At 71.4% G+C, this 169,969-nt stretch carries 167 protein-coding genes, 1 tRNA gene and 1 pseudogene (1 of these 169 running past the window's edge); 104 read left to right on the top strand and 65 right to left on the bottom strand.

The genetic code is table 11. From position 1 onward, the window contains the following. Window positions 1-116 precede the first annotated feature (116 nt). Genes Q5425_RS11870 through Q5425_RS11860 form a run of 3 tightly spaced genes read right to left on the bottom strand, consistent with a single transcriptional unit; the run spans window position 117 to window position 4,306 of the window. Window positions 117-1,238 carry a glycerate kinase gene (locus Q5425_RS11870; RefSeq protein ID WP_308672209.1) on the bottom strand — a complete coding sequence of 374 codons (1,122 nt, stop codon included), beginning with the start codon at window positions 1,236-1,238 and terminating at the stop codon, window positions 117-119. Beyond that, window positions 1,235-2,179: a D-glycerate dehydrogenase gene (locus Q5425_RS11865; protein ID WP_308672208.1), complete on the bottom strand. Its 945-nt coding sequence runs from the start codon at window positions 2,177-2,179 to the stop codon at window positions 1,235-1,237. The genes Q5425_RS11870 and Q5425_RS11865 overlap by 4 nt, the downstream gene beginning before the upstream one ends. Before the next feature lie 30 nt (window positions 2,180-2,209). Further along, the gene (locus Q5425_RS11860) at window positions 2,210-4,306 is read right to left on the bottom strand and encodes an alpha-galactosidase (protein WP_308672207.1); all 2,097 of its coding nucleotides are present in this window, start codon (window positions 4,304-4,306) and stop codon (window positions 2,210-2,212) included. 76 nt (window positions 4,307-4,382) lie between these two features. Here Q5425_RS11860 and Q5425_RS11855 point away from each other — a divergent pair, with 76 nt between their 5' ends. From Q5425_RS11855 to Q5425_RS11730, 26 genes are all read left to right on the top strand, one after another. After that, window positions 4,383-5,558 (top strand): ROK family protein, encoded by a 1,176-nt coding sequence (locus Q5425_RS11855; RefSeq protein ID WP_308672206.1) that lies wholly within the window; start codon window positions 4,383-4,385, stop codon window positions 5,556-5,558. An 18-nt stretch (window positions 5,559-5,576) separates the two neighbouring features. After that, entirely contained in the window at window positions 5,577-6,845 is a 1,269-nt protein-coding gene (locus Q5425_RS11850) for a sugar ABC transporter substrate-binding protein (RefSeq protein ID WP_308672205.1), read from the top strand. Next, window positions 6,842-7,798, top strand: a complete 957-nt coding sequence (locus tag Q5425_RS11845; protein WP_308672204.1) for a sugar ABC transporter permease — start codon at window positions 6,842-6,844, stop codon at window positions 7,796-7,798. Before Q5425_RS11850 ends, Q5425_RS11845 begins: the two co-directional genes overlap by 4 nt. Further along, window positions 7,798-8,631 carry a carbohydrate ABC transporter permease gene (locus tag Q5425_RS11840; protein WP_308672203.1) on the top strand — a complete coding sequence of 278 codons (834 nt, stop codon included), beginning with the start codon at window positions 7,798-7,800 and terminating at the stop codon, window positions 8,629-8,631. Before Q5425_RS11845 ends, Q5425_RS11840 begins: the two co-directional genes overlap by 1 nt. Window positions 8,632-8,652: 21 nt before the next feature. After that, the gene (locus Q5425_RS11835; RefSeq protein WP_308672202.1) at window positions 8,653-9,960 is read left to right on the top strand and encodes a glycoside hydrolase family 27 protein; all 1,308 of its coding nucleotides are present in this window, start codon (window positions 8,653-8,655) and stop codon (window positions 9,958-9,960) included. Window positions 9,961-10,123: 163 nt separating this feature from the next. Continuing rightward, window positions 10,124-10,933 carry a CoA transferase subunit A gene (locus Q5425_RS11830; protein WP_308672201.1) on the top strand — a complete coding sequence of 270 codons (810 nt, stop codon included), beginning with the start codon at window positions 10,124-10,126 and terminating at the stop codon, window positions 10,931-10,933. Then, window positions 10,930-11,688 (top strand): CoA-transferase subunit beta, encoded by a 759-nt coding sequence (locus Q5425_RS11825; RefSeq protein ID WP_308672200.1) that lies wholly within the window; start codon window positions 10,930-10,932, stop codon window positions 11,686-11,688. The genes Q5425_RS11830 and Q5425_RS11825 overlap by 4 nt, the downstream gene beginning before the upstream one ends. Continuing rightward, window positions 11,685-11,939: a hypothetical protein gene (locus Q5425_RS11820; protein WP_308672199.1), complete on the top strand. Its 255-nt coding sequence runs from the start codon at window positions 11,685-11,687 to the stop codon at window positions 11,937-11,939. The genes Q5425_RS11825 and Q5425_RS11820 overlap by 4 nt, the downstream gene beginning before the upstream one ends. Next, window positions 11,936-13,117, top strand: coding sequence for a thiolase family protein (locus Q5425_RS11815; protein ID WP_308672198.1), 1,182 nt, complete (start codon window positions 11,936-11,938; stop codon window positions 13,115-13,117). Before Q5425_RS11820 ends, Q5425_RS11815 begins: the two co-directional genes overlap by 4 nt. Window positions 13,118-13,128: 11 nt before the next feature. Then, entirely contained in the window at window positions 13,129-13,866 is a 738-nt protein-coding gene (gene pcaH, locus Q5425_RS11810) for a protocatechuate 3,4-dioxygenase subunit beta (protein WP_308672197.1), read from the top strand. Further along, window positions 13,863-14,417 carry a protocatechuate 3,4-dioxygenase subunit alpha gene (gene pcaG / locus Q5425_RS11805; protein ID WP_308672196.1) on the top strand — a complete coding sequence of 185 codons (555 nt, stop codon included), beginning with the start codon at window positions 13,863-13,865 and terminating at the stop codon, window positions 14,415-14,417. The genes pcaH and pcaG overlap by 4 nt, the downstream gene beginning before the upstream one ends. A 4-nt stretch (window positions 14,418-14,421) precedes the next feature. Then, entirely contained in the window at window positions 14,422-15,198 is a 777-nt protein-coding gene (gene pcaD, locus Q5425_RS11800; RefSeq protein WP_308672195.1) for a 3-oxoadipate enol-lactonase, read from the top strand. Then, window positions 15,195-15,596, top strand: coding sequence for a 4-carboxymuconolactone decarboxylase (gene pcaC / locus Q5425_RS11795; protein WP_308672194.1), 402 nt, complete (start codon window positions 15,195-15,197; stop codon window positions 15,594-15,596). The genes pcaD and pcaC overlap by 4 nt, the downstream gene beginning before the upstream one ends. Before the next feature lie 10 nt (window positions 15,597-15,606). After that, the gene (locus Q5425_RS11790; protein ID WP_308672193.1) at window positions 15,607-16,440 is read left to right on the top strand and encodes an IclR family transcriptional regulator C-terminal domain-containing protein; all 834 of its coding nucleotides are present in this window, start codon (window positions 15,607-15,609) and stop codon (window positions 16,438-16,440) included. Between the two features lie 322 nt (window positions 16,441-16,762). Beyond that, window positions 16,763-17,359: a nucleotidyltransferase family protein gene (locus Q5425_RS11785; protein WP_308672192.1), complete on the top strand. Its 597-nt coding sequence runs from the start codon at window positions 16,763-16,765 to the stop codon at window positions 17,357-17,359. Window positions 17,360-17,387: 28 nt separating this feature from the next. Beyond that, entirely contained in the window at window positions 17,388-18,257 is an 870-nt protein-coding gene (locus Q5425_RS11780; protein ID WP_308672191.1) for a MoxR family ATPase, read from the top strand. Window positions 18,258-18,293: 36 nt separating this feature from the next. Then, window positions 18,294-20,063, top strand: a complete 1,770-nt coding sequence (locus tag Q5425_RS11775) for a hypothetical protein (protein ID WP_308672190.1) — start codon at window positions 18,294-18,296, stop codon at window positions 20,061-20,063. A 315-nt stretch (window positions 20,064-20,378) separates the two neighbouring features. Further along, window positions 20,379-20,452 (top strand) — tRNA-Arg (locus Q5425_RS11770). Between the two features lie 30 nt (window positions 20,453-20,482). Then, on the top strand, window positions 20,483-21,595 hold the full coding sequence (locus Q5425_RS11765; protein WP_308672189.1) for a VWA domain-containing protein: 1,113 nt from the start codon (window positions 20,483-20,485) through the stop codon (window positions 21,593-21,595). Next, window positions 21,588-22,700, top strand: coding sequence for an XdhC family protein (locus Q5425_RS11760; RefSeq protein ID WP_308672188.1), 1,113 nt, complete (start codon window positions 21,588-21,590; stop codon window positions 22,698-22,700). Before Q5425_RS11765 ends, Q5425_RS11760 begins: the two co-directional genes overlap by 8 nt. 204 nt (window positions 22,701-22,904) lie before the next feature. Continuing rightward, the gene (locus Q5425_RS11755; protein WP_191310424.1) at window positions 22,905-23,429 is read left to right on the top strand and encodes a (2Fe-2S)-binding protein; all 525 of its coding nucleotides are present in this window, start codon (window positions 22,905-22,907) and stop codon (window positions 23,427-23,429) included. After that, on the top strand, window positions 23,429-25,870 hold the full coding sequence (locus tag Q5425_RS11750; protein ID WP_308672187.1) for a molybdopterin cofactor-binding domain-containing protein: 2,442 nt from the start codon (window positions 23,429-23,431) through the stop codon (window positions 25,868-25,870). The genes Q5425_RS11755 and Q5425_RS11750 overlap by 1 nt, the downstream gene beginning before the upstream one ends. Beyond that, window positions 25,867-26,721: a xanthine dehydrogenase family protein subunit M gene (locus Q5425_RS11745; protein ID WP_308672186.1), complete on the top strand. Its 855-nt coding sequence runs from the start codon at window positions 25,867-25,869 to the stop codon at window positions 26,719-26,721. The genes Q5425_RS11750 and Q5425_RS11745 overlap by 4 nt, the downstream gene beginning before the upstream one ends. Window positions 26,722-26,808: 87 nt before the next feature. Continuing rightward, complete coding sequence (locus Q5425_RS11740; protein ID WP_308672185.1) at window positions 26,809-27,807, top strand: SRPBCC domain-containing protein; 999 nt, start codon at window positions 26,809-26,811, stop codon at window positions 27,805-27,807. Window positions 27,808-28,330: 523 nt separating this feature from the next. After that, entirely contained in the window at window positions 28,331-29,554 is a 1,224-nt protein-coding gene (locus Q5425_RS11735) for a GGDEF domain-containing protein (protein WP_308672221.1), read from the top strand. 464 nt (window positions 29,555-30,018) lie between these two features. Next, window positions 30,019-31,086, top strand: a complete 1,068-nt coding sequence (locus Q5425_RS11730; RefSeq protein WP_308672220.1) for an NAD(P)-binding domain-containing protein — start codon at window positions 30,019-30,021, stop codon at window positions 31,084-31,086. 87 nt (window positions 31,087-31,173) lie between these two features. Here the strand turns inward: Q5425_RS11730 and Q5425_RS11725 are convergent, their stop codons facing one another. Beyond that, window positions 31,174-32,223 (bottom strand): aldo/keto reductase, encoded by a 1,050-nt coding sequence (locus Q5425_RS11725; protein WP_308672184.1) that lies wholly within the window; start codon window positions 32,221-32,223, stop codon window positions 31,174-31,176. A 101-nt stretch (window positions 32,224-32,324) separates the two neighbouring features. Between Q5425_RS11725 and Q5425_RS11720 the strand changes: the two genes are divergently transcribed. The 4 genes from Q5425_RS11720 (at window position 32,325) to Q5425_RS11705 (ending at window position 36,957) form a co-directional block, all read left to right on the top strand. After that, window positions 32,325-32,897 carry a TetR/AcrR family transcriptional regulator gene (locus tag Q5425_RS11720; RefSeq protein WP_308672183.1) on the top strand — a complete coding sequence of 191 codons (573 nt, stop codon included), beginning with the start codon at window positions 32,325-32,327 and terminating at the stop codon, window positions 32,895-32,897. A 303-nt stretch (window positions 32,898-33,200) separates the two neighbouring features. Next, window positions 33,201-34,757 carry a discoidin domain-containing protein gene (locus Q5425_RS11715; RefSeq protein WP_308672182.1) on the top strand — a complete coding sequence of 519 codons (1,557 nt, stop codon included), beginning with the start codon at window positions 33,201-33,203 and terminating at the stop codon, window positions 34,755-34,757. Between the two features lie 11 nt (window positions 34,758-34,768). Continuing rightward, a complete protein-coding gene (locus Q5425_RS11710; protein ID WP_308672181.1) occupies window positions 34,769-36,001 on the top strand; it encodes an MFS transporter in 1,233 nt (410 codons plus the stop codon). After that, entirely contained in the window at window positions 35,998-36,957 is a 960-nt protein-coding gene (locus tag Q5425_RS11705; RefSeq protein ID WP_308672180.1) for a hypothetical protein, read from the top strand. The genes Q5425_RS11710 and Q5425_RS11705 overlap by 4 nt, the downstream gene beginning before the upstream one ends. Here Q5425_RS11705 and Q5425_RS11700 read toward each other — a convergent pair. Together Q5425_RS11700 and Q5425_RS11695 are read right to left on the bottom strand one after the other, a co-directional pair. Next, on the bottom strand, window positions 36,843-37,349 hold the full coding sequence (locus Q5425_RS11700) for a hypothetical protein (RefSeq protein ID WP_308672179.1): 507 nt from the start codon (window positions 37,347-37,349) through the stop codon (window positions 36,843-36,845). The two genes, Q5425_RS11705 and Q5425_RS11700, sit on opposite strands and share 115 nt — an antisense overlap. Further along, window positions 37,346-38,080 (bottom strand): VOC family protein, encoded by a 735-nt coding sequence (locus Q5425_RS11695; RefSeq protein ID WP_308672178.1) that lies wholly within the window; start codon window positions 38,078-38,080, stop codon window positions 37,346-37,348. The genes Q5425_RS11700 and Q5425_RS11695 overlap by 4 nt, the downstream gene beginning before the upstream one ends. An 85-nt stretch (window positions 38,081-38,165) precedes the next feature. Here Q5425_RS11695 and Q5425_RS11690 point away from each other — a divergent pair, with 85 nt between their 5' ends. Continuing rightward, on the top strand, window positions 38,166-39,104 hold the full coding sequence (locus Q5425_RS11690; RefSeq protein WP_308672177.1) for an Lrp/AsnC family transcriptional regulator: 939 nt from the start codon (window positions 38,166-38,168) through the stop codon (window positions 39,102-39,104). Here the strand turns inward: Q5425_RS11690 and iolD are convergent. The 8 genes from iolD to Q5425_RS11650 are packed head-to-tail and all read right to left on the bottom strand — an operon-like array spanning window position 39,089 to window position 47,331. Then, window positions 39,089-40,924 carry a 3D-(3,5/4)-trihydroxycyclohexane-1,2-dione acylhydrolase (decyclizing) gene (gene iolD, locus Q5425_RS11685; protein WP_308672176.1) on the bottom strand — a complete coding sequence of 612 codons (1,836 nt, stop codon included), beginning with the start codon at window positions 40,922-40,924 and terminating at the stop codon, window positions 39,089-39,091. The genes Q5425_RS11690 and iolD overlap by 16 nt on opposite strands. Further along, window positions 40,921-41,811, bottom strand: coding sequence for a 5-deoxy-glucuronate isomerase (iolB, locus tag Q5425_RS11680; RefSeq protein WP_308672175.1), 891 nt, complete (start codon window positions 41,809-41,811; stop codon window positions 40,921-40,923). Before iolB ends, iolD begins: the two co-directional genes overlap by 4 nt. Next, the gene (locus Q5425_RS11675) at window positions 41,808-42,698 is read right to left on the bottom strand and encodes an aldolase (RefSeq protein ID WP_308672174.1); all 891 of its coding nucleotides are present in this window, start codon (window positions 42,696-42,698) and stop codon (window positions 41,808-41,810) included. Before Q5425_RS11675 ends, iolB begins: the two co-directional genes overlap by 4 nt. Beyond that, entirely contained in the window at window positions 42,695-43,624 is a 930-nt protein-coding gene (gene iolC, locus Q5425_RS11670) for a 5-dehydro-2-deoxygluconokinase (RefSeq protein ID WP_308672173.1), read from the bottom strand. Before iolC ends, Q5425_RS11675 begins: the two co-directional genes overlap by 4 nt. Continuing rightward, entirely contained in the window at window positions 43,621-44,400 is a 780-nt protein-coding gene (locus Q5425_RS11665; RefSeq protein WP_308672172.1) for an ATP-binding cassette domain-containing protein, read from the bottom strand. The genes iolC and Q5425_RS11665 overlap by 4 nt, the downstream gene beginning before the upstream one ends. Beyond that, the gene (locus Q5425_RS11660; RefSeq protein ID WP_308672171.1) at window positions 44,397-45,440 is read right to left on the bottom strand and encodes an ABC transporter permease; all 1,044 of its coding nucleotides are present in this window, start codon (window positions 45,438-45,440) and stop codon (window positions 44,397-44,399) included. The genes Q5425_RS11665 and Q5425_RS11660 overlap by 4 nt, the downstream gene beginning before the upstream one ends. After that, window positions 45,437-46,429, bottom strand: coding sequence for a sugar ABC transporter substrate-binding protein (locus Q5425_RS11655; RefSeq protein ID WP_308672170.1), 993 nt, complete (start codon window positions 46,427-46,429; stop codon window positions 45,437-45,439). Before Q5425_RS11655 ends, Q5425_RS11660 begins: the two co-directional genes overlap by 4 nt. Window positions 46,430-46,431: 2 nt before the next feature. Then, entirely contained in the window at window positions 46,432-47,331 is a 900-nt protein-coding gene (locus tag Q5425_RS11650) for a TIM barrel protein (RefSeq protein WP_308672169.1), read from the bottom strand. 122 nt (window positions 47,332-47,453) lie between these two features. Between Q5425_RS11650 and Q5425_RS11645 the strand changes: the two genes are divergently transcribed. Further along, window positions 47,454-48,476: a LacI family DNA-binding transcriptional regulator gene (locus Q5425_RS11645; RefSeq protein ID WP_308672219.1), complete on the top strand. Its 1,023-nt coding sequence runs from the start codon at window positions 47,454-47,456 to the stop codon at window positions 48,474-48,476. Window positions 48,477-48,558: 82 nt separating this feature from the next. After that, entirely contained in the window at window positions 48,559-49,557 is a 999-nt protein-coding gene (locus tag Q5425_RS11640; RefSeq protein WP_308672168.1) for a Gfo/Idh/MocA family oxidoreductase, read from the top strand. On the opposite strand, the gene Q5425_RS11635 is transcribed toward Q5425_RS11640, so the two are convergent. Continuing rightward, on the bottom strand, window positions 49,547-50,128 hold the full coding sequence (locus tag Q5425_RS11635; RefSeq protein WP_308672167.1) for a TetR family transcriptional regulator: 582 nt from the start codon (window positions 50,126-50,128) through the stop codon (window positions 49,547-49,549). The two genes, Q5425_RS11640 and Q5425_RS11635, sit on opposite strands and share 11 nt — an antisense overlap. A gap of 62 nt (window positions 50,129-50,190) precedes the next feature. On the opposite strand from Q5425_RS11635, the gene Q5425_RS11630 reads away from it, so the two are divergent. Further along, window positions 50,191-50,694 (top strand): SRPBCC family protein, encoded by a 504-nt coding sequence (locus Q5425_RS11630; RefSeq protein ID WP_308672166.1) that lies wholly within the window; start codon window positions 50,191-50,193, stop codon window positions 50,692-50,694. After that, complete coding sequence (locus Q5425_RS11625) at window positions 50,691-51,200, top strand: GNAT family N-acetyltransferase (protein ID WP_308672165.1); 510 nt, start codon at window positions 50,691-50,693, stop codon at window positions 51,198-51,200. Before Q5425_RS11630 ends, Q5425_RS11625 begins: the two co-directional genes overlap by 4 nt. A 48-nt stretch (window positions 51,201-51,248) precedes the next feature. Here the strand turns inward: Q5425_RS11625 and asnB are convergent, their stop codons facing one another. Further along, window positions 51,249-53,090 carry an asparagine synthase (glutamine-hydrolyzing) gene (asnB, locus tag Q5425_RS11620; protein ID WP_308672164.1) on the bottom strand — a complete coding sequence of 614 codons (1,842 nt, stop codon included), beginning with the start codon at window positions 53,088-53,090 and terminating at the stop codon, window positions 51,249-51,251. A gap of 400 nt (window positions 53,091-53,490) precedes the next feature. Here asnB and kdpF point away from each other — a divergent pair, with 400 nt between their 5' ends. From kdpF to Q5425_RS11585, 7 genes are all read left to right on the top strand, one after another. Then, window positions 53,491-53,586 carry a K(+)-transporting ATPase subunit F gene (kdpF, locus tag Q5425_RS11615; protein WP_308672163.1) on the top strand — a complete coding sequence of 32 codons (96 nt, stop codon included), beginning with the start codon at window positions 53,491-53,493 and terminating at the stop codon, window positions 53,584-53,586. Window positions 53,587-53,623: 37 nt separating this feature from the next. Further along, window positions 53,624-55,285, top strand: coding sequence for a potassium-transporting ATPase subunit KdpA (gene kdpA / locus Q5425_RS11610; RefSeq protein ID WP_308672162.1), 1,662 nt, complete (start codon window positions 53,624-53,626; stop codon window positions 55,283-55,285). After that, window positions 55,282-57,330, top strand: a complete 2,049-nt coding sequence (kdpB, locus tag Q5425_RS11605) for a potassium-transporting ATPase subunit KdpB (RefSeq protein WP_308672161.1) — start codon at window positions 55,282-55,284, stop codon at window positions 57,328-57,330. The genes kdpA and kdpB overlap by 4 nt, the downstream gene beginning before the upstream one ends. Window positions 57,331-57,337: 7 nt before the next feature. Next, complete coding sequence (locus Q5425_RS11600; protein WP_308672160.1) at window positions 57,338-57,928, top strand: potassium-transporting ATPase subunit C; 591 nt, start codon at window positions 57,338-57,340, stop codon at window positions 57,926-57,928. Window positions 57,929-57,932: 4 nt separating this feature from the next. Beyond that, window positions 57,933-60,491, top strand: coding sequence for a DUF4118 domain-containing protein (locus Q5425_RS11595; protein WP_308672159.1), 2,559 nt, complete (start codon window positions 57,933-57,935; stop codon window positions 60,489-60,491). Beyond that, window positions 60,488-61,186, top strand: a complete 699-nt coding sequence (locus Q5425_RS11590; protein WP_308672158.1) for a response regulator — start codon at window positions 60,488-60,490, stop codon at window positions 61,184-61,186. The genes Q5425_RS11595 and Q5425_RS11590 overlap by 4 nt, the downstream gene beginning before the upstream one ends. A gap of 154 nt (window positions 61,187-61,340) precedes the next feature. Continuing rightward, window positions 61,341-61,550, top strand: coding sequence for a hypothetical protein (locus tag Q5425_RS11585; protein WP_308672157.1), 210 nt, complete (start codon window positions 61,341-61,343; stop codon window positions 61,548-61,550). 100 nt (window positions 61,551-61,650) lie between these two features. Here the strand turns inward: Q5425_RS11585 and Q5425_RS11580 are convergent, their stop codons facing one another. Beyond that, a complete protein-coding gene (locus Q5425_RS11580) occupies window positions 61,651-62,262 on the bottom strand; it encodes a hypothetical protein (RefSeq protein ID WP_308672156.1) in 612 nt (203 codons plus the stop codon). 199 nt (window positions 62,263-62,461) lie between these two features. Here Q5425_RS11580 and Q5425_RS11575 point away from each other — a divergent pair, with 199 nt between their 5' ends. Next, the gene (locus Q5425_RS11575; protein WP_308672155.1) at window positions 62,462-62,749 is read left to right on the top strand and encodes an acylphosphatase; all 288 of its coding nucleotides are present in this window, start codon (window positions 62,462-62,464) and stop codon (window positions 62,747-62,749) included. A 166-nt stretch (window positions 62,750-62,915) separates the two neighbouring features. Further along, window positions 62,916-66,518, top strand: a complete 3,603-nt coding sequence (smc, locus tag Q5425_RS11570) for a chromosome segregation protein SMC (protein WP_308672154.1) — start codon at window positions 62,916-62,918, stop codon at window positions 66,516-66,518. On the opposite strand, the gene Q5425_RS11565 is transcribed toward smc, so the two are convergent. The 4 genes from Q5425_RS11565 to Q5425_RS11550 all read right to left on the bottom strand — a co-directional run bounded on the left by Q5425_RS11565 (window position 66,511) and on the right by Q5425_RS11550 (window position 70,321). After that, window positions 66,511-66,735 (bottom strand): hypothetical protein, encoded by a 225-nt coding sequence (locus Q5425_RS11565; RefSeq protein ID WP_308672153.1) that lies wholly within the window; start codon window positions 66,733-66,735, stop codon window positions 66,511-66,513. The two genes, smc and Q5425_RS11565, sit on opposite strands and share 8 nt — an antisense overlap. A gap of 53 nt (window positions 66,736-66,788) precedes the next feature. Then, a complete protein-coding gene (locus Q5425_RS11560) occupies window positions 66,789-67,289 on the bottom strand; it encodes a DUF3455 domain-containing protein (RefSeq protein ID WP_308672152.1) in 501 nt (166 codons plus the stop codon). An 87-nt stretch (window positions 67,290-67,376) separates the two neighbouring features. Beyond that, a complete protein-coding gene (locus tag Q5425_RS11555) occupies window positions 67,377-68,939 on the bottom strand; it encodes a sodium:solute symporter (RefSeq protein WP_308672151.1) in 1,563 nt (520 codons plus the stop codon). 110 nt (window positions 68,940-69,049) lie between these two features. Next, the gene (locus Q5425_RS11550) at window positions 69,050-70,321 is read right to left on the bottom strand and encodes an anhydro-N-acetylmuramic acid kinase (RefSeq protein WP_308672218.1); all 1,272 of its coding nucleotides are present in this window, start codon (window positions 70,319-70,321) and stop codon (window positions 69,050-69,052) included. 145 nt (window positions 70,322-70,466) lie between these two features. Between Q5425_RS11550 and ftsY the strand changes: the two genes are divergently transcribed. After that, on the top strand, window positions 70,467-71,762 hold the full coding sequence (gene ftsY, locus Q5425_RS11545; protein WP_308672150.1) for a signal recognition particle-docking protein FtsY: 1,296 nt from the start codon (window positions 70,467-70,469) through the stop codon (window positions 71,760-71,762). On the opposite strand, the gene Q5425_RS11540 is transcribed toward ftsY, so the two are convergent. After that, complete coding sequence (locus Q5425_RS11540) at window positions 71,759-72,106, bottom strand: hypothetical protein (RefSeq protein ID WP_308672149.1); 348 nt, start codon at window positions 72,104-72,106, stop codon at window positions 71,759-71,761. The genes ftsY and Q5425_RS11540 overlap by 4 nt on opposite strands. 155 nt (window positions 72,107-72,261) lie before the next feature. Continuing rightward, the gene (locus tag Q5425_RS11535; RefSeq protein ID WP_308672148.1) at window positions 72,262-72,747 is read right to left on the bottom strand and encodes a hypothetical protein; all 486 of its coding nucleotides are present in this window, start codon (window positions 72,745-72,747) and stop codon (window positions 72,262-72,264) included. A 142-nt stretch (window positions 72,748-72,889) separates the two neighbouring features. Between Q5425_RS11535 and Q5425_RS11530 the strand changes: the two genes are divergently transcribed. Next, window positions 72,890-73,429: a GNAT family protein gene (locus Q5425_RS11530; protein WP_308672147.1), complete on the top strand. Its 540-nt coding sequence runs from the start codon at window positions 72,890-72,892 to the stop codon at window positions 73,427-73,429. Here the strand turns inward: Q5425_RS11530 and Q5425_RS11525 are convergent. Both Q5425_RS11525 and Q5425_RS11520 read right to left on the bottom strand, forming a co-directional pair. After that, window positions 73,392-73,712: a hypothetical protein gene (locus Q5425_RS11525; protein WP_308672146.1), complete on the bottom strand. Its 321-nt coding sequence runs from the start codon at window positions 73,710-73,712 to the stop codon at window positions 73,392-73,394. The genes Q5425_RS11530 and Q5425_RS11525 overlap by 38 nt on opposite strands. A gap of 73 nt (window positions 73,713-73,785) precedes the next feature. Further along, the gene (locus tag Q5425_RS11520; RefSeq protein WP_308672145.1) at window positions 73,786-74,562 is read right to left on the bottom strand and encodes an IclR family transcriptional regulator; all 777 of its coding nucleotides are present in this window, start codon (window positions 74,560-74,562) and stop codon (window positions 73,786-73,788) included. 112 nt (window positions 74,563-74,674) lie between these two features. Between Q5425_RS11520 and aceB the strand changes: the two genes are divergently transcribed. Then, window positions 74,675-76,252, top strand: coding sequence for a malate synthase A (aceB, locus tag Q5425_RS11515; RefSeq protein WP_308672144.1), 1,578 nt, complete (start codon window positions 74,675-74,677; stop codon window positions 76,250-76,252). Beyond that, window positions 76,252-77,439 (top strand): DUF6986 family protein, encoded by a 1,188-nt coding sequence (locus Q5425_RS11510; RefSeq protein WP_308672143.1) that lies wholly within the window; start codon window positions 76,252-76,254, stop codon window positions 77,437-77,439. The genes aceB and Q5425_RS11510 overlap by 1 nt, the downstream gene beginning before the upstream one ends. Window positions 77,440-77,445: 6 nt before the next feature. Here the strand turns inward: Q5425_RS11510 and Q5425_RS11505 are convergent, their stop codons facing one another. The 3 genes from Q5425_RS11505 to Q5425_RS11495 form a co-directional block, all read right to left on the bottom strand. Further along, window positions 77,446-78,663 carry a DUF2786 domain-containing protein gene (locus Q5425_RS11505; protein WP_308672142.1) on the bottom strand — a complete coding sequence of 406 codons (1,218 nt, stop codon included), beginning with the start codon at window positions 78,661-78,663 and terminating at the stop codon, window positions 77,446-77,448. 45 nt (window positions 78,664-78,708) lie between these two features. Next, window positions 78,709-79,197 (bottom strand): MarR family transcriptional regulator, encoded by a 489-nt coding sequence (locus Q5425_RS11500; protein WP_308672141.1) that lies wholly within the window; start codon window positions 79,195-79,197, stop codon window positions 78,709-78,711. A 96-nt stretch (window positions 79,198-79,293) separates the two neighbouring features. Beyond that, window positions 79,294-80,616 carry a PucR family transcriptional regulator ligand-binding domain-containing protein gene (locus tag Q5425_RS11495; RefSeq protein ID WP_308672140.1) on the bottom strand — a complete coding sequence of 441 codons (1,323 nt, stop codon included), beginning with the start codon at window positions 80,614-80,616 and terminating at the stop codon, window positions 79,294-79,296. Between the two features lie 136 nt (window positions 80,617-80,752). Between Q5425_RS11495 and Q5425_RS11490 the strand changes: the two genes are divergently transcribed. From Q5425_RS11490 to pucD, 4 genes are read left to right on the top strand one after another with little or no spacing between them, the layout of a single operon-like run. After that, complete coding sequence (locus Q5425_RS11490) at window positions 80,753-81,616, top strand: xanthine dehydrogenase family protein subunit M (RefSeq protein ID WP_308672139.1); 864 nt, start codon at window positions 80,753-80,755, stop codon at window positions 81,614-81,616. Further along, window positions 81,607-82,089, top strand: coding sequence for a 2Fe-2S iron-sulfur cluster-binding protein (locus tag Q5425_RS11485; protein ID WP_308672138.1), 483 nt, complete (start codon window positions 81,607-81,609; stop codon window positions 82,087-82,089). The genes Q5425_RS11490 and Q5425_RS11485 overlap by 10 nt, the downstream gene beginning before the upstream one ends. Further along, complete coding sequence (locus Q5425_RS11480) at window positions 82,086-83,426, top strand: 8-oxoguanine deaminase (RefSeq protein ID WP_308672137.1); 1,341 nt, start codon at window positions 82,086-82,088, stop codon at window positions 83,424-83,426. The genes Q5425_RS11485 and Q5425_RS11480 overlap by 4 nt, the downstream gene beginning before the upstream one ends. Continuing rightward, window positions 83,423-85,684: a xanthine dehydrogenase subunit D gene (pucD, locus tag Q5425_RS11475; protein ID WP_308672136.1), complete on the top strand. Its 2,262-nt coding sequence runs from the start codon at window positions 83,423-83,425 to the stop codon at window positions 85,682-85,684. Before Q5425_RS11480 ends, pucD begins: the two co-directional genes overlap by 4 nt. Here pucD and Q5425_RS11470 read toward each other — a convergent pair whose 3' ends face one another. The 6 genes from Q5425_RS11470 to Q5425_RS11445 all read right to left on the bottom strand — a co-directional run bounded on the left by Q5425_RS11470 (window position 85,685) and on the right by Q5425_RS11445 (window position 90,214). Continuing rightward, the gene (locus tag Q5425_RS11470) at window positions 85,685-87,259 is read right to left on the bottom strand and encodes an alpha-galactosidase (protein ID WP_308672135.1); all 1,575 of its coding nucleotides are present in this window, start codon (window positions 87,257-87,259) and stop codon (window positions 85,685-85,687) included. It abuts the gene before it with no gap. Between the two features lie 114 nt (window positions 87,260-87,373). After that, entirely contained in the window at window positions 87,374-87,934 is a 561-nt protein-coding gene (locus Q5425_RS11465) for a TetR/AcrR family transcriptional regulator (protein WP_308672217.1), read from the bottom strand. A gap of 100 nt (window positions 87,935-88,034) precedes the next feature. Continuing rightward, entirely contained in the window at window positions 88,035-88,916 is an 882-nt protein-coding gene (gene pucL / locus Q5425_RS11460) for a factor-independent urate hydroxylase (RefSeq protein ID WP_308672134.1), read from the bottom strand. 2 nt (window positions 88,917-88,918) lie between these two features. Then, window positions 88,919-89,236: a hydroxyisourate hydrolase gene (gene uraH, locus Q5425_RS11455; protein ID WP_308672133.1), complete on the bottom strand. Its 318-nt coding sequence runs from the start codon at window positions 89,234-89,236 to the stop codon at window positions 88,919-88,921. Next, on the bottom strand, window positions 89,233-89,682 hold the full coding sequence (uraD, locus tag Q5425_RS11450) for a 2-oxo-4-hydroxy-4-carboxy-5-ureidoimidazoline decarboxylase (RefSeq protein ID WP_308672132.1): 450 nt from the start codon (window positions 89,680-89,682) through the stop codon (window positions 89,233-89,235). Before uraD ends, uraH begins: the two co-directional genes overlap by 4 nt. Window positions 89,683-89,737: 55 nt before the next feature. Next, window positions 89,738-90,214, bottom strand: a complete 477-nt coding sequence (locus Q5425_RS11445; RefSeq protein WP_308672131.1) for a helix-turn-helix domain-containing protein — start codon at window positions 90,212-90,214, stop codon at window positions 89,738-89,740. 144 nt (window positions 90,215-90,358) lie between these two features. Between Q5425_RS11445 and allB the strand changes: the two genes are divergently transcribed. Beyond that, window positions 90,359-91,687, top strand: a complete 1,329-nt coding sequence (gene allB / locus Q5425_RS11440; protein ID WP_308672130.1) for an allantoinase AllB — start codon at window positions 90,359-90,361, stop codon at window positions 91,685-91,687. Between the two features lies 1 nt (window position 91,688). Further along, complete coding sequence (gene alc, locus Q5425_RS11435) at window positions 91,689-92,702, top strand: allantoicase (RefSeq protein WP_308672129.1); 1,014 nt, start codon at window positions 91,689-91,691, stop codon at window positions 92,700-92,702. Here alc and Q5425_RS11430 read toward each other — a convergent pair. From Q5425_RS11430 to Q5425_RS11410, 5 genes are all read right to left on the bottom strand, one after another. Then, the gene (locus Q5425_RS11430) at window positions 92,699-93,721 is read right to left on the bottom strand and encodes a restriction endonuclease (protein ID WP_308672128.1); all 1,023 of its coding nucleotides are present in this window, start codon (window positions 93,719-93,721) and stop codon (window positions 92,699-92,701) included. The genes alc and Q5425_RS11430 overlap by 4 nt on opposite strands. A 27-nt stretch (window positions 93,722-93,748) precedes the next feature. Further along, on the bottom strand, window positions 93,749-93,922 hold the full coding sequence (locus tag Q5425_RS11425) for a hypothetical protein (RefSeq protein WP_308672127.1): 174 nt from the start codon (window positions 93,920-93,922) through the stop codon (window positions 93,749-93,751). Between the two features lie 86 nt (window positions 93,923-94,008). Next, window positions 94,009-94,773, bottom strand: a complete 765-nt coding sequence (locus Q5425_RS11420) for an MBL fold metallo-hydrolase (RefSeq protein ID WP_308672126.1) — start codon at window positions 94,771-94,773, stop codon at window positions 94,009-94,011. A 40-nt stretch (window positions 94,774-94,813) separates the two neighbouring features. Next, the gene (locus Q5425_RS11415) at window positions 94,814-95,299 is read right to left on the bottom strand and encodes a CoA-binding protein (RefSeq protein WP_308672125.1); all 486 of its coding nucleotides are present in this window, start codon (window positions 95,297-95,299) and stop codon (window positions 94,814-94,816) included. Beyond that, window positions 95,296-96,582 (bottom strand): O-acetylhomoserine aminocarboxypropyltransferase/cysteine synthase, encoded by a 1,287-nt coding sequence (locus tag Q5425_RS11410; RefSeq protein WP_308672124.1) that lies wholly within the window; start codon window positions 96,580-96,582, stop codon window positions 95,296-95,298. Before Q5425_RS11410 ends, Q5425_RS11415 begins: the two co-directional genes overlap by 4 nt. A gap of 74 nt (window positions 96,583-96,656) precedes the next feature. Here Q5425_RS11410 and Q5425_RS11405 point away from each other — a divergent pair, with 74 nt between their 5' ends. From Q5425_RS11405 to Q5425_RS11395, 3 genes are all read left to right on the top strand, one after another. Next, window positions 96,657-97,094 carry a VOC family protein gene (locus tag Q5425_RS11405; protein WP_308672123.1) on the top strand — a complete coding sequence of 146 codons (438 nt, stop codon included), beginning with the start codon at window positions 96,657-96,659 and terminating at the stop codon, window positions 97,092-97,094. A gap of 62 nt (window positions 97,095-97,156) precedes the next feature. Further along, a complete protein-coding gene (locus Q5425_RS11400) occupies window positions 97,157-97,570 on the top strand; it encodes a PPOX class F420-dependent oxidoreductase (protein ID WP_308672122.1) in 414 nt (137 codons plus the stop codon). A gap of 118 nt (window positions 97,571-97,688) precedes the next feature. Next, window positions 97,689-98,543, top strand: a complete 855-nt coding sequence (locus Q5425_RS11395; RefSeq protein ID WP_308672121.1) for a sigma-70 family RNA polymerase sigma factor — start codon at window positions 97,689-97,691, stop codon at window positions 98,541-98,543. On the opposite strand, the gene Q5425_RS11390 is transcribed toward Q5425_RS11395, so the two are convergent. Beyond that, a complete protein-coding gene (locus Q5425_RS11390) occupies window positions 98,540-99,166 on the bottom strand; it encodes a (2Fe-2S)-binding protein (protein WP_308672120.1) in 627 nt (208 codons plus the stop codon). The genes Q5425_RS11395 and Q5425_RS11390 overlap by 4 nt on opposite strands. 19 nt (window positions 99,167-99,185) lie before the next feature. Then, window positions 99,186-100,034, bottom strand: a complete 849-nt coding sequence (locus Q5425_RS11385) for a putative RNA methyltransferase (protein WP_396135150.1) — start codon at window positions 100,032-100,034, stop codon at window positions 99,186-99,188. A 173-nt stretch (window positions 100,035-100,207) separates the two neighbouring features. On the opposite strand from Q5425_RS11385, the gene Q5425_RS11380 reads away from it, so the two are divergent. From Q5425_RS11380 to Q5425_RS11365, 4 genes are all read left to right on the top strand, one after another. After that, window positions 100,208-101,596, top strand: a complete 1,389-nt coding sequence (locus Q5425_RS11380) for an ammonium transporter (protein ID WP_308672118.1) — start codon at window positions 100,208-100,210, stop codon at window positions 101,594-101,596. Continuing rightward, window positions 101,593-101,931 (top strand): P-II family nitrogen regulator, encoded by a 339-nt coding sequence (locus tag Q5425_RS11375; RefSeq protein ID WP_013223833.1) that lies wholly within the window; start codon window positions 101,593-101,595, stop codon window positions 101,929-101,931. The genes Q5425_RS11380 and Q5425_RS11375 overlap by 4 nt, the downstream gene beginning before the upstream one ends. Window positions 101,932-101,940: 9 nt before the next feature. After that, entirely contained in the window at window positions 101,941-104,250 is a 2,310-nt protein-coding gene (locus Q5425_RS11370; RefSeq protein WP_308672117.1) for a [protein-PII] uridylyltransferase, read from the top strand. A gap of 106 nt (window positions 104,251-104,356) precedes the next feature. Further along, the gene (locus tag Q5425_RS11365) at window positions 104,357-106,051 is read left to right on the top strand and encodes a DUF262 domain-containing HNH endonuclease family protein (RefSeq protein WP_308672116.1); all 1,695 of its coding nucleotides are present in this window, start codon (window positions 104,357-104,359) and stop codon (window positions 106,049-106,051) included. Here Q5425_RS11365 and Q5425_RS11360 read toward each other — a convergent pair. The 3 genes from Q5425_RS11360 to Q5425_RS11350 form a co-directional block, all read right to left on the bottom strand. Further along, window positions 106,048-107,352 (bottom strand): GGDEF domain-containing protein, encoded by a 1,305-nt coding sequence (locus tag Q5425_RS11360; RefSeq protein ID WP_308672216.1) that lies wholly within the window; start codon window positions 107,350-107,352, stop codon window positions 106,048-106,050. The two genes, Q5425_RS11365 and Q5425_RS11360, sit on opposite strands and share 4 nt — an antisense overlap. Window positions 107,353-107,796: 444 nt before the next feature. After that, window positions 107,797-108,549 carry a glucose 1-dehydrogenase gene (locus Q5425_RS11355; RefSeq protein WP_308672115.1) on the bottom strand — a complete coding sequence of 251 codons (753 nt, stop codon included), beginning with the start codon at window positions 108,547-108,549 and terminating at the stop codon, window positions 107,797-107,799. 23 nt (window positions 108,550-108,572) lie between these two features. Further along, on the bottom strand, window positions 108,573-109,160 hold the full coding sequence (locus tag Q5425_RS11350; protein ID WP_308672114.1) for a TetR/AcrR family transcriptional regulator: 588 nt from the start codon (window positions 109,158-109,160) through the stop codon (window positions 108,573-108,575). Window positions 109,161-109,280: 120 nt separating this feature from the next. Here Q5425_RS11350 and Q5425_RS11345 point away from each other — a divergent pair, with 120 nt between their 5' ends. Then, complete coding sequence (locus tag Q5425_RS11345; protein WP_086838928.1) at window positions 109,281-109,643, top strand: hypothetical protein; 363 nt, start codon at window positions 109,281-109,283, stop codon at window positions 109,641-109,643. A 53-nt stretch (window positions 109,644-109,696) separates the two neighbouring features. Continuing rightward, window positions 109,697-110,578 carry a Ku protein gene (locus Q5425_RS11340; protein WP_308672113.1) on the top strand — a complete coding sequence of 294 codons (882 nt, stop codon included), beginning with the start codon at window positions 109,697-109,699 and terminating at the stop codon, window positions 110,576-110,578. A 275-nt stretch (window positions 110,579-110,853) separates the two neighbouring features. On the opposite strand, the gene Q5425_RS11335 is transcribed toward Q5425_RS11340, so the two are convergent. Next, window positions 110,854-111,333, bottom strand: a complete 480-nt coding sequence (locus tag Q5425_RS11335) for a MarR family transcriptional regulator (protein WP_308672112.1) — start codon at window positions 111,331-111,333, stop codon at window positions 110,854-110,856. 10 nt (window positions 111,334-111,343) lie between these two features. Next, the gene (locus tag Q5425_RS11330) at window positions 111,344-113,122 is read right to left on the bottom strand and encodes an ABC transporter ATP-binding protein (RefSeq protein WP_308672111.1); all 1,779 of its coding nucleotides are present in this window, start codon (window positions 113,120-113,122) and stop codon (window positions 111,344-111,346) included. 196 nt (window positions 113,123-113,318) lie between these two features. Between Q5425_RS11330 and ffh the strand changes: the two genes are divergently transcribed. The 17 genes from ffh (at window position 113,319) to Q5425_RS11245 (ending at window position 127,872) form a co-directional block, all read left to right on the top strand. Beyond that, a complete protein-coding gene (ffh, locus tag Q5425_RS11325; RefSeq protein WP_308672110.1) occupies window positions 113,319-114,857 on the top strand; it encodes a signal recognition particle protein in 1,539 nt (512 codons plus the stop codon). Between the two features lie 8 nt (window positions 114,858-114,865). After that, window positions 114,866-115,942, top strand: a complete 1,077-nt coding sequence (locus Q5425_RS11320) for an amidohydrolase family protein (RefSeq protein ID WP_308672109.1) — start codon at window positions 114,866-114,868, stop codon at window positions 115,940-115,942. A 46-nt stretch (window positions 115,943-115,988) separates the two neighbouring features. Continuing rightward, window positions 115,989-116,714, top strand: coding sequence for a type II CAAX endopeptidase family protein (locus Q5425_RS11315; protein WP_308672108.1), 726 nt, complete (start codon window positions 115,989-115,991; stop codon window positions 116,712-116,714). Window positions 116,715-116,815: 101 nt separating this feature from the next. Further along, window positions 116,816-117,619, top strand: coding sequence for a type II CAAX endopeptidase family protein (locus Q5425_RS11310; protein ID WP_308672107.1), 804 nt, complete (start codon window positions 116,816-116,818; stop codon window positions 117,617-117,619). A 170-nt stretch (window positions 117,620-117,789) separates the two neighbouring features. After that, window positions 117,790-118,233 (top strand): 30S ribosomal protein S16, encoded by a 444-nt coding sequence (gene rpsP, locus Q5425_RS11305; protein WP_308672106.1) that lies wholly within the window; start codon window positions 117,790-117,792, stop codon window positions 118,231-118,233. Beyond that, window positions 118,230-118,469 carry an RNA-binding protein gene (locus tag Q5425_RS11300; RefSeq protein WP_003103110.1) on the top strand — a complete coding sequence of 80 codons (240 nt, stop codon included), beginning with the start codon at window positions 118,230-118,232 and terminating at the stop codon, window positions 118,467-118,469. Before rpsP ends, Q5425_RS11300 begins: the two co-directional genes overlap by 4 nt. A gap of 22 nt (window positions 118,470-118,491) precedes the next feature. Further along, entirely contained in the window at window positions 118,492-119,004 is a 513-nt protein-coding gene (gene rimM, locus Q5425_RS11295; protein ID WP_308672105.1) for a ribosome maturation factor RimM, read from the top strand. Continuing rightward, window positions 119,005-119,784 (top strand): tRNA (guanosine(37)-N1)-methyltransferase TrmD, encoded by a 780-nt coding sequence (gene trmD / locus Q5425_RS11290; RefSeq protein ID WP_308672104.1) that lies wholly within the window; start codon window positions 119,005-119,007, stop codon window positions 119,782-119,784. Window positions 119,785-119,916: 132 nt separating this feature from the next. Then, a complete protein-coding gene (rplS, locus tag Q5425_RS11285) occupies window positions 119,917-120,285 on the top strand; it encodes a 50S ribosomal protein L19 (protein WP_285989249.1) in 369 nt (122 codons plus the stop codon). Window positions 120,286-120,316: 31 nt separating this feature from the next. Further along, the gene (lepB, locus tag Q5425_RS11280; protein WP_308672103.1) at window positions 120,317-121,255 is read left to right on the top strand and encodes a signal peptidase I; all 939 of its coding nucleotides are present in this window, start codon (window positions 120,317-120,319) and stop codon (window positions 121,253-121,255) included. A 90-nt stretch (window positions 121,256-121,345) separates the two neighbouring features. After that, a complete protein-coding gene (locus tag Q5425_RS11275; protein ID WP_308672215.1) occupies window positions 121,346-122,188 on the top strand; it encodes a ribonuclease HII in 843 nt (280 codons plus the stop codon). Then, a complete protein-coding gene (locus Q5425_RS11270; protein ID WP_003096226.1) occupies window positions 122,185-122,508 on the top strand; it encodes a DUF2469 domain-containing protein in 324 nt (107 codons plus the stop codon). Before Q5425_RS11275 ends, Q5425_RS11270 begins: the two co-directional genes overlap by 4 nt. A gap of 294 nt (window positions 122,509-122,802) precedes the next feature. Further along, window positions 122,803-123,180, top strand: a complete 378-nt coding sequence (locus tag Q5425_RS11265) for a YraN family protein (protein WP_308672102.1) — start codon at window positions 122,803-122,805, stop codon at window positions 123,178-123,180. Next, window positions 123,180-124,691, top strand: a complete 1,512-nt coding sequence (locus Q5425_RS11260) for a YifB family Mg chelatase-like AAA ATPase (protein WP_308672101.1) — start codon at window positions 123,180-123,182, stop codon at window positions 124,689-124,691. Before Q5425_RS11265 ends, Q5425_RS11260 begins: the two co-directional genes overlap by 1 nt. Continuing rightward, complete coding sequence (dprA, locus tag Q5425_RS11255) at window positions 124,688-125,830, top strand: DNA-processing protein DprA (RefSeq protein WP_308672100.1); 1,143 nt, start codon at window positions 124,688-124,690, stop codon at window positions 125,828-125,830. The genes Q5425_RS11260 and dprA overlap by 4 nt, the downstream gene beginning before the upstream one ends. A gap of 103 nt (window positions 125,831-125,933) precedes the next feature. Further along, complete coding sequence (locus tag Q5425_RS11250; protein WP_308672099.1) at window positions 125,934-126,914, top strand: tyrosine recombinase XerC; 981 nt, start codon at window positions 125,934-125,936, stop codon at window positions 126,912-126,914. Between the two features lie 109 nt (window positions 126,915-127,023). Beyond that, on the top strand, window positions 127,024-127,872 hold the full coding sequence (locus tag Q5425_RS11245; RefSeq protein WP_308672098.1) for a FliA/WhiG family RNA polymerase sigma factor: 849 nt from the start codon (window positions 127,024-127,026) through the stop codon (window positions 127,870-127,872). On the opposite strand, the gene Q5425_RS11240 is transcribed toward Q5425_RS11245, so the two are convergent. Beyond that, window positions 127,873-128,340, bottom strand: a complete 468-nt coding sequence (locus tag Q5425_RS11240; RefSeq protein WP_396135149.1) for a murein hydrolase activator EnvC family protein — start codon at window positions 128,338-128,340, stop codon at window positions 127,873-127,875. A 715-nt stretch (window positions 128,341-129,055) separates the two neighbouring features. On the opposite strand from Q5425_RS11240, the gene rpsB reads away from it, so the two are divergent. The 5 genes from rpsB (at window position 129,056) to Q5425_RS11215 (ending at window position 133,374) form a co-directional block, all read left to right on the top strand. Further along, window positions 129,056-129,961 carry a 30S ribosomal protein S2 gene (rpsB, locus tag Q5425_RS11235; protein ID WP_308672097.1) on the top strand — a complete coding sequence of 302 codons (906 nt, stop codon included), beginning with the start codon at window positions 129,056-129,058 and terminating at the stop codon, window positions 129,959-129,961. A gap of 90 nt (window positions 129,962-130,051) precedes the next feature. Then, the gene (gene tsf, locus Q5425_RS11230; protein ID WP_308672096.1) at window positions 130,052-130,867 is read left to right on the top strand and encodes a translation elongation factor Ts; all 816 of its coding nucleotides are present in this window, start codon (window positions 130,052-130,054) and stop codon (window positions 130,865-130,867) included. A 114-nt stretch (window positions 130,868-130,981) separates the two neighbouring features. Further along, a complete protein-coding gene (gene pyrH / locus Q5425_RS11225; protein ID WP_003065595.1) occupies window positions 130,982-131,725 on the top strand; it encodes a UMP kinase in 744 nt (247 codons plus the stop codon). A gap of 48 nt (window positions 131,726-131,773) precedes the next feature. Continuing rightward, window positions 131,774-132,331, top strand: coding sequence for a ribosome recycling factor (frr, locus tag Q5425_RS11220; RefSeq protein WP_020644474.1), 558 nt, complete (start codon window positions 131,774-131,776; stop codon window positions 132,329-132,331). Further along, window positions 132,331-133,374 (top strand): phosphatidate cytidylyltransferase, encoded by a 1,044-nt coding sequence (locus Q5425_RS11215; protein WP_308672094.1) that lies wholly within the window; start codon window positions 132,331-132,333, stop codon window positions 133,372-133,374. The genes frr and Q5425_RS11215 overlap by 1 nt, the downstream gene beginning before the upstream one ends. On the opposite strand, the gene Q5425_RS11210 is transcribed toward Q5425_RS11215, so the two are convergent. After that, entirely contained in the window at window positions 133,371-134,216 is an 846-nt protein-coding gene (locus tag Q5425_RS11210) for a VOC family protein (protein WP_308672093.1), read from the bottom strand. The genes Q5425_RS11215 and Q5425_RS11210 overlap by 4 nt on opposite strands. A gap of 113 nt (window positions 134,217-134,329) precedes the next feature. Here Q5425_RS11210 and Q5425_RS11205 point away from each other — a divergent pair, with 113 nt between their 5' ends. Next, window positions 134,330-135,136, top strand: coding sequence for a class I SAM-dependent methyltransferase (locus Q5425_RS11205; RefSeq protein WP_308672092.1), 807 nt, complete (start codon window positions 134,330-134,332; stop codon window positions 135,134-135,136). Here Q5425_RS11205 and Q5425_RS11200 read toward each other — a convergent pair. Beyond that, the gene (locus tag Q5425_RS11200; protein WP_308672091.1) at window positions 135,079-135,696 is read right to left on the bottom strand and encodes a PadR family transcriptional regulator; all 618 of its coding nucleotides are present in this window, start codon (window positions 135,694-135,696) and stop codon (window positions 135,079-135,081) included. The two genes, Q5425_RS11205 and Q5425_RS11200, sit on opposite strands and share 58 nt — an antisense overlap. Window positions 135,697-135,800: 104 nt before the next feature. On the opposite strand from Q5425_RS11200, the gene Q5425_RS11195 reads away from it, so the two are divergent. Together Q5425_RS11195 and Q5425_RS11190 are read left to right on the top strand one after the other, a co-directional pair. Then, window positions 135,801-136,286, top strand: coding sequence for an Lrp/AsnC family transcriptional regulator (locus Q5425_RS11195; RefSeq protein ID WP_308672090.1), 486 nt, complete (start codon window positions 135,801-135,803; stop codon window positions 136,284-136,286). A gap of 107 nt (window positions 136,287-136,393) precedes the next feature. Further along, a complete protein-coding gene (locus Q5425_RS11190) occupies window positions 136,394-138,688 on the top strand; it encodes a transketolase-like TK C-terminal-containing protein (protein WP_308672089.1) in 2,295 nt (764 codons plus the stop codon). On the opposite strand, the gene Q5425_RS11185 is transcribed toward Q5425_RS11190, so the two are convergent. Continuing rightward, a complete protein-coding gene (locus tag Q5425_RS11185; RefSeq protein WP_308672088.1) occupies window positions 138,685-139,266 on the bottom strand; it encodes a hypothetical protein in 582 nt (193 codons plus the stop codon). The two genes, Q5425_RS11190 and Q5425_RS11185, sit on opposite strands and share 4 nt — an antisense overlap. A 166-nt stretch (window positions 139,267-139,432) precedes the next feature. Here Q5425_RS11185 and rlmN point away from each other — a divergent pair, with 166 nt between their 5' ends. Both rlmN and Q5425_RS11175 read left to right on the top strand, forming a co-directional pair. Next, window positions 139,433-140,539 (top strand): 23S rRNA (adenine(2503)-C(2))-methyltransferase RlmN, encoded by a 1,107-nt coding sequence (rlmN, locus tag Q5425_RS11180; protein WP_308672087.1) that lies wholly within the window; start codon window positions 139,433-139,435, stop codon window positions 140,537-140,539. A gap of 33 nt (window positions 140,540-140,572) precedes the next feature. Further along, complete coding sequence (locus Q5425_RS11175; protein WP_308672086.1) at window positions 140,573-140,839, top strand: hypothetical protein; 267 nt, start codon at window positions 140,573-140,575, stop codon at window positions 140,837-140,839. Window positions 140,840-140,847: 8 nt separating this feature from the next. Here Q5425_RS11175 and Q5425_RS11170 read toward each other — a convergent pair whose 3' ends face one another. After that, on the bottom strand, window positions 140,848-142,509 hold the full coding sequence (locus tag Q5425_RS11170) for a DUF2079 domain-containing protein (protein ID WP_308672085.1): 1,662 nt from the start codon (window positions 142,507-142,509) through the stop codon (window positions 140,848-140,850). Between the two features lie 400 nt (window positions 142,510-142,909). On the opposite strand from Q5425_RS11170, the gene Q5425_RS11165 reads away from it, so the two are divergent. The 4 genes and pseudogenes from Q5425_RS11165 to Q5425_RS11150 all read left to right on the top strand — a co-directional run bounded on the left by Q5425_RS11165 (window position 142,910) and on the right by Q5425_RS11150 (window position 150,880). Further along, window positions 142,910-149,164: a PA14 domain-containing protein gene (locus Q5425_RS11165; protein WP_308672084.1), complete on the top strand. Its 6,255-nt coding sequence runs from the start codon at window positions 142,910-142,912 to the stop codon at window positions 149,162-149,164. Then, window positions 149,155-149,667, top strand: a complete 513-nt coding sequence (locus tag Q5425_RS11160) for a hypothetical protein (protein ID WP_308672083.1) — start codon at window positions 149,155-149,157, stop codon at window positions 149,665-149,667. The genes Q5425_RS11165 and Q5425_RS11160 overlap by 10 nt, the downstream gene beginning before the upstream one ends. A 55-nt stretch (window positions 149,668-149,722) precedes the next feature. Further along, window positions 149,723-150,085 (top strand): annotated as a pseudogene (locus Q5425_RS11155) (GH25 family lysozyme); the annotation flags it as partial. Window positions 150,086-150,541: 456 nt separating this feature from the next. Next, on the top strand, window positions 150,542-150,880 hold the full coding sequence (locus Q5425_RS11150) for a hypothetical protein (RefSeq protein ID WP_308672082.1): 339 nt from the start codon (window positions 150,542-150,544) through the stop codon (window positions 150,878-150,880). A gap of 108 nt (window positions 150,881-150,988) precedes the next feature. Here Q5425_RS11150 and Q5425_RS11145 read toward each other — a convergent pair whose 3' ends face one another. Both Q5425_RS11145 and Q5425_RS11140 read right to left on the bottom strand, forming a co-directional pair. Then, entirely contained in the window at window positions 150,989-152,092 is a 1,104-nt protein-coding gene (locus Q5425_RS11145; protein ID WP_308672081.1) for an MAB_1171c family putative transporter, read from the bottom strand. Further along, window positions 152,089-152,631, bottom strand: a complete 543-nt coding sequence (locus tag Q5425_RS11140; RefSeq protein WP_308672080.1) for a hypothetical protein — start codon at window positions 152,629-152,631, stop codon at window positions 152,089-152,091. The genes Q5425_RS11145 and Q5425_RS11140 overlap by 4 nt, the downstream gene beginning before the upstream one ends. Before the next feature lie 177 nt (window positions 152,632-152,808). Here Q5425_RS11140 and Q5425_RS11135 point away from each other — a divergent pair, with 177 nt between their 5' ends. Then, entirely contained in the window at window positions 152,809-153,882 is a 1,074-nt protein-coding gene (locus tag Q5425_RS11135) for a serine hydrolase domain-containing protein (RefSeq protein ID WP_308672079.1), read from the top strand. Window positions 153,883-153,894: 12 nt separating this feature from the next. On the opposite strand, the gene Q5425_RS11130 is transcribed toward Q5425_RS11135, so the two are convergent. After that, complete coding sequence (locus Q5425_RS11130) at window positions 153,895-154,326, bottom strand: MerR family transcriptional regulator (protein WP_308672078.1); 432 nt, start codon at window positions 154,324-154,326, stop codon at window positions 153,895-153,897. Between the two features lie 24 nt (window positions 154,327-154,350). Here Q5425_RS11130 and Q5425_RS11125 point away from each other — a divergent pair, with 24 nt between their 5' ends. Continuing rightward, entirely contained in the window at window positions 154,351-155,739 is a 1,389-nt protein-coding gene (locus Q5425_RS11125; RefSeq protein WP_308672077.1) for an MFS transporter, read from the top strand. Here Q5425_RS11125 and Q5425_RS11120 read toward each other — a convergent pair. Together Q5425_RS11120 and Q5425_RS11115 are read right to left on the bottom strand one after the other, a co-directional pair. Continuing rightward, window positions 155,714-155,998: a ubiquitin-like small modifier protein 1 gene (locus Q5425_RS11120; protein WP_308672076.1), complete on the bottom strand. Its 285-nt coding sequence runs from the start codon at window positions 155,996-155,998 to the stop codon at window positions 155,714-155,716. The two genes, Q5425_RS11125 and Q5425_RS11120, sit on opposite strands and share 26 nt — an antisense overlap. A 3-nt stretch (window positions 155,999-156,001) precedes the next feature. Beyond that, window positions 156,002-157,084 (bottom strand): exo-alpha-sialidase, encoded by a 1,083-nt coding sequence (locus tag Q5425_RS11115; protein ID WP_308672075.1) that lies wholly within the window; start codon window positions 157,082-157,084, stop codon window positions 156,002-156,004. Window positions 157,085-157,247: 163 nt separating this feature from the next. Between Q5425_RS11115 and Q5425_RS11110 the strand changes: the two genes are divergently transcribed. Continuing rightward, a complete protein-coding gene (locus Q5425_RS11110; RefSeq protein WP_308672074.1) occupies window positions 157,248-157,616 on the top strand; it encodes a YciI family protein in 369 nt (122 codons plus the stop codon). Between the two features lie 52 nt (window positions 157,617-157,668). Then, window positions 157,669-158,493 (top strand): NAD(P)H-binding protein, encoded by an 825-nt coding sequence (locus tag Q5425_RS11105; RefSeq protein WP_308672073.1) that lies wholly within the window; start codon window positions 157,669-157,671, stop codon window positions 158,491-158,493. A gap of 35 nt (window positions 158,494-158,528) precedes the next feature. Here Q5425_RS11105 and Q5425_RS11100 read toward each other — a convergent pair whose 3' ends face one another. Genes Q5425_RS11100 through Q5425_RS11090 form a run of 3 tightly spaced genes read right to left on the bottom strand, consistent with a single transcriptional unit; the run spans window position 158,529 to window position 160,158 of the window. Then, window positions 158,529-159,494 carry an NAD(P)-dependent alcohol dehydrogenase gene (locus Q5425_RS11100; protein ID WP_308672072.1) on the bottom strand — a complete coding sequence of 322 codons (966 nt, stop codon included), beginning with the start codon at window positions 159,492-159,494 and terminating at the stop codon, window positions 158,529-158,531. Beyond that, entirely contained in the window at window positions 159,491-159,715 is a 225-nt protein-coding gene (locus Q5425_RS11095; protein ID WP_308672071.1) for a helix-turn-helix transcriptional regulator, read from the bottom strand. Before Q5425_RS11095 ends, Q5425_RS11100 begins: the two co-directional genes overlap by 4 nt. Next, window positions 159,709-160,158 carry a hypothetical protein gene (locus Q5425_RS11090; protein WP_308672070.1) on the bottom strand — a complete coding sequence of 150 codons (450 nt, stop codon included), beginning with the start codon at window positions 160,156-160,158 and terminating at the stop codon, window positions 159,709-159,711. Before Q5425_RS11090 ends, Q5425_RS11095 begins: the two co-directional genes overlap by 7 nt. Window positions 160,159-160,262: 104 nt before the next feature. On the opposite strand from Q5425_RS11090, the gene Q5425_RS11085 reads away from it, so the two are divergent. Then, window positions 160,263-160,613: a YciI family protein gene (locus Q5425_RS11085; RefSeq protein ID WP_308672069.1), complete on the top strand. Its 351-nt coding sequence runs from the start codon at window positions 160,263-160,265 to the stop codon at window positions 160,611-160,613. Window positions 160,614-160,618: 5 nt separating this feature from the next. Beyond that, complete coding sequence (locus tag Q5425_RS11080) at window positions 160,619-161,896, top strand: RNA polymerase sigma factor (RefSeq protein ID WP_308672068.1); 1,278 nt, start codon at window positions 160,619-160,621, stop codon at window positions 161,894-161,896. Between the two features lie 3 nt (window positions 161,897-161,899). Here the strand turns inward: Q5425_RS11080 and Q5425_RS11075 are convergent, their stop codons facing one another. Next, a complete protein-coding gene (locus Q5425_RS11075; protein ID WP_308672067.1) occupies window positions 161,900-162,520 on the bottom strand; it encodes an enoyl-CoA hydratase/isomerase family protein in 621 nt (206 codons plus the stop codon). Then, a complete protein-coding gene (locus tag Q5425_RS11070; protein WP_308672066.1) occupies window positions 162,517-163,110 on the bottom strand; it encodes a TetR/AcrR family transcriptional regulator in 594 nt (197 codons plus the stop codon). The genes Q5425_RS11075 and Q5425_RS11070 overlap by 4 nt, the downstream gene beginning before the upstream one ends. A gap of 54 nt (window positions 163,111-163,164) precedes the next feature. Between Q5425_RS11070 and Q5425_RS11065 the strand changes: the two genes are divergently transcribed. Continuing rightward, complete coding sequence (locus tag Q5425_RS11065; RefSeq protein ID WP_308672065.1) at window positions 163,165-163,518, top strand: arsenate reductase family protein; 354 nt, start codon at window positions 163,165-163,167, stop codon at window positions 163,516-163,518. Here the strand turns inward: Q5425_RS11065 and Q5425_RS11060 are convergent. After that, window positions 163,515-164,726: a threonine synthase gene (locus tag Q5425_RS11060; protein ID WP_308672064.1), complete on the bottom strand. Its 1,212-nt coding sequence runs from the start codon at window positions 164,724-164,726 to the stop codon at window positions 163,515-163,517. The genes Q5425_RS11065 and Q5425_RS11060 overlap by 4 nt on opposite strands. A 30-nt stretch (window positions 164,727-164,756) precedes the next feature. On the opposite strand from Q5425_RS11060, the gene Q5425_RS11055 reads away from it, so the two are divergent. Continuing rightward, window positions 164,757-165,536, top strand: a complete 780-nt coding sequence (locus Q5425_RS11055; RefSeq protein ID WP_308672063.1) for a DUF1295 domain-containing protein — start codon at window positions 164,757-164,759, stop codon at window positions 165,534-165,536. Continuing rightward, complete coding sequence (locus Q5425_RS11050; protein WP_308672062.1) at window positions 165,533-166,345, top strand: carbon-nitrogen hydrolase family protein; 813 nt, start codon at window positions 165,533-165,535, stop codon at window positions 166,343-166,345. Before Q5425_RS11055 ends, Q5425_RS11050 begins: the two co-directional genes overlap by 4 nt. A gap of 17 nt (window positions 166,346-166,362) precedes the next feature. Here Q5425_RS11050 and Q5425_RS11045 read toward each other — a convergent pair whose 3' ends face one another. The 3 genes from Q5425_RS11045 to Q5425_RS11035 form a co-directional block, all read right to left on the bottom strand. After that, complete coding sequence (locus Q5425_RS11045; RefSeq protein ID WP_308672061.1) at window positions 166,363-167,109, bottom strand: SDR family oxidoreductase; 747 nt, start codon at window positions 167,107-167,109, stop codon at window positions 166,363-166,365. Between the two features lie 91 nt (window positions 167,110-167,200). Next, complete coding sequence (locus tag Q5425_RS11040) at window positions 167,201-168,094, bottom strand: LysR family transcriptional regulator (protein ID WP_308672060.1); 894 nt, start codon at window positions 168,092-168,094, stop codon at window positions 167,201-167,203. Further along, complete coding sequence (locus Q5425_RS11035; protein WP_308672059.1) at window positions 168,094-169,347, bottom strand: cytochrome P450; 1,254 nt, start codon at window positions 169,345-169,347, stop codon at window positions 168,094-168,096. Before Q5425_RS11035 ends, Q5425_RS11040 begins: the two co-directional genes overlap by 1 nt. Before the next feature lie 107 nt (window positions 169,348-169,454). On the opposite strand from Q5425_RS11035, the gene Q5425_RS11030 reads away from it, so the two are divergent. Further along, window positions 169,455-169,969, top strand: the 5' portion of a protein-coding gene (locus Q5425_RS11030; RefSeq protein ID WP_308672058.1) for an alpha/beta fold hydrolase. It continues 214 nt past the right edge of the window; the window shows 515 of its 729 coding nt (coding positions 1-515); its start codon is at window positions 169,455-169,457; its stop codon lies off the right edge, out of view.

Below are 169,969 nucleotides of genomic sequence, written 5' to 3'. Positions count from 1 at the left end.
TCCCCCACAACCACAACAACCCACACACACCACCCTCACCAGCCACAACCACGATGAAACAACCCCATTGGGGCGCTTGAGCCGGATCACGAGCGCTGAGCCCGGTCCCCGAAGGCTCAGCGCGCCAGCCAGGCGCGAACCAGCTCCGCGGCGCGAGCCCGCAGCAGTTCCGGCGCATGGATCCGAGCGTGGTCCAGCGAAGGCGCGTGGTCGATCAACGCGCTGCTCCCCACCACGCCCAACCGCGCCAACCCGGCGGCATCAAGCTGGATCCGCCCCGCCAAAGCCAGCAACGGCACCTCCCGGGCCCGGGCCCGGTCCGCGATCCCCGCCGGGGCCTTGCCGTTCAAGCTCTGCTCGTCCAGCGATCCCTCGCCGGTGATCACCAGATCCGCACCGTCCAGTGCCGCGTCGACCCCGGTCAGGCCCGCGATGAGGCCGAACCCGGACTCGACGCTCGCACCCAGAGCGATCGCGGCGGCCGCCACGCCGCCGCCGGCCCCCGATCCCGGCACCTGCGAGACGTCCGGCGCGCCCCCGACCTGCAGCGCGTGTGCCCACCGCCCCAGCGCGTCGTCGAGCAGCTGCACCTCCGCAGGTCCCGCGCCCTTCTGCGGCCCGAACACCGCCGCCGCGCCGTCCGGGCCCAGCAACGGGTTCGTCACGTCCGTCGCGACCGCCACGCTCACGCCTTCCAGCCGTTCGCGCACGGGCGCCAGCTCGGTCGACGCCACCCGTATCAGGGTGCCGCCGCCCAGGCCGACCGGCGCGCCGAACGCGTCGAGCACGCCCGCGCCCAGCGCGCCCAGCATCCCGGCCCCGCCGTCGGTGCTCGCCGTGCCGCCGACCGTGAGCACCAGCCGCTTCGCGCCGTGCATCAGCGCGTCCGCCAGGAGCTCGCCGACGCCCCAGGTGTGCGCGGCCAGCGCCGTCGCCGGCGACGGCTCGACGAATTCGATGCCGCACGCCCGCGCTGATTCGACGTACGCGGTGCCGTCCAGCACCGCGTACCGCGCCGGCACCGGCTCCTCGAGCGGCCCGCGGACCGTCAGCCGCACGACCCGCGCGCCCGCTGCTTCCAGCACGTCCAGGGTCCCTTCGCCGCCGTCGGCGACGGGGCAGGTGACGATTTCGGCGTCCGGCAAGGCATCCCGCACGCCGAGCGCGATCGCCTCTGCGGCTTCGACCGCGGTGAGACTGCCCTTGAACTTGTCGGGCGCGATGACGACCCTGGTCACGGCTGCACCTCCGTCAGCGGGGGACGCCCGGCGAGCACCGCCGCGACGTTGCGCGCGGCCAGCACGGCCATCGCGGTGCGGGTCTCGACGGTGGCCGACCCCAGGTGCGGGCTGAGCACGACGTCGTCCCGGCCGAGCAGCCGCGGTTCGACCTCGGGTTCCTTCTCGAACACGTCGAGCGCGGCGCCGGCGATCTCCCCGGCTTCCAGCGCGTCGGCCAGCGCGGCTTCGTCGACGACCGGGCCGCGGGTCGTGTTCACCAGGTACGCGCCCGGTTTCATCGCGCGCAACGCGGCGGCGTCGATGAGGTGCCGCGTCTCGGGCGTCAGCGGGCAGTGCAGCGAAACGACGTCCGACCGCACCAGCAGCTCCTCGAACGACACGTACTCGGCGTCGGTGTCCTGTTTGGACCGTCCCGAGTAGACGACCGGCATCCCGAACGCCGACGCCCGCTTCGCCATCGCCCGGCCGATCTGCCCGAACCCGACGATGCCGAGCGTCTTGCCCTGCAGCCCGGAGCCGAGCAGGAAGCCGAGGTGGAACGACCACGGCGTGCGCGAGCGCAGCAGCCGTTCGCCCTCGCCGAGCCGCCGGGTGACGGCGAGCAGCAGCCCGAAGGCGAGATCGGCGGTGGCGTCGGTCAGCACACCCGGCGTGTTCGTGACGACGACCCCACGGGAAGCCAGCGCCGCGACGTCGACGTTGTCGTAGCCGACGGCGACGTTCGCGACCACCTTCAGCCCGGGGCCGGCGGCGTCGGCCAGCGTGCCGTCGAGCCGGTCGTGCAGCATCCCGACGACGGCCGACGCGCCGGCGACGAACTCGTGCAGTTCCGCAGGCGTCAGCGGACGATCGGCGGGGGAGACCGCCACCTCGCCTGCCTCGGCGAGGAGCTTCACCGCGTCGTCGGGAATCCACCGGGTCACCGCGATCTTGGCCACTCCGACAGCCTAAGGCACCCCACCGGCAATTCAGCCCACGCGCGTCAGCCGCACGACCGCGCTCGCGTACCCGCTGCCGGGAAGATCGACGTCGAGCCCGTGGCTCAGCAACACGGCCCCGTGGTGCTCGGCGCCGTCCTGGTCGCGGTAGCGCCCGGCCGGATCCAGCCCCGCGAGCCGTGGCGGGGTGAAGGGCCGCGCGAACTCCGCGGGCCGCCGCCAGAAGAAGACGACCGCGGAGGCACCGAGCACGTACTGCACCGCGGTCAGCGCCGAGACCGCCGGATCCGCCAGCCGGTACAGGGTGCCGTGCTGCACCACGGGCCGGATCTCCTTGTACAGCGCCACGAGCGACGTCGCTTCGGCGAGTTCGTCCGGCGTCCAGCGCGGCAGGTCGCCGCCGAGGCCGAGCACGCCCGCCATCGCCACGTGGAACCGGAAGCTCAGCGGTGCTTCCCGCTTCGTGGCCGGGTTCGGGCTGTCGGTCACCCAGGCCGACATCGTGCCGGCCGGGTAGATCTGGCCGTAGCCGTGCTGGATGGCGATCCGGTCGGCCGCGTCGGTGTTGTCCGACGCCCAGATCTCGTCGGTGCGCGCGAGGATCCCCAGGTCGGTGCGGCCGCCGCCGCCCGCGCAGCCCTGGATCCGCAGGTCCGGGTGGTCGGCGCGCAGCCGGTCGAGGATCGCGTACACCGCCCGCACGTGGCCGACCCACAGCCGTTGCGCGTCCGGGCCCGCCCCGGGCCAGCCGGCCTCGGTGAACGCGCGGTTCATGTCCCACTTGAGGTAGTCGATGCCGTGCTCGCCGACCAGGCGGTCGAGCCACTTGTGGGCCCAGTCCGCGACGTCGGGCCGCGCGAAGTTCAGCACGAGCTGGTTGCGCAAGGTCGTGCGGGCGCGGTGGGCCATGTGCAGCACCCAGTCCGGGTGCGCGCGGTAGAGGTCGCTGTCCGGGTTGACCATTTCCGGCTCGACCCACAGGCCGAACTGCATCCCGTGCGCGTGGACGGCGTCGGCCAGCGGCCGCAACCCGCGCGGGAAGCGCTGTTCGTTGGCGATCCAGTCGCCGAGCCCGGCCGAGTCGCCGGTGCGGGCGCCGAACCAGCCGTCGTCCATGACGAACAGTTCCGCCCCCAGCCGGGCGGCCGCCGCGGCGAGCTCGGTCTCCGTCTGCTCGTCGACGTCCCAGCCGGTCGCTTCCCAGGAGTTGTAGACGACCGGCCGCAGCTCACCGGGGTGCGGCTGGACGTACTCGCGGACGTAGGCGTGCCACCGCCGGCTGGTGCCGCCGAAGCCGTCGGCCGCGTAGAGCCCGGCGAACACCGGCGTCTCCCACGTCTCGCCCGGCTGCAGCCGCCAGCCGACGTGCTCGTGCCCGAAGCCGCCGGTCCACGTGACGCGGCCGGTGTGCGTGCGCTCCACCGTGATCCGCCAGCTCCCGCTCCACGCCAGCGCCGACGACCACACCTCGCCGGCAGTCTCGGTCGCGTCGCCGGCGTCGAGCATCACCCACGGGTTGACCTGGTGGCTGGAGGTGCCGCGACGGCTGGTGAGCGTGGTTTCGCCGACCGGCAGCGGTTCGCGCAGCACACCGTATTCGGCGCTCCACGCACCGGACGTCCGGCTCAGCCGCGCGCCCTCGCGCCGGGGGAGCGTCCAGGACGCGGAATCGGTCCGCAGCAAAGCGATCGGCTCGCCGGCACCGGTGTGCCGCAGCGACGTCCAGCGCTCGACGACGTCACCGCGGACGCGGTAGTGCAGGGACAGCTCGAGGGGGTAATGCCGGTCGGCGAGCCGCACGACGAGCGTGCCGTCTTCGAGCGCGAAGCCGTCGTAACGCCACTCGAGCGCCGAAGTCCCGTCCGGGTACCGCACGGCCAGTGCGGCGACGCCGAAGAACGCGCCTCCCTCGGCCGGGAGCTCCTGCCGCTCGTCGCCGGGCTCGTCGAAGCTGCTGTCGGCCGGGTTGCGGCGCGCGGCGACCTGCGTGGCCTGGGCCAGGGTCAGCGGCGGGCCCCAGTGGACGTGCCGCGGGCGGTCGTCGGTGTCCAGCCGGAAGGCGTACGAGCTCTCGGGGGTGCGCAGCAGCCAGAGCCGGTGCGCCGGGTCGTGTTCGACGAGCGACATGCCCGACAGCGTAGAGCCGACCAGCGCAGAAATAAATTCTTGACGAAGTTAATTAATCCTGTCTAGCCTTCGGGCCATGCCTCGCAGTGCACCGGCAAGGGCGCCGATCACCAGCCCCGCGGCCGCGACCGTGTTCACCACGGTCCTGACCGAAGGGCCGGTTTCCCGCGTCGACGTCGCCCGCCGCACCGGGCTGTCCTCCGCCGCGGTCACCAAGGCCGCCCGGCCGTTCATCGAAGCCGGCTACCTCGAAGAACTCGCCTCCGGCGGCCGCACCGCCCCCGGTGCCGGCCGCCCGGCCAGCCCCCTGGCCATCCGGCCGGACCGCGAGTACTTCGTCGGCGTCAAGATCACCGGCGACGACCTGATCGGCGTGGTCACCGACCTGCGCGCCGACGTCCGGGCCAGCGCCCACCACGCGTTGACCGGCCACGACGTCGGGGACGTCGTCCGCGCGCTGGCCGACCTCGTCGGCGAGCTCCTGTCCGGCGCCGGGCAGCTCCGCGAGCGTGCGTACTGCCTGGGCGTCGCGGTGTCCGGCGACGTCGACCGGGTGTCCGGCGTCGTCCGGTACTCCCCGTTCCTCGGCTGGCGGGACGTCCCCCTGGCCGGACTCCTCGAGGAGGCCACCGGGCTGACCGTGACCCTCGAAAACGACGTCAAGGCCCTCGCCGTCGCCGAGCAGTGGTTCGGGGAAGGCGTCGGGGCGTCGTCGTTCGCGCTGGTCACGGTGGGGACGGGGATCGGCAGCGCGCTCGTGGTGAACGGCGGCTTGATCCGCGGCGCGCACGGCGTCGCGGGCGAGATCGGGCACGTCCCGGTCGCCGACGGCGGGCCGCCCTGCCACTGCGGTGGCCGGGGCTGCGTCGAGGCGATCGCGTCCACCGAGGCGATCCTGACCCTCGCTCGCGACGTCTCCGGAGAACCCGCCCTGACCATGGAAGCCGCCGTGACGCGCGCCCGCGGCGGCGACGAACCGCTGCGGGAGGTCTTCGCCGGGGCGGGCCACGCGATCGGGCTGGGCCTGGCCGCGCTGGTCAACCTGTTCGGCCCGGAGCGGGTGGTCGTCTCCGGGGAAGGGGTCGCCACCTACGACCTGTTCGAGGACCAGATCCGCCGGACCTTCGCGGTCCAGGCGTTCGGCAGCGCCGCCCGGTGCGGCCTGGTGATCCGGCCGCTGCCGTTCGAGGAGTGGGCGCGGGGCGCGGCCGCCGTCGCCATTCAAAGTCTTTTTGTCGCCGAGAGCGTCTAAGGAGTCCCTGTGAGCCCCATGAATCGCCGAAGCTTCCTGGTCGGTTCCGTCCTCTTCGCCGGTGGCGCCGCCCTCGCGGGCTGCACGAGCGACCCGCTGAACAAGAACGCGGGCGCCGCCGGGGGAGCCAAGGTGACGCTGCAGCAGTGGTACCACGCCTACGGCGAATCCGGGACGCAGCAAGCGGTCCAGCGCTACGCCCAGGAGTTCACCAAGGCCAACCCGGACATCGCGATCAACGTCAGCTGGATCGCCGGCGACTACGAGACGAAGCTGAACTCGGCGATGCTCACCGCGCAGGCGCCGGACCTGTTCGAACTCGGCGACTTCCGGTACCAGAACGTCAAGAACGGCCTGCTCGCGCCGCTTGACGACGTTGTCGGCCCGGTCAAGGCCGACTTCAGCCCGGCCGCGCTGGACACGGTGACCGTCGACGGCAAGGTCTACGGCGTCAAGATGATCGACGACGTCATGATGCTGTACTACCGCAAGAGCGCGCTGCAGGCCGCGGGTGTCCGGCCGCCGCAGACGTTCACCGAGCTCCTCGAAGCGACGCGGAAGCTGAACAACGGCAAGCAAAAGGGCCTGTACGTCGGCACCGACGGCGTCGGCGAAGCCGCGACCCTGCTGCTCTGGTCGTCCGGCGGGGACTTCTTCGACAGCAGCGGCAAGAAGGTCGCCTTCGCCTCGCCCGAGGCGATCGCCGCGATCGGCGGGCTCAAGCAGCTGCACGACACCGGCGGCCTGCTCCAGGGCTACCCGACCGACTGGTCCGACCCGGGCGCGTTCGCGAACGGCGCCACGGCCATGCAGTGGGGTGGCCTGTGGTCGCTGCCGGACATCAAGAAGGCCCTCGGTGACGACTTCGGCGTCGTCGCGTGGCCGAAGTTCGGCGACGCCGGCAAGCCGGTCGCCCGCGTCGGCGGCTGGTACCAGCTGGCCAACGCCAAGTCGCCGAACCTCGAGGCGGCGAAGAAGTTCATCGACTGGCTGTGGATCAAGAACGCCGACCTGCAGAAGGACTGGTGCGTCAAGTACGGCTTCCACATCCCCGCCCGCAAGCCGGTGGCGGCGCAGACGACCGAGTTCTCCAGCGGTCCCGCGAAGGACGCCGTGACGATCTCGCAGCAGTTCGGCAAGTCCTACTCGGGCCTGTGGAACAAGGCGTCGGCGACGCTGTTCCTGCAGGCGGCGACGAAGATCGCGAACGGGCAGGCCGACCCGGCCGCCGAGCTCGGCGACGCGGCGAAGAAGGCGCAGGCCGAAGTCGACAAGCAGCTGGCATGACCGCCGTGGCGGAGGCACCGGCCGTCCCGGTGGCGCCGGCGAAGAAGCGCCGTCGACGTCGAGACTGGCGCGCGATCGGCGCGTTCGTGGTGCTGACCGGCCCCGTGGTGCTCGGGCTGGGGCTGTTCAAGTACGTCGCCATCGGGTGGAGCTTCCTGCTCAGCTTCAACGACGCCCGCGGCACCATCACGCTCGGGAACTGGATTGGCTTCGGCAACTACGCGTTCTTGCTCGGCGACGACGCCTTCCTGACGTCGCTGTCGACGATCGCGATCTTCACCGTGTTCATCGTGCCGATCACGTTCGCCGCCTCGCTCGGGCTCGCGGTGCTGATCAACAGCATCAAGCGGGGCCGGGCGTTCTTCCGGACGATCTTCCTCATCCCGGCGGCGGTGTCGTACGTCGTCGCGGCGCTGGTGTGGAAGATGGCGCTGTTCAACGGCCTGCCCTCCGGCGTCGCGAACGCCGTCGGCGGGCTGTTCGGGGCCGACCCGGTGCCGTGGCTGTCGACGACGAGCCCGCCGGTGTACTGGGTCGCGGTGGTGACGCTGCGGCTGTGGCTGCAGGTCGGGCTGTACATGATCCTGTTCCTGGCCGGTCTGCAGGCGATTTCGCCGTCGCTGTACGAGGCCGGCGAGCTGGACGGCACGACGAAGTGGCAGGCGTTCCGCTACATCACGCTGCCGCAGCTGCGGAACACGTCGGTGGCCGTGCTGCTGCTGATCCTGATCGCGGCGTTCCAGGCGTTCGACGAGTTCTACAACCTGTTCGGCACCGGGCTTTCCGGCACCGCGACCGCACCGGTGAAACCGCCGCTCGGATACCTGTACGACTCCGCGCTCGGCGACCAGAACTACGGCGTCGGCTCGGCGGGCGCGTTCCTGCTCACCGTGCTCATCGTCGTGATCACGCTGCTGCAGGGCCGGTTCGTCGGCTTCGGGAAGAAGGACTGATGGCCGTCCTCACCGCGCCTCGGAAAGCGCCGAAGTACGTCCTGGCCGCCGTCCTTTCGGTGCTCTTCCTGCTGCCGTTCTACATCATGCTGCGCAACGCGCTGATGACGCGGCAGCAGGTGAGCTCGCCGGACTGGTCGTGGCTGCCGGACCCGCTGTCGTGGGTCAACTTCGGCGACCTGTTCGCCGACGCGTCGGTGCCGATGGCGCACTCGTTGTGGAACTCGTTCCTGGTCGCGATCGTCACCGCTCCGGTCGGGACGCTGTTCGGGTCGATGGCCGGGTACGCGCTGGCCCGGATCAACGTGCCCGGCCGGCGCGCGGTGTTCACGTACGTGCTGGTCACGCTGATGATCCCGCAGTCGGTGACGTTCGTGCCGACGTTCGTCGTCGTCGGTTCGATGGGCGGGGTCAACACCGAGTGGGGCATCATCGCGCCGAACCTGTTCAGCGCGTTCACCGTGATCCTCTTCCGCAACTTCTACCTGCGGTTCCCGGTCGAGCTCGAAGAGGCGGGCCGGCTCGACGGGCTCGGTTACCTCGGCGTCTACCGGCGCCTGGTCCTGCCGAACTCGGGGAGCATGATCGCCTCCCTCGGCGCCCTGATGTTCATCGAAAGCTGGAACGCGTTCCTGTGGCCGCTGGTGATCGGGCAGGACCCGTCGTCGTGGACCGCGCAGATCGCGCTCTCGACGTTCCTGACCGCGCAGTCGGTCAACCTGCCGGCGCTGTTCGCCGGTGCCCTGGTCACCATCGCGCCGCTGGTCGCGATGTTCCTGGTCGCCCAGCGGTTCATTGTCCGCGGAATCGCGGCGAGCGGGCTCAAGGAGTAGATCCGTCCCGAGGAGTGTCCTGTGAAACGCTTCCTTTCCGTTTTTGCTGCGGTACTCGGCTTTTCATCCCTGGTGGTGCCGTCCGCCGACGCCCGGACGCCGTTCGTCCAGCCGTTCATGGGCTGGAGCAGCTGGAGTCTCGAGTCGTCGACCCGCGCGGGTTACGGCACTTCGTGGCTGAACGAGTCCCACGTCCGCGACGCGGCTTCGGCGATGGCTTCGAAGCTCAAGCCGGCCGGCTACATCTACGTCAACATCGATTCGGGCTGGAACGCCGACCTCTCGTGGGTGTTCCACACCGACGTCAACGGCATTCCGACGCCCGACCCGGGGCGGTTCCCGTCCGGAATCCCCGCTTTGGCGTCCTACGTGCACTCGCTCGGGCTGAAGCTCGGCCTGTACGCCGTGACCGGGCTCGAGAAGGAGGTCTACGACAAGAACGCCCCGATCCTGGGGACGTCGTGCCGCGCGCAGGACATCGCCTACCGGCCGCTGACGCCGTCGAACGGCTGGGGCGGCAACTGGAAGGTCGACTTCACGAACCCCTGCGCGCAGAAGTACTACGACTCGATCGTGGCCCGCTTCGCGTCCTGGGGTGTCGACTTCATCAAGGTCGACGGCACCACCGCGGACAACGTCGCCGATATCGCGGCGTGGTCGAAGGCCATCGACCGCTCGCGGCGGCCGATGTGGCTGACGGCGAGCGCGTGGCCGGTGCCGCGGTCCATCGGTCCGGCGCTGGCTCCCCACGCCAACGGCGTGCGGATCGACACCGACGTCGAGTGCTACTGCGAGACGGTGTCCACCTGGGACAGCTCGGTCAAGGCGCGCTGGTCGGACCTGCCGGGCTGGCAAGGGGTGTTCGGGCCGCAGTACCGGCCCGACCTGGACTCGATGCCGATCAGCAACAACACGGGGTCCGGCATCCAGGACGGCATCTCCGACGTCGAGCGGCAGAGCGTGATGACGTTCTGGTCGATGGCCTCTTCGCCGTTGTACGTCGGGGGAGACATCTACTTCCTGGACGCCGCTGCCGTGTCGATCTTGACGAACCCCGAGGTCATCGCGGTGGACCACGCCGGTTCCTACCCGGTCCAGGTCGCCGGCGGGAACCTCCAGGTGTGGAAGAAGCGCGCGCCGGACGGCCGGTGGTACGCGGCCGTCTACAACCTGGGTGCCACGCCCGCGGACATCACCGTGGACCTGGGGATTCCCGGTGCGCGGCCGGTGCGTGACCTCGTCGCGCGGAAGGACCTCGGCCGGTTCCGGGGCTCGTGGACGGCGTCTTCCGTGCCGCCCCACGGCTCCCGCCTGGTCCGGATCGGCTGAACCCGGCTTCGAAGGGGACTTTTCCCGCTGACCGTGCGGGAAAAGTCCCCTTCGTCGTGCCTGCGTCATCCATTGGGTGGAAGGAGCCTGGTCGGCTCGGCGGGGCCGTGCTATGTTCGGTTTCAGAACGAGTGTGCGTGATGCGAACAGTTCGGAGGGTGTGATGGCGGAGCTGCTGTCGCTGGAGGAGGCCGTGGCCCGGCTGGTGCACGACGGCGACACCGTCGCGCTCGAGGGCTTCACGCACCTCATCCCGGTCGCGGCCGGGCAGGAGATCATCCGGCAGCGCCGCCGGGATCTCACGCTCGTGCGGATGACCCCGGACATCGTGTACGACCAGCTCATCGGCGCGGGCTGCGCGCGCAAGCTGATCTTCTCGTGGGGCGGCAACCCGGGCGTCGGCTCGCTGCACCGCTTCCGCGACGCCGTCCAGCACGACTGGCCGGTGCCACTGGAAATCGAGGAACACAGCCACGCGGGCATGGCGAACCGGTACGTCGCCGGCGCGTCCGGGCTGCCGTTCGCGGTGCTGCGCGGCTACACGGGCACCGATCTCCCGGCGCAGACCGAGACGATCAAGCCGATCACCTGCCCGTTCACCGGCGAGCGGCTCACCGCGGTACCGGCGCTGAACCCGGACGTCTCGATCGTCCACGCCCAGCGCGCCGACCGCTCCGGAAACGTCCAGATGTGGGGCATCACCGGTGTCCAGAAGGAAGCCGTGCTGGCGGCGAAGCGGTCGCTGGTGACGGTCGAGGAGATCGTCGACGAGCTGGAGCCCCGCCCGGGTGCGGTGGTGCTCCCGGCCTGGGTGGTCTCGGCGGTGGCGGAGGTCCCGGGCGGCGCGAAACCGTCCTACGCGGCCGGCTACTACGAGCGGGACAACGCGGCGTACCAGGCGTGGGACAAGGTGGGGCGCGACCGCGACGAGTTCACGACGTGGCTGAACGAGCTGACCGGGGTGACGGCATGAGCGCGGACTACACCGCCGACGAGATGATGAGCGTCGCGGCGGCCCGCGCGCTCGGCGACGGCATGTCCTGCTTCGTCGGGATCGGCCTGCCCAGCAAGGCGGCGAACCTCGCCCGCCGCGCGCACGCGCCGAACCTGACGCTGATCTACGAATCCGGCTGCCTGGGCGCGAAGCCGTCGAGGCTGCCGTTGTCCATCGGCGACGGCGAGCTGGCCGACACGGCGGACGCGGTGATCAGCGTGCCGGAGGTGTTCAACTACTGGCTCCAGCCCGGCCGCATCGACGTGGGCTTCCTCGGCGCCGCCCAGCTGGACAAGTTCGGCAACATCAACACGACGGTGATCGGCTCGGACTACCACGACCCGAAGGTCCGGCTGCCGGGCGCGGGCGGCGCCCCGGAGATCGCGGCCTCGTGCGGCGAGGTGTTCATCGTGCTGCGCCAGAACCCGCGCGCGTTCGTCGAGAAGGTGGACTTCGTGACGTCGTTCGGCCACGGCACCGGCAAGGGTGACCGCGAGGAGCTCGGCCTCCCGGGCCGGGGCCCGACGCTGGTGGTGACCGACCTGGGCCTGCTGCGCCCCGACCCGGAGACGGCGGAGCTGACCCTCACCGAGCTCCACCCGGGCGTCGAGCTGGATCGCGTGGTGGCGGCGACGGGGTGGAAACTGAAGGTCGCCGACGACCTGAAGATCACCCCCGCCCCGACCGAGCAGGAGCTGACCGTGCTCCGAGACCTGGAGAAGGCAAGCGCATGACCGCGCGCACCCCCACCGGCCCCGTCCGCTCGGCGGGCCGGCTGCGGAGCGGCATCCCGGCGGCCCGCCTGGCGCCCGTCCGCAGCCCCTTCGAGTTGCCCGATCCGGTTCGTCCGGCGGCCGCGCTGCCCGCGAGCGTCCCGGCGTCGGCCGGCTCCCGGGCCGCCGGCGTGCTCCGCCGCAGCACCCGGCCCGTGGCGCGCTCTCCCCACGCGATCATCCTCGCGCCCACCCGGAAGGCAAGCGCATGACCGACGTCTACATCCTCGACGCGATCCGCACCCCCTTCGGCCGCTACGGCGGCGCGCTGGCCGGCGTCCGCCCCGACGACCTGGCCGCCGGGGTCCTGCGCGCTCTGCAGCAGCGCAACGACCTCGATCCGTCCACAGTGGACGAAGTCACCCTCGGCGACGCCAACGGCGCGGGCGAGGACAACCGCAACGTCGCCCGCATGGCCGCCCTGCTCGCCGGCTGGCCCACGAGCGTCCCCGGCAGCACGGTCAACCGCCTCTGCGGCTCCGGCCTCGACGCGGCCATCCAGGCCAGCCGGGCGATCCAGGTCGGGGACGCCTCGCTGGTCGTCGCCGGCGGCGTCGAGTCGATGACCCGCTCGCCGCTGGTCATGCCGAAGCCCGAGAAGGCCTTCCCCACGGGCAACCAGACCCTGTACAACACCGCGCTCGGCTGGCGGATGGTCAACCCGGCGATGCCGGAGCAGTGGACGATCTCCCTCGGGGAGTCCACCGAGCAGCTCGCCGAGCGCTACGGCATCGGCCGCGACGAGCAGGACGCCTTCGCCGCCCGCAGCCACGTCAACGCCGCCAAGGCGTGGGACGAGGGTTTCTACGACGACCTGGTGGTCCCGGTCGACGGCGTGGACCTGGCCCGCGACGAAGGCATCCGGCCCGACTCCAGCCCCGAGAAGCTCGCCAAGCTGAAGCCTGTGTTCCGCAAGGAAAACGGCACCGTCACCGCGGGCAACGCCTCCCCGTTGAACGACGGCGCCTCGGCCCTCCTCCTCGGCGACGAAGCCGCCGCGGGCCGGCTCAACGCGACCCCGCTCGCCCGGATCGCCGGCCGCGGCGCGGCGGGTGTCGACCCGGACGTGTTCGGCATCGGCCCGGTGCGTGCGGCGGAGATCGCCCTCGAGCGCGCCGGCATCGGCTGGGACGACCTGGCCGCGGTCGAGCTCAACGAGGCCTTCGCCGCGCAGTCGCTGGCCTGCCTGCGCGACTGGAAGGACCTCGACCCGGAGATCGTGAACACCCACGGCGGCGCGATCGCCATCGGGCACCCGCTCGGCGCGTCCGGCGGCCGGATCCTCGGCACCCTGGCGCACGACCTGCACCGCCGCGGTGGGGGCTGGGGACTCGCCGCCATCTGCATCGGCGTCGGCCAAGGGCTGGCCGTCGTCCTCGAAGGCCGATAAGGGAGACAACCGTGGCCACTCCGACCGGATTCAGGCTGCCGCGCTACGGGGAAGACCCCGAAGGCACCCACCCGCCCCTCGACTCCACCGGCTACCGCTCCACGGCGCTGCGGCACCCGAAGCAGGACCTCGTCCTGCTACCGCAGATGCTGACCGAGGTCACCGGGCCGCTGCTCGGCCCCGGCCGGCTCGGCGAGCACGACAACGACCTCACCCGGCAGCACGCCGGCGAGCCGCAGGGGCAGCGCATCATCGTCACCGGGCGGCTCCTCGACGGCGACGGCCGCCCGGTGCGCGACTCGCTCGTCGAGATCTGGCAGGCGAACGCGGGCGGCCGCTACCGGCACACCGGCGACCGCTGGCCGTCCCCGCTCGACCCGAACTTCGACGGCGTCGGCCGCACCCTGACCGACAGCGACGGCCGCTACACCTTCACCACCATCAAGCCCGGCGCGTACCCGTGGAAGAACCACGACAACGCGTGGCGCCCGGCGCACATCCACTTCTCGGTGTTCGGCTCGGCGTTCACCCAGCGGCTGGTCACGCAGATGTACTTCCCGGACGACCCGCTGTTCTCCCAGGACCCGATCTTCAACTCGATCCCGGACGAGCAGGCCCGGCAGCGGATGGTCTCGCGTTACGACCACGACATCACGCAGGCCGAGTGGGCGCTCGGGTTCCAGTTCGACATCGTGCTGCGCGGGCGCGACGCGTCGGTGTTCGAAGAGGAAGAGGACGAGGACGAATGACCAGGCTGCTGCCCACCCCTTCGCAGACCGTCGGCCCGTACCTCTCGATCGGGCTGCCGTGGCCCGACGGCCCGCACGTCGTGCCCGAGGGCACGCCCGGCGCGTTCTGGATCCGCGGGATCGTCCGCGACGGCAACGGCGACCCGGTCCCGGACGCCATGATCGAGACGTGGCAGGCCGACCCGGACGGCGGCTTCCGCCACCCCGACGACCCGCGCGGCGCGGCGAACGGCGAGTTCCGCGGCTTCGGCCGCTGCCCGACGGAAGCCGACGGCACCTACGGGATCCTCACCGTGCTCCCGGGCGTGGTACCCGGCGAAGGCGGCACCACGCAGGCCCCGCACATCGACGTCTCGGTGTTCGCGCGCGGGCTGCTCAACCGGGTCGTCACGCGGATCTACTTCGAGGACCAGGACAACTCCGCGGATCCGGTGCTGGCGACGGTGCCGGCGGAGCGGCGCGGCACGCTGATCGCGGCGAAGACCGACGGCGGCTACCGCTTCGACGTGCGGCTGCAGGGAGACGGCGAGACCGTCTTCTTCCGGGTGTGACACCGTGAGCGCCGTGAAGCTGCACCGGGTCGTGGAAGGACCCGGGGATGGGCCGGTGGTCGTGTTCGGCGGGTCGCTCGGCAGTGACCTGCGGATGTGGGAACCCCAGGTCGCGCCGCTGGTGGAGCGCGGCTTCCGGGTGGTCCGCTACGACGCGCGCGGGCACGGCGCGTCGCCGGTGCCGCCGGGACCTTACGAGCTCGGCGACCTGGGTGCCGACGTCCTCGGGCTCCTCGACGAGCTGGGTATCGCGCGGGCGCACCTGGTGGGCCTGTCCCTCGGCGGCATGACGGGGATGTGGCTCGGCGTGCACGCGCCGGACCGGGTCGCGAGCCTGGTGCTGTGCTGCACGTCCGCGAAGCTCGGCCCGCCGTCGATGTGGGCGGAGCGGGCCCGCACGGTCCGCGCCGAGGGCACCGCGGCGGTGGCCGAGGCCGGGGTGCACCGCTGGCTGACCCCGGGGTACCGCGAGCGGCATCCGGACCGGGCCGAGTTCCTCCGCGCGATGATCGCGGCGGTCCCGGCCGAGGGCTACGCGGCCTGCTGCGGCGCGATCGAGCGGATGGACCAGCTCGATTCCCTGCCGAAGATCTCCGCGCCGACCCTGGTGATCGCGGGCGCGGACGACCCGGCCACTTCGCCGGACGAGCACGCCCGCCCGATCGCCGAGGGCATCCCCGGCGCGCGGCTGGAGGTCGTGGCGAACGCCGCGCACCTGGGCAGCTTCGAGCAGCCGGCGGAGTTCACCCGGCTGATCCTGGACCACTTGGAGCGAGCGTGACGGACCGCCACGAGCAGGGCATGAAGGTGCGGCGCGAGGTGCTCGGCGACGAGCACGTCGACCGCGCGGTTGCGGGCACCACGGACTTCAGCCGCCCGTTCCAGGACTACATCACCGAGGGCGCGTGGGGTTCGGTGTGGTCCCGCGACGGCCTGGACCGCCGCACGCGCAGCTGCGTGACGCTGGCGGCGCTCACGGCGCTGCAGGCGCACAACGAGCTGGCGATGCACGTCCGCGCGGCGATCCGCAACGGCCTCACGGCGGCGGAGATCGGCGAGGTCCTGCTGCACACGGCGGTCTACGCCGGGGCATCGGCGGCGAACGCGGCGTTCGCCATCGCGCAGCGCACCCTGGCCGAGCTCGGCGAGCCGAGCGCCTTGCCCGCCGACGCCGGATAGGGTGCCGGGCATGGATACGGGGAGGCCGCCCTTCGAGGTCGAACTGGACAGCGAACCGGCGCACCGGGGCGCCCACCACGTGCAGTCGCTGGAGCGCGGGCTGGCCGTGATCAAGGCGTTCCACGCGGGAGCGTCCGAGCTGACCTTGAGCGACGTCGCCCGCGCCACGGGCCTCACCCGGGCGGCGGCCCGCCGGTTCCTCCTGACGCTGACCGACCTCGGCTACGTCCGCACGGACGGCAAGTACTTCTCGCTCACGGCCCGCGTGCTGGAGCTGGGCTACGCATATTTGTCGAGCATGACACTGCCGGAGGTGGCCCAGCCGCACCTGGAGCACCTGTCCGCGAGCGTGCACGAGTCGAGCTCGGTCTCGGTGCTGGAGGGCACGGACATCGTCTACGTGGCGCGGGTGGCGGTCTCCCGCATCATGACGGTGAGCATCAACGTGGGCACCCGCTTCCCGGCGCACGCGACGTCGATGGGCCACGTCCTCCTGGCCGGGCTGGACGAGGCGGAGCTGCAGGCGTACTTCGTGGTGGCGAGCCTCGACCGCTTGACGGACCACACGGTCACCACCCCCGACCGCCTGCGCGCCGAGCTGGCCAAGGTGGCCGACCAGGGCTGGGCCATGGTGGACCAGGAGCTGGAGGAAGGCCTCCGGTCAGTGGCGGCCCCGATCCGAAGCCGCACGGGCCAGGTGGTGGCGGCGGTGAACCTGTCAACGCACGCAAGCCGCACAACGGCGGAGTCGGTGAAGAAGGACCTGGTCCCCCCACTGCTCGAGACGGCCCGCGTCATCGAGGCGGACCTGGCGATCGGAGCCCCGGACCGCGCCCATGGCTGAGCTCCCGGCAGCTTCGGTGCCGCGCACGGCCGCGCCGCCGACCCCTGAGGACAGCACCCCGCCGGTCGCCGGTCTCCTGCTCGCCGCCGGGGTTGGCCGAGCGGTGGGGCCGGACCGGTCCCGTGGGTGAGCCGCAAGCGCCTGCGCCGCGGGCGGGCGCGGCGTCAGTGGGCGAGCCGCTGCGCCGGATCGCGCCTGCGGTTGAGCCGGTGACGGCCGCGCTGGTCCCCGCCGCGCCGCGGTCGGCGGCGCCGACCGACGAGCCGCTGGCCTCGTGCACCCCCGCCGCCGCACGGACCGGACCAGCGGCAAGCTCCTCCTCATGACCAGCCCACCCCCCACCCCGCCGGTCGCCGGTCTCCTGCTCGCCGCCGGCGCGGGCCGTCGGTTCGGCGGCCCCAAAGCCCTCGCCCAGGTCGACGGTGAACCTCTCGTCCTCCGCGCCCTCCGCACCCTCACCGCCGCCGGGTGCGATCCCGTCCGGGTCGTCGTCGGGGCCGCCGCCGATCAGGTCCGCGCCCTCCTGCCCGACCCGGCCCAAGCCGTCCTGGCCGAAGACTGGGCGTCCGGCATGGGTGCTTCCCTCAAAGCCGGCCTCACCGCGCTGCAATCCGTCGATGCCCCGAAAGCCGCGCTCGTGCACCTCGTCGATCTCCCCTGGGTCGGCCCGGACATCCTCACCCGCGTCTCCGCCCGCGCCACCGCCGAAACCGTTGCGCGTGCCGCCTACCACGGGGTTCCCGGTCATCCCGTGCTGCTCGGCCGGCGGTGGTGGGCCGAGATCGCCGGTGCCGCGCGCGGCGATCGCGGCGCGCGGGACTGGCTCGCCACCCGCGAGGACCTCACCCTGATCGAATGCGGTGACCTCGGCAGCGGCCGGGACGTCGACCGCCCGGGGGACCTGCCGGGACCGGCGTGAGCACCACTCGCCGCTTACGATCGACAGCGTGACGGACTCGCCCGAAGAACTCGCCGCCGCGCTGGATGCGACCGGTTACCTCGCCGATGACGGGCTTGCCACCGCGGGCTTCCTCGCCCTGCGGATGGGGCGGCCGCTGTTCTGCGAGGGGGAACCCGGCACCGGCAAGACGTCACTCGCCCTGGCGCTGGCCGCCGCGCTGGATCGGCCGCTCATCCGCCTCCAGTGCCACGAAGGCATCGACGCCGCCCAAGCCCTCTACGAGTGGGACTTCCCGCGCCAGCTGCTGCACCTGCGCGCCCTCGAGGCGGCCGGGGACGGGCACATCGACGTCGACACCGCGGAGCGCTCCCTCTACACCGAGCGGTTCCTGCTGGCCAGGCCGCTGCTGCAAGCCCTGATCAACGCCCCGTGCGTCCTGCTGATCGACGAGATCGACCGCGCCGACGACGAGTTCGAAGCCTTCCTCCTGCAGCTGCTCGACGAACACGCCGTGACCATTCCCGAGTACGGCGAAGTTCGCGCCGCCCATCCCCCGTTCGTGGTCCTGACCTCGAACCGGACGCGGGAGGTGCACGACGCCCTCAAGCGGCGCTGCCTCTACCACTGGCTCGAACACCCGGACCTGGTGCGGGAGGTCACGATCCTCCGCCGTAGGATTCCGCAACTAGGTGACATTCTGGCTCGGCAGGTCGCCGAAGCGGTGCATCGGCTTCGGGAAATGGACCTGCTGAAACCACCCGGAGTAGCGGAGTCGCTCGATTGGGCGAGAGCTCTGCTTGCTCTTAAGTGTGACGAGCTGGACGCGGCAACAGCGGCCCGGACCCTCGGTGCCGTCCTGAAATACAGCGAAGACCTCGACCGGGTGCGGGCGAAACTCGACGCCCTGTTCGCCTGACCACCGGGCGGGGTCGTAGCGGGGGAGGACCTGCGGATGAGTGTGGCGGAGACGACGGAGACGAGACCGCCGTCGGAGGCGGGACCGGATCGGCCGGGCCCGGCCGATCCGGCGACCGCCGGGCAGGGGTGGCGGGGCAAGCTCGCCGCCGTGGCCGCGGTGCTCGGCGGCACCGCGCTGATCGCCGTGCACGCCTCCCTCTACGGCCACTGGATGATCGACGACGCGGCCATCACGTTCGCCTACTCGCGCAACGTCGCCGACGGCTTCGGGCCGGTGCTCCAGCCCGGCGCCGCGCCGGTCGAGGGGTACTCCAACCCGACCTGGATGGTCCTGCTCGCCCTCGGCAAGCTCGTCGGCCTCTTCGACCACGGGACGCTCTTCGGCGTCAACGACCAGATCCTCTTCCCGAAGGCGCTCGCGCTCGCCTGCTGCGCCGGCGTCCTCGCCCTGTTCTACGCCGGCGCGAAGACGCTCACCCGCCGCCCCGCCCTGGTCACCTTCGTCGCCGGTGCCGCGCTCGCCGCGATCCCGTCGTTCGTGATCTGGTGCTTCTCCGGGCTGGAGAACTCCTTCTACGCGCTGACCGTCGCCGCGCTCGCCGTGCTGATCCTGCGTGCGGTCCAGGCCGGCAAGCTCCTCGACACCCGGATCGCCCTCGGCACCGGGCTGGTCGCGGTGCTCGCCGCGCTGACCCGGCCCGACGGGATCATCTACGCCGGCGCGTACCCGATCGTCGTCCTGCTGTTCCTCAAGCGGGAGCTGCTCGGCCGCAGCGTCCGCGCGGTCGTCCTCTCCGTCGCCGGCTTCGCCGTGCCGTACGGCGCCTACGTCGTCTTCCGCTGGTTCGAATTCGGCCGGCTGGTGCCCAACACCGCCGTCGCGAAGGGACAGGATCCGCCGAACCTCGACGACCTCGCCCGGCCCGGCGAAATCGTCTCCTACGTCGGCTGGCTGGTCGTCGCGGTCGCCGTCGCGTGCCTGGTGATGCTGATGGTGCGGCCGTCGCGGCTGCGCACCGGCCTGATCGCGCTGCTGGTGCCGTTCGGGCTCACCGTCGTCGCCTACATGGTGCTCGAGTACGACTGGATGGGGCAGCTGCGGTTCGCCACCCCGATCTGGACGCTGGGTGCGTTCGGCGGCGCGGTCGTGGTCGTCGAGGCGCTGGCCGCGGCCCGGCTGCGCGGCCGGATCGCGCTGGCGTGCCTGCTCGTGGTGGCCCTGGTCAGCTCGGTGAGCGGGCTCTACACCGAGGGCACGACCTACCGGGCCAACGTCAAGACCGCGTTCTGCATCGTGGCCGAGCGCGACGCCCAGGCCATCAACGGCTTCGCGGACATCCTGAAGCTGCCCGACACCGCCCAGGTGGGCCTCATCGACCTCGGCGGGACGTCGCTGGGCAGCCGGCTCCGGGTGCTCGACCTGGCCGGCCTCGGCGACAAGCCGATCGCCGACTACCTGCACCGCGACGACCTGGCCGGCCTGCGCGACTACGTGTTCAACCAGGCGAAGCCGGAAATGATCACGTTCATCGGCTCGTGGGTCACGACGCTGCAGTTCGACAAGGACCCGCGGTTCACCCAGGACTACGCGCTGGTTTTCCTCAACCCGCCGACCGGTGACCGGACCGTCGATTCCCGCAACTGGGTCAGCTACCACGTCCGGCGCGACCTGCTCGACAACACGAAGCTCGCGGAACTCGAGGCGTACGGCCAGAAAACGCTGACGCCGATCCTGGAAGAGAACAAGACGGCGGGCCTGCGCGGCTGCGCGAACATCCAGCCCGGCATCAAAGCTGCCGCCTGACCGAACCCCGCTCCAGAACGCCCGCCTCCATGGTCCACAAAGGACCACCGAGGCGGGCGTTCTAAATTGCGTTGCCCGTCCCGCCCGGCGTGAGGCATGCTTTTCCGGCACAGCAGACGAGACCGACCGAGAGGAGGAGATCGTGACCCGACGGCAGAACCGGAACCGCTGCGGCGCGATCTCCCGCGCCGTTCGCTGAATTCCCTTTTCTTTCCGAAGAGCTCTTCGCGCCCACCCCTCGCTACCTGGGTCGGCCGCGGCGAAGAGCGCGGTCTGCGCGCCCGTCCGGGGAGGGGCGGGTGCGCAGACCGCTCCGTCCCGGTAGCTCAGCAGGACAGAGCGCGGCGCTACGAACGCCGAGGTCCGAGGTTCGACTCCTCGCCGGGACACGCATCCGAAAACGGGCGCACAATGGAGACATGACCACCGCCGCGGATCCCGTCGCCGGGTACGCCGGGTTCGCCGCCGCGCTGCGCGAAGCCGGTGTCGCCTGCGACGCCCACCGCGTGCAGGCCTACCTCACCGCCGTCGCCGAGATCGACATCGCCGAGCCAACGCAGCTGTACTGGGCGGGACGGCTGACGCTGTGCTCGAGCCCCGACGACCTCCCGTGCTACGAAGAGGCCTTCAGCCAGTGGTTCTCGATCGAAACCACCACTCCCCGGCGCGCCAAGGCGGCCGCGCCCAAACAGGCGCGGATCGCGCCGCTCGGCGAGGCCGAAGGCGGGGACACCGAGGGCGGGCCGGGCCACGACCAGCTGAAAGTCGCCGCGAGCGGTCGGGAAGTGTTGCGTCACCGTGACCTCGCCGAGCTGACCACCGCCGAACGCGAGCACCTGCGCGAGCTGCTCGCCACCCTCCGCCCCAAGCCACCCCGGCGGCCGGCCGCCCGGAGCACGCCGTCGCGCCGGGGCCGGCTCGACCCGTCGCGCACGCTGCGCGCGATGCTCGCCAGCGGCGGCGAACCCGTGAAACTCGCGCACGTCCGGCGCGGCACCAGGCCGCGGCGGGTGGTGCTGCTCATCGACGTTTCCGGGTCGATGAGCCCGTACGCCGACGCGTTGCTGCGGTTCGCCCACGTCCTGACGCGGTCCGCGCCGCAGTCCGTCGAGGTGTTCACCCTCGGCACGCGGCTGACCCGCGTGTCGCGCCAGCTGCGTCAGCGCGACCCGGAACGAGCGATGCTCGCGGCGGGCTCCGCGGTGCCGGACTTCGCCGGCGGCACCCGGCTCGGCGAGACGCTCCAGGCCTTCCTCGACCGCTGGGGCCGGCGCGGCGTGGCGCGCCGCGCGGTCGTCACGGTGTTCTCCGACGGCTGGGAGCGCGGCGACACCGGCCTGCTCGGCGAGCAGCTCGCCCGCCTGCGCCGGCTCGCGCACGCCGTATTCTGGGTGAATCCGCACGCCGGCCGCGCGGGGTACGCTCCGGTCCAGTCGGGCATCGTGGCCGCGCTGCCCCACATCGACCGGCTCCTGGCCGGGCACACCTTGGCCACTTTGGAACGACTGCTCGGGGAGATTTCCGATGCGTGACGTACTGGACGACGTGTTCCGCCGCTGGTCCGACGGGGAGACGGTCGGGCTCGGCACCGTGGTCGCCACCTTCTCGTCGGCCCCGCGCGCGCCGGGCGCCGCGATGGTCGTGGCCCCGGACGGCACCGTCGCCGGCAGCGTGTCCGGCGGCTGCGTCGAAGGCGCGGTCTACGAACTGGCGCAGGAGGTCGTCGCCGAGCGCAGGCCCGTGCTGCAGCGCTACGGCGTCACCGACGACGATGCCTTCGCGGTCGGCCTGACCTGCGGCGGGATCATCGACATCTACGTCGAGGCGGTCGACCGCGAGTCCATGCCGGAGCTCGGCGACGTCGTCGCGTCGGTGCGGAGCGGCGAGCCGGTCGCGGTCGTCACGATCATCGAGCACGAACGCGAAGGCCTGGTCGGCGAGCACATGATCGTGTGGCCGGACCGCACCGCGGGTTCGCTCGGGTCGTCGCGGATGGACGACGCCGTGGCCGACGACGCGCGCGGCCTGCTCGCCAGCGGCCGCACCGGCACCCTCCACTACGGCCCGGACGGGCAGCGCCGCGGCGAGGGAATGGCGGTGTTCGTCAACTCCTTCGAGCCGCCGCCCCGGCTCCTGGTCTTCGGCGCGATCGATTTCGCCGCCGCGATGGCGCGCATGGGCGCCTACCTCGGTTACCAGGTCACGGTGTGCGACGCGCGGCCGGTGTTCGCCACCACCAGCCGGTTCCCGGACGCGCACGAGGTTGTCGTCGATTGGCCGCACCGCTACCTGGAGGCGGAGGCGGACGCCGGCCGGATCGACCAGCGCACGGCGATCGCGGTGCTGACCCACGACCCCAAGTTCGACGTCCCGCTGCTGGAGGTCGCGCTGCGCCTCGACGTCGGCTACGTCGGCGCGATGGGCTCCCGCAAGACCCACGACGACCGGTTCGCCCGCCTGCGCGAGGCCGGGATCACCGAGGCCGAGCTGGCCAAGCTGGCGTCGCCGATCGGCCTCGACCTGGGCGCGCGCACCCCGGAGGAGACGGCGGTGTCCATCGCGGCGGAGATCATCGCGCTGCGCTGGGGCGGCGGCGGGAAGCGGCTGGGCGAGCTCTCGGGACGCATCCACGGCTGAGTACGCCGGCCGGCCGCACAAAGTTCACCCATCCGGACTTCCGCACATACGGAGTTGCGCCCGGCGTCAGCGCGTATCTGCGGAACAGGTAGTTGAACGTGTGACATCAGGGCTTGTCGACGCGAAGGTCGCGTAGCACGCTCGGGGCTTGTGAGCCCGATCACTGTCGGGCAGGCCGTTCCCGAACCGGCTTTTGGAGGCCTGATGCGCATTACCGTCACCGTCGACGGGACGAAGTACACCGACGAAGTCGAACCCCGCACCCTCCTCGTGCACCACCTGCGGGAGCGGCTCGGCAAGGTCGGCACCGTCGTCGGCTGCGACACCAGCAACTGCGGCGCCTGCACCGTCCACCTCGACGGGCACAGCGTGAAGTCCTGTTCCGTGCTGGCCGTGCAGGCCGACGGCTGCGAGGTCACCACCGTCGAGGGCCTGGCCCGCGACGGCAAGCTGCACCCGGTGCAGCAGGCGTTCCACGACAACCACGCCCTGCAGTGCGGGTTCTGCACGCCGGGGATGATCATGCAGTCGATCGACCTGCTGGCCGACAACCCCGACCCGGACGAGCAGGCCGTCCGCGAAGGCCTCGAAGGCAACCTCTGCCGCTGCACCGGCTACCAGAACATCGTGCGCGCGGTCCGCGACGCGGCGCAGCACATGAGCCCCGGCGCCGGGCCCGAAGCCGAGCGGATCGCCGAGAACAAGCACGTCGGCGTGGGGGGTGACTGATGACCGCCACGATCGAACCGGAGGTCGGGAAGTCCCGCCGCCGCAAGGAGGACGAGCGGCTCATCACCGGCCGCACCCGCTGGACCGACAACATCACGCTGCCGGGCCTGCTGCACATGGCCGTCCTGCGCAGCCCGTTCGCGCACGCCAAGATCGTCTCGATCGACACGTCGGCGGCGAAGAACGCGGCCGGCGTCATCGCCGTCTACACCGCGAAGGACCTCGACCCGGACGGCTCGGTGGGCATGCCGTGCGCGTGGCCGATCACGCCGGACATGAAGGCGCCGCGCCGCCCGGTGCTCGCCTCCGACCGGGTCAACTTCGCCGGTGAAGGCGTCGCGGTCGTCGTCGCGCGGTCGTCCGCCGAAGCGCACGACGCGCTCGAGGAGATCGACGTCGAGTACGACGAGCTCCCGGTCGTCCTGGACATGGAAGCCGCGATCGCCGACGGCGCCGCGCTGGTCCACGAGGAACTCGGCACCAACACGAGCGCCGTCTGGAAGTTCGACTCCGCCGAGGCCGGCACCGGCGGCAACGTCGAGGACGCGATCAGCTCCTCGGAGGTCGTGCTCAAGCGCCGCTTCCGCCAGCAGCGCCTGGTCCCGGCGTTCATGGAGCCGCGCGCCTGCGTCGTCGATCCGACCAGTACGCAGATCACCATGTGGTCGGCCACGCAGGTCCCGCACATCCTGCGGGTGATGTCCGCGCTGACGCTCGGCATCCCCGAGCACAAGCTGCGCGTGATCGCCCCGGACGTCGGCGGCGGCTTCGGCGGCAAGATCGGCGTCCTGCCGGAAGAGATGATGTCGCTGCTGGTCGCGCGGAAGCTCGGCAAGCCGGTCAAGTGGAACGAGACCCGCTCGGAGACGATGCTCGCCGCCCACCACGGCCGCGACCAGATCCAGGACATCACCATTTCGGCGACCCGCGACGGCCAGGTCACCGGGCTCAAGGTCGAGCTGCTCGCCAACCTCGGCGCGTACAACGGCCTGGTCGGCCCCGGCGTGCCGATCCTCGGCGCGTTCATGTTCAACGCGATCTACAAGTTCCCGGCGTACCACTTCGCGTGCACCAACGTGTACACGACGACGACGCTGACCGACGCCTACCGCGGCGCCGGCCGCCCGGAAGCGACGTTCGCGATCGAGCGGATCATGGACGAGCTCGCCGTCGAGCTCGGCATGGACCCGATGGAACTGCGCGAAAAGAACTGGATCAAGCACGAGGAGTTCCCGTTCACGACCGTGTGCGGGCTGACCTACGACTCCGGCAACTACGAGGCCGCCACCGAGAAGGCGAAGCAGCTCTTCGACTACGACGGCCTGCGCGCCGAGCAGGAGAAGCGCCGCGCGTCGAAGGACAAGGTGCAGCTCGGCATCGGCATCTCGACGTTCACCGAGATGTGCGGGCTCGCGCCGTCGCGGGTGCTCGGCTCGCTGGACTACGGCGCCGGCGGCTGGGAGTACGCGTCGATCCGGATGCTGCCGACCGGCAAGGTCGAGGTCACCACGGGCGCGTCCGCGCACGGCCAGGGCCACGAGACGGCGTGGAGCCAGATCGTCGCCGACCAGCTGGGTGTCGCGTTCGAGGACGTCGAGATCCTGCACGGCGACACGCAGTCGTCGCACAAGGGCATGGACACCTACGGTTCGCGGTCGCTGGTCGTCGGCGGGATCGCCGTCGTCAAGGCCGCCGAGAAGGTCGTCGCCAAGGCGAAGCCGATCGCGGCGCACCTGCTCGAATGCGCCGAGGACGACCTCGAATTCGCCGGCGGCAAGTTCACCGTGAAGGGCACCACCACGTCGACGACCATGGGCGACATCGCGCTCGCGGTGTTCGCGGCGCACAACCTGCCCGACGGGGTCGAGCCGTCGCTCGACTCGGACGCGACGTTCGACCCGGAGAACTTCTCGTTCCCGCACGGGACGCACCTGTGCGCCACCGAGGTGGACACCGAGACGGGCCGGGTCAAGCTGCGCTCGTACGTCTGCGTCGACGACGTCGGGGTCGCGGTGAACCCGCTGATCGTCGAAGGCCAGGTGCACGGCGGGCTGGCGCAGGGCATCGCGCAGGCGCTGTTCGAGGGCACCGAGCACGACGAGAGCGGCACGCTCACCACCGGCACGTTCGCCGACTACCTGCTGCCGTCGGCGGCCGACCTGCCGTCGTTCACCACCGACCGCACCGAAACGCCGTCGACGACGAACCCGCTCGGCGCCAAGGGCGTCGGCGAGGCGGGCACCATCGCCTCCACCCCGGCGGTGGTCAACGCGGTGATCGACGCCGTGCGGCACTTCGGCGTGAACGACATCGAGATGCCGCTGACCCCGATGCGGGTCTGGCACGCCATCCAGCACGGCACCAGCGACGCGGGCGGCCCCGGCCGCGGCGAAGCCGGTGGCGGGCTCGGTTCGATCGACGCCACCGGAGGTGCGCAGTGATCCCGGCTCCCTTCGACTACGTCCGCCCGTCCACAGTGGACGAAGCGGTGCAGGCGCTGGCGTCGGCGGGCGAGGACGCCAAGGTGCTGGCCGGCGGGCAGAGCCTGCTGCCGGTGCTGCGGATGCGGCTGGCCGCGCCGACCACGCTGATCGACCTCGGGCGCGTCGCGGAACTGCGCGGCGTCCGCGAAGAGGGCGACGTGCTGGTGATCGGCGCGATGACGACGCACTACGAGGTCCAGCGCGACGCCCTGGTGGCTTCGCACGCCGCCTTGCTCAAAGAGGCGACGGACACGGTGGCCGACCCGCAGATCCGCCACCGCGGCACGTTCGGCGGCGCGATCGCCCACGCCGACCCGGCCGGCGACCTGCTGGCGCCGGTGCTCGCGCTCGACGCGGAACTGGTGCTGGCCGGGCCGTCCGGGCGCCGGACGGTGCCGGCCGCGGAGTTCTTCCGCGACCTGTTCACCACCGCGCTGGCCCCCGATGAGCTGCTGGTCGAGGTCCGCGTGCCGAAGCACACGGGGTGGCGGGCGCACTACGAGAAGTTCAACCGCGTCGCCCAGGCGTGGTCGATGGTGGCGGTCGCGGTCACCGTCCGCACCGAGGCGGGCGTGATCGAGGAAGCGAAGGTCGCGCTGACCAACATGGGTTCGACACCGGTCCGCGCGGCGGGCGTCGAAGCGGCACTGGTCGGCGTCCAGGCCACGGCGGACTCGATCGCCGCGGCGGCTTCGCACGCGGCGGAGGGCACGAATCCGCCGGTCGACAGCAACGCCGACGTCGAATACCGCCGTCACCTCGCCCAGGTGCTGACGGGTCGCGCGATAGCGGCGGCGGCCGGCGCCTGAGGTCCGGTTCGTCCCCCTGGCCGCCGCCCCGGCGGCGGCTAGGGTGGGCACCGGACACCTCAGGACTGGCAGAGAGGAGGTCGGCCCGTGCGGCTCGACCACGAATTCACCGTCCCGGCTCCGATCGGCGAGGTCTGGCAGGCGGTCGTCGACCCCGAGCGCGTCGCCCCGTGCATGCCCGGAGCGACGCTGACCAAGGTCGAGGGCGACAGGTTCAGCGGCACGGTGAAGGTCAAGCTGGGGCCGATTTCGTTGCTGTACAAGGGCAACGGCGAGTTCCTCGAGAAGGACGAAGCCGCGCACAAGGTGACGATCAAAGCCTCGGGCAAGGATTCCCGGGGCTCGGGCACGGCGGCGGCAACGGTGACGTTGACGTTGACGGAGACCGACGGCGGAACCCACGGCGCGGTGGCAACGGACCTGGCGATCACGGGCAAGCCCGCCCAGTTCGGCCGGGGTTTGATCAGCGAGGTGGGCGGCAAGATCCTCGATACGTTCGCGGGGTGCCTTTCGGGGAAACTGGGTCCGGAGGAGGGAGCTGCGGCTTCGGCGCCGGGTACTTCCGCGGCGGGTGTTTCTGCGCCGGGTGCCGCGGCCCAGGGGACTCCCGCCTCGGGTGCTGCGGCCCGGGGGAGTTCCGCCCCGGATGCTGCGGCCCGGGGGAGTTCCGCCCCGGAAGCTGCGGCCCGGGAGACTTCTGCGCCGGGTGCTGCGGCGCAGGGCACGCCGGCTCAGGGTGCCCCGGCGGAGCAGGCCGCCGCCCAGCCGGTGGCCGAGCCGGCCGCGAAGCCGGTGCCGGACCAGGGCGAGCGTCCGGCCGAGCCGACGGGCACCTCCGAGCCGCTGGCCAAGCCGGAGCCGGCGGTCAAGCCGGCCCCGACCACCGCGGAGATCAACACGGAGCCGAAGGCCAAGCCGGCGACGGACCGGCCGTCGTTGCACAGCGTCCCGGCACCCCCGGAGACCGACGCGATCGACCTGCTCGATTACGCGGGCCAGTCGGTCCTCAAGCGGGTGGCCCCGGTGCTGATCGCCATCGCCGCGGTGGCCGGCTTGGTGGCGATCGTGCGCGCGCTGCGGAAGTGAGCTGAGCGGTACCGCGGCGGGGGCTGGTCCGGGTGGCGATCGTGCGCGCGCTGCGGAAGTGAGCTGAGCGGTACCGCGGCGAGGCTGATCCGCGTGGCGACCGTGCGCGGGCTGCGCGGGTGAGCTGATCCGCGTCCGGCCCCGACGGCTCGGTTCGGCGCGCCGCGGTGACCGGCTCGGTGGCGATCGTGCGCGCCTCTGCGCAGGTGACCTCGGCCGACATCGATCGTTCGGCCCGGTCCCGGGGCGGCGTACCCCCATCGGTGATCCGCCGGCGGGTCGCTGAGCTGGGTCGATCTACCCTGAGCGGGCCTTCGCGCAGGTGCCTTGCCCGCAATTCCCCCGGACTGGCGACGCGGCTCGCCGGAACGGCTACGCTGGGCTACCTGGTCGGCCGAACTTTGGGCAAGGGGTACGTCGCGATGCCGGTTCGTCACGTCTGTGGCCTCGGCTCTTGAGAGCCCAGGCCGCCGGGCGCCGGGAAGCGCTTTCCGCCTGGACGGGCTGGCCTGCGCGGTGGGCGATGTGGGGCGGGGCGAAGCCGCGTTGGATCGCCTACGCCCTCGGGTGCGAACTTCTCGCCGTTGCCGCTACCGGGGCGGCTTTGGCCACCGGGTTCGGTGGGCCGGTGCGTCTGGTGTGGTTCGGCGTGCTCGTCGCCCTCGGGGTGGTCCAGGCCGAGATGTCGCGCCGCATCGAACGGCTGCGGCGGTGGATGAGCGGGCAGATGCACATCAACGTCACGTCCGTCTGGTACCTCGCCGGTGTCGTTCTGCTTCCGCCGGCTTGGGTGGCGTTGCTGGCCGTCGTGCTTTACACACACCTGTGGGTGCGAGTGTGGCGAGAGGTCCGTACGCGGCCCGCGCACCGTTTTGTTGCGAGCACGGCGTGGGCGATGCTCTCCTGTTTCGCTGCTTCCTCCGTTCTCGCGGTGTTGGGGTTGCACGGGACGCCGTTGCAAACGCCGCGCGGGTTGCTCGCGCTCTGCCTGGCTGCGGCGGTGTTCGAGCTGGTGAACGTCGGCCTGGTGGCGGCCGGGATCTACCTGTACACCAGCCAGCGCTCGGCGGCGGACCTGATCGGCACGTGGGAGGACAACGCTTTCGAGCTGGCGACGCTCTGCCTGGGCGGGCTCGCCGCCCTCGCACTGGTCGAGCAGCCGGTGCTGGTGGTGTTCGTCGTGGCGCCGCTGCTGTTGCTGCACCGCTACCTGTTGCTGAAACAGCAGTTGCAGGTCGCGGCCGTCACCGACGAGAAGACCGGGCTGCTCAACACCGCGGGCTGGCACGAAGCCGCGGTGCGCGAACACGCCCGCCTCCAGCGCCGCGGCGCCGTCGGGGGCTTCGCGGTGCTGATGATCGACCTCGACCACTTCAAGCGGATCAACGACACCTACGGCCACCTGACCGGCGACGACGTGCTGGCCGCAGTCGCGGTGGCGATCTCCGGGGCGGTCCGCCAGGGAGACACGGTGGGCCGGTTCGGCGGTGAGGAGTTCGTCGTGCTGCTGCCGGGCATCGGCCGCGCGGACGTGCTCGCCATCGCCGAACGGGTGCGGGTGGCGGTGGGCGAGCTGACCGTGGTGATCTCGACGGGTGGCGGGACGGTCCGGGTGAGCGGCCTGTCGGTGTCGATCGGGGTCGCGCGGTACCCCGACGCTGGGCCGGCTCTCGACGATGTTCTGCGCACCGCGGATGCGGCGCTGTACCGGGCCAAGGAGGCCGGCCGCAACCGGGTCGCGGTGTGAGGGTGGTGGGGTTGGTCGGTGGCGCCGGCAGGGCGTGGGCTGTCGGGGCCGGTTGGCGTGATGGTGCCGTCGGGCCAAGGAGGCCGGTCGCGGCCGGGTTGTGGTGAGGGCTGGCTGGCGGTGCCGGGGGAGGGGCTCCGGGGGCTGGCTGGCGTGATGGTGTATCGGGCCAAGGCGGCTGGTTGCAGCCGGATTGCGGTGTGAGGAGTGCCGGGAGCTGGCCGGCGGCGGAGGGAAAGAGCCGCTTGGGGCTGGACGGCAGCGGAGGGTGGGCCGGCTCAACGGGGCTCGGTCGCAACCCGGATCGCCGTGGGAGGAGGCGTGGGGCCCGGAATCTGGCCGCGCCGCCGCGTGGCAATCCGTGGCGAGCGAACCGGTGTGACGGCCTGCGGAAGAACGACGGCAGCCGTGGCGTTGTGACGTACTCCGCGAAATACGTTGCTCCTCCTGCCGTTGCACTCCGTATGAGCGGTGCGGATCACGAGACGGACGTGGTGGTGATCGGTGCCGGGCAAGCAGGCCTGTCCGCCGCCTATCATCTGCGGCGGGCCGGGTTCGGGAACCGGGCCGGGTTTGTGGTTCTTGATCACGGGAAGCGGGCCGGCGGTGCCTGGCAGTACCGGTGGCCGTCGCTGGTTCTGGGGAAGGTGCATAACCTTCATGACCTGCCCGGGATGGCCTTCGGCACCCCGGACGTCACCCGTCCCGCCTCCGAAGTGGTCTCCGAATACTTCGCGCGCTTCGAAAGCGTTTACGACCTTCCCGTGCTCCGGCCCGTCGATGTCCGATCCGTGACGCGGGCGGGGGAGCGCCTGGTCGTTTCCAGCCCGGCGGAATCCTGGGCCGCCCGGGCCGTCATCAGCGCCACCGGGACCTGGGACCGGCCCTTCTGGCCGCACTACCCCGGACAGGAAACCTTCGCCGGCCGCCAGCTGCACACCGCCGACTACGCCGGGCCCGAAGACCTCCGCGGCCGGCGGGTGGTCGTGGTCGGGGGCGGGGCGTCGGCCGTTCAGCTGCTCATGGAGTTCGCGCCGCTCGCCCGCGCCACCGCCTGGGTCACGCGGCGGCCGCCCGTCTGGCGTGACGAGCCCTTCAGCGAGGACTGGGGACGCAGCGCCGTCGCCAAGGTCGACGAGCGGGTGCGGGCCGGGCTGCCGCCCGAAAGCGTGGTCAGCGTGACGGATCTGGCCGTGACGCCGGAGGTGCGGGCCGCCCGCGCCGCCGGGATCCTCGACCGGCGGCCGATGTTCGAGCGCATCACGCCCGGAGGCGTCGTCTGGGCGGACGGCTCGCGGTTCGACGCCGACGTGATCCTTTGGGCCACGGGCTTTCGCGCGGCGATCGACCACCTCGCCCCGCTGCACGTCCGCGAACCCGGTGGCGGGATTCGCATGGACGGCACGCGGGTGGTGCTCGAGCCGCGCCTGCACCTGGTGGGGTACGGACCGTCGGCGAGCACGGTCGGCGCCAACCGGGCCGGCCGCGCCGCGGTGACGGAGATCCGGAAACTGCTGCGCTCGGATCGGTGAGGGTCTTCGCCGGTGGGTGCGGGTTCGAGGTGCCATGACTTCGAAACTACCGAACATCTGTGCGATTGCCATCGCTGAACCGGGTGATCATGTCAGCGCCATTCCCGGCACGCGGGCGCGGATCGCCGCCATGGTCGCCTCGTCCGAAACGCCCTGCCAGTCGTACCGCGGCGTGTAGGGCGCGGTGAGCGTCCGGACGTCCTCTTCGGACAGTTCGACGTCCAGTGACGCGACGGCGTCGTCGATCTGCCGGATCGAACCGGCGCCGACCAGCGGGGCGGTGACGACCGGCTGGCGGTGCAGCCAGGCCAGGGCGATCGCCGCGCGGCTCACGCCGTGGGCGGCCGCGACCTTTCCGACCGCGTCAACGATCGCGCGGTTCGACGCCTCTTCCGCTGGCGAATACAGCAGGTCCGCGTAAGCCCCGTCGGTGCCGGAACGGGCGGTCGACTTCGCGTCGTCCCAGGCGCGCGCCAGCCGGCCGCGGGCCAGGGGGCTCCAGACGATCGTGCCGACGCCTTCGTCCAGGCACAGCGGGATCATCTCGCGCTCTTCCTCGCGGGCGAGCAGGTTGTAGTGGTCCTGCATGGACACGAACCGCGCCCACCCGTGCTGCTTCTGCAGGTGCAGGGCCTTGGCGAACTCCCAGGCGAACATCGACGACGCGCCGAGGTAGCGCACCTTGCCCGCCTTGACCAGGTCGCTGAGTGCTTCGAGGGTCTCTTCGAGCGGTGTCTCGTGGTCGTTGCGGTGGATCTGGTACAGGTCGATGTAACCGGTGCCGAGCCGACGGAGGCTGTGGTCCACCTCGGTCATGATCGCCTTGCGGGACAACCCTTTCCCGTTCGGACCCGGGCGCATCGGGTGGCGCAGCTTGGTGGCGATCACGACGTCGTCGCGGTCGGCGAAGTCCTTCAGCGCGCGCCCGAGGATCTCCTCGCTGGACCCGTTGGAGTACATGTTCGCGGTGTCGAAGAAGTTGATGCCCGCCTCGAGGGCGTGCTTGATCAGGGGCCGGGCCTCGTCTTCGCCGAGGGACCAGACGGGGTGGCCTCGGTCGGGCTCGCCGTAGGTCATCGCGCCGATCGCGACGGGTGAGACGTCCAGGCCGGTGGCGCCGAGCTTCACATAACGCATGAGGGGGGTCTCCTGACGGCAACTCGCGGAGGATTCTCCGGATGTAAGGGTGAAACTAGCGGAGGATTCTCCGCATGTCAACGATGAGGCATGATCGGGGCATGACCGACGGGACGTACGGCACCCAGCGCAAGGCCGCCGCGCGCAACCGGACCGCGATCATCGAGGCCGCCCACGAGCTGTTCGCGCAGAACCCGCTCGTGCCGCTGAGTGAGGTCGCCAAACGGGCCGGAGTCGGCGCCGGAACCCTCTACCGCCACTTCCCGGCCCGCGAAGACCTGATCCTCGCCGCCTACCAGCACGACATCGAACGCCTCACGACGACCGCCGACGAGGTGCTGGCCCGCCATTCCTCCGCGAAAGCCGCCTTCGTCGAGTGGTTCGAGACGCTGTCGGCCTACATCCGCATCAAGCACGGCCTCGGCGACGCGCTGCACAGCGCCGCCGCCCAGGAGCTGATCAGCGCCTCGTGGGCGCCCACCACCGCAGCCGTCAAGAAGCTCGTCGACGCGTGCGTGGCCGAGGGCACCATCGCTGCCGGGCACGACCCCGCCGACATCATCATGCTGATGAGTTTCCTGTGGCGTGTCGCGAACAACGACGAGGGCGCGGCTCAGGGGCGACGCCTGATCGCCGCTGTCTTCACCGGCCTTCAGACGCCCCCGGGTGAGTGAGGTATCGGCCCGTAGCGCGGCGGTGTCCTGACGGCCGGTCCCGGGACGCGGAGCAGTGTGCCGCTCACTGGCACACACTCTGAACTGCGGAAACCGTGAAAAACTCACCCTCTTGACCGATTCAAGGACAAGACACGTCTTGTCAGCCGGAACACCTGCTCGTTAAGGTCCGCTTAGTTAGGAAACTTTCCTAACTGTTTGTTCCTGAAGAACCCGACGCCGCAGCCCACCAGCCACCGCCAGGCCCGTAAGGAGCGCGACGTGCTGTCCACCCGCCTACGTCCTTTAGCCCGACTCACCCCGGTGATCGCCGCCGTGGTGCTGTTGCCCTCCGCGATCGCGGCGGCCGCCACCACCGAGGCCGCCGATGTCCTGCTCTCGCCGGGAAAACCGGTCGCCACCTCGACCACCGAAGGCTCGTCGTACACCGGCGCCAAGGCCGTCGACGGCAGCACCACCACCCGCTGGGCCAGCGCCGAAGGCGCCGACCCGCAATGGCTGCGGATCGACCTCGGCCAGACCGCGAGCATCCACCGCGTGGTCCTCAACTGGGAAGCCGCCTACGCGAAGAAGTACCGCATCGAGGTCTCCGACGACGGGACGTCGTTCACCACGGCCGCCACCGTCGACACCGGCGACGGCAAGCTCGACGACCTCGGCGGCCTCACCGCCCGCGGCCGGTTCGTGCGCTTCGTCGGCCTCACCCGCGCGACGAGCTACGGCTACTCCTTCTGGGAGATGCAGGTCTTCGGCAGCACGGACTCCTCGGGTGACACCCAGGCTCCGACCACCCCCGCCGGCCTCACCGCCGGGACGACGACCGCCACGAGCGTCGCGCTGACCTGGGGGGCCGCCGGCGACAACGTCGGCGTCACCGGGTACGACATCCTCCGCAACGGCACGGCCGTCGCCACCAGCGCGACGACGTCCTACACCGACACCGGGCTCACCCCGGCCACGAGCTACACCTACGCCGTCCGCGCTCGTGACGCCGCGGGGAACACCTCACCGGCGAGCACCCCGATCACGGTCAAGACCGCGGCCGGGAGCGCGGGGTTCGTCCTCGCCGCGGCCGGCGACATCGCCGAGCGCTGCACCGCGAGCAGTTCGAGCTGCGTGCACGTGAAGACCGCGAAGCTCGTCGAAGCCATGAACCCGGCCGCGGTCATCACCATGGGCGACAACCAGTACGACGACGCCCACCTCTCGGACTTCAAGTCCTACTACGACACGACGTGGGGCAAGTTCAAGAGCAAGACCAAGCCCATCCCGGGCAACCACGAAACCTACGACGACACGCCCTACAAGGGCTACGACGACTACTTCGGCGCCATCGCGAAGCCGCAGGGCAAGCGCTACTACAGCTGGGAACTGGGCAACTGGCACTTCATCGCCCTGGACTCCAACGACTTCGCCACCCACGACTTCGGCCCGAGCGAGCAGCTGGCGTGGCTGAAGCAGGACCTCGCCAACAACACGAAGGGCTGCGTCGCCGCGTACTACCACCACCCGCGGTGGAGCTCCGGTGACCACGGCGACAACCCGGACAGCACCGAGCTGTGGAACCTGATGGTGGCCAACAAGGTCGATCTCGTCCTCAACGGCCACGACCACGACTACGAGCGGTTCGTGCCGCAGAACGCCGACGGCAAGGCCGACGCCGCCGGCCCGGTCGAGATCGTCGGCGGCAGCGGTGGCGCCAACCTGTACGACCTGAGCCCGGCGCACCCGACGACCGCCAAGCTGCTGAAGACCTACGGCGTCCTCAAGCTGTCGATGACCGACACGTCGTTCCAGACGCAGCTCATCGGCGTCGACAGCAAGGTTCTCGACAGCAGCCCGACCTACACCTGCCACTAGGAGGCACGGGCATGTACATCGCGGCAAGCCGTACCTCGGACCTGGCGGCCGGGACCGACCGCAAGCCCGCGCTGAAGCGGGTGTCCGCCAACGTGGTGGCGCTGGGCGCGGTCAGCCTGGTCACCGACGTCTCGTCGGAGATGGTCACCGCCGTCCTCCCGCTCTACCTGGTGCTCGGCCTCGGCCTGAACCCGCTGCAGTTCGGGCTGCTCGACGGGCTCTACGCGGGCGCCACCGCGGTCGTGCGGGTGCTCGGCGGGCACCTCGCCGACCGGTGGCGGCGGCTCAAGGCCGTCGCCGGGTTCGGGTACGGCTTGTCCGCGGTGTGCAAGCTCGGCCTGGTCGCGGCCGGTTCGTCGGTCGCGGCGATCGGGGTCGTGCTCGCCGCCGACCGCACCGGCAAGGGGCTGCGCACCGGCCCGCGCGACGCGCTCATCTCGCTCAGCAGCGAGCCGGAGACCCTCGGCCGGTCGTTCGGGGTGCACCGGGCGATGGACACGGTCGGGGCGTTCCTCGGTCCGCTGGTGGCGATGGCGGTGCTCGCGCTGAGCCTCGGCAGCTACACCAGCGTGTTCTTCACCAGCTTCTGCGTCGCGGCCATCGCCGTCCTGCTGCTGGCCCTGTTCGTCCGGGACCGGCCCGGCAGCGTCGACCGCGCGGCGGTATCGGCGAGAGCTGCGTTCGGCCTCCTGAAGCAGCAGGACTTCCGGCGCGTCGCGCTCTGGGCGGCGCTGCTGGGCCTGGTGACGGTCGGCGACTCGTTCGTCTACCTCGTCCTGCAGCGGCGCTGGGAGATCGCGGCGACGTACTTCCCGCTGCTGCCGCTGGGCACCGCCGGGGTCTACCTGCTGCTGGCCGTGCCGCTCGGCAAACTCGCCGACCGCGTCGGCCGCTGGCCGGTGTTCCTCGGCGGGCACGCCGCGCTGGTCGTGGCCCTGGTGCTGCTCTGCGGCCCGCAGGCCGGGCTCTGGCTCGCCGTGGTCGCGCTCGGCCTGCACGGCGTGTTCTACGCGGCCACCGACGGCGTCCTGATGGCCGCCGCCGGCCCGCTCATCCCCGCCGGCCTGCGTGCCACCGGCATGGCCGTGGTGCAGACGGGACAGGCCGTCGCCCGGATGTTCTCCTCCGTCCTCTTCGGGCTGGCGTGGACGATGTGGGACCTGCGGCCCGCGGTGCTCGTCGCCGCCGGCTGCCTGGCCGTCGTCGCCCTCGCCGCCGCCTTCGCGAAACCGGTGCGCCCGTGAAGAAACTCGTCCTCGCCCTCACCGGCACGGCCCTCCTGGTGGCCGCAGCCGTCACGTACACCGTCAGCGCGCGGCACGACACGGCGGCCGCCGAGCCCGCCGCCGCCTTGACCCTGGCCCCCGGGCAGCTGCTGTTCCGCGACACCGCCACGGGCCGCGTCGGCGCCGTCCCGCTCGGGGAAATCACGGCAAAACCGCAGCTCAGCGGCCTGAAGTGTGACCGGTTCGCGGTGGCGAAGCAGACGGCGGTGTGCCTGGCCGTGCGGCCGGGCACGCTCCCGGCGGTGACCGACGTCCTCGTCCTCGACGACCACCTCGCCGTCCGCCACACCGAAACCCTGCCCGGCACGCCGAGCCGCGCGCGCGTCTCGCCGGACGGCCAGCGTGTCTACTGGACACTGTTCGTCACCGGTGATTCGTATGCGCAGACCGGCTTCTCGACCCGCGCCGGGCTCTACGACGTCAACACCGGACGGCTGGTCAAGACGATCGAGGAGCTCCCGGTGTTCATCGGCGGCCACCGTTACTTCGCGCACGACGCCAACTACTGGGGCATCACGTTCGCTCCCGACGGCAACCGCTTCTACGCCACCCTCGGCAGCAAGGGCAAGACGTACCTCGTCGAAGCCGACTACGCGCGCTACCAGGGGAAAGCCCTGCGCGAGAACGTCGAGTGCCCGTCGTTGTCCCCGGACGGCAAGCGGGTGGCGTTCAAGAAGAAGGTCTCTGACGGCGCCTGGCGGCTGTCCGTCCTGGAGCTCGGGACGCTGAAGGAGACCGAGCTCGCCGAGACCCGCAGTGTCGACGACCAGGCGCTCTGGCAGGACGACGGCACGATCCTCTACGGGCTGGACGACGCTGTTTGGGCGGTCCCGGCGGACGGCTCCGGCTCGCCGCGGCGGCTGGTCGGCGGAGCCGCGTCGCCGGCCGTCGCGGCCAGCGCGGCCGCCAAGTAGGCCAGCTGTTCCGGAATCCGGATCCACAACGGATCGCCGGCCCCGGGGACGTGCGTCAGCGCGGCGTGGACGTTCGCCGGCAGCAGGCAGGCGAACAGCACGACCAGGCACCACCCGGCCGCCCGCCGGGTCCGCGGGAGCACCAGCCCGAGTGCGCCGAGCAGCTCCAGCACGCCGGTGCCGTACACGACCGGAGACGGGAACGGCACGAACGGCGGCACCATCGCCGTGAGCGTGCCGTGGCCGGGCATGAACCCGAGGCCGTCCGGCGCGAAGTGCGCGGACGCCGTGACCACGAGCATCACCGCGAGCCCGTGGGCGGCGGCCACCCGCCACGACGGGAACCGCAGCCGGAACAGGAGCGTGGCGCCCACGAGCAGCCCGAAAATCATGACGCCTCCGTGAATTCCAGGCCGAGCCCGTCCGTGGCGGACCCGGCGCTGCGGCGGGCGTGGGCGAGGTCGTCCACCGCGATGATCATCGCCTCCAGCCGCGTGGCCGGGCCGCGGACGATCTCCAGCCGGGCCTTGCCCACGGGGAACACGCCCGGCCGCGCCGGAGCCCGGCCGAGTATCCGCGCATAGCGGTCCACGATCGCGGCGAAGTCGGCTTCGGCCGCCGCGATCCGGACCGCCGCCAGACCGCGGGCGCCGTTGGGGTGCTCCACACCGCGCACGTGCTCGCGCGTCAGGTGCTGGGCGATGCCGATGTACCCCTCCGGCGTCGAGCGCGGGTCCAGGTGCACGGCCCGCGCCCGCAGGGTGCCCGCCCCCTCGACGGCGCGCTCCAGGTCGAGGACGCCGGAAGCGGGGACACCCGCCAAGGACAGAGCCGAGGCGTCGGGCGTTTCGAAGTTGAGGATGCGGAAGCCCGTTCCCATTTCCCGGGTGTGCCAGGGATCGGGTGCCGTGTCGTCGACGATGCCCAGGAGCTCGATGTAGGCGTTGCCGAAGTAGATGCACCGGTTGGCCGTGCAGCCGGGCACCGGGGGTTCCCCCGGAGCCGGGCTGAGCAGGTGACGTGAGCGCGGGCTCACGGTGAACCCGAGCGAGGCGTAGCGGGCGGCCAGCCCGTCAAGGTCGTGGGTCACGACCCCCGTGTGGTGAAAGCCGGTGATGGTCATGCGCCGAGCTTGTCCGGGCCGCACCCGGGGAAGCCCGTCGCGGGAGAGTCCACGCCGGAATCCGGCGCCGCCCTATCCTGACCGGGTGGAATCCGTCACCCTCGATGCGCTGGACCGGCAGCTGCTGCAGGCTCTTCAGCTGGACGCGCGGGTGCCGTTCAGCCGGGTCGCGGTGGTCCTCGGCGTTTCGGACCGGACGCTCGCCCGGCGCTTCACCCGCCTCCGAGAGGCCGGTGCGGTGCGGGTCAGCGCGGTGCCCCGGGGACGCTCGGAGTGGCTGGTCCGGCTGCGCGTCCGCCCGCACGCCGCCGCCGCGCTCGCGCAGGCGCTGGCCGCCCGCGCCGACACCGCGTGGGTGACGCTCCTGTCCGGGGACACCGAACTCGTCTGCCTGCTCCACGCGTCCGGCGCCCTGCCGACGGCCGAGCTGAGCCGGCACCCGCACGTGACCGACGTCCGCGCCCAGCAGTTCCTGCGGTCCTTCATGGACGGCTGGTGGCCGGGACGCACCTCGGCACTGGCGGCCGAGCAGATCGCCGCGCTGCGGGAGCCGGAGACCGGGCGGGCCGTGGTCGAGCCGGCGGACCTGGACCGGCGGCTGCTGCCCGCACTGGCCGCCGACGGCCGGGCAGCGTACGCGGACCTCGCCGTCCGCGTCGGCTGGTCGGAGTCGGCGGTGCGGCGGCGGCTGGAGGAGCTGCGCCGCGCGGGCCGGCTGCGGTTCCACGTCGAGGTCGACCCGGCGCTGTACGGGTACACGACGCAGTGCCTGGTCTGGCTCGCCGTCGCCCCGGCCCACGTCACGACCGTGGCCGGGGCACTCGCGGCGGACGACGAGACCGCGCACGTCGCCGCGACGACCGGCACCCGCAACCTCCTGGCCGTCCTGGTCTGCCGGAACCCGGACGAGCTGTACGCGTACGTCACCGAGCGGGTCGGCGCCCTTCCGGGTGTCGAACGGATCGAGACGGCCACCGTCGGCGCGTACACCAAGCGGTTCGCCCCGGCTCAGGACTCGAGGTAACGCACCTGCGCGCCCTTCCCGCGCTCGTACTCGTCCCGTCCGGCCAGGTGCTCCGGCACGCCGATCTCCCACCAGGCGCCGGCCTCGGTCCACGCCGACGGCTGTGTCTTCACCACGACCACGGCCGGGCGGCGTTCCGAGACGGCCGCCTCGCGTGCCTCGGCGTACGCAGCGCGCAGGGAGTCCAAAGTGGATGCCGAGAAGACCACACAGCCCAGTGACTCGGCATGGCGAGCGAAGTCGACCCGCGGCGGCGAAGCGTGCGAAGTCGTGCAGTCGGCGTAGAAGTTGTTGAACGGCTTGCCGCCCTGACCCTCCTGGAGCCGGGCGATCACCGCGTAGCCGTCGTTGTCGCACACCACCGCGACGAACGGATGACCCGCGAAGGCGGCCGAAAACAGCTCCGAGTTGAGCATCAGGTACGAGCCGTCGCCCAGCAGCGTCGTCACCAGCCCGGGGTGGGCGATCGCCGCGCCCCACGCGCCGGACAGCTCGTAGCCCATGCAGGAGAACCCGTACTCGACGTCCATCGAGACCGCGCCGGACCCGCGCCAGCCGCCGATGAGCTCGCCCGGCAGCCCGCCGGACGCCGTCATCACGTAGTCGCCGTCCGCCGAAAGGTCGTTCACCACTCCGACGACCTGGGCGTAGGACGGCACCTCGGACGAAACCGCACGCAACGAGTCGATGTGCGCGTCCCAGGAAGCGCGCTCGGCCGCGGCCCGGGCCGTCCACGCCGGGTCCACCCGCCAGCTCTCCAGCTGGGCGGCGAGGTCGGCCAGGCCCGCGTCGGCGTCCCCGACCACCGACAGCGCCCCGCGCTTCACCGCGTCGAACCGGGCCGCGTTGAGCGCGACCAGCCGGACGTCGGGGGCGAACACCGTCCAAGACGCCGTCGTGAAGTCCTGCAGCCGCGTTCCGACGGCGAGGACGACGTCCGCCGCGCCCGCGACGGCGTTCGCCGACGTCGAGCCGGTGATGCCCAGCGGTCCGGCGTGCAGCGGATGCCCGTGCGGCACCAGGGTGCGGCCCGCGGTCGTCTCCACGACCGGGATCCCGTGCCGTTCCGCGAAGCCGAGCGCGCGCTGCCCGGCGCCGGAGTACCGGACACCCCCGCCGAGCACCAGCAGGGGCCGCTTCGACGATCGCAGGACCCCGGCCGCCTCGGTGACCGAGCGCCGGTCCGGGCGCGGGCGCAGCGGGCGGTGCGTCACCGGCTCGAACAGCGCGTCCGGGAAGTCGTAGGTCTCCGCCTGGACGTCCTGCGGTAGCGCCAGGGTGACCGGCCCGGCGTCGGCCGGGTCCGTGAGCACCCGCGCGACCTGCGGCAACGTCGAGAGCAGCTGCTCGGGCCTGCTGATCCGGTCGAAGTAGCGCGAGACGGCGCGGAAGGCGTCGTTCACCGTCGCGGTCGCGTCGCCGAACGGCTCGATCTGCTGCAGCACCGGGTCCGGCGCCCGGTTGGTGAACGTGTCGCCCGGCAGCAGCAGCACCGGCAGCCGATTCGCGTGCGCAACGCCGGCCGCGGTCACCATGTTCAGCGCACCCGGCCCGATCGACGACGTCACGACGCCGACCTGCCGCCGGTGCGTGGCCTTCGCGTACCCGACCGCGGCCAGCGCCATGCCCTGCTCGGTGTGCCCGCGCCACACGGGGAGGTCGCCGCGGTGTTCCTCCAGCGCGGTGCCGAGGCCGAGGACGTTGCCGTGCCCGAAGATCGCGAAGACGCCCGGGAACAGCGGGACTTCGGCGCCGTCCAGGGTTTCCGAGCGCTGGGCGAGGATCCAGCGGACCAGCGCTTGTGCCGTCGTCAGCTTCACCGGACACGCCCTTCGTGACTCGTGACGGGGCAGCGCGGATCGAGGTCCTGCGCCGCCCACGTGTCGCGGACCCAGCTGTGTGCGGGGTCGTCGCAGAACGCCATGGACCGCTCCCCGGCCGGCCCGGCCAGGACGTTCAGGTAGTACATCGGGTAGCCCGGCGCGGCCACGCACGGCCCGTGGTAGCCGCGCGGGATCAGGAAGACGTCGTGGTCGCGCACCGCGACGTCCTCGTCCAGCTCGCCGTCGCTCGTGTACGTCCGGTGCAGGCCGAAGCCTTCGCGCGAGGGCGTCACCCCGTCGCGCCCGGCGATGCGGAAGTAGTAGATCTCCTCGTTGACGACCTCGCACTCGGTTGCTTCGTCGTGCTTGTGCGGCGGGTACGACGACCAGTTGCCGCCCGGGGTGATCAGCTCGCACGCGTTGAGCTTGTCGGCGTGGTCCCACACCCCGGGCACGCCGAAGTTGGTCACCTGCCGCGTCGCCTGCCCGGCGCCGCGGACCTCGACCGGCACGTCCTCGGCCGGTCCGTAGCGAGGCTCCAGCCGCCGGGTGCAGCGGGCCATCGGCAGCGCGACCTCGAGGCCGTCCGTTGTCGACAACTCGACCTCGGCTTCGCGGGGCACGTAGGCGAAGTCCGTGACCCGCGTGAAGACCGACGAACGGCCGGTCAGTGCGAAGACCTGCCCGTCGACCCGGACCGTCGCGGAGCCGGAAAGGGGCAGGACGAAGGCCTCGAACTCGCCGGTGTGCAGGACCCGCACTTCCCCCGGGGCGAGGGAGAGCACCCGCAGCCCCGAATACCGCCAGCCCGCGGTGTCCGGGGTCAGCCGGACCGGGTCGGCGCCGTCGGACAGTGTCCCGAGTGGACGGTGCAGCTTGCTCACTTCGCGGCCTCCAGTACCTTCGCGGCGGCTTCCACGGCGGCGCCAACGTCACCGTCGGGCGGGTAGAGCAGGGTGCGGCCGACGACCAGGCCGCGCACGACGTCGTGGCGCAGCGTCCGGCCCCACGACGCCAGGTCGGCGGCCGGGTCGCCGGAGGGCATGCCGCCGAGCACGACCACCGGCAGCGTGGTGGCGCCCAGCACGGCGGCCGAGTCGGTGGACGGCAGCTTCAGCCAGGTGTGCGCCGACGTCGTCCCGAGCCCGGACGCCACCGTGACCGCCCGGGCCAGCGAGACGGGGTCCTGCTGCAGCACCAGTTTCCCGCTCTCGCGGGTGTAGGGCAGGGGCTCGACCATCGCCACCAGGCCGTACGCGGCCAGCTCGGTGACGGCGTCGGCGCAGGCCTGCAGGGTCGGGATCGTGCCGGGGTCGGAGTCGACGAGCCGCAGCAGCATCTTGCCGCCGTCGAGCCCGCAGTCGACGAGGGCCGGGGCGTCGTAACCGGTGAACCGGTCGTCGATCTCCCAGTCCGCGCCGGCCAGGCCGCCGCGGTTCATCGAGCCGAGGACGACCTTGTCGTGCAGGGCGCCGAGCAGCAGCAGCTCCTCGACGACGTCCGGGGTGCCGAGGATGCCGTCGACCGCCGGGTTGGCCAGCGCGACGAGCAGCCGGTCGAGGAGGGTGCGCCGGTCGGCCATGGCGAGCGGGTCGCCGCCGACGGACAGGGCACCGCGGGCCGGGTGGTCGGCCGCGACGAGGAACAGGGTCCCGCTGTCCGCCAGCAGGGTCGCGCGCCGCCTTCGGGTCGCGTACGCCTGCCGGACCGCGCCCGGGTCGGTGGCGCGGACGTGCAGGAGTTCCCGCCAGCGCTCGTCGGTGAGGATCACAGCAGCTCCTCGATCTCCTCGGCGGCCGGCATGGCGTCGGCGCAGGCCAGCCGGGACGCGACGAGCGCGCCCGCCGCGTTCGCGTACTGCGCGATCCGCACCGGTTCCCAGCCGGACAGGAGACCGTGGATCAGGGCACCGCCGAAGCCGTCGCCCGCGCCGAGCCCGCAGACGACCTCGACGCGCTGGGGTGGCACGGTCGAACGTCCCTCCGGCGTCGCCACGAGGACGCCCTCGGCGCCCTTCTTGATCACGGCCAGTCGCAGGCCGCGTTCCAGCAACCGGTCGGCGGCAATATCGGGCTCCGCGGTCCCGACGGCGACCTCCACCTCGGCGCGGTTGCCGACCGCGACGGTGACGTGGTCGAGCATCGCGCCGATTTCGGTTCGCGCGCTTTCGACGTCCGGCCAGAACATCGGCCGGTAGTCCAGGTCCAGGACGGTGTGCTCCCGGCGGCCCCGCCTTTCGAGGATCTTCCGCTGGGTCGTCCGGGCGGGTTCGGCGGAGACGCCGGTGCCGGTGACCCACAACAGCGGCACGGATTCGACGACGTCCCAGGGCACGTCGTCGTCGGTGAGCGTGAGGTCGGGGGCGATGGGGGAGCGGTAGAACAGCAGCGGCGGGTCCGCGGGCGGGTTCAGTTCGCAGAACACCACCGGCGTCTGCAGCTCCGGCGAAGTGCCCACGAAGGCCGGTGAGACGCCGAAGCCGTCGAGCGCCTGCCGGACGTAGTCGCCGAAGCCGTCCGGACCGACCTTGGTGAGCACCGCCGTGCGCCGGCCGAGCCGTGCGGCGGCGACCGCGACGTTGGTCGCGGTCCCGCCGAGCGACTTCGCGAACGTGCTGACCCCGGCCAGGGGCACGCCGCTCTGCTCCGGGTAGAGGTCGACCCCCACCCGGCCGATCGTCAGCGCTTCGAGACTCACGCCTTCTCCACCTGCCGCAGTTCGTGTTCGAGGGCTTCGAGTTCCGCGCCGCCCGCCATCTGCCGGGTCAGTTCGCCGATGTCGATCTCGGACTTCTCGTAGTGCCCGAGCGCGGCACCCCGCTTGAGCAGCAGGAACCGGTCGGCGACGGGGTAGGCGTGGTGCGGGTTGTGCGTGATGAGCACAACGCCGAGCCCGCGGTCACGGGCCTGGGCGACGTACTTCAGCACGACCCCGGCCTGCTTGACACCCAGCGCGGCCGTCGGCTCGTCGAGGATCAGCACCTTCGCGCCGAAGTGCACCGCGCGCGCGATCGCGACGCACTGGCGTTCACCGCCCGAAAGCGTCCCGACCGGCTGCTCGACGTCCCGCAGGTCGATGCCCATGTCGGACAGCGCCTTCTTCGTCGTCTCACGGCCCTTTTTGCGGTCCAGCATCCGGAACGGGCCGAACCCGGTCGTCGGCTCGGAGCCGAGGAAGAAGTTGCGCCAGACGCTCATCAGCGGCACCACGGCGAGGTCCTGGTACACGGTCGCGATGCCGCGGTCCAAGGCCTCACGCGGCGAGACGAACTTCACGGGCTCGCCCTCGATCAGGAACTCGCCCCGGTCGTGCTGGTGCACCCCGGCCAGGATCTTGATCAGCGTCGACTTCCCGGCGCCGTTGTCGCCGAGCACGCAGGTGACCTCGCCCGCGTTGACCACGGTGGACACATCGCGCAGCGCGATCACGCTGCCGTAGGTCTTCCCGATGTCCTTGACTTCCAGCAAGCTCATCGGCGTACCCTCTCCGCGCGGCGCCGGAAGGCGTTGTTGACCAGGACCGCGGCCAGCAGCATGACGCCGAGGAACAGCATGAACCAGTCGCTGTTCCACTGCGCGAACACGATGCCCTGGCGCGCCATGCCGAAGATCAGCGCGCCGATCGCCGCGCCCACCGCCGAGCCGAACCCGCCGGTGAGCAGGCAGCCGCCGATCACCGCCGCGATGATGTACTGGAACTCCAGCCCGATGCCCTGGTTCGCCTGCACGCTGGCGAAGCGCAGGATGTTGATCGAGCCGACCAGCCACGCGCCGAGGGCGGTGCCCATGAACAGCAGGATCTTCGTGCGCACCACCGGCACACCGACCGAGCGGGCCGACACCTGCGACCCGCCGACCGCGAAGATCCAGTTGCCGAACCGGGTCCGCACCAGCAGCCACGCGGCGATCGCCGTGACGACCACCCACCAGATGATCGACGACTGGAACTGCGTGCCGCCGATGTCGAACGTCGACGCGAACAGCGCGCCGGCCGACTCGTAGCCGCCGGTCGAGCGCATGCCCGACACCTGGACGGTGTTGGTGACCAGCCGCGTCACGCCGAGGTTGAGCCCTTGGAGGGCCAGGAACGACCCGAGCGTGACGATGAAGCTGGGCAGCCCGGTCTTCAGCACCAGCCAGCCGTTGAACGCGCCGACGCCGAGGGCGAAGACGAGCGAGGCCAGCAGCGCGAGCCAGACGTTCCAGCCCGCCTGCGTCGCCAGGATCGCCGTGACCAGCGACGTCGACGCCGTCATCACCCCGGCGGAGAGGTCGAACTCGCCGCCGACCATGAGCAGCGCGACCACGACGGCCATGATGCCCAGCGTCGAGGAGTCGTCGAGCCACGTGGCCACGCCCAGCGGGCTGAGGAACTGGCTGGTGACGACGGAGAAGAACACGAATACGAGCACGGCGCCGAGCAGCGCGCCGATCTCGGGGCGGACCACGAGCCGGTCGGTCAGCCCCTTCTTCGCTACGCGTTCGTCGGGTTGCGACTGGATGGCTGCGGTCATCGCGTGCCGCGCTGCGCGTACGGGGCCACGGTGTCGATGTTGGTCTTGTCGACGAAGCCGGGGCCGGTCTGCACCGGGTGGCCGCCGCCGATGGTGTTGCCGTTTTCCTTGTACAGCTTGAGGAAAACGATCGGCAGGTAGCCCTGCTCGTACTGCTGCTGGTCGACGGCGAAGAGGATGCTGCCGTCCTTGATGCCCGCGACGACGTCGGCGTTCAGGTCGAAGGTGGCCACCTGGGCCTTGGAGCTCGCTTCCTTCGCCGCGCTCACCGCGCGGGCCGCGACCTGGGAGTTCAGCGCCAGCACCGCGTCGATCGACGGGTCGGACTGCAGCGCGCCGCGGATGCGGGCCTGCGCGTCGGTCGGGTTGGAGATGTCGACCTGCAGCGTCGAGACGTCGCCGAAGGCCTGCTTCGCGCCGTCGCAGCGCTGGTTCTGGCCGATGTTGCCGGCCTCGTGGATGACGCACAGCAGCTTCGTCTTGCCGGCCGCCTTGAGCCGCTGCCCGGCGCCCTGGCCCGCGAGGCCCTCGCTCTGCCCGACGTGCGCGATCGCGCCGAAGGCGGCGCTGGAGTCCTCGCCGGAGTTGATGGTGATGACCGGGATGCCGGCCTTGACCGCGTTCTGGATCGACGTCTGCAGGGCCTGGGGGTTCGCCATCGAGACGACCAGGCCGCCGACCTTCTGCGCGACCGCGTTGTCGATCAGCCGGGCCTGGTTGCCCGGGTCGCCGTCGGAGAAGTAGTCGACGCCGACGCCCAAGTCCTTGCCGGCCTGCTCGGCGCCGTTCTTCACGACGTTCCAGAAGGCGTCGCCCGCCGTGCCGTGGGTGACGACGGCGACCTTCAGCGGCCCGCCCGTGCTCGGCGCCACGGCCGAGGAGCTGGCGCTGCTATTGGAGTTGTCGGCGGCCGGGCCGCTGCAGGCGGAGAGGACCAGTCCGGCGGCGGCGATCGCCGCCACACCGGCCAGCTTCTTGACAGAGAACACAGTCACTCCTTCGGGACCAGGGGTTGAAGCGAGTCGGTGATCTTCGCGAGGTGGGCCAGGCTGCGCCCGGTGTCCCGCCGGGGCAGGTCGTCGGGGCTCCCCTCGCCGAGGGCGGTGTCCTGTTCGAGGACGTACCAGCCGTCGTAGCCCGCGGCCTGGACGGAGCGCACCATCGACGCCACGTCCACGTCGCCCTCGCCGAGCGGGGTGTACATGCCCCGCCCGACCGCGTCGGTGTAGGCCAGCCGGCCACTGCGGACCTCGGCCGCCAGGTCTTCCCGGACGTCCTTCAGATGCACGTGCCCCACCCGTTCGGGATACCGCTTCGCCAGCTCGACCGGATCGGTCCCGCCGATCATCAGGTGCCCGGTGTCGAGGCACAACCCGAGGTCGGAATCGGCGAGGAAGCGCTCGACCTCGGCCTGCTGCTCCACGTGCGTGCCGACGTGCGGGTGCAGCACCGTGCGCAGGCCGTGGGCCGCGGCGAGGTCGCGGATCTTCCCGGCCGTGTCGACGAGCGTCGCCCATTCGGCGTCGGTGAGGCGCGGGCGGTCGTCGTAGCCGTCGAGGCCGGTCGCGGCGGCGAGGACGAGGACGTCGCCCCCGCACGCGGCGAACAGCGCGGCCGACTCTTCCGCTTCGGCCAGCGCGTGCTCCTGGTTCTCGTGCAGGACGACGGCGAGGAAACCGCCGACGAGCGTCAAGCCGTGGTGCCCCAGCAGCTCCCGCAGCTCGGCCGGGTCGCGGGGGAGGTAGCCGGGCGGGCCCAGTTCGGTGGCCTGCACCCCCAGCTCCGCCATCTCGCCGAGCACGGTCGCCGCGTCCAGCACCCGGCCCCACCCGGGGACTTCGCACACACCCCAGGAGATGGGGGCGGCGGCCACGCGGATCGTCGCTGTCACAAGGGGCCTCCGTCGGTCCGTTGGAGCGCTCTATTGATTAGAGCGCTCTAATCTTGTAACGTCGGTCACAGCAAGTCAAGTCCGAGTTTTCCGAGATCAGGGGAGGTGCCGTGCGTCCGACGATGGAGGACGTCGCCGCCAGGGCGGGCGTTTCGCGCGCGCTGGTCTCCCTGGTGATGCGGAATTCGCCGAAGGTTTCCGACGTCCGGCGCGCCGCCGTCCTGCGCGCGGCCGAAGAACTCGGCTACCAGCCGCACGTGATGGCGCGGTCCCTGGCCAGCCGGACGTCCACGGTGCTCGGCGTGATGGTCAACGACCTGCGCAACGCGTTCTTCGCCGACGTCGTCGAGGGCCTGGACGCCGCTGCTCAGGCCGCGGGCTTCGACCTGATCCTCAACACGGGCGGCCGCAGTCCCACGCGCGAGTGGAACGCCCTGCACAACCTGCTTTCCTTCCGCCCGGCCGGGATCATCCTGCTTTCGCCGGTCGTTCCGGCGGCATCGATCCAGCTCGCGGCCAAGCAGTGCCCGGTCGTGCTGGTCTCGCGGACCAGCCGCGCGGCCACGGTGGACACCGTGAACGACGACGGCGAGGCGGGGTCCGCGCTGGCCGTCGACCACCTCGTCGGCCTCGGCCACCGGCGGATCGCCCACCTCGACGGCGGCGGGGCGGCGGGCGCGGCCCAGCGGCGTCGCGGGTTCCAGTCGGCGATGCGGCGCCACGGGCTGGAGCCGATCGTCGTGCGCAGCGAGCACACCGACACCGGCGGGGAAAAGGCCGTGCGCGAACTGCTGGCGACGTACTCGCGTCCCGAGCTGCCGACAGGACTGGTGGCGGGCAACGACTTCAACGCCGTCGGGGCGATCTCGGCCCTGGAGGAAGCCGGGCTGCGCGTGCCGGGGGACGTCTCGGTCGTCGGCTACGACAACACGTCGCTCGCGGCGCTGCGGCACCTCTCGCTGACCACGGTGGACCAGCCGCGCACCGAAATGGGCCGGCTGGCCTTCGAAGCGCTGATCGAGCGCGTCCGCGGGGAGCGCACGGAGCCGGTCCGGCACCTGCTGCACCCGTCACTGGTGGTCCGGGCGACCACCGCCGAGTTTCCGATCGGGCCAAAAGCAGGCCGCCCCCCGAGCGGCACGTGACCGTTGCTGCGCAGTCATCCGGCCGTGACTGTGGCCGGATCGGGAACCGCCAGCACAGTTCTGCGACAGGAGGAGCACCACGATGAGGTTGGGACTGGCAGGCACCGGCCGGATCGGCACCGCGCACGCGGAAACGCTGAAGGGCTTCGAGGAGGTCGAGTCGGTCGTCGTGGCCGACGTCGACAGCGCCCGCGCCGCGGCCGCCGCCGCGAAGCTCGGCGTCGAATCGGCTTCCCTCGACGAGCTGTTCACCGCGGGGCTGGACGGCCTGGTCGTCACGGCGGCCACGGACGCGCACCCGGGCCTGATCATCGCCGCGGTCGACGCGGGGATCCCGGTGTTCTGCGAGAAGCCGGTGGCCGCGGACATCCCGGGCACGCTCTCCGTCATCGATCGCATCGGCGCCTCGGACGTGCCGGTCCAGATCGGCTTCCAGCGCCGGTTCGACGCGGGCTACGCGGCGGCGAAGGCGGCGGTGGAGTCGGGCGAGCTGGGCTGGCTGCACACACTGCGCGCGACGACGTTCGACCCGGCGCCCCCGCCGGCGGAGTACGTGGCGCACTCGGGTGGCTTGTTCCGCGACTGCGGCGTCCACGACTTCGACATCATCCGCTGGGTCAGCGGCCGCGAGGTCGACGAGGTCTACGCGATCGGCGCCAACCGCGGCGAGCGGTTCTTCCGGGACGCGGGCGACGTCGACACGGCGGCGGCCACGCTGACCCTGGACGACGGCACCCTGGCGACGGTCTCGATGACCCGCTACAACGGCGCGGGCTACGACGTGCGGCTCGACGTGCTGGGCTCGGTTTCCGGCGTGGTGGTCGGCTTGGACGACCGGGCTCCGCTGCGGTCGGTGGAGCCGGGGGTGGCCCCGTTGCCGGGGCCGGCGTACCCGGGTTTCATGGAGCGCTTCCGCCCGGCGTACACAACGGAGCTGCGAGCGTTCCTGAACGTCGTCGCGGGCCGGGCACCGTCGCCGTGCGGGGCGGCGGATGCGCTCGAAGCGTTCTACATCGCGGAGGCTTGCGAGGTGTCGAGGCGGGAGCGGCGTCCGGTGAAGCTGGTGGAGGTCAGGCGCTGAGGAGCTTGCGGACCGTGCGTTCGACCAGGGTGACGGCCTTCGGCGGGGGAGTGCGGCCGGTCGAGAGGTAGCGGTGGACGACCGCACGCGGGATCTCGACCAGCGCGAGCACCACCTCCTCGTCGGTGGACCCGGTGAGCGGCGGCAGGTTCAGGGTGGCCCGCTTCAGCGCGTCGCGCAGTTCCTGTTCCGCCTCGGCGAGCGCCGCGACGGCTTCGGCCGACCACCCGCTCGGGTCGAACGCCTGCCTGCCCGCGTCGAGGACGCGGGCGCCGTCGGGGTGCTTGCGGCACCAGTGGACGACGCTCGTCGCGGCCGCGACCGCCGCTTCGACGTCGGTCGCCTCGCCGAGGGCGGCCGTGAAGGTGGCGTGGAAGTCGCGCAGGGTGCGCAGCCAGAGCTGGGCCAGCAGCGCCGACCGGTCCGGGAAGCGGTGGTAGATCGAGCCGTTCGGCGCGCCGGCGGCCTTCGCCGTCGCCGCCATCGTGACCGCGCGGGCGCCTCCGGCGGCGAACAACGCCGCGGCGGCGTCGAGGAACTGCGCTGTGGTGTGCGTCGCGGGCCGGCCCATGTAGTAGAGAGTATGCTCTAATACGTTCTGGAGGACAGTCTCCAGAACGGGAGGGCTACACCATGGTCCGCAACGTGCACACCCGGCGGTTCCCGGCGTCCCAGGCGGAACTCGCCGAGCTCCTGGACACCCTCGGCACCCCGGGCGACCGCCTGTGGCCGGTGGCGGACTGGCCGCCGTCCCGCCTCGACGGCCCCCGCGTCCCGGGCACGCCGGCCGGCCACGGCCCGGTCCGCTACGTGCTCGAGGAGGTTGCCCCCGACCGGCTGCGGTTCCGGTTCACGGCTCCGGCGGGCGTCCACGGTTACCACGAGTTCTCCGTGGGCGACGGCACCCTCACCCACGTCCTGGCCGCTTCCCTGCACGGCTGGGCCCGGCTGACGTGGCCGCTGTTCTTCCGCCCGCTGCACGACGCGCTGCTGGAGCAGCTGCTCGACCGGGCCGAACTGGCGCTGACCGGGCGGGCCGGCCGGCCGGCCCGCTGGTCGCCGTACGTCCGCTTCCTGCGCGCGCTGGGCAAAATCCGCTCGCGCCGCACGCGTCCGGACGCGAAACTGCGAGCGTGACGAGCCTGACGCCGTTGGACGAGCCCGCCTTGGCGCGGCTGCTCGAAGCCGCCGTAGCCGGAGCCGATCCGCTGGAGGTCATGCCCCCGGTCGACGGCCCGCCGGGGTGGCCGCCCGCGCGCCGTGAGGCGTTCCTGGCGTTCCACCGCGCCCGGTCGCTCGACCCGGCGACGGCGGTGGAACGCACCTGGGTGATCGACGTCGACGGTGCGGCGGTCGGCGCGGCCCGGCTGGAGCCCCACGGTGACGCGGTCGAGGCGGGCGTCTGGCTGAGCCGCGACGCCCGCGGCCGCGGAATCGGCAAGCAGGTAGCCGCCTTGCTGCTGGCCGAGGCCCGGGCGAGCGGCGCGGCGCGGTTCGTCGCCTCGACGACCGCCGGCAACCACGGCGCCCGCGCACTCCTGGCCGGGCTCGGCGCCGGCCTCACCACCGAAGGCGACGAGGTCACCGCGGAACTCCGGCTCGGCTCGGCCGGCGGGTCTGCCGCGGCCGGTCGTGAGTGGTAAGGAGGGTTCTAACCCGCTTTACCACTCACGACCGGTGACCGGCGAACCTCAGTCGAGCTGCAGCTCCGGGGAGTACATCTCGATCCAGTGGTACAGGTCCAGCAGCCGGTCCAGGCCGATCCGGTCCGCCGGGGCCATGGTCGCCGAGTCCACTTCGGACACCCGGTGCGCCCAGGACCGGTCGACCAGGTCGAACACGGAGTGGCCCGGCTCGGCCAGCACCTCCTTGGCCTGCTGCTGCAGCGCCGCCGCGTAGCCCGGGTCCTGCGTCGACGGGTACGGGCTCTTGACCCGCTGGGCCACCGACTCCGGCAGGACGTGCTTGGTCGCGTGCCGCAGGAGGCTCTTCTCGCGGCCATCGAACGTCTTCAGCGACCACGGTGTGTTGTACACGTACTCGACCAGCCGGTGGTCGCAGAACGGCACGCGGACCTCCAGGCCCACCGCCATCGACGCGCGGTCCTTGCGGTCCAGCAGCATCCGCACGAACCGGGTCAGGTGCAGGTGGGAGATCGTCCGCATCCGTGCCTCGGTCGCGGACTCGCCGTCCAGGTGCTCGACCTCGGCGACCGCCGAGCGGTACTGGTCGCCCAGGTAGTTCTGCAGGTCCATCTTCCCCATCAGCTCGGGGGTGTAGATGGACGTCCGGTCGGTCAGCATCGCGCTGCGGAAGGCGATCCACGGGAACATGTCCGCGTTGACCGAAGCCTCGTCGAAGAACCAGCGGTAGCCGCCGAACACCTCGTCGGCCGACTCGCCCGAGAGCGCCACCGTCGACTCGCCGCGGATCGCCTTGAACAGCAGGTACAGCGACGTGTCCATGTCGCCCAGCCCGGCCGGGATGTCGCGGGCCCGCAGCACCGCGCGCCGCACCTCCGGGTCGGTCAGCTCGGCCGGGTTCAGCACGACGTCCTGGTGCGCGGAGCCCACCAGCGAAGCGACGTCGCGGACGAACGGCGAGTCCGCCGTGTCCCGCATCTCGTCCGGCTTGAAGTTCTCCTCCTGGCCGAAGAAGTCGACCGAGAACGTCCGCAGCTGCTCACCTTGGGAAGCGAGCCGCGCCGCCGCCAGCCCGGTGACGGCGCTGGAGTCGAGGCCGCCGGAGAGCAGGACGCAGCGGGGGACGTCGGCGACGAGCTGCCGGTGCACGATGTCGGTCATCAGCTCGCGGACGCGGGCGACCGTCGTTTCCCGGTCGTCGGTGTGCTGCTTCGCGTCCAGCTTCCAGTACGTGCGGGTCCGGACGCCGTCGCGGGACACGGTGACGATCGTGCCCGGCCGGACCTCCTCCATGCCCTTCCACAGCGACCAGCCGGGGCGCTTGGTGAACGCCATCAGCTCGCGCAGGCCGTCGGTGTCGACGACCTTCTTGGCCAGGGGGTTGGCGAGGATCGCCTTCGGCTCGGAGCCGAACAGCACGCCGTCGGCGGTGGGGTAGTAGTAGAACGGCTTGATGCCCATCCGATCGCGGATCATGACGAGCCGGTCGTCGCGCTCGTCCCAGATCGCGAAGGCGTACATGCCGTTGAGGTGGTCGACGACCTCGTCGCCCCACTGCAGGTAGCCGTGCAGCACCACCTCGGTGTCGCTGTCGGTTTCCCAGGTGTGGCCCAGTTTTGTCAGTTCTTCCTTCAGCTCGGTGAAGTTGTAGGCCTCACCGCTGTAGACCATCGCCACTTCGCCGCCCGGCGTGTGGACCGTCATCGGCTGACGGCCGCCGGGCAGGTCGATGATGGCCAGCCGCCGGTGGCCGAGCGCGACGTGGCGGCGCACCCACGTCCCGGAGTCGTCCGGGCCGCGGCAGGCCATCGTGCCGGTCATGGCGTCGACGACGTCCCGGCGGCGGGTGAGGTCGGCGTCGTAGGACACCCAGCCGGCGATACCGCACATGGAGAAACCCCTCTCCCGAGATTGCTTAGCCGATACAACTATCGGTAACACAGGTGTAACACGGCCCGAAGATCTTGTCTGCCCGAATTGCACGTTCCGCACCTGTTCGGTCACGCGTTGTGTTGCGTGTCACTGACCAACTGCAAGCGGTGACAACGAGGCAAACGCTTGCGTGACCGCCGCCACCCGCCGTCAAGACGGCGTAAATGTGCGTCAGGAACGCATCAAGGCGCCATCAGCCCTGGGTCGGGACGAGGTTCCGGAGACGCACAGTGAGCTGTCCGGTCACCGAACCCGGTGACCCGTCTTGAGAGGTGCCTGTGGCCGACTTGCTCTACGCCGTTCTGCTGATCGGCGTGTTCGTGGTGCTGGCGCTGGTGCTGCGCGGCTTGGAAAAGCTGTGAGCGGCACCCTGGCCGACGTCGTCGGCGGGCTGCTGGCACTGGGCCTTCTCGGCTACCTCTTCGTCGCGCTGATCAGGCCGGAGAAATTCTGATGCGCCCCGACGTACTTTTTCCCGCGGAGGGGCCGAAATGACTGACACCACGGCCGGGCTCATCCAGCTCGGCCTGCTCCTCGCCGCCCTCGCCGTGGTCTACCGACCGCTCGGCGACTACCTGGCGCGCGTCTTCTCCACCGAGAAGCACCTGAAGCTCGAGAAGGGCCTCTACCGGCTCTTCCGGGTCAACCCGGACTCCGAGCAGCGGTGGCCGACCTACGCCGCGGGCGTGCTCGGCTTCTCGTTCGTCTCGGTCGTCCTGCTCTACCTCCTGCAGCGGCTGCAGCCGCTGCTGCCGTGGAGCCTGGGCCGCGGCGCGGTGAGTCCCGGCGTCGCGTTCAACACGGCGGTCTCCTTCGTCACCAACACGAACTGGCAGTCCTACGTCCCCGAGACGACGATGGGTCACTTCGTGCAGATGGCCGGGCTGACCGTGCAGAACTTCCTGTCGGCGGGCGTCGGCCTGGCCGTGGCGATCGCGGTGACGCGGGGCTTCGTCCGGGCGAAGACCGACCGGCTCGGCAACTTCTGGGTGGACCTCACCCGCGGCACGATCCGGGTCCTGCTGCCGATGGCGTTCGGGTTCGCGATCGTGCTGGTCGCGCTGGGGGTCGTGCAGAGCCTCAAGGCCGGCGTCGCCGTCACGAACCCCGACGGCAGCCCGGGCACCCTCGCGCTCGCCCCGGCGGCGAGCCAGGAGGCGATCAAGGAACTGGGCACCAACGGCGGCGGCATCTTCAACGCCAACTCCGCGCACCCGTTCGAGAACCCCACCGCCTGGTCGAACCTGGTCCAGCTGTTCCTGATCCTGGTCATCCCGGTCAGCCTGACCCGCGCGTTCGGCACGCTGGTCGGCCACCGCCGCCAGGGGTACGTCCTGCTGAGCGTGATGGGGTTGCTGTGGGCGGCTTCGCTGGCGCTCATCTGGCTCTCCGAAGCGCACGCGAGCAACCCGGCCGCGCTGGCCGCGGGCGCCGGCATGGAAGGCAAGGAACAGCGCTTCGGCATCGGGCTGACGTCGCTCTTCGCCGACACCACCACCGGCACGTCCACCGGCGCGGTGAACGGCGCGCACGACAGCCTGTCCGGGCTCGGCGGTGGGGGCCCGCTGCTGAACATGCTCTACGGCGAGATCTCGCCCGGCGGCGTCGGCACCGGCCTCTACGGCATCCTCGTGCTGGCGATCATCGCGATGTTCCTGGCCGGGCTGATGGTCGGGCGGACCCCGGAGTACCTGGGCAAGAAGCTCGGCCGGCGCGAGGTCACGTGCGCGGCGATCGCCATGCTGGCGATGCCGACGGTTGTGCTCCTCGGCTCCGGGATCGCCTTGCTGCTGCCGGGCACGGCCGGTGCGCTGGGCAACTCCGGCGCGCACGGCCTCTCCGAGGTTCTCTACGGCTACGCGTCGACTGGCAACAACAACGGCAGCGCGTTCGGCGGGCTGACCGCGACGAGCGGCTGGTTCCAGTCGTCGTTCGGCGTTGCCATGGCGGCCGGCCGGTTCGTGCCGATCCTCGCCGTGCTCTGCCTGGCCGGTTCCCTGGCCGCGCAGCGCAAGGTGCCGGAAACCGCGGGCACCCTGCCCACCACCGGGCCGCTGTTCGCCACCCTGCTCACCGGCACGGTGGTGCTCGTCGCGGCCCTCACGTTCATCCCGGCGCTCGCGCTCGGGCCCATCGCGGAGGCACTCGCATGACCGTCACCGAAGAACGACCGCAGGTGACTCCCGCCGCCGGGACGCCGGGCCGGGTCGGCGCGGGGGTCTTCAGCCCGCGTCAGCTCTGGACGTCGCTGCCGGAAGCGCTGCGGAAGCTGCACCCGAAGCACCAGCTCGGCAACCCGGTGATGTTCGTGGTGTGGGTGGGGTCCGCGCTCACCACCGTCTTCGCCGTCACCGACCCGAGCGTGTTCACGATCCTGATCGCCGTCTGGCTGTGGTTCACGGTCGTCTTCGCGAACCTCGCCGAAGCCGTCGCGGAAGGGCGCGGCAAGGCGCAGGCGGAATCGCTGCGGAAGTCGAAGAAGGAGACCGTCGCCCGGCGCCTCACCGAGGCCGGGGAGGAGCAGGTGCCCGGGGTCGAGCTGAAGATCGGCGACCTGGTCGTCGTCGAGGCGGGCCAGGTGATCCCGGGCGACGGCGACGTCGTCGAGGGCATCGCGACCGTCGACGAATCGGCCATCACCGGCGAGTCGGCCCCGGTCATCCGTGAGTCCGGCGGCGACCGCAGCGCCGTCACCGGCGGCACAACGGTGCTGAGCGACCGGGTCGTCGTCAAGATCACGACCAAGCCGGGCGAGTCCTTCGTGGACCGCATGATCGCGTTGGTGGAGGGCGCTTCCCGGCAGAAGACGCCGAACGAGATCGCGCTGACCATCCTGCTCTCGACCCTGACGATCATCTTCCTGCTCGCCGTCGTGGCGCTGCAGCCGATGGCCCGCTACTCCGGGTCCGAGCAATCCGTGATCGTGCTGACCGCGCTGCTGGTGTGCCTCATCCCGACGACGATCGGCGCGCTGCTGAGCGCCATCGGCATCGCGGGCATGGACCGCTTGGTCCAGCGCAACGTCCTGGCGACGAGCGGCCGTGCGGTGGAAGCCGCGGGCGACGTCTCGACGCTGCTGCTCGACAAGACCGGCACGATCACCTTCGGCAACCGCCGCGCCACCGAGCTGATCCCGGTGGGTACGTCCACGATGGACGAACTCGCCCGCGCCGCGCGGCTGGCCAGCCTGGCCGACGAGACGCCCGAAGGCCGCAGCGTCGTCGAGCTGACGTCGGGCTACGCGGCCCAGGACGAATCCGGCGAGTTCGTCCCCTTCACCGCGCAGACGCGGATGAGCGGCCTCGACATCGGGAGCCGGCGGATCCGCAAGGGCGCGGCGAGTGCGGTCCGCGCGTGGGTGCGGGACAACGGCGGCGAATTCCCCGACGAGACCGAGCGCGTGGTCGACGAGATCAGCGCCCAGGGCGGCACGCCCTTGGTCGTCGCCGAGGACGCCGTGGTGCGCGGGGTGATCCGGCTCTCCGACGTCGTCAAGCCGGGCATGAAGGAGCGCTTCGCCGAACTGCGCTCGATGGGCATCAAGACGGTGATGATCACCGGCGACAACCCGCTCACCGCGAAGGCCATCGCCGCGGACGCCGGCGTCGACGACTACCTCGCCGAGGCCAAGCCCGAGGACAAGATGGCGCTCATCAAGCAGGAGCAGGAAGGCGGGCGGCTGGTCGCGATGACCGGCGACGGCACCAACGACGCTCCCGCCCTCGCCCAGGCCGACGTCGGCGTCGCGATGAACACCGGCACCTCGGCCGCCAAGGAGGCCGGGAACATGGTCGACCTCGACAGCGACCCGACGAAGCTGATCGAAATCGTCGCGATCGGCAAGCAGCTGCTGATCACCCGCGGCGCGCTGACCACGTTCAGCGTCGCGAACGACCTGGCCAAGTACTTCGCGATCCTGCCCGCGATGTTCACCGGCATCTACGCCCAGCTGGGCGGGCTGAACGTCATGCACCTGGCCACGCCGAAATCGGCGATCCTCTCCGCGGTCGTCTTCAACGCGCTGATCATCGTCGTGCTGATCCCGCTGGCCCTGCGCGGCGTGCGGTACAAGCCGTCGTCGGCCTCGGCCCTGCTGCGCCGCAACCTGCTCGTCTACGGCCTCGGCGGGATCGTCAGCCCCTTCCTCGGGATCTGGCTGATCGACCTGCTGGTGCGCCTCATCCCTGGAATCGGGTGACCTCGAAGTGAACACACTCGTCAAGCAGACCTGGGCCGGGCTGCGCGTCCTGCTCGTCATGACGGTCCTGCTCGGGCTCCTCTACCCCCTGTCGGTGTGGGCGATCGCCCGCGTCCCCGGCTTGGAGGGGAACGCCGAAGGCTCGATCGTGACGCAGAACGGGCAGGCCGTGGGGTCGTCGCTCATCGGCGTCGACCCGGTGCCCGCCGACCCCGCGCACGACCCGTGGTTCCACACCCGCCCCTCGGCGGTCGGCCCGGACATGCCGTCCGGTGCGTCCAACAAGGGCCCGGACAACAAAGACCTCGTGAAGACGATCGAGCAGCGCAAGGCGGTGGTCGCCGAGCGCGAAGGCGTGTCGCCCGATCAGGTACCACCGGACGCGGTGACGGCGTCGGGCTCGGGCCTCGACCCGGCGATCAGCGTCGCCTACGCCGAGCTGCAGGCACCGCGGGTCGCGCGGAACACCGGCCTACCCCTCGACCGGGTGAAACAGCTGATCGAGCAGAGCACGAGCGGGGCGGGGATCGGCGTCCCCGGCGTGACTGTGCTCCCGCTCAACTTGGCCGTGCGCGCCGCGGCCGGAGGGGCACACTGACACCGTGACCACCGAGAACAGGCCGCGCCGGGGAGAGCTGAGGATCTACCTCGGCGCGGCCCCGGGCGTCGGCAAGACCTTCGCCATGCTCGGCGAAGCGCGGCGGCGCCTGGACCGCGGCACCGACGTCGTCGTCGGCCTGGTGGAGACGCACGGGCGCGCGAAGACCGCGCAGCTGCTGGACGGCCTGGAGGTCGTCCCGCGGCGGCGCGCCGGGCACCGCGGCCGCGAATTCGACGAGATGGACCTCGACGCCGTCCTGGCCCGCGCGCCCGAGGTCGCCGTGGTCGACGAGCTCGCGCACACCAACGTGCCCGGCTCGCGCAACGCCAAGCGCTGGCAGGACGTGCACGCTCTGCTGGAGGCCGGCATCGACGTGCTGTCCACGGTCAACGTGCAGCACCTGCAGAGCCTCAACGACGTCGTCGAGCGGATCACCGGCGTCACCCAGCAGGAGACCGTGCCGGACGAGGTCGTCCGCCACGCCGAGCAGCTGGAGCTGGTCGACATCACCCCCGAGGCCCTGCGGCGGCGGCTCGCCCACGGCAACGTCTACCCGGCCGAGCGGATCGACGCCGCGCTCGGCAACTACTTCCGGCCCGGCAACCTCACCGCCCTCCGCGAACTGGCGCTGCTGTGGGTGGCCGACCAGGTCGACGTCGCCCTGCAGCGCTACCGCGCCGAGCAGCGGATCACCGACACGTGGGAGGCACGCGAACGCGTTGTCGCCTCGATCACCGGCGGCCCGGAGAGCGAGACGCTCATCCGCCGGGCCAGCCGGATCGCCACCCGGGCCGGCGCCGAGCTACAGGTGGTGCACATCCTCGGTGGCGACGGCCTGGCCGGGCGGTACTCCCACAAAGCCAGCCCGGCCGCGATGGCCCGCTGCCGCAAGCTCGCCGAGGAGGTGGGCGCGACGTTCCACACGGTCGTCGGCGACGACGTGCCGGCCGCGCTGCTGGACTTCGCCCGCGGCGTCAACGCGACCCAGCTGGTGATCGGGACCTCGCGCCGCTCCCGCGTGGCGCGGCTGTTCGACGAGGGCATCGGCGCTTCGGTGGTCCGCCGGTCCGGGCCGATCGACGTGCACATGGTCACCCACTCCGAGGCGGGCGGGCGCCTGCGGGCCGGGCTGGCCGTGAGCCCGCTGGGGCTGTCGAGGCTGGTGACGGGCTGGGTGCTGGGCCTCGTGCTGCCGGTGCTGGTCACCCTCGTCGGCGTGTACCTGCCGAGCGGGCTCGACTTCGCCACCGACGTCATCGCCTACGTCCTGGCCACGGTCGTCGTCGCGCTGGTCGGCGGCCTCGGCCCGGCCCTGGTCGCCGCCGTGCTGGGCGCCGGGCTGCTCAACTTCTTCTTCACGCCGCCGCTGTACACGCTGAACGTGCACACCCCGCAGAACCTGGTGACGCTGATCGCGATGGTCGTGGTCGCGGTGCTCGTCGCGCTGGTCGTCGACCAGGCCGCGCGCCGGGCCGCCCAGGCGGCGCGGGCGCGGACCGAGGCGGCGCTGCTGGCGTCCTACGCCCGGACCGTGCTCACCCACACCGACCCGATCGAGCGGCTGCTGGCCAAGGTGCGCGAGAACTTCGCGCTGACGTCGGTGACCCTGCTGGAGAAGCAGGATGGCGTGTGGCAGTGCGTGGCGACCGCAGGGGAGCACCCGTGCGCCGACCCGGACGAGGCCGACGCCGACATCGCCGTCACCGCCGACGTCCACCTGACCCTGCGCGGGCGGGCGCTGCCGGCGGCCGACCGGCGGGTCCTGGAAGCCGTGGCGGGACAGGCGTTCCTGGCCCTGCGGCAGCAGCGGGACGCGGCCGCGGCGGCGCGCGCCGAGCGCAAGGCCGAGGCGACCGAGCTGCGCACGACGCTGCTGTCCGCGGTCGGGCACGACCTGCGCACGCCGCTGACGTCGATCAAGGCGTCGATCGGCAGCCTGCGCGCACCCGACCTGGCCCTGTCCGAAGAGGACACCGCGGAGCTGATGGAGGCCATCGAGCTGTCCGCCGACCGGCTCGCCGGGCTGATCGACAACCTCCTCGATTCGTCGCGGCTGGCCACCGGCGCGGTCCGGCCGCACCTGCGTCCGGTCGGCTACGACGAGGTCGTCGCGCACGCGCTGTCCACTGTGGACGATTCGGACGACGTGCGGGTCGCGGTCGACGACCGGCTGCCGTCGGTGCTCGCCGACCCCGGCCTGCTGGAACGGGTGGTGGCGAACGTCCTGGACAACGCCCTGCGCCACGGCGGCGCGCCGGTGTCGGCACGGGCCAGCGCCCACTCCGGCCAGGTCGAGCTGCGGATCGTCGACCACGGCAAGGGACTGCGGAAGGGCGCCGCGGACTCGGCGTTCGCGCCGTTCCAGCGGCTCGGCGGCGACCGGGACACCACCCCCGGCGTCGGGCTGGGCCTGTCGGTGGCCAAGGGGTTCACCGAAGCGATGGGCGGCACGATCCGCGCGGAGGACACCCCGGGCGGCGGGCTCACGGTCGTCGTGTCACTGCCCGCTTTCAGCGTGGAACGCGAAAGTGCGGAACGCGAAGAGGAGGGGGTGCGATGAGCGACCCGGGTGCCACCGTCCTGGTGGTGGACGACGAGCCGCAGATCGTGCGGGCACTGCGGATCAACCTGACCGCCCGCGGCTACAAGGTGATCACCGCGCACGACGGCACCGCCGCGCTCAAGGCGGTCGCCGAGACCAAGCCCGACGTCGTCGTGCTCGACCTCGGCCTGCCCGACCTCGACGGCACGGAGGTGATCGCCGGCCTGCGCGGCTGGACGACGGTCCCGATCATCGTCCTGTCCGCCCGCGGCGATTCGGCGGACAAGGTCGAGGCCCTCGACGCGGGCGCCGACGACTACGTGACGAAGCCGTTCGGCATGGACGAGCTGCTGGCCCGCCTGCGCGCGGCGGTCCGCCGCTCCGCGGTGGCGGGCGCGGACGGCGCGGACGCGGTGGTGGACACCGAGTCGTTCACGGTCGATCTGGCGGCGAAACGGGTCCGCCGCCACGACGGCGAGGAAGTCCACCTGACGAAGACGGAGTGGGGTGTGCTGGAGCTGCTGGTCCGCAACCGCGGGCGGCTGGTGGCGCAGAAGCAGCTGCTGCACGAGGTGTGGGGCCCGTCGTACGAGACGGAGTCGCACTACCTGCGGGTGTACCTGGCCCAGCTGCGGCGCAAGCTGGAGCGTGAGCCCTCCCGGCCCCGGCACCTGCTGACCGAACCCGGGATGGGCTACCGCTTCGAGGTCTGAACCCGCGGCCGGTGGGGTACCTCGCCAGGGTGTCTGAGGGAGCGAGAGGGCGGTTCCCGCACGGCGGCCCGGCGGCTCGGAAGCGCTGGGTCCAGGAGGCGGTGGCCGCGGTATTCCCGGTCAACGCGGCGTTGTTCTTCCGGCGGTGGTGGCGATGACGGATTCTTCCGCCGGCCGGCGGTGGGCGCGCGCCGGGCGCTGGCTCGCCGTCGCCGCGTTGGCCTACTTCGCCGGCGTCGGCATCGGTTACGCCCTGGGCCGGCCGGATCCGTGGGGCGGGGGCATCATCGCCCCCATCGTGGCGGTGGGCTCGGCGGCCGGAGGGGCCTTGATCCGCAGGCGCGGAGCCGGCCACCCGGACTAGACCACAGCTCAGGCCCCGTGTCCTGAAGTTCGTGGAGGCCACCTCGAGGAAATTCGACTTCCTCGAGGTGGCCTTCACGAACCTGCGCCGGAGCGGCGGGTCACTGCGCGTGCGTGGGGCTTCCGGTCGACACGGAGGTGGTGGACGGCGAGCCGCCGGTGCTCGGGCCGCCGCCGCTGGGCGGGGTCGAAGTGCTCTCCGGCGGCGTCGACGGGGTCGTCTCCGGCGGCGGGGTCGACTTCGTCGTGGTCGGCGGCTTCGGCTGGGAAGTCGACGCCGGCGGCGTGTACGGCGGCGGGTTGCTGCCCGTGTCGTTGCGCGGCGGGGGCGGCGGGGACTGCGTGACGACCGTGGTGGTCGTCTTGCCGTCCGGGCTCACCGACACGACCGTCGTCGGCGCGCTCGGGGACGTGGGGGTCGACGTTGACGGCTCGCCGCCGACCGTCGACGGGCCGGCCGAGGACGGGGTGTTCGTCAGCGTCCGGACGCCGGCCGGGACCGTGCCCTGGCCGCCGGGGCCGCCCGTGCCGCCCGCGGTGGTGGCGGGGCCCGGCCCGGCGAGCTCGGCCACGGCGGCGAACGCGGTCGCGACGACCAGCCCGGCCACCCCGAGCACGACGTACCCGGTGCGGTTCGGTTTGCTGCTCTTGGGCGGCGCGGTGTCGATCCTGGTGATCCGAGAGCTCGAATCCGACCCGGCGGGGCGGGGCATACAGGCTCCTTGGGGATTTCGGGGAGGCGCGGTCGAGGTCGTGGATCGGAGCGCTGGTGCTGGTGCTGGTAAAGCAGTGCGCCCACGGCGGGGGAGCGACCTCGGCGGGGAGGTTATCACCGGTGTGCGGGTATTCGCCCAGGTAGTGGCCTTGATCCGTAACTGTGTGCGGTCGGTTGACCCGGAAGGGAGGACGAACGTGAGTGAGGAAGAAACCCGCACCCGGCTGACGGCGTGGGTGCGCGGCCGGGTCCAGGGCGTCGGTTTCCGCTGGTGGACGCGCAGCCGCGCGCTGGAACTCGGCCTGGTCGGGAGCGCGAGCAATCTCGCCGACGGCCGTGTCGAGGTGATAGCGGAGGGTAGCCGGAACCACTGTCAGCGGCTGTTATCCGCGTTACGGTCGGGAGAATCACCCGGAAGTGTGGAGCACGTCGCGGAGCGCTGGTCCGAGCCGAAAGGCGGGCTCACCGGCTTCGTCGAGCGGTAGCGGCGCCTTGGGCCGTCCGGGGCCGGTGTGACTCGTGGTGTTGCCGGCGCAGGTCCGGGTGTGCTAGGCGCGCCGAGAGGGGGCGCGTCCGGCGGTCCCCGGACGCCGCCGGGTAGCCTGGGACGATTGAACCGCCCGTACCCGCGGCCAGAGGGGTCAGCAGCACGTGCACCTGAAAAGCCTGACGCTCAAGGGCTTCAAGTCCTTCGCCTCGGCCACCACGCTGCGCTTCGAACCCGGGATCACCTGCGTGGTCGGGCCGAACGGCTCCGGCAAGTCGAACGTGCTCGACGCGCTGCGCTGGGTCATGGGCACCCAGGGCGCCAAGGACCTGCGCGGCGGCAAGATGGAGGACGTCATCTTCGCCGGCACCGCGGGCCGCGCCCCGCTCGGCCGCGCCGAGGTCACCCTCACCATCGACAACGCCGACGGCGCGCTCCCCATCGAATACTCCGAGGTGTCGATCACCCGCCGGATGTTCCGCGACGGCGCGAGCGAGTACGAGATCAACGGCGACCGCTGCCGCCTGATGGACGTCCAGGAACTGCTGTCGGACTCCGGCATCGGCCGCGAGATGCACGTCATCGTCGGCCAGGGCCAGCTGGCGGCCATCCTCGAGTCCAAGCCCGAAGAGCGCCGCGCCTTCATCGAAGAGGCCGCCGGCGTCCTCAAGCACCGCAAGCGCAAGGAACAGACCCTGCGCAAGCTGGCCAACATGCAGGGCAACCTCGACCGCCTCGGCGACCTCACCACCGAGCTGCGCCGCCAGCTCAAGCCGCTGGGCAAGCAGGCCGAGATCGCCCGCAAGGCCCAGTCGGTCCAGTCCGAACTGCGCGATTCGCGGCTGCGCCTGCTGGCCGACGACCTGGTCATCCAGCGCGACGCGATCGCGCGCGAGGAGGCCGACGAGCGCACCGCCCGCCAGCGCCGCGCCGAGGTCGACCAGCACCTCGAGCTCGTCTCCGCCGAAGAAGCCGAGCTGGAAGCCTCGCTCGCCGAAGACGCGCCGCTGCTGCAGACCGCCCAGGAGACCTGGTACAAGCTGTCGGCGCTGGCCGAGCGGCTGCGCGGCACCGTCCGCCTCGCCATCGAGCGCCAGCGGCACCTCTCCGCCGACGTCACCACGAACACCGGCGGCCGTGACCCCGAGGAGCTGCTCGAAGAAGCCGAGCGCGTCGCCGAGCAGGAGGAAGAGCTCAACGAGGCCGTCATGGAGGCCCGGGAGCTGCTCGCCGAGACCGTGCTGCGGCGCGAGGACCTCGAACAGCGCGTCCAGGCGGCCGAGCGCGCGCACTGGGCCGCCGTCCGCGCCATCGCCGACCGCCGCGAGGGCATGGCCAAGCTGACCGGCCAGGTCGAGGCGCTGCGCAGCAAGAACGGCGCCACCACCGACGAGATCGACCGGCTCAGCGTCTCCATCGAGGAAGCCGCCGAGCGCGCCGAGATCGCCGTCGAAGAGATGGAGACGGCCAGGACCGACGGCGGCGTGGAGGAATCCGACGACGCCGGCCTGATGGACCGCCACGACCGCGCGGTCGAGGCCAACAACGCGGCCAAGGCCCGCGTCGAAGAGCTGGTCAAGGCCGAACGCGCCGCCGAGCGCGAGATCGCTTCGGAAAAGGCGCGCGTCGAGGCGCTGTCCATGGGGCTCAAGCGCAAGGACGGCGCGGGCGCGCTGCTCGGCGCGTCCCACGAACTGCCGGGCCTGCTCGGGTCGGTCGCCGCGCTGCTCACCGTCGAGCCGGGGTCCGAAGTCGCGCTGGCCGCGGCGCTCGGCCCGGTGGCCGACGCGGTCGCCGTCTCGGGCGGCGAAGACGCGCTGCGGGCACTGAAGTACTTGAAGGACACCGATTCCGGCCGCGCGGGCATCCTGCTCGGCGGTCCGGAGTCCACTGTGGACACATACTCGTGGCCGTCGCTGCCGGAAGGCGCGCGCTGGGCCCGCGAGGTCGTCACCGCGCCGCCGCAGCTGCGCGCCGCCGTCGAGCTGGCGCTCGACAAGCTGGCCATCGTCGGTGACCTCGAGTCGGCGCGGCACCTGGTGGCCGCGCACCCGGACGTCCGGGCGGTCACGGCCGAGGGCGACGTTTTCGGCGCGCGCTGGGCGATCGGCGGCTCCGGCAAGCGCGAGAGCGTGATCGAGGTCCAGGCCGCCGTCGACGAGGCCGCCGCGCGGCTGCGCACGGCCGAACGCCAGCTGGAGCAGTACGCGGCCGAGCTGGAAGGCGCCCGCGCCGAGCAGCAAGCGCGTCGCGAAGAGGTCTCCCAGGCCAAGGACGCCCTCGGCGAGGCGAAGGTCCGCAAGGCCCGGTCGTCGGAGCGGCTCAGCCGGCTGCAGCAGGCGGCCCGCCAGGCGCAGGCGGAAGTCGAACGGCTCTCCGGGCAGCGCGCGAAGGTCGAGCAGAGCCGCGTGCAGGCGCTGGCCCAGCTCGCGGAGCTGGAGGAACGGCTCGCCGCCGTCGCCGAGCAGCCCGTCGAGGACGACCCGGACACCGCCGAGCGCGACCAGGCCGTCGAAGAACTGGCCGTCGTCCGGCAGCAGGAGATGGAGGCGCGGCTCGCGCAGCGCACCGCCGAGGAGCGGGCGCGCAGCATCGCCGGCAAGGCCGAGGGCCTCCGCCGCGCCGCGCACGCCGAGCAGCAGGCCCGCGAACGCGCCGAGCGCGCCGCGGCGGCCCGCAAGCGCGGCGCCGGGATCGCCAACGCCGTCGTCAACGCCGGCGAGATCGCGCTCGAGCGCATCGAACACTCGGTGCAGCGCGCCGCCACCGAACGCGACCAGGTCCAGGCCCGCCGCCAGAGCCGCGAGCAGGCGCTGACCGGCGTCCGCGCCAAGGTCCGCGAGCTCACCGGCGAGCTGGAGAAGCTGACCGACGCCGTCCACCGCGACGAGGTGCTGCGCGCCGAGCAGCGGCTGCGGCTGGAGACCCTGGAAGCCAAGATCGCCGAGGACTTCGGCATGGGCCTCGAGGACCTCGTCCGCGAGTACGGCCCGGACGTCCCGGTTCCGCCCAGCGCGGGCGAGATGGCCGAGTACGAGGCAGCCAAGGACCGCGGCGAGGACGTCACCCCGCCGCCGCCGATGCCCTACGACCGCGACACCCAGGCCCGCCGAGCCAAGCGCGCCGAGAAGGACCTTTCCCTGCTGGGCAAGGTGAACCCCCTCGCGCTGGAGGAGTTCGCGGCGCTGGAGGAGCGGTACAAGTTCCTCTCCACGCAGCTGGAGGACCTCAAGGACACCCGCAAGGACCTCGAGGCGGTGATCAAGCAGGTCGACGAGAAGATCCTCGAGGTCTTCGCCTCGGCGTACGCGGACGTGGCCCGCGAGTTCGAGACGGTGTTCGGCGTGCTCTTCCCGGGCGGCGAGGGCCGGATGGTCCTGACCGAGCCGGACGACCTGCTGTCCACCGGCGTCGACGTCGAGGCGCGCCCGCCGGGCAAGAAGGTCAAGCGGCTTTCGCTGCTGTCGGGTGGCGAGAAGTCGCTGGTCGCGGTGGGCATGCTGGTCGCGATCTTCCGCGCCCGGCCGTCACCGTTCTACGTCATGGACGAGGTCGAGGCGGCCCTCGACGACACCAACATGCGCCGGCTGATCGGGCTGCTGGAGCAGCTGCGCGACTCGTCGCAGCTGATCATCATCACCCACCAGAAGCCGACGATGGAGATCGCCGACGCGCTCTACGGCGTGAGCATGCAGGGCGACGGCATCACGAAGGTGATTTCGCAGCGCCTGCGCACGGCCGAGGAAGAGCCGGTCGGAGTCAGCTGACGTCGTCTTCGCGCGGCGGCCGGTCGTCCGGCCTCGCGCGAGGCTCGTAGGTGCTGAGGTCGTTGCCCAGCCAGGTCGCGTCCTCGATCCGCGGACGGCGCCCGCGTGGCGTGATCATGCCGCGCTTGGCCCCGCGCCCGCGATCGGACCGGTCCACGACCAGCGCGATGACGAGCACCACGGCGAGGACGGCGCCGAGCCCGATGAAAAACTCCATGTGATCCCCCTCCCGTTCCCAGGCTACGGGACCGGGAGGGGCACCACATCCGCTTATCCGGCGACCCAGAAGGCGTAGTCCGCCGAATAGCGGACCGCGGTCTGGGCCCCGTCGGTGCACGCTCCGGCCGGGGCCACGCCCCCTCGCGTGTTGAGCCGCTGGATGTAGGTCACCTCGCCGAACATCCCGGCGCCGGTGTTGAGGTTCGCCTTGAGCAGCAGCTCCGGGATCGCGCCCGTGCGCGGCGCCGACGCGGCCGCCGCCGCACCCACCGTGCTACCGTCCACAGTGGACGTCCACACCGGGCCCTTGCTGTGCAGGGCCACCGGTTTGCCGTGCTTCGACAGGACCGCCGCGGGCTGCAGCAGCGCCCACGCGCCGTTCGTGCAGCCGTAGATCTGCACCCCCTCGGCCGGGTAGCTCGCCAGCACCCGGTGGCCCGCCGGGACCTTGACCGCGTCCGGGGCCTTCGGCGCCGCCGGGGTGGCCGAAGCCGTTGCCGCGCCGCCGACCAGCAGGGCACCGACCGCGAGCGCCACCGTCATCCGCTTCATGGGATCCACCTTCGAAGATTCTCCCGCCGCTTCTCGGCGGGCTCCCGCAACCCGACACGGGCGCCCGCCGGAAACGGTTCAGAAGGATCAGGCGGCGACTTCCTCCTGTGGAGGCGTGGCGTCGGCCTCGGCCGCCTTCGGGTCCGGTGTCCGGTGGCGCAGGGACAGCAACCCGCCGACGATCAGCGTGATGACCACGCCCATCAGCGTGTACCACGGGTAGGCGAGCGCCACCTTGTCCCCGGCCGCCTTGCTGAAGTCGACGCCGATCAGGCCGCCGGTCTTCGCGCTGAACTTCACCCCGAGGATGACGAACGCCATCACCACGACCGTGACGACGAACGCGATGATCGCGTCCGCCTGCCGCGCCTTCTTGACCAGCAGCCCCAGCAGGAACGACCCCAGCAGGGCGCCGTAGGTGTAGCCGGTGATGGCCAGGCCGAGTTCGATCACCGAGTTCTTCGTGGTCGAGAACAGCGAAGCGAACACCGCGAACACCACGGCCCAGATCAGGGTCCACATGCGACCGTGCTGCAGCAGCTTCGAGTCCTCGGGCGAGCGCTTGGTGAACCGCTGGTAGAGATCGGCCACAGTGGACGTCGAAAGCGCGTTGAGCGCGGACGCGAGCGCACCCATCGTCGAGGCGAGCACCCCGGCGATGAGCAGGCCCGACACGCCGACCGGCAGGTCGTCGATGATGAACCGCGAGAACACGTCGTCCGGGCTCTGCATGCCGAGCTGTGCGACCGGCTTGCGGCCGTTGAACACCCACAGCATCGCCCCGACCAGCAGGAACAGCGCGAACTGGATGGTGACGATGATGCCGCTGCCGATGAGCGCCTTCTGGCCGTCGCGCAGGCTGCGCGTGGCCAGCAGCCGCTGGGCGATCAGCTGGTCGGCGCCGTGCGAGGCCATCGACAGCGCCGCGCCGCCGAGCACCGCCGTCACGAAGGCGTACGGGCTGGTCAGCAGGTTCTTGGTGAAGTCGACGAGCACGAACTTGCCGTCCGCGGACGCCTGGGAGACCCAGTCGGCCGGCAGTTTGTTCAGCAGCACGATCGCGGCCACCGCGGCACCGCCGAGGTACAGCGACAGCTGGATGACGTCGACCCACACGACCGCCTTGATCCCGCCGATGTAGGCGTAGATCAGCGTCAGCGCGGTGAGGATGACGACGATCACCCAGTAGTCCACGTGGATGCCGTAGTGCGCCAGGATCACCTTGATCGGGATCGCGCCGGCGAACAGGCGCACGCCCTCGGCCAGCAGCCGCGTGATCACGAACGTCACCGACGCGGTGCCCTGCAGCCCGGAGCCGAACCGCCTCCCGAGGAACTCGTACGCGCTGACGAGGTTGCCCCGGAAGTAGCGCGGCAGCAGGACGAACGCGGCGATCGTCCGGCCGATGATGTAACCGAAGGCCAGCTGCAGGAACAGGAACGCGTTGCCGAAGACCAGCCCGGGCGTGCTGATCACGGTCAGCGTCGAGGTCTCCGTGGCCACCACGGACAGCATCACCGCACCCCACGGGAGGCTGCGCTCGCCGACGAAGTAGTCGGCCGCCGACCGTTGTCTCCGGCCGACGAGCACGCCTATCAGCGGCATCGCCGCCAGGTAGATCACGATGATGGCGAGGTCAACACCGCGCATGGATCTCTCCTACTCGTGAGGCTTATTCAGCCGTCGGCCGCCACATGACTTTGCCTTGAGAGCAGCGGTGTGTGGGTGGGGAGCGGCGGCCTGACCAGAATAAGCCTCAGTCATCCGGCCTTCTCCGCGACTCGCAACCGTGTCACGGTGCCCCCCAGCGGGGCGGGAAGGGTCAGTGGGCCGCTGCCCGGGACCAGCGCGCCGAGCAGGCGCGGCCCGCGGGCGCCGGTCGCCGACGGCACCGTACCGGGCACGCCGCACCAGGTGAGCCAGCCCAGCAGCGCCGTGAGGTACGCCTCCTTGCCGGCACCGGGCAGGCCGAGGTCGTCGCTGGTCTTGAGCACCGTGTCGGGCACTGTGGACAGCGCGCGGGCCAGCGCCGCCATGAGCGCCGGGTTCGCGACTCCACCGCCGGAAGCGATGACCGTCGTGACGCCGTGGCGGCGGCACTGGCCGGCCACGGTGACGGCGGTCAGCTCGGTCAGCGTCGCGAGCAGGTCGCCGGGCTCGACCGGGTCCAGCCCGGCCAGCGCCGCGTCGAGGTAACCCGCGTTGAAGTGCTCCTTGCCGGTGGACTTCGGCGGCGCGGCGGCGAAGTACGGGTCGGCCAGCAGCCGGCCGAGCAGGTCGGCGCGCACCGACCCGCCGAGGGCGAGCCGGCCGTCGACGTCGCTGCGCTGCCCCGCGACGCGGTGGGCGGCGAGGTCGAGCAGGGCGTTGGCGGGCCCGGTGTCGTAGGCGATCACCGGCCGGCCCTCGGCGACGACGGTGATGTTCGCGATGCCGCCGAGGTTCAGCGCGGCGACCGGCCGTCCGGTGTCCTCGGCGAGGCCGCGCAGCCACAGCTGGTCGAGCGTGCTCGCCAGCGGCGCGCCGTGGCCGCCCGCGGCGACGTCGCGGGCCCGCAGGTCGGCGCACACCGGCAGCCCGGTGCGCTCGGCGATCCAGGCCGGCTGGCCCAGCTGGAGGGTGCCGCGGACGTGGCCGTCTTCGACCCAGTGGAACACCGTCTGGCCCAGCGACGCGACCAGGTCCGCGCGGCCGCCGGCGAGTTCCCCCGCCCCGCGCCGGGCGGCGTCGGCGAACGCCTGGCCGACACCGGTGTCCAGCCGCGTCAGCTCGCCGGCGGTGCACGGATTCGGTGGCAACGCGGCGAGCAGGCCGTCACGCAGCGGTTCGGGGTAGGGGACGTCGAGCTCGCCGAGCGGCGTCAGCACGACGGTGTCTTCTTCGGCGTGCAGGTCGGCGGCGGCCACGTCGATCCCGTCGATCGACGTGCCCGAAATCAGGCCGATCACCCGATAGCGGTGGCCCCCTGCCTTCCGGGGGTCCGGGTGGCGGAGCCCCCGGCTCGGGGCGAAGCCCCGGATGACACTGCGCATCCCCATCCGGAGGGGTTTAGTGGAGCGTCCCGTGTGACGCAACCCACCTGGTGAAGTCTTGGCCCAATCGGGACCCAGGTTGTGACGAATTGCCTTTGTGGACGGGGTGTCCGGTGCGGGGCGGCGCGGATGAAAGGATGGGTCCGTGTCGAGCACCTGGTTCCTGTTCGTAGTCGTCGCCGTCGTCGTCCTGGTCGCCCTGCTGGTGACCGGCCTGCTGATCGCGCGCAGGCGGCGGATCAGCCTGGACGCCCAGCGCGAGGTCGAGGCGAAACCGAAGGGCGGGTCGTACGCGGCCAGCGGGGGCATCGCGCTCGCGCCCGGCGGCACGGCGACCCCGGTGGAAGAACCCGCCGCCGAGCACCCCGTCGAGGACCGGCCGGAGACCGACGGCCAGCCCGCGGTGGGCGACGACGCGGCGGTGCCGCGCGACTCGCCGCAGCGCACGGTCCACGACGTCAAGCTGCCCGAGGCACCCGAAGAGACCGCTCCGGTCGTCGAGGAGATCGAACCGGCGGCGGGCCGCATGGAGCGGCTGCGCGGCCGCCTGACGAAGTCGCGCTCGATGTTCGGCACGAGCCTGCTGGGCCTGCTCGGCGCCGGCGACCTCGACGAGGACTCCTGGCAGGACGTCGAGGACACGCTGCTGATGGCCGACCTGGGTGCGGCCACCACGAGCCAGATCGTCGAGCGCCTGCGCGACGAGCTTTCCCGGCGCGCGGTGCGGTCCTCGGCCGAGGCGCGCGAGGTGCTGCACGAGGTGCTGACCGCGCAGCTGTCGACCGACGGCCACCGCGCGGTGCGGGCGCTGCCGCACACCGTCGACGGCAAGAAGCAGCCCGCGGTGGTGCTGGTCGCGGGGGTCAACGGCACGGGCAAGACGACGACCACCGGCAAGCTCGCCCGGGTCCTGGTGGCCCAGGGCGGCACGGTGCTGCTGGGCGCGGCGGACACGTTCCGCGCGGCGGCGGCCGACCAGCTGCAGACGTGGGGCGAGCGTGTGGGCGCGGAGGTCGTCCGCGGCAAGGAAGGCGCGGACCCGGCGGCGGTGGCGTTCGACGCGGTCAAGCGCGGCGTGGACACGGGCGTGGACGCGGTCCTGGTCGACACGGCGGGCCGGTTGCACACGAAGACGGGCCTGATGGACGAGCTGGGCAAGGTCAAGCGCGTCGTCGAGAAGCAGGCGAAGGTCGACGAGGTGCTGCTGGTCCTCGACGCGACGACGGGCCAGAACGGGCTCATGCAGGCCCGCGTGTTCGCCGAGGTCATCGACGTGACGGGCATCGTCCTGACGAAGCTGGACGGCACCGCTAAGGGCGGCATCGTGTTCCAGGTCCAGAAGGAGCTGGGGGTCCCGGTGAAGCTGGTCGGGCTGGGCGAGGGGCCGGACGACCTGGCGCCCTTCGAGCCGGGTGCCTTCGTGGACGCCCTGCTCGGTTAGGGACGGCCGTCGCCGGAGAACCGCTTCGCGAGGTCCCGGAGCCGCTGGACGCCTTCGGTCAGCTGGGCACCGGTGAGGCCGGTGCCGGTCGTCGAGCCCATGCGCTCGAACTGGCCGGCGAGGCGCAGGTACTCCCGGTGCGCGTGGTCCCGGCAGGCGAGGCAGGTGACGCTTTCCGGCCGGGCCGAGGTCATCGCGTACGGCACCCGGGCACCGCAGCCGGTGGTGACCACGCTCGGCGCGTCCGGCGCGCGGCCCAGCATCGACACGACGAGGTTGCGGACCTCCGGGCCGGCTTCGAGGACCTTCTGCTCGACGTGGATGTGCGGATCTGCCTCGCTCATCGGCGTGCGCGCCTCCGTCCGGATCGCTCGCCACCGAATCTACGCCCGGGCCGCGCGGGGCCGGCAGGTCGCGAATGACTCATTCGCGACCTCCGGCGTCCCGAATGAGTCATTCGCGGCGTCCGACGTCCCGAATCCGAACGCGCCGGTGCGCGTCAGAGCCGGAAGAGCGGCGTCCCGTCGGGACGGCGCAGGCCCAGGCCGAGCAGCACCGACGCGGTCGGCCGCTGGGCCGGGATGACCACCGGCGACATCCGGCGCGGCGCGACCTTGACCCGTGACCAGCCGATGCCCTGCAGCGCCGGGCCGTTCCCGGTGCGCCGCAGCGGGTCGACGACCATGGCCGCGCCGAAGTAGTCGCCGCCCGGGAGGGCGACGCGGGCGGTGTGGCCGAGCACGAACGGGAACACCGTGCCCGTGCGGCTGCCGTCCTGCTGCAGCGTGAGGATGACCGGCGTGCGCACCTTCGCGGGCAGGTACTGCCGCACGGAGATTTCGACGGTTCCGGCGGGCGTGCCGTCCGGCCGCGGCCAGGCGGGCGGCTGCGGCGGGCCGTCGAGCGCGCGGTCGACGAGCCGGTCCAGCAGGTTCGAAGCGGCGCCCTGCGCGAGCCAGGCCAAGGCACCGGTGTGCGGGTCCATGCGGTCCTCCGGCGATATTCGGATGACGCGCGGACGGGTGCCGGCGCAGAATCCGGGCATGCCCGGTTGACGCCCGTCCGCTCGTGCCCCTCCTCGTACCAGACGTCCCGAAGCCGTCGTTCGCTACGAGAGAGGAACCATCATGACCACCATCCACGGTGATCGGGTGCTCTTGCGCCCGATCGGCCCAGCGGATCGCGCCCGTGCGCGCGAAATCCTGGCCGCCCCGGAGGTCGCCCGCTGGTGGGGCGACCCGGACCACGAGACCGAAGGCCTGTACGAGGTCGAAGAGGGCTACGCGGTTTACGTGATCGAAGCGGACGGAGCCGTCGGCCTGATCCAGAGCTGCGAGGAGCTGGACCCGCAGTACCGCCACGCGGGCATCGACATCGCGATCCACCCGGACTTCCACGGCCGAGGCATCGGCACGGACGCGATCCGTGCCCTGGCTCGTCACCTGTTCGAGAACGGTCACCACCGGTTGACGATCGATCCGGCGGCGGCGAACGAGACGGCGATCCGGGTGTACACAAACGTGGGCTTCCGGCCGGTCGGGGTCCTGCGCGGCTACGAGCGGGGCGCCGACGGCACCTGGCACGACGGGCTGCTGATGGACCTGCTGGCCGGGGAGCTGAAGTGCGGGGTCAGCCCTTGTCGACGACCTGCTGAAGCAACCGGCTGATCTGCGCCATGCTGATGTTCACCTTGGTGAACCCGCTGGTCATTTCGGCTCGGAGGCTGCCTACTTCGGTTTTGAGGTCGGCGATGTCCTGGCCGTGTTCGATCTGGGTCTCGCGCATCGCGTTCAGCACTTTGGTGTGGCCGTTCAAGGTCTGCTTGAACTCGGAGACGTCCCGATCCGCAGTTCCGGCGAGCACGCGGGCGGCCGCGGCGTCCTGGCGGGTGTGCCGCATCTGCTCCTCCAACGCGGTCACCCGGGTTTCGAGGTCTTCGAGGCTTGCCATGCCGCCAACTTTAGCGGGGTGGTTCGGCTCCGCCGCACCGGGATCACTTGGGGTCACTGGATATCACTCATCGTCACACTGATAGTGGCGTCTGGGACAAGCTCGCGCCCAGTGCGTCCGCGACCCGCTGCACCGCCGGGGCGATGTGGGCCACCGCCTCGGCGGTCAGCCGTCCCGACGGGCCCGACACCGACACCGCCGCCGGCACCGGAGCCCCCGGCACCGCCACCGCGACGCACCGGACTCCCAGCTCCTGCTCGGCCTCGTCCAGCGCGTACCCCTGCGACGCGATCCGCGACAGCTCCACCGCCAGCGCATCCGGGTCGGTGAACGTGTGCTCGGTGTAGGCGGGCATCCCGGTCCGGCCGAGCAGCTCCCGCACCTCGGCCGGAGGCAGGTGCGCCAGCATCGCCTTGCCCACGCCCGTCCCGTGCGGCAGCAGCCGCCGGCCGACCTCGGTGAACATGCGCATCGAGTGCTTCGAAGGCACCTGGGCGACGTACACGACCTCGTCGCGCTCCAGGACCGCCAGGTTCGCCGTCTCGCCGACCTCCTCGACCAGCTCCGCCAGCAGCGGCCGCGCCCACGCGCCGAACTGCATGCTCGCGTTCTCGCCCAGCCTGATCAGCCGCGCGCCCAGCGCGTAGCGGCGGTTCGTGTTCTGCCGGACGTACCCCAGGTCGACCAGGGTGCGGATCAGCCGGTGGATCGTCGGCATCGGCAGCCCGGACAGCGTCGCCAGCTCGGAGAGGCTGGCTTCGCCGCCGGTGTCCGCGAGGTGTTCCAGCAGCTCGAAGGCGCGCTGCAGGGACTGGACGCCGCCGTCGCGACCGTTCTTCTCCGCCGGCACGGTGGCCCTCCTTACGTCGGCGTTGAGCTTCCGCTATGCAGAAACTATAGTCCGGCTGGTAGAAAACCGTAGGGCCGTTATCCAAAGATCCGAACCCTCGAGGTGTTTCCCCATGTCTTCTGAAGTCCAGGTGCTGGGCGACCCGGTCGAGCGCGGCGACGAGATCCTCACGCCGGAGGCGCTCGCCTTCCTCGCCGGCCTGCACGACGCCTTCGCCGGCCGCCGCGACGAGCTGCTCCAGGCGCGGGGCAAGCGTCGTGAAGAGGCCCGGACCACCGGCAGGCTCGACTTCCTGCCGGAGACCAAGGAGATCCGCGAAGGCGACTGGCAGGTCGCCGGCGCGCCGCCGGCCCTGCGCGACCGCCGCGTCGAGATCACCGGGCCGACCGACCGCAAGATGACCATCAACGCGCTCAACTCCGGCGCGAAGGTGTGGCTCGCCGACCTCGAGGACGCCAACACCCCGCACTGGAAGAACGTGGTGTCCGGCCAGGTCAACCTCTACGACGCCACCCGCGAGACGATCACCCTGGAAAGCGGCGGCAAGAGCTACGCGCTCAAGGACGACGTCGAGCACGCGACGATCGTGGTCCGCCCGCGCGGCTGGCACCTGCCCGAAAGCCACCTGAAGTTCGGCGACCGCGAAGGCGTCGGCGCGCTCGTCGACTTCGGCCTGCACTTCTTCCACAACGCGGCCGAGCTTCTCGAGCGCGGCAAGGGCCCGTACTACTACCTGCCGAAGATGGAGAGCCACCTCGAAGCGCGGCTCTGGAACGACGTCTTCACCCACGCCGAGAAGGCGCTCGGCATCGAGCACGGCACCGTCCGCGCGACCGTGCTGATCGAGACCATCCCGGCCGCGTTCGAGATGGAAGAGATCCTCTACGAGCTGCGCGAGCACGCGTCGGGCCTCAACGCCGGCCGCTGGGACTACCTGTTCAGCGTGATCAAGTACTTCCGCGACGCGGGCGAGAAGTTCGTGCTGCCGGACCGCAACTCCGTCACCATGACCGCGCCGTTCATGCGGGCCTACACCGAGCTGCTGGTGCGCACCTGCCACAAGCGCGGCGCCTTCGCGATCGGCGGCATGGCCGCGTTCATCCCGAGCAAGGACCCCGAGGTCAACAAGGGTGCCTTCGAGAAGGTCCACGCGGACAAGTCCCGCGAGGCCGGCGACGGCTTCGACGGCTCCTGGGTCGCGCACCCGGGCATGGTCGAGCTCTGCAAGGAGGAGTTCGACAAGGTCCTCGGCGATCAGCCCAACCAGCTCGGCCGCACCCGCGACGAGGTTGGCGTCACCGCCGACCAGCTGCTCGACGTCGCTTCGACGCCGGGCGGGGCGACGGCGGCGGGCCTGCGCGCCGCGGTCGACGTCGGCGTCCGCTACATCGCGTCCTGGCTGGGCGGCAACGGCGCGGCGGCCATCCACAACCTGATGGAGGACGCCGCCACCGCGGAGATCTCGCGCTCGCAGATCTGGCAGTGGGTCAAGAACGGGACCACTTTGGACAGTGGCGACACCGTGACGGCGGCGCTGGTGCGCGGGGTGCTGGCCGACGTCCGCGGCGAGCTGGCGGGCGAGCTCGAGCCGGAGCAGCTGGAGCCGGCCGTGGAGCTGTTCGAGCAGGTCGCGCTGGCCGACGAGTTCCCGGACTTCCTGACGCTGCCCGCCTACGAGCGGATCAAGTAGTGCGGCTGCCCGAGGACGTCTACGACGCCGCCGACGCGCGCCTGGCTGCGGCCGACGCGCGCGTCGCGGCGTCGTACCCGGGCGAGCGGCCGGGACGCCAGCCCGTGCACACGGTCTACGTCCCGGCGTCGCGGTACAAGACACGCCTGGTGGCCGACTGGGGCAAGCAGGCGATGCGCGTGTTCATCGAGCACGGCGACCTCCTCGGGGCCGGCGAGGACGTGTACGAACGCGTCCGCGCGAAGCTGCTGACCGAGCCGATCGAAGACCTGCGGATCGACTTCGAGGACGGCTACGGCCGGGTGCCGGACGACGTCGAAGACGCCGCGGCCCTCGCGGCCGGGCAGACCCTGGCGACGACCGGCGGGACACCGTTCGCGGGCATCCGCTTCAAGAGCTTCGAAGCGGCGACGCGCCGGCGCGGCATCCGCACCCTGGACCTGTTCCTCACCGGCCTGCTGGACAACGGGCCGCTGCCGCCCGGGTTCGTCGTCACGCTGCCGAAGGTGACGGCGGTCGACCAGGTCTCGGTGGCCGCGGAAGTGCTCGCCCGGCTCGAATCGGCCTACGGGCTGGCCTCGGGCGCGCTGCGGTTCGAGGTCCAGATCGAGACCTCCCAGTCCATTGTGGACGTCGACGGGACGCTGTCGGTGCCGCGGATCGTGCAGGCCGCGGCGGGCCGGTGCTCCGGGCTGCACTACGGGACGTACGACTACAGCGCGGGCCTCGGCATCGCGGCGGCCTACCAGAGCATGGAGCACCCGGCGGCGGACCTGGCCAAGGGCCTGATGCAGGTAGCGGCGGCCGGCACGGGCGTCCGCCTCTCGGACGGCTCGACGAACCGCCTCCCGATCGGCGACGCCCTGCCGTCGGCGTGGGCGCACCACGCCCGCCTGGTCCGCCGGTCGCTGGAGCGCGGCTTCTACCAGGGCTGGGACCTGCACCCGAACCAGTTGCCGACCCGTTTCACGGCGACGTACACGTTCTACCGCGAAGGCTTCCGGGAGGCGGTGGAGCGGTTGCGCGCGTACGCGGAGAAGACGGCCGGAGGCATCCTGGACGAGCCGGCGACGGCCCAGGCGTTGGCGGTGTACCTGCTGCGGGGCCTGGACTGCGGGGCGCTGGACGAGAGCGAGCTGACGTTCGGCCGCCCGGAGCTGGAGAAGTACGCCCAGCGGCTCGCCTGAACAGCGTCAGTCGGCCAGCCGGGCGCGGTCGGCGGCGGCCCGGCCCGCACCCCAGCCTTCGTGGCTGCGCACGGTCACCGACTTGTGCACGACTTCGGGGAACAGCGCGGCGAAGGTCGTCGCGACCTTCTTCTCGTGCGAGGCCAGCACCGGCAGCAGCCGCTCCGGCTCGGGCGCGTCCGCGATCGTCGTTTCCGCGGCTCGCTCCAGCCGTTCGCCGATGCGGGTCGCGTAGGACACCAGGAACGACTGCCGGAACGACCGGGACCGGCGCTCGCGGTCGTCCTGGCCGCCGGCGATCATGGCGCGGGTCGCCTGGACGAGCAGGGACGTCGTCAGCAGTGTGACGGAAGCCGGGTCGTCCTCGTCGCCGACGACGGTGACGTACCCCCATTGCGCGTCGAAGACGGCCCGGCAGCGGTTCGCCTTCGCGACCACGTGGACCAGGAGCGATTTGGCGTCGAGGTGCGGTGTGTCCAGCCAGAGCCGCCGGGACACCGGCGCGTCCGGGACTGCCCCACCGGCTTCGACCAGCACGCGGTCGAGGGCGTGGCGGGTCATCAGCTCCTGCGCCTTCGCCGAAAGCGCCTCGGCCTCGTCCGGGAACGAGCTCGACTCGGCCTTGGCCAGCAGCGCCCGGACGCGGCTCAGCTTCTTCTCGTCGACCGCGTGGTGGACGGCCGGGTGCTGCTGCGCCGCGGTCCCCGGCACGGGCAGGACGACGGTCAGCACCGGCAGGGTCATCAGCAGGCCCAGGGCTTCGATCACGGCCGTCACCGCTTCGGCCGGGGTGAGGATGTGCTTCGCCGCCCACTGCGGCAGGTGCGGTTCGGCGGCCGTCCACCACGGTGTCGCACCCACCGCGTCCAGCCGCTCCCGCCAGCCCGGGTGCACGGTCGCGGGCGGCAGCCGGCCGATGTGGGCGGCCAGCGTGTCGAGCACGTACGAGCCGGCGAACTCGTCGACGCGGCGCCGGGCCGCCTGGTCGAGGTCCTCGGGCAGCCAGCCGTCCCGGCAGACCCGGCCGATCAGCTGCCGCCCCGCCAGGTCGGCTGCTTCGGCGAGCCCGGCCGGCAGCGCGAAGTCCGGCGCCAGCCGCTTCGCGCACTTCCCGGCGGCGCCGCGGACGCCCTGCGCGGTGTCGCGGGCGGCGGCGAGCAGCGCGGTGCCGAACTCCTCGGCGGTCGACGGCCGCGCGTCGGCGGCACGCTTCTGCTTGCCCATGTCGGCACCTCCTCCGGCCGCGAGTGTGCCGCAGGGCCGTACCGGCTAGCGCAGCCGGGGGAGGGCGTCCCGGGCGAAGTGGCTCACCGTCCGCAGGTCTTCGGCGAACCGTTCCCGGTGGTCCCCGGGCAGCGGCCGGGAGAAGAACTGCTCGATGTGCTCCACGTGCAGCCGCCCGGCCCGCACGGCCGTCTCCTCGCCGAGTGAAGTCAGCCGCACCAGCCGCCCCCGCCGGTCGTCCGGGGCGGCGGTGCGGGTCACCAGCCCGAGTGCCTCCATCCGGTCGACGAGCCGGGTCGCCCCGCCGGTGGTGAGCACCTGCTCCTGGGCGATCGAGCGCATGGTCAGCCCGTCTTCACCGGCGCGGCCCACGAGCAGCAGGACCTCGTACGTCAGGTGCGTGATCCCGCATTCGCGCTCCAGCGCCCGGCCGAGCAAGTACCCGAGCCGGTTCGCCGCGCTCTGCAGCTGCCCGAAGGCCAGCACGCGGGGGTCGTCCGCCACCTGCCGGGCCGAAGTGAATTCGGGGTCCACCCCCTCATCCTCCCGCCTCGCCGTCCATCCGCAACGCGAGCGCCACCCGCCCACAGGCAGGTGCCCGTGGGGCCACGCGAACGCCGCTGCCGGAGTCTATTCGTCCATCCGCAACGCGAGGTAGACGTCGAGCTGCTCGGTGAACTCGGTCAAATCGGCCCCCAGCAGCTCACCCGCCCGCCCGATCCGGTAGCGCAGCGTGTTCACGTGGACGTGCAACGCCTTCGCCGCCCGGGTCGGCGAGCCCGAGCACTCCAGGAACACCCGGACCGTGTGCACCAGGTCCGTGTGCTGCTCGGCGTCGTAGGCCAGCAGGGGTCCGAGCACCCGGCGGCGCAAGGCCGCGCGCAGCCCGTCCGGGGCGCCGGCCAGCAGCAGCCGGTGCACCGCCACCTCGCCGGCCGGGACCACCGAGACGCGCCCGCCGCGCCGTGCCGCCACCTCCAACGCGTACCGCGCCGCCTCCCGGGCCTCGGCTCGCGGGCCGGGATCGCTGATGCCGCACACGATCCGCTTCGCCCGGAGCAATGGCTCCACAATGGACAACTCGGCCACGGAGGGACGAAGCTGGGTCGCGGCGAACGAAGTGTCCCCGGCCGGCTCGAGCAGCTGCGCGCCGGGCAGCAGCTCGCTCAGGACGTCCCGGCTCTCGTCGCTGCCCTCGGTCCGCAACGCGACAACACACACCTCGTCCGGCAACTCCCCCTGAAGGGGGACAGCACGCGCTCGCGTGATCCCGACGAGCCCCGCGACCTCCTCCGCCAGCTCGGTCTGGGCGGTGCTCAGCGGCCCGCCGACGGCGATCAGCCACGGCACCGCCTGCCGCCCCTCGACCGGGAGCACCGTCAGCGGTCCCGGCTCGTGGGCGGCGTAGCGGCGGACGACGTCTTCCGCGGGCATCGGCAGCGGGGAAGTCCCGGCCACCACCCGGCCCAGGCCCGACAGCACCCAGCAGGGCAGCCCGAGTTCCGCCGAAGCGCGCTCCAGCAGCGTCTCGACCGGCGCCTCCGCCACCGCCTGCAAACGTTTGCGCGCGCTGTCGGACGCGGCCGCCAGCGCCAGCACCACCTGCTCGGTGATCACCGAGAACGACAGGTCGGCGGGCACCTCGAGCAACGGGATCCGGTGCCGGACGCAGGCCTCGACGACGTCGTCCGGTATGCCGCCCGAGTCGGCGCCGGACGCGGCCAGCGCCGCCGCGCCCGAGCGGGCCAGCGCGGCCAGGAACGGCTCGGCGTCCCCCGGCTCGCGCCACCAGAGCAGGCCGGAAAGCACCAGCTCACCGGCCGACAGGTACCGTCCAGGGTCGGACAGCTCCGTGACGTAGATGCGCGTCACCGGCCGGTCGAGCAGGTCGGTCCCGGCCCGCGGGCGCAGCCGCAGACCGGTGAGGCCCAGCAGAGTTTTCACGGTCGTCATCAGGCTTGTAGGAAAGCACAACCGCCCCGGGGTTCGCTCCTGTGCGTTTCATGCTCGGTGCCGTTGCCGCCCGGCCGTGATCCGTCGTCTACTGGTCTATCGCCCCACGAAGGAGCGCCGTCTCGAAGGAGCAGCAGTGGAGTTCCTGCGTCCCACGACGCTCGCCGAAGCGCTGGCGCTGAAGGCCGGGCAGCCCGGCGCGGTGCCGCTCGCCGGCGGCACCGACGTCATGGTCGAGCTGAACTTCGACCACCGCCGCCCCGAAGCCCTGCTCGACCTGACCCGGGTGCGCGAACTGACGGAGTGGTCCACTTCGGACGGCACGGTCCGGCTCGGCGCCGGTGTCCCGTACTCCCGGGTGATCACCGAGCTGGGTGCCTCCGTCCCCGCCCTGGCCATGGCCTCCCGCACGGTCGGGTCGCCGCAGATCCGCAACCGCGGCACGGTCGGCGGCAACCTCGGCGCCGCCTCGCCCGCCGGCGACACCCACCCGGTGCTGCTCGCCCTGGACGCGCGGGTCGAGGTGGCCTCCGTGCGGGGGACCCGCCTCCTCCATGCGGAGGAGTTCTACGTCGGTGTGAAACGGCACGCCCTCGAGCCGGACGAGCTGATCACCGCCGTCCACCTGCCCGCGCACGCCGGGCCTCAGCAGTTCGCCAAGGTCGGCACGCGCAACGCGATGGTCATCGCGGTCTGCTCCTTCGCGCTGGCGCTGCGCGACGGGCGGGTGGGCGCGGCCATCGGGTCCGCCGCCCCGACCCCGCGCCGCGCCCGCGAGGCCGAGGACTTCCTGGCCGCCGAGCTGCCGTGGACGTCACCCGAGCCGCTGCCGGACTCCCTGAAGCGCCGGTTCGGCGACCTGGTCGGCGCGGCCGCCGAGCCGATCGACGACGTCCGGGGCAGCGCCGCGTATCGGAAGCACGCGTTGGGGGTACTAGCGCGGCGTACGTTGACCTGGGCTTGGGACGAACACCGGACGGGGGAGCGCGCATGCGCTTGAATGTGACGATCAACGGCGAGCCGCGGCAGGCGGACGACGTCTGGGAAGGCGAAAGCCTGCTGTACGTGCTCCGCGAACGGCTCGGCCTCCCGGGCTCGAAGAACGCCTGTGAGCAGGGCGAATGCGGCTCTTGCACGGTCTACCTCGACGACGTCCCGGTGTGCGCCTGCCTGGTCGCGGCCGGGCAGGCCGAGGGCCGCGGGGTGCGCACCGTCGAAGGACTGGCCGACGGCGACACGCTCGACCCGGTCCAGCAGTCCTTTGTGGACGCCGGGGCGGTCCAGTGCGGGTTCTGCACCCCGGGCCTGGTCGTCGCCGCGCACGACCTGCTGAACCGCGTGCCGGATCCGAGCGACGAGGAGATCCGCGAAGCACTGGCGGGGAACCTCTGCCGCTGCACCGGCTACGAGAAGATCCTCGACGCGGTGCGTGCCGTCGCGAAGGGCACTCTTGGAAAGGACACAGTCGCGTGAGGACGCTCATCGCGAACGCGGCCATCGCCACCGTCACCGGCGAGGAGTACGCGAGCGGGCACGTCGTCGTCGAGAACGACCGGATCGCCGAAGTCGGCGAAGGCGTGTACACCGGCGAGTTCGACGAACGCGTCGAGGCCGAAGGCTGCCTGGTCACGCCGGGGCTGATCAACACCCACCACCACCTCTACCAGTGGGCGACCCGCGGGATGGCCGCCGACCACACGCTCTTCGAGTGGCTGGTCGCCCTCTACCCGGTCTGGAGCCGCCTCGACGACGAGATCACGCACGCCGCGGGCACCGCCGGGATGGCGCGGCTGGCGCTGACCGGCTGCACCACCGTCGCCGACCACCACTACGTCTTCCCGCGCGACGGCGGCGACCAGGTCGCCGCGCTGGCCGCGGCCCGCCTGCGCATCGGCGTCCGGCTGCACGTCGTGCGCGGGTCGATGGACCGCGGCGAGTCCGACGGCGGCCTGCCGCCGGACAACCTCGTCGAGTCGACCGAGGACGCCCTGACCGGCACCGAAGCGGCGATCGCCCGCTTCCACGACGACTCGGCCGGGGCGCACCTGCAGATCGCCGTGGGCCCGTGCTCGCCGTTCTCGGTCACCGAGCGGCTGATGTCCGGCGCGGCCGAGCTGGCCCGCCGCAAGGGTGTCCGCCTGCACACGCACCTGGCCGAAACCGTCGACGAGGAGCAGCAGTGCCTCGCCGAGGCCGGCTGCACGCCCGCCGAGTACGCCGACAAGCTCGGCTGGCTCGCCGACGACGTCTGGCTCGCGCACACCGTCCACCTCGCGCCGGAGGCGATCCGCCGGTTCGGCGCGACCGGCACCGGGTCGGCCCACTGCCCGACGTCGAACGGCCGCCTCGGTTCCGGCATCGCGCCCGTCCGCGACCTCCTGGACGCGGGCGTGGCCGTCGGCCTCGGCGTCGACGGCGCCGCGTCCAGCGAGTCCGGCGGCCTCGCCGAAGAGCTGCACCAGTCGCTGCTGCAGGCCCGGCAACGCGGCGGGCCGCGCGGGCTGACCACGCGGGAAGCCCTGTGGATGGGCACGATGGGCGGCGCCCGCTGCCTCGGCCGAGCGGACGACCTGGGTTCCCTCGAACCCGGCAAGCTCGCCGACCTCGCCGTTTGGGACCTGACCGGGCTGAACCACGCCGGCATCACCGACCCGGTCGCGGCGCTGGTGCTCGGCACCACGCCGCCGCTGCGCCGGCTGTTCGTCGGCGGCAAGGCCGTCGTCGAGGACGGCACCCTGCGCGAAGCCGACGAGTCCGCGATCGCCCGCGAGCTGGCCGCCGCGAGCGCTCGCTTGCGGGAGGTCAGATGACCAGCACCACTTCCGTCACGACGACGACCGCGAACGGCGTCGGCACCTCACCGCGGCGGCCCGACGGCACCGTGAAGGTGCGCGGCGAGTTCGCCTACTCCTCGGACCTCTGGCACGAGGACATGGTGTGGGGCGTGACGCTGCGCAGCCCGCACCCGTACGCCCGGATCACCTCGATCGGCATCGCGGAAGCCCTGGCCGTACCGGGCGTCTACGCAGTGCTGACGCACGAGGACGTCCCCGGCGTCAACCGCTACGGCCTCGAGCACACCGACCAGCCGGTGCTCGCGTCCGACGTCGTGCGGTACCAAGGCGAGCCGGTGGCGTTGGTCGCCGCCGATCACCCGGAGACCGCGCGCCGCGCGATGAAGCGGATCGTCGTTTCCTACGAAGAGCTTGAGCCGGTGACGGACTCCGAAGCGGCCGTCGCGGGCGAAGGCGCTTCGCTGCACGAAGGCGGCAACGTCGTCCGGCACGTGAAGATCCGCCGCGGTCCGCAAGATCCGGCCGCCGACGTCGTCGTCTCCGGTGTCTACGAGGTCGGCATGCAGGACCAGGCCTTCCTCGGCCCGGAGTCCGGGCTCGCCGTGCCGGACACCGAAGGCGGTGTCGACCTCTACGTCGCGACGCAGTGGCTGCACGTCGACCAGCAGCAGATCGTCGCCGCGCTGGGCCTGCCGGTCGAGAAGGTGCGGCTGACCCTCGGCGGCGTCGGCGGGGCGTTCGGCGGCCGCGAAGACCTGTCGATGCAGGTGCACGCGTGCCTGCTGGCGCTGCACACCGGCAAGCCGGTCAAGATGGTGTACAACCGCGAAGAGTCCTTCTACGGGCACGTTCACCGCCACCCCGCGAAGATGTACTACGAGCACGGCGCCACCCGCGACGGCCGTCTCGTGTACGTGAAGGCGCGGCTGTTCCTCGACGGCGGTGCGTACGCGTCCTCGACGGGCGCGGTGGTCGCGAACGCGGCCACGCTCGGCGTCGGGCCGTACAAAGTGGACAGTGCATCGGTGGACTGCTGGGGCACGTACACCAACAACCCGCCGTGCGGCGCGATGCGCGGTTTCGGCGCGGTGCAGGCGGCGTTCGGCTACGAGTCCCAGATGGACAAGCTCGCTTCGGCCTGCGGGCTCGATCCGGTCGAGATCCGCGTCCGCAACGCGATGGGCGAGGGCGACCTGATGCCGACCGGCCAGATCGTCGACTCCGAAGCGCCGGTCGCGGAGCTGCTCGACCGCGTGCGGGAAATGCCGATGCCGCCGGACCGGCCCTTCGACCTGCGGCACATGCCGGGCGGGGTGTCGAACACGACGCACGGCGAGGGCGTGGTCCGCGGTGTCGGGTACGCCGTCGGGATCAAGAACGTCTGCTTCTCCGAGGGCTTCGACGACTACTCGACGGCTCGCGTGCGCCTGCAGCTGGTCGGCGGGGAACCGGCGGCGACCGTGCACACCGCGGCCTGCGAGGTCGGCCAGGGCCTGGTGACGATCATGCAGCAGATCGTCCGCACCGAACTCGGCGTCGACCAGGTGACGGTCCTGCCGATGGACACCTCGATCGGCAACGGCGGCTCGACGTCGGCGTCGCGCCAGACCTACGTCACCGGCGGTGCCGTGCAGGCCGCGTGCGCGGCGGTGCGGGCGCGGCTGCTGTCCCGGTTCGACCGGAAGGTCCGCGTCGTCGGCGGCAAGCTCGTCGCGGCCGACGGCGAAGTGCTGGCCGACCTGGTGGACGTGCTCGGCGACGACGTCTTCGACGAAACGGTGGAGTGGCGGCACCGGCCGACGACCGCGCTGGATCCGGAAACCGGCCAGGGCACCGCGCACGTGCAGTACGCGTTCGCCGCGCACCGGGCGGTCGTCGACGTCGACACCGAACTGGGCCTGGTCAAGGTGGTCGCGCTGGACTGCGCCCAGGACGTCGGCAAGGCGCTGAACCCGCAGGCCGTGCTGGGCCAGATCCAGGGCGGGTCGGCGCAGGGGCTCGGGCTCGCCGTGATGGAGGAGATCCAGACCTCCGGCGGGAAGATCCGGAACCCCTCCTTCACCGACTACCTCATCCCGACGGTGCTGGACATGCCGCCGATGACCATCGACGTCCTGGAGCGCCCCGACCCGCACGCGCCGTACGGGCTGCGCGGGGTGGGGGAGCCGCCGACGATCTCCTCGACACCGGCGATCGTGGCCGCGATCCGGGCCGCGACCGGGCTCGCGCTCACCCGCGTCCCGGTGCGGCCGGAGCACCTCACCGGCACCTGATCAGCGCCTGAGGCTCCAGTTCTGGTTGGCGTCGTCGTTGCAGTTCCACAGTTCGAGCTGGGTGCCGTTGACGTTGCCGGCGGGCTTGTCGCCGCCGGTGACGTCGACGCACAGGCCGCCTTGGGTGATCGAGCCGTCGGCCTCGAGCTTGAACTTCTGGTTCGCGCCGCCGTGGCAGGTCCACGCGACGAGCTTGGTCCCGGCCGCGCTGGTGCCGCCGCTGGCGTCCAGGCAGAGGCCGTTCGCCTTGAGCTCACCGGCACTGGTGAACGTCCAGGCCTGGTTGGGGCCGCCGTCGCAGTCCCAGATGTCGACCTTGGTGCCGGGGGTGGTGACGTTGCCGTTGATGTCGAAGCAGCGGGCCGAAGACGCGCCCTGGATCGGCTGCGCGGTCCCGATGCTGCTGCCCGAGGAGTTCGCCTTCACGCGGTAGATCACCGTGCTGTGCGACGGGACGCTCGCGCTGATCGCGCCGGTGCTCGTGGTCAGCTCCTTCGACCACAGATTGGTCAGCCGGTAGCTCGACGCGGCGGGCAGCCCGGCCGCGGCGGCCGTCGTCGAAACGGTTTTTGTGGTGCTGTTCTCGTTGAACAGCACCACGGCGACGTCGCCGTCCTGGAGGGGCTTCGCGAGGACGTCCAGGCCGTTGCCGGTCGCGATGCGGCGGCCCTGCTTGCCGAGCGGGTCCTGGTCGACGGCGATGACGTCCGGGTTGAGGTAGGTCGAGAAGGTGGCGACGCTCGCGGACCGCAGGTCGGCCCCCGCGATCAGCGGCGCGGCCATCGCCGCCCAGAGCGTGAAGTGCGCGCGGTCCTCCTGGAAGTCCATGCCGTCGCCGACCTCGAGCATGTCCGGGTCGTTCCAGGCACCCGGCTTCGCGGCGGCGGCGAGCCCGACGTTCTGGTGGTAGATCGAGGCGATGCTGCCCCAGTTGTTGGTGATGTCGCCGGTGGTGCGCCACAGGTTGCCGACGTCCGCGGCCCAGGTGGCGGGGGCGAAGTCACCCCATTCGCAGATGCTGTACACGATCGGGCGGCCGGTGGCCTTCAGCGCGTCGCGCATCGCCGAGTAGCGCCGGATGTAGTCCTCTTGGGTGTTGCTGCCGTTGTTGAAGCAGTTGTCGTACTTGAGGTAGTCGACGCCCCAGCTCGCGAAGAGGTTCGCGTCGGCCTGTTCGTGGCCGAGGCTGCCGGGGTAGCTCTGGCACGTCATCGTGCCGGCGCTCTCGTAGATGCCGAACTTCATGCCGCGCGCGTGGATGTAGTCGCCGAGCGCCTTGAGGCCGCTCGGGAACTTCGCGGGATCGGCGACGAGGTTGCCGTTCGCGTCGCGGGAGCGGGTCATCCAGCAGTCGTCGAGGTTGACGTAGGTGTAGCCGCGGTCGCGCATCCCGGAGCTGACCATGAGGTCGGTGGTCTGCTTGACGAGGGTTTCGTTGATGTTGCACTCGAAGGTGTTCCACGTGTTCCACCCCATCGGCGGGGTGCGGGCCAGGCCGTTTTCGAGGGCTTCGGCGGGGGTGGCCACGGCTGCGGCGGCTACTGCGGCTGCGGCGAGGGCGAGGATTCGGCGCATGGCGGCTCCAACCGGACGACGGTGTGAGGCAGGAGGACTAGACCAATACGCAGCATTGGCTGTTGCTTGCTGCGTGGTCAAGCGCCATGTTGGTGATTTGTGTTCGACTACCAACTAAAGTTCTGTGTGCTCTTGGAGAAGCCGGCGGGCGACGTCGACGGTCGCGGCCCCGGCGACGGCCATGGCTTCGGTGTCCCGCAGCGAGCGGCAGAGGACGAAGGCGCCTTCGAGGTTGTTGACGGCGGTGATGGTGAGGGTCCGGGCGGCTTCGCGGCCGAGGCCGAACCGCGCGAACCTCTCGGTGCCGGCGTCGATCCAGGCGGTGAAGACGTCCGCGGTGGCTTTCCGGAGCGGCTCGTTGGTGGAGGCGACCTCGAGGGCGACGGTCGCGATCGGGCAGCCCTCGACGTAGTCGGTGGCTTCGAGGGTCGCGATCCCGGCGGCGAAGAAGGCTTCGATGCCGCTGACGACGTCGTCCGCCGGCACGATGAAGAGGTCGAACAGCGCGATGTAGGCGAGCCCCGAGGTGCGGATGACCTCCTCGCCGAGCTGTTCCTTCCCACCGGGGAAGAAGTGGTAGAGGGACCCGAAGGGCGCGCCGGCCTCGGAGACGATCTGCTTCAGCCCGGTACCGGCGTAGCCGTTGCGCCGGAAGAGCTCGGCCCCGGCGGCCATGATGCGTTCCTTGGTCCCTGCCACGAGTTCAGGATAGAGCGTTCTATCAACGGAGCTTTCACGTGAAAGCTCGAGCCGCACTTTCCCTACGAAAGTGACGCTAGTGGAGGTCCCAGGCGGGGCCGGCGTCCTCGGCGTCGTCGCGCAGGATGGTGCCCTCGATCAGCCCGTACGGGCGGTCGGCCGCGTAGAACACCTCGTTGTCGTTCTTCAGCCCGAACGGGCTCAGGTCCACCAGGAAGTGGTGCTTGTTCGGCAGTGACAACCGGACCTCGGCGACCTCTTCACGGTGCCGCAGCACCGCCTCGCCCATCGCGTACAGCGTCTGCTGCAGGGAAAGGCTGTGCTTCGTCGCGAACGTCTCCAGCATCAGCCGCCGGATCTCGCGGTGGCTCTCCGCCCAGCCGATGCCGTCGCCCTGGTACCGCCACCGGGCCGTGACGGCGGTGGCGAGGATCCGGTCGCCGGTGGCCGCCAGGGTCGTGTACTGGTCGCGGGGGAAGCCGTGGAACTCCGAGCCGGTTGACTTGAGCAGGGTCAGGCCGTCGATGCCGGACACGACCCACGCGCGGCCGTCCCGGACCGTGACGGCGGTGGTGCGCCGCTCGTCGCCGGCCCGGCTGAACGCGTGCTCGTGCGGCTCGCCGCCGACCGGGATCCGGTCCCAGCCGTGCTCGTCGATCTTGATCCGCGCGCCGGTGATGTTCTCCTGCGTGCCGGTGAAGTGGCGGGCCAGGCGCAGGGCGAAGTCCTCGATCTCGCCGACCGGCGCCTCCTTCGCGAAGGCGTACACGGTGTTCTTCTGCGTGTCGGTCGCCAGCACCCCGGCGTTGTCGCCGGTCAGGTGCGTCGCCGCCAGCTCACCGCGCAGCGACGTCGACACGGTGAGGTCCTTCAGGTGGTGCACCGGGCCGTCGCGGCGGACCGTCACCAGGCGGACCTCCGCCTTGCCGTACTGGTTGGGGCCCAGGGTGATGGCCACGGTCAGCTCCCTCGGTAGGTCGAATAGGCGAACGGGCTGAGCAGGAGCGGCACGTGGTGGTGCGCCGCGGGGTCGGAGATCCGGAAGGTCAGCGCGACCTCCGGGAAGAACGCGTCCGGGCCCAGGTAGGCACCGGTGTCGAAGACCAGGCGGTAGCCGCCCGGGGCCAGGGTTTCCGGGCCGAGGTCGCGGATGCGGCCGTCGTCGTCGGTACGCCCTTCGGCGATCGGCTCGCCCTCGGCCGTTTCGAAGCGGACGGCGATCCCCTTCGCGGGGCGTCCGGTCGCCGTGTCGAGGACGTGGGTGGTCACGAGGCTCACGCGGTCACCGCTTTCGCGAGTCGGAGTTCGGCGATCTTCAGCAGCTCACGACCGGCGATGGCCAGCTCGGTCGCGGGGTCGTTGTCCAGCCGTTCGCGGAGGATCCTCAGCAGTTCCTCGCCGCTGCGTCCGCTCGCGCAGACCAGGTAGACGTGGCCGAACTTGGCTTCGTATTCGGCGTTCGCGGCGGCGAACGCGTCCGCATTGTCCACACCGGACTGTTCCGACCGGGCCCAGCCCGCCGCGGGCTTTTCCCCGATCCGCGGGTGCGCGGCCATCGCCAGCCGGATCTCGTCGCTGCTCAGCGGCAGGTCGGCGGCGGCTTTCAGGGCCTCGAGATCGGCGTACGGCCGCCCGGCGAGCAGGGTGTCGACCCAGCGCGGGACGGCCAGGCACGCCGTCAGCAGCGGCCGGACGTCGGTGGTGTTGAACTCGGTGAGCAGCACGCGCTGACCGTACGTCGGCGCCGGAGCGCCGTCAACATTTTGTTGAAAGCGCTGGTCAGTCCGCTTCCCGGTTGAGGTAGTTGTAGACGGTGAACCGCGTGACGCCGAGGGCGTCGGCCACCGACGAGACGGATTTCCGCAGGCCGAAGGCGCCGCGTTCGCGCAGCAGCCGCACCGCGCGCTGCTTGCCCGCGCGGTCGAGTTCGCTCAGTTCGGCGCCCAGTTCCCGCTCGACGTCGGCGATGAGCCGGGCCAGGGCGTCGTTCAGTTCGACGACGGGCGTGCTCCCCGGGGCGTCGGCCCGCCGCAGCTGCAACGTGACCCGCGTGGCGCCGCCCTCCAGGGCCGCCTTTGCGATCGCCGGGAGCGCTTCGAGCAGTTCCTCCGCTTCGCCGCGGGCGAGGGTGCCGAGCGGGCCGAAATCGGTGTCCAGCCCGGCTTCCGTCGCGGCGTCGCGGGCGGCGACGGCGTGCTCGGGCGGCGAACCCTCGCCGTGGAACGGTTCGCTCGTGAACTCCGCTTCAAGCCGCACGACGATGACCGTAACGCGCCGCGTCCGTCGTTGACGAGCGGCGCGCGCCGTGGTTACTGTCGTTGTGCGAAACCGCCTTTCCGTACCGTGAAATCCGTACGGTGAAATCGGCGGTGGTCATTCTCCCCGGCGAAGGGTTTTCGGATGGATCTTGTGGTGCGCGCCGCCCGGGCCGTGACGCCCGAGGGCGAGGTCCCGGCGACGCTCGGCGTCGACGGCGGCCGGATCGTCGCGGTCGAACCCGGCGGTGCGCCGCTGACCGGCGACCGCGTCCTCGATCTCGGCGACGACGTCGTGCTGCTGCCGGGTTTGGTCGACACGCACGTCCACGTGAACGACCCCGGCCGCGCCGAGTGGGAGGGCTTCGAGACGGCCACCCGTGCGGCGGCGGCGGGCGGGGTGACGACGATCGTGGACATGCCGTTGAACAGCCTGCCGCCGACGGTCGACGTCGCGGCCCTGGAGGTCAAGCGCACGGCGGCGGCCGGCCGGGTGCACGTCGACGTCGGTTTCTGGGGCGGTGCGATCCCCGGGAACGTCACGGATTTGCGCGGCTTGCACGAGGCCGGGGTGTTCGGCTTCAAGTGCTTCCTGCTGCACTCCGGCGTCGACGAGTTCCCGCCGCTCGATCCGGCCGGGCTCGACGAAGCGTTGCGGGAGCTGAGTTCCTTCGACGCGCTGATGATCGTCCACGCCGAGGACGCGCACGAAATCGACGAAGCACCCGAGCCGCACGGAGGTCGCTATGTCGACTTTCTGCAGTCCCGGCCGCGGCAGGCGGAGAACCTCGCGGTGGCGCACGTCATCGAGGCGGCTCGCCGCCATTCCGCGCGGGCGCACATCCTGCACCTGTCCTCTTCGGACGCGCTGCCGCTGATCGCCTCGGCGCGTCGCGACGGCGTCCGGCTGTCGGCGGAAACCTGCCCGCACTACCTCAGCTTCGTCGCCGAAGAGATCCGCGACGGCGCAACGCAGTTCAAGTGCTGCCCGCCGATCCGCGAAGCCGCCAACCGCGAGCTGCTCTGGCAGGGGCTCGCCGACGGCGTGATCGACACGATCGTCAGCGACCATTCGCCGTGCACGCCGGAGCTGAAACGCTTCGACAGCGGCGACTTCGGCCAGGCCTGGGGCGGGATTTCCAGCCTGCAGCTGGGGCTCCCGGCGATCTGGACACAGGCCCGCCAGCGCGGGTTCGCGCTCGCCGACGTCGTTCGCTGGATGGCCGAGCGCCCGGCCGCGCAGGCCGGGATGCGCCGCAAGGGCCGGCTGGCGGCCGGCCACGACGCCGACTTCTGCGTGTTCGCGCCGGACGAGGCGTTCGTGGTCGACGTCGCGAAACTGAAGCACCGCAACCCGGTCAGCGCGTACGACCGGCGTCCGCTCGCCGGCGTCGTGCGCTCGACGTGGCTGCGGGGCACCGAAATCACCGGTGACGAGCCGCGCGGCGCGCTGCTGACCCGGGGCAACTGCTGACATGGAGGCTGTGGTGACCGACCGTCTGGAGTGGACAGAACTGCCCGACCTCGCGTCCCGCCGCTTCGGCGGGACGGTGATGTGGGCGACCGACGAGCTGTTCGCCGAAAAGGAGAACCTGGTCAACCCCTGGGTGCCGGCGCACCGCGCGGAGACGTTCGGGCCGAAGGGCCAGGTCTACGACGGCTGGGAGACCCGCCGCCACCGCGAACCGGGCGACGACCAGGCGATCGTGCGGCTCGGCCTGGCCGGTACGATCACCGGCGTCGTCGTCGACACGGCGTTCTTCAAGGGCAACTACCCGCCGTTCGTCTCGGTCGAGGCGACGTCGCTGCCGGGCTACCCGTCGGCGGCGGAGGTGGCTTCGGCCGATTGGGACCCACTGGTCGACCGCGCCGCGGCGGCGGGCCACACCGAGAACTTCTACGCGGTCAACGGTTCCCGGCGGTACACGCACGTGCGGCTGACGCAGCACCCGGACGGCGGCGTGGCGCGCCTGCGCGTGCACGGCGCCCCGATCCCGGACCCGGCGCTGCTCGATCTGGACGCACTCGACCTGGCGGCGCTGGAGAACGGCGCGCTCGTCACCGGCTGCAGCAACCGGTTCTACTCGTCGCCGAACAACATGCTGTCGCCGGGACTGGCCGCCCACCAGGCGGAGGGCTGGGAGACGGCCCGCCGCCGCGACGACGGCAACGACTGGGTGACGCTGCGGCTGGCCGGCGCCGGGATCGTCCGATTCGTGGAGCTGGACACGAGCAACCTGAAGGGCAACGCGCCGGGCTGGGCGTCGGTGAGCGGCCGCGAGACGTACGGCGAGTGGGTTCCGCTGCTGAAGAAGACGCGCTTGCAGCCGGACACCCGCCACCGTTTCGTGTTGCCGGACGGCCCCGAGGTGACGGAGGCCCGGCTGGACATCTACCCGGACGGCGGCTTGGCGCGGCTGAGGCTGTTCGGGCGGCTCACGGAAGCGGGCCGCGCGAACCTCAAGGCGCGGTTCGCGAAGACGCGTTAGCCGAGGGTGCGGTCGATGGCGTAGACCGAGCGCAGGGGGAGCAGGCGCTTGTACTCGAGGCTGAACTTGTCGTAGTACTCGAAGATCAGCTTGACCAGCTGACGCCCGTTGATCAGGCGGAGGTTCTGCCGATGCCGTTCCTCGTGCTGCGCGTCGGCGGAGTAGCTGCCCAACGTCACGAACAGGCCGAGTTCGGATCCGCCCGCCGCGAGCGTTCCGGTCAGCTGCTGCACTTCGGGGCGGCCGATCGACGAGGTCGTGCGCTTGCACTGCACCTTGATGATCGGCGGCTCCAGCAGGAGCGGGTCGTGCGAGGCAAGGATGTCGTAACCGCCGTCGCGGGAAGGGCTGGTCACCTCGGTGCGATACCCCATCGCGCGGAGGAGGTGGGCGACGAAGTGCTCGAAATCGACGCCTTCGAGCTTCGTCATCAAGGTTTCGATGACGAAGTCGTGGGTGTAGGTCTCGATTCGTTCCGCGTCCGGCTGATCCGCCGCTTCGTCCGCCGCAGCTTCCGGCTCGGCTTCGACCGTGGAGGAAACCTCAGCCGGTGGCGTGCCGTCCAGGAAGTCGAGGAACTCCTGTTTGTGCTGCTTGACCTGGAACACGGTCACGGCCGAGCCGATCTCGTAACGCGCGCTCTGCGAGAACGTCGTCCGCGGGACGCCGGTCCTCAGCCAGCTCACTTTCCGCCGGTTGGCGTGCAGGGGAGCTCCCGCTTCGAAGTAGTAGCCGCCGGTGATCCGGCCGATGTTGAGGGTGCTGTCCGGCTTGTAGGGGTAGATGACGATGTCCCCGGGGCGCATCCGGTGCCGGAACGAAAGCAACGTTCCGGCGGTCACCGGGATGGCGCCCGGCTTCAAATCGGGGCGTGCTCGGGCGACGCGGGCCTTCGCATCGTCGCGGTCGTCTTTCAGATCGGAGAGGTCGCCCAGGTCGTCCCAGCCGATCGAGACGAATCCGTTCTCGACCAGGTCCAGTTGTGGCTGGTCGTTGTGGATGCCCCAGATCGTCGTCATGGCCCAACGTTAGCGGGCGAAAACGCGTCAGCCCGCGTCGGGGCGGTTGAGGTAAGCCGACGCCAGCGACAACACGCAGGCGCAGCCGATGATCGCGCTCACCCACCACGGCAGGCCCGCCACGATGCTCCAGACGAAGCCCGCCGCCGCGAGCACGGCGACGAGGATGTTCCGGAACTGCAGCGGGGTCGGCTTGGCCATGCCGCCAGCCTCTCACGGCCCGCTGCCGACCCCGCGCTCTCCCCCGCGTCGTGAGTGGTAAGGCGGGTTAGAACCCGCCTTACCACTCACGACAAGCCGCGGCAGACCTCGGCGCGGTGGCCGGGTTCGAGCAGCACGAGCCGGTCGGCCAGCCCGGCCGTCTCGAACGCCTCCCGCAGCACGTCCGGCCCTTCGCTGAAGTGCTGCCACCCCCGCAAGTGCAGCGGAACCACCTTCGCCGCGCCGAGCACCTTCGCCGCCTCGGCGGCGTTCGCGCTGGTCAGCGTCAGGGGAGCGCCGTCGAACAACGGCGTCCGGGCCGCTCCGGCGAACAGCACCGCGATGTCGACGCGGAACCGCGCCGCGATCTCCCGCACCAGGTCCACCGACGCGTTGTCGCCGCTGACGTACACCGTCGGCAGGTCGTCGCCCGTCAGCACGAAGCCGGTCACGTCACCGGTCAGGCGCGAAGCCCCTTCCGGCCCGTGCAACGCCGGCACCGCCGTGACGGTCAGCGGCCCGACCCGCGTCTCCTCCCACGGCTCCAGGCCGCGGGCCGTCCCGCCGAGCCGCGCGGCTCCGCTGGGCGTGATCAGCGTCAGCGGCACCGTCGCGAGGTAGGCGCGGCCGCGGTCGTCGAGGTTGTCGGGGTGCTGGTCGTGGGACAGCAGGACGGCGTCCACCACCCCGATCGCCTCTTCGGTCAGCACCGATTCCTCGGTCTTGACCAGCACGCGCTCGCCGACCGGGTGGTCACCGGGCGGGTCGAAGGTCGGGTCGGTGAGCAGCCGGAGGCCGCCCAGTTCCAGCAGGGCGGTCGGACCGCCGGACAACGTGATCCCCAAGGTCATACCCGGGCCAACAGCGGGAACGGCCGTTCCCTTCCCGCGGCTAGGGCGCCGACTGCCGCCGCGAGCTGATCACGCCGGTGTTGAACCCGGCCAGGTGCAGCCCGCCGGCGAAGCGCGCGTGCTCGATCTTCACGCACCGGTTCATCACGACGTCCAGCCCGGCTTCGCGCGCTTTGTCCGCTACCGGCTCGTGCCACAGCCCGAGCTGCAGCCACAGCGTCCGCGCGCCGGCGTCGATGACCTCCTCGGCGACCCGGGGCAGGTCGTCGTGCTTGCGGAACACGCTGACCAGGTCCGGTTCGCCCGGGACGTCCTCGAGAGACGGGTACACCGGCTTCCCGAGCAGCGTGTCCAGGCGCGGGTTGACGAAGTTCACCTCGTAGCGCGTCGACGAGAGCAGGTAGGTCGCGACGAAGTAGCTGGGCCGCGCCGGGTTGGCCGACGCGCCGACCAGCGTCACCGACTTCGTCCGGTTCAGGATCGCGCGCCGCTCGACGGCCCCGACGTGGTGGACGCCGTGCGTCATCCGGCCACCGCCTTGCCGAGCGCCTGGTCGAGGTCCCAAAGGATGTCCTCGACGTCTTCCAGCCCGATCGACAGCCGGATCAGGTCCGGCCCGACCCCCGCGGCCGCCAGCTGCTCCTCCGACAGCTGCGCGTGCGTGGTCGACGCCGGGTGGATGACGAGCGTCCGCGCGTCCCCGACGTTCGCCAGGTGCGACAGCAGCTCCACCGATTCGACGAACTTCTCGCCGGCCGCGCGGCCGCCGTCGATCCCGAAGGAGAACACCGCGCCCGGTCCGGCCGGCAGGTACCGCTTCGCCAGGTCGTGGTGCGGGTGCGACGGCAACCCGGCGTAGGACACCCAAGCCACCCGCGGGTCCGCTTCGAGGTGTTCGGCGACGGCGCGAGCGTTGGCGACGTGCGCGTCCATCCGCTGCGGGAGCGTCTCGACCCCTTGCAGCAGCAGGAAAGCCGAGTGCGGCGACAGGACGGCGCCGATGTCCCGCAACTGCTCGGCGCGCAGCCGGGTGCAGAAGGCGTACTCGCCGAAGTTCTCCCAGTACTTCAGGCCGCCGTAGCTGTCGACGGTCTCGGTCATCCGCGGGAACTTCCCGTTGCCCCAATCGAACTTCCCGGACTCGACGACGATCCCGCCGAGCGTCGTCCCGTGGCCGCCGAGGAACTTCGTCGCCGAGTGCAGCACGATGTCGGCGCCGTGCTCGATCGGGCGGCACAGGTACGGCGTCGCCAGCGTCGCGTCGACGACCAGCGGAACGTCGTGGGCGTGCGCGAGGTCGGCCAGCGCGGCGAGGTCGGCGATGCCGCCGCGGGGGTTTCCGATCACCTCGGTGTAGAGCAGCCGGGTCCGGTCGGTGATGGCGGCGGCGTAGTCGTCGATGCCGCCGCTGACGAAGGTGGTCTCGACGCCGAAGCGCCGGAGCGTGCCGGTGAGCTGGGTGACGGTGCCGCCGTAGAGGCCGCTCGCGGACACGATGTGGTCGCCGGCTTCGGTGAGCGCGCTGAAGGTGAGGAACTCCGCGGCCTGCCCGCTGGCGGTGGCGACCCCGCCGATGGCGCCTTCGAGGCTGGCGATCCGCTCCTCGAACGCGGCCACGGTCGGGTTCCCGATCCGGCTGTAGATGTTGCCGTACTTCTGCAGCGCGAAGAGGTTCGCGGCGTCGGCGGCGTCTTCGAAGACGAAGCTCGTGGTCTGGTAGATCGGCACGGCCCGCGCGCCGGTCGCGGGGTCGGGCGTGCCACCCGCGTGCAGGGCGCGGGTGCGGAAGCCCCAGCTGCGTTCACTCATCGTGGTTCACGGTAACCGCACGATCCCCCGATTGACACGTCTCCCACGGCGTGGGCGCGGCTACGCTCCACCCCGTGACGGTGCGCTGGAGCGTGACGATCGACTGCGCGGACCCCCGCGCTTTGGCGAGGTTCTGGGCGGTGGCCCTCGGCTACATCGAACGGCCGCCGCCACCGGGGTTCGCGAGCTGGGAAGCGTGGTTCGCGCAGAGCGGCGTCCCCGGGCAGGAACGGGACGACGGCGCGTACCTGAGCGACCCGGAGGGCGCCCTGCCGAGCCTGAGCTTCCTCAAGGTCCCCGAACCGAAGATCGCGAAGAACCGGGTCCACCTGGACGTCCAGGCCGGCGGCGGCCGCGAGGTGCCGTGGGAGACGCGCTGGGAGAGGGTCGTCGAGGCGGTCGCCCGGTTGACCGCCGCGGGCGCGACCGTCCTGCACGAGTTCCGGCTGGACGGCCGGCCCGACCACGTGCTGATGGCGGATCCGGAGGGCAACGAGTTCTGCGTGCTCTGAGTGTCGATCGGGGCCCGGCCCGTTCGTTTGACCAGTGCACCCCGCAGCACGGAGGAGTCGCCATGGCGTTCACGGCCGAAGAGATCGGCTACCTGCGTTCCCAGCCGCTGGCCCGCGTGGCCACGCTCGGCCCGGGCGGCCAGCCGGACCTCGTCCCGCTCGCCTTCGAATACGACGGCGAGCACTTCTGGGTCGGCGGTGCCGGCGCGGCGGTGACCGGGACGCGCAAGTTCCGCAACGTCGCCGCCGGCCGCCGGAAGGTCGCCCTGCTGGTCGACGACCTGGTCTCGCTGCAGCCGTTCGTCGCACGGGCGATCCGGGTCTACGGCGTCGCGGACGAACCGGTGGAGCGCACCGGACTGGTCGGGCCGGGGCGGTACTCGCGGATCACGCCGAGGATCTCCTGGAGCTGGAACATGGCCGGCGAGCCGGTCGGCGAGACCTGGTACGAGCCGAGGCGGGCGGTGCACCCCTAGCGGATCGAGCCCGCGTGCCGCCGGCCCGCCGCGAGATGACCGAGATCACCTCCAATCCGGTCACATCCGTCCCCGCCGCAGGGTCTACTGCTACGACCGGCGGAAGGAACAGGACACAGTGGACACGCTGACCGAGCGGTTCGAGCAGGAGCGGCCGAGGCTGCGGGCGGTCGCCTACCGGATGCTGGGTTCGGCGGCCGAAGCCGACGACGCCGTCCAGGAGGCGTGGCTGCGGTTCCACCGCACCGACGCCGGCGAGATCGGCAACCTCCCCGCCTGGCTGACGACCGTGGTCGCCCGGCTGTGCCTGTCCCTGCTGCGCGCGCGTCGCAACCACCGCGAGGAACCCTTGGACGGCCGGCCCGAGCCGGACGACGACCGCCGCGACCCCGGTCAGGAGGCGGAGCTGGCGGACACCGTCGGGCTGGCGCTGCTGGTGGTGCTCGACGCGCTGGGCCCGGCCGAGCGCGTCGCGTTCGTGCTGCACGACATGTTCGCGGTGCCGTTCGACGAGATCGCGCCGGTGATCGGCAAGACCCCGGCCGCCACCCGCCAGCTCGCGAGCCGCGCCCGCCGCCGGGTGAAGGGCGGCACCGCGGTGGACGCGGACCTGCCCCGGCGGCGCAAGGTCGTCGAAGCCTTCCTGGCGGCGTCCCGCGGCGGCGACTTCGAAGCACTCCTGGCCCTGCTCGACCCGGACGTGGTGCTGCACGCCGACCGGTTCGCGGGCCCCAGCCCGGCACCGATCGTGCTGCGCGGTGTCGAGAGCGTGCGCCGGGGCGCGATCCTGGCGTCCGAGCGGGCCCGCGCGAGCGAACTCGCCCTGGTCGACGGCGCCCCCGGCCTGCTCATGGTCCGCGAGGGACGGCTCGCGGTCGTCCTGGCGTTCCAGGTCGAGGGCGACCGCATCACGGGCATCGAGGTCATCGCCGACCCGGAGCGGCTCGACGCGCTGGAGCTGGCGGTTCTCTAGCCCAGAGCGGCGCGAAGGCGGGCTTCGCGCTCTTCGGGCGTCTGACGCGGGCAGCTCACGCACTTGGGGTTGCCGACTTCGTAGATCAGGCAGCACGAAGCACGCCGTACGGCGGGGGTACGGCCGACGCGCACGAAGCGCGGCTTCGGCAGGCCCAGGTCGATCGCGGCGATCAGAGGTTCGGCGAGGGCCATCGCGCGCTCCGGATCGGGCGTCCACAGCAGCCGGTTGCCGATCGAATCGGTGGCGATCGCGCCGAGCGCGCGTTCCCGGGCCCCGCTGACGGCGGCGATGGTCTTGATCGCCGTGCCGAGGGCGGTGGCGAGCGCGGCGCCCAGCTCGGGGAGGCCGCCGTCGAGCGGACGGGTGGATCGCGCGCCGAGGAACCGCCCGTCGGCGACCAGGTCGAGTTCCACCGCGTCCAATGAGGGATCGGCGAGGGTCCCGGCCACCAGGCCTTCCACGGCCGGGGCCACCAGGACCGACGACAGCGAGTACCACCAGATCGTCCCGAGCACCTCGGGTCGCGCGCAGCCGTACAGCTTCGCGGCACCGCCGATGCGGGCCCGCACCCACTCGGCGTCCGCGAGCCGGGTCGCGGACGCGGTCCAGTCGGGCTTCACCCCTGCAGCCTTCCAGACTTCAGCGCCGCCGATACGTCGAGACCGTGAACGACACCGTGACGACCTGCGGCTCGTGGAGCGCGTCGAGACGCTCCCGGCGGCCGTCCCGGTCCAGGTGGAACGCGGCCGGACCCATCTCGACCGCCTGGCGCACCTGCCGCGGCGTCAGCTCCACCTCGCGCCGGACCTCCGTGCGGTCCGTGCGCGCGAAGTACTCGCCGAGGGTGGCGTCGAGGCGCTCGTCCTTGCGCTCGTCGACGGCCAGCACCAGGTCGCCCAGCTCGCGGAGGTGGTCCGGGGCCGGCGCCGCCACCACCAGGAGCCCGCCGGGGCGCAGGACGCGGTGGAACTCCGGCCCGTTGCGCGGCGCGAAGACGTTCAGCACGACCGACGCCACCCCGTCGCCCACCGGCCACGGCTCCCACAGGTTCCACACCGCCGCGCCCAGCCGCGGGTGGGCCCGTGCGGCCCGCCGCAGCGCCACCGCCGAGACGTCCAGCGCGAGACCGGACGCCGCCGACGCCTCCAGCACCCGCGCGAGGTAGTAACCGGTGCCCGCGCCCGCGTCGATCACGAGGCCGTCGGCGTCCCCGCACACACGCGCGAGCTCGTCCGCCAGCGGCTCGTAGGCGCCCGACGCCAGGAAGTCCGCGCGCGCCGCGACCATCGGCGCGGTGTCTGCCGTTCCGGCCGGGATTCGCGCGTGCAACAGGTTCACATAACCCTGGCGCGCTAGATCGAAAGAGTGGCGGTTCCCGCAACGCAGCGTGCGTCCGGCTGCGCCGATCGGGTCACCGCACACCGAACACCGCAGTGCCGCGACGACCCGGGGTGGCAGTGGGTCATTCCCGTGGTCGGCCGGTGTCATGGGGATATTCGACCACGACGTTTCGCAACCGGACACCTGAGGCGGGGTGGTGGGAAACCTGGCCGTAACAACCGGGCGCGGACAGTTCACGCGGGCGAAACCTCACGAGCCGCCCCGTGAAACACCGCGCGCCAAAACTGCCATCGCACCAACCCAGGGCACGGGAGGACGATGTGCTGAACGCAGGAGACACCGCGTGGGTATTGGCCAGCGCCGCGCTGGTCATGCTCATGACCCCAGGACTGGCGTTCTTCTATGGCGGCATGGTCCGCGCGAAGAGCGTCCTGAACATGCTGATGATGAACTTCATCGCGCTGGCCGTCGTGGGGGTGCTGTGGGCCCTGTACGGGTTCACGATGTCCTTCGGCGACGACGCTTTTGGTGGTTTGCTCGGTAACTTCCACTTCGCCGGCCTCGAGAACACCTTCGGGAAGCTCGCCGGCTTCGCGGTCGCTGCCACCGACACCACGCCGGCGGTCGCCTGGCCCGGCCCGGACGGCCTGCCCGTCCTCGCGTTCGTGATGTTCCAGCTGATGTTCGCGATCATCACGCCCGCGCTGATCTCCGGCGCCATCGCCGACCGCGCGAAGTTCTGGGGCTGGACGCTGTTCGTCGTCATCTGGGTGACGGTCGTGTACTTCCCGGTCGCGCACTGGGTGTTCTCCTTCAACGGCTTCATCGGCGAGAACTCGGTCGGCGGCTGGATCGCCAACAACCTCAAGGCGCTCGACTTCGCCGGGGGCACCGCGGTCCACATCAACGCCGGTGCCGCGGGCTTGGCGCTGGCCATCGTGCTCGGCAAGCGCAAGGGCTGGCCGAAGGACACCGGCCGGCCGCACAACGTGCCGTTCGTGCTGCTCGGTGCTTCCCTGCTGTGGTTCGGCTGGTACGGCTTCAACGCCGGTTCGGCGCTGGCCGCCAACGACCTCGCCGCCGTCGCGTTCACCAACACCACCGTCGCCACCGCCGCCGCCGTCCTCGGCTGGCTGCTGGTCGAGCAGCTCAAGTTCGGCAAGCCGACCACCCTCGGTGCGGCTTCCGGCGCGGTCGCCGGCCTGGTCGCCATCACCCCGGCGTGTGGTTTCGTGAGCCCGATCGGGGCCATCGCGATCGGTCTCATCGCCGGTGCGGTCTGCGCGCTCGCCATCTCGCTCAAGTTCAAGTTCGGCTTCGACGACTCGCTCGACGTCGTCGGTGTCCACCTGGTCGGCGGCATCGTCGGCACGCTGCTGATCGGCTTCTTCGGCACCACCAGCGTCAACGCGCTCGGTGCGGACGGCCTCTTCTACGGCGGCGGGTTCACCCAGCTGGGCCGTCAGGCCGCGGCCGCCGGTGCGGTGCTCGTGTACTCGTTCGTGCTGTCCTTCATCATCGGCTTCGTGATCAAGAAGGCCGGCGGCTTCCGCGTCAGCACCGAGGACGAGATCACCGGCATCGACGAGGCCCAGCACGCGGAGAGCGCGTACGACTTCACCGGGTCCAGCGGCGGCATCGGCCAGCCGACGACGATCCCGGTCAAGTCCGCCACCGGCAACGCGAAACTCGAGGAGAGCAAGGCATGAAGCTCATCACGGCGATTGTGAAGCCGTTCACGCTCGACGACGTCCGCTCCGCGCTGGAGCAGCTGGGCGTGCTGGGCATGACGGTCAGCGAGGTCCAGGGGTACGGCCGGCAGAAGGGCCACACCGAGGTCTACCGCGGCGCGGAGTACTCGGTCGACTTCGTGGCCAAGCTGAAGGTCGAGGTCGTCACCGACGACACCAACGTGGAGAAGGTCCTCGAGGCCATCACCACGGCCGCGCACACCGGCAAGATCGGCGACGGCAAGGTGTGGGTGACGCCCGTGGAGACCGTCATCCGGGTACGGACCGGCGAGCGCGGCACGGACGCTCTATAGGCGTCCGGGATGGCCGACGGGGGCGAACTGGTCAAGGCCACCGAGCGCTTGCTCGAGGGCAGGCACGGGAGGCTGGGGGCGTCCGCACTGCGGGCGGCCCTGGTCGACCTCTACGAGTTCTGGCTGGGCCGGGGAGCCTCGGCGGCCGGCGTCGACACCGCGGAACCGGGTGTCGCGCTGGTCGCCGTGGGCGGGCTCGGCCGCCGGGAGCTGGTGCCGTTCTCCGATCTCGACCTGCTGCTGGTGCACAACGGCAACAGCGGCGTCGGGGAGATCGCGGACGCGCTCTGGTATCCGTTGTGGGACGCAAAAATCGGGCTCGACCACTCGGTCCGCACGCCCGGCGAAGCGCTGAAGGTCGCTTCGGAAGACCTTCGGGTGGCGATGGGCCTGCTCGACGCCCGGCACCTCGCCGGGGACGCCGAGCTGAGCGGCCGGCTGGTTTCCGCGGCGCGGGACCAGTGGCGTCGCACGGCGCGCAAGCAGATCCCGGACGTGACGGCGTCGGTCCGGCAGCGCTGGGCCCGCAGCGGGGAGATCGCGCAGTCCGCCGAGCCCGACCTCAAGCACGGCCGGGGCGGGCTGCGGGACTTCGCCGTCCTGGAAGCGCTGGCCGCGGCGCAGCTCACCGCGCGTCCGGGTGAGGAACTCCTGGAAGCGAAGGGGCTCCTGCTCGACGTCCGCACGGAGCTGCGGCGCGAAATCCGGCGTGAGCGGGACGTCCTGTCCGCGCCGGAGGCCGAGCTGGTGGCCGCCGAACTCGGCTTCGGCGACCGGTTCACCCTGGCCCGCAAGCTGTCGGGCGCGGGCCGGACGATCGCGTACGCGCTCGACGTCGCCCTCCGGTCCACGGTGGATCCTCCTCGGGCCCGCTTCGGGCGACGTCCCGCGCGGACACCACTGGCCGAAAACGTGGTGTTGCACGGGAACGAGGTCGCGCTGGCCCGCGACGCCGTCCCGGCGAAGGACCCGGCGCTGCTGCTGCGGGTCGCGGCGGCGTCGGCGCGCACCGGCAAGCCGATCGCGCTCGGCACGCTCAAGGCGCTGGCCGAGTCGGCGCCGGAGCTGCGCGCGCCGTGGCCGGCCGAGGCGCTGAACGCGCTGGTCGAGCTGCTGGGCGCGGGCGAAGGCCTGGTCGACGCGGTCGAGTCCCTGGACCGGACGGGCCTGTGGTCCCGGCTGTTCCCCGAGTGGGGCGCGGTCCGCGACCTGCCGCCGCGCTCGCCGGTGCACCAATGGACGGTCGACCGGCACCTCGTGCGCACCTGCGTCGAGGCCGCCAAGCTGACCACCACGGTCTCGCGGCCGGACCTGCTGCTGATCGGCGCGCTGCTGCACGACATCGGCAAGGGCCGCGACGCCGACCATTCGGAGCTGGGCGCCAAGATTTCGGTCCAGGTGGCGACCCGGCTGGGCCTGACGCCGTCCGACGCCGCGACGGTGTCGTCGATGGTCCGCCACCACCTGCTGCTCCCGCACACCGCGACGCGCCGCGACATCAGCGAACCGGCGACGGTGGCGCGGGTGGTGAAGACCCTGGACAGCAACCTGGTCCTGGTCGAGCTGCTGCACGCGTTGACCCAGGCCGATTCGCTGGCCACCGGCCCCGGCGTCTGGACGGACTGGAAGGCCCGGCTGCTCGCCGAGCTGGTGTCCGGCTGCGAGGAAGTGTTGCGCGGCACCGGTTTCACGGCCCCATCGCCGATGGACGACGAACAACGCGAGCTCGTCGCTTCGGCGGTGGCGTCGGGAACGGGCGAAATCCGGATCAGCTCGCACGGCAAGGTGGTGACGGTCCTGCTGGCGGTGCCGGCCCGCGCGGAGCTGCTGGCCCCGGCGGCGGGCGTACTGGCGCTGAACTCGCTGGAGGTCCATTCCGCCGTCCTGCGCGGCCACGCCGGCGGCCGGGCGGGGGTGTTCACGGCGTCCCCGAAGTTCGGTTCGCTGCCGGACGCGACGCTGCTGCGAGAGCAGTTCGCCCGGGCGGTGGCGGGCACATTGCCATTGACGCAGCGCCTGGCGGCGAAGGAGCGCGACTACGGCTCACCGGCCCCGGTGGCGCCGAAGGTGTTGTGGTTCGACGACGAGACGACGGGCCCGGACACGGTGGTGCTGGAGCTGCGCGCGGCGGACCGGATCGGCCTGCTGTTCCGGGTGGCGGGAGCCCTGCGCCGGTGTGACGCGGAGGTCCGCTGGGCGAAGGCGTCGACGCTGGGCGGAGCGGTGGTGGACTCGTTCGCGGTGACACCGAGGAGCGGCCGCATCGAGCCGGGGTGGCGCCGAGAGGTGGAGCAGGCCGTCCTGGCAGCGGCTTCCTAGCTGCGTTGTTCGAAGCTGCGTTGTTCGAAGCTGCGGGGGCTTCCGCAGCTTCGAACAATGCGGTAACTGTTGTAACAAGCGGTCCTTCCGCTGCGAGTTCACTCGCATGGCCGGGACCAAGATCCAAGCAGCGGAGCACACCGTCGGCGAAATCTTCACCGACGACTACCACTTCACCATTCCCCGTTACCAGCGCCCGTACGCCTGGACGACGGAGCAGGCCGGGGAGATGTTCGACGACCTCCTCGCCGCCTCCCGTGCGAAGGATTCGCTCACCGAAGCCGATCCGTACTTCCTCGGCAGTATCGTGCTGGTCAAGGAGGAAAAGCAGGCGCTGGCGGAGGTGGTCGACGGTCAGCAGCGCCTCACCACCTTGACCGTATTGCTCAGCGTACTGCGCGACTACGTCTCAGAGCCCTTCGCCGACTCTCTCGAGAAGCGGATCTTTCAGAAGGGCGACCCCATCAAGCAGACCGCCGACCAGCCGCGCCTTCGGTTGCGTGACCAGGACCAGGGCTTCTTCGAGAAGTACGTCCAAGAGCGTTCGGGCAACGGGGCGTTGTCGTCCCTCGCGAACGTCAGCCCCGACAGCCGGCTGAGGCTGGTCGAGAATGCACTTCTGCTCAAGGCGCGGATAGCTGAGCTGGAGATGGCGCAGCGCGAACGCCTGGTCTCGTTCATCGACCAGCACACCTACCTCGTTGTCGTGTCGACTGCCGACTTCGAGTCCGCGTACCGGATCTTCACGGTCCTCAACGAACGCGGCTTGGACCTCACCCACACCGACATCCTGAAGTCGGAGATCATCGGCTCGATCCCGGACATCGACCAGGACGCCTACACGAACAAGTGGGTGCAGGAGGAGGACGACCTGGGACGTAACGACTTCGGCGACCTCTTCTCCCACATCCGGATGGTCTACGCGAAGACCAAAGCGCGGGAATCGATCCTCAAGGAATTCCGGGCGTCTGTGCTGCAGAAGGTGCCGGACGGCAAGAAGTTCATCGACGACGTGCTGGTCCCCTTCTCCGACGCCTTCGAGGTGGTCACGCGGTCGGGCTACGCCGGAGGACCGGACGCCGAAGCGATCAACCGGCTGCTGGGCTGGCTGAACCAGCTGGGCAACACCGACTGGATCCCGCCGGCGATCGGCTGCTTCAGCCGTCCGACGGCCGATTCGGCATCGCTTCTTCGTTTCCTGACCGACCTCGAACGGCTCGCCGGCAGCATGCTCGTCCGCCGTGTGGACATCACCCGCCGGGTCGAGCGCTACGGGCGGGTTCTCGACTGGATGGAGAACGATCGCGATCTGTACTCGAACGAGTCGCCGCTTCAACTGTCCGCGGTCGAGCAGGCCGAGACTCTCGGCAAGCTGGACGCCGAGATCTACACCGTCCTGAGGGTTCGCCTGTACGTGTTGCAGCGCTTGGACTCGGCGTTGTCGGATGGCGGGGCGAGCTACGACCACTACCCGTCGATCAGCGTGGAGCACGTTCTGCCGCAGAACCCCGCGGCGGACAGCGGGTGGACCACGGCGTTCACCGCGCAGGAGCGGGCCTACTGGGTGCATCGCCTCGCGAACCTGGTGCTGCTCTCGAAGAGGAAGAACTCCCAGGCGGGCAACCTCGAGTTCGAGGCGAAGAAGACCAAGTACTTCGAAAAGACGAGCTGGGCGCCGTTCGTGCTGACTTCCCAGGTGGCCGCGAGTGACGTCTGGACCCCCGCCATCCTCGAAGAGCGTCAGGAGACCCTGTTGAAGGTGTTCGGGGACCTCTGGCGGCTGGAGGCGGCGGCTGCCTAGGCGGTCGCCGTGCCGTCGACCACCTGGTTGCGGCCCGCGTCCTTGGCTCGGTAGAGGGCCTTGTCCGCGGCCTGCAGCAGGCGGTCGACGGCCGTTCCGCCGTCCGGGTACGTGGCCACGCCGATGGAGGCCGACAGGTCCGCGATCACGCGGGACGCGGCGCCGTCGAAGTACTCGACCTTCAGCGCCTCGATCGCCGAGCGGATGCGCTCGGCCACCGCCAGGACCGCCGCCGGGCCGATGTCCGGGAGCAGGACCACGAACTCCTCGCCGCCGAAACGGCCGACCGAGTCGTAGTCGCGGACCGCGCTCTTGATCGTCGCCGCCACCTCGCGCAGGACCGTGTCGCCCGCCAGGTGACCGTGGCGGTCGTTGATCAGCTTGAAGTGGTCCAGGTCGATCATCAGCACGCCGAACGTGCTCCGCGTGTGGCGCTGCGCCCTGGCCAGTTCGCGCGAAGCGAGCAGGTGCCACCCGGTCGTGTTGAACAGGCCGGTCTTCTCGTCGGTCGTCGCGGCGATCTCCAGCTGCTTGATCAGCACCGCCCGGTGCAGCACCAGCAGCGGCGGCACGATCGCGAGGGTGAGCGCGGGCAGCGTCGCCAGCGTCAACGCCGTGAGCATGCCCAGGCACAGCGTCGCGACTTCGAGGAGGTTGTCGCCGAGGCCACCGAAGAACGCCTTCACCGAGCGGGTCGTGATCGTCAGGGCCGGGACGATGGTGATGGCCGCGACCAGGAAGTACGTCACCGCCGCGAGGGCGATCGCGATGACGCCGCGCCAGCCCGCCGTCAGCGCGGCGGACATGTCGCCGACCCCGAGCCACGCGAGCACGAAGTCGGCCGAGTAGCAGGTGACGACGACCAGCGTCGCGTTCAGCGTCATCCGGAACGGCGGGACGCGCTTCATCCGCGCCAGGCTGCGCGTCGCGAGGTGCACGTACAGGACGGCGACCAGGGCCGTGCCCAGCGCCGGCGGCAGGAGCAGCACCCCGGCGAACGTCCACACCGACGTCAGGTTGATGTGCGGGGTGTCCGAGACGAGCCGCCGGACGCGCTCGATCTGCCGGCCCAGCTCCGCCTGCAGCACGCCGAGCCCGGCGAGGACCCCGAAGACGGCCAGGTCCCACCCCCGCACGGGCACCGCCAGCGCGGTCCACACGGTGGCGGCGAGCGCGACCGATTCGACGAGGAAGCAGTAGAAGATCAGCGACCCGCGCTGCCGCCAGAGGGTCCAGTGAGCAGGATTCAGCGCCCCACGGATCCGTCCCGCGCGGGGTTGGGCCGGACGGGCGCCGTCCATACTCAAGGCGGTGCAACTCCCCTGGGTGATCCGACGATCCGCATCCACCCCACCACACCGGGCGGCCGCGATCGATGATTGCCACACGTTCGGAGCAGTGAAGGGAGGTCGCCGCCATGCGCAACCGCGAGTCCTGAGGCCCCCGAGTCCCGAAGTCCGCGCGAACCGCCGGAGGGAGGCCGTCATGCGCAACCGCGAGTCCTGAGCCCGCTGTGACCTCCGTCAGCACGCCTGGAAAGGAGAGCTGTCGTGCGCAATCGCGAGTCCTGAACCGCCGTCCGACCTCGTCCGCTGCGCCTGAGAGGAGAGCTGCTGTGCGTAATCGCGAGTCCTGACCGATGCCCGCCAACCGCGCCGTGCACCCAGTCCATCCCAGCAGGAGAGGGGAACGTCACCATGCGTAACCGTGAGTCGTGAAACAGTCCCGGGCCCGGGTGGGGCCGCTCAGGCGGTCGCGCCGCCGTCGACCACCAGGTCGTGCCCCACGGTGAACGCGGCTTCGTCCGAAGCCAGCCACAGCACCGCGGCGGCCACTTCGGCGGTGGCGCCCACCCGGCCCAGCGGGATCGCGTCCTTGAGCCGCGCGGCGCGGCCGGCGTCGGTCTCGCCGGGGCGCCGGGACATGTCCGTGTCGGTCGCACCGGGGCTGATCGCGTTGATGCGGACGCCGTCGGCGATGTGGTCGCGCGCCGCCGTCCTGGTCAGCGCGCTCACCGCGGCCTTCGACGCCGCGTAGGCCGCCATGTTCGGCAGCCGGCCGTGCGCGCCGATGTTCGACGCCATGTTGACGATCGCGCCGCCGCCGTGCGCCCGCATGTGCGCGACCTCGTGCTTGAGGCACAGCCACGTCCCGGTGACGTTCGTGCCCATCACCGCGCCGAAGTCGTCCTCGCCGAGGTCCGCGACCGGGGCCGGCGACCCGAGGATGCCCGCGTTGTTGAACGCGACGTCCAGCCCGCCGTGCCGCGCGACGACCGTCTCGACCATCCGCGCCACGTCCGCGGAGTCGGTCACGTCGACGGTCACCGCGCTCGCGTCGCCGCCGATTTCCGCCACCGCGGACGCCAGCCGCTGCCCGTCGCGCCCGGCGACGACCACCGTCGCGCCTTCGCCCGCGAACGCCCGCGCCGTCGCCCGCCCGATGCCCGAGCCGCCGCCCGTCACCAGGACGACCTTGCCCGCAAAACGTGCCCCCATCGTGTACCTTCTTTCTGGTCCGATCATTCTTGTATAAGCAGGCGCATGGCCTGGGAGACGGCCGCGTTCACGCGGTTCGCCGCGTCGGTGCCCTTGCCGAGGACGCGCAGGCCCTGCAGCACGGTGAGCAGGAACCGCGCCAGCGTCGCCGGGTCGCTCCCGCCGGGGAGATCGCCCTGGGCCTTCGCGCGTTCCAGTGCCATGGTGAGCGCGACCTCGAGGGTGTCCCAGCTGCGCTCCACCAGCCGGGCGACCTCGGGGTCGCGGGGGAGCAGCTCGATCGCCGCGTTGACGACGAAGCAGCCCATTTTTGTGTCGTCGCCGAGGATTTCCGCCGTGTAGCCGTCGAAGAGCCGGCGCACCGCGGCCACGCCGGAGCCCGGCTCGGACAGCTGGGCCATCACGCGGGCGTCGGTGCGTTCCGCGTAGCGCTTCAACGCCGTCACGTAGAGGTCGTGCTTCGTGCCGAAGGTGGCGTACAGGCTGGCCTTGGCGACGCCGAGGTGGGCGACGAGGTCGCTGACCGACGTCGCCTCGTACCCCTGACGGCGGAAGAGCGTGAGCGCGCCGTCGCAGGCCTCGCCGACGTCGAACTCCTTGACCCGGGACATGATCAAAACCCTAGTCGCATTGAGAACGATCGGTCAAATATGCGGGCGGCGGTGTGTCGTGTCCGGTGACGGCGCGTGCGGTGGCACTATGGCTCCTCTGACCGGCCTGAGGGGTGAGGGATGCAAGATCGGCTGACGTTGCCGCCGACCGTCGTCGCCACCCACCTGCGTTCCTGCGCCGAAGAACTCGCTGCCGGCCTGCGCTGCGGCGGGCCGGGCGCCACGACGGCCGAGCTCACCGACGTCGTCGCCCAGCTCGTCGCCGGTCAAGAAGCCATTTCCCACGCGCTCGCCGGTCTCGCGGCCCGCGTCGAAGGCGGTTCCGACGCGCTCGCCGCGGCCCCGCCGCTGGACGTCGAGGTGGTCACCGAGGTGCTCCGCGCGGCCGCCATCGCCTCCCGGTGTTCGGCGGAGGCACTCGACGAGGTGACGCCGTCGTTCGAATGTGTGAGCGAATCCGTCGCGCCTGACACCCGTTTGTAGCTGTCGATCCGCCGCGGCCGCTGTCTAGCCTGGGAGCTGCGGAGGTGGCACGGATGCGCGCAGTGTGGACAGGCACGATCGGGTTCGGGAGTTACGCCGTTCCGGTGAAGGCGTACAGCGCCACCGAAGAGCGGGAAATCCCCCTGCACCAGGTGCACGAGAGCGACGGCGGCCGCGTCCGGGTCAAGCGCGTGTGCGAGATCGACGGCGCCGAAGTGCCGCCGGAGGAGATGGTCCGCGGCTACCCCGTCCCGGGCGGTGACGTCGTCCTGCTGTCCGACCACGAACTGGCGTCGCTGCCGATGCCGGGCCGCACGATCGCGATCCGCGGGTTCGCGCCGCTGGCCGACGTCGATCCCCTGTGGTTCGCGAAGAGCTACTACCTCGAACCCGAACCCGAGGGGACGAAGCCGTACGTGCTGTTCAGCGAGGCGCTCCAGCAGTCGGGCCGGCTCGCGCTGGTCACGGTCGCGCTGCGCCGCCGCGAGACGCTCGGCGCGCTGCGCGTGCGCGACCAGGTGATCGTGCTCGAGACGATGCGGTGGCCGGACGAGGTCCGCACCCCCGACTTCCCGTTCCAGCACGCCGACGTCGACATCCGGCCGGGCGAGCTGCGGCGGGCGGTGAACCTGGTCGAAGAGCTGACCGGCGAGTTCGACCCCGCCCGGTACCCCGACCGTTACCGCGAAGCCTTCCACGCGTTGGTCCAGGCGAAGATCGACGGCGCCGAGGTCGTCCAGCCGACGGCGGCCGAACAGGCCGAAGGCGTCACCCGGCTGCTGGCGGCACTGCAGGAGAGCGCCGCCGACGCGGAGGACGAGCGCAACGCGGCCGTCACGAAGGCCAAGGCGGCCGCGTCGAGGGCGGCGAAGGCGCGTACGACGGCGAAGCGGGCCGCGACGCGCAGCCGTGGACGCACGAAGACGTCCGGCTGAGTATTACTACCCACGGGTAATTGAGGGTTCTCACACTCAACCGGCCACCTGCGGCGCGGCAGACTTCCTTCTGTCAGCGAGTACCGGATCGCTGGCGAGGGGGGAAGTCCGGACGGCCCCTGGGGAGGTGAGCCGTCCAGGCGCCAGGGTTCCGGGGCGGGCCGGAGGAGGAGCGGCCCGTTTCCGGAGCCCGTCCCTCACCGCGGGGAGGCGGCGCGGGGAAAGGGGTGTCCGAAGGCTGCCGTGGAGGGATCGAGGGGTCTCCACGGCAGCTTTCAGGCGTCCGCGACCCGGATCAGCAGGTCGGCGGCCAGCCGGAGCAGCTGACGCTCGGTCGGCGACAACGTCGATTCGAGCGCGCCGGCCAGCCAGTGTTCGCGGTGGCTGCTGTACTCGCGCAGCACCGCCAGGCCGTCCGCGTTGATGCTGATCCGCGAGCGACGCCCGTCGTCGGGATCCGGCTCCCGCTCGATCAGCCCACGGATGGTGAGCGCCGCGAGGATCCGGGTGAGCGACTGCGGCTGCAGCCGTTCCGCCTCGGCCAGCTCGGTCGGCGTCTGCGTGCCCGCCCGGTAGAGCCTGCTCAGCACCGCGAGCAGCGCCGGCCCCGGGCTGACCTGGCCCGCCTCGGCGCGCATCCGCCAGTTCAGCCGCCCGACGCCTTCGCGCACCCGCCGGGCCAGGTCGGCGAGTTCGGCGTCCGTGGTCGTCCGCGAGGCGGTCTCGTCGAGGAGCCAGGACGAATCGGAATGCATACCTCCCAGATTAGGCCGTTCCGCGGACCAGCCGGGCATAACGCCCGTCGCGCGCCAGCAATTCGCCGTGCGTCCCGCGTTCGGCGATCCGGCCTTCGTGCAGCACCACGATCTGGTCGGCGTGCTCCACAGTGGACAACCGGTGCGCGATCGTCAGCGTCGTGCGGCCCGCGGCGAGCCGGTCGAGCTCGGCCTGCACCGAGCGTTCCGTGCGGGTGTCGAGCGCGCTGGTCGCCTCGTCGAGGATGAGCACCGGCGGGTTGCGCAGCAGGATCCGGGCGATGGCCATCCGCTGCTTCTCGCCCCCGGAGAACCGGTAGCCGCGCTGGCCGACGACCGTGTCGTACCCCTCGGGCAGGCCGGCGAGGGTGTCGTGGATGTGCGCGGCCTTCGCCGCCTGCTCGATCTCCTCGTCGGTCGCGTCCGGCTTGGCGAAGCGCAGGTTCTCCCGCACGGTGTCGTGGAAGAGGTAGGTCTCCTGCGACACGAGCCCCACGCCCGCCGCGAGCGAAGCCAGCGTGACGTCCCGGACGTCGACGCCGTCGATCGTCACCGCACCACTGCTCACCTCGTACAGCCGGGCCACGAGATAAGCGAGCGTCGTCTTGCCCGAGCCCGTCGCGCCGACGAGGGCCGTCGTGGTCCCGGCCGGCACGTCGAGGTCGATCCCGTCCAGCGTCGGCGGGCCGTCGCGGCCGTAGCAGAACGAGACGCCGCGCATCGAGACGTCGCCGCGGCGCACTTCCAGTACCTGCGCACCCGGTTTGTCCGCGATCTCCGCCGGCAGGTCCAGTACCTCGAAGATGCGGCCGAACAGCGCCTTCGACGTCGCCACGTTCTGCCCGATCGCCTGCATCGCGCTCGCCGGCGCGACCAGCCGGTTGAGCATGCTCGTGAACGCCACGACGGTGCCGAGCGAGATCGGGGACGCGCCGCCCGCCAGCGCCAGCCCGGCGATCCAGTAGACCAGCGCCGGGATCACGGTCAGGCTCATCGCCCGCGACGCCGTCTGCCAGCGGCCGGCCAGCGCGGCCGCCCGTTCCAGCGCCGCGATCTCCCGCGATTCCGCCCCGAAGCGCTCACGCATCGCCCGTTCGTTGCCCATCGTCTTGGCGAGCAGGACGCCGGTGACCGACAGGGACTCCTCGACCATCGTCGTCAGCCGGGCCATCCGCCGGGTGCGGCCGCGGGCCAGGTTCCGCCGCTTCGCGCCCAGCCGCAGCGTGAACAGCAGGAACAACGGCACGGCGACGAGGGAGAGCGCCGCGAGCTGCCAGTCGAGCGCGATCAGGGCCACCGTGATGGCGATCGTCGTGGTCGCGTTCTGCACCATCGACCCGGCGGTCGTGGTGATCACGTTGTCGACGCCGCCGATGTCGTTAAACACCCGCGAAAGCACTTCGCCGCTCTTCGTCCGCGTGAAGAAGCCGAGCGACATCCGCTGCAGGTGGCCGTAGACCGAGACGCGCAGCTCGTTCATGACGCGCTGCCCGATGGTGTTGGACAGCCCGGTGGTGGCGACGCCGAGGGAGCCGCTGCCGGCCGAGCAGACGATCATCCCCGCCGCCAGCAGGCTGATCAGGAGCGTGTCCCGGTGCGGCAGGGCGTCGTCGAGGATCTCGCGCAGGAGGAACGGCGAGACGACGCCGAGGCCGGCCTGCGCGACGATCAGCGCGAACAGCGCGCCGAGCGGCCCGCGGTGCGGGCGGAACAACCCGGCGATCCGCCGCAGCGGGACGGGTTCGTCGGCGTCGGTGGCCGGTTCGGCCAGGACGGGTGCAGCGGTCATGCACCTATGTGTACCAAAATCCGGCGTGGTCGCCACCGATTTCCGCGATGTCACACGAAAGTGGACGCTGCAGGTCATCAACTCATGATTACCATTGCCTGCATGCCCGCGAAGGGAAGGAGCCGGAGCGACTACCCTCGACAGAGCCGGCCTCGTCCGGCGCGCCACCATCGACCCAGCTGGAGCGTGCACACCCGTGTTCGACACCCTCTCCGATCGGCTCACCGCCGCCCTCCAGACGCTCACGCGCAAGGGCAGGCTGTCCGACGCCGACATCGACGCCACCGCGCGCGAGATCCGCATCGCGCTGCTGGAGGCGGACGTCGCCCTCGGCGTGGTCAAGACCTTCATCGCGAGGATCAAGGAGCGGGCGAAGGGCGCCGAGGTCTCCCAGGCGCTCAACCCCGCGCAGCAGGTCGTCAAGATCGTCAACGAGGAGCTCGTCGGGATCCTCGGCGGCGAGACGCGCCGGCTGAACCTGGCCAAGACCCCGCCGACCGTCATCATGCTGGCGGGTCTGCAGGGTGCCGGTAAGACGACGCTCGCCGGCAAGCTCGCGATGTGGCTGAAGAAGCAGGGCCACGCCCCGATGCTGGTCGCCTGTGACCTCCAGCGCCCGAACGCCGTCACGCAGCTGCAGGTCGTCGGCGAGCGCGCCGGCGTCGTCACCTTCGCGCCCGAGCCCGGCAACGGCGTCGGCGACCCGGTCGACGTCGCCCGCCGCGCCATCGCCGAGGCCAAGCACGCGCAGCACGACGTCGTCGTGGTCGACACCGCGGGCCGCTTGGGTGTCGACGAAGAGCTGATGAAGCAGGCCGCCGACATCCGCGACGCGGTCGAGCCGGACGAGGTCCTGTTCGTCGTCGACGCCATGATCGGCCAGGACGCCGTGACCACGGCGCAGGCGTTCCAGGACGGCGTCGGCTTCAGCGGCGTCGTGCTCACCAAGCTCGACGGCGACGCCCGCGGTGGTGCCGCGCTGAGCGTCCGCGAGGTCACCGGCCAGCCGATCCTCTTCGCCTCCAACGGCGAAAAGCTCGAGGACTTCGACACCTTCCACCCGGACCGGATGGCGTCGCGGATCCTCGGCATGGGTGACGTGCTCACCCTGATCGAGCAGGCCGAGCAGGCCTTCGACCAGAATCAGGCCGAGAAGGCCGCGGAAAAGCTGTCGAGCGGCCAGCTCACCCTGGAGGACTTCCTCGAGCAGATGCTCGCGGTCCGCAAGATGGGCCCGATCGGCAACCTGCTCGGCATGCTGCCCGGTGCCGGCCAGATGAAGGACCAGCTGGCCCAGGTCGACGACAAGCACCTGGACAAGCTGCAGGCGATCATCCGCGGCATGACCCCGGCCGAGCGCGAAGACCCGAAGATGATCAACGGGTCGCGGCGGCTGCGCATCGCGAACGGCTCCGGCGTCACCGTCCGCGAGGTCAACGACCTGGTCAACCGGTTCTTCGAGGCCCGCAAGATGATGGCCCAGATGGCGGGCCGGTTCGGCTTCGGTGGCGGGGGCGGCGGCTCCAAGTCGCGCAAGGGCAAGAAGGGCAAGAAGGGGCGCGGCCCGACGCAGCCCAAGGTCCGCGGCGGCTTCCCCGGCGGCATGCCGATGCTGCCCCCGGGTGGGCAGATGCCGGCCGGGATGCCCGACCTGTCCCAGCTCGGCGGCATGAACGACGTCCCGGGCTTCGACCCGACGAAGTTCAAGCTGCCGAAGAACCCCAAGGACAATTGAGCCACGCTTTGGAGAAAACACTGCACGCCGCCGGGGTGATCCTGCCAGGCGGCGAGCCGGGGGAGCTGTGGATCACCGGCGGCCGGATCTCGTTCGAGCCGGTGCCCGGCGCCGAGACCCTCGGCCGGGACGTCTTCCTCGTGCCCGGCCTGGTCGACGCGCACTGCCACCCCGGCATCGGCGTCGGCGGCCCCGTGTCGCTCGAAGAGGCAGCCGACCAGGCGATCACCGACCGGAACGCCGGCACGCTGCTCATCCGCGACTGCGGGCTGCCCATCGACGTCCGCCCGCTGCAGCGGCGCGCCGACCTGCCGACGATCATCCGCGCCGGACGGCACCTCGCCCTCACCAAGCGGTACATCCCCGGCCTGGGCATCGAGCTGGACGATCCCGCACAGCTGCCGGAGGCCGTCGCCGAGCAGGCCCGGGACGGCGACGGCTGGGTCAAGCTCGTCGGCGACTGGATCGACCGCGGGGTGGGCGACCTGGCGCCGCTGTGGCCGGACGACGTCCTGGCCGAAGCCGTCAAGGTGGCGCACGACCATGGCGCCCGCGTCACCGCGCACGTGTTCGGCGAAGCGGCGCTGCCCGGGCTGATCGCGTCCGGCATCGACTGCCTGGAGCACGGCACCGGCCTGAGTGCCGATCAGCTGGCCGAGCTGGCCCGCCACGACGTCGCCCTGGTGCCGACGCTGATCAACATCGAGAACTTCCCGGGCATCGCGGACAAGGCGGGCAAGTACCCGGCCTACGCGGCCCACATGCGCGCGCTGCACGCCGGCGTCGGCGAGATGGTCGCTTCGGCCATCGAAGCCGGCGTACACGTCTTCGCGGGCAGCGACGCCGGTGGCATGGTCGAGCACGGCAGGCTCGTCGACGAGATCGAGGCGCTGCACCGTGCGGGCATGACCCGCGAGCAGGCCCTCGCGAGCGGGTCCTGGGCCGCCCGCGACTGGCTCAGTCATCCCGGCATCGACGACGGCGCGCCCGCCGACCTGCTCGTCTACCCGAGCGATCCGCGCGAGGACCTGGGCGTCCTCCGGCACCCTTCGCACATCGTGCTCGGCGGCGTCGTGTACGCGTAGACCCCCGCTGCTTTCCTTGCGGGAGCGGCACTTTAGCGTTGGACCCGTGACGGACGACGACGGCGCACGGCGCGTGCTCGGGGCGCATTGGTGTTTCGTGGCGTTCTTCGCGGGGATCGCCGGCTACTACCTGGCCAACCTGATCATCGCCGCGGCGGTCAACCGCAACGTCGGCGAGTTCGACCCCCTCGAGCTGCACGACATCGGCCCGCTCCTGATCCTGGCGTTCGTGCCCAACCTGCTGCTCGGCCTCGGCCCGGCAGCCGGCTCGTGGCTGTGGGGCCAGGGACTGCGCACCGACTTCGGCCTCAAGCCGACCTGGCGCGACGTGCGGATCGGCCTCGCGTGCGGGGTGCTCGCGCTGGTCGTCGGCTACCTGCTCAACCTGATGCTGATCGCGGTCTACGGCGCCGACGACGTCTCCGACAGCCCGCTGACCGACCTCGCCGACACCTTCGACGGCGACACGGTGTGGCTGGTGCTGGCCGCGGTGATCGTCATCGCCGGCGCGCCGATCACCGAGGAACTGCTGGTCCGCGGCACGCTGTGGAACGCACTGTCGGTCCACCGGGTCCCGCCGTGGGTCGTGCTCGTGCTCACCTCGCTCGTGTTCGCGCAGCTGCACGGCGAGCCGACCCGCACCATCGCCCTGTTCGGCCAGGGCATCGCGCTGGGGCTGGCCCGGTACCTGTCCGGCCGGGTCGCCGCCGGGGTGATCGCGCACGCGGCCAACAACCTGCCGCCCGCGGTGCTGCTGTTCGTCGCGCACTGAACGTTGCGAAGATCGATGGACAGTAGCTGGACGGATACTGTGCGATCACATCCCGGCCGCTAGGCTCGACACCTGGAGCCGAGCGACGCGGAGGGCAAGGCGTGACCACTTCCCAGCCCCGGGACCCGGCTGCCGACGCCACGCCGTTCCCCGAGCCCGAAGAGCCCGCCGCGACCGCCTTCCTGCCGTCCGCACCCCGGCACCGGTGGGGCTTCGGGGCCTTCCTGCTCGTCGAGGCGGTGCTGCTGGCGTCCGCGGCCTTCGTGTCCGTCCTGGTCGGCGACACCGGCCCCGGCCCGCTGCCGATGCGCGTCGTGCTGCTCGGCACCATGCTGCCGACGATGATCGCCGCCGGCGTCGCCGTCCTGATCACCTACGTGCGCGGCAACGGGCCCGTCGCCGACCTGCGGCTCGAATGGCGCTGGGCGGACGTGAAGACGGGGCTCCGGTACGGCTGCGTCGGGCTCGTCTTCACGACCCTCGCCGCCTACCTGTGGACGCAGCTGGTCGGCGACGCCAACGCGACGTCGGCGATCAGCGCGCTGGTCGAGGACCGCCGGATGTCGATCTCGGCGGCGGTGGTGATGTTCGTCTACCTCTGGCTGCTCGGCCCGATCTGCGAGGAGATCATCTACCGCGGCCTGCTCTGGGGTGCCGCCGAACAGCTGCAGTGGCGCAGCGAACGCTGGGGCCGCGTCGCGGCGTTCCTGCTGTCCACGGCGGTGTTCGCGGCCAGCCACCTCGAGCCGCTGCGTACGACGCTGCTGCTGGTCATCGCGGTGCCGATCGGCCTGGTGCGGCTGGTCACCGGCCGCCTGCCGGGCAGCATCGTCGCGCACCAGGTGAACAACTTCCTCCCGGCGCTGACCATCCTGCTCGGAGCGCTCGGGGTGGCCTCTTTCTGAGCCTGTTTCCAGGTCCGCGGGCACCGTCTGGCAGAATGGCGTACTGCCTGCTTCCGCCGGACCCTCTCACCGTGCGAAAGCTCTGACCTCCGGGTGCCCGCGTCCGTGTCCCCACTCGGCCCGCGTGCGCCCAGCCCAGCACCAGAGAGATTCGAGGAGAACCCACACCCGTGGCCGTCAAGATCAAGCTGCAGCGCCTCGGCAAGATCCGTGCGCCGTACTACCGCATCATCGTTGCCGACGCGCGCACCCGCCGGGACGGCAAGGCCATCGAGACGATCGGCAAGTACCACCCGAAGGAAGAGCCGAGCCTCATCGAGGTCGTCTCCGAGCGCGCCCAGTACTGGCTGAACGTCGGCGCGCAGCCGACCGAGCCGGTCCAGCGCCTGCTGGAGATCACCGGTGACTGGCAGAAGTTCAAGGGCCTGCCGGGCACCGAGGGCACCCTGAAGGTCGCCGAGCCGAAGCCGTCCAAGCAGGACCTGTTCAACGCGGCGCTGGCCGCAGCCGGCGAGGAGCCCTCCACCGAGGCCACCACGCCGAAGAAGAAGTCCGCCCCGAAGAAGGCCGAGGCCGAGAAGGCGGAGGCCGCTGAGGGCGAGAAGTCCGAGTGAGTTTCCTCGCGGACTCCCTCGAGCACCTGGTGCGCGGGATCGTCGACAACCCGGACGAGGTCCGGGTCGAGCTGCTGACCACACGCCGTGGCCGCACGCTCGAGGTGCACGTGCACCCCGACGACCTCGGCAAGGTGATCGGCCGGGGTGGTCGCACGGCGACCGCCCTGCGCACCGTCATGGGCGGCATCGGTGGCCGCGGCGTCCGGGTGGACGTCGTCGACACCGACCGCTGACCCCGGTTCGGAAACGGTCAGGATGGACGTCGTAGTCGGCCGCATCGCAAAAGCGCACGGCATCCGCGGTGAACTCGCGGTGGACGTGCGCACGGACTCGCCGGACGAGCGGTTCAAGATCGGTGCGGCCGTCACGACGAGGCTGCGTGACGGCAGCCAAAGGGAACTCACCATCGCAGCCGCCCGCGAACACAGCGGGCGGCTGCTGGTGCGTTTCGAGGAGGTCCTCACCCGCGACGTCGCCGAGACGCTGCGGGGCGCGTTGCTGCTGGCCGACACGGACACGCTGCCGCCGACCGAGGACCCCGACGAGTTCTACGACCACGAGCTGGCGGGCCTGCGCGCCGAGCTCACCGACGGCACGGTCGTCGGCAAGGTGGTCGAGATCGTCCACTCGCCCGCGGGCGAGCTCCTGGAACTCGACGTCGACGGCCGCGAGGTGCTGGTGCCGTTCGTCCGCGCGATCGTCCCGACGGTGGACGTCGGCGGTGGCCGGGTCGTGCTCGACCCGCCGGAAGGGCTCCTGGACGCCTGAATGCGGATCGACGTCGTCACGATCTTCCCCGAATACCTCGACCCGCTGCGCGCCGCGCTGCTGGGCCGGGCGATCGACCGCGGCCTCATCGAAGTCGGCGTGCACGACCTGCGCGACTGGACCCACGACGTGCACCGCGCGGTCGACGACGCGCCGTACGGCGGCGGCCCCGGTATGGTCATGAAGCCGCAGATCTGGGGTCCGGCGCTGGACGACGTCTGCCGCCCCGGCACGCGGCTCGTCGTGCCGACCCCGGCCGGGCGGCCGTTCACCCAGGAGCTGGCGCACGCCTACGCGGCGGAAGAGCACCTGGTGTTCGCGTGCGGTCGGTACGAGGGCATCGACCAGCGGGTCGTCGACGACGCGGCCCGGCGGATGCCGGTCGACGAGGTGTCGATCGGTGACTACGTCCTGGTCGGCGGCGAGGCGGCGGTGCTGGTCATCGTCGAGGCCGTCGTCCGGCTGCTGCCCGGGGTGCTCGGCAACGCGCGCTCGGCCGCGGAGGACTCGTTCTCCGACGGCCTGCTCGAAGGGCCCAGCTACACGCGTCCGGAGGTGTGGCGGGACCTGGCCGTGCCGGACGTCCTGCGGTCCGGCAACCACGCGCTGATCGACCGCTGGCGGCGTGACCAGGCCCTCGAGCGCACGGCCCGCCGCCGCCCCGATCTCCTGGCCGCGCTGCCGGAAGGTAGTCTCGACAAGCACGATCGCGGGGTCCTGGAGGGCTTGGATCCCGAGCAGGCCGAGGGCCGGTTCGCCTGGCCCGATCCCGGTCTGTAATACTTGACAGGTTGGCGTGAGTGGACCTCGTCGTCCATGAGCCCGCCATCAGCCCCCCGGGTCGTCCGCAGCGGCACCGTTGCGCGCCCGGGATCTGTACGCAAGCCATACGAAGACGAGGACGGACCACCGATGAACACCCTGGACGCGCTGGACAAGCAGTCGCTGCGTTCCGACATCCCGGACTTCCGCCCGGGCGACACGCTCAAGGTGCACGTCCGCGTCATCGAGGGCAACCGCGAGCGCAACCAGGTCTTCCAGGGCGTCGTGATCCGCCGTCAGGGCGGCGGCATCCGGGAGACCTTCACCGTTCGCAAGGTCTCCTTCGGCGTCGGCGTGGAGCGCACCTTCCCGGTGCACTCGCCGAACATCGCCGAGGTCGAGGTCCACAAGCGCGGTGACGTGCGGCGCGCGAAGCTGTACTACCTGCGCGACCTGCGCGGCAAGAAGGCCAAGATCAAGGAGCGCCGCGAGAACCGCGAGACGGCCTCGGCCAAGTAAGCGGCAACGCGGTTACCGGTAGCCTGACGACGTGGCCGAACCCGTGTCCCAGAACGCTCCCGAGGATGACCCCGATCGCTCCGAGGAGGACCAGCCCAGGCGGTCCCGATCCGAGGAGCGCGGGGGATCCCGCCGGCGGCGAGCCAAGCCCGCCAAGAAACGGTCGTTCTGGAAGGAACTGCCGATCCTGCTCGTGATCGCCCTGGTGCTCACGATCTTGATCCAGACATTCCTGGCGAAGGTCTTCATGATCCCTTCGGGTTCCATGGAGGCCACCCTGCACGGGTGTCCCGGGTGCACCGGCGACCGGATCCTGGTCGACCGGGTCACCTACGACTTCACCGAGCCCTCCCCGGGCGACGTGATCGTGTTCAAGGGCCCGCAGGCGTGGATCAACAACGAGATCGCGCCGCAGGAGTCGAGCAACATCGTCGTCCAGGGCCTGCGCGGGCTCGGCTCGCTGGTCGGGTTCGCCCCGCCGGACGAGCGCGACTTCGTCAAGCGGGTGATCGCGGTCGGCGGCCAGACCGTGCAGTGCTGCGACCCGCAGGGCCGCATGATCGTGGACGGCAAGGCGCTCGACGAGCCGTACATCCACTGGGAAGACCCGTCGAACCAGGAACAGAAGACCTTCGAGCCGGTCAAGGTTCCGGCCGGGATGGTCTGGGTGCAGGGCGACAACCGCAACAACTCCGACGACTCGCGGTTCCAGGGCGGCGGCGGCGTGAACGGCGCGGTCCCGGTCGACAACATCATCGGCAAGGCGCGGATCATCGTGCTGCCGCCGGGCCGGTGGGGCGGGATCTCCGACCACAACCCGCAGGAGTCGGCGCAGCCGGTCGCGCTGGGCGCGCCGGTCTGGCAGAGCGGTCTCCCGCTCGGTGCCGGCATCGCGGCGGCCTGGCCGGCGTTGTTCTTCGGGCGCAAGCTCAAGTCCGGACTGCGCCGGGCGGCCGGGCGGAAGCCCTAGCCACCCGATCCTTGCCGGCAGACGGGTGATTCAGCCTTGACACTTCCCGTTCCCCTGACGGCGGCCGAGCCGATCCGGCCACCGCGAGCCGTGGTGCGCGGCGACCTCTTCTGGGGTCTGCAGGGCGCGCTCGACCGCCGTGGCCTCGGCCCGGTCGCCGGCGTGGACGAAGCCGGCGCCGGAGCGTGCGCGGGGCCGCTGGTGGTCGCGGCCTGCGTGCTCAAACAAGGCGACGCGGCGAAGCTGACCGAGCTGACGGATTCCAAGTTGATGACGGCCAAGGCACGCGACCGGGTCTACGACCTGGTCCTCGCCCGGGCCGTCGACTACTCGGTGATCGTCGTCCCGACCGAAGAGGTCGACCTCTTCGGCATCCGGGTGATGAACCTGGAGGCCATGCGCCGGGCCGCGGCGGCACTGCGGGTGTCCCCGGGCTACATCCTCACCGACGGGTTCCGGGTCCCGGGCCTGACCGCCCCGAACGCGGCGGTCATCAAGGGCGACCGTTCGGTGGCCTGCATCGCGGCCGCGTCAGTGCTGGCCAAGGTGACGCGAGACCGCATCATGGCGGGCTATCACGAAGACTTCCCGCACTACGGCTTCGATGTGCACAAGGGGTACAGCACGTCCGACCACCTGTCGGCCCTGCGCGAACACGGCCCCAGCGACGTCCACCGCTGGTCGTACACGAACGTGGCCACGGTGGCCGTCAAGCACGGCCTGCGACCGGCGCGTCCGGTCCTGCTGACGTACGCGGCGCTGGAGAAGGCCATGGAGACGCCCGGCGCGGCCGGCCTGGCCGCGGTCCTCGACGAGGCATTAGAGCCACAACTCAGCCTGCCGCTGCATGCCCCGGCCGCGGGTGTGGGTCACAATGAACGCTCCGCCGGCGGAGCAGCAGCACGATCCCGAGGAGGGGCGCGGATTTCATGAGCGCAGAGGATCTCGAGAAGTACGAGACCGAGATGGAGCTCTCGCTGTACCGCGAGTACCGCGACATAGTCGGCCAGTTCTCGTACGTGGTGGAGACCGAGCGGCGGTTCTACCTGGCGAACGCAGTCGACGTCCAGGTCCGCGACGGCGGCGGCGAGGTGTACTTCGAGGTCCGCATGTCCGACGCGTGGGTCTGGGACATGTACCGCCCCGCCCGCTTCGTCAAGCACGTCCGGGTCATCACGTTCAAGGACGTCAACGTGGAGGAGCTGGACAAGCCGGACCTCCGCCTCCCCGAGGACGGCCCGTTCTCGGGTTAGCCCCGTTTTCGACCGACCGCGCCGGCCCGTCCGCCAAGGACGAGCCGGTGCGGTTCTTCGTGCGGCATTTCCACCACGCCCGTCGGTCGTTCGTCGCCTAGCCCACCGCACCGACACTTCGGGCGCTTCACCGGCATTCCGTGGACGAGTTGTCCACATCCCCCCGCTTGTCCACAGCTGAGCGATCCTGGGCTGGTCTCCTCCCGCCGCACCCTGGCACCGTGGATTGCACACGCACCGTGATCGCCGGGACCGCCCCGGTGACCGGCGCGGGCCGACGAGGGGGCGTACACGATGACGGGCACCGACCAGCTCGCAAGACACCGCCGCGACCTGGGCGCGTGGGGTGAAGACCTGGCGCTCCGGTACCTGCAGGACCGCGGGCTGATCCTGCTGGCCCGCAACTGGCGCTGCCGGGAGGGCGAGTTGGACCTCGTCTTGACCGACCGCACCCGGGTCATCTTCTGCGAGGTCAAGACGCGCTCCGGCACCGAATTCGGGCTGCCGACCGAGACCGTCACCGAGGAGAAGGCCGCCCGCGTACGCCGGGCCGCGCAACGCTGGCTGCGCGAGTTCCGCATCGGCTGGTGCGCGGTGCGGTACGACGTCGTCACCGTCCTCGCCGAACCGGGCACCCGCCCGCAGCTGCAGCACATCGAGGCGGCGTTCTGATGCCCATCGCCAAAGCGTGGTCGGTCGCGCTGCTCGGGATCGACGGCCGCGTCATCGAAATCGAAGCCGACCTCGGTGGCGGCCTGAGCCGGATCACCCTCGTCGGCCTGCCCGACGCCGGGCTGCGCGAGGCCAAGGACCGCGTCCGCTCCGCCGTCCGCAACTCCGGGCAGCCCTGGCCGGAGGGCAAGGTGACCCTCGGGCTGTCCCCGGCGAACCTGCCGAAGGTCGGCTCGGCTTACGACGTCGGCATCGCGGCCGCCGTGCTCGCCGCGACCGGTGCGGTCCCGGCGACCCGCCTGCTCGGCACGGTGCTGCTGGGCGAACTCGCCCTCGACGGCCGCGTCCGCCCGGTCCGCGGCATCCTTCCCGGCCTCCTGGCGGCGCGGGCGGCCGGTTACGACCGAGCCGTCGTCCCGGCGGACTCCCTCGTCGAAGCGGCGCTCGTCGACGGCATCGAAGTCGCGGGCGCGCCGCACCTGCGTGATCTGGTGGCGTGGCTGAAGGGCGAGGCCGGCCTGGTGGCACCGGAACCGCCCGGTCCCGCCGCACCGCCGTCGGTGCCCGACCTCGCCGATGTCGTCGGGCAGCCGGAGGCGCGCTGGGCGCTGGAGGTCGCCGCCGCGGGCGGGCACCACCTTCTGTTCACCGGCCCACCGGGCGTCGGCAAGACGATGCTGGCGAGACGGCTGCCCGGTCTCCTGCCGCGGCTGTCGCACGAGGAGTCGCTGGAGGTCACCGCGGTGCACTCGGTCGACGGCTCGCTGTCGAAGTCGTCGCCGCTGGTCACCGTGCCACCGTTCGTCGCCCCGCACCACTCGATCACGGTGGCGGCCTTGATCGGCGGCGGCAGCGGGCTGGCCTCCCCGGGCGCGATCAGCCGCGCCCACCGCGGAGTCCTGTTCCTCGACGAAGTCTGCGAGTTCGGCGGGCAGCGCCTCGAGTCCCTGCGCACGGTGCTCGAAGAGGGCGAGGTCCGCATCGCCCGAGTCAAGGGCGCGATCACCTACCCGGCGCGGTTCCAGCTGGTGCTGGCCACGAACCCCTGCGCGTGCGCACCCCCGAAGGACGTCGACTGCGTGTGTTCGCCGGCGGCTCGCCGTCGCTACCTCGGCCGCCTCTCCGGCCCGCTCCTCGATCGCGTCGATCTGCGAGTCCGCTTGCGCCCGCTGAGTGCGCTCAACGCGCACGACACCGGCACGGAAGAGCCGACGGAAACGGTGCGCGGCCGAGTACTCGAAGCCCGCGAGCGCGCCGCGCGAAGGTGGCACGAGCACGGCTGGAGGTCGAATTCGGAAGTACCGGGCCCGGCATTGCGCCGCGATTTCTCGCTGCCGGCCGAGGCAACGAGCCTGCTCGACCGCGCAATGGATCGAGGTGCCTTGAGCGGCCGAGGCGCCGACCGCTGCTTGCGCATCGCCTGGACCCTCGCCGACCTGGACGGCGAGCCTCGTCCAGGGACCGAGCAGGTCGGATCGGCGCTGGCCTTCCGTGAGCGGGTGGCGGCATGAGCGCCGACGAATTGCGGCAGGCGCGTGCCTACCTGCTGCGCGTGGCCGAGCCACCGGCTGCCGCTCTTGTTGCTTTTGTCGCCGAGTGCGGGCCGGTCGAGGCCGCCGCTCGGGTTCGGGCCGGTGATTGCCCGGCCGGCGTGCTGAAGGCGACTGAGGCGCGGCGGGGCTACGACCTCGTCGCCCAGGACTTCGACCGGGCCGCCGTGGCCGGTGCTCGGCTGGTCGTGCCCGAAGATGATGAGTGGCCGGCCTGGCCGTTGCTTGCCTTGGATCTCGCCGCGCGGCGAGGGGTGGCCGAAGCCGTGCCGCCGTTGGCCTTGTGGGTTGCCGGTGATGTCGGGCTCGGCTCCGCCGCCGATCGGGCCGTGGCCGTTGTCGGTGCTCGGGCCGCCAGCGCCTACGGCGAACACCACGCCGCCGAGTTCGCCTACGGGCTCGCCGGCCGGCGTGTTCCGGTTTTCTCGGGCGCTGCCTACGGCATCGATGGAGCCGCGCACCGAGGCGCGCTCGCTGCCGAGGGAGTCACCGTCGCCGTGCTGGGGTGCGCCGTCGACGGCGGCTATCCGGCTGGGCACGTCGGCCTGCTGAAGCGGATCGTCGGCTCCGGGGGTGCAGTCGTCAGCGAATACCCGCCCGGCACTCCGCCCGCGCGGCACCGCTTCCTGGTCCGCAACCGGCTCATCGCCGCCCTCACCGAGGGCACCTTGGTGGTCGAAGCGGGATTGCGCAGCGGTGCCCGCAACACCGCGAGCACCGCGGGCGCCCTCGGCAAGGTGGTGATGGCCCTGCCCGGACCGGTGTCGTCCGGCATGTCCGCCGGCTGTCACGAACTGATCCGCGACGCCCGGGCGACGCTGGTCTCGACCGTCGACGAGGTGCTCGAGACCGTCGGACGCTTCGGCGTCGCCGAGGACAGCGGCTCGGGCCGGCCGAAACGGCGCACCGATCGGCTGGGGCCCGAGGCGTTGCGCGCTTTCGAAGCACTGGCCGTGCGCGCCGATCGGTCCGATACCGAGATCGCGGCCGAATCGGGGCTTCCGCTGCGGCGGGTGCGGGCGCTGCTGCCGGAACTGGAGATCGACGGATTCGCCGTCCGCGGGGAAGGCGGCTGGCGACGACGGAAGGAAAGCGCGTGAAGACCACGAAATCCGGGCGAAATCATCGACGGTGTTCGGCCGGTCCGGTGGGGGCGCGTGGCGATCCTTGACCGAAGGCGGATGTTCGCGCAGCGTGACATCCATGCCGCCACCACGCTCCGGCCGGGCCCGCCGTCCCGATCTGCGCGCGCTCCGGGCCGCCCTGCCCGAGCCCGTGCAGACCGTCGTCACCGCCTACGAACGGCACCTCGGCCTCGAACGCGGCCTGTCTGCGCACACCGTCCGGGCGTACGTCGGCGATGCCGTGGCGCTGCTGGGATTCGTCGTGGACGACGGCGGTGGAGTCGCGGAATTGGACCTCGGCCGGCTGCGGGCGTGGCTCGCCGCTCAGCAAACCGGCGGGGCGAGCCGGACGACGCTCGCGCGGCGGGCCGCCTCGGTGCGGACGTTCACGGCCTGGGCGCACCGCACCGGCGTCCTGGCCACGGACCCGGGCGGCCGGCTCGCCGCTCCGCGAGCGCACCGCACGCTGCCCGGGGTGCTGCGCGCCGGGCAGGCGGGGGAGGTCATGCAGGCGTCGGCGGCGGGCGCCGAGCAACGCGATCCGGTCGCCCTGCGTGATCGCGCGATCGTCGAGCTGCTCTACGCCACCGGCATCCGCGTGTCCGAGTTGTGCGGGCTGGACGTCGGCGGGGCCGATTTCTCCCGTCGTGTCGTGACGGTGCTGGGCAAGGGCGGGAAGGAACGCGTCGTCCCGTTCGGCGTTCCGGCGGCGGCGGCGCTCGCGGACTGGATCGACGAGGGGCGCCCGAAGATCCTCGCCGAAAGCGGTGGTGAGAGCGCCGAGCCCGCGCTTTTCCTGGGTGTGCGGGGCAAACGCGTCGACCCCCGGGCGGTGCGGCGCGTCGTGCACGACGCCGTCACGGCGGTGCCCGGAGCACCCGACATGGGGCCCCACGGCCTGCGGCATTCCGCCGCGACGCATCTGCTCGAAGGGGGTGCCGATCTCAGGAGCGTTCAGGAACTGCTTGGTCACGCTACGCTTGCCACGACGCAGCTCTACACTCATGTGACCGTCGACCGGTTGAAAGCGATCCATGACCGAGCGCACCCCCGGGCCTGAGGCCGTCCGGGGAGGCTCGCCGGGGTCGTCAGCAGCAGGCCCGGCGGCGCACGCGCATCCGCACGAGCACGGAGACGACACTGAGCCGCATGCCGAGAACGACTGTGCAATGACCGCAGGCCCGCACGTGACCGAAGCCGCCGGAGTGACCACCCGCGGTGAGGCTGCCGCGCCCGCGGAAACCCGCGCCGGCTACGACGTCGACGCCGGCATCGCGGCGCTGTGGCAGCAGTTCGCCGACAGCCCGGACCAGGCGTCGCGCGATCGGCTCGTGCTGCACTACGCCCCGCTGGTCAAGTACGTCGCCGGCCGGGTCGGCACCGGGCTGCCCACCCACATCGACGTGGGCGACCTCGTGCAGTCGGGCATCTTCGGGCTCGTCGACGCGATCGAGAAGTTCGACCCCGAGCGCGGCCTGCGCTTCGAGACCTACGCGATGCAGCGCATCCGCGGCGCGATCCTCGACGACCTCCGTTCGCAGGACTGGGTGCCGCGCGCCGTCCGCAGCAAGGCCAAGGAGGCCGAACGCGCGATGGAGCGCCTCGGCGCCCGCCTGCACCGCACGCCGACCGACGCGGAGCTCGCCGCCGAACTCGGCATCGGCCTCGACGACCTGCGCGACTTCTACGGTCAGCTGCAGCTCACCAGCGTCGTCGCGCTGGAGGACCTCGTCGCCGCGGGCAAGGACAGCGGCTCGCTGGTCGACACGCTGCCCGACGACGACGCCGTCGACCCGGTCGCGGTGCTCGTCGACCAGGACAACCGCCGGCAGCTCGCCCAGGCGATCGCGCAGCTCACCGAGCGGGACAAGATCGTGGTCAGCCTCTACTACTTCGAGAGCCTGACCCTCGCCGAGATCGGCAAGGTCCTCGGCGTCACGGAGTCGCGGGTGAGCCAGCTGCACACGCGGGCGGTCATGCGGCTGCGCGCCAAGCTCGTCGAGCAGACCGGCGCCTGATCACCAACCACCTCCCCACGGCTTGAGCCGGTATTCGCCCACCTCACCGGTCAGGGCGAGGGGATCGATGTACTCCTCGCCGCGCCGCACGCCCCAGTGCAGGCACGCCGCCGCCAGGCAGCCGGGATGCCCGGCGAGGACGGTGCCGAGCACTTGCCCGCGGTAGACCTGCTCGCCCACGGCCACCTTCGGCACGACGGGCTCGTAGGTGGTCCGCAGCCCACCGTCGTGGTCAACGGAAAGCACGGGCCGCCCGCCCACGGGCCCGGCGAAGACGACGATGCCCGTATCGGCGGCCAGCACGTCCTGCCCGGGCACAGCGGCCAGGTCGAGCCCGCGATGCCCGGCGCCATAGGGCGTTTCGGGGGCGTCGAAGTACTTCATGACCACCGGAACGGGTGACAGTGGCCAGGAGAGCCGCGGTTGCCGCGCGTCCCGGGGACTGCTTGCCCGAGGCCCGGTCGCCATCGGCCACGCCGCCGCAAAGGTGACGGCGGGGGCCTCAAGCGGCCGCGGGCTCGACGCTGATGGCGCAATCCGGGGAACGGCTGCCGGCCGTTCGGTCGGCTGGGAGCCCGCCGCCGGTGGTGGGAGGCCGCCCGTCCACGGCTCGGCCCGCGGCCGTCCGGATACGCCCTCCCGCGCGGCAGCTGTCCCCAGGGCAGCCGCCACCGGGCGCGCATCTTCCCCGGCGGTCTGCCGAGCGCCCGCAGCCTCGGCGTCAACCGCACCTCCGTACCCCCAGAAAACCGCCACGACCAGGGCAAAAGCCCCCAACAACCAGCCCGGCAGCCACCGCCGGGAACGCATGATCGACTCCATCTCTCCAGCCTGCGGTATGCCGCCGGTCCGTGGGGGGCGGAAGCCGAATCTGTGGATAACCGACCCCGATGTGGACAACTCCGCCGGCGAGCGGCCGCCGGTGGGGGAGGGGCTGGTGGCAGGGGGTAGAATCTTCTCCGCGGTCCGCTTCAGCGGGCTGACTTCGCGTGCACGTGCGCGTTCCCCGGTCTGGAAGCAGCCGGGCGAGTCGCACGGGGTCCGGCGGTCCCTGGGTTCCTCACTCCCGGGGTCCGGACGCCGGCACGGGCACCAGGGCGAACGGCCACCCGGCCGCTAGCGACAAAACCGAGCAGCGCGTCCGAGCGGGCGCGCACGACACAGAAGAGGTGTGATTCCGGCAATGGCCGTCGTCACCATGAAGCAGCTGCTCGACAGCGGCGTGCACTTCGGGCACCAGACCCGCCGGTGGAACCCGAAGATGAAGCGCTACATCTTCACCGAGCGCAACGGCATCTACATCATCGACCTGCAGCAGACGCTGACCTACATCGACCGTGCGTACGAGTTCATCAAGGAAACCGTCGCGCACGGCGGCACCATCATGTTCGTCGGCACCAAGAAGCAGGCGCAGGAAGCCATCGCCAACGAGGCCGCGCGCGTGGGCATGCCCTACGTCAACCAGCGCTGGCTCGGCGGCATGCTGACCAACTTCCAGACCGTGCACAAGCGTCTCCTCCGCCTCAAGGAGCTCGAGTCGCGGGAGCAGACCGGCGGCTTCGAGGGCCTCACCAAGCGCGAGATCCTGACGCTGACCCGCGAGAAGGACAAGCTCGAGAAGACCCTCGGCGGTATCCGCGACATGGCCAAGGTGCCGAGCGCGGTGTGGATCGTCGACACGAAGAAGGAGCACATCGCCGTCGGCGAGGCTCGCAAGCTGAACATCCCGGTCGTCGCGATCCTGGACACCAACTGCGACCCGGACGAGGTCGACTACCCGATCCCGGGCAACGACGACGCCATCCGCTCGGCCGCGCTGCTGACCAAGGTCGTCGCCGAGGCCGCGGCCGCCGGTCTGATGGCCCGCTCCAGCCGCAACGGTGCTTCGGCCGACACGAAGCCGGAGCCGGGCGTCGCCGCGGACGAGCCGCTGGCCGAGTGGGAGAAGGAGCTGCTCGCCGGCTCCGAGACCGCCGCCGCCGACGCGACCGAAGCCGCCGCTGCTGTCGACGCCGCGGCCGTCGAGGCCGCTCCGGCCGAGGCTGCCCCGGCCGAGGCCGCCCCCGAGCAGGCGACCGCCTCCTCCTGATGCTCCACCGCCCGTGCGGCCGCGCCCCCGGGGCCCGGCCGCACGGGTGTAGCAACCCACAGATTTCCTGCAAAGGACGGATTTACCAGAATGGCGAACTACACCGCCGCTGACGTGAAGCGCCTGCGCGAGATGACCGGCGCCGGCATGATGGACTGCAAGAAGGCCCTCGAGGAGAACGGCGGCGACTTCGACAAGGCCGTCGAGTTCCTCCGCATCAAGGGCGCCAAGGACGTCGGCAAGCGCGCCGAGCGCGCCACCGCCGAGGGCCTGGTCACCGGCGACGGCGGCGTCCTCATCGAGCTCGACTCCGAGACCGACTTCGTCGCGAAGAACGCCGACTTCCAGGCGCTCGCCGCGAAGATCGTCGAGGTCGCGAAGACCGTCAAGACCTCCGACGTCGAGGCGCTCAAGGGTGCCGAGCTCGAGGGCAAGACCGTCAACGAGGTCGTCCAGGAGCTGTCGGCCCGCATCGGCGAGAAGCTCGAGCTGCGCCGCGTCGTGGCCTTCGAGGGCCAGACCGCGACCTACCTGCACCGCCGCGGCTCCGACCTGCCGCCGGCCGTCGGCGTGCTCGTCGAGTTCACCGGTGACGACGCCGAGGCCGCCCGCGGGGCTGCCATGCAGGTCGCCGCGCTGCGCGCGAAGTACCTGACCCGCGACGAGGTCCCGGCCGAGATCGTCGAGAACGAGCGCTCGATCGCCGAGAAGACCGCCCGCGAAGAAGGCAAGCCGGAGCAGGCCATGCCGAAGATCATCGAGGGCAAGGTCAACGCCTACTACAAGGACAACGTCCTGCTCGAGCAGCCGTCGGTCAAGGACAACAAGAAGACCGTCAAGGCCCTGCTCGACGAGGCCGGCGTGACGCTGACCAAGTTCGCGCGCTTCGAGGTCGGCCAGGCCTGAGGCCAGGTCCGGGCGTAGGTTTCACCCAGTGCCCCGTCTCCGTCCATCGGGGACGGGGCACTGTCAGGTCTAGACAAGACAAAAAACGGTCGAGGGGCGTAGGAGGCGACATAGATGGGTGACCGGGTCGAAGGTGGCTACCGGCGGGTGCTGCTGAAACTGGGCGGCGAAATGTTCGGCGGTGGTTCGATCGGCGTCGATCCGGATGTCGTCCACTCGGTCGCGCAGCAGATCGCCGACGTCGCCCGCACCGGCGTCCAGGTCGCCGTCGTGATCGGCGGCGGCAACTACTTCCGGGGCGCGGAACTGTCGCAGCGCGGCATGGACCGCGACCGCGCCGACTACATGGCGATGCTGGGCACCGTGATGAACTGCCTGGCGCTGCAGGACTTCCTGGAGAAGGAGGGCCTGCCCACCCGCGTGCAGACCGCCATCACGATGGGCCAGGTCGCCGAGCCCTACATCCCGCGCCGCGCCGAGCGGCACCTGGAGAAGGGCCGCGTCGTGATCTTCGGCGCCGGGGTCGGCATGCCGTACTTCTCGACCGACACCGCGGCCGCGCAGCGGGCGCTGGAGCTGGGCTGCGAAGCCGTGCTGATGGCGAAGGCCGTCGACGGCGTCTACACCGCGGACCCGAAGGCCGACCCCACCGCCGAGATGTTCCGCGAGATCACCCACCGCGAGGTGCTGGAGCGGGACCTCAAGGTCGCCGACGCGACGGCGTTCAGCCTCTGCATGGACAACAACATGCCGATCATCGTGTTCAACCTGCTCACCGAGGGGAACATCGCCCGCGCGGTGAGTGGTGAAAGAATCGGCACGTTGGTCAGCACCCCCGCCGACGGGGTGCCGGCCTAGACCTGCTGGGATCAGCAAGCGTCACCCATCACAACAACGGGAGTAGCCGTGATCGACGAGACCCTCCTCGACGCCGAGGAGAAGATGGAAAAAGCGGTGTCCGTCGCCAAGGATGATCTGACGTCGGTGCGCACCGGCCGGGCCACCCCGTCGATGTTCTCGCGCATCGTGGTCGAGTACTACGGCGCGCCGACCCCGCTGAACCAGCTGGCCAGCGTGAACGTGCCGGAGGCGCGGATGGCGCTGATCAAGCCGTACGACCAGACCCAGCTCGTCGCGATCGAGAAGGCCATCCGCGAGTCCGACCTCGGGGTCAACCCGAGCAACGACGGCAACGTGATCCGGATCGTCATCCCGCAGCTCACCGAGGAGCGGCGCAAGGAGATGGTCAAGGTCGCCAAGAGCAAGGGCGAGGACGCGCGGGTGACCATCCGCAGCATCCGCCGCAAGGCCAAGGAAGAGCTCGACCGCATCGGCAAGGACGGCGAAGCGGGCGAAGACGAGGTCGTGCGCGCGGAGAAGGAACTGCAGAACCTCACCGACACGTACTCGCACAAGGTCGACGAGCTGGTCAAGCACAAGGAAGCCGAGCTGCTCGAGGTCTGATGGCACAGGTGAGCGAGGAACGCGAGGACCGGGTGGACGCCACCGGAGAAGAACCGGCGGCCGCCCCCGGAACGCCGGGGCCGGGCGACGCCGGCACCCCGGCCACGCCGGAGTTCCCGGGAACCGGCGAAGCGACCCGGTTGTCGGCCGCCGGGACCGCCGCGGCGGAACCGCCGGTCGGACCCGCCGCTTTGGGCGCGGCGGGCGAGGCAGCGCCGGAGGTCAAGAAGGCCTCCAAGGCGGGCCGCAACCTGCCCGCGGCCATCGGCGTCGCGCTGCTGCTCGGGGCCGCGATCATCGTTTCCCTGCTCACCGTCCGGTACCTCTTCATCGGGATCATCGCGGTCGCGATCGCCGTCGGCACCTTCGAATTCGCCGGGGTGCTGCGCCGGGTTGCCGACATCCGGGTCGCGATGATCCCGGTGCTCGTCGGCGGGCAGGCCATGATCTGGCTCGCCTGGCCGTTCGGCCGGGAAGGCGCGCTCACCGCCTTCGTCCTCACCGTGCTCGCCTGCCTGCTGTGGCGCCTGCCCGGGGGTGCGAAGGGCTACTTGCGCGACATCAGCGCGTCCACCTTCGCCGCCGCCTACCTGCCGCTCTTCGGCGCGTTCGCCGCGATGCTCGTGCCGCCGGAGGACGGCGTCGGGCGCGTTCTGACCTTCCTGATCGGGGTCGTCGCGTCGGACACCGGGGGCTACATCGCCGGCGTTCTCGGCGGCAAGCACCCCATGGCGCCCACCATCAGCCCGAAGAAGACCTGGGAAGGCTTCGCGGGTTCGGTGATCGGCGGCGTCGTGGCCGGGGCGCTGACCCTCAGCCTGCTGCTCGACGGCCACGTCTGGCAGGGCGTGATCTTCGGGGTCGCCATCGTGCTGACCGCGACCCTGGGCGACCTCGTCGAATCGCTGATCAAGCGCGACCTCGGCGTCAAGGACATGGGCACGCTGCTGCCCGGGCACGGCGGGATCATGGACCGCCTCGACTCGCTGCTGCCCTCGGCCGTCGTGTCCTGGCTGCTGCTCTCGGCGTTCGTGCCGGTCTAGTCGTCGTACGGGTCGTCGACCTCCGCGCGGCCCCAGCCCTCGGTCACGCGCGAGTGGTCGATCACCGCGAAGACCGCGCCCTCGGGGTCGGCGAGGATCGACATCCGGCCGAACGGGGTGTCGTACGGCTGGATCACCACCGTGCCGCCGTGCATGAGCGCCTCGCCCGCGACCGCGTCGACGCCGCGGGCCGGGTCGATGTCGAAGTACACGAGCCAGTGCGGCGGGGTGTCCAGGCTGTACTCCGAGCCCATCACGTACCGGTACAGCACCGGCTCGTGCTCGATGAGCCATTCGACGTAGTCGAGCGTCTCGCCGTCGCCGATCTGGTGGCTGGAGTAGGTGAACAGCTTGGTGTAGAAGTGATCCGCCGCGGCACCGTCGTGGGTGTTGAGGTCCGCGCCGCTGAAGGTGTTCGGGATGCCGGTGACGAACTCCCAGTTCGGCGGCACCTCCCAGAACACCACCGGCGCGCCGCACGCGTCGAGGGCGTGCATGATCGTGCCGCGGTCGGGGATCGCCACCGGCCCCAGGGTGATCCGGCCGCCGAGGTGCTCCACCCACTCGGCCGCGCTCGCGGTGTGCGGCACGGAGATGTGCGGCATCCACCCCAGCGGCGCGCCCTGGGCCGCGCGGTAGAGCCCGCCGACGGGGACGTTGGTGAGCGCCGCGATGGAGTAGCGGCCGTCGGACGTCGCCGGGTCGCGTTGAGTGGTGTACTCCCAGCCGAAGAGGGCACCGTAGAATCGTTCCGCTACGGCCTGCTCGCGGCAGGCCAGCTCGATCCAGCACGGAATTCCGGCCGGGACCGGGGACGGGGTACTGGACGGGCCGAATGCCATGGGTGCTCCTCCCGATACCCCCCGGATTCTAGGCGCGATCCGTGAGGTTTCCGCCAAGATTTCGCCACCGGGAGAGCACGAGCCGGCGACGAGGACCCGGAAGGAGCAGCGGGGTGCGGTGGTCGTCGCGGCGCACGGAGGTCGTGCCGAGCCCCAACATCTGGTACTACCAGGCCGATTACGAGCTGGAGAACCGGGCGCAGGACAGCGGCGGGGAGATCTGGCGGGTGCTCCGCGAGGAGTACGACTGGACCGGCCGGGACGTGCTGGACGTGGGCTGTGGTGACGGGTTTCACTTGCCCCGCTTCGCCCGGGACGCGCGTTCGGTGCTCGGAGTCGAGCCGCACGAGCCGTTGGTGCGAAGCGCCCTGAAGCGCGTCGAGGGTCTGTCGAACGTGGACGTCCGGATGGGCCGGGCCCAGCGGCTGCCGGTTCGCAGTGCGAGCGTCGACGTCGTGCACGCGCGCACGGCGTACTTCTTCGGGCCGGGGTGCGAGCCGGGGCTGGCGGAGGCCGAACGGGTGCTGCGCCCGGGCGGGGTGATGCTGATCGTCGACCTCGACGTGGCCGCCGATCCGTACGGCCGCTGGATGCGCGCCGACCTACCGCACTACGACCCGGGCGCCGTGGAACGGTTCTTCGCCCGGGCCGGGTTCGGCTGCCGCCGCGTCGCGACCGAATGGCGTTTCGCGACCGCCGCGGACCTCGAAGCGGTGCTGAAGATCGAGTTCAGCAAGCCGGTCGCCGAACAGGCGATCGCGGAGTCCTTGCAGCGTAACGGGAATCGCACCCAGGACCTGACGCTGCCGGTGGGCTACCGCGTCCACGCGCGGGTCAAGCCCACCGGCCTCGTCCTGCCAGGTCACTCCGCTGCCTCACCCGAAGCGGACTCGTCCTCGTCTTCGCCGAGGATGCCGTAGAGCGAGCGCCGGGCGTCGTTGAGCACCTCGGCCGCACGGGCCTGCTGGCTCTCGGTGCCCGCGCGCATGATCTGCACGACGGCGGCGGCCAGGTTCTTGCCCGCCTTGGCCAGCCCGACCTCGGTCGGGTCGACGTCTTGGGCGATGTGCTCCCACGGCGGGGTGCTGTCCTGCTGCTCCGCGGCAGCGCGGCCGGCGTCGGTCAGCTCGAACAGCTTCTTGCCGTGCTCGTCCTTGCTGATGACCAGGCCTTCGTCGGCCAGCAGCTGCAGCGTCGGGTAGACCGAGCCGGGGCTGGGCCGCCAGAAGCCGCCGGAGCGCTCGCCGATCTCGCGGATGATCTCGTAGCCGTGCCGGGGCTGCTCGGCGAGCAGCGCCAGGATCGCGGCGCGGACGTCACCGCGGCGGCTGCGCCGTCCGCCGTGACCCCGCCGGCCCGGACCGTGGCCGCGACCGCGTCCACCGGGGCCGAAACCCGGGGGGAACTCGCCGAAACCACCGAAGGGCCCGAAAGGTGCGCGCCCACGTTCGTGGGCGAAGGGGTGTTGGTGCCTACGCATGTCGTGTTCCTTTCTCGAACTATTGCGACACGTTCACGATATATCGGAAACGGTCGGATCGCAACGGGTCTTCGGTGACGCCGGTCACCTGGGAAGATCGGTGCGTGCCGGAAACCATCGACGAGATCGACGCGCGCCTGCTGCAGGCGCTGGAGGAGGACTCCCGGGCCACGGCGGTCGCGCTGGCCGAGCGGCTGGGCCTGTCCCGCAACACGGTCCAGGCCCGGCTCGCGCGGCTCGAGCAGCGCGGCGTCCTCAGGTCGTTCGAGCGCCGCATCGATCCGGCGCGGCTGGGCTACCCGCTGCGGGCGTTCGTCAACGCGCAGGTCGACCAGCGCCGCCTCGCCGAGATCGGCGCGGCCCTCGCCGCGATCCCCGAGGTGACCGAAGTGTGCGGGCTGACCGGCGCGAGTGACCTGATGGTGCAGGTGGTCGCCGTCGACGCCGACGACCTCTACCGGATCGCCGGGCACATCCTGGCCTCGCCCGGGGTGGAGCGGACGAACATCTCCCTCGTCATGCGCGAACTCGTCCCGTACCGGTTGGCGCCCCTGCTGGAGCGCGTGCATTCTGCGCAGCCGGAGACCTGAGCTCCCGGGATCCGCTGCGCATTATGCGCACTTTCGACAGCATCGGTTGTGCGATGCGTCCACCGGTGCTGTCCTGGTGGGCGCTTCCTGCACGAAAGGTGTCGACGATGACCCATGCCCCCGTGACCGCCCCGGCGCTCACCGCGATCGAGCAGCGGGTGCTGTGGCTCGCCACCGCGATCGTGCACCAGGCCAACCGCGTCCGGCCGAACCCGTCCGGGCTCAAGGTCGGCGGGCACCAGGCGTCGTGCGCGTCGCTGGTCTCGATCATGACGTCGCTGTGGTTCCGGCACCTGCGCCCCGAGGACCGCGTCTCGGTGAAGCCGCACGCGTCGCCGGTGCTCCACGCGATCAACTACCTGCTCGGCGAGCTCGACGAGGCCTACCTGCCGACGCTGCGCGAGTTCGGCGGCCTACAGAGCTACCCGAGCCGCGCGAAGGACCCCGACGCGATCGACTACTCGACCGGCTCGGTCGGCATCGGCGCGACGGCCCCGATCTGGGGCGCGCTGGCCCGCCGCTACCTGACCACCCGGGGCTCGGCCGCCGGGACCGGCCGCCAGTACTCGCTGGTCGGTGACGCCGAGCTGGACGAAGGCGCCATCTGGGAGGCCATCCTCGACCCGGCCGTCGCCGAGCTGGGCGAGATCGTCTGGATCGTGGACCTCAACCGCCAGTCCCTCGACCGCGTCGTCCCGAACATCGCCGCCGGTCGGCTGCAGGGCATGTTCGACGCCGCCGGCTGGCAGGTGCTGACGCTGAAGTACGGGCGGCTGCTGGAAGAGCTGTTCACCCGGCCCGGCGGCGCCGAGCTGCGTGCCCGCATCGACGCGATGCCGAACCCCGAGTACCAGCGGCTGCTGCGCTGCGACGCCGAGCAGGTGCGCGACCGGCTGCCCGCGGGGAACACGGCCCTCTCCAAGCTGGTCGCGTCGCTGGACGACGAGACGCTGCTGGCCGCGATCCGCAACCTCGGCGGGCACGACCTCGGCTCGCTCGACGAGGTTTTTGCGTCCATTTCGGACGAGCGGCCGACGGTCATCTTCTGCTACACCGTCAAGGGCCGGGGCCTGCCGACGCAGGGGCACCCGCAGAACCACTCGTCGCTGCTGACCGCGGCGCAGATGGAAGAGCTGGCTTCGTCTCTGGGCACGGACCTCGCTTCGCCGTGGGAGCGCTTCGCTGAGGGTTCGCCCGAAGCGGCGTTGTGTTCCGAAGTGGCTTCGCGCCTTCGCCGTCCGGATGTTCCTTCGGCGCCTTCGCTGGAACTGCCCGTCGACATCGGACGTACGCCGTCCGGGACCGCGACGACGCAGGCGGCCCTGGGACGCGTTCTGCTCGACCTGACGCGCGAAGCGCCCGAAGCAGCGAAGCGGGTCGTGACGGTCAGCCCCGACGTCAGCTCGACGACCAACCTCGGTGGCTGGGTCAACAAGGTCGGCGTCTGGTCGGCGACCGAGCGCCGCGACTGGTTCGAAGACGACCCCGAGACGATCATGCACTGGCGGGAGAAGCCCACCGGCCAGCACGTCGAGCTCGGCATCGCGGAGACGAACCTGGTGGGGTTGCTGGGGGAGCTGGGAGCGACCTGGAGCCGGTGGGGCGAGCCGCTGCTGCCCATCGGCGTCATGTACGACCCGTTCGTCGAGCGCGCACTGGAGCCGTGGTCGTTCGGCATCTACGCTGGCGGCCAGTCGATCCTGATCGGCACGCCGTCGGGTGTCACGCTCGCCCCGGAAGGCGGCGCGCACCAGTCGATCACCACGCCGTCGATCGGCATCGAGCAGCCCGGCTGCGTCAGTTACGAACCGGCGTTCGCGATCGACACCGAGTGGACGCTGCTGGCCGCGCTCGGCCGGCTCGGCAAGCCGGGCGGGACGTCGTCGTACTTCCGGCTCTCGACCCGCCCGGTCGACCAGACGCTCGCCGCGGTGCCCACCGACCCGGCCGCCCGTGAACGCCGTCGCCGCCAGGTCGTGGCGGGCGCGTACCTGCTGCGGCGGGCCGCGGCGCCCGCCGTCACGCTGGCCGCCATGGGCGCCCTGGTGCCGGACACGCTGGCGGCGGCCGAGCGCCTGGCCCAGGTCGGCGTCGAGGCCGACGTCGTCTGCGTGACCAGCCCCGGCCTGCTGTTCGAGGCCCTTCAGGCCCGATCCGGCCGGGGGAGCGCGGAGTCGTGGATCCTCGACCAGGTCTTCCCGGCTTCGCGGGCGAAGCCGCTGGTCACGGTGCTCGACGGCCACCCGCACACGCTGGCGTTCCTCGCCGGGGTGAACCGGGTGCCGTCGGTCGCGCTGGGTGTCACGGGCTTCGGCCAGTCGGGCTCGCTGGAGGACGTCTACCGCCACCACGGCATCAACACCGACGCGATCATCCGCGCCGCGCTGGACGTGGTGGCCTAGCCGAAGGTGGCGCCGGCGAGCATGGTGTCCATCTTGGCGTCCCAGCCGGGGAAGGACCCGTACTGGACGACGAGGATCCGGCTCGTCGGCAGCCACCACATGCGGACCTGGTTGTTCTGCGCCGAGTTCTCGCAGGTGACCTTCCAGCGGCCGTACTCGGCGTTCTTGGGCCCGATCGGCGCGAACCCGGAGTCGAGGAGGGTGCTGCCGGTGGCCTGCGCGGCCTTCCCGGGCGGCGACGCGGGGGTGATGCAGGTCGGCAGGTCCGTGCCGGTGTACCAGCCGAAGGGCCGCTTGGTGCTCGGCAGGTTGATCGGCGCGCCGGGCTCCGCCTTGCGCAGGTCGAGGAGGCGCGCTTCGCAGAGGACGGTGCCTTCGGCGACGCAGCCGTCCAGCAGGCCGTCCTGGCTGCGCTCGGTGTAGGTCGCGCCCGCCGGCAGCGGCAGGCGCAGGGAGCCCACGGTCGCCTGCGGCCCGTTCATCGGGCTCGGACGGGGAGGCGGCTCCTCGGCCGGCGTGCTGCAGGCGGCGGCGCCCAAGGCGACCGCCACAGCCAGGACAAGGTGCCGGAAGGACACGAGCTCACCTCTTTCGTCGGCCGCCCGGACCCCCGTCCGGTGAACGCCGTCGATCATCCCTCCGGGTGACGCGGCCCCCGAGACCGGGGGCGGCCCGTGACCTGGGGTACACCTGGTCAGGGTGGCCCGGGCGGTGCCGGTGGGCGCGTGGGACACTGGTCAAGTTATGACTGCCCTCCCCCTTGTCTTCGACGCGCCCAAGCGCGGCCTGCCGCCGCGCCACCTCGCCGACCTTTCGGTGTCCGAGCGCGCGGCCGCCGTGGCCGAGCTGGGGGAGAAGCCCTTCCGCGCGAAGCAGCTGTCGAACCACTACTTCTCCCGCCTGACGGTGGACCCGGCCGAGATGACGGACATCCCGGCGGCTTCGCGCTCCCGGCTCGTCGAGTCGTTGATGCCGACGCTGCTGACCGAGGTCCGAGCCCTGGAGGCCGACAACGGCGCGACGCGCAAGACGCTGTGGCGCGCGCACGACGGCACGCTGCTGGAGAGCGTCCTGATGCGCTACCCGGACCGCGCGACGCTGTGCATCTCGAGCCAGGCGGGCTGCGGAATGGCGTGCCCGTTCTGCGCGACGGGTCAGGGCGGCCTGGACCGCAACCTGTCGACGGCGGAGATCGTGGACCAGGTCCGTTCCGCGGCGGCGGTCATGCGCGACGGCACGATGCCGGGTGGTCCCGGCCGGCTGTCGAACATCGTCTTCATGGGGATGGGCGAGCCCCTCGCCAATTACAAGCGCGTGGTGGCCGCGGTCCGGCGGATCACGGATCCTGCGCCGGGCGGTCTGGGGATCGGTCAGCGTTCGGTGACGGTGTCGACGGTGGGTTTGGCGCCGGCGATCCGGAAGCTGGCGGACGAGAAGATGCAGGTGCGGCTGGCGGTGTCGTTGCACACGCCGGATGACGAGTTGCGGGACACGCTGGTGCCGGTGAACGAGCGGTGGTCGGTGGACGAGGTGCTCTCCGCGGCCCGGTACTACGCCGACACCTCCGGTCGGCGAGTCTCGATCGAGTACGCGTTGATCCGGGACATCAACGACCAGCCGTGGCGGGCCGAGCTGCTGGCGAAGCGGCTGCGCAAGCACCTGGGTCAGTTGGTGCACGTGAACGTGATCCCGTTGAACCCGACGCCGGGTTCGAAGTGGGACGCGTCGCCGAAGCCGGTGGAGCGGGAGTTCGTGCGGCTGGTGAACGCCGGTGGGGTGGCGTGTACGGTGCGGGACACCCGGGGCCAGGAGATCGCCGCGGCTTGTGGTCAGCTCGCCGCCGAAGGCTGAGTTGTTCGTTTCGGTTATGGAGATTCTGTTGTGATGTATGCGCCCAGCCTGTTGGACCCCGCTGCGGAATCGTTGAAGCTCGCGGACTTCCGCGGTGCGACGGACGTCGCCCGTGAGGCGCGGACGTTGCTGGGTGAGCGGTTCAGTTCGGTGACGTTCATGTACGTGCTGATGCGGGCGTTCGAGGTCGAGTACACGGCGGCGTGCGATGCTTCGCGGTGGCATGAGTTCCACGGCGGGCCGCGGGCGCTGTCGGACGCTGATCTGGAGAAGCTGCTCGCTCCGTGGCTTGACCGCTGACCCGTGGCTCAGTTGAGCCGGTAGAGGCGTCCACCCTGGACGGCGAGCACGGTGAGTGGCCCGTTGGCCGGGCCGGCCGTTGCCTCCCACGCCGTCGCGCCGGGTGCGGCCTTTGTGGCCTGCCCGGCGGTGAGTGGCAGACCCGTGATGCCGCCGCCGGTGACCGTCCCGGTCTGGTCGGTGATGAGGATGCAGTCCGGCCGGGTGCCGTTGACGACGGCCCAGCCGGTGATGATGCCGCCGGCGTCGGTGGCGGGAGTGTCGAGTGTTCCGGTTGCGGTGGCTGACGCCGGTTGTGCGGTCGTCAGGTCGAGGTGGCTGCCGAGTTCGGGGCCGTGACAGCCGAGCGTGAAGCTGTTGTCGAAGGGGTAGGCCCCCAACGCTCGCGCCGCCGGGCCGGCGGCCCGCTGGATGTGCAGGGCATCAAGCGCGGAGGGGGCGTCGACACGCAGGGCGATCGCGGACAGGCCGAGCGGCGCGTAGCTGCGGCGGACTTCGTCGGCCTTCCCGCCACCGATGGCGTGGGTGACCAGGGACAGCGCCACGACCGCCACGACGAGGTACCGTTTCGACCACTGTGGACGGTGCAAAGTGGCCAGGACGAGTGCCGCGGTGGTGGCCAGCGCGGCGACCAGGACGTACCGGCTGATCAGTCCGACGTTGCCGCCGGGGACGTTCGTCGTCGTCCGGCCGAGTGCGAGCATCAACGCCAAGGCGACCGCGTAGCAGGCCAAACCGGCCCATCCCGCGTCGGTCGTCGCCGGCCGCTCGATGACGGTGCGGCGCAGCAGCAGGGCGAGCAGGGCGATGGTGAGGCCGCCGGCGATCACCGCGAGGACGGCGATGTCCACCGACCACAGTCCGCCGACCGCTGCGGAGACGACGGAAAGCCGTCCATCCGGGTCGAAGGCGTCCGTCGCTCCCGACTGCGTTCCGGCGGGTTTGGTCAGCCACCAGGCGATGAGGATGACGAGCCCGGCCGCTGCGGGGATCATGACGCGAAGCCGCGGTTCCTTGCGGAGCCAGGCGATGCCGGCGATCACGAACCAGATCGGCAACGCGGCACCGAAGCTCAGGCAGCCCAGCGCGGCGGCTGCGTACGCGCCGGCCGGGCGACCGTGGTGAGCGCAGGCGATCGCGATCGTGCAGAACGTGACCGCGGGGACCCAGCTGATGCCGTTCGTGCTCTGCAGCCACAGTTCGGTGGCGTGGGAGCTGAACAGCAGCCAGGACATCGCCGCGGTCAGTGCCGCCCGCGTCGTCGGGTTCAGGTGCCGCGGCAGCATCGTCCGCAGCGCGAACACCGCGACCGCGAGCAGGGCGACCGTCAGGACGGTCAGGACGCGGTTGTCCCCGCCAAACCAGGCGGCGTCGGCGTAGAAGAGCAGTGATGGCACGACGAACGGCTGGTCGAGGTGGTAGGTGAAGACCTGCCCGAGCAGGAGGCCGCCGCTGTCGTCGGTGATCTTGGCGAAGACGTGCCAGTAGTCGAGCAGCACGTGCATCTTCGGTGCCCGCACCGCGGCCAGGAGCGCCAACGCCACCGGAACGGCGGCGAACGCCCACAGCGCGGCGACGCCGGGCCGAGGCGTGCCGTCGCGGCGGACCTTCGCGGTCGTGCGCGGGATCGGTGCGGTGACGTCCGGGGCGTCGAGCGCAGGCTGGGCCATGAGTCTCCTGCCGAAAGGGCGGTACGAGGGTCCGGCGACGGCGGGACCGGCAGCCGATCGTAGCCGGTCGGCCTTCGCCCATTGAGGGCGGTGACCAGGCATTTAGCCGATCCGTGGTCGGCCGGCAACTGTGTGCTTCATCTCACTCGATGGTGTAACGACCGTGTGAGGTTCCGTCGATGCAGGGTACGGGCGAGGGAGGAGAATTCCCGACCCCGGACGAACCGGGCACGACGTGCGTGGAGCGTTCGCACCATCCCGCGGCGGCAGTCGTGCTCCGCGGGCCATTGGGGGCGGTCATGGCGATGCCGGGCCGCCGGGGGAGGAACTGGCCGTGCTGCGGTTGTCGCGCCCTGTCCATCTGGTCCGCTGGATCAGAGCGGTTGTGCTCGCTCTGACGATGACCCTCGTTGTCGGCAGCGCCGAAGCCCTCGCGGCTCCGCCGGCCGCGCCGAAGCCGGTCGATCCGCGCGACGTCGGTCTGCTGCCGTCGGCCGCGCCTGCTCCCGTCGCGCCGCAGGCGCCGTCGAAGGCGGATTTCGCCGCTCAGAGCCGGTTGGACGGCGGCGCGGGAACGCACTTCGACCCGCAGCGGTCGACGCCGGTGTCGCGGTCGATGTTCACCACCGAGTACGTCAACGTCGATGGCACGCATTCGGTGCGGCAGTCGAACCAGCCGCTGAACGTGCAGGACGCCGCCGGGAACTGGCAGCCGGTCCGGACCACGTTGGAGACCGACCCGGTGACCAAGCGCGCCGACGCGGACAACCACCCGCTGAGCCCGTCGCTGGCCACCAAGGCGAACGACGCAGCCGTGCTGCAGGTCGAGTCCGGCGGCCACACCGCCGGCCTGGCCCTCGACCTGGCCGCGCCGACGACGGCGGCAATCAAGGGCGACTCAGTCACCTACCCCGAGGTCGCCGCGGGCACGGACCTGGACTATGAGGTCACCCCGGGCGCGGTCAAGGAGACGATCAAGCTCAAGCGGCCGCCGGCCGATGGGCGTTCGTCGTGGAAGTTCAAGCTCACCACCGGCGATCTGATGCCGAAGCTGGAGAAGAACGGCTCGGTCACCCTGGCCGACAAGAGCGGCGCGGCGAAGATCGTGCTGCCGCCGATCGAGACCTGGGACTCCGCGGGCAACGGCGAGACCGCGCCGGCGATGACCGGCGGCACGTACACCCTGGAGAAGGCCGGCGCGGACTGGTGGCTGACCGTCGCGGTCGACCCGAACTGGCTGCGTGACCCCAAGCGCGTGTACCCGGTGTCCGTCGACCCGACCTTCACCTACGGCGTCACCGAGTCGCACTCCTACCGCTCCGACGGCACCAATTGCGACGCCTGCGGTCTGCGGATCGGCAACAGCCAGGCCAACGGCGACACCTACAACCGCAGCGTCTTCCACATGGACTACTCGCCGCTGTTCGGCAAGACCGTCGTCGGCGCCCGAATGGACCTGACCCGCAACACCAGTGTCGTCGGCTCGCTGAAGACGTGGAACGCGAACCTCTACCACGCGTCGGCGTTCAACTTCAACGGCGTCGGCGGCTACATGACCAGCGCCCTGGTCGGTGACGTCGGCAGCTTCGTCGGCGAAGGCATGACCGGCTTCATCCGCGACCGCGTCAACGCCCGCGACGGCTCGGTCTTCTTCATGATGATCGGCGCGGAGAACGCCGGCACCTGGACGTACAAGAACCTCAACGCCACTCTGACCGTCGACACCGGTTCCCCGGCCCCGGCCGCCACGCTGGTGGCTCCGGTGGACGGCACGGTGTCGACGTCGCTGACCCCGACGCTGTCGGTCAAGCCGGTCACCGACCCCGACGGGGAGCAGGTCAAGTACTGCTTCCGCATCGCGACCGGCGCGGACGCGAAGTCCGGCGTGGTGGTCGAGTCCGGCTGCCTGACGACGCCGACGTGGACGGTCCCGGCGGGAATCCTGCAGGACGGCGTCGCTTACACCTGGCAGGCGATGACCTACAGCGGCACGACCACGATCACCCCGACGTGGATCGGCCACTTCAAGATCGACCAGCGGATCGGTGACCACGGCCCGTCCCCGACCGACGACGCCGGTCCCGTTATGGTGAACCTGGCCAACGGCAACGTCACCACGGGGGAGGCCGCTCCGTCGTTCGCGACGGTCGGCGGCAATGCGGGGCTGAGCTTCACCTACAACTCGCAGCAGGTCGAAAGCAAGGGCCTCAAGGCGTCCTACTTCGCCGACCTGTCGCACAACGGGATCATCAACGACGCGCAGCAGCCGGTGCTGACCCGGACCGAGCCGCAGGTCAACGTCGACTGGGGCACGGACTCGCCGTTTGCGCCGGCGTTGCCCGCGGACTGGTTCGTCGTGCGCTGGGAGGGGTTCTTCCAGGCCCCGGTCGCCGGGACCTACCAGTTCGCCGGGGTGCATGACGACGGCGGCACCGTGTGGATCAACGGCGCCAAGGTCTACGAGGTCAACAACGCCAGTGACCTGAACTGGACCCAGGCGACCGGCGTCGCGCTGACCGCCGGGCAGCGTGTGCCGATCAAGGTGGAGAACGCCGAAGCCACCGGCGCAGCGAAGATGAAACTGTTCGTCCGGACCACGGACGGCACCACCGTGCCCTCGCAGATCGTCCCCCCGGCGTGGCTCTACACCGCGGATCTGCCGACGCTCCCGCTGGGCTGGACGCTCTCCGCCGATCTCGATGGCGACGGCTCCAGCTACACCGAGGCCAAGGTCACCGACCAGACGATCGTGCTGACCGACGCCACCGGCGCGAAGCACACCTGGACGAAGAAGAGCGTGGGCGGCTACACCGCGCCCGACGGCGAGGACGGCGTACTGGCCGTGGACTCCGCCGGCAAGGTGACCCTGCAAGGCGGTGGTGACATCTTCACCTTCGGCGCAGACGGCAAGCTCGAGACCCAGGCCTTGGCCGTCGATTCGCGCAAGCCCGCTTCCTTGCAGAACATCTACAACGGGACGCCGTCCCGGCTGGCGCAGATCAAGGACCCGGTCAGCGGCCGCGCCCACGTGCTGCACTACAACCGGGCGGGCGACGACTGCTACGGCGGAGCCACGCCCCCGCCAAGTGCCGACGCGCTCGCACCCGCGCAGATGCTGTGCCGGATCAGCTACTGGGACGGCAGCGAGACCCGGCTCTGGTACACCGGCGGCCGGCTCAGCCGCATCGAGGACCCGGGCTCGGAGGTCACCGACTACGGCTACGACTCCGCCGGTCTCTTGACCTCGCAGCGTTCGGCGATGGTCAACGACTGGATCGCCGCCGACCCCGCGGCGCGTTCGGGTGCGACCGACGTCAAGTCCGAGATCACCTACGACAGCAGTTCGGGCAAACCGAAAGCCACCAAGGTCGTCGAGCCGGCGCCGGCGCCCGGCCGGACCCGCTCCGAAACGGGCTACCGGTACGACCCGGCGAACCGCCAGACGTTCACCGACATCGCGGGCTTGAGCCCGGCGACCGGGTTCGCCGACAAGGTCACCTACGACGGCGCCGACCGGGCCACGTCCACGACCGACAGCGCGGGCCGGACTTCGTCGCAGGAATGGGGCGCCCGCGACCTGCCGCTGTCGACCACCGACGCGGCCGGACGCAAGTCGACGACCGTGTACGACTACGCCGACCGGCCGGTGGATTCCTACGGCCCCGCTCCCGCGTCCTGCTTTTCCGGTCAGCTGCCGGCCGCGAGCTGTCCCGGCGGCATGGCGCACGGCCACAATTCCTACGACGAAGGCATCAACGGCCTGGTCGCCGCGTACTACGACAACATGACGCTCTCCGGCGTGCCGAAGGTCCAGCGGACCGGCATCGGCCCGGCGGACGGCACGATCAAGAGCTCGTGGGAGTACAGCAACGACGTCGTCCCCGGGATCAGTTCGGACTCCTTCTCGCTGCGGCTCACCGGTGACCTGGTCTTCCCCGCCGCGGGGGACTACAAGCTGCGGGCCAACGTCGACGACGGCATCCGCATGTGGATCGACGACCAGCTCGTCATGGACTACTGGCAGGTGAGCAACCCCACGGTGCGGGAAGCCACCGTCCACAGTGACGCTGCGGGACAGGCCAAGAGGATCCGCATCGACTACTACGACAACGGTGGTTACGCCAAGCTCGACCTGACCTGGGTCGCCCCGGGCAAGGCCGAGGAACTCGTTCCCGGAACGGCGTTGAAGCCCCGGTACGGCTTGAAGACCTCGACGACGGCGTCGGAGTCCGGCGGGGTTGCCGACAAGACCGCGAGCACTTCCTTCGGCGACAACGTGCTCGATCCCGTCTACGGTCTCGGTACTTCGGGGCTGGCAGACCCGGCCGGCCTGAAGATCAGCGGTTCGGTGTCCTACGAAACTCCCGGCACCGGCTACCTCCGCAAGACCGCCAAGACCATGGCCACCGGAGCCAAGACCACCTACACCTACTACGGGGACACCGAGACCCGAGCCAACCCCTGTGTCGCCGGGAGCCCGGCGGTCAACCAGGGCAGCATGGCGAAGCTCACCACGTCCCCGGCGCCCGCGTCCGGCCCGGCCCGGGTCGACGAGCTGGTGATCGACGCCTCCGGGCACGTGGTCGCCGAGGCCACGGGCGGAGAATGGACCTGCACCACCTTCGACGCGCGGGACCGGCCGCTGGAGGAGAAGGTGCCGGCGAGCAAGGACGCCCCGGCGCGCACGGTGACGCACAACTACGCCGTGGGCGGCGACCCGCTGACGAGCTCGATCTCCGACGACAAGGGCACGGTCACCACCACCGTCGACCTCGCCGGGCGGATCAGCTCCTACACCGACGTCAACGGCGTGCGCACGACGACCGGTTACGACCAGGCCGGCCGGGCCACCACCTCGACGGTCACCCCGCCCGATCCGGCGGACCCGCCGCGGACGGTTTCGTTCACCTACGACGACGCCGGGCGGGTGCGCACCCAGAAACTGGGCGACACCACGCTGGCGACGGTGAACTACGACAACGCCGGTGAGCTTTCGTCCGTGGTCTACGGGAACGGGACGTCGCTGGCGTCCATCGCGAAGGACAACGGGGCGAAGGTGCTGTCGCTGGGGTGGAAGACCAGTGACGGCAAGGACATCGTCTCGCAGGTCGGCCGCACCTCGGCGGGCACCATCGTCGACGAGTCGCTGGGGGGTGTGGACGCCAGGCCGGCGGCCCCGAACTACGTCTACGACGCGATCGGCAGGCTGACCGAGGCCTACGTCACCGGTCACCACTACACCTACGACTACACCTCGGCGGCCGCCGCGACCTGCCCGGCCGGTACCCAGGCCAACGCCGGTCTCAACACCAACCGGATGCGGCTGCTGGACCAGACGGCGTCCGGCACCGCCGAGACGCGGTACTGCTACGACGCCGCGGACCGGCTGCTGAGCACCGAAGGCGCCACCGCGTTGTCCGGCGTCACCTACGACGCCGACGGCAACACGACCGGCTGGAAAGCCGCGGACGGCAGCACCACCACCCTGCGGTGGGACGGTTCGGACCGCAACATCGGTGTCCGGACCACCGGACCGGACAAGGCACTCGACGCCGACGTCACGTACACCCGCGACGCCACCAACCGCATCGTGCGCCGGGATCCGCTCGACTGCGACAACAACACGGTCGTGCGGTACGGCTTCACCGCCGACGGGGACAGTCCCGACCTGACGCTCAACGGCAACGGCAGGCTCACGTCGCTGTCGCTGTCGTTGCCCGGTGGGGTGCTCTACACGAGCAAGGCCGGCTCGGACGGGGCGTTCACCCCGTCGTTCGACCACCCGTCGGTCCGCGGAGACCTCGTTCTGTCCACGGACGCGGACGGCCACCAGGCCGGGGAGCTGCGGACGTTCGATCCCTACGGTCAGCCGCTCAAGGTGGACGGCGCGGTCGACGCGCAGAACGTGCCCGACAACTCGCCAGGCTCGATGGACTACGGGTGGCTCGGCGAACACCAGCGCGCCTACGAGCACGCCGGCGGACTGTCGCTCGTGCAGATGGGGGCCCGGCCCTACAGCCCGCTGCTGGGCCGGTTCCTCTCGGTCGACCCCGTCGAGGGCGGCTCCGCCAACGACTACGACTACGTCCTCGGCGACCCCATCAACGCCAACGACCTCGACGGCAACGGCTTCTGGGGATCGCTGTGGAGCGGCGTGCAGGCCGTGGCGCGGGTCATCACGCCCATCGCCGAGATCGTTTCGTGGGTTCCCGGCCCGATCGGCGCCATCGCCAGCGGGATCGCCGCAGTCGGGTATGCGGTCCAGGGCAACTGGGCGGCCGCTGCGTCCTCGGCCTTCGGCGCGGTGACCGGCGGAGTCGGCGGCAAGATCTCCAAGGCGATCAAGGCGGTCAAACGCTTCAGCGGCAAGATCGACCACGTCAAGCAAGCCGGCCACATCAAGGGCACGGCCAACTACATCAACCATCTCAAGACGGGGAAGAAGGAGGTTTCGGCCTTCTTCCACGGCCGGAAGTGGGCGAACTTCCACACCAGGCTCGGCGCGGCATTCGGCAAGCCCAGTAAAACTCAACCGCATATCCGGAAACTTCGGCTGCCGTATCCTGTCGGTCGGCACTCGAACGGTAAGCGGCAGTGGAGCGTGCGTGTCAGCACGCATCCCCAGAAGGGAATGCACGGTTCGCCATGGCATTAGGGAAGGGAGACCGGTCGGAGGAGTTCCTCGAGCATGCCCGCCGTGCCTATGGAGATCTCCAAAGCCCGTACTACGGGTTCTTCTCCGACGCGTTGAGGGACAACCGGTGGAAGCCGCTCCTGGACGGATTCAGGTTGTTCCTCCACGTCGAGGACTGGACTGACCCGCTGGACGTCAGTGTTTTGTATACCCTGCAGCCGCACCGTCGGAGTCGGTCGGCATGGTCGCTGTGGCTGTCGGCGGTGGGGCCGTACTCGTTGCTGACGTACAGCGATGCCGGTCGCGAATTGGCGCGCGCTGACGTGGTCACCGGTTTCGGTGAGGACAGGCCGGCGGAGGAGAAGCGGATCATCGAGCTGCTCCGGGATGCCGGGCTGACCTTGCTCAGCGCCGAAGAGGTCGAGGCGACCGTGGACTTCCACCCGCCGGACGGTCGGTTCCCGGTGTCCACGTTCGTGATGCTCTTCGGCGAGTCGGACGTGCCTTGGTGGTACGGAAGATAGGCAGTAGTCCAAGAACGGCTGACTGGCAGACGGGCTATTCGTGAAATTCCGCTCAATGCGCGCAGTGGCCGGCACCGGTGTCGTGGCGGTGGTTTTCGCCGGGACGCTGGTATCCGGGCCTGGCCAGGCGTCGGCGGCCACCGTGGATTGGCCCGGGGTGGCGGCGAGGGGCGCCAAGTTCGCGTACATGAAGGCGACCGAGAGCACCACCTACCTCGACCCGACGTTCGCGACTAACTACGCGGGGTCGGCGAACGCGGGGCTCGTGCGCGGTGCGTATCACTTCGGATTGCCGGACCGGGCTTCCGGGGTCGCCCAGGCCGAGTTCTTCGTCGCGAACGGTGGTGGTTGGGCCAACGACGGGAAGACGCTGCCGCCGGTACTCGACATCGAGTACAACCCGTCTTCAACCGCGGATCGGATACGGCACCCGGATTCACCGCGGACCTTGCGACGGCACTGCTGTCGGTGACTTGGACCGATATCGAGCAATCGGTTGTGTCTTCGCGCTGGTGATAGACGATCGTGGGCAGGTCATCGGTCCGCGGCTCCAGTTCATCTGCTGTCCGTGCTGGTGAGGCCGACAGCGCGGTGAGCGGGCGTATCTTCCTGGCCGGTTTGGTCTAACGGCAGCGGGGCACGGGTCTGCGCCGGCGACGGCGGCTGGGCCAGCACATGGTCGGTGTCGACGAGCCGCATCCGGTGAGCGGGCTCGCCGACACCCGGGGTCACGGGCACGTTCCCGGAGTCGCCGCTTCGGGAGTGGTCGACCTCGGACGAGGTCGACCCTCCCGGGTGACGAGGAACACAGGCACGCGTAGTGGTGTTCTGACCTGCATAGACGTCGGTCACTGTGCTTTGTAGAACGGTAAGCATGGGCGAGCCCCTCGCCAGTTGCAAGCACGTGGTGGCCGCGGTCCGGCGATCACGGATCCCGTGCCGGACGGTCTGGGGATCGGCGGGTTTTGCCGAGGAAGCCCATATCGTGGGTTTGCTCCAGGATGAGGGTTTCCGATTGTTGAGTGCGGCTGAGGTCGAATCGACGGTGAATGAATTTCGTCCATGGGGCCGGTTTCCGGTGTCGTTGTTCGTCGTGCTCTTCGGCGATACCGACGCGTGCCGTGGTGGCACGCGTCGTAACTCAGCGGATCGGAGCGGTCCGAGGCACCTGGCCAGTGAACCCGCGAGCCGGTCGGTGCTGGAAGGAAGGTGAAGAGCTTCACCGTGATGGAGCATTATGGGGGCGGCGCAAGCAGAGCCCGCGTCCGACGGTGCGATCACGCTGAGTCCGCCGCCGGCAAGGTACGTCAGGCTGCTGCGGTTACCGGGACGCCGCCGGGGAAACCAGTGACTCGGACAGGGTGACCAGCTCGCGGACGTCGTCGTCGAGGCTGCCGCCCTCGGGGATGGCTACCGGCATTGCCTCCTCCGGTACCGGTTCGCGGCGGGCGTGGGCTCGTAGGGCTTCCGCCAGGCGGTCGGCCAGGGGGCCGTCCTGGTCCCCGTGGGCCAGGTACGGGCTGATCCGGACCAGCCCGTCGCGGCATTCGATGACGCGCCGGTAGTAGCGGCGGTGCACGCCCAGCAGGCTGAGCGTGTCCCGCCACGGGTTGAGCGGGGTGCGGCTCAGCGCGTCCTCCGGGAACGCCTCGTGCAGCCGGGTCCACAGTGGACCGAGGCGGTGGTACGCGCGCAGGTGCTGCCACCACACGCGGGCCGCGGCCAGGCGGGTGGCGACACCCGGATAGGACAGGCCGACCACCAGCAGGATCGCGCTCGGGAACACCAGCAGAACCGTGGCCTGCACCAGCAGCCACGGGATCGCCGCGCCCGCCCAGTGCACGACGACCACCGCGATCAAGGTGGCCCCGCCCACCGCACCGATGGCGAAACCCGCCGATGCCACCGCCAGCCCGCGGGCCAGCCGGGGTGCGGCGCCCCGCGCGTAGCGGCGTGCGAAGAAGCACGCGCTCGCGATGCCGTACGTGAGGTACAGGTCGGCCGCGAGGTAGAAGACCGAAACCCCGGTGCGGGGGTACTCCCGCGGCGGGACGTCGGGCATGAGCACCGTGACGATCGCCATCACCAGGATCGCCAGGCCCAGCGGCACCGCTTCCAGCCGGGCCCGCCGCCGGGCGCGGGCGGCCGGGAGCGCCGAGAACAGGAAGAAGCACGCCAGGGAGAACACGAGCCCGCAGAGGAAGATGTGCTGGAACAGCAGCGGCACGATCGATCCGGGCTCCGGCTGGTTGACGTCCCCCGCCAGGAGACCGAGCGGGTAGGCGGCCGCGAAGCAGGCCAGGCAGGCGGTGACCATCCACCGGGCGACGTCACCCGGTGCCCGGGTGAGCTGGTAGATCTTCCACAGCAGAGCGGGGAAGAGGAGCACCCCTTGCACCACGATCAGCGTGATCTTGCTGTTCACAACCACCCCAGCCGTTCGTCGAGCGCGGCCTCGATCCGCTGCGCCGCGCCTTCGCCCGACGGCTCCGGGGCCACCCGGTCCAGCACGGACGCCCATTCCAGGATGATCGTCGCGACCGTCTCGGCCTCCCGCTCGTGGTCGGTGTCGTAGGAGGTCCGCAGCAGCGCCTGCCGGATCGGCTCCGGCTCCAGGTCCGGGTACTGCTCGCGCAGGTCGCGGGGCGGGGTCAGCCCGGCGGTCAGGCCGTGGTTCTCCGCCGTGGCGCCGTGGCCGGCCAGCATGTGGCCCAGCTCGTGCAGGATGATGTGGCGCTGGTGGGCCTTGCTCGTGTCCTGCTGGTAGACGATGTAGTCGGCCTGCCCGGTGGCGATCCAGGCGCCGAACGGACCCGGCACCGGGATCCGGTGCGCGATCAGCCGGATCGGGCGGCCGCGCTGTTCGCCCATGCTCCGGCACAGCTCGAGGACGTCGAGGGGTGGCTTGATGCCCAGTTCGTTCAGCAGCCGCCTGCAGCGGCGCCGCAACTCGCGTTCCCTCACCGATCGCCCCGCTGTCGCTGGGTGGCCTTGTGCTCCCGGCGGTCACCTCTGTGCAACCGCTCCGACCCGTTCCGCCACCAACGGTAGACGACGCCGAGCCGGTCGATGATCGGCCGCCCGGGTCGCGACGCCCAATTCGGTGGCGCCGCCGGCACCGGCGGGGTTAGGTCACTCCCCATGGTGCACTTGCAGGGCACGTGCGATGAGGGGTTCCGAGAGGTGCGCGACGCCTTGGCGGAGTCCTTGGCCAACGACGACGTCGGTGCGTCGGTCGCGGTGTTCGTCCACGGGCAGCCCGTGGCCGACCTCTGGGGCGGGTACGCCGATGCGGACCGGAGCGTGGCCTGGGAACGGGACACGATCACCAACGTCTGGTCCACCACCAAGACGATGATCGCCTTGTGCGCCTTGATCCTCACCGATCGGGGCGAGCTCGATCCGGATGCGCCGCTCGTGCGGTACTGGCCGGAGTTCGGCGCCGGCGGCGTGCTGGTGCGGCACGTCCTGTCGCACACCGCCGGCCTGCCCGTCTGGGACACGCCGATCACCCTCGCCGATCTGTGCGACGCGCCCAAGGTGACCGCGCTGCTGGCCGGGCAGACGCCGCGGTGGACGCCGGGGGAGGTCGGCTGCTACCACGCCGTCACGCAGGGGTTCCTGCTCGGTGAAGTCGTCCGGCGGATCACCGGCCGGTCCCTCGGTGCGTTCTTCGCCGCGGAGGTCGCCGGGCCGCTGGGGGCGGACTTCCACATCGGGTTGCCCGCTTCCCACGACCACCGCGTCGCGCCGTCCTTGGCTCCGCCCGGCGGGATGACCGTGCCGCCGCCCACCGAACTGTTCGACGCCGCTCCCAACCCGGAGCTCGTGCCCGACGACACGAACACCGTGGCGTGGCGGCGTGCGGAGATCCCTTCGGGGGCCGGCTACGGCAATGCCCGGTCGGTCGCGGCCGTGCAGTCGGTCCTCACGTCCGGCGGGGCGGGGTTGCTGTCGCGGGCGGGGTGCGAGCGGGCGCTGGAGGAGCAGTACCACGGGCTCGACCACGGCCTCGGCGTGCCGATGCGGTACGGCTTGGGCTACGGCATCAGCGGGCGCAACTGCTTCTGGGGCGGGATGGGCGGCTCGCTGGTGTTCAACGACTTCGACGCCGGGTTGACCGTCGCCTACGTGATGAACCGGATGAAGGACGCCATCACCGGGGACGGCCGGGGCATGACCATGGTGACCGCGGCTTACGGCGGTCTCGGGTAGCTGCCCGCCGGCTCAGCGTGGCTGGGCCGGCGCCCACAGGCCGTCCGCGTCGCCCGCTTCCAGGCGGCCCCGGTACACCCCGATCTTGCGGTCGATCAGCCGCAGGTTCTCCTGCAGCTCGTCCAGCCGGGCCAGCACCTCGGCGCGGTGCTCCTCCAGCAGCGCCAGGCGTTCCGGCTCGTTGCCGCGGCCGGCGGCGACCAGGTCCGCGTAGCGGCGGATCGTCTTGATCGGCATGCCCGTGGCGCGCAGCTTGGTGCAGATCTTGATCCAGTCGAGGTCCGGCTTCCGGTAGCGGCGACGGCCGCCGCCGGTGCGGTCGACCTGCGTGACCACCAGGCCCGCGCGCTCGTAGTAGCGCAGCGTGTGCGCGCTGACCCCGGTGCGGCGGGCCGCGTCCGCGATGGTCAGGCCCTCCGCAGGGATCGGGTTGACTTCGAGCACGCTCTAAATCCTAGCGTCGTCCGCATGAACGTTCCGACCGCAAGCCGTCCCGGCCTGGTGCTCGCGATCTGCTGCGCCAGCATCGTCGTTGTGGTGATGGACATCTCCATCGTCACCGTCGCCCTGCCGTCGATCCGCCACGACCTCGGCGCTTCCGTCTCCGGCCTGCAGTGGACCGTCGACGCCTACACGCTGGTGCTGGCCGTGTTCCTCGTGCTCGCGGGCTCGGCCGCCGACCGGTTCGGCCGCAAACGCGTCTTCCGGTACGGGCTCGCCCTCTTCGGGCTCGGGTCGCTGCTGTGCAGCCTCGCCCCGGGCATCGGCTGGCTGATCGCCGCCCGCGCGGTGCAGGCCGCCGGCGGCACCATGCTCAACCCGGTCGCGATGGCCATCGTCGCCACCACCTTCCCCGCGCCCGCCGAGCGCGCCCGCGCCATCGGCGTGTTCGGCTCGATGTCCGGCCTGGCGCTGGCGCTCGGGCCGATCCTCGGCGGCGCGCTCGTCGACGGCTTCGGGTGGCGGGCCGTCTTCTGGGTCAACGTCCCGATCATCGTCGCCGCGCTCGTCGCCACCTCGGTGTTCGTGCCCGAGTCGCGCGCGCCGCGGGCCCGCCGGTTCGACCCGGTGGGGCAGGCACTGGTGCTGCTGGTGCTCGGCAGTGTCGTCTGCGCGCTCATCGAAGCGCGCCGGCTGGGCTGGACGTCACCGTGGATCCTCGGCCTGCTCGTCGTCGCCGGGCTCGGCGTGCTGGGCCTCCTCCGCTGCGAACCGCGCCGCGCCGACCCGCTGCTCGAACTGCGCCTGTTCCGCAGCATCGCGTTCAGCTCGGCGATCGTCATGGCGGTGCTGGCCCTGTGCGGGTTCGGGATCTTCCTGTTCGTCGCCACCCAGTACCTGCAGGAGGTGCGCGGCATGACGGCGCTGGCGGCCGGGCTCTGCCTGCTTCCGGTCGGGCTGCTCGTCCTCGTCCTGTCCCCGCGGACGGGACGGCTGGTCGGCACGCGCGGCCCGCGGTGGCCGCTGGTCGTCGCCGGCGTCGCGCTCACCGCGGGCGGCGCCGCGGCGGCGTGGCTAGGCCCGGCGACGCCGTTGCCCGTGGTGCTCGCGACCTTCCTGCTCTTCGGCGTCTTCCTCGGCACGGTCAACCCGCCGATCACCAACACCGCCGTCTCCGGGATGCCGGGTTCGATGGCCGGGGTGGCCGCCTCGCTGGCGTCCTCGGGCCGGCAGACCGGCACGACCCTGGGCGTCGCGCTCGCGGGCTCGGCGCACGGGGTGTGGTGGCTGGTCGCCGGGCTCGGCGCCGGCCTGTTCGCCCTGGCGCTGTTCGGCACGGGCCGGCGGGCCGCCGCGACGGCCCGCCGGGCGGCCTCGCTGTTCGACGAGCTCAGCCTCCCGCGACCGACGGGATGATCTGCACCTCGGCGCCCTCGCGCAGCACGGTCGCGGTGCCGTCGCGGTGGCGGCACTCCTCGCCGTCGACGTAGAAGTTGACGTACCGGCGCAGCCCCGCCTGCTCGTCGCGCAGCCGCCGCTCCAGCGCGGGGTGGCGCTCGGCGAGCGCGTCGAGCACGGCACCCAGCGTGGCCGGTTCGGCGACCTCGACGTCGAGCCGGGACTCGCCGCCGGCCTTCTCCCGCAGCGTGCCGGGCAGCAGCACGGTGATCCGCACGGCTCACACCCTCGCGGCGCGGACGCTCAGCACGTCGGGCAGGTGCGCCGCGACGAGCTGCCAGCTGTCGCCGTCGTCGCGGCTGGCGTAGACGTCACCGGTCCGCGAACCGAAGTACACCCCGGCCGGGTCGGCGTCGTCGGTGCACATCGCGTCGCGCATCACGCCGGCCCAGTACCCGTCGGGCAGGCCCCGCCCCAGCGCCTCCCACGACTTCCCGGCGTCCTCGCTGCGGTACACCCGGCAGCGGCCGTCCGGCGGGAACCGCATCGCGTCGGCGACCAGCGGGAACGTGTAGACGACCTCCGGCCGGTGCGGGTGGACGACCACGGGGAAGCCGAAGTCGCTGGGCAGACCCTCGGCGATGGACTGCCAGGTCGCACCCGCGTCGTCGCTGCGGTAGACGCCGTGGTGGACCTGCGCGAACAGGCGGTCCGGCTCGGCCGGGTGCCGCGCGACCTTGTGCACGCACTGGCCGTATTCGGGGTACGGGTCGGGCACGTGGACCGCCTTGATGCCCGTGTTGCTCGCCGCCCAGGACTCGCCGCCGTCCTCGGTGCGGTAGACGCCGCCGGTCGACATCGCCACGGTGACGCGGCCGGGATCGGTGGGGTGCGGCAGGACGGTGTGGATGGCCTTGCCGCCGCCACCGGGCGTCCAGTGCTCGCGGTGCGGGTGGTCCCAGAGGCCGCGGACGAGCTCGTAGGTGCGGCCGCCGTCGGTGGAGCGGAACAGGGCGGACGGCTCGGTGCCGGCGTAGACGACGTCCGGCTCGCTCGCCGGGCCCGGCACGAGCTGCCACGCTCTGGCCAGCGATTCGCCGGTGTCCGCCGGGAACGCGATCGGGGCGTGGTCGGGTTCCGCCCAGGTCGCGCCCAGGTCGTCGCTGGTGGCCACGCTCGGTCCGAAGTGCTCGCTGGTCACCCCGGCCAGCAGCCGCGGCGTGGCGCGGCGCGTGTCGATGCCGACCGCGTAGACCTCCGTCATCGGGTGGTGCGGGCCGGTCACCTCCCAGGTGACCCGGTCGTCCGTGCTGGTGGCCAGCCACAGACCCTTGCGCGTGCCGATCGCGAGCAGGACGGACATCCGACACCTTCCTCCGGTGATGCAGGTCACAGGTACTCTGCCGGAAAAATCTCCCCGGGGAAATGTCGAACACCGGATCCGGCCGTTCGACGCGGGGGTGAAGGCCGGTCACCGCGTCCGGGAACGCACCGGACCCCGGCCGTAGAACACCAGGGAGCAGGACATGCGGTTTCTGATGATGCACCGGGTCGACGAGCGCGACCCGCAGTCGTGGAACCCCAGCCAGGAGTTCATGGAGAAGATGGGCGCGTTCGTCCAGGAGTCGGCGGAGAAGGGCGTTCTCATCACGGCGGAGGGCGTTCACCCGTCGGAGAAGGGCTCGCTGGTCCGCAAGCCGCGCGGCGCCGCGATCCGCGTGACCGACGGGCCGTTCGCCGAGGCCAAGGAGGTCATCGGCGGCTTCGCGCTGATCAACGCGGCGGACCGGGCGGAGGCCGTCGAGTTCGCCAAGCAGTACGTCGAGCTGTTCGACCAGGAAATCGAGGTGGAGATCCGCCAGGTCGTGGAGTTCGACGAACTGCCGCAGGGGTGACGGCGGCCGGTGGCGCTAGGCTGGCGGGGCAACGACTCTGGGGGGTAGAGCGATGTACCTGGTCACCGGCGCCACCGGCAACGTCGGCAGTGAAGTGGTTTCGGCACTCGCGGCGGCGGGCGCACCGGTCCGGGCGCTGGTGCGCCGCCCGGACGCCGAGCTGCCGGACGGCGCCGAGGCCGCGGTGGGCGACCTCAACTCTCCGGACGGCCTCACGGATGCCTTGACGGGCGTCGAAGGCGTTTTCCTGCTGTCCGGCTACGAGAACATGCCCGGCATGCTCGCGCAGGCCCGTGACGCCGGGGTGCGGCGGATCGTGCTGCTGTCCGGCGGTTCGGCCGCACTGGCGGACCTGGACAACGCGGTCTCGCGCTACATGACCCTGTCCGAGCGCGCGGTGCGCGAGTCGGGTCTGGACTGGACGTTCCTGCGGCCGCGCGCGTTCATGTCGAACGCCCTGCGCTGGCTGCCCCAGCTGCGCGCGGGCGACACGGTCCGCGCCCAGTTCCCGCACGTCGCGGCGGCGTGCATCGACCCGGCCGACATCGCGGCCGTGGCGGCGCTCGCCCTCGCGGGTGGTCACGAAGGGCTGGTCCACGAGCTGACCGGGCCGGTGGCGATCCGACCGGCCGAGCAGGTCGAGGTGCTGGCTTCGGTGCTCGGCCGTGACCTCCGTTTTGTGGGGCTGTCGGACGACGAGACGCGCGCGGAGCTGGCGGCGGCCATGCCGCGGGAGTACGTCGAGGCGTTTTGGAGCTTCTACGTCGACGGCACCTTGGACGAGGCGACGGTGTACCCGACGGTGGGCGAGGTGACCGGGCGGCCGGCTCGCAGCTTCGCCCAGTGGGTCGAGGCTCACGCGGACGCCTTCCGCTGACGCGGTGTACCGCGTCGTGCGGCCGGGCCGCGGGTTCAGACCGTGAGCACGACCTTGCCCGCCGAGTGTCCATTGTGGACGTAGTCGATCGCGGTCACGACGTCGGCGAGCGGGTACGTCCGGTCGAGCAGGGGCGTCACCCGCCCGGCCTCGGCCAGTTCGCGCAGCACTTCGAGGTCAGCGCCGCGGACCGAGGAGACCAGTCCCCGCAGGTGGTGGCCCACGAACGGGCTGAGCAGCGCCGCGCCGGCGACCCGCTGGATCCCGCCCAGCCAGCGGCCGCCGCCCTCGCCGCCGACGAGCACCAGCGTGCCGCCCGGGGTCAGCGCGCGGCGCAGGTACCGCACCCCGCGCATGCTCGCCGTGTCCAGGACGAGGTCGTACCGCTGCGCGGTGAAGTCCTCGCGGGTGTAGTCGACGACGTGGTCCGCGCCGAGGGTGCGGACCAGGTCCGTCTTCCCCGTGCTGCACACCGCCGTGACTTCGGCGCCGAAGGTTTTGGCCAGCTGCACCGCGAACGACCCGACACCGCCGGCGGCGCCGATCACCAGCACCGACTGTCCCGGCCGGACGCGGCCGGCGTCGCGCAGGCCCTGCAGGGCGGTGCAGCCGGAGACTGCGGTGGCCGCCGCCTGCTCGAACGAAAGCCGGGCCGGTTTCACCGCGATCCGATCCGCCTTCGCGACGGCGTACTCGGCGAACGCGCCGGTGCACTCGCCGAAGACCTCGTCCCCCGGCCGGACCGCCGTGACGCCGTCGCCGGCTTCCTCGACCATGCCCGCGAAGTCGAGGCCGCGCACCGGGTTCTTCGGCGCGCGCAGGCCGAAACCCAGCAGGCGCAGCAGGTACGGCTGCCCGGTGATCAGGTGCCACACGCCCGGGTCGACGCCTGCCGCGTGCACACGCACGAGGACTTCGCCGGGCCCGGGCGCGGGTCTCGCGATGTCGCGCGGTTCGAGAACGCCGGGGTTTCCGTAGCGGTCTTGGACGAGGGCTTTCACGAGGACTCCTCCGGGTAGTGGAACACGTCTTCGAGCGGCACCCCGAACACGTGCGCGATCTGGAACGCCATTTCCAGCGAAGGCGAGTACCGGCCCTGCTCGATGGCGATGACGGTCTGGCGGGTGACGCCGATCCGGGCGGCGAGGTCGGCCTGGGTCAGCCGGCCGTGCGCGAACCGGAGGGCGCGGAGCGAATTGGTGACGCGGGTCGGTTTCACCACGGCTGGAAACCCCGCCGGTAGGCGAAGATCCGGGCCATCGACCCGAGGATCGCCGAGAGCGTGAAGGCCAGGTAGACGGTGTTGGCGATCCAGAAGTGCGGCGCCTCGGCCAGCGACAGCAGCAGCGCCGCCACGGCGCCGATGACGACGAACGAGTGGCCGACGTACTCGCCGAAGCGCCCGATCTCGCGGTCGCGCTGGTCTTTCGCGCCGTCCTTCGACACCGCCGCGACGAGGATGTTCAGCACGATCGTCGCGACGATGGACGCGCCGACCGTCCAGAGCAGCGTCGCGACGTAGGGGACTTCGGCCGGCGGTCGCCCGCCGGCCCGGCCGAGGACCAGCACGAGGTACACCGCGTAGCTCACCACCGCGGCGATCCCGAGGATCCAGGCGCTCTTCTCTTCGTGGGTCACGTGGTCAAGGTAAAAGAAATTAGACATCGTGTCAAACTTTCTTGACATGAGAAAATCTCGGAGAGGGTGTCCAAGCGGCGGTCAGCCGTTCGTAGTCACCGCGTACGGCAACCGAACCACCGGAGGATCCCGTGAAGTACCTGATGCTGATCAACGCCAGCCTGAACGCCGACGGCGAGGCCATCGGCGGCTGCACGCCGGAGGGCTGGCAGCTGTTCTATAAGGAGATCCAGGAGGCGGGCGTCTACCTCTACGGGAGCCCGCTGGCCGACTTCACCACGGCCGTGACGGTCCGGGTGGACGACGCGGGCGAGCGGCTGGTCACCGACGGCCCGTTCGCCGAATCCCGGGAGGTGCTCGGCGGCTACTTCGTCGTCGACGTGCCGGACCTCGACGTCGCGCTCGACTGGGCGGCGCGCTGCCCGGGCTCCCGCGACGGCGGGTCGATCGTGGTGCGGCCGCTCGCCGGCTACGAAGGCTGACGGCGGTGACGGGGCGGGCGGGCGCGTCGGCCGGGGCTTCCGGGGGGAGTCCCCGGCTGACCCTCGAGGCGGTGTTCCGGGAGGAGCGCGGGCTGCTGCTGGCCGCGCTCGTCCGCCGCTTCGGCGACCTCGACCTGGCCGAGGAGGTGACGTCGGAGGCGATCGAGGCCGCGCTGGTGCACTGGCCCGCCGAGGGCGTGCCGCCGAAGCCCGGTGCCTGGCTGATGACGACGGCGCGGCGCAAGGCCGTCGACCGGCTGCGCCGCGACCAGGCCTACGCGGCCCGGCTCGCCGTGCTGCAGGTCGAGGCCGAGCGCGCGCCCGCCCCGCCGTCCACCGGGGACGAGCTCCCGGACGAGCGGCTCCAGCTGTTCTTCACCTGCGCCCACCCGGCGCTGCCCGCCGAGGACCGCGCGGCGTTGACGTTGCGCTGCCTCGCCGGGCTGACGACGCCGGAGGTGGCGCGGGCGTTCCTGGTGCCGAGCGCGACGATGGGAAAGCGGATCGTGCGCGCGAAGAACCGGATCCGCACGCTGCGCATCCCGTTCCGGGTGCCGGACGCCGCCGAGCTGCCCGGGCGGCTGCCGGGGGTGCTCCAGGTGGTGTACTCGATCTTCACCGAGGGGTACGCGGCCAGTTCGGGCCCGGACCTGCAGCGGCTCGGCCTCGCGGAGGAGGCGATCCGGCTGGCGCGGATCCTGCGCCGGCTGCTGCCCGCGGAGCGGGAGGTCGCGGGCCTGCTGGCGCTGATGCTGCTGATCCACGCACGCCGCGATGCCCGCACGGGCCCGGACGGCGGCCTGGTGCTGCTCGACGACCAGGACCGCAGCCGCTGGGACCGCGCGATGATCGAGGAGGGGACGGCGCTGGTCCCCGTCGCACTGACCGGCGGACCACCCGGGGGGTACGGCGTGCAGGCGGCGATCGCGGCCCTGCACGACGAGGCCGCGGACGTGGCGGGCACGGACTGGCCGCAGATCGTGGCGTTGTACGAGGTGTTGCGCGGGCTGGCGCCGTCACCGGTGGTGGAGCTGAACCGCGCGGTGGCGGTGGCGATGCGAGACGGCCCGGCGGCGGGGTTGGCGTTGCTGGATTCGCTGGCGGAGGAGCCGCGGCTGCGCGGGTACAGCCCGCTGCCGGCGGCGAGGGGTGACTTGCTCAGCCGGCTCGGGCGGAGTGCGGAAGCGGCTGCGGCTTATCGGGAGGCTTTGGAGCTGGCGGGGACCGAGCCGGAGCGGGTGCATCTGCGCGGCCGGCTGGCCGAGGTGACCGGGCCGCGATGAGGCCTACGCCGCCCGCAAAGCCGCCACGGCCGGGGCGAACATCGTCGCCTTGATCGCCCCCAGCGTGCCGCGGTCCTTCCCCGCCAGCGCCCGCACCTTCTCGCTCGCCACCTTCACCACCTCGCCCTCGGCCGCGATCTCGTCCACCAGCCCGATCTCCGCCGCCTCCGTGCCGCCGAAACGCCGTCCCGTCGTCATCGACGCGATCGCCGCCGACGGGGTCAGCTTGCCCTGGATCAGCGCCGCCATCCCGGGGGTGAACGGGATGTTGATGTCCGCTTCCGGAAAGCAGAAATAACCCCGATCGCCGCGCATCACGCGGAAGTCGTGCGCCATCGCCAGCATCGCGCCCGCGCCGAACGCGTGGCCGTTGACCGCCGCCACCGTCGGGACCGGCAACGTCAGCACCCGCGCGAACAGCTCCTGGACGTCCGTGACGTACTGGGACGCCTGGTCGCTGTGGGCCGTCAGCCATTCGAGGTCGAGGCCGTTCGAATAGAACTTGCCGCCGCCGGTGGTCACCAGGGCGCCCTCCACACCGTCCAAAAAGGAATGAACGCGCTGCAGCCAGTCCGGCGAGAAGCGGTTCTCGTCGTCGCCCAGGTCCAGTACGGAAACGGTCACGGTCGGTCCTTCTCTCGAGGGGGCACGGTCAGCACGGCCCGCACCGCGGCGGCCAGCCTGTCCCGCACCAGGGGGTCGGTGATGTCGCGCCGGAAGAACGCGGTCGGCAGGTCGACGACGCACGTCGTGATCACCTCGACGGCCAGGCCGTCGCCGCGGTCCCACAGCTGCCGGGCGAGCCGCACGAGCAGCGCGACCAGCCGCTTGTCCACCGCGTGCAGGGCCTCCGCCAGCTCGTCGGGCAGTTCGGGCCCGAAGAGCCGGTCTCCCCGGACCTTGAGCAGCATCCGCGCCCCGTCGGGACGCAGCGCCGCGTACTCCGCGGGCGTGTCCGCCGCCGCGACGACGGCCTCCACCGGCGAAGGAGCCCGGTCCACGAGCGACGTCTGGAGGTCCAGGAATGCCGTCGCCGCGCGCAACCAGACCCGGGCCAGCAAGGCGTTGAGCGACCCGAACGCGTGATAGATCGTTCCGTTCGGGACTCCGGCCGCCGCGGCCAGGCCACGCACGGTCACATCCGCCGAGGAGGCGACGAGCCGCTCGGCGACGTCGAGCAGCGCGTCGAGGTCGTGGACGCGGGGGCGGGGCATGGCGCGACCGTAACAGAACACGTGCTCCAAAACCAGCGCGGTAGGCTGCCGCCCGTGGAAATCTGGATCAACCCGGCCTGCTCGAAGTGCCGGTCCGCGGTGTCGATGCTGGACGAAGCGGGCGCGGAGTACACCGTGCGCCGGTACCTCGAGGACCCGCCGACGGCGGCGGAGCTCGAAGCCGTGCTGCAGCGACTCGGCCTCGAACCGTGGGACATCACGCGCACCGCCGAGCCGGTCGCGAAGGAACTCGGCCTCAAGACGTGGGGACGCACCCCCGGCGACCGGTCCCGCTGGATCGACGCGCTGGCCGCGCACCCGAAGCTGATCCAGCGCCCGATCATCACGGCCGACGACGGCACGGCGGTCGTCGCCCGCGACCCCGGAACGGTGCGGTCGGTCCTCTAGGGAATCGCGTCGGTCTTCGCCAGGAGCGGAACGTCCAGGGGCACCGTCTCCGGGTACTTGAGTCCGGCGCCGGTGTTCAGCACGACGACGTCTTCGTCGCCTTCGAGCCATCCGCTCGTGCGAAGGTGCCGCAACGCGGCGAAGCACGCTCCGCCCTCCGGGCAGACGAAGGCGCCTTCACGCTCGGCCAGTTCCCGTTGCGCCGTAAGCAGTTCTTCGTCGGTGACGGCGACCGCGGTGCCTCCGGTCGCGTACACGGCGTCGAGCACGAGGAAGTCGCCCAGCGCCTTGGGCACGGTGATGCCGAAGGCGATCGTCCGGGCGTCCGGGAACGGCGTGCTTTCCCGCTCGCCGCGGGAGAACGCCGTGACGATCGGCGCGCAGCCGGTGGCCTGGACGGCGACGAGCCGCGGCAGCGGACCGGTAACCCAGCCCAGCTCCCGCAGTTCCAGCAGTGCCTTGTAGATGCCGATGATGCCGACGCCGCCGCCGGTGGGGTAGAGGATGACGTCCGGCAGCCGCCAGCCGAACTGCTCGGCGATCTCGTACCCCATCGTCTTCTTGCCCTCGATGCGGTACGGCTCCTTCAGCGTCGAGACGTCCTGGACGCCTTCTCGCCGCTTCACCGCCGCGGCGACGAGCTTGCCCGCGTCCCCGATGAGACCGTCCACGCGGTACAGCTCGGCCCCGGCGGTGACGCACTCGCGCATGGTGATCGCCGGCGCGTCGTCCGGCATCGCGATCAGGCTCGACAGCCCCGCGCGCGCCGCGTACAGCGCCCAGGCCGCGCCGGCGTTGCCGTTCGTCGGCATCGCGATCCCGCGCACGCCCAGCTCGGCCGCCCGCGAGACGCCGACCGCGGCCCCGCGTGCCTTGAACGTGCCGGTCGGGATCAGGCCTTCGTCCTTCATCCACAGCCGCGAGAGCCCCAGTTCGCGGCCGTAGCGCGGCAGCCGCAGCAACGGCGTCATGCCCTCGCCGAGGCTGACGACGTGCTCGGCCGAGCGCACGGGCAGCACCTCGTGGTAGCGCCACAGCGTCGGCTCGCGCCCCGCGATCTCCTTCGGCGTCACGGCTTCGCGGATGCCGTCGAGGTCGTACCGCGCGAGCAGGGGCGCGCCCGCCGGCGAGAGGCCCTGGACGGCGTCGGCGTCCAGGCGGTCGCCGGTCCGGGAACACTCGAGGTGACTGAGGAACGAGTAGGGCACGGTGCCGATCCTAGGTCCTAAAGTGAGCACATGGACGCGCTGCGGGTGTGCCTGTACGTCTTCGCCGGGGTGACGCTCGGAACCTGGCTGGTGTCCGTGCTGACCAGGGAGTACTCCTGGGTCGACCGGATCTGGTCGATCGTGCCGGCGGTCTACGCGGGGATCTTCGCCGGTGCCGCCGGGTTCGCCGACCCGCGGCTCGACGTGTTGTTCGCGCTGGTCGCGCTCTGGGGCATCCGGCTGACCTTCAACTTCGCCCGCAAGGGTGGCTACGCGCCCGGCGGCGAGGACTACCGGTGGGCGGTGCTGCGCGAGCGGATGGCCCCCTGGCAGTTCCAGCTGTTCAACTTCTTCTTCATCTCGCTGTACCAGAACGCCATCCTGCTGCTGATCACGCTCCCCGCCCTGACCGCGCTGGAGCACCCCGGCGAGTTCGGCGTGGCGGACGTCGTCGTCGCGGTGGTGTTCGCCGCGTTCCTCGTCGGCGAAACGGTCGCCGACCAGCAGCAGTGGGCGTTCCACCGGGAGAAGCACGCGGGCCGCGCGCCGACGCGGTTCCTGCAGAGCGGGCTGTTCCGCTACTCGCGGCACCCGAACTTCTTCTTCGAGCAGGCGCAGTGGTGGGCGGTCGCCGCGTTCGGCGTCGTCGCCGGCGGTCTGCAGTGGACGGTCGTGGGCGCGGTCCTGCTGACGCTGCTGTTCGCCGGTTCGACGCGGTTCACCGAGAGCATCACCAAGTCGCGGTACCCCGAGTACGCGGACTACCAGCGGCGGACGTCGGCGGTGGTCCCCTGGCCGGCCCGCGGATGACGGTCGTCGCCGCGCTGCAGATCGCGACCGGGGTCCCCGTCTCGAGGATCCTGGCGTTCGAGGACGAGATCCGCGGCGCTTCCCTGGTCGTGCTGCCCGAAGCCGTCCTCGGCGGGTACCCGCGCCAGGAACCCTTCGTGCGGTACTTCGCCGCGGCGGTGACCGTGCCCGGCCCCGAGGTGACCGAGCTGGCCGGGCTCGCGTCCCGGACCGGCGCGACGCTGGTGGTGGGCGTCATTGAGCGCGACGGCTCGACGCTGTACAGCACGGTGGTGTTCCTCGACCCGCGGCTCGGGCTGGTCGCCAAGCACCGCAAGCTGGTGCCCACCGCGCGGGAACGCCTGGTCTGGGGCCGCGGCGACGGCTCCACGCTCCCGGTCGTCCCGACGGCGGCGGGCCGGGCCGGCGCGGCGATCTGCTGGGAGAACCACATGCCGCTGCTGCGGGCGGCGATGTACGCGAAGGGCGTCGAAATCTGGTGCGCGCCCACGGCGGACGACCGCGACGTCTGGCAGGCGTCGATGCGCCACATCGCCGACGAGGGCCGGTGTTTCGTGATTTCGGCGTGCCCGTACGAGGCTTCGGGCGACGACCCGTTCCGCGGCGGCAGCGTGATCGCCGGCCCGCTCGGGGACGTGCTGGCCGGCCCGCTGCGCGACGCGGAGGGCCTGATCACGGCGGAGATCGACCTCGAGGAGATCGTGGCCGCGCGGCACAGCCTCGACGTCTCGGGGCATTACTCGCGGCCGGACGTCTTCTCGTTGACGGTCGACGAGCGACCGCGGGACGGCGTCACCTTCCTGAGGTGACGCCGTCCCGCGAGGGCTCACACGGCCAGCCGGCCGCCGTCCACCGGGAGGATCGCGCCGTGGACGAAGCTCGCGTCACCCGCGGCCAGGAACGCGATGGCCGCCGCGATCTCCTCCGGGGCCGCCACCCGTCCGGCCGGGCCGGCCGCCGCCAGGTCGTCCAGGCCGTCGCCGAACGCGGCGGTGCCTTCCGTGCGGGTCGGACCCGGGCTGACCGCGTTGACCCGCACGCCCGACGGCCCGAACTCCGCCGCCCAGGCCTTCGTCATCAGCTCGATCGCCGCCTTCGACGCGCCGTAGGGCGCCATTCCCGCCATACCGGCCGTCGCCACGATCGTGGACACGTTCACGATCGCGCCGTGGCCGCGCGCGGCCATCTCCGGCGCCAGCTCGGCGACGAGGTAGAACGGCACCTTCACGTTCGTCGTGAAGACGGCGTCGAAGTCCGCCTCCGGGAAGCCCGAAGTCGGCCCGGTCGGGAACACGCCGGCGTTGTTGACCAGCACGTCGATCGGCCCGCCCACCTCCCGCGCCCGGGCCGCGAGGGCCCGCGCCGACGCGGCGTCCTTCAGGTCCGCCGCGACGAAGTCGGCCTTGCCGCCCCCCGCGCGGATGGTCTCGACGGCCTGGGCGCCGCGCCCGGCGTCCCGGCCGGACAGCACCACGCGCGCGCCGAGCCCGGCCAGCGCGACCGCCGTCGCCCGGCCGATCCCGCTCGTCCCGCCGGTCACCAGCGCCGTCGACCCGGACAGTTCTGCAGTCATCGCTCACTCCTCCGAAACCCGGGTGTTTCCCCGGTCGCAGAGTTCAAGCGAGCCGCCCGGGCGAGACTTCCGGATGAGCGTTCGACCCTCCTTATACCCCCGATCCGTTCTGCCGATGGTCTTCCAGCGCCGCGACGAACTCGGCGACGTCCCGCCGGTGCGACGACGCCGGCCACACGGCCCAGGTCCGCCGGACGATCGGGTTACCGGCCAGCGGCACCCACCGCACCGTCTCCGGCAGCGGGTACGGCCACTCGGGCGGGGCGAACGCGAACGCGCCGCCCGCGCTGACCGCCGGGATCTTCAGCTCGACGATCAGCCGCTGCTCCTCCGGGACCTCCGGGCCGACGTCGAGGCCGTGGCTGCGCAGGATCGCCGCCAGCTCGTCGTACCAGGCCGGGCTGCCCGCGCGGGGGAAGGCGAACCACTCCAGGCCCGCCAGGTCCTCCAGCCGGACCGGTGAACCCAGCTTCTCCGCCACGTCCGCGGCCAGCAGGACACCCACGTCCTCGGCCACCACCAGCACCGCGTCCAGATCGGCGCCGGCCGGGCGCTCGCGGACCAGCCCGACGTCCAGCTCGCCGGCCCGCAGCGCGGCCACCTGCGCCACCGACGACAGGTGCCGGGCCTGCACCCGCGTGTCGCCCAGCCGCGCGAGCGCGGAGGGCAGCAGCTCCGGCGGCAGCTCCAGGGGAACGCCGACGCGCAGCACACCGCCGCCGGCCGCGGTGTGCCGGGCCATGGCCGCGAGGGCCTGGTCGTGGCGCGCCAGCACGGCACGGGCCTCACCCAGCAGCGTCGTCCCGGCGTCGGTGACCTGCACGCCCGTGCTCGTGCGCACCAGCAGCCGGACGCCGAGCCGCCGTTCCAGCGCGGTGATCGTCTGGGACAGCGCCGGCTGGCTGACGTGCAGCTGCCGCGCCGCCTTCGACATCGCGCCGGCTTCGACGACCGCGACGAACGCCCGGAGCTCGCGGATCTCCATCAGCGGGCCCACCGGATCGGCAGCGACTTGAGGCCGTTCTGGAAGTTCGACCGCAACCGCACCGGCTCGCCGGCGAGCTCCACGTGGCCTAGCCGGTCGAGCACCGCGTCGAACATGGCCCGCAGCTGCACCCGCGCGAGGTGGGCGCCGAGGCAGAAGTGCGGGCCGTGGCCGAAGGTCAGGTGGTCGTTCGAGGTCCGGCCGATGTCGAAGACGTCCGGGTCGGGAAACACCGAAGGATCGCGGTTGGCCGAGGAGAACCAGACCACCACCTTGTCCCCGGCCCGGATGTCCACATCGGACAGCCGGACGTCGGCAACCGCGGTGCGGCGGAAGTGCATGACCGGCGTCCACCAGCGAAGCATCTCCTCGACCGCGGACGGCAACAGCGACCGGTCGGCCAGCAGCCGGCGGTATTCCGCCGGGTGGGAGAGCAGCGCCAGCAGCCCGCCCGGCAGGGCGTTGCGGAGGGTTTCGTTGCCCGCCACGGAAAACAGCCAGAACAGGTTCTCGAACTCGGCGAGCGAGACGCGGGCGCCGTCGTCGCCGACGTGCCGCATCAGGTTGCTCATCACGTCGTCGCCCGGGTGCTCGCGCTTGTACTCACCGAGTGCGTTCGCGTACGCGTAGAGGTCCGGCATGCCCGCGCGGGTCCGGGGATCCGGCATCGCGCCGTCCGGCCCGGGCGACGGGCGGACGGCGAGCGCGGCCCGGGCGAGGTCGCTCACCTCGGAAGCGGAAACCGTCGAGCTGACCGCGTATTCGGCGTCCTGGTAGCCGATCACGCGGTTGCTCCAGTCGTACATCAGCCGCCGGTCCTCTTCCGGCACGCCGAACACCCCGGCGAGGGTGCGCAGCGGCAGGTCGGCGGCGACGGCGGCGAAGTCGCACGCGCCGCGATCGGCCACCGCCGCGACGGACTCCCGCGCCCAGCTCTCGATCTGCGAGGTCAGCTTCGCGACGGCGCGTGGGGTGAACGCCTTGGTGAGCAGCCCGCGCAGCCGGCCGTGCTCCGGCGGGTCCATGTTGAGCATCATCCGGCGCACGTAGGCGAGGTCGGCCGCGTCGCGGATCTGCGTCCCGCCGAGCTGCGAGGAGAACACCGCGGGGTCGCGCAGCACCCGCCGCACCTCGGCGTGGCCGAGCACGGCCCAGAAGTCGTCGACGCGCACCACCGGGCCGGCGCGCCGCAGCCGCGCCAGTTCGTCGTACGGGACACCTCGCACGTAGGTGTCCGGATCGGTGATCGCCACGAGCCGACCCTAGCCGCGCCCCTACAATTTTTCCGGGGCTCGGGTGGCGGAGCCCCCGGCTTGGGGCGAAGCCCCAGGTGTCACCGACAGTTTGGCAGGCTGTGCGGATGGACACGCTCAACATGCGCACCGGCGGCAAGGGCGACCCGGCCGTCCTCCTCCTGCACGGCCTCGGCGCGACCGGCGCCGTCTGGGCCCACTTCCCGGTCCTGCTCGACCGGCGCGTCCTGGTGCCCGACCTGCCCGGCCACGGCCCGTCCGCGCCGCTGCCGCACTACAGCTTCGCCACGCTGGCCGAGGCGGTCGCGCGGGCGCTGCCGGACGGCGGGCCGCTGGTCGTCGCCGGGCATTCGCTCGGTGGCGTGCTCGCGCTCGAACTGGCGTCCGATCGCTACGACGTCGAGGTCGCCGGCGTGCTGGCCCTGGGCGTGAAGGTCGAGTGGAGCCAGGACGACCTGAACCGAGCGGCGTCGTTCGCGGCCCGGCCGCCCCGGGTCTTCGCGACGCTGGCGGACGCCGAGCAGGCCTACCTCAAGGTTTCCGGGCTGCTCGGGATCGCGCCCACCGACCCGGCCGGGCTTCGCGAGACCGAGGGAGGTTGGCGCCTCGCGATGGACCCGGC

The sequence above is a fragment of the Amycolatopsis sp. A133 genome (assembly GCF_031082405.1).
In the GTDB taxonomy this organism is placed as follows: domain Bacteria; phylum Actinomycetota; class Actinomycetes; order Mycobacteriales; family Pseudonocardiaceae; genus Amycolatopsis.
Note: the sequence above shows the minus strand (reverse complement) of the source record. Positions and strands in the feature narration are given on the sequence as shown.

What these genes read in the sequence shown, in the direction of transcription:
- Q5425_RS11345 (WP_086838928.1), top strand. Translation starts at nt 109,281, where the DNA reads ATGCAAGATCGGCTGACGTTGCCGCCGACCGTCGTCGCCACCCACCTG.
- Q5425_RS11250 (WP_308672099.1), top strand. Translation starts at nt 125,934, where the DNA reads ATGCCGCCACCACGCTCCGGCCGGGCCCGCCGTCCCGATCTGCGCGCG.
- Q5425_RS11070 (WP_308672066.1), bottom strand. Translation starts at nt 163,110, where the DNA reads ATGCCCCGCCCCCGCGTCCACGACCTCGACGCGCTGCTCGACGTCGCC.
- Q5425_RS11755 (WP_191310424.1), top strand. Translation starts at nt 22,905, where the DNA reads ATGCGCATTACCGTCACCGTCGACGGGACGAAGTACACCGACGAAGTC.
- Q5425_RS11410 (WP_308672124.1), bottom strand. Translation starts at nt 96,582, where the DNA reads ATGAGTGAACGCAGCTGGGGCTTCCGCACCCGCGCCCTGCACGCGGGT.
- Q5425_RS11045 (WP_308672061.1), bottom strand. Translation starts at nt 167,109, where the DNA reads ATGACTGCAGAACTGTCCGGGTCGACGGCGCTGGTGACCGGCGGGACG.
- Q5425_RS11360 (WP_308672216.1), bottom strand. Translation starts at nt 107,352, where the DNA reads ATGGACGGCGCCCGTCCGGCCCAACCCCGCGCGGGACGGATCCGTGGG.
- Q5425_RS11240 (WP_396135149.1), bottom strand. Translation starts at nt 128,340, where the DNA reads ATGGCGACCGGGCCTCGGGCAAGCAGTCCCCGGGACGCGCGGCAACCG.
- Q5425_RS11090 (WP_308672070.1), bottom strand. Translation starts at nt 160,158, where the DNA reads ATGTCTAATTTCTTTTACCTTGACCACGTGACCCACGAAGAGAAGAGC.
- Q5425_RS11845 (WP_308672204.1), top strand. Translation starts at nt 6,842, where the DNA reads ATGACCGCCGTGGCGGAGGCACCGGCCGTCCCGGTGGCGCCGGCGAAG.
- Q5425_RS11820 (WP_308672199.1), top strand. Translation starts at nt 11,685, where the DNA reads ATGACCGCGCGCACCCCCACCGGCCCCGTCCGCTCGGCGGGCCGGCTG.
- pyrH (WP_003065595.1), top strand. Translation starts at nt 130,982, where the DNA reads ATGGGTGACCGGGTCGAAGGTGGCTACCGGCGGGTGCTGCTGAAACTG.
- Q5425_RS11580 (WP_308672156.1), bottom strand. Translation starts at nt 62,262, where the DNA reads ATGCCCCGCCCCGCCGGGTCGGATTCGAGCTCTCGGATCACCAGGATC.
- Q5425_RS11265 (WP_308672102.1), top strand. Translation starts at nt 122,803, where the DNA reads ATGACGGGCACCGACCAGCTCGCAAGACACCGCCGCGACCTGGGCGCG.
- Q5425_RS11170 (WP_308672085.1), bottom strand. Translation starts at nt 142,509, where the DNA reads ATGGCCCAGCCTGCGCTCGACGCCCCGGACGTCACCGCACCGATCCCG.
- Q5425_RS11775 (WP_308672190.1), top strand. Translation starts at nt 18,294, where the DNA reads ATGAGTGTGGCGGAGACGACGGAGACGAGACCGCCGTCGGAGGCGGGA.
- Q5425_RS11420 (WP_308672126.1), bottom strand. Translation starts at nt 94,773, where the DNA reads ATGACCTTGGGGATCACGTTGTCCGGCGGTCCGACCGCCCTGCTGGAA.
- Q5425_RS11415 (WP_308672125.1), bottom strand. Translation starts at nt 95,299, where the DNA reads ATGACGCACGGCGTCCACCACGTCGGGGCCGTCGAGCGGCGCGCGATC.
- Q5425_RS11720 (WP_308672183.1), top strand. Translation starts at nt 32,325, where the DNA reads ATGACCGACGGGACGTACGGCACCCAGCGCAAGGCCGCCGCGCGCAAC.
- Q5425_RS11050 (WP_308672062.1), top strand. Translation starts at nt 165,533, where the DNA reads ATGACGGTCGTCGCCGCGCTGCAGATCGCGACCGGGGTCCCCGTCTCG.
- Q5425_RS11270 (WP_003096226.1), top strand. Translation starts at nt 122,185, where the DNA reads ATGAGCGCAGAGGATCTCGAGAAGTACGAGACCGAGATGGAGCTCTCG.
- Q5425_RS11560 (WP_308672152.1), bottom strand. Translation starts at nt 67,289, where the DNA reads ATGAAGCGGATGACGGTGGCGCTCGCGGTCGGTGCCCTGCTGGTCGGC.
- Q5425_RS11385 (WP_396135150.1), bottom strand. Translation starts at nt 100,034, where the DNA reads ATGACACCGGCCGACCACGGGAATGACCCACTGCCACCCCGGGTCGTC.
- Q5425_RS11540 (WP_308672149.1), bottom strand. Translation starts at nt 72,106, where the DNA reads ATGAGCGAGGCAGATCCGCACATCCACGTCGAGCAGAAGGTCCTCGAA.
- Q5425_RS11335 (WP_308672112.1), bottom strand. Translation starts at nt 111,333, where the DNA reads ATGCATTCCGATTCGTCCTGGCTCCTCGACGAGACCGCCTCGCGGACG.
- Q5425_RS11840 (WP_308672203.1), top strand. Translation starts at nt 7,798, where the DNA reads ATGGCCGTCCTCACCGCGCCTCGGAAAGCGCCGAAGTACGTCCTGGCC.
- Q5425_RS11340 (WP_308672113.1), top strand. Translation starts at nt 109,697, where the DNA reads ATGCGCGCAGTGTGGACAGGCACGATCGGGTTCGGGAGTTACGCCGTT.
- Q5425_RS11505 (WP_308672142.1), bottom strand. Translation starts at nt 78,663, where the DNA reads ATGGGCAAGCAGAAGCGTGCCGCCGACGCGCGGCCGTCGACCGCCGAG.
- Q5425_RS11530 (WP_308672147.1), top strand. Translation starts at nt 72,890, where the DNA reads ATGACCACCATCCACGGTGATCGGGTGCTCTTGCGCCCGATCGGCCCA.
- Q5425_RS11665 (WP_308672172.1), bottom strand. Translation starts at nt 44,400, where the DNA reads ATGAGCTTGCTGGAAGTCAAGGACATCGGGAAGACCTACGGCAGCGTG.
- asnB (WP_308672164.1), bottom strand. Translation starts at nt 53,090, where the DNA reads ATGTGCGGTATCGCCGGCTGGGTGTCCTACGACGCCGACCTCACCCGC.
- Q5425_RS11725 (WP_308672184.1), bottom strand. Translation starts at nt 32,223, where the DNA reads ATGCGTTATGTGAAGCTCGGCGCCACCGGCCTGGACGTCTCACCCGTC.
- pucD (WP_308672136.1), top strand. Translation starts at nt 83,423, where the DNA reads ATGACCAGCACCACTTCCGTCACGACGACGACCGCGAACGGCGTCGGC.
- rpsB (WP_308672097.1), top strand. Translation starts at nt 129,056, where the DNA reads ATGGCCGTCGTCACCATGAAGCAGCTGCTCGACAGCGGCGTGCACTTC.
- dprA (WP_308672100.1), top strand. Translation starts at nt 124,688, where the DNA reads ATGAGCGCCGACGAATTGCGGCAGGCGCGTGCCTACCTGCTGCGCGTG.
- Q5425_RS11370 (WP_308672117.1), top strand. Translation starts at nt 101,941, where the DNA reads ATGGCCGACGGGGGCGAACTGGTCAAGGCCACCGAGCGCTTGCTCGAG.
- allB (WP_308672130.1), top strand. Translation starts at nt 90,359, where the DNA reads ATGGATCTTGTGGTGCGCGCCGCCCGGGCCGTGACGCCCGAGGGCGAG.
- Q5425_RS11470 (WP_308672135.1), bottom strand. Translation starts at nt 87,259, where the DNA reads ATGCGCCGAATCCTCGCCCTCGCCGCAGCCGCAGTAGCCGCCGCAGCC.
- Q5425_RS11175 (WP_308672086.1), top strand. Translation starts at nt 140,573, where the DNA reads ATGTATGCGCCCAGCCTGTTGGACCCCGCTGCGGAATCGTTGAAGCTC.
- Q5425_RS11040 (WP_308672060.1), bottom strand. Translation starts at nt 168,094, where the DNA reads ATGGAGATCCGCGAGCTCCGGGCGTTCGTCGCGGTCGTCGAAGCCGGC.
- Q5425_RS11365 (WP_308672116.1), top strand. Translation starts at nt 104,357, where the DNA reads ATGGCCGGGACCAAGATCCAAGCAGCGGAGCACACCGTCGGCGAAATC.
- Q5425_RS11565 (WP_308672153.1), bottom strand. Translation starts at nt 66,735, where the DNA reads ATGGAGTTTTTCATCGGGCTCGGCGCCGTCCTCGCCGTGGTGCTCGTC.
- Q5425_RS11115 (WP_308672075.1), bottom strand. Translation starts at nt 157,084, where the DNA reads ATGTCCGTCCTGCTCGCGATCGGCACGCGCAAGGGTCTGTGGCTGGCC.
- Q5425_RS11790 (WP_308672193.1), top strand. Translation starts at nt 15,607, where the DNA reads ATGGATACGGGGAGGCCGCCCTTCGAGGTCGAACTGGACAGCGAACCG.
- rplS (WP_285989249.1), top strand. Translation starts at nt 119,917, where the DNA reads ATGAACACCCTGGACGCGCTGGACAAGCAGTCGCTGCGTTCCGACATC.
- pcaG (WP_308672196.1), top strand. Translation starts at nt 13,863, where the DNA reads ATGACCAGGCTGCTGCCCACCCCTTCGCAGACCGTCGGCCCGTACCTC.
- Q5425_RS11630 (WP_308672166.1), top strand. Translation starts at nt 50,191, where the DNA reads ATGGTCCGCAACGTGCACACCCGGCGGTTCCCGGCGTCCCAGGCGGAA.
- Q5425_RS11350 (WP_308672114.1), bottom strand. Translation starts at nt 109,160, where the DNA reads ATGTCCCGGGTCAAGGAGTTCGACGTCGGCGAGGCCTGCGACGGCGCG.
- Q5425_RS11210 (WP_308672093.1), bottom strand. Translation starts at nt 134,216, where the DNA reads ATGGCATTCGGCCCGTCCAGTACCCCGTCCCCGGTCCCGGCCGGAATT.
- Q5425_RS11730 (WP_308672220.1), top strand. Translation starts at nt 30,019, where the DNA reads ATGAGCGGTGCGGATCACGAGACGGACGTGGTGGTGATCGGTGCCGGG.
- Q5425_RS11110 (WP_308672074.1), top strand. Translation starts at nt 157,248, where the DNA reads ATGCGGTTTCTGATGATGCACCGGGTCGACGAGCGCGACCCGCAGTCG.
- Q5425_RS11750 (WP_308672187.1), top strand. Translation starts at nt 23,429, where the DNA reads ATGACCGCCACGATCGAACCGGAGGTCGGGAAGTCCCGCCGCCGCAAG.
- Q5425_RS11860 (WP_308672207.1), bottom strand. Translation starts at nt 4,306, where the DNA reads ATGTCGCTCGTCGAACACGACCCGGCGCACCGGCTCTGGCTGCTGCGC.
- Q5425_RS11135 (WP_308672079.1), top strand. Translation starts at nt 152,809, where the DNA reads ATGGTGCACTTGCAGGGCACGTGCGATGAGGGGTTCCGAGAGGTGCGC.
- Q5425_RS11160 (WP_308672083.1), top strand. Translation starts at nt 149,155, where the DNA reads ATGGCATTAGGGAAGGGAGACCGGTCGGAGGAGTTCCTCGAGCATGCC.
- Q5425_RS11585 (WP_308672157.1), top strand. Translation starts at nt 61,341, where the DNA reads ATGACGGATTCTTCCGCCGGCCGGCGGTGGGCGCGCGCCGGGCGCTGG.
- Q5425_RS11125 (WP_308672077.1), top strand. Translation starts at nt 154,351, where the DNA reads ATGAACGTTCCGACCGCAAGCCGTCCCGGCCTGGTGCTCGCGATCTGC.
- Q5425_RS11785 (WP_308672192.1), top strand. Translation starts at nt 16,763, where the DNA reads ATGACCAGCCCACCCCCCACCCCGCCGGTCGCCGGTCTCCTGCTCGCC.
- Q5425_RS11200 (WP_308672091.1), bottom strand. Translation starts at nt 135,696, where the DNA reads ATGCGTAGGCACCAACACCCCTTCGCCCACGAACGTGGGCGCGCACCT.
- Q5425_RS11260 (WP_308672101.1), top strand. Translation starts at nt 123,180, where the DNA reads ATGCCCATCGCCAAAGCGTGGTCGGTCGCGCTGCTCGGGATCGACGGC.
- Q5425_RS11660 (WP_308672171.1), bottom strand. Translation starts at nt 45,440, where the DNA reads ATGACCGCAGCCATCCAGTCGCAACCCGACGAACGCGTAGCGAAGAAG.
- Q5425_RS11640 (WP_308672168.1), top strand. Translation starts at nt 48,559, where the DNA reads ATGAGGTTGGGACTGGCAGGCACCGGCCGGATCGGCACCGCGCACGCG.
- Q5425_RS11830 (WP_308672201.1), top strand. Translation starts at nt 10,124, where the DNA reads ATGGCGGAGCTGCTGTCGCTGGAGGAGGCCGTGGCCCGGCTGGTGCAC.
- Q5425_RS11710 (WP_308672181.1), top strand. Translation starts at nt 34,769, where the DNA reads ATGTACATCGCGGCAAGCCGTACCTCGGACCTGGCGGCCGGGACCGAC.
- kdpB (WP_308672161.1), top strand. Translation starts at nt 55,282, where the DNA reads ATGACCGTCACCGAAGAACGACCGCAGGTGACTCCCGCCGCCGGGACG.
- Q5425_RS11550 (WP_308672218.1), bottom strand. Translation starts at nt 70,321, where the DNA reads ATGCGCAGTGTCATCCGGGGCTTCGCCCCGAGCCGGGGGCTCCGCCAC.
- Q5425_RS11850 (WP_308672205.1), top strand. Translation starts at nt 5,577, where the DNA reads ATGAATCGCCGAAGCTTCCTGGTCGGTTCCGTCCTCTTCGCCGGTGGC.
- Q5425_RS11355 (WP_308672115.1), bottom strand. Translation starts at nt 108,549, where the DNA reads ATGGGGGCACGTTTTGCGGGCAAGGTCGTCCTGGTGACGGGCGGCGGC.
- Q5425_RS11590 (WP_308672158.1), top strand. Translation starts at nt 60,488, where the DNA reads ATGAGCGACCCGGGTGCCACCGTCCTGGTGGTGGACGACGAGCCGCAG.
- Q5425_RS11825 (WP_308672200.1), top strand. Translation starts at nt 10,930, where the DNA reads ATGAGCGCGGACTACACCGCCGACGAGATGATGAGCGTCGCGGCGGCC.
- Q5425_RS11815 (WP_308672198.1), top strand. Translation starts at nt 11,936, where the DNA reads ATGACCGACGTCTACATCCTCGACGCGATCCGCACCCCCTTCGGCCGC.
- Q5425_RS11495 (WP_308672140.1), bottom strand. Translation starts at nt 80,616, where the DNA reads ATGACGACCGTGAAAACTCTGCTGGGCCTCACCGGTCTGCGGCTGCGC.
- rlmN (WP_308672087.1), top strand. Translation starts at nt 139,433, where the DNA reads ATGACTGCCCTCCCCCTTGTCTTCGACGCGCCCAAGCGCGGCCTGCCG.
- tsf (WP_308672096.1), top strand. Translation starts at nt 130,052, where the DNA reads ATGGCGAACTACACCGCCGCTGACGTGAAGCGCCTGCGCGAGATGACC.
- Q5425_RS11700 (WP_308672179.1), bottom strand. Translation starts at nt 37,349, where the DNA reads ATGATTTTCGGGCTGCTCGTGGGCGCCACGCTCCTGTTCCGGCTGCGG.
- Q5425_RS11645 (WP_308672219.1), top strand. Translation starts at nt 47,454, where the DNA reads ATGGAGGACGTCGCCGCCAGGGCGGGCGTTTCGCGCGCGCTGGTCTCC.
- Q5425_RS11375 (WP_013223833.1), top strand. Translation starts at nt 101,593, where the DNA reads ATGAAGCTCATCACGGCGATTGTGAAGCCGTTCACGCTCGACGACGTC.
- Q5425_RS11760 (WP_308672188.1), top strand. Translation starts at nt 21,588, where the DNA reads ATGCGTGACGTACTGGACGACGTGTTCCGCCGCTGGTCCGACGGGGAG.
- Q5425_RS11215 (WP_308672094.1), top strand. Translation starts at nt 132,331, where the DNA reads ATGGCACAGGTGAGCGAGGAACGCGAGGACCGGGTGGACGCCACCGGA.
- Q5425_RS11765 (WP_308672189.1), top strand. Translation starts at nt 20,483, where the DNA reads ATGACCACCGCCGCGGATCCCGTCGCCGGGTACGCCGGGTTCGCCGCC.
- aceB (WP_308672144.1), top strand. Translation starts at nt 74,675, where the DNA reads ATGTCTTCTGAAGTCCAGGTGCTGGGCGACCCGGTCGAGCGCGGCGAC.
- rimM (WP_308672105.1), top strand. Translation starts at nt 118,492, where the DNA reads ATGGACGTCGTAGTCGGCCGCATCGCAAAAGCGCACGGCATCCGCGGT.
- Q5425_RS11105 (WP_308672073.1), top strand. Translation starts at nt 157,669, where the DNA reads ATGTACCTGGTCACCGGCGCCACCGGCAACGTCGGCAGTGAAGTGGTT.
- alc (WP_308672129.1), top strand. Translation starts at nt 91,689, where the DNA reads ATGGAGGCTGTGGTGACCGACCGTCTGGAGTGGACAGAACTGCCCGAC.
- Q5425_RS11165 (WP_308672084.1), top strand. Translation starts at nt 142,910, where the DNA reads ATGACCCTCGTTGTCGGCAGCGCCGAAGCCCTCGCGGCTCCGCCGGCC.
- Q5425_RS11425 (WP_308672127.1), bottom strand. Translation starts at nt 93,922, where the DNA reads ATGGCCAAGCCGACCCCGCTGCAGTTCCGGAACATCCTCGTCGCCGTG.
- Q5425_RS11245 (WP_308672098.1), top strand. Translation starts at nt 127,024, where the DNA reads ATGACCGCAGGCCCGCACGTGACCGAAGCCGCCGGAGTGACCACCCGC.
- Q5425_RS11525 (WP_308672146.1), bottom strand. Translation starts at nt 73,712, where the DNA reads ATGGCAAGCCTCGAAGACCTCGAAACCCGGGTGACCGCGTTGGAGGAG.
- trmD (WP_308672104.1), top strand. Translation starts at nt 119,005, where the DNA reads ATGCGGATCGACGTCGTCACGATCTTCCCCGAATACCTCGACCCGCTG.
- Q5425_RS11855 (WP_308672206.1), top strand. Translation starts at nt 4,383, where the DNA reads ATGCCTCGCAGTGCACCGGCAAGGGCGCCGATCACCAGCCCCGCGGCC.
- Q5425_RS11735 (WP_308672221.1), top strand. Translation starts at nt 28,331, where the DNA reads ATGTGGGGCGGGGCGAAGCCGCGTTGGATCGCCTACGCCCTCGGGTGC.
- Q5425_RS11635 (WP_308672167.1), bottom strand. Translation starts at nt 50,128, where the DNA reads ATGGGCCGGCCCGCGACGCACACCACAGCGCAGTTCCTCGACGCCGCC.
- Q5425_RS11485 (WP_308672138.1), top strand. Translation starts at nt 81,607, where the DNA reads ATGCGCTTGAATGTGACGATCAACGGCGAGCCGCGGCAGGCGGACGAC.
- Q5425_RS11430 (WP_308672128.1), bottom strand. Translation starts at nt 93,721, where the DNA reads ATGACGACGATCTGGGGCATCCACAACGACCAGCCACAACTGGACCTG.
- Q5425_RS11695 (WP_308672178.1), bottom strand. Translation starts at nt 38,080, where the DNA reads ATGACCATCACCGGCTTTCACCACACGGGGGTCGTGACCCACGACCTT.
- Q5425_RS11055 (WP_308672063.1), top strand. Translation starts at nt 164,757, where the DNA reads ATGGACGCGCTGCGGGTGTGCCTGTACGTCTTCGCCGGGGTGACGCTC.
- Q5425_RS11400 (WP_308672122.1), top strand. Translation starts at nt 97,157, where the DNA reads ATGGCGTTCACGGCCGAAGAGATCGGCTACCTGCGTTCCCAGCCGCTG.
- Q5425_RS11190 (WP_308672089.1), top strand. Translation starts at nt 136,394, where the DNA reads ATGACCCATGCCCCCGTGACCGCCCCGGCGCTCACCGCGATCGAGCAG.
- Q5425_RS11150 (WP_308672082.1), top strand. Translation starts at nt 150,542, where the DNA reads ATGGGCGAGCCCCTCGCCAGTTGCAAGCACGTGGTGGCCGCGGTCCGG.
- Q5425_RS11330 (WP_308672111.1), bottom strand. Translation starts at nt 113,122, where the DNA reads ATGACCGCTGCACCCGTCCTGGCCGAACCGGCCACCGACGCCGACGAA.
- Q5425_RS11535 (WP_308672148.1), bottom strand. Translation starts at nt 72,747, where the DNA reads ATGGACCCGCACACCGGTGCCTTGGCCTGGCTCGCGCAGGGCGCCGCT.
- Q5425_RS11465 (WP_308672217.1), bottom strand. Translation starts at nt 87,934, where the DNA reads ATGGCCGCCGGGGCCGAGCTCTTCCGGCGCAACGGCTACGCCGGTACC.
- kdpA (WP_308672162.1), top strand. Translation starts at nt 53,624, where the DNA reads ATGACTGACACCACGGCCGGGCTCATCCAGCTCGGCCTGCTCCTCGCC.
- Q5425_RS11555 (WP_308672151.1), bottom strand. Translation starts at nt 68,939, where the DNA reads ATGCGCGGTGTTGACCTCGCCATCATCGTGATCTACCTGGCGGCGATG.